The sequence below is a fragment of the Oxalobacter vibrioformis genome (assembly GCF_027118995.1).
GTDB lineage: Bacteria > Pseudomonadota > Gammaproteobacteria > Burkholderiales > Burkholderiaceae_D > Oxalobacter > Oxalobacter vibrioformis.
In genome coordinates this window covers 1,144,139-1,374,824 of record NZ_CP098242.1, presented here as the reverse complement: position 1 = coordinate 1,374,824, position 230,686 = coordinate 1,144,139, and the positions used below count along the sequence as shown (strand labels likewise).

Genomic DNA, 230,686 nt, shown 5'->3' with positions numbered 1-230,686 from the left:
AGGGCTGACTTTTTGGGCTGGTGAATTTTTTGGGCGGCGACTCTGGCTGACAAGTCCTGCTACCCCGTGTTCCTGATAGCGTTTCCACCATTTCCTCAGAGTTGGTCGGGATATGCCGCATCTTCGGCAGACCAACCCGGCATCACCCGTTTTCTCATAGAGTTGCACCCACTGTAATCTCTGTTGTATTTCTCGTTTCATCAACGCATGTTACAGTGAAACGATGTGTATGAATCACACAAGTTATCCAAGAAAGGTATAGACAAAAGTATAGACATTTCCAAGCGTGACCTGTCATGTGTTTTCACTTCATTTTAATGTCGCCAACTTGTTTTGTGCTTTTTTATCGCCCTGTTCAGCGGCTTTTCTGTAAAGGCCAGTGGCTTTTTTTATGTCTTTTTGCACACCAAAACCTTCTTCATAAAGCCTGCCAAGATTGTACTGTGCTTCCGGCATGCCCTGATCCGCAGCCAACTGGAATAGCGCTGCCGCTTTTACAGGGTCCTGCTTAACCCCCTTGCCTTCAAGGATATGGAGCGCTAGATTGTATTGAGCCTGAACATCACCTTTTTCTGCCGCCAGGTTGTACCACTTTACTGCTTCGGCATCGTCCTGTTTAACCCCTGTACCATTATCGTAAAAGACACCTAGATTGAACTGTGCTGCGGCATTCCCTTTTTCAGCTGCTGCGATATACAGTTTTCGGGCATGGGCGTAATCTTGCTTAACCCCTTTTCCTTTCTCGTACATGCTGCCCAGGTTGACGAGAGCCATGTCATCACCTTGATCAGATGCTTTCTGGAACCATTTTGCCGCTTCTATCTGATCCTGTTTGACCCCCATGCCTTTAGAATAGAAAACACCAAGCGTATTCTGTGCGCCTGCATCTCCCTTTTCAGCGGCTTTTGTGAACCAGTATGCGGATTTCTTTAAATCCCTCCGAACACCTTTTCCTTGGTCATACAGGGTCGCAAGCCCAACCATTCCCTTGACCTGTCCCTCTGCCGCCGCTTTTTCAAAGAAATTGTGAGCTTCGAGATAATCACCCTGCTGATAATATTTGACACCTTCAGACAGGTTGTCAGCCAAGGCTATATTACACAGTCCGGCAAAGCACAGGAAAAAAAATATTCTGAAAAAACGGGCAAACATATTGGGGGGCACAACAGTGAAAAATTCCATCCGGTTCTTCATGGCTGATCCTGTATTTGTGGTTTGTGGCCCGGAGATATTCCTTCAGGATAGCCGCTCACCTGAAAGAGATCAAGGCCATCAGCATCCTTAAGATGTCTGCCCTTGATGATGTGGCTTAATCAGCAATACCAGTGTCTCCAGCGTGCATGATATTTCCATTCCCCATAGCCTTGTTGATGTATTCACTGGTGAAATCGATGACCTTCAGGATTGCACCGGTCTTGCCCAGGTTGAGAAAGAAGCCCTCCTTGTCGCCGGGCGTCATCCGGGACATGGCGAGTCCCAGCATATTGGTTATAGCGCTGGCTCCAACCTGCTGGCTTGCCTTGTTTTGGGCAAAGGCAGCTTTAGCCTTTCTCATCGTTTCTTCAGGATTTTTATTTCCATCGTACTTTTCAACACGTTGGTAATGTTCCATGAACTCTGCGTTTGAAGTCAATGCTTCTGGCGGCAGGTTGTCGAGCTGACTGACAACATCCTGGAATTTTCGATAGACAGCATGTGCCATATCGATTGGAATAGCGCCTGTTGCTGCCTGAATACCCCATCGCTTTGCAAGCCCATTAAGAAAAAGCGCTTCTGGCACGATTTCCATCATTTCACCGAGCGTTTGTGCTGTCATACCTGCGCCCGTCGATTTCCCATCGGAATTTGTCAGGAAAGGATCGGTCCTGTACATCAGTTCCTGTGTCTTTTTCACTGTTTGCTGCATGTCTGCAGGGGTCTGCAACAGTTTTTCCCTCCCACCCAACTGCGATGCCTGATTCAGTGCCTCTGCTCCCAAGCCAAGTGCCTTGCCGGGTGTGGAACCAAGCACGCCGCTTGCTGCACCTAACGCGGCATGGTTATAGATGCTTCCCGCTTTCTGTCGCCGCCATTCATTTGCATTTCTTAACTGATCTGACTGGCGCATGCCTGCATTATTGCCCGTTAAAAAATCCCGTTGATAAGCAGCAGGACCTTTTACACTGGTTTCATCCTCATTGGCTCTCTGGATGGCATTTTCATAGAATGAAGGAATATTGCGTATTCTTTCCAGCATTTTCGCATCCGGATCGACCCTTTCCGGCACTGCACGAAAAGAGGGGCCTTGAAATTGTCTTTCCCATGTTGGTTCCCGGCTACCCTCTTCAAGGGGATTGGGATTGATATTCAATTGTCCGATAGCATCAAGTCCATTTAACACGGCATTGTGTGCCGGTTCATCGGGGCGAAAACGGAACATCTCATCGTGTTTCCCGCTCCAGTTCCACTTGAACTTGTCCTTATCTACCGGCTTGCTGACAAGCGAACCGGCGAGATCATGAATCGGCGCTGTCTGTTCCTTCTGTTTCGGAACGCCAAAGAAGGCGTTCTGGTTTTCGCGCCTGATCCGTTCATTATCAAGCTGTTGTCTGAAAGGTGATTTGGCCGGATCAGGTTGGCTGTTTTTTGTGAGATTGACATCAGCAGTTATGCTGAAATCGCCCTGGTTATCAGGGTGGGATGTCTCCCACTCCGAATCTGGATATCTGGATATATAGACCTCTTCGTATAAAAGTAAAAAGCACAGCGGCGCTGTGCTATCTCTGTTATACCGTACTGTCAAGGGGGCCCAGACTGTTTGCCCGAATCTTTGTTTCGTCGTTCTAAAAGCGTTTGCTGGCGCAGGTTTCAGAAAGTCGGGCACAAGCTGGATTTTACCGTTTTATCCTCAATAAGGAGCTGTATTCAATATATTACCCACCTGCCGCGCACTTCCTTGCATCGATTAAATTCTCTGAGGTTATATTCCATTGCCTGGCGGTATCCATCAATACTCCATATGGCAATGACCGTGTTTTCATCTGCCTTAGCCCACTCTCCCATATAAGGGTGCCTGTTTCCCTTCAGCCATCCGATTGCTTTCTTCGTCCCAGTTGTATATGTACCTATCGTACTGGGACTATACATCTAGCCATTTGCAACAAAATGTTTTTTTGCTTTTCGCGTTTTTCTCTCGACACAACCGGTTTGATCCGGCTCAGACACACACAAATTGTTACATTCCCTTTGAAGTAATCGCTATCATTGTGCCAATTTCTGTTTTTATACTGGACGTGCTCTCTTTTAAAGCTTACAGAAAGGAAATGCCATGAAAAAATGGAACAAATCGCTGATGACAATTGCTGCTGCCATTTGTATGGGCACGGCCGGATTTGCCGCTACCGCCTTTGCTGCCGGACCGGACATGGAAACAGGCCCGGGGTATGGTGAGGATGGCCGCCAGGAAGAACGCTGGAAAGCATTCATGGAAAAAAAACAGGCCGAATTGCACGACAAGCTCAAGCTCTCCGCCAGCCAGGAAGGCGCATGGAAGACCTATACGGATGCCACCGCAAAAACCCTGACGCCACCCAAACGGACAGCGATTGACTTTGACAGCATGACAGCGCCCCAGCGCATGGAAAAAGGGCTGGAGTTCATGAAAGAACGTCAGGCAAAAATGGAAGCGCAACTGGCTTCCCTGAAAACCTTCTATGCCACTCTGACACCAGAACAGCAAAAAGTGTTTGATGCGGAAACGTCACCGAAAAAGTGGCGTGAAAAAGCAAGGGATCGTACCCAGAAAAAGTCCAGACCGGCAAACAAATAATCTCGAATGCTTTTGAACAAAAGGGCCTGCCTGAAAGGAAAGGCCCTTTTTTACAGCGCCTTCCCGGACGAACGAGAAAGGAAAAACCGATTAATTTTTACTTTTTCCCTTATAAAACGAGACCTTATTGATAAAGGGGGATTATAATTATCGGCTTTACTCCCACTTAACATTATTGTCGTTTCGCACAGACCTTCCTCTGTGTTTATTTCCATGCTAGAACAACAAAAACAGCAAATCATTCATCTGCTTGAAAATGCCCTGGCACCGTTGTTAAGCGGTCTGGACACACGTCCATCCCTATCGCTTGAACGCCCCCGCGACCCGTCTCATGGTGATGTCGCCTGTAATATTGCCATGCAGCTTGCCAGGCCACTGAAGAAAAATCCGCGGGATCTGGCTGCCGAAATCGTCAGCGGCATACTGGCCCAGCCTGGTCGTGAAGACCTGATCGAATCCGCCGATGTGGCGGGGCCTGGATTTATCAATCTCCGGATAACCCCTGCCGCCAAACAGGCTGTCGTCAAGGTCATCATGCAGCAAAAAGAAAACTATGGCCGCGGACATGAAGGTGATGGCAAAAAGGTCATGGTTGAATTTGTCTCAGCCAATCCAACCGGCCCGCTGCATGTCGGGCATGGCCGGCAGGGGGCACTCGGCGATGCCCTGTCAGCACTCTTTGCTTCGCAGGGATATGAAGTAACCCGCGAGTTTTACTACAATGACGCCGGTGTCCAGATTGAAAATCTTGCGCGATCCGTCCAGGCACGGGCACGCGGCTTGAAACCGGGCGATACCGGCTGGCCTGAAGATGCCTATAACGGTGACTATATTGCGGATATTGCGGCTGACTTTCTGGCAAAAAAAACCATCACGGCACGAGACTGCCCAGCGGTCATTGCCAGCGGCAATCCGGATGATATCAATGGCATCCGGCAATTTGCCGTCACTTACCTGAGAAATGAGCAGGATAACGATCTCAATGCCTTTGGCATTCATTTCGATAACTACTATCTTGAATCCTCCCTTTATACCGATGGCAAAGTGGATGACACGGTGAGCACCCTCGCCAGGGCAGGAAAAACCTTTGAGGATGGTGGAGCACTCTGGCTGAAAACGACCGATTACGGGGACGACAAGGACCGTGTCATGAGAAAGTCGGATGGCGGCTACACCTACTTTGTTCCAGACGTCGCTTACCATATCAATAAGTGGCAGCGCGGATTTGACACCGTCATTAACGTGCAGGGCAGTGACCACCATGGCACCATCGCACGGGTAAGAGCCGGACTGCAGGCAGTCAATATGGGAATCCCGGCAAATTACCCGGACTATGTGCTCCACAAGATGGTCACCGTCATGAAAGACGGCGCGGAAGTGAAAATCTCGAAACGGGCAGGTTCTTATGTTACCGTCCGGGATCTCATTGAGTGGTCCGGCAATAGTGATATCACCCGCGGCAGGGATGCGGTGCGTTTCTTCCTGATCTCCAGAAAAGCGGATACCGAATTTGTTTTTGATGTGGATCTGGCGCTCGCGCAATCAGATGAAAATCCCGTATATTACATACAATATGCGCATGCGCGTATCTGTTCGGTATTTGAACAATGGGGTGGCGATGAATCCCAACTGGAAAAGGCAGACCTGTCTGTTCTGACATCACCGTATGAATATACCCTTTTAGGCAGGCTGGCGGATTACCCCGATGCATTGACGCATGCCCTGCATGAACTGGGGCCACACCAGATCGCTTTTTACCTGCGCGATCTGGCAGGGGCACTGCATGGCTATTACAATGCAGAACGCTTCCTGGTTGATGATGAATCCCTCAGAATGGCCAGGCTGGCACTTCTGGACGCAACAAGACAGGTATTGAGAAACGGGCTGGCACTTTTAGGTGTCTCTGCCCCCAACAAAATGTAACGAAAATGGCTCGCAAACAACCTCAGAAAAAATTCCAATACGATATCCTCTGGAAAAACAATACCGTGCTGGGTTTCATTGGCGGACTGATCGCCGGACTGGTCATCGCAATCATCATTGCCATGATTATCACGCGATCGCCCATGCCGTTTAACAGCAAGCTCAGTAAACAGGGTAAATCACTTGCGGAAACACCAACCCCTTTCTCGGACCCGAACCAGCCGATGTACGGCAACCGTGACGCCGCAAAGGAAGCTTACAAGAACGCCTCTGCCGAGGCAGAGGCCCAGGCGGATGCCGCAAAGAGTGCTACAGAAAGTGAAAAGCCGACCGCCTATCTCCAGGCCGGTGCTTATCGTGAAAAAAATGATGCAGAAAACATGCGGGCCAAGCTGGCTCTCATCGGCATTGAAGCCCGGATAAAGGAAGTCAAGTCCCAAAATGGCAGCCTGTACCGGGTTCATCTCGGGCCATATACCCAGAGCGCGCTGACTGCGACACAGGACAAACTCCGCGAAAACGGGATTGAATTTACCACCTCCCGCGCCCAGTAACAAACAGGGAAGCCATCATGAAAAAAATTCATCGCCTTTTTCTCGCTATCGGACTCAGTATTGTCACCTGTATGGCAGTGGCCTCTCCCGATGCGCCCAGAAATGGCGTGGATTACCTGACACTGGAAAAGCCGCTGCCGGCTGAAACCGGAAAAAAAGTGGAAGTCATCGAATTTTTCGGCTACTTCTGCTCGCATTGTTATTTATTTGATGCGGCACTCGTCAAGTGGATGGAAAAACACAATCGCGATGTGACATTCAAACGGGTCCATATCAACTTCAACGACAATATGGCCCTGCAGCAGCGGCTGTTTTATACCCTGTCAGCCATGGGCAAGATGACCAACTCGCTGCACCATAAAATTTTTGATGCCGTCCAGGTAAAGCGGACCCGGCTCAGGAATGAAACGCAGATAGCGGATTATGTGCAGAAAAACGGTATTGACCGGAACAAGTTCCTGGAAATGTACCGCTCTTTTACCGTACAGTCCTTGTGTGATGGTGCTGTTCAGATGCAATCGGCCTACCAGATCGAGGGTGTTCCGACTATTGTGATCGACGGCAGATATGTGACCTCTCTTGCCATTGTCAGCGAAGGCAATAATTTTTCAGGTACGGAAGAAGAAGCCCAGGTCATGACCATGAAGGTGATGGACAATCTGGTAGCGCGCATTTTGAAAGAGCGGCAGGAAAGCCAGAAAAACACGGCGAAAAAGAAATAGTCTCCCGGAAAACCGTTTGACAGGAAAGTGTCGCTATTTCTGCAGTTCGCCGTATGAAATAACGGATGGCCCGCCACCATGCTTGGCCTGATACATGGCGGCATCCGCATTCGTCATCAACTCTTCATGCGTATTGCCATGCATGGGAAAAAGCGCAATACCAATGCTGACACCAATATTTACCCTGTTGCCATCCAGCAGGTAGTCCTCGCGAATCCGATCCAGCATGTTATTCCCGACCCGCCGGGCATCGTCTTCTGACTGGACGGCCGGAAGCAGGACAATGAACTCATCACCGCCAATGCGTGCAGCGGTGTCCGATTCGCGAAGACACGCTTTTAGCCGCTCAGCTACCCCCTTGAGCAGCAAGTCGCCAATATAATGGCCCAGCGTGTCATTGACGAGCTTGAACTTGTCCAGATCAACAAACATGACCGCCAGTAACGCCGCTTCCCGCCTTGCCTTAAGCAACCCCTGCTGGAGACGATCCAGCAGCAGCGCACGATTGGGCAAGCCGGTCAGCAGGTCAAAGTGGGCCAGACGGTAGATCCGGTCTTCGTTCTTTTTGCGCTCGCTGATATCCGAAAAAACCAGCACATAGTTTACGAGCTGACCATCGGTGTTCTTGACGCAATAAATGGAAATCCAGCCATCGTAAATATGACCGTCCTTGTGCCGTCCCAAAATCTCGCCCTGCCAGAAGCCGGTTGTTTCCACCCGATCGGCTGTCTGCTGGATATGGCCGGGCACGTCACCATCATCAAACAGGCAGGTCGCATCCTGATTATGCACTTCCTCAAAACTTCGGCCCGTAATCCGGGTAAAGGAAGGATTGACGCGAAGAATACGCCCCTTCTGGTCTGTCACCAGAACCGCTTCATTAACGGAGGTAAAGAGTGTTTCAGCCAGACGCTGTTGCTCATCCTGGAAATACCGCTCATTTCTGTCGCGAATGCTGCCCCGCCGACCAAGAAAACGGCCGGCACTGCTGTAAACCGCATGGCAGCTGTGGCCGACACGGTTGACGGTGCCATCCCGCCGGATAATACGGTATGGCAACTCATGTTCGCCATCCTCATGCATCTCTTTGTCCAGGCGGTGCGCCTCCATGATATGACGGTCTTCCGGATGGATAATCTCGTAGATGAGCTCCGGATTTTCAATAAACTCCCCGGCGGCATAACCGGTGATCCGCTCGCAGGAGGGAGAGGTATAAATGATCTTTCCATTTGGTTCTTCCCAGTACTCCCAACTGTGGGAAAAATTGACCATGGCATGCAGGCGGGCATTGGAAAGCGCAAAATCCAGCTCAATGATCTTGCGGCGAGAGGTTTCATTGTCCAACTGCCGGGCGAGCTCGGAAAGTTCCAGAATTTTCTGGCCCAGCTCATAATACACATCACTGAAGTCCCCTGCCCTCAATACCGCCATTTCCTGCTGCACCCGCTCGGAATCCGGCTCATGAATCTTTTTTGCCAGCAGAACATCCATGCTGGAAATATGCCATTTCAACCATTTCAGCAGAAAAATCAGAATGCGGTCGAACTCAGCCATAAAGCCTTCGTTAATAAGGCTTCCAATTTGATCAATCGTACTGATATAATAACTGTGGAACACCAGATGTGCTCTCTGGTATTCTGGATCAATATGATGCGATTGCATCAATTCTTCTTCGTGCTGGTAGTGATACAGTACATAACGTCGCAAGTCATCAAAAATCTGCCCTGACTCTCCCGATTCTGTTCTTGCCAGCTCGTGGACAAGCTCAAACAGTCTTCTGTGCGTCGTATCAATTTCGCCCAGACCCAGATTCAGGCTTTCATTCCATTTGATCGATGACATTATGTTATTCATTATCGGCTCAGGTACCCTTGGTATCAGAACAGTGACAACCCCTATTAGCTTCAGATTATAAGACAGTTCTTGTGAAACGCTTTTCAGGATAGTTATCTTATCGGCTATTCCCGGCTTTTGTTAACGCATGGCGCAAATCTTTTCCTGCATATTGTGCTATTTCAATTTTCACGATTACACTATCGGTTATCCGTACCTTATAACGGGTTCATGTCATCGTCGGCATCTGTCGGCTTGTTCTGACCTTAACACTTTTTTCATCTAGGAATATCTATGGAAAACACAAATACCTTTACCAACCAGAATCTTTTCCATACACAGGTTTTGACCAGCATCCTCAAAGAGGGGGCTGTTCCCCCTGCCCACCAGCAAATTCTTCAGGACTGGGCAAAAAACATTGCCGAGTTGAACAAACAGGACAAGACGGCCCAGCATGCGGCATTCCTGCAGAAGATTCTTGTGGATATCCTGGGATATCAGCCCGAATCCACCGGCAGTGCCTATACGCTGAAAGACATGAAAACACTGGACAGCTACTTTGACGCAGCGCTCGGACAGTTTGAAAAAAATAAAAACCGGATGGTAACACTCGTCAAACTGATGGGGCCGACTTCTTCCAGCCTGGATGTTGTTTCTGGTGACGAAAAGCTGAGCCTGGTTCAGTTGGCCCGGCAGCATGCAGAAGAAATGCCTGAGCGGGAGTTTTTCCTGCTCTCCAATCTGGATGAGGTCAGGCTGTATTCGCTGATGCATAAACGCACCACTTATGAGCGTTTTTCTCTGGTAAAAATGGCCGAAGACGCCACCGAATACCAGCGGTTTTATACCCTGCTGAATGCGGAAAACATGCTGTCCGGGAAGATTGCCCAATGGTTGCATGACAGTGTTACCACCGGGCTGCAGGACAAGCTGATGCGCAAGCATCCAACACTCAAAGACGTTTATGGCCCGATCCAGCCAGGGCCCGCCATCAGTATCAATGATGCCTTTGTTATCGACCAGAAAACCTATAGCCAGCTTGAGAAGGAAGACCCGAAATCCAAGGAAATCCTGCAGGCATTTTATCCCGGAGACAGCCTGAAAAGATGGCATTCCGGTACCCGCCTTCACTGGCTCATCTACACGCCCAAGGGAAAAGTGGATATTGACGCATATCCTGCTGTTAAAAAATATCTTGAGCAGTTCAAGGAAACACTCGAGAAGCGGGAAGGTGACCAGAAATGGTATGAGCTTGATCATACGGAAAATACCGATATCCCCACCACTACCGACTTTCGTATGGGTATCGGCCGTATTCAGTCCGAACCGGGCTTTGTTATCGGCGAAAAACTCGCACAGTATGGCAATGAGAGTCACACCATTTCCAACGCGGATTACTACCTGTTTGGTCTCCTGAATTCAACGGCCCTGTCCAAGCTGATTACCACGCTGGCCCGTCAGACGGACGACGGCAAGTACGAATTGCAGGCGCACCATGTAGAATCCCTGCCGATTCCCGATGCCGACGGACTCTCTCGTGGCAGAGTCGGTCAAATCGCCCAGTTCTGTATGGAAAAAGCCCAGGACCGCCGTGACTGTATTCTCCATTTTCAGGGTATGACGGCATTCAACCTCTCACCGGAAAAACTGGGAGCAAAGCTGAGTGATCGTCTTCTGAACTGGTTTGAGCTTGATTTTGATACCTTCCGGAGAGAAATCATCTCGTCATTCGGCGTTGATATTCCAGCCAATGACCTCCCGACGTGGGTGGCTTATTTTGAGCAGGAAAAAACCAACATTGATGACTTCAATTTTGTCCTGGACAGATATACTGGTGAAATGGATCAGTTTATTTATGACGCATTCGGGCTCGATGAGGATGATATCGCCCTGATTGAGCAGCGCTAGGCTGGCAGCAGCGCCATTTACCCAAGGTGAATGGCGCTGCATAAACAGACCTTGACGCAACAAAATCCAGGAGCGCCCGGATTTTATTTATTACCGGTTCCGGAACTGTTGCAGCAGCATGCCATTTTCAAGCAGGTCATTGAGATGGTACTGGTCGATTGTCTCCAGAAAACGCGAGGTCGCCTCTATAAAAATTCTTTTCAGCATACAGTTTCTGGCAACCACGCAACGCCCGCCTTTTCCCATGCACTCAAGAATTCCCAGCGGCTCAAACCGGCGCACAACCTCCCCGATATTAATCTCATCCGCCTGTTTTTTCAGACGAATCCCCCCGTTATTTCCCCGGATACTTTTCAGATACCCGCTGCGCCCCAAACTGGCAACAATTTTGGCCAGATGACTTCTGGATATCTGGTAAAAATCGGAAATTTCCGTGATATTCACCAGCCGGTCCGGATTGGCGGCAACATACATCAAAACACGTAAAGCATAATCAGTTTGCTGCGTCAGTTGCATAAACGAACCCTGCAACCCTGTAAAACACCTGCCGGACAAACATCCGCCTGCCCCGACTTTTTACTTTTACTTAAGCGAAATTTGAACATCATCGATAACCAGGCTGACACAAGCCAGCGTATACCCTTCTTCCCTGTCTGCCTGTGTCAGAATACCGCTGGCAACAGGATCCGTTGTCAGTTTGACATCGCCGGATTTTACCCGACATTTACAAGCACCGCAAAGGCCGACGCGGCAAGCGCCAATGATGGGAACCCCGCCATTTTGCAGAACATCCAGCAGGATTTCGCCCTCCTGCGCTTCCCCATCAAAATCGAAGTCCGGCGCAGTGACCTTGTATGTATTGCCGCCATGACCATTTTCCACCGTTTCCTGAACGGAGAATGCCGCCAAACCAGGCAACACCTCACAATTGAAAGTAAAGTCTTCATGAAAAAGGCAGGCTAAATCAAAATGAATTTCCATCAACCCCTCTTTGACCATGTCCATAAATTCCATGGGGCCGCAAAGATAAACCGAACTGTTATTTACGATATCTTTCAAATGCGAGTGCAAAAAAGCGCCATTTAACCGTCCTGCGCGATAGGGAGAAGCAACCTGATCCTCCGTTGCTGCACTCAGATAAAAAAACGCATGGAAATCCGGATGATTTTTTTCCAGCGAAAGGATTTCATCCTGATAGATAATATTTTCGCGATCTCGTGCGCAATGGATGAACTGGATGGATTTAACCCCTGTCTCTTTGTGGGAGAGGATATATTTCGCCATCGACATCACGGGTGTAACACCACAGCCGGCACTGATGAACACAATATGCTCGGCTGGCGGCTGGTCAATGATATTGAAGGCGCCGGCAACACCATGCATGCTGACCGACTCGCCGACCTTCAATTGGTCAATCATCCAGTTGGAAACCAGCCCTCCTTCTACCCGTTTGATGGTCAGTTGCATGAGCTCATCTTCCGGCAGGGAACTGATGGAATAAGAACGATAATGCGGCTTACCGTCTATCTGAACACCAATATTGATGAATTGTCCCGGCTTGAACCGGATTTTCCCGGTCGCAGGATGCCTGAAGAAGAAGCTTTTTGTATCGGCCGCTTCTTCAACGGTGCTGATCAGTGTCAAACCATCTGGATTTGGGTTGTTTTTCTGCATGCTGGTTACCTCGTATTTCACAAGGCATTTCACCCGTTTTGGAGCGAAATGCCTTAAAAAGTAGAAAGCCTGTTCAGGAATTGAGCATAACCTTCAGATCGGAGTCCGCATCGGAAATAGGCCGGATATCAAATGTTTCGACCAGCATTTCAAGCAGATCCGGCGTCAAAAATACCGGCAGGCTTGGCCCCAGGTAAATGCCCCTGACTCCCAGAGCAAGCAGCGTGAGCAAAACCGCTATTGCCTTTTGTTCAAACCATGAGACAACCAGCGTCAGCGGCAAATCATTAACACCGCACTGGAACTCTTCTGCCAGCGCCAGCGCCAGTTGAATCGCAGAATAAGAATCATTGCACTGCCCGACATCCAGCAAGCGGGGGATACCGTTGATATTGCCGAAATCCTGATAATTGAACCGGTATTTGCCACATGCCAGTGTCAGCATCAGCGTGTCTTCCGGCGTCTTTTGGGCAAAATCCGTGTAATAATTGCGATCCCGTTTATCTCCGTCGCACCCTCCAACCAAAAAGACATGTTTGATGCTACCCGCCCGGATTTCCTGTATCACGGCAGGAGCCGCCTGTGCCAGCGCCGCTCTGCCAAACCCCACGGTAATCAGATGGGGACGCGCATCCTCCCTGAACCCCTCAAGGGACAACGCACAATCAATAACCTCGCTGAAATCCTCGCCGACAATATGGCGGGCACCAGGCCAGCCGACAATACTGCGCGTGAAAATGCGATCCTTGTAACCGCCGACATCCGGATTGATAATGCAATTTGATGTCATCACAATTGCACCAGGAAAATCGGCAAATTCCGTCTGCTGTTTTTGCCAGGCCGTGCCGTAATTCCCGACCAGATGCTTAAACGTTTTGAGTTGGGGATAACCATGCGCCGGCAGCATTTCTCCGTGCGTGTAGACATTGATTCCCTTGTCTTGCGTTTGCACGAGAATTTCATAAAGATCCTCAAGATCATGCCCGGAAACCAGGATACATTTCCCCTTGACATGCCCGACATTCACCTGGGTAGGTTCGGGATCACCAAAACGGGATGTCTCTCCCTTGTCCAACATGAACATCACGCGATAATTCAGCTCTCCGACTTGCAGGGCGGTCTGAAGCAACTCCTGCAAATCGTCAGGAGAATCACCCAGATAGCTCATGATGCCATGATACTGGGCATAAACCTCATCATCCGTTTGTCCCAAAACCGCTGCATGCTCCATATAAGCGGCAACCCCTTTAAGCCCGTAAAGACAAAGCAGGTAAGCGCCCAGCACATCATCCAGACTCTTTTTTTCCTGGTTTAATGATGCCATGGGGGCAAACTGGATGACCGCTTCCTGCGCAGCAGGAATATCCATCAACGCCGCTACCGTCAATGGCGGTATCACGCCCGAATGATCGGCAACAACCGCTTTCACCTCTTTTTCCAGTGCCGATTTATAGTGTCTTGCCTCCTGAATGAATTCATACATTCTGACAGGATCAAAATTGACATTGGTCAGCGTAGAAAAAAATGCCTGGGGACTCCAGCGGTTGACCTGCGGATGATGATAGCCGTAGTCGGCACCCAGCTTCGCCCAGAATGAAATTCCCTGGAGATATTTAACAAGAACATCCTGAAGGTCTGATACCTCGGCTGTTTTGCCGCACATACCCTGCGCAAAGATACATCCCTTGGCAACCGGCGAATTGAGCGTTTGCTCGCATTGTATACAAAACATTTTCTACCCCTTAAAAATTCACACCCACAATTCAAACATTCATTTTATATGAATGTTTGAATTGTGGGTAATAAAAGAGAAAAAGTCAAGCGACGATGCACCTTGATGGATCCGGATCACTTACAAATACCGGCTTCATGCGCCTGCCGGTCGGCATGATAGCTTGAGCGAACCAGCGCCCCCACCGCCGCATGGACAAACCCCATGCAGCGTGCAGCTTCTTCAAAGCGGGAAAATGTGTCTGGATGAACGTAGCGTGTCACCGGTAAATGATGGCGCGACGGCATCAGGTATTGCCCGATCGTCAGCATATCCACGTCATGATCACGTAAATCCTGCATGACCTGCAGGATTTCCTCATCGGTTTCTCCCAGGCCGACCATCAACCCGGATTTTGTCGGTACATCCGGAAAACGCTGCCGGAACTGTTTCAGAAGCATCAGGGAATGGGCGTAATCGGCACCGGGACGGGCCTGACGATAAAGACGGGGTACCGTTTCCAGATTGTGATTCATCACATCCGGCAACGTCTGTCCCAGCATATCCAGGGCCTTTTGCTCCCGCCCGCGGAAGTCCGGTGTCAGGATTTCAATCCGGGTATCAGGCGATATGTCACGGATATGCCGGATACACGCCGTATAGTGAGAAGCCCCTCCGTCACGCAGATCATCCCGGTTCACCGACGTGATGACCACATAGGAAAGCTTCAGCAGCGCGACCGTTTGCGCAAGTTTTTCCGGCTCCCCCGCATCAAGGGCATCCGGCCGGCCATGCGCTACATCACAAAAAGGACACCGGCGGGTACATTTGTCCCCCATTATCATAAAGGTGGCCGTACCTTTCCCGAAACATTCTCCCTTGTTTGGACAATTGGCCTCTTCGCACACCGTCACAAGATGCTGTTTTCGCAGCAGATCCCGGATTTCATAAAAGCGCGTGGATGGCGACCCGGCTTTCACCCGAATCCAGTCCGGTTTGGGCAGCGGCTCTGCCGGCACGATTTTTACCGGAATCCGCGCTGTTTTTTCTGCCCCTTTTTGTTTTTCACTTTCTGCCATGAAGATCCCCCTCCATGCTTTGCAATACAACAGGCAATGCGGCACTGTCCTGAAAATCCGCCCTGGTGCCCAGGCTGCGGCACAGCGTCATGGCCAGTTCATGCTGCACCTGAGTAACCGAACAGTCCTTTCCCAGCGTTTTCATATCCACGGATGTCAATTCGGGATAGCCACAAGGATTGATCCCGGAAAAAGGCTGCAGGTCCATGGCAACATTCAGGGAAAGTCCGTGATAAGTGCAGCCGTTACGCTGCACCTTGAGGCCCAGCGCGGCAATTTTGGCCCCCTGCCAGAAAGGATCGACCCAATCCGCTGCAAGGTAAATCCCTGGTGCGCCCATTTTGCGCTCCCCCGCCAGATGATAGGCAGACAGCGTATCAATAACGGCCTGCTCAATTTTCCGGACAAATTCCCTGACAAGCAAACGGTTTCCCATCCGTCTTTTCAGGTCAATCAGCAAATAGACAACGGCCTGGCCGGGCGCATGATAGGTAACCTCTCCCCCCCGGTCTGCCTGGAAAACCGGGATATTTTTCGTATCGAGCAAATGAGAACGATCCGACGCCTGCCCCAGGGTATAAACCGGCGGGTGTTCCAAAAGCCAGATTTCATCCGTTGTATCTGCTGTTCGATTTCCGGTGAACGCTTTCATTGCCGCAAATACCACGTCATAAGGCATTAATCCAAAATCACGAACAATGATGGCGTTTGTCATGGCCATTGCCTTTCCCGTTCACATGTATTCGTCTATCCCTGGTGAAGCGGCAAAAACAGCTGCCTTTGCCTGCTGGACAGTATCAAAGAACGACTTTGACCATCGGATGTGATGTGAGCGCCATATAAAGGTTATCCAACTGCGCGCGGCTGGTTGCCTTGATCGTTGCTGTCACACTGAGGTAATTGCCCTTTGTCGACGTCCGGGTCTCTACCGTCGTGGCATCAAAATCCGGGGCATGGATCCGGACCACGTTGGTCACGGTCGTCAGAAAATCATCATGCGTGGCACCCATGATCTTGATCGGAAAATCACAGGGGTATTCAATCAGTTCTTCATTGCGATTGGACTGCATCGCATTCTCCTTTATTTAAACCACAACTGGACGGTATCCCAGATCCGGCCGAGGAAGCTGGCAACATTCACCTGTTCCAGCGCAACCACAGGCAACTCCGAGATGACCTTGCCATCCAGCGTCATCTTCAGCGTACCAACACGGCTGTTTTCATCAATCGGCGCCACCAAAGGCTCTTTGCGCTCCAGCACCGATTTCAGACGGGAAGCGGCTCCTTTGGGAACACTGACATAAACATCAAAATTAAAACCGACCGGCAGCTTGCTTTTTGAGCCTTTCCAGACATCCAGTGTGGCAATAACCTGCTTTCTGTCAAACAATTTGACGGTATCGAAATTCTCGAAGCCCCAGTTCAAAAGCCTCAGGCTTTCCTGGGCTCGCATCTGATCCGAACTTGCACCAATGACGACGGTCATCATGCGCCGTTCACCCGTTGCGCTTTCCCGTTTGGCCGAGGAAATCAGGCTGTATCCGCCGGCTTCGGTATGGCCGGTTTTCATGCCATCCACTGTCGGGTCCAACCACAGCAGACGATTGCGGTTACGCTGGCGAATACGGTTGTAGGTAAATTCGCGAACCGAATAAATCTTGTACAGCTCAGGATAGTCACGAATCAGGTTGATTGCCAGGATCGAAAGATCATATGCTGTGGAATAGTTGTCCTTGTCCGGTAGCCCGTGCGGATTACTGAAATGCGTGGACTTCATCCCCATGCGTTCGGCTTCACGATTCATCAGCGCGACAAAAGCGGCCTCATCACCGGAAACCGCCTCTGCCAGCGCCATGGCCGCATCATTGCCCGATTGCACAATCAGGCCATACAGCAGATCCTGGATTTTGACCGGTGTACGCGGTTCAATGAACATTTTCGAGCTGCCCTTGTCCAGTTTCCATATCTGGTCTGATGCCGTCACCGACTGGTTAAGGCTCAATCGCCCTTCCTTGATGGCGCTGAAAACAAGATAAGCCGTCATCAGCTTGGTCAGCGATGCCGGCTCAATACGCTTGTAGGCATCCCGTGACGCCAGTATCTGTCCGCTGACAGTGTCAAGAAGGAGCCATGACCGGGCAACGATTGTCGGAGGTGATGCGGTTTGCGCGTGGGAAACCGTTATGACACTAAAAAACAGTAATAGCGCCAAAAAGAAAGAGGGTGTTTTTTTCATCATGTTAAACATACCGACGAAAGTCGGGATCACCTTTTCGCCAAAAATCAGATACTTGTCGTAAAGGACTGCATTGTACCAAAATCAGCGCTGCCACATGGCATCAATAATGTCATGAATATGGTGCAGCTTGCGATTAAAGAGGTGATCCGCTCCTGTAACGACAACAACCGGCAGATCCTGCGGCCGCGCCCACTGGAAAAGATCCGGCAGCGGAACAATGTCATCGGTTTCACCATGAATCAGCAGTGTATTTTTTGGTACCGAATCCAATGCCCATTTCCCGGCGGTTGCACTGACCAGCACCATGCGCTCCGGAGGAGCCCCTTCAGATGCCATTTTCTGCTGCAGGAGAGAAACGACATAGGTACCAAAGGAATAGCCGCCGAGAACAACCGGCAATCCGGGATACTGTTTTTGGGCATGCTCAAGAACAAGCGCCATATCATCAGCCTCTCCCACCCCCTGGGCATGCGCCCCCTGTGAACTGCCGACACCACGGAAATTCATTCGTACCGTCACATAGTCCAGATCAACAAAAGCCCGGGCCATGATCTGTACCACCTTGTTATCCATGGTGCCGCCATAAAGCGGATGCGGATGCCCTAAAAGCGCGATGCCAACCGGCTGATCGGCCGGCAGATCCAGCGCACACTCAATCTGGCCGGCAGGTCCGGCAATATGAAATTTTTTTGTGTTTGCATTCATCTGAATCTGCTTCTCCTGATAATCATCAGCCTTCGCCGATGTGCCAGCGCCCTGGCAAAGCGCTGGGGTGACGGTTCATGTTACTTACTATACCGCAGGTTGACGATCGAGCGGAATAAAAACCAAAGTGCCATAAAAGGCCATATCATCGCCATAAAATGGGCCGCGCCGTTAAAGTTCAGGAATTTCCCCTGGGACCAGGTCTGCAGCGTCGAGACAAAATACTGATTGTCCGGCAGGATATTCACTGTCACCAGGCAAATCAACAGCATATAAATTGCCATTCGCCGCTGAACCGGCGCTGGGGTGAAAATCAGACCGAAAAGCATCAGAAAACCGACCAGCAAACCGCCGATAGCACCGGGAGTCAACCATACCAGCGCATTTTTCGGCTCAAAAAAGAGCGCACAGGCCATCACCTTGAACAACAGCGCAAAGGCAAGCATCAATCCGGCCAGCAGAATACGTGGTGCGGTTTTCTGCAGGACACACAACAAAATCAGGATCGCCCCCGTCAGTCCCGTTGCCGTAATAATGGTCTCGGAAAGCCAGTACTGCTCGGCTGTCAGTTGAACACCGCCCATCACCTTGAGCGAAAGGTCAACCGGATACCCCAGAAAAGCGGACAGCCACTCTGACATCACCGGAAAAATCTCGCCATGGCCGAAAAGGTAATTTTGCGGATAAATCTGTGCCAGTGGCCACAGCATGGGGATGATCAGCACGCGACTGGACGTAAAGCGCAGCCAGCGCTGGATGAAGTAATGCATACGGTCTTCCCGGAAGATAAGCTGCGAGAGGACCGTGCCGAGAAAAGCGCCGATAAACGTTCCTCCGGCGTTGGTCATCAGATCCAGATTGGAAGACACACGGCTTGGCAGGTAAGCCTGCAATCCTTCCATGGCAAGAGACAGCAGCGTGCCCGCAATCAGGGCAAAAATAAACGCCTTGAAGCCTCTTAACCGGGGAGATACTGCTGTCGCAAGCAAAATACCCAGTGGAACATATCCGGCAACATTGATGAGGACATCAAACCAGGTCCAGTAGCGCGGTAACGGCGCATACAGGTAGGCAAGAGGAAAAATACCCGCAAACTGCCAGCCGGAAAAAGGATAAAGACTGGCATAAACAATCAGGAAAACATAAACCAGTAACGCCGCCCGCAAAAAAGAAGACGGCCGGTGAAACGGCGGGGAGCACGGCTGTGACATTACTATCCGGATTTATCCTTTTTTATAATTTTCCACAATCCAGAGCAATATCTCGGCAATCACTTCATCCGTTGCAACGGACAATGCTTTTGTGCCTCCCGGTGCATCCGGGGTCGACGCCGCTACCGCATGAAGAAAACTCTTCTGCGCCACAAGGCCATCCTTGCCCAGCACCGAAACCCGCAAAGCAATTCTTCCCTCACTGTGTGAGTCATCGGTAAAATACTGGCTGAAATCCTCAATGTTAACGATCAGCCGCAACTGCCCCGCTCGGGGCGCCCTTGCGCCACCAATCTCTCCTCCGGCCGAGACTATGCGGGATTTCAGGCGATCACGAAACTGCTTGGGGGGAGATTCATTCCAGCGACTGAGCGTGTAAAAACGGGTCTGCTGGTCATTCACATGCGCCAGCCGATAATACATTTTGGTATTGTTCAGCCAATCTGAAGCGTTAACCCGGAAAACAACCAATGTTGGCATATCATCCGGCAACAGCCGGTCAGACGGCATCGACGATGACGGGCCAAGATCATACAGGGTGGCAGGCGGCTGCGATGACTGGAGCGCACAACCTGACAGGAACAGGCAACAGGCTGCCAACAGGCTGGAAAAGAAAAGATGGCGTGGTTTCATCATGGCAGTTTCCCCGCAGATTAGTTTGATGAGGCACTGTATCCGGCTTCACCCGGGCCGGGCGCAGGGCCGGGTGCGCCAAAAAGCAGGCCGGCTGGCCGCTGGCTGAACTGATCAAGTGTTGTATTGATTGATTGCAGTGAGGTATGCAAATCCTCTGCCAGTGACTGCAACTGTGTCATCGACTCCCCCGGATTACTGCTACCGACAAAAGAAGTCAGGTTCTGGCTCAAATCGCCCAATTCGGTAGAAAGCGCCGTCACCGAATCCATCATTCGCCCTGTCTTGTCAGCCACATCAGGCAATTTGGCCAATGTTGGCTGAAGATCACGGGAGGATTTTTCAATTTCGGTTGCCGCCTTGTTAATGCTTTTCAGCGTACTGATCAGCAGCTCCTGGTTTTCAGGTTTGAAAAGCGATGCCATTTCTTTCGTCAATTTCTGGGTTTCATCCAGTATGGCATTGGTCTTGGTCTGCAAATCCGCCATCAGCCCTGCGCGCATCTCGATCTGGGCAATACGCGCCTCCGAACTGGGCAGCGGCTGGGGACGTGAACCATCATCGTTGAGTTCAACATAAGCGATTCCTGTCACCCCCTGATAAGCCAGCATGCCAAAGGTGGATTCGGTCATGGGCGTTTCAGGACGAACACCGAAATACACCAGGATCTGCCCGGGAACCGCTGTGTCAAAACGGATTTCAGACACCTTGCCGACATCAAGACCCCGGTAGCGGACAGCTGCCTGCGGGCTCAAGCCGGCAACCGACAGCCTGGTTGCCATCACATAGGGAATCATCTCTGTTTTATCCCGGTTCAGCCACCACCCACCCAAAAGGACTGCCGCCAGCAATGCCAGCGTAAAAAGCCCTGCCATCAGCGCATGAGATTTACTTTCCATTATTTATCCTCCTGTCTGCCCAGGAATCACCAAATCCGGCACACCTGCAAGGGCACGCTTACCGCGATCACCCAGAAAAAACTCATGAATGAAAGGATGATCCACTTTTATTACCTCCTGCGGCGTTCCGTTTACAATAACATGCCTGTCTGCCAGTACCGCAATATGAGACGATAACTGCAAAATGGAGTCCAGATCGTGCGATACCATAATAACTGTCAGATCCAGCTCATCATGCAGGGACTGTATCAGCTCGACAAAGCTGTCCGAGAGCAGCGGGTCAAGGCCCGCCGTCGGCTCATCCAGAAAAAGCAATTCCGGCTCCAGTGACAGCGCTCTTGCCAGCGCGACTCTTTTTATCATCCCGCCTGAAAGGTTAGAAGGCATTTTCATGGCATCACCGGGTTGCAGACCAACCATCTGCAGTTTCAGCAAAACCGATTCTTCAATCAATTTATCCGGCAGTGCCCGCAATTCCCGCATGGGCAAGGCAACATTTTCCATGACAGACAGGGACGAAAAAAGCGCGCCCTGCTGAAACAACACGCCACACCGGTTATACAACTGTTTTTTCTTTTCATTCGTGGCATTGGCAATATCCATGCCCAAAACCGAAACGGTTCCCTGACTCGGCTTTTGCAAGCCCAGCATTTCTCTTAGCAGGGTCGTTTTGCCGGATCCCGATCCGCCGACCAGTGATACGATATCCCCCTGCTGTATAGTCAAATCCAGGTCCTGATGAACGACATTATCCCCGAACCGGGTCCACAGCTTTTCAATCTGGATCACATTGTCGGCACCATGTTCACTCATGACCACCCCACATGCTGAAGCACGATGGCAAAAACGGCATCCGCCAAAATCACAACGGTAATGGCGGTAACAACCGCACTGGTTGTCCCCTGTCCAAGACTCTCCGTATTAGGCTTGATTCTGAGTCCGAAATGACAGGAAACCAACGCAATCAAGGCGCCAAAAACGATGCCTTTGCCCAGGCCAATCGCCAGATTGGCCGGAGGAACCGATGCCGGCAGAGCGGAAATAAAATAGCTGGCTGACAGCCCGATGGAGGCCTGGGCTGCCATCATGCCGCCAATCAGCGCCACGATATTTGTCCACATCACTAAAAGCGGCATCACAACAGACAGGGCCAGCACTTTCGGCAAAACAAGCCGGAAACCATGTGACATGCCCATGACCTGCATGGCATCCAGTTCTTCTGTCACGCGCATAACGCCTATCTGCGCTGTCATGGATGATCCCGAACGGCCGGCGACAAGAATCGCGGCAAGCAAGGGGCCCAGTTCACGGGTAATGCCAATACCCAGCAAATCCACAAGATAAGGGTCGCCGCCAAAATTATGCAGCTGTTGCGCGGACAGATAGGAAAGGACAACACCAATCAGAATACCAACCAGTGCCGTAATACCAATAGCGCGGCTCCCAGCATTATAAATATTGGCTGATATTTCTTTCCAGGGCCCCCGCAGTGGATTTTTGGCAAACTGGTAACAGTCCAGCATAAATTGCCCCGTCAGGGTAACCAGATCAATAAAATGGCTGTGAAGGGTGCTCCACAATCTTTTCGCCATGGTGGCAAGGCGGACCGGCTCTTTTTTAACCTGGCTTAAACTCAGGTCGCCCGCCTTTTTCAGACGATCAAAAAGCACCTGATGTTCAGGATGCATTGTCAGGTGTGAAGGCAACTGGTGTCCCCAGGCATCCCACAAAAACTGCGCACCGATATAATCCAATTCTGATATCTGCGACAGATCCCACGAAACATCCTGCTTTCCTGCAACGGTTTTCATGGTTGAGCGGATGACAGGAAGCGCTCCTTTGGATGCAAGCGATTCCACCCGCCAGCAACCGCTGGCCATTACCTGGTTTTTTCCTGCGACCTGAAGTTTCGGGGCCATTGCCTTACGCATTAGCATTCCTTCTATTTAACGATGCCCTGTCACGTTTGCAACACCGCAATCCACATTTTGCTGACTGTAATGCATTTTGTGAGGGTAACATAACGGAATAATCAATTACCGCTCAAATTCATGTGTTTGCTGTGATGATAATGGTTGAACGCCTGATCGGAAAGTTTCCAGCATGTAAAATAACCCCATTTAAGAAAATAAAACCGCTGTCCAATCCGTATTTCGCCCTTATGACTGAAGCCATCAGCGCCAATCGTATCGCCGCAGGCCTTGACCGGCAAGCCAGGAAAATTGCGATTGAAATTATTGATGAAACCGGCTCGACCAATACCGACCTTCTGAAACGCGCTTTTGCCCTTTCTTCTCCCACAATGCTTCTGGCACGACGCCAGACAGCCGGCCGGGGGCGCGGCGGTAAAGTCTGGCATTCAGCACCTGATGCCTCACTGACATTTTCACTGGCATGGCCTTTTCTGCGTCCGGCAGCCGAACTGGCTGGACTGTCATTGGTTATTGGTGTTTCTCTTGCCCGTTCGCTGCGGGAACTGGGTGTTCTTGTCACACTCAAATGGCCAAACGACGTATTAAAGGATGGGAAAAAACTGGCCGGTATCCTTGTCGAACGCTCTTCCGAGCCAAACAGGCAGGCCCCGGATAAAAATTGGGTTATTATCGGAATCGGAATCAATCTGCAACTGCCAGATGAGCTGGAAACACAAATCAGCCAGCCGGCTGCAGAAGCATTGTGGCTTTCCAATATGGATAAAAATCTTTTGGTGGCCACTTTGCTGAATCAACTGGTGGGCACTTTTACGCAATTTGAAAGCGATGGTCTTGCCGCGTTTGTGACCTCATGGAACGCGCTGCATGCGTATGACCGAAAAAAGGTCATCGTATTTCGGGATGGCCAGCCAAAACACTCTGGAATGGTTGTCGGCATTGACGAATATGGCCGGTTGATTCTTGAGGAAAATGGCAACCGGACGGCTTTCAGTGCCGGAGAGGTTTCCCTTCGACAGGATAATGAATAGGGCAGACGATGCTTTTGTTGATTGATGCAGGAAACTCGCTGATAAAATGGGCACTTGCACCAGCCGACATGTCTGCTGGCACCGGTCCGGCATCCTGGCTGCATGCCGGCGAAACACCGCACCATGAAACCGACACACTGTATGATTTGTGGCAGCAGGTAAAACCGGAACGCGCTGTTAGCCGGGTTTTGATTTCGAATGTCGCAGGCATCACAGCAAAAGAAAGACTCACAGACCTCATCAGGAAGCTGCAGCCTGAGCCGGATAATATTGCATGGTTTGCTTCCGCCCCAGTACTTGCCGGCGTGAAAAACAGCTATGACGATTTTTCCCAGCTTGGCAGCGATCGCTTTGCCTCACTGGTCGGCGCCCGCTCGCTTTTCCCGAATGAAAATCTGGTTGTCGTGACCTGTGGCACGGCAACAACCATTGATACACTCTCTTCTGATGGCGTTTTCATTGGCGGGATGATCCTGCCGGGCCTTCGCCTGATGGCCAATTCTCTTGCCGGGAATACGGCACAACTCCCGGATATTGGGCAAATGACGGAAAATATACCGGCTTTTGCTACCGATACCATCAGCGCCATTCGTAACGGATGCATGACGGCTCAGGCTGGGGCCATTGAGCATGCCGTCACGGTGCATGCAAAACCTCTCGGCAATGTCCGGTGCATTCTGTCGGGCGGCGCGGCAAAACTGGTCATGCCCTATCTTTCTATCCCGGCCCAAATTGTGGATAATCTGGTACTAATCGGCCTGCATGCGGCAGATGCCCAACAACACGCATCGGATCCCTTATGCTGAAATTTTTCTTCTGGATATTACTTGCTGCCAATATTGTCCTGTTTGTCTTTCAGCAAACCTATTATGACGCGCCATCACCGGGTAAACGTGAACCGGAGCGCTTAAACTATCAATACCGTGAAGATCAGGTCCGCCTGCTCTCGGCTGATGAAATCAACCGGGCCATTGCCAAGGCCAAAATCGCCCATCAGGATATCGCGGCTGCCGGGCGTTGTGTTGAAATCGGCCGTTTCAGTAAATCAGAAGCAACAGGCTTTGAACAGCAACTCCCTTCGCTTTCCTTGAATCCCGAAGATATCAGCCTGACACCGGTACAGGAAAGCAGTACTTATATGGTTTTTGTTCCCCCATCAGCAGACCAGAAAGCGGCGGAGGCAAAAATCACCGCGCTGAAAGAAAAGGGAATTGAAAGCTATTACCTGATCAAGGACCAATCCAAATTGCGATGGGCTATCTCGCTGGGCGTTTTCAAAACCCGGGACGCCGCCGCCAATTATGCGGCGGAAGCAGAAAAAGCCGGGGTGAGCGATTTGCAGATTGCGCCTCGCGGCACGGCGGTGGAAAAACTGGTTTACCGGCTGAACAATCTCAATGAAGAACAGCTAAGAGCGCTGGAAACGATTCTGGGCCGCTTTCCGGGCCAATCCGTGCAATACTGCCCGGTTGCGCAGGAAAATCCGGCATGAAAACGCTGCGTTTTCATACAGAATGAACAAGTTGTGGCAAAATGTGGTTGCGTAACCGGTTTTGGCCGGATTGGGCATCTCGATAAAAAAGCAGAGTACGCATAATGCATTCTCCTGCCAATAAATAACACCCTTCCCTCAACTGTTTTTTTTAATCGATATGAAATTTCAGATCATACCCGTTACCCCTTTTCAGCAAAACTGTACCCTGATGTGGGACGAAAACACCAACAAGGCTGCAGTCGTCGATCCGGGCGGTGATGTTGCAAAAATCGCAGCTGCCATTGAGCAGCGTGGCTTAACCCTCGAAAAAGTGCTTGTCACCCATGGTCATCTTGACCACTGTGGCGGCGCAAAAACGCTGGCCGACCAGTTTGGCGTACCGATTGAAGGCCCGAATGAAGCCGATGCCTATCTTCTGGATGAACTGGCAACCAGTCAGACCCGTATGTGGGGCCTGCCGGCAGGTGCGCCATTTACCCCTGACCGCTGGCTGAACCAGGGCGATACTGTCACGGTCGGCAATGAAACACTCCAGGTATTTCATTGTCCAGGACACTCTCCCGGGCATGTAATTTTCTTTCATGCCCCAACGAAAGTTGCCATTTCCGGTGATGTGCTTTTCGCCGGATCAGTCGGCCGGACAGATCTTCCCAATGGCAGTTTCAATGCACTGGTCAAATCCATTCGTGAAAACATGTACACGCTCGGAGATGATGTCCAGTTTATTCCGGGCCATGGCCCGGTCTCAACAATTGGCAGTGAACGGCGGGGTAACCAGTACGTTCCGGACAAAAAATAACAGGCTTTGGCAAGCTGCCGGATACCTTTATTTTGCTGACAGGCTGATGCGACAAACTGCATCAGCCTGTTTTTTGTTGGCGATTTGGCGCCTTTCAAACGAAATACACGCCCAAGAAGTCGCCAATTTGGTATCATGACAGATGGACGTGTCAAACCATCGGATGCCCATCACGTAACCATGAAAATCCCGACGGACATGTCCTGGATTCTTCGATTTTATTCAGCTTTTTCATGACAGGACAAATGAACGCTTACCTGCTTTTGGCGGCACCTCTCGCGCCACTGGCAGGAGCCATTTTTGCCGGTCTGCTGGGAACAGGCTTTATCGGAAAGCTCCGGCACTCCCGCCTGTCACATCTGTTTACCATTTCAGGTGTGCTGCTTTCCTTTCTGATCTCCTTGTATGCGCTTTACTGGACAGCGCAGGGAGAAATCCTTAACCAGCCCATATACAGCTGGGCGGCTTCAGACGACTTCCGTGCGGATATCGGCCTGATGGTCGATGGCCTGACAGCACTCATGATGTGCGTGGTCACATTCATCTCACTGATGGTTCACATCTACTCTGTCGGCTACATGAAAGACGATCCCGGCAACAGCCGCTTCTTCGCCTGCATCGCTTTTTTTACCTTTGCCATGCTGATGCTGGTAATGGCCAACAACTTTCTTCAGCTTTTTTTCGGATGGGAAGCGGTCGGGCTGGCCTCCTATCTTCTGATCGGGTTCTGGCATGAACGGCCGGCTGCTGCCACTGCCGGCACAAGAGCGTTTCTGATCAATCGCATCAGTGATGCCGTCTTTCTTGTTGGTATTGGCCTTTTGTTCTCAACCGCAGGCTCTCTTCAATTCAATGATCTTTTCGCTGCACGGCACGAAATCGCCGGCATGACACTGCCAGGCACTGACTGGAACATGATGACGGTTTCCTGCCTTTGCCTCTTTGTCGGGGCGATGGGAAAATCCGCCCAGTTCCCCCTGCATATCTGGCTGCCGGATTCCATGGAAGGGCCGACACCGGTTTCGGCCCTGATTCACGCCGCCACCATGGTCACCGCCGGCATCTTCATGGTGACACGCCTGTCCCCGCTGTTTGAGCTTTCCGAGACGGTCCTGTCATGCATGCTCATCATCGGTTCCATTACGGCGCTTTTCATGGGGCTGGTTGCCATGGTCGGAAATGACATCAAGCAGGTCATTGCCTACTCAACCATCTCCCAGCTCGGCTACATGACCATCGCACTGGGCACCTCGGCCTATTCTGCCGCCATTTTTCACCTGATGACCCATGCTTTTTTCAAGGCACTGCTGTTTCTCGCCGCTGGCGTCGTCATCCTCAGCATGAATCACGACCAGGATATCCGGAATATGGGCGGACTCCGGAAATACATGCCTGCCACCTGGATAACCGCACTGATCGCCTCACTCTCTCTTGCCGGTGTTCCGTTTTTTTCCGGGTTTTATTCAAAAGACAGCATTATCCTTGCGCTGGCAAAAGGCCATCTTATTTATGGCAGCCGTTTTGCGCTCATCGCAGCCTGCCTGGGGATTTTTGTCACCGCCTTTTACACTTTCCGCCTGTTTTTCCTGGTTTTCCACGGCGAATCCCGTTTTGGCAGCATACGTCCCGATCCAACAGCCGAACATGAAAAACCAGGCCCGCACGAGCATATGGGACTCTTGCCGGGTGAAACCCCGCACAATGCGCCACGCATCATGACGATCCCCCTCATTGTCCTGGCTGTTCCCGCCCTGTTGATTGGCGGTATAACCATCGGCCCGATACTCTTTGGCGATTTTTTTGGCTCCGCCATAACTATTGATGCAACCAGGCACCCGGCCATGCAAAACCTGGCCGGGAATTTCTCCGGGGCCTTTTCCATGGCAATACACGATCTTTTGTCTCCCACCTTCTTCCTGCTCATCGCAGGAACAGGCGTTGCTGTATATTTTTATCTGCGCAACCGGGAGGCGCCGCAAAAACTGGCAAAGAAACTGCCGGCGCTCTACCGGCTTTTGCTGAACCAGTATTATCTTGGCTGGCTTGAACAAAAGCTGCTGGCAACAGGCGCACAGCTATCCGAGCGCCTGTTTCTGTTTGGCCAGCTTACCAACTTCAGTGAAAGATTCGTGACGCGATTTGTCCTGTTTGTCGGCAATGTCCTGTGGAAACTCGGAGAAATCCGGTTTCTGGACGGCCTGATCGTCACTGGCAGCGCCCGGCTTATTGCCGGTTTTTCCGGTATCTTACGGCGCATGCAGTCCGGATACCTGTACCATTATGCCTTTGTCATGATAGTGAGCCTGCTGTGTTTCCTGCTTTACTTTTGCCGATGATGTTTTATAACGCACCATTCTGAAACGAAATACCGACCATGCTTTTAGCCAATCTGCCCGTTTTAAGCCTGACCATCTGGTGCCCGATTCTTTTCGGGCTCCTGATTCTCCTGGCCGGGAAGCGTACCGGCCCGGCTGTTTCGCGCGCGATTGCGCTGACCGGGGCTGTACTGAGTTTTGGACTCTCGCTTTTGCTTGTTGCCGGATTTGACAGCAGCAAATCCGGCATGCAGTTTGTCGAAAAAGTCTCCTGGATAGAACGCTTCCAGATTTGCTACTCTCTGGGTATCGATGGTATATCGCTCTGGCTGGTTATCCTGACGGCGTTTATTCTGTGTATCGTTGTGCTTTCCGCGTGGGATTCCGATAAAACCGATCTATCCCAGTATCTCGGGGCCTTTCTGATTCTTTCCGGCCTGATGACGGGCACCTTCTGTGCGCTTGATGGGCTGCTTTTCTACGCCCTTTTTGAAGCCACGCTGGTCCCCATGTTCATCATTATCGGCGTATGGGGCGGGGAAAAACGGATTCCTGCGGCGTTCAAGTTCTTCCTGTATCCCTTCTTTGGCTCGCTTTTCATGCTGGTCGCCATTATCTATTTATATCTTCAGACCGGCAGCTTCGATATTTTTGCCTGGCAGGCCCTTCCGCTGGCACTTCATATCCAGATTCCGCTTTTTATCGGCTTTTTGCTGGCTTTCGGCATCAAGCTGCCGATGTGGCCGGTGCATACCTGGCTGCCGGATGCTCACGTGGAAGCCTCCACCGAAGGGTCTGTTGTTCTGGCTGCCATCATGCTCAAGCTTGGCGGGTACGGTTTCATCCGTTTCATGCTGCCCATTACACCGGATGCCTGTCGTTACCTCTCCAGCACCATGATCATCCTCTCACTGATTGCTATTGTTTATATCGGCTTTGTGGCCATGGTCCAAAAAGACATGAAAAAACTGGTTGCCTATTCATCGATTGTGCATATGGGCTTTGTCACAATGGGATTCTTTCTCTTTCAGCAGGTCACTGTTGAAGGCGCGATGATCCAGATGATCTCTCATGGCTTTGTCTCATCCGCCCTTTTTCTTTGTATCGGCATCCTTTATGACCGGACGCACTACCGGCAGATTGCGGATTACGGCGGCGTCGTCAATACCATGCCCCGTTTTGCCGTACTCTTCGTCCTGTTTGCCATCGGCAACTGCGCCCTGCCGGGCACATCCGGGTTTGTCGGCGAATTCATGGTCATCATGGGCATGGTCAAGGCCAACTTCTGGCTGGGCGCGCTCACCGCATCCACACTCGTCCTGGGTGCAGCCTACTCTTTATGGATGGTCAAGCGCGTGGTTTTCGGTCCCGTGGAAAGTGAGCACGTCGCCAGGCTCAAGGACATCAATCGCCGGGAATTTTTTATCCTGGGGATACTCGCCGTGTTTGTTGTCCTGATTGGCGTTTATCCGGCCTATCTGATTGAAACCATGCAGCATTCGATCAGCGATCTCCTGCTTCATGTCGGAAACTCCAAACTGCCCTGAAAAACGCCTCTTGCAACAATCTTTATTTCCGCGCTTTTTCCGTTAAAAATTTGCTAATAAATGCTTTTTCCCCTATTTACGCGCTACCCCTTTCGGAAAACCGCAATAGTCGGCAATATAAATTGTTTTATATGCAAAAAATTGCCGAATTGTGTCATTGACTTGTTTCATTTCGCGCACGTATAATTCCAGAGTTTGATATAGCGCAAAGGAAAAAACGCCGCCTTTTTGAGGTACTTGTCAGCAATAAAATGCAGGGTCTTTTCAAAGAGCAGAAATTAATATGAAATGGGCCAAAGTCATTTTATGGCAATTGATTATTACCGGTGGTGTAACCCTGCTTGCAGGGCTGGTAGGCGGAACTCAGGCGGGTATATCAGCCATATTGGCAGCAGGAAGTTCCCTGATACCGAATATTGTGATGTTTGTCGGACTTGAGCTGAATGATCAGCTATTTAAAAAATCCGGCTTTGCAGTGCTTTTTGTTTTGCAGTTTGTCAAATTTGTAACGACCATTATTTTAATTGTGTGCATTTTTTGGTTATACAAAGACGTTCACTGGTTTTATTTTCTGGTGAGTTTTGTAATAACCCTGAAAAGTTATATTTTTTTACTGTCTAGAATCAAGAGCTAAAAATGGCTTCAGCCTCAACCCAATCCCCCACTCTGGCAGAGTACGTATCCCACCATCTCCAAAACCTGGCTACGGGATCTCAGGAAAAGCTGATTGACTTCAGTATTTTTCACCTTGACACGTTTTTCTGGTCGGTATTTTGCGGCGCTATCGGCTGCCTGATCATGTACCTGGTTGCAAGAAGGGCCACCTCGGGCGTTCCGGGACGACTTCAGTCCATCGTCGAACTGCTTGTTGAAATGTCTGACAATCAGGCCAAGGCCCAGATTCATGGTGATCGCCGCTTTATTGCGCCACTTGCACTGACCCTGTTTGTCTGGATCTCCCTGATGAACTGCATGGACTTTTTACCGGTTGATCTCTTCTCCCAGGTTTTCCACTGGGTCGGTCTTGACCAGTATATTCATGCCCACCGCGCCGTGCCCACAGCAGACCTCAACGGCACCATTGGTATTTCACTTGGCGTTGTGGTTCTGATGTTTTATTTTGGTATCAAGGTCAAAGGCCTGGGCGGCTTTTTACATGAGCTGTTCTGCGCCCCGTTTGGCCCGATGCTTGCTCCATTCAATTTTGCATTGAATCTCATCGAGTACCTCTCCAAAATGGTATCGCTGGCGATGCGACTCTGGGGCAATATGTATGCAGGCGAGCTGCTCTTTCTCATGATTGCCATGCTGGGAGCCTATGCCGCATTGTCACTTGGTGGATCCTTCCTGTTCCTGGGCCATGTTATTGCAGGAACAATCTGGGCCATCTTCCATATTCTCATTGTGTTTCTTCAGGCGTTCATTTTCATGATGCTGACACTGGTCTACCTGGGTCTGGCGCACGAAGGACATTAATTAGGATTCTGTTAAAAAACCAGCTGTTTTGATTCAACTTTATTTACAACCACTTTTCAACAAATAGAAGGAAAGAAACATCATGACTAACATCGGTTTAATTGCAATCACCTGTGGTTTGATTATTGCTCTGGCTGCTATCGCTGCAGCTTTCGGTATCGCATTAATGGGTGGCAAATATCTTGAAGCTTCTGCTCGTCAGCCTGAACTGATGAACCCGCTGCGTACCAACGTGCTGATTCTTGCCGGTCTGGTCGACGCGGTTTACCTGATCGCTGTGGGTGTTGCAGTTATGTTCGCATTCGTTAATCCGTTTGGCGGCTAATAATTGAATCTGTGCAGTCCGGCAACTGCCGGAACCCAACTGTAAGTGCAAATTATTGATATAAGGAATTTACCGTGAATCTAAATGCGACATTATTCGCGCAATTCGTGGTTTTCATTCTTCTGGCCATTTTTACTGCCAAAGTGGTGTGGCCTCCCTTGATGAAGGCACTTGATGAACGGGCCCAGAAAATAGCGGATGGGCTTGCTGCTGCTGATCGCAGCAAGCAGGAAATGGTCGCTGTTGAAAGGCACGTTCAAATCGAGTTGTCCAAAGCTCGGGAGGAAACTCAGCGTCGTCTGAATGAAGCCGAAAGCAATGCTAACCGGCTTGCTGACGAAATAAAGACGAGTGCTGAAAACCAGGCCGCCCAGATTATTGCCCAGGCGAAAGCAGAAGCGGAAGCAGAAGCATTACGTATAAGAGAGAAGCTGCGAAATGACGTAGCCTCTCTGGCAGTAAAAGGTGCTGAACAGATACTGAAGCGAGAAGTGGATGCATCTGCTCACGAGGCCATTTTGAAACGATTAGCTGACGAATTGTAATTATGGAACTTGCGACTATTGCGCGTCCGTATGCCGAAGCTTTGTTTCGGGTTGCAAAGAAAGAGGATTTGACTGAGTGGTCTGCCCTTGTGGCAGAACTGGCTGAGCTTGGGACCAATGAGGATGTCCAGAAAATGGCTTCCAACCCCAAACTGACCAAACCCCAGATCATCTACACCTTTCTTTCTCTGGTGAAGTCTTCGGAGAACAAGGATGAACTGAGGAACTTCATTGAGGTGCTGGTAGAAAATGACCGGATAAACCTCCTGCCTGAAATCGGAATTCAGTTCCAGGAACTGAAAAACGCAAACGAAGGTATAGCAGATGCTGAAATTGTGAGCGCTTTTCCCATGAGCGAAGGCCAGCTCAATGAGCTGCTTGACACACTGGGAAAACGGTTTTCAAAAAAACTGAAAGCCACGAAAGTAACTGTTGACAACTCCCTGATTGGGGGCGTTGTCGTAACTGTCGGAGATGAAGTGCTTGATCTGTCCGTGCGCGCAAAACTGCAGGAAATGCAGGAGACGCTTGTTTCATAATCAACCTGTTTTACTTCGACACGAACCGAGAGAAAAATAATTAGGAGTTAGTATGCTACTCAACCCGTCTGAAATCAGCGAACTGATAAAAAGTCGGATCGAAGGACTTGGCGACACTGCTGAGATTCGCAATCAGGGCACGATTATCTCGGTGTCCGATGGTATTTGCCGCATTCACGGACTTTCCGATGCAATGCAGGGTGAAATGCTGGAATTCCCCGGAAACACCTATGGCCTGGCGCTGAACCTTGAGCGTGACTCCGTGGGCGCTGTTATTCTGGGTGAATACGAGCATATTTCAGAAGGCGACACGGTCAAATGTACCGGACGTATTCTGGAAGTGCCGGTTGGTCCGGAACTGATTGGTCGTGTCGTTGACGCACTGGGTCAGCCAATTGACGGCAAAGGCCCGATCAGTGCCAAATTGTCCTCACCGATTGAAAAGATCGCCCCGGGTGTTATTGCCCGTCAATCTGTCTCCCAGCCGATGCAAACCGGCTTGAAGGCGATTGACTCCATGGTCCCGATTGGCCGTGGACAGCGTGAGCTCATCATTGGTGACCGCCAGACCGGTAAAACGGCGGTGGCGATTGATGCGATCATCAACCAGAAGGGCCAGGACATGATCTGTATTTATGTCGCTATCGGCCAGAAAGCATCGTCGATCAAAAACACCGTTCGCGCGCTTGAAGATCATGGTGCCATGGATTACACCATCGTGGTCACCGCAACGGCATCCGAATCGGCTGCAATGCAGTATGTCTCTCCTTATTCCGGCTGCGCCATGGGTGAATATTTCCGTGATCGCGGGCAGGATGCACTGATCATTTATGATGACCTGTCAAAACAGGCCGTAGCCTACCGTCAGGTATCCCTGCTGCTTCGCCGCCCGCCGGGCCGTGAAGCATACCCGGGTGACGTCTTCTATCTGCACTCCCGCCTGCTTGAACGCGGTGCACGGGTTAATGCTGAATACGTTGAGCAATTTACCAACGGTGAAGTCAAGGGTAAAACCGGTTCACTGACTGCCCTGCCGATCATTGAAACGCAGGCAGGTGACGTTTCCGCATTCGTGCCGACCAATGTGATTTCCATCACTGATGGTCAGATCTTCCTGGAAACCTCCCTCTTCAACTCGGGTATCCGTCCGGCAATTAACGCCGGCATTTCGGTCTCCCGTGTGGGTGGTGCCGCGCAGACCAATGCGGTTAAAGGACAGTCCGGCGGTATCCGTACCGACTTGGCGCAGTATCGTGAGCTCGCTGCTTTCTCGCAGTTCGCATCGGACCTGGATGACGCAACCCGTCGCCAGCTTGACCGTGGTGCACGCGTTACTGAATTGCTGAAACAGCCGCAATACTCCCCGCTGCCGATCTCACTGATGACAGTCTCCCTCTTTATGGTGAACTCAGGCTCTCTGGATGATATCGAAGTCAAGGACGTTCTCCCATTTGAATCCGGTTTGCATGCCTATCTGAAGGCCCATCAAGCGGAACTGCTCAAGCGGATTGAAGACAGCAAGCGTCTTGAAAAAGAGGACCAGGGTATTTTGGCTACAGCAATTGCCGAGTACAAGCAAGGTAGCGGTTTTGTTGCTGCCGCAGAGGAATGACAACGGTCTTAACGCAATAAGGAGTACGCCTGATGGCATCAAGTAAAGAGATACGTGGTCATATCAAGAGCGTAGAAAACACGAGGAAAATTACCAAGGCAATGGAAATGGTTGCCGCATCCAAAATGCGCCGAGCGCAGGAACGGATGCGGGCATCCAGGCCCTACAGCGATATTGTTCGCAGTATTGCCGCGCATATGACGGAAGCCAATCCTGAGTATGTGCATCCCTTTACGCTTCCCAGAGAAGGGGCCAAACGCGTCGGTTTTGTTGTTGTAACAACTGATAAGGGACTGTGTGGCGGTCTGAATACCAACATTTTGCGCATATCAACCAACAGGATGCGCGCAGAAGAAGAAGCCGGCAATGATATTGTGACGGTAGTCATTGGTAACAAGGGCCTCGGCTTTCTTAACCGTATTGGTGCGAAGATTCTTTCCCACGCTGTGCAACTGGGTGACGCCCCGCGTCTGGATCGTCTGATCGGTCCGCTCAAGGTGTTGCTGGACGAATACCAGGCGGAAAACCTTGACGCGATTTACCTGTGCTACAACAAATTCGTCAATACGATGAAGCAGGAACCGGTGGTCGAACAATTGCTTCCTCTGCCAACGGAGACGCTCTCAACAGGAAACAAGCGTCATTCCTGGGAGTACATCTACGAACCGGATGCGCCGACAGTAATTGACACCCTGCTGGTTCGCTATATTGAGGCACTGATTTACCAGTCAGTGGCTGACAATATTGCATCCGAGCAGTCGGCCCGCATGGTTGCAATGAAATCAGCCAGCGATAATGCCGGTAATGTGATTGCGGAACTGAAGCTGATCTACAACAAGACCCGTCAAGCGGCCATTACGACCGAACTGACAGAGATTGTGGCTGGTGCAGCGGCAGTTTAATTGAATTAAAACCAGAATTTGCTTAAAACGAATTACTAATAATTGAAGGAACGAAAAATGGCGGATGGCAAAATCGTTCAGTGTATCGGAGCCGTGGTAGACGTGGAATTTCCCCGTGAGAACATGCCCAAGGTCTACGATGCCTTGACAATGGAAGGCTCTGAGCTGACGCTGGAAGTTCAGCAGCAGTTGGGTGACGGTATTGTGCGTACCATTGCACTGGGCTCATCAGACGGTCTGCGTCGCGGTATGATAATCCAAAACACCGGTAAACCGATTATGGTTCCGGTCGGCGAGGCTACGCTTGGCCGTATTATGGATGTTCTGGGCAACCCGATTGACGAAGCGGGCCCGGTACAAACAGAAGAGCGTGCATCAATTCACCGCAAACCTCCAAGCTACGAAGAACTCTCCCCTTCCCAGGAACTGCTGGAAACCGGCATCAAGGTGATTGACCTGATCTGCCCGTTTGCTAAAGGCGGTAAGGTCGGGCTTTTCGGCGGCGCCGGTGTTGGCAAGACCGTTAACATGATGGAACTGATCAACAACATCGCCAAACAGCACGATGGTCTGTCCGTTTTTGCCGGCGTGGGTGAGCGTACCCGTGAAGGCAATGACTTCTATCATGAAATGAAAGACTCCAACGTTCTGGACAAGGTTGCCATGGTATACGGCCAGATGAACGAGCCGCCGGGTAACCGCCTGCGCGTGGCATTGACCGGGCTGACCATCGCTGAAAGTTTCCGTGATGAGGGCCGTGATGTTCTGTTCTTCGTTGACAATATCTATCGTTTTACCCTGGCGGGTGTTGAAGTCTCCGCGCTGCTTGGCCGTATGCCATCAGCGGTAGGTTATCAGCCGACACTGGCAGAAGAAATGGGTAAACTCCAGGAGCGCATCACCTCAACCAATGTGGGTTCCATTACCTCCATTCAGGCTGTTTACGTTCCTGCGGATGACTTGACTGACCCGTCACCGGCAACAACCTTTGCTCACCTGGACTCAACGGTTGTTCTTTCCCGTGACATTGCTTCGCTGGGTATTTATCCTGCGGTTGATCCGCTTGATTCCACCTCCCGCCAGCTGGATCCGAATATCGTCGGCCAGGAGCACTATGAGGTTGCCCGTCAGGTGCAGGGTATTTTGCAGCGCTACAAGGAACTGCGGGATATTATCGCGATCCTTGGTATGGATGAGCTGGCTCAGGAAGACAAGCTGGTCGTCGCCCGTGCCCGGAAAATGCAGCGATTCCTGTCACAGCCGTTCAGTGTGGCAGAAGTCTTTACCGGTGCGCCAGGCAAATATGTCCCTCTCAAAGACACCATCAAAGGTTTCAGGATGATCGCTGAAGGTGAGCTTGACCATCTGCCGGAACAGGCATTCTATATGGTTGGCGCTATTGAGGAAGCAATCGATAAAGCGGACAAGATGTAAGTAACCTGCTGATTCCGGCAGTCAGCAGCCCTGTCTGCCGGAACAGCGCAGGATTTTGAAACAAAGACAAAAGGTTCAAGCATGGCAAACACCATACATGTTGACGTGGTTTCAGCAGAAGAGCTGATTTTTTCCGGGGAAGCCGAATTTGTGGCGATTCCTGCAGAAATGGGTGAAATCGGTATTTTGCCTATGCACGCTCCGCTGATCACCCGTATCAGACCGGGTGCTGTCCGCATCAAAAGACCGAACCAGGCTGAAGAAGAATATGTTTTTGTTGCTGGCGGCATTCTTGAAGTGCAGCCTTATGCGGTTACTGTCCTGGCCGACACCGCCATCCGCGGCCGGGATCTTGACGAGGCAAAAGCATATGAAGCCAAACAGGAAGCAGAAGATTCTCTGCTGAACCAGGCTTCCAATATCGATTACGCCAAAGCACAGGCAGAAATCGCAATGGCAATGGCCCAGCTTTCACTGATTCAGAAGCTTCGTCAGCAACGCCATTAAAAACAGGTAACATCCATAAAAAAAGCAGCTGTCACCAGCTGCTGAGAATAATGGTTTTCTATGAATGCTCGCCCATTATTTTCAGTGATATCTTGTATTTTTACGGCATTTTGCTTTAACCTGCCCAGGAGGGTATAAATGAAAAAGCTCATGGCTGTCTTTGCTGTCATTGTGCTCTCCGGTTGCGCCACCACAACGGAATCGTATGAGCCACCGAAAGAATATCCTGTTGAAAGTGTAAGAATATTTAATGCATCGTTCGATACGGTATGGAAGCGTTTGGTTAAAAATCTGAGCAAGGATTTCTTCGTTATCAATAATATCGAGAAAAGCTCCCACATCATCAATGTTTCGTTTTCATCAGACCGCCCATCTGACTATGTTGACTGCGGCACATACACGATCACAACCACTGGATTTGACCCTTTTACATACAAGGCAGAATCATCTTCGACATATGATGACTGGGGAGGTACTGCTGTGCAAAGAACAAGATTGGAAGGCCGAGTAAATATATATGTCGCTCCAGAAAAGAACAAAACAGAGGTTACTGTCAGTGTGAAATATGTTCTTCCGATTGATATCTCGGTAACACACAGGAATAAGCTATTCAAAGAAACACAAACCTACAGCTTCTCATCAAAGCAAAAATATTCCGGCAATGATGCAATCTGCTATTCAAAAGGCGTAATTGAACGGAGCATTCTTGATATGGCCGGGAAATAATTGCCAGAAAGTGAAGGAGTTTATAATACTTTCCCCGTGATCTTATCAATGTCATCAATCTGAGCAGCTGTCACAAGCTGCTTTTTTTATGGGGAAAAATAATCGTTACCCTGAGCGGATCATCGTGCCAAAGGGCTGCTCTGTCAGAATCTCCAACAGCAGCGAATGCTCAATACGGCCATCAATCACGTGTACCGCCTTGACCCCCGATTTGGCGGCATCCAGCGCAGAAGAAATCTTTGGCATCATTCCCCCTGAAATCGTTCCGTCAGCAAAAAGCGCATCAATTTCCGATGCACTCAGATCCGGCAGCAGGTTGTCATTCTTGTCGAGTACGCCTGGCGTATTCGTCATCATGATCAGCTTTTCCGCCTGGAGTATCTTGGCGATTTCGCCGGCGACCAGGTCCGCATTGATATTGTAGGCCTGACCATCATCACTGAATCCGATCGGGGAAATCACGGGGATGAAGGCATCGTCCTGGAGTGCCTTGACCACTGCCGGGTTGATCTCGGTGATTTCACCGACAAACCCGAGGTCAACAAACTGTCCGGGATTTTCCGCATCCGGCATCCGCATCTTCTGCGCATGAATCAGTCCGCCATCCTTGCCGGTCAGGCCGACAGCCTGTCCGCCGTACTGGTTGATCAGCATGACAATATCCTGCTGTACCTCACCGCCGAGCACCCATTCAACCACCTCCATGGTTTCCTCATCGGTGATGCGCATCCCCTGGATAAACGTGCCGCTTTTGCCGATTTTCCTGAGCGCATTGTCGATCTGCGGACCGCCACCATGCACAACAACCGGGTTCATGCCGACCAGCTTCAGCAAAACGATGTCACGGGCAAAGCCATGTTTGAGGCGCTCTTCCACCATGGCATTGCCACCGTATTTGATCACAATGGTTTTGCCGTGAAATTTCTGTATGTAAGGCAGCGCTTCGGCGAGAATTTCAGCTTTGACGGTCGGCGGTAAATTGGTCATTTCAGGTCCTTTATCAATAGACGCGCAGGTAAAGGTCAGGGAAATCGGTAAATCAGGCCTCTGTTACCGGCGTAGGCTTCCCGAATACGTAAATATACATGGAATAAAACGAACAATATACCAGAACAGCCACCACCATCAGCAGGGAAAAAAGGAAGAAAAGGCCGATATTTCGCCCCAGTGCGATCATGATAAGCATATTAAGCAGCATCGGGAGGAAAAATCCGACCAGCATGAGCCCCAGCAGGTAGACAATAAAGGCCTTCCAGGTGCGGAGAATGGTAAAGAAATTGTAAAAGAGGGATTGCCCCACTGGCATGTTTTTCCAGGCGATAAGAGGTGCCACAAACCAGAAAAGCAGCAGCGCAACAAAATTCAGGATGACAGCAACCATGAATGCTTCCCTGAAGTTGGATTCCAGCAGAAACTGCACCTCAAACTGCTCCCCGCCCATCGCCCGCATAAAAATACCGCCATCCACAAAGCTCGACAGATAAACGGCGATGCCCGCCGCCAGAAAATACAGGCCGCCCAGCGCGAAAAGGCGTCGTATGACGGATTTGTTAAACACGGCAAACCCATGTGAAAAACTGAACGGGCGCTCTTCGCTGACGTCATTAATCGCCTGCAGGAAAAAAACAGAAAAACTTGGCGCAATCAGTGGCGGCAGAATCGCGCCGATCAATGGAAACGATCCCACAATCATCATTGCCAGAAAATAGGCAATAAAAAGATTGGTCAACAAAAACGGGCGTTTCCGGAAAAGGGTAAAGCCCTCCTGAATCCAGGTCAGGCCCATACGGGCATCAATTGTTTTCATAGGGAGAGGGATGCTGTACTCGCTGCACGCAATCGCAAAATTCGTTCAAAATGGGTTGGATCATGCGGCGTCAGCATTTCGGCTGAGCGCGGCAGATAAAAGTCATAAAGCCTGGAAATCCAGAACCGCAATGCCGCCGCTCTCAGTATTGTCTGCCAGGCGGCATCTTCGTCAGCTGTAAATGAACGCACTCGTTGATATGCCTCAAGAAAAGCCGTGAGACGGGCGTCATCAAACTCACCCGTATCCAGGCGGATGCACCAGTCATTAACCGCGACGGCCACATCAAAAAGCCAGGTATCATTTCCGGCAAAATAAAAGTCAAAAAAACCGGAGAGCCGCTCACCATCAAACATGACATTATTGCGAAACAGGTCGGCATGCACCGGACCAAAAGGCAACCTGCCATAGCTGTCTGTTCGGGAAAAGGCATCCTGCAATGCCACTTCTTCCTGTAAAAAAGCGGCATTTTCTTCTGACAGGTAACCAATGACCTGCGGCATGGTTTCCTGCCACCAGGAAAGCCCGCGCAGATTGGGCTGGAAAAGGGAATAATCCTTTCCTGCCAGATGCATTTTAGCCATCATTTCACCCACCTGGGCACAGTGGGTCGGTGAGGGGCGTTCCTGCCAGTTTCCATCAAGCTTGGTCACCAGCGCCGCAGGTTTGCCGCAAAGCGTGCCCAATATGCCGCCATCCCTGTCCGGAATGGGGCTGGCCACCCGGATATTGTGTTTGGCCAGGTGATACATCAGATTCAGATAATAGGGAAGCTCTTGCGCTGTCAGCTTTTCAAAGAGGGTGAGCACATACTCACCCTGGTCGGTTGTCACGAAAAAATTGCTGTTTTCGATACCGGAACTGATGCCTTTTATTTCCTGCGCCTGCCCGACATCATACCGGGACAGCCACGGAATCAGCTCTTCTATACTGACAGGGGTAAAAACAGCCATTGAAAATCCGGATCAGCCCAATGCGAAAGAAACCTGCTTACTTGGATGTCGGCGGGGCCGGTGCATCACTGGTATAGTCAAACTCATCCTCCATCTCACCGCCGGTCTGGTCGGTGCGCTGGCCGGTCATATCAAATTCATGCACCCGCCACATGGCCGGACGATGTTTGGAGGTGACATCATCAAAAGCACCACCAAGCGGCTTGTTAGGATAAAGGTAATAGGTGCTGACACCGGTCTGTACCTTGACTTCCGTGACAACGCCCTGCTCTTTGCGCTCCGTGATTTCCTTGGCCGCATCCGGTTTGCGAATGGTAATGGTCGGCTGCTCGACTTCGTCAATCAGCTCAAGCTCTTCAGCAGGTTGCGTGCCTTTTTCCATATCCTGCGCCATGACAAAAGGCGCTGCAGCAAAGGCAGCACAAAATAAAAACAGCCTGAAATCGAAAATCACTCGCATGGTCGTCCACCGCCTGGATAAATGATGGTGTTATTGTAACAAACGCGGCTCCAATGAGAATACCTGATTTTACAGGTACATCATCTTTTGCCGTTCTTCCTCTGACGGGCCGGTTGAACGCAATTCATAGAAATTGAAGATGGCTTCCAGCACCTTGTCCGTATCATCAATCACTGTCATCAGATCCACATCTTCCGGAGAAAGCGTACCATACGGGATCAGGACATTCTTGAGCCACTCGAGAAGACCGTTCCAGAAATCAGATCCAACCAGAATAACCGGAATCCGCCGGGATTTTCCGGTCTGGATCAGTGTCAGCACTTCGCAAAGCTCATCCAGTGTCCCGAAACCGCCCGGGAAAAGGACATAAGCATCGGCGTATTTTGCAAAGGCAACCTTGCGCGGAAAAAAGTGGCGGTAATTCAGTGAAATATTCTGCCAGCGGTTTGGTGTCTGCTCAAAAGGCAGGTCAATATTCAAGCCGACCGACAGGGATTTGCCTTCAAACGCACCCCGGTTGGCCGCGGCCATGATGCCCGGCCCCCCGCCGGAAATGACATGAAAACCGGCATCCGACAGGCGGCGGGACAGCTCCATGCACTGAATATAATAGGGATTGTCCGGGTGAATGCGTGCCGATCCAAAAACGGTGACGGCAGGATTGAGCTCGGACAAGTGTTCGGTAGTCTCGATAAACTCTGACATAATGGAGAACATGCTCCATGATTCACGTGCTTTACGAATCGTGGCATAACTGACATCCTCAACTTCACGCAGCTTGACAATGCCTTTTTCGTTTTTTTCTTCTTTTTCGTCTTTGTCCATATGAAAAAAATCCTGTTATTGGTAGACGGCTCCAGTTTTCTTTACCGGGCATATTATGCCTTGCCCGACCTGCGGAGTCCGACCGGGGAACCAACCGGCGCTATCTACGGCATCCTGAATATGTTGCGCCGTCTGGACCGGGACTATCCGGGAGCATACCTCACCTGCGTTTTCGATGCAAAGGGAAAGACCTTCCGCGATGAACTTTATCCGGAATACAAAGCCAACCGCACGTCCATGCCGGATGATCTCGTCAGCCAGGTTGCCCCCATTCACGATGCCATCAGCCTTTTGGGCTGGCCCATCCTGTCTGTTGAAGGCATAGAAGCCGATGATGTCATCGGCACCCTGGCAAAAAAAGCCAGAAATGAGGGATTTGAAACGATTATTGCAACGGCAGACAAGGATATGGCACAACTTGTCGGCGATGGCGTTACCCTGGTCAATACGATGAGCAACGAAACGCTGGATCGCGAAGGTGTGGTGGAAAAATTCGGTATCCCGCCCGAATCCATCATCGATTACCTTTCCCTGATCGGAGACACGTCAGACAATATTCCCGGTGTTGCAAAAGTCGGGCCCAAAACCGCACTGAAATGGCTGACACAATACGGCACACTCGACAATATCCTGACCCACGCAAACGACATCAAGGGGAATGTGGGCGAAAACCTCCGCCAGTCTGCCGACTGGCTTCCCAGGGCACGCGAACTGATCACGATCCGGACCAATTGTGATCTGGGCACAACCGGTGATTCCATTGAAACCCTCTTTGCCCGAAAACCAGCGGATACGGACGGCCTGAAAAAACGGTTTGAGCAATACGGATTCAAGGCCTGGTTAAGGGAAATGGGGCAGGTTGCGCCTGCACAGCCATCGCCTGCCATTGGGCAGGGATCGCTTTTCGCGGGTGTCCAGACCAGACCTGCACCGGCAAATACCCGATATGAAACGGTCCTGACAGAAGCCGCCCTCGATACCTGGCTGGCCCGTATAACGGCAGCAGACCTTACCGCACTTGATACAGAAACCACCTCTTTAGATCCGATGGAAGCCCAACTGGTGGGTATCTCGCTTTGTGTCGAGCCCGGTTATGCCGCCTATATCCCGGTTGCCCATGACTATCCGGGTGCCCCTGAACAACTGGCACGCGACCTTGTTCTTGGCAAACTGAAAGACTGGCTCCAAAATCAGCAACATAAGAAAGTGGGCCAGAACATGAAATATGATAGCCATGTTTTTGCCAATCAGGGCGTCCGGCTAGAAGGTATTGCTCACGATACCCTGCTTCAATCCTATGTGCTTGAATCACATCGGCGGCATGATATGGCTAGCCAGGCCCTGCGCGTTTTGGACCGGAAAGTCACGGGTTACGAGGAAATCTGCGGCAAAGGCGCATCCCAGATCGGCTTTGCCGAAGTGGATATTGCCACCGCAACAGACTATGCGGCAGAAGATGCCGATATCACCCTGCAACTGCATGAAGCCATGTGGCCGCTTATCCGGGATGATGAAAAACTGGCCTTTATCTATCAAGACATTGAATTGCCGACCGAAGTTGTCCTGCAGAAAATCGAACGGCAGGGTGTCCTGATTGATGCCCGGCTTCTGGCCGATCAATCCGAAGAGCTGGGAGAAAAAATGGAAGTTCTCCAGGAAAAGGCATATGAGGCAGCAGAACAGCCATTCAACCTGAATTCACCCAAACAGCTTGGCGAGATTCTTTTTGACAAACTCCAGCTTCCTGTTGTGAAAAAAACACCTTCCGGCACGCCGTCAACTAATGAAGAAGTGCTGCAAAAACTTGCGGAAGACTACCCGCTGCCCAAAATTATTCTCGATTATCGGGGCATGGCCAAGCTGAAGTCCACCTATACGGACAAGCTGCCGCGCATGGTCAATCCCGCTACCCATCGGGTACATACCAATTTTGCCCAGGCCGTTGCCGTGACCGGCCGCCTGGCATCAAGCGATCCGAACCTTCAGAATATCCCGATCCGAACCGCCGAAGGGCGCCGGATACGCGAAGCATTCATTGCCCCGCCCGGCAGCAAAATCGTCTCGGCAGACTACTCCCAGATCGAATTGCGTATCATGGCACATATGTCTGAAGATCCGGGGCTGATCCGGGCGTTTGCAAATGGCGAAGACATCCACCGCGCCACCGCCTCGGAAATCTTTGACGTGACACCGCTGGAAGTTTCAGGTGAGCAGCGGCGCCATGCCAAAGTCATCAATTTCGGGCTGATTTACGGCATGAGTGCCTTTGGCCTTGCCGGCAATCTTGGTATCAGCCGTCATGCGGCACAGGATTACATTGAACGCTACTTTCACCGTTATCCCGGTGTTGCCCGCTATATGGAAAATATCCGTCAACAGGCCCGGGAAAACGGCTATGTTGAGACGGTTTTCGGCAGACGCCTGTGGCTGCCGGAAATCAACTCGCCCAATGGACCGCGCCGGCAGGCGGCTGAACGTGCGGCAATCAACGCCCCCATGCAGGGAACCGCAGCTGACATCATCAAGCTGTCGATGATTGCGGTCCAGGACTGGCTGGAAAAAGAAAAGCTGACCTCGAATCTTATCCTGCAGGTACACGATGAACTGGTACTGGAAGTGCCCCAAAGCGAGCTGGAACTGGTGCGCCAGCACCTTCCGGAACTGATGTCACAGGTTGCGCAACTGAAAGTCCCGCTTATCGCAGAAGTCGGCGCTGGCAACAACTGGGATGAGGCGCATTAACGTCTCTTTACCGTAACGGGGACTTATTCTTTTTCGGGGCCAGTACGGGACGTCTGCATCAACCGTTTTTTCGCTTCCTGAAAAGTGGCTGATGTTGCGGCCATCTTGTGACGGACATCAAAAAAGGTTGTGGTCATACCACTTCCCATGATGATGGCGATCCCAAGCCAGCCGATGATACCCAGCGCATCATCCCATATCAGGATGCCCCAGATGCTGGAAAAAACAATACCCGTATACTGCAGATTGGCCGTCACCAGGGTTTTGCCCAGGTGATAAGCCCGCGTCATGGCCACCTGGGCAATGGCCGCTGACACACCGATAACGGCCAGCAGGGAAAAACCATACCCGTCATGAGAATGCCATATCACACCGTCACTTCCTGGCAAGTAAGCACTCACTATGCAAGCCAGTGCGGCACAAATCGACCCGATCACGCAAAAGTAAAAAACCACCCGGTATTCGGGTTCTCCCAGTTCTCCCAGGCGTCTGACCTGAAGGTAAGCCATCGCTGCCAGCGCACCGGAAACCAGGCCAACCAGGCCGGCGAACCACTGGTCGGCATGAATGGTCGGACGAAGCAGTAGCGCCACGCCAATGAAGCTGGTCAGTATGGAAAATACCAGACGCCATTCAAACCCCACTTTACGTTTTACAATCCCGATAAGGAAAAGAAAGGCCGCAATCCAGATCGGCGACATGTAATTCAGTGTCACGGCTGTGGCAAGCGGAAGAAACACCAGGGCATAAAACCACAGCCCGTGCGCCGTGACGCCAACCACGCCACGCCACAGGTGCTGCCAGAAAAATGCCGTGCGAAAGCTTCCCTTCCGGGCGAGCACCACAAAAAACATGAAAATCGCCCCGATAAGACTGCGATACATGACAATCTCGGGCGTCGTATAAATGCCGGAGAGCAATTTGACGCAAACGCCCATCAGGGAAAACAGCAGCGCGGCAAATACCATCCAGAGCGATTGCATGAAATAATGCCTTTTAATGGTTGGGTGCCGGCTGCATCCTGGCTCTGCCTCTGTCACGATGAAAGCACACTGAAATCATGGCATTAAACGAAGCTGGCGTATAATAATCGGTTTGAGCGCATGATTTTGCATGCGCAGGTAGTGGAGTGATTTTACACCTGCTGCCAGAACTGTTGAATGGATCGTTTTCATGTCCGATAAAACTGAAAAAAACACTGACAAAACAAAAATTGAATCCTTTGAATCCGCCATGGCCGAACTGAGCCGTCTTGTTGCCCAGCTTGAGGAAGGGGAACTGCCGCTTGAAGCATCCATTACCGCTTACCAGCGTGGCGTGGAACTGGTGCGATACTGTACCGCCCAACTGGAAAAAGTCGACCGGCAAATCGAAGTCCTGGACAAGGAGATGCTTAAGCCCTTTGAACCGGACAGTGCAACCGAAAGCAAATGATGGCAGACCGGATTTCTTTTGAAGACTGGATGCAGTCTGTACAGACGACAATGGAAGAAACGCTGTCGACCCTGCTTCCTGCTGCAACCCAAACACCTGAGCGCCTGCATGATGCCATGCGTTATGCTGTCCTGGATGGCGGAAAACGTGTTCGCCCCCTGCTGGTATTTGCCGCAGGCGTCCTTTTTGATGCCCCTCATGCCGCCATGGCACGCGCCGGGGCTGCCGTTGAAATGATTCATGCTTATTCACTCGTTCATGACGATATGCCCTGCATGGATAATGATGTGCTACGGCGGGGCAAACCGACTGTTCATGTCCAGTACGATGAAGCCACGGCGCTTTTGGCTGGCGATGCACTCCAGTCCCAGGCATTCACCATCCTTTCACGGCAGGAGATTGACCCTGAACGCACCATCCAGATGCTGCAGATACTGAGCGAAGCCGCAGGGTCACTTGGCATGTGCGGCGGACAGGCCATTGATCTGGCAAGCGTTGGGCACAACCTTTCCCTGGAACAGCTCGAACAGATGCACGGCCTCAAAACGGGTGCCCTGCTTGAGGCTTCCGTTTTTCTGGGTTGTCTTTGCGGGCGTTTCCCCGGTACGGATGAAGCCCGGGCGCTTCAAGCCTATACCAAAGCCATTGGCCTCGCCTTTCAGGTGGTCGACGATATTCTGGATGCAACAGCGGATTCTGAAACCCTCGGCAAAACGGCAGGCAAGGATGCAGCCGATGACAAGCCAACCTATGTCTCGATTCTCGGGCTGGACCAGTCAAGGGCGCTGGCGGAAAAACTCCGGCTTGATGCCCATCAGGCACTGGGCCTGTTTGATGAAAAAGCAGACCGGTTAAGGCAGCTTGCCGACCTGATCGTGCAGCGGGATAAATGATGAATCTGCTCAGCACGATTAATGATCCGTCAGATCTGCGCAAACTGCAGCGTTCGCAACTGGACCGGCTGGCAGCTGAACTGCGTGAATTCATCATCCAGTCCGTCTCCCGTACCGGAGGCCATCTTTCTTCCAACCTGGGAACCATCGAGCTCACCATCGCACTGCATTATGTCTTCAATACGCCGGTGGATCGCCTGGTATGGGATGTCGGCCACCAGAGTTATCCGCACAAAATCCTGACCGGACGGCGCGAACAGATGAAAACCCTGCGCCAGCTCAATGGCATGTCCGGCTTTCCCAGGCGCTCGGAAAGCGAGTATGACGCATTTGGCACTGCACACTCTTCCACGTCCATTTCCGCCGCCTTGGGAATGGCGATGGCTGCCCGGCTCAAGGAGGAAACCTATCACTCCATTGCCGTTATCGGTGACGGCGCCTTGACGGGTGGCATGGCTTTTGAAGCACTGAATAACGCCGGTGTTTATGAAAACATTAAAATGCTGGTGATACTCAATGATAATGACATGTCCATTTCCCCACCGGTCGGCGCCTTGAATCGTCATCTGGCACGCCTGATATCCGGCAAATTCTATACTGCCGCCAGAAATGTCGGGAAAATGCTTCCCACGCCGGTACAGGAAATTGCCAAACGCCTTGAAGAACATGCCAAGGGCATGATTGTGCCGGCAACGCTTTTTGAGGAATTCGGCTTCAATTATATCGGTCCCATTGATGGTCATGACCTGGATTCCCTGATTCCGACCCTGCAAAACCTCAAACAGCTTGACGGTCCGCAGTTCCTGCATGTGGTGACCAAAAAAGGGCAGGGATACAAGCTGGCAGAAGCTGATCCGATCCTGTATCACGGATTGGGCAAATTCAGCCCGGAAGAAGGCGTCAAACCGGTTGTTTCTGCACGTCCCGCCTACACGGATGTTTTTGGCAAGTGGCTGTGCGACACGGCATTTCAGGACAACCGTCTTGTCGGCATTACCCCTGCCATGCGGGAAGGTTCCGGCATGGTGCAGTTTGCATCGCAATATCCGGACCGCTATTTTGATGTGGGTATTGCTGAACAACATGCAGTGACCTTTGCTGCCGGACTGGCCTGTGAAGGACTCAAGCCGGTTGTAGCCATCTATTCCACCTTTCTCCAGCGCGCCTATGATCAGCTGATTCATGATGTCGCCCTGCAGAATCTGGATGTCACCTTTGCCCTTGACCGGGCCGGTCTGGTAGGCGCCGATGGCGCAACCCACGCCGGCAACTACGATATGGCCTACCTGCGCTGTATTCCCAATATGGTCATCATGGCGCCAGCTGACGAAAATGAGTCGCGTCAAATGCTTTCCACAGCTTTCCACTATAATGGACCCGCAGCGGTTCGCTATCCGCGGGGTCATGGCCCCGGTGTACCGGTCAGTGAAGACTTCGCCACGATACCGGTTGGCAAGGCAGAAAAACGGCGCGAAGGCCGAACCATTGCCATACTGGCTTTTGGCAGCATGCTTGCCCCGGCATTACAGGCAGCAGAAAAGCTGGATGCAACCGTCGTCAACATGCGCTTTGTCAAACCACTGGATGAAGACCTGATTCTGGAAATGGCAGAAACACATACCGCATTTGTCACCCTTGAAGAAGGAACCATTGCAGGCGGCGCCGGTGCAGCAGTAGCGGAATATCTCTCTGAAGCGGGAATCACGCTGCCGGTAATGATGCTGGGCCTGCCCGATGAATTTATCGAACATGGTGAAGTCGGGCAACTCCTCTCCCTGCACAGGCTGGACGCAGACGGGATTGTGGAAACCATCAGGGAACGGTTTCCCGCAGAATAACCGAGGCAACGCTTCAGGGAATTTGAAAAAACAGGTGCAGTTGATGTACCTTTAAAGGCTTTATCATGAATTTACGCGATACATGCACTTATGCGGCAGACTGGGACAGGGTTTCAGCAGGCTGTACATCCGATGCGGTATCAGATACGACTATGAATCTGGAAAACATTACTATCCCGGATGTGCAAAGCTCAACCGATACTAGGCGGATCGCCATACAGCGAGTCGGTGTCAAGGGCGTCAGGCACCCCTTCCGGATAAAAACCGCCTCCGGCATCCAGCCCACTGTGGGTACCTGGAACATGTACGTGCAGTTGCCCGAAGATAAAAAGGGCACGCACATGTCCCGTTTTATTGCCCTGCTGGAGGAAACCAATAGGGAAAAAGCGCCCGCACTGGATGTCGCATGCTTTACCGGACTGGTCAAAAACATGCTGAAGCTGCTGGATGCTTCAGAAGGACGGATTGAAGTCACCTTTCCTTATTTCGTCAAAAAAGCGGCGCCCGTCTCCCAGGTGGAAAGCCTGCTGGATTATGAAATCACATTAACCTGCGAAATCAGGTCCGGCAATGTGGAAATCTGGCAGAAAGTCCTTGTTCCGGTCACCAGCCTTTGTCCCTGCTCACGGGAAATTTCCGCTTATGGCGCCCATAATCAGCGGTCACATATCACTGTCAATGCGCTGTTAACATCCGATTTCCCGGTGGAAGAACTGATTGCGGGCATTGAAAAGCAAGGGTCCTGTGAACTTTACGGGTTGTTAAAGCGCCCGGATGAAAAATTTGTCACCGAACGCGCCTACGAAAACCCCAAATTTGTTGAGGATCTGGTTCGCGATGTGGCAGGTGTATTGAATGCGGACGACCGTGTGATGGCATATACCCTCGAAGCGGAAAATTTCGAATCCATACATAACCATTCCGCTTATGCCCTGATCGAATGTGATAAAAGGGCTTGAACAACGCTGTTTTCTGTAAAAACGACGCTCACACAGCGTCGTTTTTACTTTTCTGCCACAGTCGATCCGGTTTCCCGGCTTCCCGGTTTACAACCCGCGCATAGATAAAAAGCAGGTCCGAGAGCCGGTTGAGATATTTCCCGATCGCTTCAGAAATGTTTTCTGATTCGGCCAGCACAAAAATCGAGCGTTCAGTGCGGCGACAGACACTGCGAGCATAATGCAGCAGAGCGCCTTCCCGTATCCCGCCTGGCAGGATAAATCCCTGCAGGGACAACAGATTGGCATCATATTTTTGTGCCTGGTTTTCCAGGCGTACCACCTTGTCTTCTCCCGTCAGTTTTTGGGGAGAGCCGGCCAGTTCGGCACCGATATCAAAGAGATCATTCTGTATGGCTATCAGTTCCGATTCGATTTCAGCAGACAGGTTTTCAGAAAGCAGCAAACCAATCAGGGAGTTGAGCTCGTCCACACTACCAATTGCCTCAATACGCGGGCTGGATTTTGCCACCCGGCTGCCGTCAGCCAATGTCGTCATACCGCCATCACCCATTCTGGTCATAATTCTGATGGTTTTTTTAAACATATTTCCCTCCCTCATGCCTTATATAACTGACATGAGCATACGTTATCCCGGTGTACAAAGTAAAATACACGCTTAAGATCAACCAATATCTTATGAGAAAGATTTTGCATGTCACAAACTCGAATTGACCGAATCGAAATCACCAGGCCGGATGACTGGCACCTGCACTTAAGAGATGGTGATACCCTCCAATCCGTTATCGGGCACTCTGCCGCCCAGTTCAAGCGGGCCATCATCATGCCTAATCTGCGTCCGCCTGTCACAACAACCGGTCAAGCCATAGCTTACCGCAAGCAGATTTGTGCCGCTATTCCTTCCGCTTCCGGGTTTGAACCCCTGATGACCCTTTATCTGACAGACAACACATCACCGGATGAAATCAGAAAAGCCAGGGAAAGCGGCATTGTTTATGCCGTAAAACTCTATCCGGCCGGTGCAACAACCAATTCAGATGCCGGTGTTACCGATATTGCAAAATGTATGAAAACACTGGAAGCCATGCAGCTTCATGGCTTGCCGCTTCTGATGCATGGTGAGGTAACCGATCCGGAAATTGATATTTTTGACAGGGAAGCGGTTTTCATTGACCGGGTACTGCTACCTCTCAGGAAAGCCCTGCCCGAACTCCGCATTGTCTTTGAACATATCACAACCAAAGAAGCGGCACAGTACGTGGCACAGGCCGATGACAGGATTGGTGCAACCATTACGGCTCACCATCTTCTTTTTAACCGCAATGCGCTATTTACCGGCGGTATCTGCCCGCATTACTATTGCCTGCCGGTTCTCAAAAGAGAAGAAAACCGGAAAGCACTCATCAAGGCAGCGACAAGCGGCAACAGCCGTTTTTTCATTGGCACGGATTCAGCCCCTCATGCAAAAGACCTGAAAGAAAACGCCTGCGGCTGTGCAGGGTGCTATACCGCCCTGCATGCTATCGAACTGTATGCCAAAGCCTTTGATGAGAATAATGCGCTGGAGCGCTTTGAAGCCTTTGCCAGCATAAATGGTGCCCGGTTTTACGGTTTACCCCCTAATACGGAAAAAATCACCCTGGCAAGACAGCCATGGTTGATTCCTGAAGCCCTTCCTTTCGGAAAGGACAGCGTAGTCCCTTTAATGGCAGGTCAGACGCTGGAATGGAAAAAAATCTGAAAAACCCCCGCACTTATATGCAGGGATTTTTGGGTAAAAAGCCTTTGTCAGGAAGCTGCTTCCAGTTTTTTCCGGTAAGCTGCCATATCAGTAATTGGCTGCCTTGCCACGCCTGAATTCATCGCTGCCTGTACCACCGCAGGCGCTATCCTGGATAACAGGCGGGTATCAAACTGCATGGGCAGGAAGTATTCCGGGCCAAATTCGAATTTTCTGCCATACATAACCTCCAGTTCCGGCTGGACCTTTTCTTCTGCCAGGGCAGCCAGCGCCCGCATTGCAGCCAATTCCATTTCCTTGTTGATGGTACTGGCCTGGCAATCCAGCGCCCCCCTGAAAATATAAGGAAAGCACAGCGAATTATTTACCTGGTTTGGATAATCAGACCGTCCGGTTGCCATCACTACATCCGGTCGGGCTTCTTTTGCCACTTCAGGCAGGATTTCAGGCACAGGATTGGCCAGCGCAAGAATAACCGGCTTGTCTGCCATCATCCTGACCATTTCCGCTTTTAACACATTGCCTGCAGAGAGCCCAAGAAAAACATCCGCATCAGAAATGACATCTGTCAGGGTACGGTGGGGGGTATCCTGCGCATAAACTTCCTTGTCAGGATCCATCAATGCTTTTCTGCCCTTATAGACAACCCCTTCAATATCTGTCACCCAGATATTTTTGAGAGGAAACCCGAGATCAACCAGCAGTTCCAGACACCCCAGGGCACCTGCCCCGGCACCTGATACGACCAGCTTGCTGGTTTCAATATTTTTTCCCACCATTTTCAGCGCATTTAAAATGGCCGCACCAACCACAATTGCCGTACCGTGCTGGTCATCGTGGAAAACAGGGATATTCATTCTTTCCCGCAACGTGCGCTCAATATAAAAACACTCGGGCGCACGAATATCCTCAAGGTTGATTCCACCAAATGTCGGCTCCAGCGCAGCGACAATATCACAGAATTTATCCGGATCAAGTTCATCCACTTCCAGATCAAAAACGTTAATTCCGGCAAATTTTTTGAACAGGACGCCTTTGCCTTCCATAACAGGTTTGGAGGCTAACGCACCAATATTACCCAGTCCCAGTACTGCCGTTCCATTAGAAATCACCGCTACCAGATTGCCTTTTGTCGTGTACTGATAGGCTGTGGCAGGATCTTTATGAATTTCCTCACAGGCAGAAGCTACGCCCGGGGTATAGGCCAGTGCAAGGTCATTCTGGTTATTGACCTGTTTGGATGGTTCCACACTGATTTTTCCAGGAACGGGATTCTGGTGAAAAGTCAGCGCACTTTGCCTGAGCTGTTCTTTTTTCTGTTCTTGTGAATTCATATTTATGCCTCTAGAGAAAATACATCGTGATTCCAATCAAGACAAAGATTCTATCAGATGCCTGATTAAAAAAATTTAATTTCATTTTGAATTAAAATGACTTCCCGTTTTTATTAATAATATTCTTTATATAAGAATAAGATTAATAAAGGTATGTCAATTCTGTGGAAAAGTAATAAATAGTTCTTAAAATCAAAAAGTTATAGTATTCTTAACCCCAAGAAGAACTTTGTAATAAAGTTGGATAAAAACCAGTCAATTCAAAATACTGCTTTTATACCCAGATAATTAACTGTTTATTAACAAAATTATCCACAGATCGTTAATATTATTACTTTGATAACATTAACAAATATATAATATTAAGATAAAATCTCTGATTAATTTCTTTCTTTTAATATGATAGTGTCTGAAATATTTTTTATATTTTACGTTCATATTATTTTCACGATAAAGATAAAGTTGGAATGTTTCACGTGAAACATTATTAAATTATGGTTTTTCCTGAGCAGTTTGATGTAATTGTTGTTGGTGGTGGGCATGCTGGTACAGAAGCAGCACTGGTTGCGGCTCGTATGGGTAAACAAACTCTGTTGGTTACGCATAGTTTTGAAACGTTGGGTCAGTTATCCTGTAACCCCTCTATTGGGGGTATTGGAAAAGGGCACTTGGTCCGAGAAGTAGATGCAATGGGTGGTGTTATGGCACTGGCTTCTGATGAAGCTGGGATTCAGTTCAGGATTTTGAATTCTTCCAAGGGGCCAGCTGTTAGGGCAACGCGTGCACAAATTGATCGGAATCTTTATCGCCAATCAATCCGTTATCGATTGGAAAATCAAAAAAATCTGCTTTTATTCCAACAGCAGGTGGATGATCTTATTGTCGAGGGAGATCGGGTTGTTGGGGTGGCGACGGAAGGCAGTGTACGTTTTAAGGGGAAGGTGGTTATTTTAACGGTGGGTACCTTTCTGGATGGAATGATATTTATTGGATTACATTCACACCCAGGTGGCAGAGCAGGTGATGCACCTGCTGTTGCACTGGCACACCGTTTGCGGGATATGGCCTTGCCTCAGGGTAGATTAAAAACCGGAACGCCACCGCGTATTGATGGAAAAACGATTAATTTTGATGTGATGGATCGACAGGATGGTGATCTTGATCCTATTCCTGTATTTTCTTTTAGGGGTGATTCGGATATGCATCCTGCCCAGATGCCCTGCTGGATTACCCATACAAACACGGAAACACATGATATTATCCGGGCTGGTCTGGATAGAAGTCCAATGTTTACCGGCATGATAGAGGGAATTGGTCCGCGGTATTGTCCTTCCATTGAAGATAAAATCCATCGGTTTTCTGATAGAAATTCCCATCAGATTTTTTTGGAGCCGGAAGGTTTACATACGCATGAATATTATCCCAATGGGATTTCAACCAGTTTGCCTTTTGATATGCAGATAGATCTTGTGCGTACCATGAAAGGGATGGAAAACGCGCATATCCTCAGACCAGGATATGCTATTGAATATGATTATTTTGATCCGCGCAGTCTGAAGGCTTCTTTGGAAACAAAACAAATCAAGGGACTTTATTTTGCCGGCCAGATTAATGGCACAACGGGTTACGAGGAAGCTGCCGCCCAGGGATTGCTGGCGGGAATTAATGCCTGTCGTTTTATTGATGATCTTGAGGCATGGGTGCCAAAACGAAATGAAGCCTATATGGGTGTCATGGTGGATGACTTGGTGACGCAAGGAGTACAGGAACCTTATCGTATGTTTACCAGCAGGGCTGAATATCGTTTGAGCCTGCGGGAAGATAATGCGGATATTCGCCTGACAGAAACAGCGTACCGGATGGGTTGCATCAGCCAGGAACACTGGGAAATGTTTGAAAGGAAAAGGGAAAAAATAGCCCGAGAAATAGAACGGATGAAATCAACCTGGGTACATCCTCATATGATCGATCAGCATGAGGCATCACGGGTTATCGGCAAGACAATTGAAAGAGAATATACCTTGGCGGATCTATTGCGGCGTCCGGATGTCAATTATGAAAATTTGATGAGCCTGACTTCCAGGGAAGGGAAAAACTGGGCACCGGATGATGATCTTGAAAAAGCGGTAAGAGAACAGATTGAAATCCAGATAAAGTATGCGGGTTATATAGAAAGACAGCTGAAGGAAGTTCGCCGGCAGCAGTATTATGAAAATCTTCGGTTCCCGGATGATATGCAATATGCAGAGGTTTCTGCGCTTTCCATGGAGGTACGGCAAAAACTGGATGTGCAGCGTCCTGAAACACTGGGGCAGGCTTCGCGCATTTCGGGCGTGACGCCGGCAGCAATTTCTTTGCTGTTGGTATATCTGAAAAAACGCGGGTTGGTTGATTTTGCGGAGGCGGAAGCATGAGTATGGCGAAAGCGTTGACTGCAGGAACGCCGTTTTACCGTTCTGATCAGCTGGAGGAAATGCTGGTAGAAGGGAGCCGGGAAATCGGGATTGACCTGGATGAGTCCATGATCACTCAATTGCTGGCATACCTCACCCTGCTTTCGCGATGGAATACAGTGTACAACCTGACTGCGATCCGTTCTCCGGAGGCCATGATTACACATCATCTTCTGGATTCCCTGGCGGTTGTGCCGGCCTTGAAAGAAGGCAGGCATATTCTCGATGTGGGGGCTGGTGCCGGGTTGCCGGGTATCGTACTGGCTATTCTTTATCCGGAAACCGCCATTTCGCTGATTGATGCCGTGCAGAAGAAAACGGCGTTCCTGTCCCAGGTGAAGGCGGAGCTGCGCCTCAAAAACGTGACCGTACATACCGGCCGTGTTGAGAAACTGCGGATACCCGAAAAATTTGATGTGATCATTTCGCGCGCATTTTCTGACTTATCCCAGTTTGTGGAATTATCCGGGCACCTTCTGGCGGATGCCGGGAAGTTTTATGCCATGAAGGGGACATTGCCTGAAAAGGAAATGGCGGCGCTTCCTGCTGGATTGAAAGTACAGGCTGTTGTACCATTGAAAGTTCCATTCCTTGATGCAGAGCGGCACCTGATTGTCATGGAAGAAGAGCCTGCCTGACTGATTTTCGACTGTTCCCGCGACATGCAGGGACACTGTTTTGAACCCGTTATTACTCGCTGGACGACAAACCCATGGCTCGAATTTTCTGTATAGCGAATCAAAAAGGTGGTGTTGGCAAAACCACGACAACCGTGAATCTCGCCGCCGGACTTGCCCGTCTTGAGCAGCGTGTCCTTTTAATTGATCTGGATCCTCAGGGAAATGCCACGATGGGTTCCGGTATCCAGAAGGCGGATCTGGATAATTCGGTTTACCAGGTTTTATTGGGGTTGTCAGATGTATCCGGCGCAAGGCAGCTCTCAGAGAGCGGGGGGTTTGACGTATTGCCTTCAAACCGGGATCTGGCTGGTGCAGAGGTGGAACTGGTCGACATGGACCAGAGGGAACACCGGCTGAAAGAAGCGCTGCAACAGGTCAATGATCAGTATGATTTTATTCTGATTGACTGCCCGCCAGCGCTTTCCATGCTGACGATTAACGGCCTGTGCGCGGCAGACGGGGTCATCATTCCCATGCAGTGTGAATATTATGCACTGGAAGGATTGTCTGACCTGGTCAATACCATCAAGCATGTGCACGCCAATCTCAACCGGGACCTGCAGATTATCGGGTTGTTGCGGGTCATGTTTGACAAGCGGGCAACCCTCTCACAGCATGTGTCCGCCCAACTGGAACACCATTTTGGCGACAAGGTATTCAAAACAGTTATTCCACGCAATGTCCGGCTGGCCGAGGCGCCTTCATATGGCATGCCCGGTATTGCGTTTGACCCTTCCTCAAGGGGAGCCCAGGCGTATATTGATTTCGGCAATGAGATGCTGACCTGGTTGGATCGCCGATAATCATCGGGCACAAAATAATACGGTTTTTCAGGATAAAGACAAGATGACGAAAAAGAAAAAAGGGTTGGGAAGAGGACTGGAGGTATTGCTTGGATCGGTCCCTGATTTTTCTCCGGACAAGGGTGACCTTTCGAGCGTGCCGGTTGCCATGCTGCAGGCAGGCAAATACCAGCCGCGTTCGCGTATGGATGAAGGGGCATTGAATGAGCTGGCCCAGTCCATTCGGGAGCAGGGCGTCATGCAGCCGATTCTGGTCAGGCGGGTCGGCCAGAAAGAGGGTGCTGACCGTTATGAGATTATTGCCGGTGAAAGGCGTTATCGGGCGGCACAACTGGCAGGACTGGATCATATCCCGGCGCTGGTCAAGGATGTGGATGACCAGACGGCTGCCGCCATGGCGCTCATTGAAAACATGCAGCGCGAGGACCTCAATCCGCTGGAAGAGGCACAGGGTATTCACCGCCTGATAACGGATTTCGGGTTTACACATGAACAGGCGGCCAATGCGGTTGGCCGTTCCCGCAGTGCCGTATCAAATCTGCTGCGTTTGATGAATCTGGCCAGGCCGGTTCAAACCATGCTGATGGCCGGTGATATCGATATGGGACATGCAAGGGCGCTGCTGGCTGCAGATGGTGCTGCCCAGATTACTCTGGCTACCCAGGTTGTTGCGAAAAGGCTGTCTGTCAGGGAAACAGAAAAACTGGTTGCACGCGAATTATCGGACAAATCAGCCATCGACAGGAAAAAGGAAAAGGTAAAATCCGCCGATATCACGCGGCTCGAAGAAGAACTGTCGGACATGCTGGCCACCAGGGTGTCTTTTCGGGTCAATGCCAAAGGACGCGGCCAGATGCTGATTGATTTTGCTGATCTGGATGTGCTGGATGGTGTGATACAGCGATTGCGTCCGTTGGCATGACAGGGTTTTTGATCAGATCACAAGCGGGTCGACAGTAAGCGCCCGGATGTCCGGCAGGTTGCGCCAGTAACCTTCAATATCCATTCCAAACCCGATGACAAACCGGTTGGGCAGTGTCATGCCGACATGATCTGGGGTGACCGGCTTTTTCGCGTTAAGTTGTTTATCGCCAAAAACCGCCAGGATCACCTTGGCAGCTCCCATTTCCAGCAGGCGTTTCTGGACATGCGCCAGTGTTTCGCCTTCATCCAGAATATCATCCAGAACAACGATGATGCGGTTCATGACATTCTGGCGGGGAATGACTTTCCATATCACCTCGCTGCCATGCTCTTCACTGCCATAACGGGATACATGAATAAAGTCGAATTCCAGGGGAAAGTTCAGCTTGGGGAGCAATTGCCCCGAAAAAATAACGGCACCACCCATGACGCTAAGAAACAAGGGAAATGAATCTGTTTCAACATGATTGAAACGTTCATTGAGCTCGGTGGCGACCTTGTTGACCGCAGCCTGTACTTCTTCAGGGGAGCAAACCTGTTCGGTTTTTTGCAGGATTTTTTTGGCGCGTTCGTTATGAGAATCCATTGCTTTTGCTCATGAAAATTGATAAACGCTGATCAAAACAGGATAAAAGCGCCGCTTCCCGGCATTTCCTGCCATATCAGTTATAGAATTATGCAGGATTTACAATTTAAAACAAGTTTAAATACCCAACACCTGTTATGGGGACAAAGACTGTTATCCAGGTAGCGTCTGGAAGGAAAAACCACAGGGAGGTATAAAGAGAATGGAAGTCAATCCGGTATCAACGGCCATGATAGCCAGTCGAATCAGCCGGTTACGCCAGGCCATGAAAAAAGCGGGTATCGCGGCTTATATCGTGCTTTCTTCTGATCCGCACCTGTCCGAATATCTGCCGTTACACTGGCAGAGTCGGCAGTGGTTGTCGGGGTTTGATGGTTCTGCAGGCTCTCTGGTTGTAACGGACGACTTTGCGGGATTATGGACAGACAGCCGGTACTGGGTTCAGGCCGAAAAGCAGCTCTCGGGGACGGGTATTGTCCTGATGAGGATGCCGGGCAGCAATCCTCTGGCCTACGCTGAGTGGCTGTCCGCTCATCTGGATGATGGCATGACGGTTGCTCTGGACGGGCGTCTTGTCAGTCTTGCCACCGCAAGGCAACTGAAGGAAAAGCTGCTTTCATCAACGTTGCAGCTCAGGATGGACTGTGATCTGATTGATGGCCTCTGGCAGGAACGCCCTGTTTTGCCTTCGTTTCCGGTATATGAGCATATGGCCGGTATGGTTGCGTTGAGCCGTGTGGAGAAGCTGCAGCTTTTGCGCGACAGTCTTTCTGCGGCAGGGGCGACGTCGCATGTTATTTCGACACTGGATGATATTGCCTGGCTTTTGAATCTGCGCGGCGCTGATATCGCATTCAATCCGCTTTTTATTTCCCATCTGCTGGTCGGTACGGATCAGGCGACACTCTTTATTGACAGGTTGAAAGTCCCTCTAAAATTGCAGCAGCAGATGGCCTCAGACGGGATTGTCATACAGCCGTATGACAGTGTGGTGGCGGCACTCGCTGCCTTACCGGCAGAAACCGTATTACTGGTTGATCCCCGTCGGATAACCATCGGCATGTTTTCCGCCATTAACAGCAACATACGGATAGTGGAATCCATCAATCCCTCGGTATTGCTGAAATCACGCAAGGCGCAAAGCGAAGTGGCACATATCCGACAGACCATGGAGCAGGATGGTGCCGCCCTGTGTGAATTTTTTGTCTGGTTTGAAGATGCCATGGAGAAGGGAGAAACGATAACAGAACTGACCGTTGCTGAAAAAATCGAGGCATACAGGAAAGCGCGTCCCGGTTTTGTCAGCCTGAGTTTTGATACGATTGCGGGTTTCAATGAGAATGGCGCATTGCCGCATTATCGTGCGACACCGGATGACTTTGCCGTAATTGACCGCCCGGGCCTGCTGCTGATTGATTCCGGGGGACAGTATCCGGGCGGCACAACCGATATCACGCGCGTTGTGCCGGTTGGAAAGCCATCACCCGAACAGAAACAGGACTATACCCTCGTGCTCAAGGGACTGATTGCCCTGTCATCCATCTGCTTTCCACGTGCTATCCGCGCCGCCATGCTGGATGCGGTTGCCCGGGCACCGTTGTGGCAGCATGGGCTGGATTATGGTCATGGCACCGGGCACGGCATCGGTTATTTCCTGAATGTGCATGAGGGACCGCAATCCATTTCCTATCATGCCATGCCGGATGTCCATACCGCCATGGAGGAGGGGATGATCACCTCCATTGAGCCGGGTGTTTATCGTCCCGGACAGTGGGGCATCCGCCTGGAGAATCTGGTTGTCAATCGCAAGGCAGAGACAACGGCATTCGGGGAATATCTGAACTTTGAAACCCTGACCTTATGCCCCTTTGATGCGAGATGTATTGAGGTATCCCTGTTGACTCATGCCGAGATTGCCTGGCTCAACCGCTATCACATTGACGTTCGGCAGCGATTGTTGCCGTTGTTGTCCGATGCGGCAAAAGCGTGGTTGTTATCCCGAACCCAGCCGCTGGCAGCCCAGGGGCTGGCGGGATAAAAAAGCGGCTTTCCTTTTCATGGAAAGCCGCTTTTCTTGGGAAAACCCTTCTCAGATATGACCATCCACACCGGGAATGCTGGCAGAGGTGGAAATGGCATAGCCTTTGGTTTGTATCTGTTTTGCCGGCTGGATAATGGAATATTCATCCAGTGATTCCAGATCGATATTCAGGTCGACGCCTCTGGCATCCATTTCCCAGTCGATATTGGCCGCTTCTGCCGGGATAAGCCGGCCTTCCGGCACGATCAGGTAGGAAAAATTATTCTCCCGCTCTTCCCGGCGAAAAATATCTACTCTCATGTACGTTCTCCTGGTATGTTTTGAAACAAATGAATTCAGCATCTTGAACAGGCGGCCTGTGAGCGGTATCCATCTTTTTTATTTATACGACAGATAAGAAAAGAATACAATGCACCCAGATATCTGAAATCAGGTTAATGTTTGCCAAAAAGCAGGGATCGGATGAATCAGGGATGGGAGTAAAGATGCGCATGTCTTCACTGAAAAACCTTTTTGTCCCTTTTCTTCGTCATCGTCACCTGGGACGCCATTTTCAGCGCCTCATACTTTTTGAATCCCTGATGCATACAACAGTCAGCCGGAATATGCCGCCGGAGCAGGCGCAAATCCTCGTATCTATCGCAAGGCATACTCCAGAAACGGTTTTCGCACAGTTAAACAGTGATCCGGGCGGCTTGTCTGAAACGCAAGCTGAAGCGATGCGTGCGCAAAGCGGTTTCAATGAAATCGAACACGAAAAACCCTTGCCCTGGTGGGCGCATCTATGGCACTGCTACTGCAATCCTTTCAGTCTGTTGCTGACATTGCTGGCGGTCATTTCCTGTATCACTGGAGATCTGACGGCAACAGTGGTAATCAGCATAATGGTTGCCTTGGCGACCCTGCTGCGTTTTTGGCAGGAAGTCAAATCAAACAAGGCGGCAGATGAACTGAAGTCCATGGTAAGTAACACCACAAGCGTTATCAGAAAGCATGATGACGATAGCGGTGTCCTGACATCATCACGATACGAGATTCCTATCCGGTTACTCGTTCCTGGCGATATGATCCGGCTTTCTGCTGGCGATATGATTCCGGCAGATTGCCGTGTGCTGGCGGCAAGAGATCTTTTTGTTGCCCAGGCCGCGATGACCGGTGAATCCATGCCAGTGGAAAAGGCGGTTCAATTACATGATGCCAGCACCATGAATCCTCTGGAGCTGGACAATATCCTCTTCATGGGAACAAATATCGTATCCGGTTCTGCAACAGCTATCGTGATCCATACAGGAAACCGGACTTACTTCGGCGCACTTGCAAGCAGGGTTGTTGCAGAAGATCGTGCGCCGACATCTTTTCAGACGGGCGTCAACAGGGTCAGTTGGCTTTTGATCCGCTTTATGTTTGTCATGGCCCCGCTGGTACTCCTGATCAATGGTTTTACAAAGCATGACTGGCTGGATGCTTTCCTTTTTGCCCTGTCGATTGCGGTTGGCTTGACCCCGGAGATGTTGCCCATGATCGTGACGTCGACCCTGGCTAAGGGGGCGGTATTCCTGTCACGCAAAAAGGTGATTGTGAAGCGCCTGGGTGCAATTCAGAATTTTGGCGCCATGGATATTCTGTGTACGGATAAAACAGGCACATTGACACAGGACAAAATCTTTCTTTCTCATCATGTCGATGTGTGGGGAAAGATGTCAGATGAGGTTCTCGAACTGACTTATTTGAACAGCTACTACGAAACCGGACTGAAAAACCTGCTTGACGTGGCTGTGCTGGAGCAGAAGGTTAATGCGCAGGAAAATTTTTCAAAAGTAGATGAAATTCCTTTTGACTTTACACGGCGACGCATGTCAGTGGTGGTTGCGAAAGAGGCGGCACAGCATTTACTGATAACGAAAGGAGCGGTCGATGAGATTCTGGCGTGCTGTTCAACGCTGAAAGATCAGAATGGCATCACAGAACTGACACCGGAGCTGCTTTCCCGGGTTCGTGAGGTTACCGCTCATTTCAATGCTGACGGATACCGTGTTGTGGCCGTCGCAGTAAAGACGTTTCCGGGCGAAAAAGAACAATACAGTATCGCAGATGAATCCGGCCTCACGTTAATGGGATATGTTGCTTTCCTTGATCCGCCCAAAGAAAGTACTGCCCCGGCCTTGCAGGCACTGGCTGCGCATGGCATTTCGGTCAAGGTTCTGACAGGTGACAATGAACTGGTGACAGAAAAAGTCTGTCGTGACGTCGGCCTGCCCATGCACGGTGTGCTGCTGGGGGGAGATATCGAAGGCATGGATGATGAAACCCTTGCCCGCGCTATTGAAAGCCAGAATATATTTGCACGGCTGACGCCCCTGCACAAGGAACGCATTGTCGCCATGTACAAACGGAACGGACATGTTGTCGGATTCATGGGCGATGGCATCAATGACGCCTCGGCGCTGCGTGCTGCGGATATTGGTATTTCTGTTGATACTGGTGTTGATATTGCCAAAGAGGCCGCCGATATCATTTTGCTGGAAAACAGCCTGATGGTGCTGGAAGAAGGGGTGCAGGAGGGGCGCCGCACGTTTGCGAACATGCTCAAATATATCAAGATGACCGCCAGTTCCAACTTCGGGAATGTTTTTTCTGTTCTGATTGCCAGTGCTTTTTTGCCCTTTCTTCCCATGCTGCCTTTGCAGCTTCTGGTACAGAATCTGCTTTATGATATTTCCCAGACGGCCATTCCGTTTGATAATGTCGATTCTGATTTGATACAGAAACCACAGAGATGGCAGCCTGCCGACATCGGGCGCTTCATGCTGTTTTTTGGCCCCATCAGTTCGATTTTCGATGTATTGACGTTTGCGATGATGTGGTTTGTTTTTGGTGCCGGCAGTCCGGAAAAACAGGCGCTTTTTCAATCAGGCTGGTTTGTTGTCGGTTTGCTGACCCAGACCCTGATTGTTCACATGATCCGTACGCCAAAGATCCCTTTTATACAGAGCCGGCCTGCATGGCCGTTGATGGCCGCGACCATCATTATCATGGGCACAGGTATTTTTCTTCCAATGGGGCCGCTGGCCGAGTATTTCAGGATGGAGGCGCTTCCGCCACTGTATTTTGCGCTTTTGCCCCTGATTCTTCTTGGTTACATGGTTTTGACGCAACTGATGAAAAAATGGTATCAGCATTACTGGGGATGGCAGTAAGCGTGGGCGGAACCCATCATGAAAAAAGGGCCACTAACAGCCCTTTTTTCATTCACTGGCGTATCAGATATCGATATTGCCTGCCATTAAGGCATGATTTTCAATAAAGGCGCGGCGGGGTTCGACATTGTCACCCATGAGGGTCGTGAAAATCTGGTCAGCGGCAATCGCATCCTCAATCCTGACTTTCAGCAGACGGCGGACTCCCGGATCCATGGTGGTTTCCCATAACTGATCCGGGTTCATCTCACCCAGCCCCTTGTATCGCTGCTTGGAAACACCGCGCTCCGCTTCATTTCTCAGCCATTGCATGGCCTGGTGGAAGTTCTGGATGGCGGCTTCGCGCATGCGGTCGCCGTCGCCACGCCGGATGGTGGCGCCAGCGCCGATCAACCCGCTAAATGTCTGTGAGGCTTTTGTCAGCGTGCGGTAGTCCGGGCTGCGAAGGAAGTCGCTATCAATTCTTGTCAGGCGGATATTGCCATGCTGCTTGCGCTGGATACATAGTGTGTATTCACCGGAAAGGTCATCCTGTTTGGCCTGGACCTGGATATCAGGATTATTGATGGCGTCGGTCAACTGGCGGGCAGAGTGTTCTGCCGCTTCTCTGGAGTCCAGGTTCAGCGTGGTGCCGGTCATGACCGCAGATAAGGCATCGGTATCAATGACCCGGGACATGCGCGTAATGACGCCATTGGCCAGGTTGTACTGCTTGACCATCTCTTCCAGTGATTCTCCGTTGATCGGCTCGGCGCCGGCGCGAGCAATCAGTGAGGCGCCCTGCAATGCGATCGACATCATATGCGTGGCTTCTTCCAGGTCGTCCTTGAGATAACGTTCATCCCGGCCAACCTTGACCTTGTACAGGGGGGGCTGTGCAATATAAATATGTCCTCGCTCAACGAGTTGCGGCATCTGCCGGTAAAAGAGCGTTAAAAGCAGGGTGCGGATATGCGCACCGTCCACATCGGCGTCGGTCATGATGATGATGCGGTGATAACGCAGTTTTTCAATGTCGAAATCTTCCGGTCCGATGCTGGTGCCAAGTGTGGCAATCAGCGTGGTGATCTGTTCAGAGGAAAGCATTTTCTCAAAACGGGATTTTTCCACATTCAGTACCTTGCCGCGCAGCGGCAAAATGGCCTGGAATTTCCGGTCACGTCCCTGTTTTGCCGAGCCGCCTGCCGAATCGCCCTCAACGATATAAAGTTCAGCCATTGCGGGGTCTTTTTCCTGGCAGTCAGCCAGCTTGGCAGACAGACCAAGACCATCCAGCACGCCTTTACGCCGGGTGAGTTCCCTTGCCTTTCTTGCGGCTTCACGTGCGCGGGCTGCCTCGACAATTTTGCTGCAGATGATTCTGGCATCACCCGGTCTTTCCTGGAGGTAGTCGGTCAGGGTCTTGGCAACGATTTCCTCTACCGGCCCGCGAACTTCGGATGAAACCAGCTTGTCCTTGGTTTGTGAGCTGAATTTGGGTTCGGGTACCTTGACCGAGAGAACACAGGTGAGTCCTTCTCTCATGTCATCGCCGGATACGTCGACCTTGGCTTTTTTTGCCAGTTCGTTTTCCTCAATGTAACGGTTGATCACCCGGGTCATGGCGGCGCGCAGGCCGGTCAGATGGCTGCCGCCGTCACGCTGGGGAATATTGTTGGTATAGCAAAGAACCTGCTCGTTATAACTGTCATTCCACTGCATGGAAATATCGACGGTAATAGCGGTATCATGGTCAGACATCCGTTCGCCGGTCGCCTGGAAGATATTCTGGTGCAGGACGCTTTTGCCCTGGTTAATGTATTCAACAAAGCCGCGGGTTCCGCCTTCGTAGGCAAACACCTCGGAGCGGCCGGTCCGTTCGTCGGTCAACTGGATGCGGACACCATTATTCAGAAATGACAGTTCGCGGATGCGGCGTGCCAGGGTGTCGTAGTGAAACTCAATGGCGGAAAAAATGGTGTCATCGGGCCAGAAGTGCACCTGGGTGCCGGTTCCCTGAGCGTCACCAATAACCGGAATGGGTGAGCATTCCACCCCGTCAATCGTTTCAACCACTGTATTTTGCGGAATGCCACGCGCAAATTCCATGTAATGTTTTTTGCCATCGCGCTGGATTGTCAACTGCAGGAGCGTGGAGAGGCCATTGACGCAGGAAACGCCCACGCCATGAAGGCCACCAGAGACTTTATAGGAGTTCTGGTCAAATTTGCCGCCTGCATGCAGCTCTGTCATGACAATTTCAGCCGCACTGCGTTTGGGAACATTCTTGTCATCGTGCTTGATGCCGGTCGGAATGCCGCGGCCATTGTCGACAACGGAAACCGAATTGTCTGAATGCAGGGTGACATGGATCTCTGAACAATAACCGGCCAGTGCCTCATCAATGGAATTATCCAGTACCTCAAATACCAGATGGTGAAGCCCGGTTCCATCGGAAGTGTCGCCGATGTACATGCCCGGACGCTTGCGAACGGCCTCAAGGCCTTCAAGAATCTGGATGGATTCCTCGCCGTATCCGTTATTATCCTGGTTATTGGTGTGTTGGTTTTCTGACATGGAACAGCCTTTTAAAAACACGGGCCCGGCCAGCGGGCCTCAATAAAACAGCGACGGATATGTGAGATGTGAAACACCGTATCCGTATCGGGTCAAGCGATCAGACGATCAGATGCGCATTGGCATGACGACATACCGGAAGTCAGGATTGTCCGGTATGGTAATCAGGGCGGATGAGTTGGCATCACCCAGCTCAACGATAATCTCGTCACTTTTCTGGTTACCCAGCACGTCCAGCAGATAGGTCACATTAAAACCGATATCCACACTGTCGCCGTTATAGTCAATTTCAAGTTCTTCAATCGCCTCTTCCTGATCGGTATTGGTTGAACTGATCTTGAGGCTGCCGGCGTTGACAATGCAGCGAATGCCCTTGAATTTGTCGCTGGTCATGATGGCTGCACGTTGCAGTGCACGTTGCAGTAACTCTCTTGGGATGGTGAAGCGGTTTTTGTAGCCCTTCGGGATGACACGAGTGTAATCGGGAAACTTGCCTTCAACCAGCTTGGAAATCAGTTCCAGGCCGCTGAAAGTAAACTTGACCTGGCTGCCGCTGATGTCGATACGTACCATATCGTCGGTGTCATCGAGCAGACGCTGTAACTCAAGGATGGTCTTGCGCGGCACGATGACTTCATTGCGCTCATATTCCTGGTCTGTCCCGATCTGGCAGTAAGCCAGGCGATGTCCGTCTGTTGCCACAGCGGAAAGGGTTTTTCCGTCAGCGATCAGCAGAAGGCCATTCAGGTAGTAGCGGATATCCTGCTGTGCCATGGAGAAGTAAACCATGCCCAAAAGCGCCTTGAGCGCTTTTTGAGGCAATTCGACGCTGGTTGTGTATTCCGAAGCCTCTGCTACCGTCGGAAAATCATCTGCTGACAGCGTCTGCAGCGAAAAACGGGACTTCCCGGACTGGACGGTCAGGCGTTTATCCACAAGCGTTAAGGATACGTCTGATGAATCAGGCAGTGCGCGCAGGATATCAACCAGTTTTCTTGCTGCCACTGTGGTTGCGGCTTTTTCGTCGCCGGCGCCGACATCGGCGCTGGTCATGATCTGGACTTCAGTGTCCGTTGAGAGAAAAGAAACCGCGCTACCCTCTTTTTTGATCAGAATATTGGCAAGGATGGGCAGGGTATGTCTGCGTTCCACAATGCCGCTGACCATTTGCAGGGGGCGAAGGAGATTGTCTCTGCCGGTTTTAACAAGTTGCATGTTTCGGTCCTTGAAAAATTGATATCTGGTTGAGTATGGGTTGTTTTATCCGTCAGCCTTTTAGCGTCTGCTCCAGGACATGCAGTTCACGGTTGCATTCCGGATTTTTTATCCTATCCTGTGCGATTTTTCTTACCGCATGTAATACCGTTGTATGATCACGCCCGCCAAAAAGCTCTCCGATTTCCGGCAGGCTTTTCTGGGTCAGTTCCTTTGTCAGATACATGGCGATCTGGCGGGGCCTGGCAATATTGGCCGGCCGCCGCTTGGAATACATGTCAGCCACCTTGATATGAAAGAAATCGGCAACCGTTTTCTGGATGTTTTCAACAGAAATCTGACGGTTCTGAACGGACAGCAGGTCTTTTAACGCTTCCTTGGTGAGGTCGATCGAAATATCCTGCCCATGGAAACGGGAGTATGCCAGTATCTTTCTCAGTGCGCCTTCCAGTTCGCGGACATTGGAACGCAGATGTTTGGCAACAAAAAAGGCAACATCGTCGGTCAGTTGTACCCCTTCCATTCCCGCTTTTTTCAGGAGGATCGCAACCCGCATTTCCAGTTCCGGCGGCTCGATTGCCACTGTCAGGCCGGAGTCAAAGCGGGATGTCAGGCGCGCTTCCAGCCCGGAAATTTCCTTGGGGTAGGTTTCACTGGTGATGATGATTTGCTTGCGGGCAGCAATCAACGCCTCAAAGGCATAAAAGAATTCTTCCTGGGTTCGCGGTTTGCCGACAAAAAACTGGATATCGTCAATCAGCAGCACGTCCAGAGAATGGTAATAGCGTTTTAGTTCATCAAACCCCTTGCGCTGATAGGCCGTCACGACATCGCGAACATACTGTTCGGCATGAATGTAGCGAATCCGTGCTCCCGGCATATCCTGCATGACCTGGTTGCCGATGGCATGGATAAGATGGGTTTTGCCCAATCCGACGCCGCCGAACAGATACAGGGGATTATAGGAACCCCCGGGGTTATTGGCGACCTGAATGGCTGCGGCCCGGGCAAGCTGGTTGGCCTTGCCGGTTACAAAACTGTCAAAGGTCATTTCCCGGTTGATGCCACTTTCATCCTTGGGTGCTTCTGCTACTTGCGGTAATGGTCGGATTCCCGAAGCAGACGGTCCTGTTGCTGTTGTGCCGGAAACCGGCTGGGGGGCTGATGGAGCCGGTTTGCCCGATTTGACCTCAATGGAAAATTTGACTTCAACAGGCTCATGCCAGTACAGGGAAGCCAGCGCGGCCAGCCGGTCTGAGAACTGGTTTTTTGCCCAGTCCAGCTTGAAACGGTTGGGCGCAGCAATGCGCAGGGTACCGTCTTCAAAGCCGAGCGGTGTTAACGGCTTTATCCACGCGCTGTACTGTTGCGGCGTCAGTTCCAGCTCCAGTTGGTTCAGACAGTTTTGCCAGAAGTTTTCCATGTCGGTGAATAAATCGTTAAATCCCTGTACAGCCCTGAAGGCGTCCTGTTGTTGAAATACGCCGTTCGTTGTGGTTTTTTTTGCAAAAAAAACCATATATTTGTCACTTTGGCAGGGACAAATAAAAGCGGATTTTTTGTGAATTGAAACTATGCTATTTTACTCTGAATCGGGAAAGTTATCCACAGGTTGACGAGGATTTTGAAGAGATTCTTTGCCAAAATGGGATAGAGTATTGACAGACAAGGGTAAACTACGGTCTAATCACGGGTTCTTTGCACGCAAAGTGATCCTTTTGTCATGGCTAATGCGGTCGTGTTGGCAGCCTGTATCAGTTTGACGAAGCAACAGAGTTACCCGTTTATTATTGCTGACTAGCGAGACCATCATGAAACGTACCTATCAACCTTCAGTTGTACGCCGCAAGCGTACCCACGGTTTCCGTGCCCGTATGGCAACGAGAAATGGCCGCGCTGTGCTGAATGCACGCCGCGCCAAAGGCCGCAAACGTCTGGCTGTATAAGTCTGACGGTGCCTATTGCTTGTCGTGTGAGCCAGAATTTTTCACGCGAAAGGCGCATCGTTAAAACGGATGATTTTTCATCCGTTTTTCGTTTGAGGCCAAAAAACAGGACCGGGCATTTCACGCTGTATGCCCGGGGCAACACGTTGCAACATGCCCGTTTGGGACTGGTGGTTGCAAAGCGTCTTGCCCAACGGGCGGTGACCCGGAATATGATAAAGCGGGTGTGTCGGGAAGTGTTCAGGAAAAAGGCGCTGGATTCCATGGATTATATTGTGCGTCTTTCTGCTTCAGTCGTTACCCGCCGTAATCCGGCAACAGGTGTGCAATTGAAGCGGCTGGTAAAAAAAGAGCTTGAGCAGTTATTTGCCGGGGAAACCCAAAACAGGGAAAGCTGATGAAGTCACCATTGCAATTGATCCTGCTTTTTTTTCTGCGCGCATATCAATTGTGCATCAGCCCCTTTTTAGGGCAAAATTGTCGTTTTTATCCAACATGCTCTCAATATGCCATGGAAGCGATTTCCACCCATGGCTGCATAAAAGGGCTGTTTCTGGCAATTTGCCGTTTGTGTAAATGCCATCCGTGGCACGCCGGTGGATGTGATCCGGTTCCACCAAAGAAAAACGAATCCGCTTCGTCCCACTGTAAACATCAGAGTTAAAGAGTTATGGATACCAAAAAACGCACAACCTTATGGCTTATTCTGGCAATAGCGCTGTTTATGCTATGGGATAACTGGCAGGTATACCAGGGCGGTACATCGCTTTTTTTCAGAGGGGGGGCAAAAGAGGCCCAGACGGCAAAAGACAAGGCCGGCCTGCCTGAAGTTCCCATCCAGACGGCGGCCATACCGGCAGCGGAAGAGCCGGAGCAAAACACGGCTGAAACCAAGCGGGTGGCGCCTGCCAAGCCGGCAGAAACCATTACGATTTCCACCGATGTGCTGGTTGCGAAGATCAGCACGCTCGGGGGCGTGATTGAAGAGCTTGAGCTTTTGCCCCATCGCGATAACGTTGATGCGGAAAAGCACATGAAGCTTTTCCAGAAAAATGAGCATCTGACCTATCTGGCGCAAACCGGCTTGAGCGGAGGAGCCTATCCCAATCACACCACGGTCTATTCTGTCAGACCCGGCAGCCGGACACTGGGTGACGCCAATGAAATCCAGTTGATCATGGATGCCGAACAGGGAGGCGTACGCCTGACCAAAACCTATACCTTTCATCGCAATGATTACACCATTGACATCAAACACGATGTGACCAACCTGGGCAAGGACCCCATCCATCCTTCAGTTTATCTCCAGTTGGTTCGCGATGACAGTAAGCCGGAAGGGCAGTCGCGCTGGATCAGCACATTTACCGGCCCTGCTGTCTATTCAGCGGAAGACAAATTCCAGAAGCTGGACTTTGACAAGATTGCCGATGGCAAGGCCGAGTTTGCCACTAAAGTTGATAATGGCTGGATCGGCATGGTCCAGCATTACTTTGTCTCTGCCATCATTCCCAAGGAAGAGGCGGCGCGGGAAAATTTTGCCCGGAAAATCGATGACCATCTTTTTGCTTTTGGCTCTCTTGTGCCGGTCGGAACCGTTGAGCCGCACAAAACGGTGACCAGCGAGTCGCGTCTTTATGCCGGGCCGCAGGAGTCTGCCGTGCTGGAAAAAACGGCGCCGGGCCTGGAACTGGTCAAGGATTATGGCTGGCTGACCATTATTGCCAAGCCGATTTTCTGGCTGATGGTGCAGATCCACAAGGAAGTGGGTAACTGGGGCTGGACGATTATTCTGCTGACGGTCCTCATCAAGGTCGCCTTTGTCCCGCTTTCTGCTGCGAGTTATCGCAGCATGGCACGGATGAAGCAGCATATGCCCAAGATCATGGAGTTAAAGGATCGCTACAAGGATGACAAGCCGCGCCAGAACCAGGTCCTGATGGATTATTACAAGACGGAGAAAATCAATCCGGTTGGCGGCTGCCTGCCGGTCGTTATCCAGATTCCGGTATTCATTTCGCTTTACTGGGTGCTTTTAGCCAGTATTGAGATCCGGAATGCTCCCTGGCTTGGCTGGATTACCGATCTGGCAGCGCCGGACCCATTTTATATCCTGCCGGTCCTGATGGCGGTTTCGATGTTCATCCAGCAAAAGATGAGCCCGCCGCCGCCGGACCCGATGCAGGCCAAACTGATGATGACGATGCCCATCATCTTTTCCATTACCTTCTTTTTCTTCCCGTCCGGGCTGGTGCTGTACTGGGTGGTCAACAACATTTTATCCATCCTGCAGCAATGGTGGGTGACCAAGCGCTACATGGCCGGGAAAATAAAGGAAAAACCGAAAGCAAAAGGTAAATCCTGAGTCAGCGCAAGAAAAGGCCCGTGTTCACATGGGCCTTTTTTACATGAAAAAAGGATGGACACATGATCTGGATATTTGATCTGGACAATACATTGCACGACGCATCGCATGCGGTTTTTCCGGCCATTACCGCCAATATGAATGCCTTCATCGCCAACCACGCGGGAAAACCGGGGGAACCGGTTTCCACTGAAGCAGCCAATGCTCTCCGTCTTTTGTACTGGAAACGCTATGGCGCAACCATTTTAGGCATGATCCGCCATCATGGCGTGAAACCGGAAGCCTTTCTGGATGCCTCGCATGATCTGGGCGATCTTTCCCTGATGATCCGGGCAGAGCGCGGTCTAAAACGCCTGATGCGGCGCCTTCCGGGCAAAAAAATCCTGCTGACCAACGCAGCTTATGGCTATTCCCGAGATGTCCTCAGGCATCTCGGCTTACACCGTCATTTTGCCCGGCATGTTTCCATTGAATCGATGCAGGTCCATGGCCAGTTGTTGCCGAAGCCCTCCAAAAAGCTGTTTCGCAAGCTACTCGTTTCAGAAAGGATCCGTCCGTCACAATGTGTGCTCGTTGAAGACAGTGACGCCGTGTTAAAGGCCGGAAGGGCTGTCGGGATGCGAACGGCGCTGGTTACCCGGTATACCGGCCGTGACCGGTCTTTTGGCCATGCATCCCCCCGGAAAAAAAGAACAGGGCAGCAAAACCGTCCCGCTTTTGTGGATGTGAAAGTCCCATCCATCCGGCAATTGCCCCGTTACCTCAAAAAATTCAGATAACCCTGTCCATCCCACTATTGAGAGAATGTCATATGTCATCAGGCAAACCAGGTGAACGCAAACTGCAGATACTTCAGGCACTGGCACAAATGCTCGAACAGCCTCGCGGCGAAAAAATCACAACCGCGGCGCTGGCTCGCCATCTGTCGCTTTCCGAAGCGGCCCTTTACCGGCATTTTGCGAGCAAGGCACAGATGTTTGAAGGCTTGATCGAATTTATCGAAGCAACGGTTTTCGGGTTGATCAACCAGATCACGGCACAGGAAGAAAGCGGTTTTTCGCAGGTACAGGCCATGATCAGGATGCTGTTGAATTTTGCTGAACGCAATCCGGGCATGACGCGGGTACTCACGGGGGATGCGCTGGCCAACGAAGATGAGCGTCTGCAGCTCAGGATGAATCAGTTTTATGACCGGGTGGAGCTGGCTTTCCGTCACAGTCTGCGCGTGGCTGCGGCACAGGGGCAGGGCAGGGAAGATGATGCGGGAGTAAGGGCCGGAATTCTCATGGCATTTGTTGCCGGGCGCTGGCAGCGTTATGCCAAAACCGGCTTTACCGTCAGCCTGACGCAGGATATGCCTCAACAGATCCGGCTGCTCCTGATGTAAGCATGTGTTGTCAGATGGGGTAAAAGTCATATTCGCCGGGGAGACGTGGCGTTATAATTCATACAATCGCAAACAGGAATGACTGACCGGCCTATCGGGGACCAGCCTGTTTGTATCCGGATCAATTTACTCACAGGAAGGCTATGCCTGGCAGCCAAAACGCACAACCGGCTTTTTTTTCGCTTGGACTGACCGGCGGGATCGGCAGCGGTAAATCCACAGTCGCAGCGCTTTTTGCCGAACATGGCGCGGGTATTGTTGACATGGATGATATTGCTCACAGGCTGACGGCGCCCGGTGGAAAAGCGATGAACGTGATTCGCCGTGAATTTGGCGATGCCTATGTCAGTAAAGATGGTTCGCTTGACCGGGCAAGGATGCGCGAACTGGTTTTTCAGGAGCCGTCAGCCAGGGAAAAGCTGGAAAATATCCTGCATCCGATGATCCGCCAGCATGCCTGGGATCAGGCGGTGCAACTGAAAACAGATTATGTTATTTTTGTGATTCCCCTCCTGACCGAGCAGCCGGCCTGGCAGGAAATGGCGTCCCGAATCCTGGTGGTGGACTGTCCGGAAGCGCTGCAGATCAAGCGGGTGATGGCCAGAAGCGGTATGACACGGCAGCAGGTGGAATCCATTATGGCGACACAGGCAACCCGGGCAGAACGCAAGGCGATCGCAGATGATGTGATTCTCAATGACAATGCAGTGGAAAATCTGTCCGCCGAGGTGGGGCGCCTGGATGCGGAATATAAAAAAATCGCGCAAAAAGTGGCGGCAAGGTGAGATTTAAATTGAATTTTATGATTTGATGATTCAGAATCATGGGATGTTGGCAAGGACTATGGAAAAGGGCCCATTTTGATAATTTACGAATATCCTTTCAACGAACGGATACGGACGCTTTTGCGTCTGGAAGACCTGTATGAGCGCTTCCAGTATTTTCTCAGCCATGAGCATCCCTTGCAGCATCATGTGGCGTTGTCGACCATATTTGAAATGCTGGAGGTGGCAGGCCGCGCCGACCTGAAATCTGACCTGCTTCAGGAACTTGAGCGCCAGAAACAGACCCTTACCGGTTATCGTGTTCATCCGAATGTCCAGACGGATGTGCTGGATTCCGTGCTTGCCGAGGTAGAGCAAATCAGCAGTGCGCTGGTTAATACACAGGGAAAGACCGGTCAGACAATACGTGACAATGAATGGCTGATGAGCATTCGGGGCCGAACGATTATTCCCGGTGGCGCCTGCGAATTTGATTTGCCATCCTATTATGCCTGGCAGAAGAAGCCGGCAGAAAAGCGCCATCAGGATATTGAAAACTGGTTTGCACCCCTGATGCCGTTATTGAATGCCATCAGCATGGTATTGCGCCTCATGCGCGACTCGGGAACCCAGGTGACTATTGTTGCCGAGTCGGGCAGTTACCAGCAGATGCTGCAGGGAAAAACTTACCAGATGCTGCGCCTTAAACTGGATCCGGAACTTAATGCCATTCCCGAGGCCTCTGCCAATAAGTATATGTTATGGGTACGTTTCACCACACAGGATGGTGATATGAAACCCCGGCCGATTGAGCGGGATATTCCCTTTGAACTGATATTATGCTGATAGCATGGCAACGATAGTCAAATGCCCGGTTTGCAGCAGGGAAGTGGAATGGGTGGAAAAAAACACCTTCCGCCCGTTTTGCTCTGAGCGCTGCAAGCAGATCGATCTGGGTGCCTGGGCCGCGGAAAAATATACTGTTCCGGTTGCCGAACAGACAGAACACGGTGAAGAAAACGAACTGCCCTGATTTTTTTATCAATGGCCTGGCGGCTTTTTTGCGGATGAAGGTTTCATCTGCTTGCGAATGTTTCTGGATGGCGTATAATAATTGCCATGGTCAAGATAGATCAATTCGCAACAACACTCCTTTCTCAGCGCTGGCGTAAGCCAACTGCCTGACGATCCTTTGCGCCATTTCGGCGCGTAAAAATCCTGTTTTTAATTTCCTGCCGCGCATTGTTGTGCCTGCAGCCAGTTAAAAATCCGATCGCTCCGGGAAAGCCCACATTTCCCGAAAATCCATGGAGTGGCTTATGTTGCTGATGATAGATAACTACGATTCATTCACTTATAACCTTGTGCAGTATTTCGGTGAACTTGGAGAAGACGTACAGGTTTACCGGAATGACGCCATCACACTGGACGACATCGTTCAGCTTAACCCGGACAGAATCTGCATTTCACCCGGGCCCGGCGCACCGGATGGCGCCGGTATTTCCCTTGATGTCCTCCGCCAGTTTTCCGGCACTATCCCGATTCTTGGCGTCTGCCTCGGGCACCAGGCCATTGGCGCGGCGTTTGGCGGGAACGTGATTCATGCCAGACAGGTCATGCATGGCAAGGTCTCGCGCATTACCCATACCAATACGGGAGTTTTCCGCGGGTTGCCCAATCCCCTGACGATCACCCGTTATCACTCACTTGCCATTGAACGCGAAACGCTTCCTGAATGCCTGGAAATCACTGCCTGGACAGAGGATGGCGAAATCATGGGCGTGCGCCACAAGATGCTGCCTGTTCAAGGGGTGCAGTTTCACCCGGAATCCATTTTATCGGAGCAGGGGCATGCCCTGCTCAGGAATTTTCTGATTTCCTGAACGAAAACATGATGGGCTTGATGATTCAGATTATTTTTTAGGAAACCATATTATGTCTATTACCCCACAGGAAGCACTGGTGCGATGTATTGAACATCGCGAAATCTTTCATGATGAAATGCTGTTTCTGTTTCGCCGTATCATGAGTGGCGAAATGTCTCCCTTGATGGTGGCAGCACTGACAATGGGATTGCGGGTGAAAAAAGAAACCGTGGGAGAAATCGCTGCCGCGGCACAGGCGTTGCGGGAATTTTCTGTCAAGGTTGATGTGCCCGATACCGCCAATCTCCTTGATATTGTCGGTACCGGAGGCGATGGCGCCCATACCTTCAATATTTCTACGGCAGCCATGTTTGTTGCCGCGGCCTGCGGGGTGCGCATTGCCAAGCATGGCGGGCGCAGTGTGTCTTCCTCTTCCGGCAGTGCGGATTTGCTTGAAGCCTTGAATGTCAATATTAACCTGCCACCGGAACGTATTGCCGAATCCATTGAGAAAACAGGTATCGGCTTTATGTATGCGCCCAACCATCATTCCGCCATGAAGCATGCCCGGGTTGTCCGGCAGGAACTGGGTGTTCGGACCATATTCAATATTCTTGGTCCGCTGACCAATCCGGCTTATGCAGATAATGTCCTGATGGGAGTTTTTCACCCCGATCTTGTTGGTATTCAGGTTCGCGTGATGCAGAAAATGGGGGTCAAACGGGCAATCGTCGTCTGGGGGCGTGATAATCTGGATGAAGTTTCACTCGGTGCAAGTACCCTGGTCGGAGAGTTGTCAGACGGGCAGGTTCGTGAATATGATATCCATCCGGAAGATTTTGGCTTGCGCATGTTTGCCAGCCGGAATTTTGAAGTCAGTGATGCGGAAGAATCCAAAAAGCGGGTTCTGGAAGCGCTGGCCGGGCAGGGTGGCCCCGCGACCGATATCATTGCATTGAATGCCGCCACCGCGCTTTATGCCGCAAATCGGACGGCGTCCATCGCCGATGGGCTGGAAATGGCACGTGAGGCCATTGCTTCAGGCGCGGCAATAGCCAAGCTGGAGGAGTTTGTCTCCTTTACCCGGCTGGCAGAAGCACATTGATTTCGGAGAAAAAATGTCAGACATTCTGAACAAAATACTTGCCGTCAAACAGGAAGAAGTGAGTGCGGCCAAAAAATATCGCGCCCTGAGCAGCTTAAGGGAAGAGGTAGAAACGGATGCGGATATCCGCAAGGATCTGCGCGGATTTGAAAAAGCGCTGCGCGCAAAAATCCGGAGAAAAAAAGCCGGTGTGATCGCGGAAGTGAAAAAAGCCTCTCCGTCAAAAGGCGTGATTCGTGATCCGTTTTATCCGGGGGAAATTGCTGAAAGCTATGCCGGACATGGCGCGGCCTGTTTGTCAGTGCTTACTGACAGACTTTTTTTCCAGGGAGCGCCCGCGTATCTGCAGGAGGCGCGGAGCGCCTGTAATCTGCCGGTATTGCGCAAGGATTTCATGATTGATTTTTACCAGGTATATGAGGCGCGCCTGTGGCGTTCAGATTGCATTTTGCTGATTGTTGCGGCATTGGATCAGGGGCTGATGGTTGAGCTGGAAGCCTGCGCAATGGAACTTGGCATGGATGTGCTTGTAGAGGTCCATAATGCCGATGAACTTGAGCGCGCACTGCAACTGAAAACGCCGCTTTTGGGGATCAATAACCGTAATCTGCGGACATTTGAGACCTCATTGCAAAATACGCTTGATCTGCTTCCCCTGGTTCCATCGGGGCGGCTCGTTGTGACAGAGTCGGGTATTTTGGTACGGGAAGATGTCTCCCGCATGCGGGATGCCGATGTGCATGCTTTCCTTGTCGGAGAGGCTTTCATGCGTGCTCCCGATCCCGGAAAGGAACTGGCGCTGTTGTTTGACACGGCTTCGTAATGAAATGCCGTTTTATTCAGACATCTTCCCATTTTAGCCAGGAGCGCCGGGCTTCAATGGTTGGTGGTGTCTGGTCGGCCGACAGCGACAGGGTATAAAGCGGGGTGTCATCGGCTGCCAGTGTGACCTTGAATACCATCAGTTCGTCGCGACGGAAAGCGTGAATGGTGACAGGATCACCTACTCTGTACCGTGACAGGAGGTTGTCCAGGCTTGTGGACGGGCTTTCACCGGGAACCCGGATGCCGTCAACGGCAACGAGCAGATCACCCGCCGACAGGCCGGCGGCATGAGCAGCGCCCCCTTCATAAACATTGGCGATCTTGCACTCTCCTGCTGCGTGTACCACACGAATGTTCAGGCTGGCTTTCTGTCTTTTTGCCGGCTGGTTTTCACTGACGCCAAAGTGTTCGAACAGATGTCCCAACTGAAGCTCATCAGTACCATGAACATAACGCCTGAAAAAATCCTTCAGATCGAGTCCGGTTGCTTCTTCAAAGATCATTTCTGCTTTTTCGTCACTAATGCCCTTTTCCCGGGCTTCAAGTTCATGGTTATGACCATAACGTTGCCACAAAAGGCGCATGCCATCGTCAAGCGATTTTTCTCCATTGGTACGGATACGAATCGTCAGATCCAGTGCCAGTGCAACCAGTGACCCCTTGATGTAATAATTGATCTGCGCATTGGTGGCATTTTCATCCTGCCGGTAAAACTTGATCCAGGCATCAAAGCTGGCTTCGGCAATACTCTGTTTTTTTCGGCCGGCGGCGCGTTTGACATTGTTGATGGTTCGGGCGATGCGCTGCAAGTAAGTGCTTACATCAAAGAGGCCGCTGCGTACCACCATCAGGTCATCATAGTAGCTGGTGAAGCCTTCAAACAGCCATAACAGGCGGGTGTACGTTTCACTCTGAAGATCATAGGGGGCGAAAACCGCAGGGCGAATTCGTTTGACATGCCAGGTATGAAAGTACTCATGGCTGCACAGCCCAAGGAAGTTCTGGTATCCCTCACTCATGGGTGTAAGCGCTTCAGAAGACGGCATTTTGGCGGGCAAATCACTGCGGGCGCATAAGAGGGCTGTTGAGGCACGATGCTCCAGTCCGCCATATCCATTACCAATGGCCATGACCAGAAAGACATAACGGTCCATGGGCGGCTTTTCGGTTTCGGGCTCAAAAAAGCAGATCTGGGTTTCACAGATCCGGGTCAGATCTGAAACCACCCGATCCATATCCAGATTCGGTACCCGCCCGGTGATGGCGATTTCATGCCGGATGCCGCAGGCGTCAAAAACGGCCAGCGCAAAGGTTCCCATTTCCACCGGATGATCGATCAGTTCATCATATCCGCTTGCGATATATGTACCGAATTCATGACGTGCGGCATCCAGTTCCGGCAGGGAGGTTGCAACCTGCCAGTTTGCGTATGCCGGATCGGCCGGTTTTTTGATTTCCACAATGTGTGGTAGGTGCTCCTGCCCAATGACCCGAAGAAAAACACTGGTGCCATTAAAAAAACCATGTGTCTGATCCAGGTGTGCCCCTCTTACTGACAGATCCCAGGCATAGACATCGTATGCCAGTATCAGGGGAGCGCTTCCCGGAGGCGTACGCCATGTGTGCTTGTCCAGTTTTTCCGGCAAAATGTCTTCCTGGCTAGCGGTTGCCCGGATTTGCACGATATTCCGTGCAAATTCGCGGATCATGTAGCTGCCGGGGATCCATGCCGGAAGGGCAAAGCGCTGTCCGTCAGGATCGGGAGAATGGACGGCGACCGTAACCCTGAATAGATGTCCTGCCAGGTCATGCGGTGTAATCGTGTAATAGATTGCGTTTTTCATGGTTGCCGTCATCGTTGAATTGAACAGGATCAGACGTGAAAGGCCTGATCAAAGAATCGGGGAGAGCATGGATGCAACGTCCTCAATGCCAATCCGGCGCCGTTCGGCCATATCGATCGCCTGATCGCTGTCTATCCGCCCGACACTGAAATAATGCGCATCTGGGTGGGCAAGGTAAAAACCCGAAATCGATGACGCAGGTAGCATGGCCCAGGATTCGGTCAGTGTCATGCCGATCTGCTCACATTTCAGTATGCGGAAAATATCGGTTTTGACCGTATGTTCCGGACAGGCCGGGTATCCCGGTGCCGGGCGAATTCCCTGGTAGGCTTCGCGCCGCAATTCTTCGGGGGAACGCTGTTCATTTGGTGCATAACCCCACAGATCCTTGCGGACCAGTTCATGCAGGTATTCGGATAGCGCCTCAACCAGCCGGTCTGCCAGCGCCTTCAACATGATGTTACTGTAGTCATCAAGGGCCTTGTCAAAGCGTTCCAGCTGCTTTTCTATGCCAAGGCCTGTTGTAATGGCAAACAGGCCAATATAGTCGGCAATGCCGCTTTCTTTCGGTGCAATGAAATCGGCCATGCACTGGTTGGGGCGTTTAACACCATCAACCACGGGACGTTCTGTCTGTTGACGGACACCATACCAGGTGAAAGCCACTTCGGTGCGTGAGTCATCCGTATACACCGCGATGTCATCATCGTTTATGCTGTTTGCCGGCATAAGGGCAAGGGAGGCATGCGCTGTCAGCCATTGGCCTTCAATCAGCTTTTTCAGCATGTCCTGTGCGTCTGAAAAAACCTTGCCGGCGGTTTCGCCATGAACCGGATCACTCAGGATCGCCGGATAACCGCCGTGCAGGTCCCAGACATGGAAGAAGGGGCCCCAGTCGATGTATTGGGCAATGGTAGCCAGGTCAACATTTTTCAGGAGCCGCTGACCAATGTAACGAGGGCGGACAGGAGTATGGTCCCCCATAAAGGAAGGCCGCGCCTTGTTTTTTCGTGCCGCTTCAAGCGGGATCAGATCAAGCGGTTTTTTCTCGGCATGAAGGCGTCTGACCCGGTCATAGTCAGCCTTGAGTTCCTCGAGATATGTTCCCCGGGTTTCCGCGCCTAAAAGTGCCTGGGCAACGGTAACGGTACGGGAGGCATCCGGTACATAAATAACCGGTCCATCATAATTAAGCGCAATTTTGACAGCGGTATGCACCCGGCTGGTCGTTGCACCGCCAATCAGAAGCGGTATCTTTCGTGAGCGGAAATACTCGTCCCGCTGCATTTCGCTGGCGACATAGGCCATTTCATCCAGTGACGGTGTAATCAGGCCGGAAAGACCGATAATATCAGCCTGCACTTCTTTTGCCTTGGCCAGGATTTCTGCGCAGGGAACCATGACACCCATGTTTTCCACTTCAAAATTATTGCACTGGAGGACCACGGCAACAATATTCTTGCCGATGTCATGCACATCGCCTTTTACCGTTGCAATGAGGATTTTGCCTTTCGAGGCCGTGTCCCCTGAACGTTGTTTTTCTTCTTCGATGTAGGGAACCAGATGGGCGACCGCTTCTTTCATGACACGGGCAGATTTCACTACCTGGGGCAAAAACATTTTTCCCTGCCCGAAGAGGTCACCAACGGCATTCATGCCATCCATCAGCGGGCCTTCGATGACCTGGATCGGTTGTCCGCCCTTTTGCAGGATTTCCTGTAACACTTCATCAGTATCTTCGGTGATCCAGCCTGTCTGTCCATGTATCATGGCATGTGCCAGGCGTTTGTGGACAGGATCATTTCGCCATTCGAGGTTGCTTTCTTCTTTTTTTGCACCGGCACGGAACTGGTTGGCAACCTCGATCAAGCGCTCTGTCGCATCCGGGCGGCGATTAAGCACGACATCTTCCACGCGTTCGCGCAAGTCTTCCGGTATTTCGTCATAGACGCCAATCATGCCGGCATTGACGATGCCCATGGTCATGCCGGCAGAAATGGCATGGTAAAGAAAGACCGTGTGAATGGCTTCACGGGCGGCATCATTGCCGCGCAGGCTGAAGCTGACGTTGGAGACACCGCCACTGATCTTTGCACCGGGCAGATTGTTGCGAATCCACCGGGTTGCCTCGATGAAATCCACCGCATAGTTGTTGTGATCCTCTATGCCGGTTGCAACAGCAAAAATATTCGGGTCAAAAATAATGTCTTCAGGCGGAAAATCAACCTGCGTGACCAGCAGGTGATAGGCTCGCTGGCAGATGTCGATTTTTCGTTCAAACGTATCCGCCTGGCCCTGTTCATCAAAGGCCATGATAATGGCTGCGGCACCGTACCGGCGACACAGCCGGGCCTGCCGGAGAAATTCGGCTTCGCCTTCTTTCAGCGAGATCGAATTGACAATGGCTTTGCCCTGCAGGCATTTCAGGCCGGCTTCAATCACCTCCCAGCGGGAAGAGTCCAGCATAACAGGGATACGGGCAATATCCGGCTCTGACGCAATAAGGTTCAAGAAGCGTTTCATTTCAGCCACCGAATCCAGCATGGCTTCATCCATATTGATATCGATGACCTGGGCCCCGTTTTCCACCTGCTGGCGGGCAACCGTGAGCGCCTGGGCGTAATCGGCGTTCTGTATCAGGCGTGAAAAGGCCTTCGAACCGGTGACATTGGTGCGCTCCCCCACATTGACGAAAAGCGAATCATCATCGATGACAAAGGGTTCCAGTCCGGAAAGACGCATCGCTGGCGGGACATCCGGCATCGCTCGGGGCGGAAAATCGCGAACCGCCTGTGCAATGGCCTGGATATGGTCGGGTGTTGTGCCACAGCAGCCACCAACAATATTGACCAGCCCACTGCCGGCAAATTCTTTCAGAAGCGCCGAGGTATCGGCCGGCAGTTCGTCAAATCCGGTTTCACTCATCGGATTTGGCAGGCCGGCATTCGGATAAATGCAGGTGTAGGCATCGGCAATCCGGGAAATTTCTTCCACATACGGACGCATCAATGCCGCACCAAGCGCACAGTTCAATCCGATGGTCAGCGGTTTGGCATGACGAACCGAATACCAGAAAGCGGTGACGGTCTGGCCGGAAAGAATGCGTCCCGAGGCATCGGTTACCGTCCCGGAAATCATGATCGGCAGTTTGCCGCCATTTTCCTCAAAGTAGGTGTTGATGGCAAAAAGCGCTGCCTTGCAGTTAAGGGTATCAAACACGGTTTCAACGAGCAGCAGATCCACGCCGCCCTCGACCAGTCCCCGGACCTGCTCGGTGTAGGCTGCTACCAACTGGTCAAAATCGATGTTGCGTGCGCCCGGATCATTAACATCAGGTGAAATAGATGCGGTCTTTGGCGTTGGCCCGATGGAGCCGGCCGCGAAACGGGGATTTTCCGGCGTGGAAAATTTTTCGCAGGCTTCACGTGCGATTTTTGCGGATTCAACATTCATCTCATAAGCGAGATGCGCCATATGATAGTCGTCCTGGGCAACAGAAGTTGCACCGAACGTATTGGTTTCAATGACATCCGCGCCTGCCGCCAGGTATTCTTCATGGATGGCCCTGATGATGTGCGGCTGGGTCAGTGAAAGCAGCTCATTGTTTCCTTTGACAAAAAGCTCCCGGGTTCCGGCAGAGGGCGGTGCGGAAAAATCGGCAAAGCGTCCGCCCGCGCCACCGCGGTAATCTTCTTCTGTCAGGCCATATCGCTGGATCATGGTGCCCATGGCACCATCCAGAATCAGGATTCTTTTTGAAAGGATTTCACGAAGTTGTGCTTCAACTGATGAGATCATGTTCTGGCTTAATAAAGGCGAATGGCCATCGCCAGGCCATCCGGTTTTTCTGGGGTTTAGGTTGAAAATTATACTGCAATTGCGCGTAAGACAGGCATGAGGCCTGCCTGATGCATTTTTTCATAAAAAACGATTTATCTGATCGCGGAAAGTGCGTCAGTAAAATCCTCGGCAGATGGCATGCCAGTGATCCGTGAGCCATCCTTGAAGAAGATAACCGGTGTCCCGGTTATTTCATATTGTCGCGCCAACAGAAGAATCTCTTCATCGGAATAAACGCAATTGCTTGACGCTTCATCCGGTGGCGTTCCATCGATCATCCACGCATTCCATGCTGCGGTCCGGTTGGTCGAGCACCAGACATTTCTGGAGATGGTGCGCGATTTTTCGGAAAGAATATTCAGCGGGAAGACATAGACCGTCAAATTATCCACCCCTTTTAACATGCTTTCCAGGCGTTTGCAGTAGCCGCAGTTCGGGTCCGAGAATACGGCGATAACCCGTTCACCTTTGCCATTGACCTTTTTAATGGCTTTTTCAAGCGGCAGATCGGAAAAGCGTATCTTGCTGACTTCCTCTATCCGGTCCTGGGTATAATCCTGGCGGGTTTCGATATCGATGATGCGGCCGATAAAAAGATAGCGAGCCTTGCTGTCGGTATAGACGATCTTGTTGCCGACCTGGACTTCATACAGGCCGGAGAAAGGTGTTTTTTTGATGGAGGTGATGTTTTCTCCCTGTACAACGCGTTCCTGAATGCGCTTCTTGATGAGGCTTTCCTGCGCCGACGCATTTACCGCACAAAAGAGGATGCTGAAAAGGCCGGCTGAAAGCGCCAGGCATTTGATTTTGGTCGTCAAAAAGTTCATTTTCAATCCTGAAAGGTTTGGTTTGCCGCATTATACAGGTGCGTACCCCGATAACTGTGACAGAACCGCTTCTTTTTTTGCTACAATTCATCCTTTCGCTGATGTAGCTCAGTTGGTAGAGCAACTGATTCGTAATCAGTAGGTCCGCAGTTCGATTCTGCGCATCAGCACCAGAATATCATCCGGCAACATCCGGTGAAATCCAGAGGCCCCGCTAAAATTCTACGTTTCAGCGGGGTTTTTGTCCGAGGGCGTCCGATAAAGATTGCCTATATCCACGAAAATTGTCTATACTTTTGACTATATCTGAGTCTATATTTCGATTCCTCTCACATCGTTTACCAGGGCGGATGTGAGTTTTTGTGAAAACAGAATCGAACTCGACTGCAAAAAATCCGGGTTGTTTTTCACATAAAAAATGCCCGTTTTCGTATAGACAATTCCGCATGAGTGGATGGCCCCATGGCAACCAACAAACTGAAGCCCAAGTTCTGCGATAACGCACCCCCAGGCAATCACTTTGACGGTGAGGGCATGTACCTCATGGTGACACCGGCAGGCAAGAAATACTGGCGCATGCAGTGCCGCGTGAACGGCAAGAGAAAACTCCTGGCCTTTGGCCCCTATCCCAAGGTATCACTCGCACAAGCCAGAGAAGAGCGCAGGAAGGTCCAGGCACTGGTCCGGGACGGCATTGACCCCGTAGAGCAGGCAAGGCAGCAGAAAGCCGACAGGATTGCCGCTGACAGGGAACTGGTCAGGGAGGCCGGCAACACCTTTGAGCAAATCGCCCGGCGTCTCCATGCCAGCAAAGAGGGCAAGACTACGGAAGATACCCGCAACCGTATGCTTCGTCAGTTTGAAATACACGTCTTTCCGGAGATAGGCCACAAGAGCCTGCCGGAGATTGAGGGCAAGGAACTGATGGCTCTCTTTCGCGGCGTGGCCGACAAGACCAACCATGGCCGCAGGATGACGTACATGGCAAGACAGCTATGCCAGTGGTCGGCAGAGGTATATGACTACCGCCATGTTGAAGACATCAACTTCACGCTGAACCCCTGCCGAGTCATCATCAAGCACCTGCCGGCACACGACACGAAGCACATGGCCCGGATCAGGTTTCATGACCTTGGCAAGTTCATCAATGCCCTAGATAGTGTCTACATGAGATATAAGAGATAAAACTCCCTCTGTTTGCCAGATGGCAGATGTTATGAAGCGATGATCATTATAGGAAGACCACCCTTTAACAGGAGATTCCATGAGACCAGCGTACAGACGCCACGACATATCCGACCAGGCCTGGGCTTTACTTGAGCCCCACCTTCCAGGACAGCCTGGTCAATGGGGCAGGATAGCCAAAGATAACCGCACCTTCATTAATGCTGTATTCTGGATATTACGCACAGGCGCCCCCTGGCGTGATCTTTTGCCGGAGTACGGAAAATGGGGGAGCGTTCACCAGCGCTTCATCCGCTGGCGCGACAAGGGCATATGGGAGCGCCTGCTGGAAATCCTGATAGATGAGCCTGATTTTGAATGGCTTCTGATAGATGCAAGTCACATCAAGATTCACCCGCACGCGGCGGGGGCAAGAGGAGGCAACCAGGGCATGGGGCGCACAAAAGGGGGCTCAACTCAAAAATACATCTGGCCGTGGATGCGAATGGTATGCCGGTCAGATGTCTTGTCACATCGGGTACCGTTGCAGATTGTACGCAGGCTTCACGGTTAATGGATGGGATATCCCCTCGCCATCTGGTGGCGGATCGGGGTTATGATTCAAACGCCATTCTTGACCATGCAAAATCCCGCAACATCATACCGGTCATACCCCCGAAAAGAAATCGCAAGGAGAAAAGAAGCTACGATCGGCAGATTTATCAGAAGCGTCACCTGGTGGAAAATGTCTTTCTTTATCTCAAACGCTGGCGGGGTATTGCCACAAGATACGCAAAAAATCTCGCGACATTTGCTGCCGCTGTGCAGGTGCGCTGTATCGCCCTTTGGTTGAATGCGTTAACCATACTCAAGTAGACGCTATCTAGAGCAGTACAGCGGCTATCCCCTGACACGTGCGGCTATCTGGATGATGCTCTACACCGGCATGAGACAGGCCAGTATCAGGCGCGCCGTATGGAGGGACTTTGACCTGGACAATGCAGTGTGGAACCGGCAGCCGGAAAAGGCCGACAAAGAGGCGCATATCATTCCCCTGCCCAAACAGGCGATTGCCCTTCTGGAAGAGATCCGGCCCTTCACCGCACAGGGGCAGGAGGATTATGTTTTTCCGAGTGTACGCGCCACCTACCGCCCGATGAGCGAAGCTGCAATCAGCCAGGCCATCGAGCGCATGGGTTTTCCTATGGTCGGGCATGGCTTGCGCGGCGTTGTCAGTACTGGCCTGAATGAGTTGGGCTTCAATCCCCGGCTGGTGGAAGTGCAGCTTGGGCACAAGAAGACTGATGCGATTGAGGCTGCCTATAACGATGCCCGGCATTACAAAGAGCGTCAGCATATGATGCAATCATGGGCCGATTATCTTGACGGGTTGAAAAGCGGGAAGGTTGTTCCGCTAAGAGGGAATGCTGCATAAACATGCAGAGACTTTTTCTTGTCTGTTCAGGTCAGGGCAAAGGATTTGCTCCGCTGACCATTTCCATGACGTCACCTGGCACAGTTATATTAAATATAAACTGCGCCAGGTGACGTGTCCAATGCGGATTGAATCAGGCGCACGCTCCAGCACTTGATTGGCGACACAGAACCCTCTCCATGAACAACGTCCTTAACGCAATGAGCCAGTCAAGCCGGCTACGCTTTGGGGGTGATTTTTGACGATCTTGAGAATTGAGGGCGAGGGAGCGCTAAAAACCTAAGGCAAGCTGATGTTTTGTTGCAAATGCGGCCCGTCTCCAAAGCCATGCATCAAATTCACGTCTTGGTAGCTGGAGTAGGTCCGCGGCGCAGCAGAACGATTTTCTCAAGAAATCGTAGTCGCTGCTCAGAACCCCCGCACTCTTCGCGAATGAACGCACATGCCGATCAACCGCGATGGAATCAATGCCAACAAGACATGCCATGTAATCAACGGTCTTAGGGCCGATTCCATTAATAAATTGAATTGCAAAACAGAACTGCTCGTCTGTTAGTTCATCTCGCAAATCTTGAACGTCTTCAATGCCGTTTTTCTTCAGAAACAAAACTAATGCTTCGAAGCGAGTTACTTTTTCATGATGTCGCCAACCTAGAAATTCGCTAGTCCTTCGTTCGTGAATCAATTTAAGCAGAGCAGAAACCGTATTTATTTCTGGAAAATCTCGAAAAATAGCCTGTATACGTGGTCGCACGACATTTACATAATTAAGCCCGGCTTGGAGTACGGAGTCGGCAAGAACCGCTCCCAAGTGCTGGCATGTAGCTCTGGGAACTTTTTCCCCAAAAAGTGCACCCTCATCTTTTGCATGATCAGCAATACGGCGAGCTGCAAGTACAATTTCAATTGTCGACACTTTTTCTCCTATATTAGCCTATACCAATCTCGCCTCTTTCAAAGCATTTAAGCGTTCGACACAATTTGGACATGCGCCGCAAGGAAACCGTCCAGACGCCTGACATGAATAGGTTCGCCCAATAGGCACCCCTAGTTTGGTTGCTGCGAGGGCAACATCCGCCTTAGACGAATATCGAAATGGCGAATAGAAACGAACCGGGCCAATGCTCAATGTAAGTTCATCAAGACTGTTCATATATGCAATGGTACAGTCAATTTCCTTGGCATGGTTACTGTTGATAAAGCCAGTGTAAACGTTCAAAATCCCGATGGTTTGTGCGCGAGCCGCTGCCGCCGCGAAGAACAACATTGTTCTGTAAGGGATATATAGGTCATCATCCTCAACGCGCTCGTTCCAGAGGTCAGCCTCTCGTATTAAGCGCGACTGAGAGCCTTTGAAGATGTCTGATATGTTATATCTTTCCGGGCGCCGCATATTCGCGGGTAACACTTCATTAACACGATCCCACTCAGTCTCTACACAATGTTGCCCATAGTCAAAAAAAATGGGGATGACATCGACACCATCGGATGCGAGTTGATACGCAACCGTTGTTGAGTCCAGTCCACCAGAGGCTAGGAGAATGGCTTTTTCCATGTTGATGCAGTTCTCAATTTAGCCAAAACATTGAAAGTGCCATTAAGGCACTCGTCAAGGCAAGTAGAATATACATGGCTTCCAGCGACGATCATGGTGTTATTGTTCTCGTTTCGTGGGTCAAAAGTGATGACGGGCTTGTTTAGTGCGATTGCCATACCAACTTCAACCAAAGTCCCAGGGTCCCGCCCAAGCGGGATTGCAAAAACAGCATCACACTCTTTTAATAGCTGATAGTCTTTATCATATGCACTGAATAGATCAAACTTACTTGTTGGGCGTTCTAGCTCACCATTTTCTAAAATCGGGCGTCGTACTTTGAAGTTATGATACCTGAGGCTATCAACGGCTTGATCAAGCTCCCTTTTTTCAATATACGAGAAATCCGGACCAGCTAGATATATGGAAAATTGCTGACGGTCAGGCCAAGGCAGAACGGTCCCTCCTAGTCCTCGCAGTTCATCAATTGACAAATTAAAATTTCGCAGCAAATCCCTTTTCATATCATCAGGATACGTGGTTTGTGAATACACCGTCGCAGCTTGAGCACCACGCCATGCCGCTTCAATCCAACCGTTTTTGGACATGCTAACCATAACGGCAGAATAGACATCACCCACCCCGACAGAATTGACTGTCTTGCCAAGAACCGCAGGAATTTCTTCTATGTTGTCGCCCGTCAGATCAAATAATCTACTGCCTCCACGATTCTCTTTCAGCAGGAAAACTTCTGGTGAAAGAGCTCTAACCTCATCAAGTAACTCGTTAAGGCTCGTCTTTGCTATTTCATTGAATAGCGGAGAGGATGTTGAGGTAATGATCGCCTGTATACGCCCCAGAAAAGGATGGAGTACGCTAAGGTCGTTGACATCATATGCAACGTCAAACGAAAATTTTGCATTAGAAGAAAACCTTTTAAGTAATGCGCCAATGTCAAACTTACCTGGGAAGATAACTGCTTTCGAGTAAGAGTCCAGCTTTGGGGGTGGCTCGCATAGCACAACTTGCTTGCACTCCCTCAGTAAATCTTCATAGCCTTGGTGAGAGACCTCTTTCTGATCACCAATGACGATGACATTTGGCGCGCCTATTATGTTCCCTAGCCAAATAAACTCTTTACACCCATGTTCGGTAAGGTAACGTTTCGCTTCTTCTAAAAGATATTGAGGACAAAAAGCTGCTACCGAGTATTCTTGCTCTGCCGCCCAAAGACCTCGTGCAGCATGAACGATGCCACCTAAGCGCAGTTTGCCATCTTCTCCGCGCTTGGGAAGCGTGAAGTCAACAACAACCTCTCCAAGAATCAATACCATATCTTCTTTTGTCATGTTTGTTGCGGTACAAAGTCAGCTTCAACCGTAGGTATTGGTGCAGTAGATGATGCCTTAACTGCACCTAAATACGTCACACCACTCTTCAGACATGCGGCGAGGTAGTTGAATTGAGTGGGGAGTGCGCCAACCTTAGTGCCATTTGAGTCAACAGCAAACACACGACCGTCGAGGATAATACTCAATGCAAAACCCGTTGCCGGAACGGTCTTTGATTGGACATAGTAGTCACACTGAGCGATTTCTTCCAAAATAACTGAAAATGCTTGTTGACATTTATCGATGCCGCTCGCGCCACCTCCGCTTCCCTGCCCTGTGGTGCCGTCATTACCTGTGCCAGAATAATCGGTAAATCGGCCAGAACCTGTGCTTCCCATATCAACCCCTTTTGGTTTTTTTGTTTATGAAATCTTCAAAAAACAAGTTAAAAATGATTATTATCATGCAAAGATAAAAAATCAAGTAATTCTGATCACATCTCGTACCTTGCGACGCATCGACAGGGATGCTGCAATAGTGAGGAAAACAAGATTAGGCTTTATTGCCAGAAAATATTGTTCGCAACTATATAAGCCCTCCCCTCCAAGGGGCTTTTTCATACCTCCCTCCCGTGATACACTGTCATTGCTGCTGAAAAAGAAGCAGCCGGGATTAGCCTCCTGAAAATTCGTAGGCGGACATACCGCCATCAGTGCGGTTTTTTTACGTCCGTTGCATGGTTTCCTATGGGCGGCCGTGCGGGGCACTTCGGTGCGCCGGTTTCCTACGATCCGGTAAGGCTAACTCGCACGGTTTGCTCACCACTTGGTGAGTGATAAACGCTTAATTACAGGAGGAATCATGTCTGACTCTATCGTTGCGCATTTGCGCGAATCTCACCAAACACAAAGGGAGCCATCCCTGTCACAAATCGGGCTGGCTGGCGCAGTCATTTACAGGCCAGTCTTTCGCAAGCCGCTTACACGAGAACAAAGATGGGAAATCAGCAAAAAGATAGATAGCCTTGTTCCGAGTTGGGTGTGCCCTCAGCCGGAACAATGGATATACAATCATTTGCGAGTTGCATTTCAGGCTGAAAGTATCGAGAGCATACCGGCAGATTGTTTTGACGCTGTCATGGCATTGCTTGATGCAAAAAAGGAATCTATCAGCCAGTACCTCTGGCTTTTAAGTGATTTAAGAAAGCAGTTTGAATGCGAGGTATTGGGGGGCAGTACGCCCTGGACACCGCATATCCGACGCAAGCTATTTGCAAAGCTGAAGGGAAAATTTATCTTACCCCCGCAAGTGGATTGGCTTGCGCTGGCTGAAGAAGTGGGGAAAGATGTGTGCCATGACTAGCGTCATTTCTTTTTCCTCTTTAGATAAGCCAGCGTGCAAACGGATCCAAAAGAAGTGCATCCATTCCCCTTCATCATCAGTCAATCTTCATGCTTTATTGCTCGAAGGGCAGTGAGCGTGAACGCAGAAAAAGAGTTGAAAGAGATGTGCAAAAAATGAAATAAGCTAACTATCATGATGATGGTGGCCCAAGCGCTGTCTATTCATTCAGTATAATTCAGTAACATCCAAAGATATATAAGAACAAGCTGCGCCTAGCTTGTCGCGAGGCGAAAACCGGACACCCTATCCGGCCGGCGCAGTTTTCTACACAAGGGGAATGTGAGGGAACGTTTATGTCAGAAGGAAAAAAACTCCCACCAAGAAAGGCATATTCACTGAAAGATGCCGCCCATGAATTGGGTTGCAGTATTGAAGCCCTCTTGGATTGGGGAAATCAGGGCATCGTGAAAATTTGCATGAAGTTGTCAAAAAAAACGCGCATGTCCCTTATTGACAGACATAAAACAGAATATGAGCGTTATTGCGAGGATTACAACATACAACACAACACCATGCCAGATATTTCAAAGCATACAGCAACGGTTAGTATGACAACATCAATGTTTAATTGGGGGAATAATTACAATGGTGATGCTTTCATCATGCTGCATCCATATTGGGAAGACACTATTCGTAAAAAGGTTTTTAATAAATCCAAAGGTGAATATGACATTGATAAAAAGGTCTCTGCACGTGCACCAGCAATCATCTTAGGTTTTTGGGCGATACAGAGAGGGCATTTCTATGATTTTGATGTCGATGGGGATAATGATCTTGACAGCATTTTTCATGCCTATGGTGGTGATGCAGAAGCTGTTGCGCGTGTAATGCTTACTCTTGATGATCTTTTTTTGATGGGACCTGAATTTGAAAAATTGCGCAATTACAAACCAGGCAATGAAAAAACAACGGGAGAAAAACTCGAAGAAAGTATTAATGAGTATGCAGTGCCTACTCAAAGGATGCCAATGCAAGAAGAGCGGATCTTGTCTTTATTGAGGCAGCTAAAGTATGACCCTCAGAATTTGCCCCAAAAACCGCCCGGCAAGCCGGGGGTGAGGGCTGAGATTTTGGAACTCGCCATGAAAGAGAAAAAGATATTCACATCAAAAACGGCAGTTTACAAAGCTTGGCAGCGATTGAGAGATAAAAACGAAATTCGTTAACCCTATGCCACCAAGGTATCTACCATTTTGGTATAGGGTAGATACTTGAGGGGGTGGATACCCCCTATGTTCTTATAGTCATTGTTAATCCAGTGCCTTCTGGCACATCTTTACAGGAGATTGCAATGACTGCTACTGCACAGAAACCAAAACGCATTTTGAAACTGCCAACCGTTGTAGAACGGACGGGGTACTCAAGAGCGCATATCTATACCCTTGAGGCTCAAGGCCTCTTCCCAAAGAAAATAAAACTTGGAGCTAGGTCAATCGGATTTTTGGAATCTGATATCGACGATTGGATTGATTCCCGCATAGCAGCCAGCCGCCAAGAAGCGGCATGAGGTACTGCCATGTCCTTACAGACACAAGCAGATAAGATTCTCCGACAGTCCCGGGCGATCTCCATTGCAAAAGCCATCTGGGATAGCGCCGGGCCCGCAAAAGCAGAGCATGCCTATCTCCGTAAAAAAGGAATCCAGCCGCATGGCACGAAGGAACACAATGGCTTGCTCATCGTCCCTGTGACTGACCGCAGAAAGATCATATCCCTGCAGTACATCCACACGAATGGAACCAGCCGATTCATGCCGAATGGTCGCACAAGGGGCGGATATTACATGACCGGCAAGCCTGGGCAATCAGACATCATCTGCATAGCCGAAAGCTTCGCCGCTGGCGCATCAATTTATGAAATGACGAGCTATCCGGTTGCCGTAGCGTTCTATGCCGATAACCTCAGGCATGTCATCAGAACGATCAAGGAGCTATACCCTTTCAAAACGCTGGTGATTTGTCCTGATGAGGATTGCCTCCCCCAGGAAAGTACCGGCAAAGCAAAGAAGACAAAAGCACCTCTGTGCAGCGTCATCCATGCAGGACAGATGACTATGGCCAGACAGATCAAAAAGCTTGCCTCACCCGAGGCCAAACGCTGCCAGGCCCATTTGCTCTGTCAGTCCCTGATCCAGATGTTGAGGGTATAACCATGGCAAGGATCCGTTCAATCAAGCCTGAATTCTGGACATCCGAACAAATCGTCGATTGCTCGACGATCACTCGGCTACTTTTCATCGGCATGTGGAACTTCTGCGACGATGGAGGTAACCACCCGGCCAGTGCCCGCACCCTCAAAATGGAGGTCTTCCCAGGTGATGACATCACCATCGATGAAGTACAGAAATCTGTTGATGAACTCATCACAAACGGGCTGGTAATCCTTTATGAATCAGAAGGCAAGGAATATTGGCATGTCACTGGATGGCGACATCAGAAGATTGATCGGCCCACCTTCAAATACCCCAAATTCGATGAGCATTCGACGATTATTCGACGAGCGCTCGACGAGGCCTCACCCCCGGATATAGATGTAGATATAGAGAGGAAGGGAGAGGATATATCTATTAACCCTAACGGGTTAATTGTCCCCAGCGATGCTGAAGACGAAAAACCCGCCCGCGCCAAAAAGCCCGATTGCCCACACCAGCAAATCATTGACCTCTACCACGAAGCATTACCCATGTGTCCGCGAGTACGGGATTGGACACCTGCCAGAGCTACGCAGTTACGAGCAAGGTGGAACGAGGCACCAGAACGCCAGAACCTGGACTACTGGAAACGATTTTTCGAGTATGTGGCCACCTGTGATTTTCTTGTCGGAAAAGCCGGTAACAAGCCTTTCTTTGCTGACCTCGAATGGATGATCAAGGCTGGGAACTTCACCAAAATCCGTGAACGCAAGTATGAAAACCGGGAGGCAGCATGAGAGCCATAGAAGCCGAACAGGCCATCCTGGGCAGCCTGCTCTTGAGCAACGCAGCACTGCTACGGATCCCTGAACTTAAGGTTAGCCACTTCAGCGATGGCGGTCACAGAAGCATCTTCACCGAGATATGCCGGCAGATCCACGCTGGAAAAGCGGCCGATATCATCACCGTCTACCATGTCCTGAATGATTCCGGGCTTGATTTCGGTGGCCTTCCATATCTCAACCAGTTGTCACAGAACACCCCCTCAGCGGTCAACATCCGGTACTACGCTGACATCGTGATCGACAGTGCCCTTCGACAGTCACTCGTTGATACAACAGTTGAGCTGGCCGCCATGGTTTCCGATAACCCGAAGGTACCGGCACCCCAACTGCTGGAAAATGCCATGGCGGCCATATCCCGGCTGGCAGAGACGCAATTGGAGCAGGAACCCTTGCTTGCCAGGCAAGCCCTTCAGAACCACGTCAATACCTTTGAAGATCGCTTCGAGAAAAAAAGCTCCGCCATTCCCACCGGCTTTGAATATATCGACCGCATGCTGAATGGCGGCGTTAACCGCGGAGACTTGCTCATCGTCGGTGCCCGGCCATCCATGGGTAAGACTGCCTGGGCATTGAATGTCGCAACGGCCATGGCAGTTGAATACACCGGCTTGTTCCTCTCACAGGAAATGACATCTGGACAACTGCTCGACCGCCTGGGCGCAGCGCTCGGCAGCATTGATCTTGGCGCCATCATCAGGGGTGACATGAGCAATGATGCCTGGACACGATACACAGCCGCCTGTAGCCGCATAGAAGCCCTGAAACTGCATATCGATGATCAGGGCAGCCTGACTATTATCAGCGTCAAGAACAAGGCCAGAAAGATCAAACGTAGCTATGGGCTGGATTTCATCGTCTTGGACTACCTGCAACTGATGGCCGGTGATGCAGCAAAGCGGACCCGTAACGAGCAGATAGAAGCCATATCCCGGGAACTCAAGGGACTGGCGAAAGAACTCAACATTGCGGTCATCGCATTATCGCAGCTGAACCGGGAAGTGGAACGACGGCCCGGCCGAAGGCCGACCATGGCCGATCTGAGAGATTCCGGTGCCATTGAGCAGGATGCAGATGTGATTGTCTTCATTCACAGGGAAGAGGTCGGGAATCCGGAAACACACCTGATTGGCTGGGCGGACTTCATCTTTGCGAAGAACCGGCAGGGACAGACGGGGGATGTCGCCCTTCACTACGAGGGTCGCTATACCCGCTTTGAGACGGCGCAGGGGTACAGGCCTCAGCCTGCAAGGACGCAGCCAAAGCGTGGGCTGGCTGAGCATTTGTGAGAAAGCCTATGAAGAAGATGACGCCCAAACAGAAAAGGTTTGTCGAGGAATACCTGATAGACCTGAATGCCACTCAGGCGGCGATCAGGGCCGGATATAGCGAAAAGACCGCTGGCCAGATAGGTGAAGAGAACCTGAAAAAACCTGAAATCGCCAATGAAATTCAGAGAAGGACGATTGAACGTATGAAAAGAACAGAATTGAGCCAGGATGAGGTCATTGAGAAGCTTCGTGACCTGGTAGACATTTGCATGGGCAAAAAACCGATCAAGGTAATGACCATCGTCAAGAATGCAAGAGAAGGTACGGCTACATCCGTAGAGGTCGAGGGTGCCATGTTTGAGCCGGCTGCGGCAAACCGGGCACTGGAGCTGCTGGGGCGTCACATGAGGATGTTCATCGATAAAGTCGATCTCACGTCAAGTGATGGATCCTTGACGCCAGTTCCATCCGGTATGGACGCCTTTTATGCAGACATTGCCGGGGAAGCATTGAAAGAAGAACTGATACGGCGGGGACTGCCAACAGACATCCATGAGGAATAAATCAGGCGGGCCCCATTCCAAGTATGCACATGGGCCTTTTGAGAAAAAATTAATGACAGCAAAGGAAATAAGAGAATGGCGATCAAGGAAATCATAGAGACTCTTGTTACCGTCTTCAAGGTAGAAGCCGAAGGCGTCAAACAGGGTGTCGATAATGTCCAGCGGGACGTCAATCGCGGAGAAAAAGCCCTGAACCGGATGGGCGACTCCGCGAAAAAGACATCCCAGCAGGTTACTGGCCTCGCCGGTGACTTAAAAAAAGTTTCTTCTGCCATACAACTCGTTGCCACGACAATGGGATTGTTCCACGTCATGAACCAAAACATGAATATGCAGAACATTTCCCGGCAGACCGGCCAAGCAGCAAGTAGTGTTGCCTCCCTTGAAAGAGCGTATAAAAAAGCAGGCCTTTCTGCCACGGAGGCCGGCGCAGCATCCCGGAAATTTACTGACGCTATTGGTGCCGCCATGTTTAGTGGTGACTACAGTGGGCTGGATGGGGCAAGGCGTTTAGGTGCTGATGTTTTTGATCAGAATGGCAAAATCCGTGATTCAGCAGACATCATGGCAGATATGGCCGATAACGCCAGAAGGTGGTCAAAAAGCGATGCCGAGCTTTTCCAGATACTCAAGCACCAAGGAGGATTTTCTGATACCGATGCTACTTTCTTTTCAAGGCCAGACGCAAGAAACCTTATTGAAGAGGCAAGGCGGGAAGAAGCTGCTAATGCCCCACGAAGAAAACAGATTGAGGAGCTCAACAAGCTCTACCAGGACCAGAAACTGATAGTGGAGGATCTGGGGCTTGCCGTTCTGAATAATTTGGCTCCGACGATAAAGGATCTGGGTGAAGGCATTAAAGGTGTTACCAGTTATCTCAAAGAGAACAATGAAGCGCTGGATGCCGGCGTCAAAGGCTGGGTAGCATACAAGTTGATGGGCATCAATCCGGTCATCGGTGGGCTTGTGGCATTGGGTATGATTCTCATGAAAACGAAAAGCATGCTGGAGGAAAGCGACAATGATATTTCCCGGGTGAAGGCCGTTAAGAAGAGGATGCTTGCCGGTGATGCGGAAACCGGGGCAAGCGTTGCAGAGGAATACGCGCCGGCCGAGGATGAGGTCGCGATGGATAATCAGTTCACTCGCCTTCTTGACCAGCTTTCTGAAAAAGTAACGGGCAGGAAGCCTGTTGGAATTCCCCTGAAAGGACGCACAGGATCAGGTGCCGGCGTTTTAAATGCAAGAGAAAAAGCACTTAAAAATCTTCTGTTCAAGGGCGAGGCCGGAAGCGACGGTTACAACGCTGTAAATCGCGGAGAGCGATACGGATATAAATCTGGCCGTGAAAACCTTGAAGAAATGACGATAGCAGAGGTTCTGGAGGCACAACGCTCCGGAAGATTCAATGCTGCCGGCGCGTATCAGATGATCCCCACAACCCTCCAGGGCGCCGCAAAAAGTGCAGGAATTAGCCTGAGCAGGAAATTCGATGCTGAAACACAGGACAGGCTTTTTAAACACCTTGCGAACAAGCGGGCAGGTGATTTTCTCCGCGGGAAATCAAACGACATAACCAGGGCGCAGCGCTTACTGTCACCAGAATGGGCGGGCCTCACCAATCCCGATACCGGAAAGTCTTACTGGCATGGGACAGCAAATAATAAGGCGACAATAACAAGCGCTCAATTCATTGAGGCCATGAGATATGCCGACATGCGCACAAAAGAGAGCGGATCCAGTGGCAGCAAAATAGAAAACGTAAATATCTATGCCGGGAATGCTGATGCGAAAGATGTCGGAAACGTCGTTATGGACTTGGCGGCTGGTGGCAGATCAGCCTACAAATTCAATTCAGGGAGGGACTCATGAGCTTCAAAAAAAGAAGTCTGAGGGTCAGGTTCACGCTTTCTCAGGGCGCCTTTAATGACGCGAACGACGACACGGTAGAGATAGATGATCTTTCCATACGCGCAAAAATTGAAGACTTTTCATTTGGCGAAAAGAGCGCCGAGATTTATGTAACCGGCTTGTCAGTGCACATCATAAACAGGCTGATTACTTTGAAAGCGGTACCGAAAAGCAATGCCTGGCAGCCTAACCGGGTAACGCTTTTGATTAATGATGAAAATGACAAAGAAACGGTTGTCTTCTTCGGGTACATTTACCATGCATTCGGAAATTTCAATCTTGCACCTGACATTCCACTGCATATATTTGCCACCTCTTCATACTATGCGCAAATGACGGTTCCGGAAGGCATAAATTTTCCCGGTTCCGCAAAAGTCAGTGACATTATAGAAACGCTGGCGTTCAAGGGAGGATGGGGGCTTGTAAACCACAACGTCACCAAGGCAATCAGGGATACCTCCCTTAATGGCGATTTGTGGGGCATGCTCAGTCTTGTTGCCCGGGCCGCAAAGATCGATTTCTTCATTGAAAGCGGCAAGCTTCACATCATCAATATGGAGGGGCCGCGTGACGATATTCCAGCCATGAAAATGTCTCGTAATACGGGCCTGGTCGGCTATCCCATGCCCACGGTCAATGGCTGTTCCCTGCAGTGTGAATTTGATATCAAGTATCGGATGAGGTCGAAGATTGAGGTGGATGTGCCGGAAATCCAGGTGATAAACGGGATCATGTACGTTAATGCCATTGTCCACCAGCTTGACACTGGGGTACCAAAGGGAAATTGGCTGACAAACCTCCGTCTGGTATGGGTCGCGGAGGATGTGAACCAAAATCTGGGTGCCTGAGTTTCCTCTTTGCCTCGACGTTTCTGATTCGGATGCTGGCAATACCGGAACGAAATACGCTGATTAATTGGGCGTTGCGAGGGAGGTAGGGAGAATTCATTACATAATGCTGATACATCCGTGATAAATTTATATTCCCAAAAACAAACCTTTAAGGAGACACTGCTCATGGCCTTATCCAATAGCCAACAGCATGCGATTCAAATACTTCATAAAGTTCTTGAAACGCAGCCTAATGTCGTTTCTCATACATCTCAGCGCACCAGCGGAGATGATGCAGCGCGTTTTTGCATATCCTTTATTGAAGCGATGTCAGAATGGTTAAGTCAACAGAAAAGCTAACCTACCGGTGATAAGAAAAAGGTTGGGCGAATCTGTCCGACCTTTTCTGCGGCAAAAGCCGAAGCAGCTTTACCTCATCTCAGACAAACACCGTGCAAAAGGCTATCCTGCCCCCTCAGCCCTCAGAATCCTCCGCCAGAAAGTTTGGTTCCATTGATGGAAACAAGCGTTTTTTTGATAATTGAGTTAAAATTCGCATAAATGTTCTTTGATATCAAAAAAGAGGTTCCGTGAACGCACAATATATTGTTGATAAATTTGGCGGGCAAACAGCATTGGCAAAATCGCTTGGCATAAGGCAAAGCGCGGTGTCATATTGGGTTAAGCGTGGCATAGTGCCTCAGAAATGGCATGAGCAAATCATTGCTATTGCCGGAAAAGATGGCATTGACATAAGTCAGGCTCATAAAATGGAAGAGGTTGGCGCTGTTGAAGTGCATCAATTATCAAGTCTTCCTGTTGCGGAGTATCAAGGGCGTGTTGATGAAGGTGCTATTGCGTCCCCATTTCTTTTCTATGCATCTGACGGCGACGCGGTCAAAGTTGGTGTTTTACTGGGAGAAGAAACAGTCTGGGCGACACAACAAGGGATTGCTGATATTTTTGATACAACAAAACAAAATGTTAGCTACCACTTTTCAAATATATTCAAGGAGTTAGAGCTTCATGAGTCAGCAGTTGTAAAGGAAATCTTGACAACTGCCGGTGATGGCAAGGCCTACCGAACGAAGTTCTATAATTTAGATGCCATCATTTCAGTTGGTTATCGAGTAAGCTCCTATAAAGCCACCCAATTTCGTCGCTGGGCAACAACGGTGCTTAAGGAATATCTCATAAAAGGATATGCTCTAGACGATGAGCGCCTGAAGCAAGGTAATCAGCTATTTGGGAAAGACTATTTCAACGAGCTGCTTGAGCGAATCAGAGAGATTCGCGCCTCGGAGCGCTTGTTTTATCAAAAAATCACGGACATCTATGCTCAATGTAGTGTTGATTATGATAAGGATTCTCCCACTACGCACCAATTTTATGCCCGAGTTCAAGACAAGCTACATTATGCAATTCATGGGCACACATCTGCGGAATTGATTGATTCGCGGGCTGATTCCGGTAAGCCTAATATGGGTTTGACATCATGGAAAAACGAACCAAAGGGAGGGAAAATAACAAAGCTGGATGTCACTGTCGGAAAAAACTATCTTAGCAAAGAGGAAATTGATGAACTGAATAGAGTGGTAACCATGTACTTGGACTTTGCTGAAAACACAGCTCGGCGCGGGAAGATGATGTACATGAAGGATTGGATTGAGCGCCTGGATGGCTTCTTGAGGTTCAATGAGTATGGAGTTCTTGAAAACTTCGGAAGGGTTCGCAGAGATACGGCGGAACGACATGCATATGCTGAATTTGAGAAATTCAGGGTAATCCAAGACAGGGAATTTAAATCAGATTTTGACAAGGTGGTTGATGAAATAAAAATTAAAGGGCGACTTCCATCTAAAAAAGAACAGGGTGATAATTGATCTATTACATTTGAAATTGTCTATATGTTTGTCTATATATTAATTTGCCTCGCCTCGTATAGCAAGCAGGAAGGCCAGTTGTAGATTCTGCGCATCGCACCATAGATTGTGTGAAAGTCCGTTACCGCCAGCATGCGGATGCTGGCGGTTTTTTTCTGTGAAAAATGCCTCGGCGGGAAGCGATCCCTACAGAAAGTACCTGGGGTATTGTTACAATGGCGTTCTCTCAATAAACCGCAGCCAAATCATCCACTCATGCCTGCATCAGCCAACAACGAAAATCCTTCGCCAGCGCCCGAGTCCGGCCTGCCCCGCCGGATTCTCGGTTTGCGTGAAGCGGTATCGCTGATTGTCGGTATTGTGATCGGGGCAGGGATTTTCAAAACGCCTGCCATTATTGCCGGCATAACAGGTCAGGCCGGGTGGATGTTTGGCGCCTGGTTACTGGGCGGCCTGGTTTCCCTGATTGGTGCACTGTGTTATGCCGAACTTGCCACTGCCTATCCCCATGCCGGCGGAGATTACCATTTCCTGCATCGGGCCTATGGGCGTTCTATTGCCTTTCTGTTCGGCTGGGCACGGGTATCAGTGATTACGACAGGTTCCATTGCGCTGCTTTCTTTTGTTTTTGGCGATTACATGAACCACGTTTTGCCGCTGGATCTGCTTGGCGCCGGTACGGGCTCGCTTGTCTATGCCATATTGGTTATCGTGGTGCTTTCCTGGCTTAACCGTCTTAATGTTCGCATGGGGATGGCAACACAGGCCCTGTTAACAGTCTTGCAGGCCGTCAGCCTGCTTTTGATTGTCGGTACAGCGGTTTTTTTGCTGGAGCCGGGAAATAACCCGGTTTCTGCTGTCGTGCCTCATGACGCCGTTGCCCCTATGACGCCAACCGTTGCCGCTTTTGGCATGGCGATGGTATTTGTGCTGCTGACGTATGGCGGCTGGAATGAAGCGGCCTATATCAGTGCGGAGATTCGGGGAGGGCGCCACAGCATGGTCAAGGCATTGTCACTGTCAATTTTCATCATTACGCTGCTGTATCTTCTGGTGACCTGGGCATACTGGGAAGGTCTGGGTATGAAGGGTATGGCGGAATCCAAAGCCATAGCGGCTGACATGATGCGGCTGGCTTTTGGGCCTGCCGTTGAAAAAGCAATATCCCTGATGGTTGCCATTTCCGTTTTGACATCGATTAACGGCACCATGATTGTGGGTGCCCGGACAAGTTATGCGATGGGGCGTGATTGGCCGGTTCTGAAGCGGCTGGGTGTCTGGGATGCCAAGCGCGATACACCAGGCAATGCGATATGGGTGCAGGGAGTGGCATCTCTTTTTCTCGTTTTGATGGGAGCCTGGATAGGAGGCGGGTTCAAATCAATGGTTGAATTTACCGCACCGGTTTTCTGGCTTTTTTTCCTGTTGACCGGTATTTCACTCTTTGTTCTGCGAAAACGCGAACCGGAAGTCCCTCGTCCATTCAAGGTCCCGCTGTATCCGTTGCTTCCCCTGCTTTTTTGTGCCACCTGCGCCTATATGCTGTACGCCAGCCTTTCCTTTGTTTATGACCAGTCTTTAGGTGGAATCAATGCCGCCTGGATCGGGGTTGCCATATTGGCAATTGGCGTTATGCTCCTTGTGCTGATACACTTTGTCAGCCCGGAGAAAGCGGGAAGTTAGGGAAACGCTGATTAAAAGGTTTTGTGAGCGAATTGCTGCGTTACGCGGTGCTCGCAATCTTCGCCTGTCTTAAGATATGTCTTGGTTGCTGCTCCGCTTGCCTTGCACTTCATCTTCCAAAATCATTTAATCAGCGTTTCCTATCGTTGTATTTTTTGGAAAAGGATTATCTATGAACGGGTTGCGGCGTCCCTGGCTTGCAATGGCGGTTTTTTTTGCGGCTTCGCTTCTTGTCTGCGTGTTTGTCGTTGTTTCCGGCAAAGCGCAGTTTGGCCTTGAAGAAGTGATGGGCCCCAAACTGGACGCGGGATTCATCGCCACTTATCCTGAAATCGTTCAGGGGATGCTGGAGATTGCCGATGTCAATAAAAACGATATCGTCTATGACCTGGGATGCGGCGATGGCCGCATTGTGATTGCCGCAGCCAGGGATTATGGCGCACGCGGTGTGGGCGTGGATCTGAACCCGAAACGGGTCACGGAGGCGATTGTCAATGCAAAAGCTGCTGGTGTTGAGGATCGTGTCCGGTTTGAGATCGGCAATTTCTTTGAAGTCGACTTTTCAGATGCCACAGTGGTGATGCTGTACCTTCCGGCCGAACTCAACCTCAAGCTGCGTCCTTATATCTGGAAGCAGCTCAAGGTAGGGGCACGACTGGTATCACATGATAATGACATGGGCCCCGACTGGCCACCGGAAAAAATGGCGCAGGTCGGTAACAAGGGGGTCTTTATGTGGACGATCACTGAAGCACAGAAAGCCGCCGTGGCAGACGTCAATCTGCCCGCCAGATCATCGGGCTCGGAGACGTAAAGCGTTTCGTTAACCGGGGTGCGTGCTTGCCACTGGCTGGAAATAAAGCCGGATCCTCGTGCCGCGCCGGCTTTATTTCTCCTTCCTGTTAAAGCATGATTGCTGCCGGATCAGTGTAATGCGCTGTCCGGGTTTTTCTTGCGGCGTGCTTCATCGAAATGGTGATAAATTTTGGGAAGGTTTTCGATCAGTTCGGTGACAAGCGCCTCCCTGTCTTCGGCGTGGATCAGCCCTTGAGTATTCTGGGGATGCTTTTCCATGTAAAGCGTTAGAAATGGTACCAAAAGACCTTCCCCGATGCCTGCCTGATCCAGCAGTTCCTGCCAACTGTCGCGGTATTTATCGAGCCCGAGCGCAAAGCCCAGTGCCCAGTCGTTGCCGCTGACCTTGAAATCATCATCAGAATACATGAAGAGATAATAGGAATCGCCATTTTCCATCATTCCCTTGATGTGATCCCAGTGTTGTCTTAAGGCCTCATGTATTTCATCGGCCTGTTCTGGTGAGTTATATTCGGGTTCTTTTCCTCCAAAGATGAAGGGATAGAACGCTTCCGGCCCCGTTGCATCAGGGCCACAGATCAGCCCGCAAAAAAAGCCATCAAGGAGTTCCATGTGCATGCCGCCAGGATTGGACGCCAGAAAGTTTTCCAGTTTTTCAACCTGTTTGTCATCCAGTTGGTCGGGTGCATCGGTGCTGTTAAGGAAGCTGTCGAGATCAAAATCCGGCTCGCTCGGATCAATAGTATTTTTCTTGGACATAAGCTTGAGGGATAAAAGTGAAGTGAAGAATGAGGAACCGGTGGAGGCTTGTTGAATGCAGCCAGGATAGCCGACTCCTGATGGAGAAACACCTGCAAAATGCAGAGGTATTGAATTCATTATAGTATAGCTGTATCAGTTTTGTGAATAATTATTTATAAAACTGACAAAATCGACCGTTTGAAAGGCATTGCCGTATATCAAGGAAATAGGCAGACATTCTTTATTTTCGATTAATCCGGCAATGGCAATACGGCTTATCCTGTTTTAATGAATAAAAAGAAAGTTTTTTAACGATATCGATACACAGGAGGAAATTATGGATCGTTCAGCAACAGCTGTCTGGCAAGGCGGCATCAAGGATGGAAAAGGCGCGCTCACAACTGAAACCGGTGTGCTTTCCAATACGCCCTATTCTTTTTCTGCCCGTTTTGAAAACGGCGCGGGCACCAACCCGGAGGAATTGGTTGCTGCTGGCCATGCAGGATGTTTTACGATGGATCTTTCCGGCAGGCTTGAGCGGGCAAAGATGGTGGCGGAAAATATCCAGACAAAGGCAACCGTAACACTGGATAAGGGGGAAAAGGGTTTTTCTGTTACCCGCATTCACCTGGAAGTGATCGCAAAAATCCCTAATGTCGACGAGTCGGCGTTCCAGACAGCGGTTCGGCAGGCAAAAGAAAACTGTCCGATTTCCCGTTTGCTCAATACGGAAATCACGGTATCAGCCAGAGTTGAGTAAACACAGTGCCCTGCGGTTTGTTACGGATCGCAGGGCACTGGTAGATGGTTTGGAGATGCTTTTATTCCCGTAGAAATGATGCGGGAGAAACGTTGCTATTACATTGCGCCATTAAGCAGGAAGGAAAGTGAGATAACCAGAACCAGCTCACCTTCTGCGGAACGGGTTGTGCCGGAGATGCCGGTCACATTAATACCGGAAAGCGGTTTGATCACGAGATCGGCAGTTCCGTCAAGTGCTTCGACAGAAAGGATATACGGGCTGGGAGCAGCGATAACGATACCGGCTTGTTCAACACAAGGATCATATCCCAGCACATTTGCCATGGACAATACCGGAAGTGGCCGTCCCTGATCACGGAATACTGGCTGACCGCTGACCTGCTCAAACGTATCCGGGAGTTCCACGACCCGCTCAACCAGCGACATCGGGATGCCAAGTTTGGCTCCTGACGTGCTCACAAGCAGCATGGGAATAATGGATAGCTCAATCGGAAGCCTGATCGAAAAGGTCGTGCCCCTGCCCAGCTTTGAATCGATCCAGATGGTACCGCGATGCTGTTCGACCGCAGTTCGTACCACATCCATGCCGACACCGCGGCCTGAGACGCTGGATGCAACTTCCATTGTTGAGAAGCCCGGAAGAAAAACCAGCTGATAGGCTTCATCATCCGACTGGGCATCATTGGGGCCGATCAGACCTTTTGAAACCGCTATACCCCGGAGCCTTTCCGGATTCATGCCACGGCCATCATCTGAAATGACAATCATGACACTGTTAGCTTCCTGCCAGGCTTTCAGCAGGATCTGGGCTTTTTCCGGTTTCCCGGCGGCCAGCCTTCCTTCGGCATCTTCCACACCGTGGTCAAGCGAATTTCGCAGCATATGAACAAGCGGATCATACAGGCTGTCAACAACCAGACGGTCAACTTCGGTTTCTGCACCTTCGATCACCAGATCAACATTTTTACTCAATTCGCGGGCCAATTCACGGACAAGGCGCGGGAAACGCTGGAACAGGCGTCCCACCGGCTGCATACGCGTGGAAAGCGTGGCTCGCTGCAACTCTGTTGAATAGCGGGAAGCCCTTGCCTGGGTTTCGATCAGATTGTCAATGAGTTCTGCCGCCTCATCTTCAAACGGAAAGAGACGAAGCTTGTCCAGGAGGACACTGGCCTGGTTGGCCGCCTGAGCGGCTTCGCCGGCAACTTCAAGCAAAACATCCAGTTTGGCAGCATCAATACGGATACTGTCATCTTTGGGTGCAGAGGAAGGTGCGCGTCTTCTTTCTGCGCCATCCCAGTTCCCAGCCGGGGCTGCTGGTATGGCCGCGATATCGGTGGTTGATGCTTCAGGGTTACCCCGGCGATCAATCCCGTCCCATGTCGAGCCTTCAGACGCTTCGGCAACTGCGCTCGCCGGTACTTCAACTTGTTTGTCTTCCGGGACGAGCGCGTTATACAGGGCGTGCCAGTTGGGACCCTCTTCAGCGGGTGGCATGGTTTCTGCAGATGGTGTGGCTGGAGCCGCTTCTGCTTGGGGGGGCGTATTTGCCGCTGGTGCTGCCGTTGGCGAGGGTGCTGCTTCGCCAGCAAGTGCGCGTTGCAGCATGGCTTCAATCTCTGGCGGAAAAGCCGAGAGTTCATCGGGCGCCGCGCCATTATGCAGTTCGCTTAACTGGTATCCGACAAAGCTGCTGGCCTGTAATGACGCTTCAATGGCATCAGGCGTCACCGGTACTTTACCGGTTCTCATGCCGTCAAAAAGGTTTTCTGTCAGATGACAGGCTTCAACCATCGGGGCGAGCCCCATAAAACCCGCTCCACCCTTGATCGTATGAAAAGAGCGGAATACGGCGTTAATGGTGTCCTGGTCGTCGGGATGCCTCTCCAGCGTCAGCAGATGTTCTTCTACCTGCGACGCAAGGTCCAGTGCCTCAACGACGAACTCTTTCAGCATGTCTTCCATCAGAAACCCATTTCTCAGATACGCGTTATCAGCAAATTATTACGATAATTGTTTAAAACCCCAGGTTGGCCAGCAGGCTGTCAACATCATCCTGATCCATGGCCTTGTCGGGAACATCCGGTCCGGCCATCAGGTCGACCACTTTCTCCTTGGTTTCAGGCGGCGCATTGTCGCGCAGCAATTGCGCGAGTTCCTGCTCCAGCTTTTTGGTAATGCCCACCACTTTTTTGATCACCTGCCCGGTAATGTCCTGAAAATCCTGTGCCATCATGATTTCCATCAGGCGCGCCTTTTCTTCATCAGCCCGGTTGGCAGTATTAACGGTAAAATCCCGGGAGTCCTGAGCCAGTTGCTTAAATGCATCCACATCCATATTGCCATCAAAGAGCGTTGCCCAGCGTTCTTCCAGGTCACGAGCCGTTTTTGACAGTTCTTCCTGCTGCGGCATGGCGATGTCAATGGAGTTCAGCACACGTGTCGCAGCCTGTTCCGTTAATGTCGCCACATATTCAAGACGGCCTTTTGCATCATGGACTTCTGTTGCCACATCCTGCAGGGCACGGTCATAGCCCAGTTCACGCATGGAATTGTGGAGCTGTCTCAAAATACCGCCGACCCGATCGTATAGCGGCAGATCAGCCGCATCAAGCGGATTCGGGTGGGTAAGAGAATCAGACAGCCCTGCTTCTGGTGTAATGGTATCTTCTGCGGGAATGGCTTGTTCGCCGGATGGCGATGTACTTAATTCGTCAAAAAGTGCTTCAAGTTCGTCTTCAGAGGGGGCGGCTTCTGTTGCGGCTTCAGCCGGTGTACCGTTGTCGCTGCCGGTAGCCAAGGCTTCTGAACTCAACTCATCAAAAAGCGCTTCAAGTTCGTCTTCAGAAGGTTCTGCTTCCGATGATGATTCGGACCTTATCTCTCCAGCATCGGTTTGTTCCCTTTGTTCATCAGAAATCTTGTCAAACAGGGCTTCCAGTTCGTCAGTCATTTATGCCACTCCGTTAATAATAAAAGGCACAACAGCGCCTTCCGCTTTGATTTTTAAAATAAAAGATTCCGTACGGCAATACTTTACATGCTATATGCATCGACAGCAAGCATTGTCTTTGTCATCTATGCAATTGATTTTGCGTTTGATCCGTGATGTTATCGAGTCAGTCACTCCAGAGTTTACCGCCGGTTGCCCAGTCTTCTTTCCGGATTTCATGGATAATCACATGGATCGATCCGGGATTGCAATCGAGCGTTTTGGCGGCGGCGTCTGTGATTGCTTTGACAAAATGGCGTTTTTGTTCAAGGGTCCGGCCTTCAAGCAGTTGAACGGTGATGGTTGGCATGGCGATCCTTCTAAGGGTTTTGCTGATTATAAAGCGCTCAGGGAAAACAGACAGGGCTTTCTTTCTGGCGCTTCACGGACTTGCATTGGCGAAGAAAGTGATCGCCCGGCATTTTCTTGCTGGTAACAGAAACCCTATTGTAAAATATTCTGTTTTTCACATTATAAAATTACCGGAAAAAATGTTTTGCCGGAAACTCCTGTCTTGAATACGGCACCAGCAGTTTTCAAGGCGACCATCAACAAAATTGTATTTATTGGAGTATGACATGTTCTCAAAAGACCAGACCATTGCCCGCGTTGATCCGGCGCTGTGGAACGCTATTCAGAGTGAAAATATTCGCCAGGAAGAGCATATTGAGCTGATCGCTTCCGAGAATTATTGTTCCCCGGCAGTCATGCAGGCACAGGGGTCGCAACTGACCAATAAATATGCAGAAGGTTATCCGGGCCGCCGCTATTATGGCGGTTGTGAATTTGTGGACATTGCCGAGCAACTGGCGATTGATCGTGTTAAACAGCTTTTTGGCGCGGAGGCGGCAAATGTGCAGCCCAACTCAGGCTCCCAGGCCAACCAGGGCGTTTTCTTTGCCATGCTTCAGCCGGGTGACACAATCATGGGCATGTCGCTGGCAGAAGGTGGCCATTTGACACATGGCATGGCGCTTAATATGTCAGGCAAATGGTTCAATGTGGTGTCATACGGGTTGAATGAGAAGGAAGAAATTGACTATGACGCCATGGAACGCCTTGCCCATGAAAAAAAGCCCAAGATGATTATTGCGGGCGCATCAGCCTATTCGCTCCGGATTGATTTTGAGCGTTTTGCAAAAGTTGCCAGGGACGTTGGCGCCTACTTCATGGTGGATATGGCCCATTATGCCGGCCTCATTGCTGCCGGCGTTTATCCTAATCCGGTTCCTCACGCCGATTTCGTTACGTCCACCACGCATAAATCGCTGAGAGGCCCGCGTGGCGGCTTCATCCTGATGAAATCAGAATATGAGCGCCCGATCAACTCGGCCGTTTTCCCGGGCATTCAGGGCGGGCCGCTTATGCATGTCATTGCCGCCAAGGCGGTTGCTTTCCTGGAGGCCTTGCAGCCGGAATTCAAAACCTATCAGGAGCAGGTGCTCAAAAATGCGGATGTCCTGGCCAAGACCCTTATCGAACGGGGTTTCCGGATTGTTTCCGGCCGCACCGAGTCACATCTGATGCTGGTTGACCTGATCAGTAAAAATATCACTGGCCGTACAGCGGAAACCATTCTTAACAGCGGGTATATCACCTGCAACAAGAATGCGGTCCCCAATGATCCGCAAACGCCTTTTGTCACATCGGGTATCCGCCTGGGCAGCCCGGCCATGACAACGCGTGGTTTTAAGGAGGAGGAATCCCGGATGGTGGGCAATCTGCTGGCGGACGTGATTGACAGTCCGGAAGATCCGGCAGTACTGGAGCGTGTCCGTGCGGAAGTGAAAAAGCTGACAACGGCATTTCCGGTTTATGGCTGATCAAGAGGTTCTTTCACGAAACCGCCTGCACTGACAGGCGGTTTTTTTATGAAAGGCCCTGCTTTTGCTTCGGCAGTACGAAGTACGTCATATTGCTGAGACATAAACCGGATAAAATACCGGTTTGGGTAAGATCCGGGAGAGTGTATGCCCCATGATGAATTCATGCGCTATGCAATAGAAATGGTTAACGAGCCGCCATCACATGTCGCGCCCAATCCCCGTGTCGGGTGTGTCATTGTCAGGGATGGCCGGATTATTGGTCAGGGAAGCACCCGCCCCCCCGGAGGCAACCATGCTGAAATTGAAGCGCTCGACGATGCGGCCAGAAAAGAGTGTGAGGTGAAGGGGGCTACCGTGTATGTCACGCTGGAGCCCTGCGCTCACCATGGGCGGACCGCGCCTTGCGCCGATGCCCTGATCCGGGCGGGAGTGTCCCGCGTCGTTGCTGCCATGACAGATCCTGATCCCCGTGTATCCGGAGAAGGCTTTTCCCGACTGATGGCCGCTGGCATTGATGTGATTTCCGGTGTGCTGGAAAACGAGGCCCGCGAGATGAATCTGGGTTTTTTATCCCGCATAGAACATGGGCGGCCCTGGGTGAGGCTGAAGGCAGCCGCAAGCCTGGATGGCAGGACGGCATTGCCCGGCGGACAAAGTCAGTGGATTACTTCACCAGCGGCACGTGATGATGGGCATATCTGGCGTGCACGGGCGGATGCGATATTAACAGGTATCGGCACAGTCGAAAGCGATGATCCGCAGTTAACCGTCAGGGCTGTTGAGGTCTCATCCCAGCCTCGCCGCATTGTGGTGGACAGCCGCCTGCGGATTTCACCCGATGCCCAGGTGCTGGCAGGGGGCGGCACCTGGGTGTTCTGTGCACAGCCGGACCCGGGAAAAACCGCCCTGCTGAAAGAAAAGGGCACGGACATTATCGTCATGCCCGGAAAAAACGGCGGGGTCGATTTGCCGGCAATGATGGCCGAGCTGGCCAGGCGGGAAATCAACAAGGTGCATGTGGAAGCCGGGGCCATATTAAATGGTGCGCTGGTACAGGCGGGGTGTGTGGATGAGTTACTGGTTTATCTGGCGCCGTCCCTTATGGATGAGGGGCACAGCATATGCCGTTTACCTGCATTGGCGTCACTTGATGATCAGATACGGATGCAGTTTCGGGATATTGCCATGATTGGCCCGGATTTGCGCGTGATTGCCCGTCTTGAATAAAAAAACAAAGGGAGAGGATATGTTTACAGGAATCGTAACGGCCGTCGGCCGTATCACTTCCGTTATGCTACAGGGAGAAGGTGAAGACGCTGGGGTGCGCCTTCATATTGATGCCGGCGATTTACCGATGGATGATGTCAAGCCGGGAGATTCGATCGCGCTCAGTGGCGCCTGCATGACGGTAGTGAAAAAAACAGATGATGGTTTTGTCGTGGATGTTTCCCGGGAAAGCCTGAACCGAACGGCTGGCCTGGATGTGCCGGGCGACATCAATCTGGAAAAGGCCCTGCAACTGGACGACAGGCTGGGTGGCCATCTGGTGGCAGGGCACGTTGACGGGATTGGTGTTGTCAGCCGCTTTGATCCGGTGGGGGAGTCGTGGGAACTGCTCATTGAGGCGCCTAAGGATATGGCGAAATACTTTGCCTACAAGGGGTCTGTTGCTGTTGACGGTGTTTCGCTGACAGTTAATCGCGTCGAGGATACGGATCGGGGCTGCCTTTTCTCCATCAACCTGATTCCGCACACTATTGAAGTGACGACATTGAAAAACCTGTCTCCAGGAAAAAAGGTCAATCTGGAGGTAGACCTGATTGCGCGCTATGTCGAGCGGATGCTGTCACTTTCAGACGGCCAATAAACGTTGTTTTCAGCCATGCTGGTAAAACGCCGGGTGTGGTTGTCTCATTTATGCAACAGGAAGCGGAAAAAAACTGTGTATTCAGACCTGAATCGGCAACAAACTTGAGAAATTGCTTTAATATTTTTTCCAAGGCTGCCGGTTTTAAATTGTCAGGCGTTTGGCAGGCGGCTCAGGAACGACAGCAGTTTTTCTTTCTCTCCCTGATATGGGAAAAAGGCAGGCCTGCTGGTGATGTGTTACAAAAATACAACAGTTTTGTCTCATTTTTGTGATTTTTTGCCTGATTTTGCAGTGTCCGTGACTAATTTGTTGGAAAGTTGGTCACAATATGATTAAGCTATGACTTATCCGGAAGTTTTAGCAGGATATTTTTTACTACGGATTTTCAACACATCTCTTAAAAGGGAAGAAAAATGAAAAAGACTTTAATCGCATTAGCTGTACTCGGCGCTGCTGCCGGTGTGGCACATGCCCAATCCAACGTCACCATCTATGGTGTTGTTGACACCGGTTACATCTTGGAATCCGGCCGTGATGTCCGCATGGGCGAAAACATCAACAACCGCATCGGCTTCCGTGGTTCGGAAGACCTCGGCGGTGGTTTGAAAGCCACCTTCGAACTGGAAAAGCGTTTTGACCTGTTTGATGGTTCAATGGGCAACTCCAATACCGCCGGCTATCAGGCAAACAGAGGCGCTACCGGCAAAGACTGGGATGGCGCAGCCAACCTCGGTCTGGCAGGTAACTGGGGCCGTGTCCGTTTCGGTCGTGTGAACGAACTGACCACGGAAACCATCCGTAAATTTGACCCGTTCTATCAGTACGGCGTGGGTTCCATGCTGCTGAGCGCAAACCGCTCGGCTCGTATTGACAACACCGCTCGCTATGACTCCCCGAAATGGTCCGGCTTCTCCTTCGGCGCCAGCTATTCTCTGGGCCAGAACACCCGTAACGATGGTGGCTATGTAGGCGACGGTGGTGCAGCCAACCCATTCTATTCATCAGGCGCGAGCAACGATGGCTACGGTATCAACCTGTCCTATGACAACGGCCCATTCATGGCAACCGCCAACTGGAGCCGCCTGGCTGACTCCGATGATTCCGATACCTGGAACGTTGGCTTGGCGTACAAATTCGGCCCGGCGCGTGTTTCCCTGTTGTATGAAAACACAAGCAATGAAGGCTGGGCTGGCGGCGGTAACAGCGCACCGAAGGCAAAAAGCAGCTGGCAAGCTAGAGGCCTCGATACCGACCTCTGGCTGCTCGGTCTGGAATGGGACATCGGCCCAGGCCAGCTTGACGCATCCGTGCAGTACATGGACTTCGATCCAAGTGCCAGCAAAGCCCAGGGTGGATATGATGCTGACGTCTACAAGTACGCTATCGGCTACACCTACAACCTGTCCAAGCGTACTTCCGCTTATGCACAGGTTTCCTACAGCGACTTTGACGAGCAATCCGCCGGTAAAGCAATCTCCGGCTTGGAGCGTAGCGATATGTGGGGCTTCCAGATCGGTATGACCCACAAGTTCTAATCACTTGTGATGTCATGAAAATGCGGTCAGTCTGAAGCATTTTCCCGAAAAGCTGTACCGAAAAACGCACATGTGAAAGCATGTGCGTTTTTCTTTTGGAGGCAGTATCCAAATTATTGCCTGTGTTTTTGTTTTTTGCTGCCGAAGCATGATTTTGTCAGTAAAATAGTGCTTTTGCGGTTTGGCTAAAAATAGGCCAAGGCGGGTAACAGAGCCACCAATGTGGCATAAGACAAGGATAAATCAGGAATGTGCGGGATTGTAGGCGCGCTGGCAGCGCGCGATATCACCCCTATGATGATAGAGGGGTTAAAGCGGCTGGAATACAGGGGGTATGATTCTTGCGGGATTGCCCTTTTTTCGGAAGGCAATCTGCGACGCAGCCGCAGTACGGCAAGGGTTGCTGATCTTGAAAGCCAGGTCAATGCATTCGGGCTGACTGGCTTTATGGGAATTGCGCACACCCGCTGGGCTACGCATGGGCCGCCAACCACGCTGAATGCCCATCCGCATTTTTCCCGCGAACGCATCGCACTGGTGCACAACGGCATCATTGAAAATTACGTCGAGTTGCGCGAAGAACTTGTTGTCAAGGGCTATGAATTTGACAGCCAGACCGATACCGAAGTCATGGCCCATCTGATTGATTCGCTGTACCAGGGCAATCTGCTCGAAGCCGTGCAACAGGCGGTCAGTCGTCTGACCGGCGCTTTTGCCATTGCCGTGATTTGTCGTGATGAACCGCTTCGCATGGTGGGTGCAAGAAAAAACTCTCCTCTGGTGGTGGGGCTGGGGGAAGGCGAAAATTTCCTGGCGTCTGATGCGCTGGCCCTGGCCGGGACGACAGACCAGATTATTTATCTGGAAGAGGGTGATATTGTCGACCTGCATGTGGACCAATGCCATATTTATGACATGGATGGCAAGACGGCTCTGCGTGAAGTCCGTATTGTCCAGGCTTATACCGCTGCGGCCGAGCTTGGTCTTTACCAGCATTACATGCAAAAGGAAATTTTCGAGCAGCCGCAGGCGCTGGCGGATACGCTTCAGGGGATCGAGGATTTTTCGCCACGGATTTTCGGGGAAAATGCCCAGGCCGTTTTTGAAACCGTTGATTCCATCCTGATTCTGGCTTGCGGTACCAGTTATTATGCGGGGCTGACAGCCAAGTACTGGCTGGAAGCCAAGGCCGGCATTCCGGTCAATGTGGAAATTGCCAGTGAGTACCGTTATCGCAGCAGTGTGCCTAACCCGAATACACTGGTGTTGACGATCACCCAGAGCGGTGAAACAGCCGATACACTGGCTGCCCTCCGGCATGCCAAGGAACAGGGAATGGCACACACCCTGACGATCTGTAACGTGGCAACGAGTGCAATGGTGCGGGAATGCGAACTGGCCTATATTACGCGTGCCGGTGTCGAGATCGGGGTTGCCTCTACAAAAGCGTTCACCACCCAGCTTGCCGGGCTCTTTTTGCTGACGCTGGTTTTTGCCCGCTTGCGGGGGCGCCTGAATCCGCAGCAGGAGGCGGATTATCTTCGCGAATTGCGCCATTTGCCGGCGGCTATTTCAGCCGTACTGGCGCTGGAACCCCAGATCATTGCCTGGGCAGAATCTTTTTCACGGTATGAAAACGCCCTTTTTCTGGGGCGGGGCCTTCATTATCCGATTGCGCTGGAAGGTGCATTGAAACTGAAGGAAATTTCCTACATCCATGCCGAGGCTTACCCGGCCGGTGAGCTCAAGCATGGCCCGCTTGCGCTGGTAACCGAGCAGATGCCGGTAGTGACGGTGGCGCCAAGGGATGACCTCCTGGATAAACTGAAGTCGAATATGCAGGAAGTCCGGGCGCGCGGTGGCCAGCTTTTTGTCTTTGCCGACTCTGATACGCATATTCATTCCGAGCCGGGAATCCATGTGATCCGCCTGCCGGAAAATTATGGTGTGCTTTCCCCGTTATTGCATGTGGTGGCGCTTCAACTGCTGGCATACCACGCAGCGCTTGTTCGTGGAACCGATGTGGACAAGCCGCGCAATCTGGCAAAATCGGTTACAGTTGAATAAAAGCCCAATTACCTCATATATATATATAGTACATATAAGGTAACCGTGCGGATACGCATCCGTATGATGCGCAAAGGAAATTGAAATGAATCCAAATATGCAGGCGTTCTGGGAGTTTGTGAATAAAAAACCCGTTCGTCTTATTCTTGCCTTGATTTGCCTGGCATTTCTGACCCAGGGTATTTATCGCGTTCAGGTTGCAGAAACAGACACACAGCTTTTTCGCGGGGGCGGTGAGATATTGCTCTGGGGGGGCTGGATGCTGGCCAATATCCTGCGTGCCTATGGCAAGGTGGCCCGAAAGCTGAACATTGCGATTAATGTCGGGCTGGTCATGGTGCTGATCAGCATGTTCATGAAATGATTCCGCCGGATTGCTGTCCAATCAGATGACGGCGAAAGCAGGGTTACAGGAGAATTTCAGATGACCGATGTCGCAATAAAACCGGAAGAAGTGATTGGCTATACCATTCGCAACAACCGTTACCTGAACGTGACAAACCGGTGCAGCCTGCGTTGCCGGTTTTGTCCGAAATTCAATGGCGAATGGAGTGTGCGCGAATATAACATGCGCCTTCGTTATGAGCCGACAGTTGAAGAACTGATTGAAGCGGCAGGTAATCCGGCGGATTATGATGAGATCGTGTTTTGCGGCATGGGTGAGACGACCATGCGGCTTGATGTGCTGCTGGAAGTTGCCCGTGCGTTACGGGAAAAGGGCGCCAGACTTCGCTTAAATACCAGTGGCGTGGCCAATATTGTGCACGGGCGCGATGTTGCCCCGGAGCTTGCCCGCTATATCCAGTCCATGTCGGTTTCGCTTAACGCGCAAAATGAGGAAGTTTATAACCGCCATTGCAATCCCAAATTACCCGGTACTTACGCCTCCATGCTGGAATTCATCAAAAGCGCAAAAGCAGCCGGAGCGGATGTGACGGTTACAGCGGTGGATGGTTTGCCGGGGGTTGATATTGCTGCATGCGCGGGGATTGCCAACGATTTGGGCGTCAAATTCCGCCGTCGTGTGCTGGATGATCTGGGCTAAGGGGTAAATCATATAAAAAACGCACATGCTTTCACATGTGCGTTTTTCGATACTGCTTTTTCGGTCAGATGCGTCAGACGAACCGCATTTTCATGATATCACAAGTGATTAGAACTTGTGGGTCATACCGATCTGGAAGCCCCACATATCGCTGCGATCCAGGCCTGAGATGAAATTGCCAGCGGATCTTTCGTCGAAATCACTGTAGGAAACCTGCGCATAAGCGGAAGTGCGCTTGGACAGGTTGTAGGTGTAGCCGATGGCATATTTATAGACATCAGCATCTTTCACACCACGGGCACTTGGGTCAAAGTCCATGTACTGCACGGAAGCGTCAAGCTGGCCTGGGCCGATGTCCCATTCCAGACCGAGCAGCCAGAGGTCGGAGTCACCACCTTGAGCAGAAAATGGGTTAGCGTTTTGAGCTGGGCGGCTGTTACCACCGTTGTCCCAACCTTCGTAGCTGGTGTTTTCATACAGCAGGGAAACACGTGCCGGACCGAATTTATAGGCCAGACCAACGTTCCATGTATCAGCATCATCGGAGTCAGCCAGACGGCTCCAGTTGGCAGTTGCCATGAACGGGCCGTTGTCATAGGACAGGTTGATGCCATAGCCATCGTTATGTGCGCTTTCCGTCACCCAGCCGGTGGTTGCACCATTGTTACGGGTATTCTGACCCAGGGAATAGCTGGCGCCGAAGGAGAAGCCGGACCATTTCGGGGAGTCATAGCGAGCAGTGTTGTCAATACGAGCCGAGCGGTTTGCGCTCAGCAGCATGGAACCCACGCCGTACTGATAGAACGGGTCAAACTTACGGATGGTTTCCGTGGTCAGTTCGTTCACACGACCGAAACGAACACGGCCCCAGTTACCTGCCAGACCGAGGTTGGCTGCGCCATCCCAGTCTTTAGAGTTGGCATTTTGCCCTCTTTGAGCCCTGTAGGCTGCGGTATTGGAGTTGCCGTTCGTACCGTCAAACAGGTCAAAACGCTTTTCCAGTTCGAAGGTGGCTTTCAAACCACCGCCGAGGTCTTCCGAACCACGGAAGCCATCATGTATAAAAAAAGTTTTTTCTCTGGCATAATGTGCCGCTTTTTTGAGTGCTTTTTCGTGCATTGCGGGTTTGCAGCACTCCATTTTTACACCATTTCTACACCATGGGCGAATATGGCAAGTTATATAAAACGGGGAAAAACATGGCGGGTATTTATTGCCAAGTGCGGTGTCCGAAAGTCAGGGACATTCAAGACAAAGGCAGAAGCGGTTGCTTGGGCGACACAGGAAGAGGCGGACATTCTGCTTGGGAAACATGAGCAATATCAGGACAGGACTTTTTTCGACCTGCTTGAACGATATGCTGCAACCGTATCCGTGAAGAAGCGGGGAGGGCGATGGGAAAGCAGCCGTATTGCGGCTATTCAACAGGACAAACTGGCTCGTGTACTTTGCCGGGAGCTTGGCGCCCGGCATTTTGCCCAATGGCGGGATGAAAAACTGGCGCGGGTTTCACCGGCGTCTGTGAACCGGTACATGAATATCCTGTCACACGTCTGCCATGTTGCTGTAAACGAATGGCAATGGCTGGAGGAAAACCCGCTTAAAACTGTCAGAGGACCACCACAGCCGAAACCACGCGACAGGCGAATATCGTCAGAAGAAATAGATCGGATCATTCTGGCGTCAGGCTATAAACATGATCAATCCCCGGAAACAAGTCGGGAGCGTGTAGGCGCCATTTTTCTTTTTGCCATTGAAACGGCGATGCGGGCAGGGGAAATTGTAAAAATGCAGTGGAAAGATGTGGATGTTGAACGGCGCGTGGTCTTTCTGCCGGAGACGAAAAACGGAAGCAGCCGTGAAGTGCCCCTGTCAACGGAAGCGATTAGGATATTGCGTCAAATAATGCAAGACAAAGGCAATGTGTTCAGGATAACCGTGAGCAATCTGGGTAATGTGTTTCGCCAGTTGAAAGCTCGCGCGATGATTGATGAGTTGCATTTTCATGACACCCGCCATGAGGCGATTACCCGTTTGGCCAGAAAACTGGATGTGCTTGATCTCGCCCGAATGGTTGGACACAGGGATTTAAAACAGCTCATGGTTTATTACAATGCAACGGCAGAGGAGTTGGCCAAAAGGCTGGACTGAAAGAGGCGCCAGGCCAGGCATGGTTCCTCTGCCGGCTTGCAGGAGAGTGATATTCTGTAACCGATCAGGGATTCCGGGACAGGATTTCCCTGGTGCTGCTTTCATACAGGATACCGCCTTTTCTGACAGAGCCTTCTACGGGGCCATCCATGATTCGGTGTTCGCACTGGCTGCGATCATCGCCACGGAAAATACGGCATCGCTCAATCGCGTTTTCCCTGAAGTTGCTGTTGGATGCTACCGGCTGGTTTTTCTGTTTACCTTTTATGCGTGACTGGTAGGTTGCGCCTGCATCCCGCAGGCACGCATTGATGTCATTGGTTGTTGAATCGTTCAGGCAAGCCGCCTTGTCTTTTTCATATTGTGCCTTGGCATCGGCCATGCCGCTGTCAGCGGCCGTTGCATATCCGGATGAAAGGCTGGCAAGGCCAATCAGCAATCCTGCGATGGCCGGCGAGAGGATTCGGGTTCGGAAAAGCGGCTTTGGCATGATGCTCTCCTTGATCAGGTAGGGTTGCGGTTTGGGAGCTCATATTGCCCGTGATTGCACTTTTTGGGCTTAAGAAAAATCAAAGCAGTGTGCGTTGGACAAGCCATTTGCTCTTTTTCCGGGGGATGAAGAGCAATTCAGGTAAGATACGATTAACTGAATACAGATGACGTTGGGATTGCTTATGGAAGCGTTTTTTACGGATCTGCTCCTGATTTTATTCCTGATTCTGCTCAATGGCCTTTTTGCCATGGCAGAAATCGCCCTTGTTTCCTCACGGCGGGTGCGATTGCAGAAAAGGGTGGAAGAAGGGCGGCTGGGAGCAAAAGCCGCTTTGGATCTACACCAGAATTCAACACGTTTTTTATCCACTATTCAGGTTGGCATTACCTCCATCGGGATTTTAAGTGGTGCGATTGGTGAAAAAGCCCTCTCGGATCCGCTGTCGTCGTGGCTGGTGCAGATATCCTTTATGGCGCCTTATGCCAAAGCGATGTCCACGGCGATTACTGTGATTATCCTGACTTATCTTTCGGTGGTGATCGGGGAACTGGTGCCCAAACGTCTGGCCCTTCTGGCACCGGAAGCCATTGCGTCTGTCATGGCGCGTCCCATGAATGCGCTTTCCCGGATTTTCTATCCACTGGTTTCCCTCTTTTCCCTGTCCAGTGAAGTCTTGCTTGGTCTTTTCCGGGCGCGGGTCAAAAATGAGCCGCCTATCAGTGACAACGAAATCCGGCTGTTGATGGTGCAGGGGGCAGAAGCGGGGATATTCCACGAAAGCGAGCAGGAAATCGTATCCAATGTCTTGCGCCTGGATCTCCAGCCGGTTGTGGAAATCATGACGCCCCGACATGAAATGGCGGTGATTGATCTGGAAGATGAACCGGAGGAGATCAGAAAGCGGCTCGAAACATCAGATTATGCCCGCCTGGTTGTCTGCCGGGGCGGGATGGAGCAGGTGGTTGGCATTATGCAGGCCAAGGATCTGCTGAAAAAAATCGTTGATGGACATGCGCCGGATGCATCAGATATCGAGGCGATTGTTCAGGTGCCGCTTTATGTGCCGGAAACCGTCAGTACTATCCGGCTGATGGAAAATTTCCGGGATGCCAATACCCAGTTTGCCCTGATAGTGGATGAATACGGTGTCGTGCAGGGAATCGTTACATCTTCCGATGTCATGGCGGCCATTGTCGGGGATCTTTCTGCCATAAAAGCGGATGCGGAAAAAGACATGATTCGCCGGGAGAATGGGTCGTGGCTCGTCGATGGGGATGTGACGATTGAAAAACTGAGTGGCGTGCTGGCGCTGGATGATGAATTGCCGGGCTCCGGGGAGAACCGTTTTTATACAGTCGGTGGCTTTCTGATGCACGCGCTGGGTAAAATTCCTGCACCGGCTGATTATATTGATGCACATGGCTGGCGCTTTGAGGTCATGGATATGGAAAAAAACCGTGTTGATAAGGTGCTGATCTCAAAAAACTGATCGCACCTCGTCATTGATGCCGCATGCCGTCAGCGTTTATTAATGCCAAAAAGCGTAAAGCGGCTTTTTGTGCGCAGTGTTTCATCATTAATGGCGACATTTTCCGGGCTGTATGCGCCGCTGACATATCCCATTTCGCTGGCAAGATGGACACTGACCGCCGTATAGCGAACCCGCCTTACCTTGACGCCGGCATGTTTTAGCCGATCACCCAGTTCACGGTCTTCCCCGCCGTATTTCATACGTTCATCAAAGCCGTTTACGCCAATAATGTCTTTTTTCCAGCCCGAGGCATTATTGCCGTTCCACTTGTTTTTGGTCGGTATCAGATTAAAGAGGGTTGAAAAAGGGCGTTTTAATACCATGCGCAGCTTTTTTGCCGTGTCCGGGTAGCCATTCTGCTGCAGCCAGACAATATTAAAAAGCTTGCCGGACAGGATGGATTCGTCGTCCACGCGCAGGCTGCAACACATGGGAAGGTTGGTATGACCGCCGGAAAGGTAATAATTCGGGCGCGCCTGTCTGATATGTACTGAAACAAAGTCTTTTCGGGGAACACAGTTGCCGTTTGCAAATATGAGATAGTCTCCTTTTGCGTGTATGACCGCTTTATTGAGCATGACGCTTTTCTGGCATCCATTATCCGCATGCCACAAATGCTCGATGTCCATCCCATTTTGTTTTCGAAAGTCGTTGACCAGATCGGTTGTTTCCCGGCTGGAGCCGTCATCGGCTATTACAATCTGAAAATCCTTGCGGGTCTGGTTTTCGTAACCCAGCAAAACTTTCTCCAGCCATGCCGGAGAATTATAGGTGCTGATAATAATAGAAGTTTTAAATGACATATCAGCCCCTTAAAAATTGAGATAGACAGGTTTTCAATTCATTATGGCATTAAATCCCTGATTTCAGGGGGTTATTTTGTTTCCGGATATGTCAGGTGCTGTTGCGGCTTCCTGAGAGAGGCATTGCTGTGAAAAACATCCCATTAGGCGGGAAATGGCAGACATCGTATAATCCCTGCCAGTGCTTTTTCGTTAACTGTTCATGAGCCAGCCTGTTTTGTCTGAGTCCGACACCAATCCATCTGTTGTTTTTCCTGATCTCATCATGGCAGATCTGGCAGCGCTGGATATCCTGATTCATGAACAGTTGCGTTCTGATGCCGTGCTTGTCCGGCATGTCGGGGAGCATATTATTAATGCCGGCGGCAAACGCATCCGTCCGCTTCTTGTACTCTTGATTGCCCGTGCCTTGGGTCATGGCGGCGGGCATCACCATACCATGGCAGCCATTATTGAGTTTATCCATACAGCCTCTTTGCTTCATGATGATGTGGTGGATGAGTCCCGTTTGCGGCGGGGCGTGGAAAGTGCCAATACCCGCTTTGGCAATGCGGCTGCCGTTCTGGTTGGTGATTTCATGCATACCCGGGCGTTCCAGATGATGTTGTCACTCAATAACATGAAGGTCATGGAAATCCTGGCTGACGCTACCAATACCATCGCAGAAGGTGAAGTCATGCAGTTGATGAAAATGCGCCAGTCTGATGTAGATGAGGAGCAGTATTTCACGATTATCCACGCCAAAACAGCCAAGCTGTTTGAAGCGGCCAGCCTGCTGGGCGTCGTCGCGGCATCGGGTTCGGATCGATTTCATACTGCCGCGTCGACATACGGACGTTCCCTGGGCATGGCTTTTCAACTGGTTGATGATTGCCTGGATTATGCAGGTGATACGGCGATGCTGGGGAAGAATACGGGCAATGATTTGCGGGAAAGCAAGATGACGTTACCACTGATTTATCTTGCACAGCACGGTACGGCGGACGAGAAAAGGCTCATTACCGAATACATCGAAAATGGAGTGGATGCGCATTTTGAGGCAATTATGCACGCAGTTCGGCAAAGTGATGCGCTTGAGTATACATCTCAAAAGGCTGCGGCACAGGCAACAGCGGCATCCCGGGCGATTGGATTGTTTCCGGATAACGACTATAAGAATACGCTGACTCAATTGTGCCGGTTTGCCGTTGAACGGAAATACTGACAGCGTGAAGACGTTGCATCAGGTTATTCACAACCAGTAGAGTTATTCACAGGCCGGGTGGACTCTGGTTGTGGATATGTTTGTTTTCACGTTACTTTTTCCGATTTTCTTTTCTGATCCGGCCATCCCGCTGTATTTTCTGCCATCATGCGATGCTGTCAATATCAGGCTGCGCCTGCATTTTTTTAAAAAATACCTGCCTCGAAAATCTGGCAAGTTGATCTAGGTCAACAAAACTTTTGATATTTATAACGCATACTCACAAAGCACTCTGCACTTTATCAAACAACAACCGAAAAAGGGGAACCCTTATGAGTAATGAGACAGAAGTAGAATTGGTTGATGCATTTTACATGTTAATTGAGAGCCTCAAGAACAACGGTATCGAGAATGTATATGGTATTCCTGGTATTCCTGTTACGGCACTCATTCGTTCATGGCAGGCTGAAGGTGGAAAATGGTATGGTTTCCGTCATGAAACAAATGCCGCTATGGCTGCAGGTGTTGCGGGTTACCTGACAGGTAAGCCGGGCGTTTGCTTGACCACTCCTGCTCCAGGCTTTCTGAATGGTCTGGCTGGTGCTGCTAATGCGACCACCAATGGCTGGCCGATGATTCTGCTCAGCGGTGCCGCTGGTCGTCGTAACACCGACCTGCAACAGGGCGCCTTTGAGGAAATGGATCAGTTGAACGCTGCTCGTCCGCATGTCAAGGCAGCTTATCGTATTAACCACATTTCAGACATTCCAATCGCGGTTGCCCGCGCAGTCCGTACCGCCGTTTCCGGCCGTCCGGGTGCTGTATATCTTGACCTTTCGCATGAAATGCTGACAGGCACGATGCCGGCAGCAGCAGCTGAAGCACTGCTCTTTACGCCAGTTGATCCGACACCGAAGCAATTGCCGGATCCAGCCGCTGTCAAGCGTGCTGCTGACCTGCTCAAAGGCGCGAAAAAGCCGCTGATCCTGCTGGGTAAAGGCGCTGCCTATGCTCAGGCAGATGCTGACATCAAGGCACTGGTAGAAGACACCGGCATCCCGTTCCTGCCAATGTCCATGGCAAAAGGCCTGCTGCCTGACAACCACCCGCAGTGTGCTGGTCCGGCCCGCTCCTATGTTCTGCCGGAATGCGACGTTGTTCTCATCGTTGGCGCCCGTCTGAACTGGCTGCTCGGCAACGGCAAAGGCAACACTTGGGGTAACCAGTTGAAGAAATTCATCCAGATCGACATCCTGCCACAGGAAATCGACAGCAACGTGCCTATCGCTGCACCGCTGGTTGGTGACATCGCTTCCTGTATCGCTGCACTGCGCGAAGCCCTCAAAGGCATGCCAAAAGCAGACGCCGCATGGATGGGTGGTATCGCTGAGCGTGTCAATGCTTCCAAGGAAAAACTGGCTCCGACCCTGAAGGTCGAAACCCCTCCAGGCATGATGAACTATCGCAATTCACTGGGTGCCCTGCGTGATGTTCTGGCGAAATATCCTAGCGTCACACTGGTTAACGAAGGTGCTAACGCCCTCGATAACACCCGTATGATCGTGGATCAGTATCAGCCACGCAAGCGTATTGACTCAGGTACCTGGGGTATCATGGGTATCGGTATGGGTGCCTGTATTGGTGCAGCAGTTGTTACCGGTGAGCCAGTCGTTGCGGTTGAAGGCGACAGCGCGTTCGGCTTCAGCGGTATGGAAGTTGAAACCATGGTACGTTACAACCTGCCAATTTGCGTTATCGTCATGAATAACGGCGGTATCTACAAAGGTAACGAAACCAATGCCGGTGGTTACGATGATCCATCACCAACTTCTTTCGCTCCTGGCAGCCGCTACGACAAGATGATCGAAGCCTTCGGTGGTGTTGGTGTTAACGCACAAACACCGGCAGAACTGGCTGCAGCCGTTGAAGAGGCAATCAAGTCACGCAAGCCGACGCTGATCAATGCCTGTCTGGATCCAGATGCAGGTGTTGAAAGTGGCCGTATTGCTGGTCTGAACATCGAAAGAAAGAAAAAGAAGTAAGCGTGTAACCATAAGCTGATATGGTCTGACCATAACGCTTAACACTTGCAGGTCATGCCCCTTGGATATCTGTCCAGGGGGCATTTGCTTTTGGGGAATTGATCGAGGAGATAAAAAAACCGGAGACTGATGCGTCTCCGGCTGAGGCAGGTTTTTCCTGATTTTATTTTGTCAGGGCAGACTGGAAAAATTCCATGATCATTTTTTGGAAGTGATCGCCAAAGTGCTCTGTCATTGCTGCCAGGTGACGTCCGTATTTAATCAATTCCAACTTTTTGGGTTCTTTCGCTTCAGCAAACAGTTGTTCAGACTGGGCATAAGAGGTAATGCTGTCACTGTCACCATGAAGAATCAGGAGTGGGATGGGCGATAGTTGCGAAACATAATGGCCAGCGCTGTATATGTCATCAGGTTCAAATCCGTAACCCTCGCCTGGGCGTCTTTCGTCCGCCACGGATGAGTAAGAGTAGAAGGCAGACTCAACAGCAACGGCTCGTACTCCGTCAGGGTTGATTGCCGCTGCGGCTATGGCAAGTGTTCCCCCGAGGCTTTGTCCATAGATAAAAATCTTGGATGTATCGATATCCGTGCGGGAGCGGACATAGGTAATGGCCGCAACAGCATCTTCCAGAATGCCCTTAGGTGCGGCCTGACCATATGATTTACCAAAGCCGCGATAGTCAAAAACAAAAACGTTATAGCCTTGATCAGGCAGCCAGCCGGCAAACTGCCAATGAGAACTGATGTTGCCGGAATTGCTGTGCATGTGGATGACAGTGCCTTTGGCGTCTTTGGGACTTGCAACCGTTGCTGCAGGGAGAAACCAGCCGCTCAGACGGGTACCATCTTCACTGTTGAAGTAGACGTCTTCATAATCGAGCCCAAACGTTTCCGGGGTGGTAGCGGTTATGTTGTCAGGATAAAAGATGCGTTTATACATATGTCGCTCAAGGAATGGTGGTCAAAAACAGCAGCCTGAAACGCGCTGCGACGAGAGCCGCCAGCATAGTCGGCGGGATAACCTGAAAATTATATCATTGCCGAGGGCTGGAAATGACGAAGGCTGGCGACAGATAATACCGATAGTCATCAATCTTTTTTCAGCGACTCGTCAAAAAAGGTGATCATCATATCCTGGTAGTGGCGGCCATACCGGTCTGTCATGGCGTCGACATGTTCACCATGCTCAATAGTGACAAGGTCTACCGGGTCATTGGCTTCGGTGAGTAGCCGCACAGAATGCGGATAGGGAACTACCCGGTCATTTGTGCCATGCAGGAGAAGAAGAGGTATGGGCGCAAGCCGGGCAACATAAGCGCCGGCAGTATAAGTATCATCCAGGATATCACCAGCACCCGGCAGTCTGTCGTTCATCCACATCGAATACGAGTGGGCCGGTGCTTCGGCCAGAACAGCCCGAATTCCCCCGGGATTGGCCGCTGCGCTGGCAATAGCCAGCATGCCGCCCAGGCTCTGGCCAAAGACAAACAGCTTGCCGGTATCAATATCTGTCCGGTTTCGCACATAATCGATGGCGGCTACCGCATCTTCAAATATCCCTTTGGGATCAGGCTCGCCCTGTGATTTGCCAAATCCGCGGTAATCAAAAACAAAGAGGTTGAATTCGCGATCCGGTACCCATTCGGCAAATCCCCAGTGAGCGGTCAGGTTCTGGGCATTGCCGTGCATGTGAATGACAGTCCCTTTGGCATTGCCTGGTTTATCAATACCCCTGGCAGGGATGAACCATCCCCAGAGCATGGTGCCGTCAGCACTTGCGAAAGCCACTTCTTCATAAGCAAGGCCAAGCCGGTGCGGGGAGTCATAATTGATCCGGTCAGGAAAATAAAAGTCGCTGTACATAGATGTCCCGGGAAAAGCGTGATGATGCGGTATATTGAAAATAGGATACTGCTGTATTTTAGCATTCGCCAGGGCAGGGCTTGCCCGGCAGGTGTTCCTTTTCAAGGGGAATCCGGTACGTCGATATCTGTCGAAATGATACCAAAGTGATTCGTGAAAATTCTTTTTTCTGATAGTCAACAGCAACAGAGTTTGCTACAATTGTGCGCCTTTGCGGTACAACGGATGGTCTGGCAAATGTGCGGTATTCTGTAATCAGACGGGGTGTAGCTTAGCCTGGTAGAGCGCTACGTTCGGGACGTAGAGGCCGGAGGTTCGAATCCTCTCACCCCGACCAATTCTGTTGTTGAAACTTCCTCACCTGCTCCTGGATTATCAGAGAGCGGGGGTTTTTTATTGATAAACCCATCTGACCGGGATTTGTATGTTCAACGAAGCAATCAAACTGACCAGCGGCGAAAATGTGCCCGTAGAAATGCACAAGGTTCGCATTGTCCAGAAACTGAATCTGTTACCCATTGAAGAGCGCTTAAAAGCGATGGAAGGCGCAGGTTTTAATACCTTCCTGCTGCAAAATCGCGATGTATTCATGGATATGTTGACAGACAGCGGCACCAACGCCATGTCTGACCAGCAATTGGCTGCGATGATGGTTGCCGATGATGCCTATGCCGGTTCGGAATCCTTCAACCGGCTTGCTGAAGCCATAGAAGAAGTTTTCAATAAAAAACTTTTCCTGCCTGTTCACCAGGGGCGCGCAGCTGAACATATTATTTCCCAGGTTTTCGTCCAGAAAGACGGCGTTGTGCCGATGAACTTTCATTTCACAACGACCAAGGCGCATATTGAATATGCCGGCGGCACCGTGCTGGAGGTTTTCAACGATGATGCGCTCGAAATCAAATCCAAGAAGCCATTCAAAGGCAATATTGACATTGACAAGCTGAAAGCGGCAATCAGGCAGCACGGCAAGGAAAATATTCCTTATATCCGGTTGGAAGCCGGTACCAATCTGATTGGTGGCCAGCCTTTTTCCATTGAAAACATGCGTGAAGTGCGCAAGGTCGCAGATGAAAACGGGCTGATGATCGTGCTGGACGTCAGCCTTGTCGGTGAAAACGTCTATTTCATCAAGATGCGCGAACCGGAATTCAAGGACAAGAGTGTCAAGGAAATTCTCCATACAATGTGTGATCTGGCGGATATCCTGTACTTGTCCAGCCGGAAATTCGGTTGCGCACGCGGGGGTGGCATTGCCACGAACAATCGTGAGCTTTTTCTGAAAATGCGTGATCTGATTCCGCTTTTTGAAGGCTTTTTGACCTATGGCGGCATGTCGGTACGCGAGATTGAAGCCATGGCCGTCGGCCTGCGGGAAGGTCTCGACTGGGACATGATCAAGCATTCGCCGGAATTCATCCGCTACCTGGTGGACAGCCTGGATGCCCAGGGGATTCCGGTGATTACGCCTGCCGGCGGGCTGGGGTGCCATCTGGATGCAACGGGTTTCCTGCCACACCTGAACTCGCTTGATTATCCTGCCGGTGCACTGGGCGCCGCGCTTTATATCGTATCGGGCGCTCGTGGCATGGAACGCGGCACCATTTCCATGGATCGTGATGCAAATGGCAATGATGTGCCTTCTGAAGTGGAATTGCTCCGCCTGGCTTTCCCGCGCCGTGTCTTTACGCTTTCCCAGGTCAAGTATGTTGAGGACCGGATCAAGTGGCTGTGGGAAAACCGCAATCTGGTTGGGGGGCTGCGTTTTGTCGAAGAGCCGAAAGTCCTTCGTTTCTTTCTGGGGCGCCTTGAGGCAACCTCTGACTGGCCGCAAAAACTCATGGCGAAATTCAGGGCCGATTTTGGCGACAGCCTGTAATGCAGCTCTGTTTTTAATGAACAAAACGGCAATCACTCAAATGGTTGCCGTTTTTGTTTGATGGTGGTTGGGACCAATAACACGAGCAGGTATAAACAGCCAGCAAATCGTCAATAGAAAAGCGGGTTTTCCGTCACAGATGGTATGCTGGATGTTACAGAAGACTGAATAAATGAGGAAAGCAGAATAATGCCTAAATTATCCGCTAATCTGAGTATGCTGTTTACTGAAGTGCCTTTCATGGAGCGTTTTGATGCTGCGGCAAAAGCAGGGTTCAAGGGCGTAGAGTGCCAGTTTCCCTATGCCTTTGATATGGAGCAGATTGCCGAAAGGCTCAAATCCAATCAACTGGAAATGGTGCTTTTCAACCTGCCAGCAGGAGACTGGGAAGGCGGTGACAGGGGAATTGCGGCCAATCCAAACCGGGTGAGCGAATTCCGGGACGGCGTAGAAAAAGCGATTGAGGCGGGGAAAACGCTGGGCGTCAAACAGATCAATTGCCTGGGCGGCATAGCACCGCATGGCGTACCAGAAGCCCGGATCTACAAAACTTTTGTTGATAACCTGGCATTTGCCGCTGGTGAATTGAAGAACGCGGGTATCCGGTTGCTGGTTGAGCCGGTCAACAACCTGGACGTGCCCGGTGCTTACCTGTCTTATACGCAAAAAGCGATTGACATGATAAGGGATGCAGGCTCTGACAATGTCTTTTTACAGCTGGACATTTATCACATGCAGCGTATGGAAGGGGAGCTTGCCAATACGATCAAGGCCAATATTGCCATGATCAGGCATATGCAGCTGGCAGATAGCCCCGGCAGACATGAGCCGGGTACCGGCGAGATTAACTATCGTTTTCTTTTTTCCTTTATTGATGAACTGGGTTATGACGGGTGGATTGGCTGCGAATACCGTCCGAAAACCACTACCACAGAAGGTCTGGGCTGGATCAAGGCACACGGGGTATAAGGATTTATCTACAGCCAGCAAATTAACGAGGGCTGACTCGTGCCATTGCCGGGGAGAGTTCATGCTTTCTCCTGCAAAGTTTTTTGAGGCCACTGGAACAGATGCGGTATGATGCTTGTCATATGACAGCATAGTCAGCCGACTGTTTGATGGCTTTTTTCATTGGCAGGTTCAGCTCATGACGTCTCTTTCCGATCCGCGACAGTTCCTCATTGATCTTTATGCAACAGCTGTTGCAGCCGTGAGTGCGGAAAAATGCCTCCCCCCTTATCTCCCCCGGTTGCCTGATGGCGGCCGTACACTGGTTGTCGGTGCCGGAAAGGGCGCTGCGGCCATGGCAAAAGTGGTAGAGGATCACTACAAGGAAGACGTCTTGGGACTGGTTGTGGCCCCTTATGGGCATGGGGCAGATACAACATTCATCGAAGTGGTGGAAGCTGCGCACCCTGTGCCGGATGAGGCCGGGAAGAATGCGGCACGTCGCATCATGGAAATGGTCAGCGGCCTGACGGATAAGGATCTGGTGTTGTGCCTGATCTCAGGTGGTGGGTCTGCGTTACTGTCTTTGCCGGCAGAAGGAATGACGCTGCAGGAAAAGCAGGATATCAATCATGCCCTTTTAAGAAGTGGCGCATCGATTTCTGAAATGAACTGCGTCAGGAAACATCTGTCACAGATCAAGGGAGGCCGGCTTGCCCTGGCCTGTGCACCGGCCCGTGTCGTGACGTTGATGATTTCGGATATTCCGGGTGATGATCCGGCGGTTATTGCCAGTGGGCCGACATTGCCGGATCCGACGACCTGTGCTGATGCATTGGCCATTCTGAAAAAATACCGGATTGATCTGCCGGAAAATATCGGGGAGCACCTCGAAAGCGGGGCCTGGGAAACGCCAAAGCCCGGTGATGTCCGCTTTGCGCGCAATGAAAGCCACGTCATTGCCAGGGCGCAGGATGCGCTGGATGCGGCTGCCAGCATGTCACGAGCCGCCGGCATTACACCTTATATCCTGTCTGACCGCATTGAGGGGGAGGCACGTGATATTGCGCTCATGCATGCGGCAATGGCGCGGCAGGTTGTGACACACGCCCAGCCGTTTGCCAAACCCTGCCTGATGATTTCCGGTGGAGAAACGACTGTCACACTACGAGGTAACGGCAGGGGCGGCCGTAATACCGAGTTTTTGCTGGGTTTTGCCATTGCCATGGAGGCTTTGCCGGGTGTTTATGCCATTGCCTGTGATACGGATGGAATTGATGGTTCGGAAGACAATGCCGGGGCACTCTATATGCCCGATTCGCTTTCCCGGGCCAGGAGAAAGGGGGTACATGCCCGAAGCCTTCTCGAAAACAATAACGGACACTATTTTTTCAGTATCCTGGATGATTTGCTGGTTACTGGCCCTTCGCGCACGAATGTCAACGATTTTCGTGCTATTTTAATGATGTAGATTATTGAAAAAAGAGATCATCATGCGACGCCACCGTAAAGCAAAAATTGTTGCCACACTTGGCCCGGCCAGTTCGGACAAGGAAACCATACTGGCGCTCTTTGAAGCGGGTGTGGATGTATTTCGTTTCAACTTCAGCCACGGCACCCAGGAAGATCATCGGGCACGTTATGAAATCGTGCGCGAGATTGAGCGGCTCAGCGGCCGGCCGATCGGTATCCTGGCCGATCTGCAGGGACCGAAGCTGCGCATCGGCAAATTTGCCTCGGGCAAAATCGAACTCGTTGCCGGAAGGGAATTTACTTTTGATCTGAACAGCAAGGATGGGGATGAACAGCGGGTATCCCTGCCGCATCCCGAACTCTTCGATCTGATGTCTGCCGGGCATTCCATTTCACTTGATGATGGGAAGTTGCGCCTGAAAGTCATTGACAGTGACGCAAATCATATCAAAGCAGAGGTAATAACCGGCGGTCCGCTGTCAGACAGAAAAGGGGTGAATGTTCCTGATGTGATTTTACCTATTCCCATCATCACGGAAAAAGATCGCCGGGATCTGGAGTTTGCGCTTTCTTTGGGGGTCGACTGGGTTGCATTGTCGTTTGTCCAGCGACCGGAAGATCTGGAGGAAGCGCGTCAGTTGATCGGAGGCCGTGCCGGCCTGATGACAAAACTGGAAAAGCCTTCTGCCCTTGAGCAACTGGATGAAATCGTCAGGGCATCTGATGCGGTAATGGTGGCTCGTGGTGATCTGGGCGTCGAGTTGCCGCCAGAGCAGGTGCCGGGCGCGCAAAAGCGCATCCTGCGCGCCTGCAGGGATTATGGCAAGCCCAGTATTGTTGCCACACAGATGCTGGAGTCGATGATTTACTCTCCCTCGCCGACCCGGGCAGAGGCGTCAGACGTCGCCAGCGCGATTTATGATGGTACTGATGCAGTGATGCTGTCTGCGGAATCCGCCAGCGGGGCTTATCCGGTGCAGGCTGTGTCCATCATGGATCGCATTATCAATGAAGTCGAACGTGATCCGATTTATCCCAAAATGATCAATGCGCAGCACGAGATGATATTGCCCTCCCCGCGTGATGCCATTTTTGTGGCGTTGCGGGCGGTTACCCATATCATCCGCGCGGTTGCCACCGTAACGTATACCGACACCGGCAGCACCAGCCTTCAGGCGGCGCGTGAAAGGCCCATGGCGCCGATTCTCAGTATTACCCCGTACGTTGCAACAGCACGCCGGCTGGCACTGGCCTGGGGTGTTCATTCAACCGTGATGGATCATGATGTGGCTGATGTGAATGAAATGGTGGATGCCGCGTGCCATATCGTCTTTACAGAAGGCCTCGGGCTGCCAGGCGACCAGATTGCCATTGCTGCCGGCATGCCTTTCGGACAGCCGGGCAATACCAATTTGCTGCGTGTGGCGGAAATCCCCAAGCCGCAATAAGGTAAATGCGAAATTGGAATGGATTTAGTAAAAAAAACAGGGTGCAGGCCCTGTTTTTTTATTTTCCCCCTACACTTTTGCCGTGATTCATCAAATGAATAAAAGAGGAATGAAAATGAGCCGCAAGGAAAATATGCTTAAGCCGGGCCTTCAGGGTGAAGTCTCGATCATCGTAAGTGACGCGCACACCGCGCGTCATATGGGGAGTGGCGGGCGGGATGTCCTGGCAACGCCCATGCTGGTAGCGCTTGTCGAAGCAGCTGCACAGGAGGCAGTTTCATCGTATCTGGCAGAAGGTCAGCAGACAGTTGGTGTGCATCTGGCGTTGACACATGATGCGGCAACGCCTGTCGGTATGCAGGTGACAGCAACGGCAGAGCTGGTTTCTGTGAGCGGGCGTACCCTGGTTTTTGATGTCAAAGCTCACGATGAAGTGGAAAGAATTGCATCCGGAACGCACTCACGCACCCTTGCTCAGGCTGCCAGTCTTGATCGGATGTTGCAAAAAAAGCATAAGAAATAAAAAAATTATAAGAAAAATATCAAAAAACCACTTGAAATTACATGAAGTTTGGTAGTATTCCTTATCCATTTTGGCTAGATCATAATGTGATAAAAAAATCTAATCTTGACCAAGGTCATTTTCAGCATAAAATTGTTCTCGCACAATAAGTATGCTATTCCGCAAATTGGATCCATGTTTTACCAGTCTGCGGCTAAGTATTAATTGGCAAGAGCGCATAGTCCGGAAGTAAGCGGAGTCATTAACATCCGTAAGAGACCGTGTTTAGTAACTTTAAAGGAGAGTAGAATTATGGCTACACAAGAAAAGTACCCAAATCGGTGGGTGCAGCTAATTCTAGGTATTGTCTGTATGGCCACCGTGGCCAACTGTCAATACGGCTGGACGCTGTTCGTCGCACCGATCCAAGATAAATATCATTGGGCACGTACATCAATTCAGCTTGCATTTACCATCTTCATTTTCTTCGAAACCTGGCTGGTTCCGGTAGAAGGTTGGCTGGTTGACAAATTTGGTCCTAGGCCAGTTATTTTTGGTGGCGCGATCCTGGTTACCATCGGCTGGATCATGTATTCCTATGCCTCCACTCTGACTGTACTGTATATCGCTTCCGTCATCACCGGTATGGGTGCTGGTGCTGTTTACGGTACTGCGGTGGGTAATGCGCTGAAATGGTTCCCGGACAAGCGCGGTCTTGCTGCGGGTGCAACAGCTGCCGGTTTCGGTGGTGGTGCTGCTATTACCGTTATTCCGGTTGCTTCCATGATCAACAGCTCCGGCTACGAGCAGACCTTTCTGGTATTCGGTATCCTCCAGGGCATCATCATCTGTATCTGCGCGATCTTCATGCCACGTGCCAAGCTGCCGCCAGGCACCAAGGCTGTGCCGCGTGTTGTATCCAGTAAGAAAGAGTTCACCCCGACTCAAATCATGAGACAGCCGATCTTCTGGCTGATTTATGTCTGCTTCGTGGGTGTTGCTTCTGGCGGTATTATGGCAACGGCTTCCTTCGGTCCGGTTTCCCGTGACTACGGTCTTTCCCGTATCCCGGTAACCCTGATGGGTGTTACCCTGCCACTGCTGACGATGGCAATGTCGATCGACAACATTGCTAACGGTGCGACACGTCCACTTTGCGGTTATCTCTCTGATCGTTTCGGCCGTGAAAACATCATGTTCCTGGTGTTCATGGGTGAAGGCTTCGCACTGCTCGGTCTGATGGCTTATGGTCGCACACCGTTCGGCTTTATGCTCTTCGCAGCGCTGACCTTCGCATTCTGGGGCGAGATCTTCTCACTGTTCCCATCCATGTGTGCTGACACCTTCGGTGTGGCAAACGCGGCGGGTAACGCAGGTACACTGTATACAGCAAAAGGGACATCCTCACTGCTGGTTCCGTTTGCAGCAGGCCTCTCGGCCGGCGGTAACTGGGATCGCGTGTTTATCCTTTCCGCATGTATCGCATTCACCTGCTCGATCCTGTCCTTCTTCGTACTGAAGCCATGGCGTCGTCGCTTCATCCTCGGCAACAATGCAGAGGTTGAGGCTTTAGAAGCGAAAGCAGCAGCATAATATAGCTTTTCAGATCAGGGGTTTTTGCTGAATTGCCCCTGATAACAAGCTAAATGCACAAAAGCGGTAGTGTTTCGGCACTACCGCTTTTTTTTGCCTGAAAGTCGGGATACAAATGCCATTGAATGGCACTTGCCGGCATTAAGTGCCAGGCAGAATGTACGGGAATAAAAATGCCGTGCCTGTGTCAGAAGGATAAGGCGACACAAAAGAGAAATTGGCTGCGGCGTGCCTGAGTTGGAAAAATGCAAAAGGGGATTAAATTTTTCCCTGGTTTTTCAGGCGGCTCAGTGTTTCCGGGGAAAGATTCAGATAGGATGCCAGCTCTTTTTTCGGCATACGATCAAAGAGGTCAGGATGTTTTCGCAGAAAACGGTGTACCCGGCCCGGAGCATCCAGAAGGTGCAGTGTAATGGTATGTGACATGATACTGCTCATGATACGCATGACTTCCAGCTCAAAGAATTGTTTTAACTTGGGTTTGTCCTGAATATAGGCTGACCATGCCGGCATGGCAATCCGGGCAACCCGGGTTTTTGTCACCGCAATAATACTGAATGATGCCGCCTTGTTCAGTCGCCATGATGCGTAGGTCGCCTCCATATAGCGTTCACTGGTGAAACGCAGGATCATTTCTTTTGCATGCTGGTTGGCAACGGCTCTTTTCAGGATGCCGTCCAGGACAAATATCACATCCAGATCACGATCGCCCTGGTGTGTCAGGCAATCTCCCTTGACATGGTCTGTCACATCCAGGTGCGGCTCAAGCTCCAGCAACTCCTGTTGTGTCAATTCTTTCAATATGCAGTTTTGGGAAAGCTGCACACGAATAATGTTTTTTTCAGGGTGGTTTGCGATTAATGCCATGAATATTCAACCTGCTGTTTTGATATCACATAGCGAAGCATCTCAAAAAAATTGACAAAGATCAAGATCTGGAGGGTTCTAAATGAGAAAATTGACCTGAATCAAGAATATATCCGGTCGGAAACGGCTATGATAGCAACCAGCTTGGATATTTGATGGGTAATTGTAGTAACACTGCAAAGAGAAGGGAACCTGTCAGGTATTAAGGTCATCTGGTTTGCCCTTTGCTAAGGGAGTAAAGATGTAGTTTCCTTTGGCAAAAGGGAGTTGTATTTAACAGCGCACACACCAATAATTGGAGGAAAACACATCATGGGTAATTATCCACTCCCAACAGATAAGGCACTGTCCGGCGTACGCGTCCTTGACATGACGCACGTACAGGCAGGTCCAACTTCATCCCAGCTGCTCGCATGGCTGGGAGCCGATGTCATCAAGTTTGAAGCACCAACTGGTGACATCACCCGTCAGCAGCTCGCACACGTTGTAGACGGCAAGCGTCAGGAAAGCTTCTACTTCAAGATGCTGAACGCCAACAAGCGTTCCATCACCGTCAACATGAAGAGCAAGGCTGGCCAGGAAGTATTTGAACAACTGATCAGAAAATGCGACGTCATTATGGACAACTTCGGTCCTGGCGTGCTGACACGTCTGGGTTATCCGGATGAAAAACTGCAGGAACTCAACCCAGGTCTGGTTATCGCCTCCATCAAGGGTTTCGGTTCATCCGGCCCGTACTCTGACTATAAGGCATATGAGCCGATTGCCCAGGCAATGGGTGGCTCCATGTCCGTAACCGGTGATCCAAACGGCCCTCCAACCATCAGTGGCGCGTTTATCGGTGACAGTGGTACCGGTGTCCATCTGGCACTGGGTATCGTTGCAGCGATCTATCATCGTACCCACAATGGCGGCAAAGGCCAGATCGTGGAAGCCGCGATGCAGGATTCTGTCATGAACCTGTGCCGTGTTAAATTCCGTGACCACCTTCGTCTGCTGGGCGGTACCGCTGAGCTGGCCGAGTATGGCCCGCCAACCCTGGGTCTGACCTACGTGCCACGTGCGCTTAACGATTCCGGCGGTGGCCATATCGGTAACGCAATCCCATGTAAGCCATTTGGTCCAAACGACTACATCTACATGGTTGCCCAGGCACCGGTTGTTCCTGTTCTGCTGAAGGAAATCGGTCTTGAGCCGGATGATGAGCGCTTTGCGCCTGCTGCTGCACGTAACAAGAACCAGCATGAGTTCTGGAAATATGTATCCGAGTACACCAAGAACTACACCAAGCAGGAAGTCACCGCACGCTTCAATGAGTTGGACATCCCATGCGGCCCGGTTCTCTCAACTGAAGAAGTTGTTGCTGATCCGCACGTATTGCACCGTGAAATGTGGACGAAGATTGAAGGCCATCCAGAAGGTGACTACTACACCGTTGGTATGCCGGTCAAACTGTCCCTCGGTGAAGTCGACAAGAAGTACCCATCCCCAGGGCTGGGTGAGCATAACGAGCAAATCACCAAAGATGTTTGTGGTTTCTCCGAAGCTGACTTCAACAGGCTGAAAGAAGCTGGTGCATACACCCTCCCGCCGAAAAAATAATTAAAGCGGAACATGTGTATGTCCTGATGAACCTTTAGTTCATCAGACGCAAGCCAGGATGGGTGACGAAAGTCACCCATCCGTTTTTTTTAGGGAGGGTTTTATGCGAATTGCCATTATTGGACAGCAGCTTTTCGGGAAGGCCGTCATGGAGGCATTCCTGGCGCGGGGTGATGAGGTTGCCGGTGTTTTTACGGCACCTGAAAAACCGGGGGCGTCTCCTGACCCATTGCGAATTGAGGCAGAGAAAAGAAATATCCCGATATTCCAGATGCCCAATTTGACGGATGCGGCGGCTGAAAATGCAATGAAGAGCCTGGATGCGGATATCGGGATCATGGCGTTTGTCCTGCAGTTTGCACCACAGAATTTCGTCAATGTCCCGCGGCTTGGCACAATCCAGTATCACCCTTCCCTTTTGCCCAAATACCGCGGCCCCAGTTCGATCAACTGGCCGATTGTCTGTGGTGAAAGAGAAACCGGGCTGACTATCTTCCGCCCGACCGATGGCATGGATGAGGGGCCGATCATCCTTCAGAAAAAAATCCCTATTTTGCCTGATGATACGCTGGGCAGCATTTATTTTGACCAGCTGTTTCCCATGGGTGTTGCTGCCATGCTGGAAGCCGCAGCTCTGGTTGTAGCGGGCAGACATGTTGAAACCCCGCAGGACGAATCCCAGGCGAGCTATGAAGGCTGGTTTCGCGCAACAGAAGCCCGCATCAACTGGAATATGCATGTCAATCTGGTCTATAACCTGATCCGCGGAAGTGACCCTGCTCCTGGTGCATGGACAACACTCAACGGGAAAAAAATTCATCTTTATGGGGCACGCAAGCATCTGTCGCCAACATTTCAGAGTGTAAAAGGCCGTCAGATTGGCGTTATTTCGGCTGTAGGCGAAAAAAGTTTCCGGATATCCGCCCATGGCGGGGAAATTGAGGTTTCCACCGTTCGTCCAGCGGATTCAAAAAAAATGTCCGCGACTGAGTATGCCGGACGGAATGACTTGTGTATCGGGATGCGGCTCGGGGATTGACAGTGAAGTGTTGCCGAATGGAAATCGATTTTGCACAGCCTCGAAATTTGGTGTTATGATTATCTGACCGAGGAGCGTTGCGACGAAATGATCTGACACTCGCGTTTTGTTTCTGTGATTGCAGAAACAGAGGGTTATGCGAGGGGTTTCGCCAGGCTCGGTTACTGTATGAACGGCGCTCACGTTACTTTTTTCTATTCTTTTCAAGAAAGGGGGCGTGAGATGCACGCTGTTAGCAAAACGCAAAACGACTGCGTCATTGCAGATATCAATCTGGCCGAGTGGGGCCACAAGGAAATCAAAATTGCTGAAACCGAGATGCCGGGACTGATGGCTATCCGCGAGGAATATGCTGACAGCCAGCCGTTAAAAGGCGCACGTATTACCGGTTCTCTGCACATGACGATTCAGACCGCTGTGCTGATCCAGACGCTCGAAGCGCTGGGTGCAGAGGTGCGCTGGGCGTCATGCAATATTTATTCCACGCAGGATCATGCGGCTGCCGCAATCGCTTCAGGCGGTACGCCGGTTTTTGCCTATAAGGGCGAGACACTGGATGAGTACTGGGAGTATACGCACCGGATTTTTGACTGGCCGGATGGGGGCTTTTCCAACATGATTTTGGATGATGGCGGCGATGCCACCCTGCTTTTACATCTGGGCAGCCGCGCAGAAAAAGATATTTCAATCCTGAACAATCCCGGCTCGGAAGAAGAGGTGTGTCTCTTTAATGCCATCAAACGTTATCTGACTATTGATCCTGCCTGGTATTCCAAGCGCCTGGTTCATATCAAGGGGGTAACCGAGGAAACGACTACGGGTGTTAACCGGCTTTATCAGATGCACAGGGAAGGCAAGCTCAGCTTTCCGGCAATCAATGTGAATGATTCCGTTACCAAATCCAAATTCGACAACCTGTATGGCTGCCGGGAATCACTGGTTGACGGTATTAAACGGGCAACTGACGTTATGGTTGCCGGCAAGGTAGCGGTTGTCTGCGGTTATGGCGATGTGGGTAAAGGTTCTGCACAGGCTCTGCGTGCCCTTTCCGCCCAGGTATGGGTGACGGAGATTGATCCGATTTGCGCCCTTCAGGCAGCCATGGAAGGTTACCGTGTGGTGACAATGGACTATGCTGCCGAGCATGGCGATATTTTTGTGACAGCGACAGGGAATTATCACGTGATCACTTATGACCACATGCTGCGCATGAAGGATCAGGCGATTGTCTGCAATATCGGTCATTTTGACAATGAGATCGATGTGGCTGGCTTAAAGGAGAAATGCCAGTGGGAGAACATCAAGCCCCAGGTGGACCATGTGATTTTCCCCGATGCTCACCGGATCATTTTGCTGGCAGAAGGACGCTTGGTTAATCTGGGCTGTGGAACCGGGCATCCTTCCTATGTGATGAGTTCTTCTTTTGCGAACCAGACCATTGCACAGATCGAACTCTTTACCAATACGGGTGCGTATCCGGTAGGGGTCTACACGTTGCCCAAGCATCTGGATGAAAAAGTGGCACTGTTGCAGCTGAAAAAACTGAATTCCCAACTGACAGAACTGACGGACGAGCAGGCAGCCTATATTGGTGTGAAGAAAGAAGGACCATACAAGCCGGATCATTACCGCTATTGATGGTTTTCGGCCATGCACAGCCTGTCCGGAAGGATAAGGACAGGCTGGTGGATGTTTATAAGGAGCCGTTATGCGCTGGGTCATTGTCTGGCTGATTAATACGGTAGCGCTTTTTGCGCTGCCTTATCTTATGTCGTCCGTTACCATCAGCAGTTTTGGTACCGCACTTTTGGCGGCGCTGATTCTGGGTTTGATCAATGCACTGATCAGGCCGGTTCTGGTGTTGCTGACATTGCCGGTGACGCTCCTGACGCTGGGCCTCTTTATTTTTGTCATCAATGGACTGATGTTCTGGCTGGTATCCAGCCTGGTGACAGGGTTCCAGGTGGCGGGCTTCTGGTCTGCTGTTGGCGGGGCCCTGTTGTACAGCATTATTTCATGGGCATTGTCTACTTTATTATTGAAAAATTAAATGTCATCTCATCATTTCAGTATTGAGTTTTTTCCTCCGAAAACACCGGAGGCATGTGAAAGGCTGCGGGAAACCCGCAGACAGTTGTATCAGCTTTCACCGGAATATTTTTCCGTTACGCGTGGAGCAGGCGGATCAACAAGCGAAGGGACGCAGGATGTAGCGCTTGAAATCCACAATGAAGGTCAGCGGGCGGCACCCCATGTTACCTGTATCGGCACAACCCGCGAGATGATTCGCGAAAAAATCATGGATTACAAGTCGAAGGGCATTCGCCATCTGGTTGCCTTGCGGGGTGATTTGCCCAGTGCTTATGGTGTGCTGGGTGAATTTCATTATGCCAATGAACTGGTGGAGTTTGTCCGGGCCGAGACAGGTGACTGGTTTTATATGGATGTGGCGGCTTATCCGGAGATGCATCCCCAGGCCAAATCGCCGCAGGACGATCTGGACAATTTTGTCAGGAAGATCAACGCAGGAGCCGATGCCGCGATTACCCAATATTTCTATAATCCGGATGCATATTTCCGTTTTGTAGAAAATGTACAGGCCCAGGGCGTGAATGTACCGATTATTGCCGGTATTATGCCGATTACCAATTACGCCAGCCTGGCGCGTTTTTCCGATACATGCGGTGCTGAAATACCGCGCTGGATACGTCTGAAGCTGGAAAGTTATGGCGATGATCTCGAATCCATTCGCGAATTCGGGCTGGATGTGGTGACGCGGTTGTGCGAGCATTTGCTTGGGGGCGGCGCACCGGGTTTTCATTTTTATAGCCTGAACCAGGCCGCACCGGTTGAAGCCTTGTGTGAGCGCCTGCGTCAGAGCGGCTACCGCACCTGATTGGTTTTTATGCGTCGGGAAAAACAGGCAGACGGGGTTCTGCCTGTTTTATTTTGCCCTGTCTGCATCAACTTCGACTGCGCGCAGTTTGGCGGCCAGCTTGTCCAGTACGCCGTTGACGAATTTGTGTCCGTCGATGCCGCCAAATGATTTGGTCAGTTCAACGGCTTCATTGATGACGACACGGTAAGGAATTTCCGGATGACTGGTAAGCTCATGTGCACCTAAAAGCAGGGAGGCATATTCAACCGGGGAAAGCTCTTCAATCGTGCGATCCAGAAGGGGGGCAATTTCTTCACGCAGGGTATCGGCCTGTTGAATGGCGCCTGAGACGAGGGCGACAAAATGTTCTGTATCAGCCTTGTCAAAACCGTGCGCCTGGCGAATGTGTTCAATGATAACCGGCGCATCATCCTGGTTAAGCAGCCACTGGTACAGGGCTTGTAAAGCAAATTCGCGTGACCGGCGGCGCGGTGAGCGGTTTTTGTTCGGGTTCGCGTGTATGCTTTTGGCGTTCATGATGTGATGGTATCTGTCCGGTAAAGTCAGGGATCGTAACAATGTGTAAAGCGGTTTGAAATTTATTCGTCTTCGGCATGTTCCTCTGCCGCCGCTTCAAGCTCTTCAAGCGAAATAGCCAGATTGGCCATTTCCACTGCGACCCGAGCCGCATCGGTTCCTTTTTCCACCATTCGGCTCTCAGCCTGTTCATCGGTGTCGGTTGTCAGGATGGCATTGGCAATGGGAATGCCATAATCAAGGCCGATACGGGTGATGCCTGCCGCGGATTCATTGGAAACAATTTCAAAATGATAGGTTTCCCCGCGAATGACGGTTCCCACGGCAATCAGGGCATCAAACTGCTGGGATTCTGCCATTTTCTGCAGAACGAGCGGAATTTCCAGCGCACCTGGTACGGTGGCAATCAGGATGTCCTCATCGGCAATCCCCAGGCGTTTCAACTCAGCCAGGCAGGCGGAAAGGAGCCCATGGCAGATATCTTCGTTGAAACGCGACTGAACAATGCCAATCCGTAAATCCTCGCCCTGCAAATCAATTTTAAAGGTAGCAATATTCATGAATTGTCTCCAACGGTGAGGGTGGGTTTATCGACCATCTGATTTTTCCAGATAGCCTGTTACATCCAGATTAAATCCGGTCATGGATGGCATTTTTCTCGGGTTACCCAAAAGCCGCATCTTCCCGACACCCAGATCCCGCAGGATTTGCGCACCAATACCATAGGTGCGCAAGTCGTTGCTTCCTGCGTGTACGGCGGATGAAATGTCTGTCGTGTCGATCTGGTTAAAACGGAAAAATACATCTTCGGCAGATGCTTCACAGTTTAACAGTACCATAACTCCCCCGTGAGTGGTAGCAAGCATCTTCATTGCAGAGACCATATCCCAGGAGTGACTGATCGTTTCGGTTTCCATCAGGTCAATCAATGAGACAGGTTGATGAACGCGCACAAAGGTTTCCCTGTCAGCCTCGATTTTTCCATGAAACAGCGCCAGGTGGGCCGATCCACCCGGCTTGTCGCGGTAGGCCACAGACTGGAATGTGCCAAACGGGGTGTTAAGCGACCGTTCGCCCATTCTTTCAATAATGCTTTCATGCTGGCTGCGATATCGGATAAGGTCGGCGATTGTCCCGACACGAATGCCGTGTTTTTCCGCAAATAACAGCAGATCAGGCAGGCGTGCCATGGAGCCATCCTCATTTAATACCTCGCAGATCACGCTGGCAGGGGTAAGGCCGGCCAGTTCGGCCAGGTCACATCCGGCTTCCGTATGCCCTGCACGCATCAGCACACCGCCTGGCCTGGCCATGATGGGAAAAATATGGCCCGGCTGGACGATATCTTCCGGATGCGCGTCAGGTGCAACCGCCGCCTGTACGGTTTTTGCGCGATCGTGCGCGGATATACCGGTAGAGACCCCTTTTGCCGCTTCAATGGAAAGGGTAAAAGCGGTATTGAATTTGCCGCCATTGTCGCGGGTCATCAGTTCCAGCCCAAGCTGGCGGCAACGTTCTTTTGTCAGTGTCAGGCAGACCAGGCCGCGTGCGTGAGTCACCATGAAGTTAATCGCTTGCGGTGTCACAAAATCTGCGGCTAAAATCAGGTCACCCTCGTTTTCGCGGTCTTCGTCATCGACAAGAACCACCATCTGGCCTGTACGAAAGGCATCAATAATTTCTTCTGTAGAGGAGATTGGCATAATCAGATCCCTGGAAACCTCATATTCTAAATGAATATGACCTCAGGCGTGGAAAGGATAAGATACGTTGGCAGCAATGGTTTTGTCTTTTTCCGGATTTGCCTATACTGCTTATTTTTGCTCAAGGTAACGCGATGTCCTGGTTAATATTGTTTCTTGCCGGTCTCTTTGAAATGGGATGGGCCATCGGATTGAAATACAGCGAAGGATTTACCCGGATATGGCCCAGCGTATGGACGGCGGTTTCGATGCTGATCAGCGTGGTTTTGCTTGGCCTTGCCATGAAAAACCTCCCCGTTGGGACCGCTTATGCTGTATGGGTCGGGGTGGGCGCTGTCGGTACGGTGATCCTGGGAGTTTATCTTTTTGGTGATCCAATCAATCTGCCCAGGATCATCAGCATGGGATTGATTGTCGCAGGGATTATCGGGCTTAAACTGGCGTCACCAGATTAAGCCCGCTTTGAACAGGCAGGGCGGTTGAATTATTTGCCGATGCAGAACCGGGAAAAAATCACGCCAAGCAGATCGTCTGAGCTGAAGTTTCCTGTGATGCTGTTCAAGGCATCCTGGGCCAGCCTCAGTTCCTCTGCCAGCAGATCGAGTGCCGGTTTTTCCTGCGCTATCTGCTGTGATGCAATGGCCAGATGCTCTCCGGCGACTTTCATGGCAACCAGGTGGCGTTCCCTGGCCAGATAGTTGGATTCGCCCGTCTGGTGCCAACCGGCTATGCGCAGCAGTTCATCGCGCAGCAGGTCGATCCCGCTGCCGTCATGCGTGGAAAGATAAACCTGGGTTGTGTCCAGAATATGATCAACCGAAGGACGGTGACCGGAAAGGTCAATCTTGTTCCAGACCTGGATGACAGGTATGCCGTCCGGGAATTCTGCGGCCACTTTTTCATCGTTGCGTGTGGGACCCTGACTGGCGTCCAGGAGATGCAGGATGATGTCTGCCCGGCTGATTTCTCCCCAGGCGCGTTCAATACCGATTTTTTCCACCTCATCACTGGTATCCTGGTCGGTCCTGAGCCCGGCGGTATCGATGAGGGTGATGGGCACGCCATTAATCTGTATGGTTTCCACCACCTTGTCACGGGTGGTGCCGGCAATAGGGGTGACAATGGCAACATTATTGCCCGCCAGTTTGTTTAACAGGGATGATTTCCCGACATTGACCTGTCCGGCAAGCACGACATGAAGTCCTTCCCGTAAAAGCGCTCCCTGTGCCGCCTGAACAAAAATGTTTTCAAGCAGTTCGCGAATGGATGCCAGTCTGCCGCTGGCATTCGCTTTCTGGACAAACTCAATATCTTCTTCAGGAAAGTCCAGGCTGGATTCCACCAGCGCCCGCAACTGGACAATCTGGTCAACCAGTTCATGAATTTCTCTGGAGAAGACACCCGAAAGGGAACGGGATGCGGATCGGGCCGCAGCCTCTGTTGTTGCCTCAATCAGGTCAGCCACCGCTTCTGCCTGTGCCAGGTCCAGCTTGTCATTCATGAATGCCCGGCGAGTAAACTCGCCCGGCTCGGCCAGTCTCAAACCGATAGTTTTTCCGGCTTCCAGGCAGCGTTCCTGCAGCATTTGCAGGACAATCGGACCACCGTGCCCCTGCAGTTCGAGAACCTCTTCTCCGGTATAGGAGTGTGGTGCCTTGAAGTACAGGACGATACCCTTGTCGATCAGGTTGTTTTCATGGTCGGAAAAAGGCAGATAGTAGGCATGACGCGGCGTAAGCGGGAGAACCGATGGCGACAGTGCGCCAAACAGTTTTTGCATGACAGGTGAAAGGTCTTTTCCGGAAATACGGATGATACCAACACCGCCGCGACCCGGCGCTGTTGCGATGGCAATAATCGGGGAGGAATCCATATTTTTTATGCTGATGAATGAAATCGGATGTTAGGGATAAAATTCTCTTCTGGAATTAACCAGTGAGAGACATAAAGTAAGAAGTATACATGGCATTTTGCCCGGCCCGAAAACCGGTTTACTGGTTCTTTCGGCAAAAATCGTGCGGAAATCATCTCAAGAGGGGTATGATTAGCAAAACAGTGGCCATGCCGCTTTTTTGTTTTTTACCGGAAAATCATGCTGCTGATGATTTTTACCGGGCAGGATGAAATAAAGGAGTCCGTTCAGTGGAAAAAAATTATGCCGTCACGCGGCACACATTTGATGAGGTTATCGTACCAACATACGCTCCCAGTGCATTTATTCCTGTCCGGGGTGCAGGACTGAATTTGTGGGACCAGCAGGGAAAAGAATACCTGGACTTGACGGCAGGTATTGCAGTTACCAGCCTGGGACATGCTCACCCGGTGCTGGTTGATACTATCAAAAAACAGGCCGAGACATTGTGGCATGTCAGCAATTACTACACGAATGAGCCGGTTTTACAACTGGGGAAAGCCCTGACAGAAGCGACATTTGCTGATCGCGCTTTTTTCTGCAATTCCGGCGGCGAAGCCAATGAAGCGGCCCTGAAACTGGCAAGAAGATGGGCGCACGACAAATACGGTCTACAAAAAGCCCGGATCATTTCCTTTGTCAATTCGTTTCATGGACGTACGCTTTTTACGGTATCTGTCGGAGGACAGCCCAAGTACTCCGAAGGTTTCGGCCCGCTTCCGGGGATGATTGAGCATATTCCCTATAACGATATCGACGCAGCGCACGCCGTGATGGATGATGATGTCTGTGCCGTCATTGTTGAGCCGGTGCAGGGTGAAGGCGGAGTCATGCCTGCAACAACAGCGTTTCTCCAGACGCTTCGCGAACTGTGTGACAGGCACAATGCGCTGCTTATCTATGACGAAATCCAGTCGGGCATGGGGAGAACAGGCAAGCTCTTTGCTTACATGGACTATGATGTTGTGCCCGATATCATGACGTCGGCCAAAGCGCTGGGAAATGGTTTTCCCATTGGTGCCATGCTGACGACAAATGAAATTGCCGCGGCTTTTACCGTGGGTGTGCACGGGACGACATACGGCGGTAATCCGCTTGCGGCATCAGTGGCATGTGAAGTGATGAAAATCATCAATACACCCGATTTTCTTTCGCGTGTTGTCTCTGCCGGAGAGCAACTGAAAAAGATGCTGGAAGGCGTTGTTGCCGCTTATCCCCAGGTGTTTGGCAAGGTGAGAGGAAAGGGATTGATGCTGGGGCTGGTGATGTCGGATGCGTGCCTGGGCCGTGCAAAGGAAATTACGGCTATGGCGGAAAAGAACGGGTTGCTTTTGTTGCTTGCGGGTCTGGATGTGATCCGCCTGGTTCCTCCGCTGATTATTACGGATGAGCATATCCGCCGGGCAGATGCTTTGCTAAGGCAAAGTGTTGATGAATGGATAAAGACGGCAGGATAAGAGCAGGACAACAAAAAAACCATGCATTTTGTGCATAGTTTTTTTGTTGCGCCTTGAAAAAAGCTTATTTCTTTTCTTCTGCCGGGGATTTGGGTTTGAATTGTTTGTCACTGATCCGGAATTTGGCCCTTCGGTCGCCCATCAACTGGCGGAGCTCGCGGATACTCATTTCGCTGACTTCATGCATGCGGATCAGTAAAGAGGCACCGACCGGCAGGCGGTTGTGGCGGATTTTGCTGATGACCGGCGGGGCGACTTCCAGCGCGCGCGAAAGGGCGGCATCGTTTTTAATCCCCAGTTTTTGAATCAGTGTGTCCAACAGGTGGTTAGGATCATATTGGCGCTGCTCAAGGTTATCATCCTCTTTTTTGCTTGCCTTCTTTTTTCCTCTAGTTGTCATGTTTCTTGGGTCCCGTAAATAAAAATCAAACTTCTTTGCTGTGTTTCCGGCTGACAAAAATACAGCAGGGAAGTGTTACAAAATGACCACTACGGTTGTATGGCCGAGAGCTGTCAGGTCTGTCTGTCGGGCCCTGATCCCCGTCTGTATTGGCCGCAGCCAAGTAGTATGTCAGGATATTTTGTTTAAATAGGGTTATTTTAAAAAAATATTACCTGACTGAAATATTTTAAATCATTTATTGTCAATAATTGTATATTTTTTAGGCAACAAATTGCATCTGATATATTGGCAAAGTTTTATTTTATTCTGTTTTGTTCCCTGAAGGCTCTGACAGCCTGTCCCAGATCGATGACCGACATGGCATAAAAATAGCTGCGGTTGTAATGGGTGATGGCAAAGAAATTGTCTGTGCCAAGCCAGTACTCTGTCGCATCGAAGCCATTTTGAAGATCAACCAGACCCCACAGCACATTCTCGGGCAGGGCGGATTTTGGCGTTACGCAGACATCACGCAGGTCATTGAGTGTAAGCCTGGCGGCCAGCCCTTGATTGAGTGCAGTGTCAGGTGAGCGGGGGCAGTCAGCTTGCAGTTCAGCAGGAAAAACAACCGGCTCTCCTTTTTTCCAGCCATGCTGTGCCAGGAAATTGGCGACACTGCCAATGGCGTCAACCGGCGAATGTCGCAGATCAATTTTACCGTCGCCATCAAAATCAACGGCATATTTCCGGATGCTGGAGGGCAAAAATTGAGGCCAGCCTATCGCACCGGCATAAGAGCCTTTCAGGGACATCGGATCGATTCCCCGTTCGGAAGAAAGCAGCAGTGTGCTTTCAAGCTCATTTCTGAAAAGTGCAAGACGGGCGTCCCGTTTCGGGTGTTCGGGATAATCAAAGGCAAGTGTTGCCAGGGCGTCAATGATACGGAAATTGCCCTTGTTTTTACCATAGGTGGTTTCTATGCCGATAATGCCGACGACAATTTCAGGAGGAACACCATAAATTTTCTCTGCCTTTTCCAGTGCGTTTTTATGCCGGGCCCAGAATTTCGCACCGGCGGTAATGCGGACGGACTCAATAAAACGGGCACGATAAACCTGCCAGTTTTTCGGCGTGCCTGCCGGAAAGGGCTTGACCCGACGAATGACGGTGGGGTTATGCCGGGCCTGGTTCAGGATGCAGTCCAGATCCTGCTGATCAAATCCGTGATTGCTCGCCATTTCGGCTGAAAATGCGGCAAGTGCCTGATTGAATGCTTCGCTGTTCCTGTACTTTTTCGCGTCCACGGTTTTGGGGGGATGGCATGACAAGGTAAGGGTGCGGGCAGGAACGGTATCGGCCAGTACCGGTATTGCCAGTAAAAGGCAGCCCAGAAATAAAATTGCGCGTCTGGGCGCGCAGTGTAAAAAAGAAAAGCAGGATGAGTGTTTCATGCTGTTGATTTTCCGTCCGGGGACTTGAGTATAGCCTAAAAAGAATCGATCTTTGTTGTTGCCATGACAGGTAACACAGTCATGGCAACCAATTTCCGCTAAACTGTCTGCATTTCAGGCATGGTTCGACAGGACGGCAGATATTCTGGTTATGACAACGGCTATTTACACCCACCCTGACTGTAAAAAACATGAAATGGGTGCTTATCATCCCGAAAGTCCTGCGCGTATTGAGGTCATTGAGGAACGGCTCGCAGAAAGCGGAACCGACCGTTTTTTGCTTTTCAGGGAAGCGCCTCTGGCTGATGTGAGTGATATTGCGCGGGTGCATTCCCCCACATCGATCAATCTGGTGAAGGATTATCATCCAAAAATACCCGGGCAGTATTTTTCCGTCGATGCTGATACACTGTTAAACCGGTATTCGTGGCAGGCTGCCTTAAGGGCTGCCGGCGCGGCTGTTGCTGCAACCCGCGCGGTGATTGAGGAAGAAATCAGCAACGCCTTCTGTCTTGTGCGACCGATAGGACATCATGCTAGGCTGCACACCCCGATGGGGTTTTGTGTTTTCAATAATGTGGCGATTGCGGCAAGATATGCCATTGATGTGTGCGGGCTGAAAAAAGTTGCGATTGTGGATTTTGATGTGCACCATGGCAACGGCACGGAAGAAGCTTTTTCGAAAGAGCCGCGGGTCATGATGACCAGTTTTTTCCAGAGCCCGTTTTATCCTTATACCCGCACTGATAAGACGCTGCCGAATATGGTGAATATTCCGGTGCCGTCAGGAACTGAAGGAGATGCCGTGCGGGATCTGGTCCTGGCAAAATGGCTGCCGGCATTGCATGATTTCGCACCGGAAATGCTTTTTATCTCTGCGGGTTTTGATGCGCATAAGGATGATTCGGTTGGTGGCATGAGGCTGGTGGAAGCCGATTATATCTGGTTGACGCAACAGATTATGGCGGTGGCGAAACAGTATGCCCGCGGCCGCCTTGTCAGTTTTCTTGAAGGGGGATACAGCCGCACGGCACTGGCCAGAAGTGCCGTGGCGCATATCCGCACCCTTGCCGGACTTGATTGATTTGGGAGTCACTTTATGACAACAGCCTTATACACGCATCCACTTTGCCTCAAACATGAAATGGGCGAATACCATCCGGAAAAGCCGGCCAGAATCCATGCTATCCAGGATATGCTGGTTTCCAGCGGAACAGTGCAGTATCTTGATTTCAGGGAAGCGCCAGAAGCTGCTGTGGAAGATATAGCCAGGGCGCATGTGGCGGATATGATTTCGGACGCCAGGGACAACATCCCGGAAGAGGGAGAATATTATCCCTTGAGCGGCACGTTGTTAAATGCCTACAGCTGGAAGGCCGCCTTACGCTCCACGGGCGCGGCAGTAGCGGCAACTGATGCGGTGCTGAAGGGAGAAATCGATAATGCGTTTTGTCTGGTGCGGCCGATAGGGCATCATTCCACTGCCAGCGAAGCCATGGGATTTTGTGTTTTTAATAATGTTGCCGTTGCGGCAATGCGGGCAATCAAGGTGCATGGCCTTGAACGTGTCGCCATCGTCGATACGGATGTGCATCATGGTAATGGGACAGAAGCCATTTTTGCCCATGAGCCGCGGGTGATGATGGTGAGCTATTACCAGGAATACCTTTATCCTTTTTCCGGCAATGAACGCCAGCGCAAGCATATGGTCAATGTGGGGGTGCCGTCAGGAACCGATGGCACGGTGATCCGGCAGGTGGTGACGGACAAGTGGTTGCCCGCCCTGCACGAGCACCGTCCGGAGATGATCTTTATTTCTGCGGGTTTTGATGCGCACAAAGATGATCCGCTGGGCGGGATGCAACTGGTTGAAGATGATTATGCCTGGATTACCCGGCAGATCATGGATGTGGCCAATGAACATGCAAAAGGACGTATCGTCAGCTTCATGGAAGGGGGCTACAATCTGGAGGCGCTGGCAGCCAGTGCCGTTGCTCATATCCGGACGCTGGCCGGACTGGAACGGGGATAACCATGTCATCGATACAATGGTTTCCCGGGCACATGAACGCCGCTCGCAAAAAAGCGGCGGAAACCATGAAAACAACCGACCTGGTAATCGAGGTGCTGGATGCCCGTATTCCCAGGGCAAGCTGTAACCCGATGGTGGAAGAGCTGCGCCTTTTCCGGCAGCGCCCGTCTCTGAAAATCCTGAATAAGAGCGATCTTGCTGATCCCGCCGTCACGAAGGAGTGGATTGCTTTTTTTGAAAAAGAAAACCAGACCCATGCCGTGGCAATCAGTACGAAAAATCCGGCAGAGGTTGCAAGAATCCCTGCGCTTTGCCAGGAAATTGTGCCAAACCGGGGGGAGGCATCCAAGCCGCTTCGCATGATGATCATGGGGATTCCGAATGTGGGCAAATCCACCCTGATGAACATGCTGCTGAAACGCAGGGTCGCTGCTGTGGGCGATGTGCCTGCGGTTACAAAGTCCCAGCAGCGCCTGTATTTGAACAAGGGGATGATCCTGATCGATACGCCGGGGATGCTTTGGCCGAAAATCCATTATCCCAGTGATGGGCTGATGCTGGCAGCCAGCCATGCGGTTGGTGTCAATGCCCTGATTGAGGAGGAAGTGGCGGTTTTTCTGGCAGAGATATTGCTGGCCCGTTATCCGGCATTGCTGGCGGCACGTTACGGGATGGAAACCGCGGGAGCGGATGGTTTTGATGTGGTTGAAGGCGTCGCGAAAAGAAGGGGTTTTCGGGTGAAAGGCGGGGATGCGGATGTGGAAAAAGCATCCCACGTTTTACTGAATGACTATCGCAGCGGGGCGCTGGGGCGCATCAGCCTGGAGTCACCGGAAACCAGAAACGCCATGATGACCGCATTTGACGCAGAACAGGAAAAAGAGAGGAGTGCGCGGGAACAAAAGGCACTCTCCGGGAACCTTGCGGATTGAAAGGGCACAAAAGTGTCGGTACAGGATAAAATAACTTCTTTTCATTCAGAGATTGTATGAAACCCATTGCGCCAGGCACTGTTATTTTCCATCGCCATCGCGGCTATGGTGTGCTGACAGCCGTCAACCTGCTGACAGGCTGGGTCTCCGCCCGTTTTGGCAGCGAACGGAAATGCCTGGACTTAAATCTCTCAACGGATGAGGTACAGCATGCCGATGGTGAGCCAATCCTTTTTCGCCGGGAAGCGCCGGACCGCATGCCGCATGCGCGCCTGATGGATATGGTCAGACAGTTGCACACCGCCGGGTACCAGCGCCTTTATCTCCATTCCTGGCCGCAGCCTTCCGGGATGCACTGGCGCTGGCATTTATTTACCGGCACGCGCAACTGGGTGCAGCGTCCCTGGCGTGAAGGCTGGTATGGCTCCGGGGGAGACTATATTTTCAATCCGGTGATGGGATGGGGGGATCTGCCTGGCGCGACAACCGAAGAACTCATTGAGGCGCTTGCGCGGTTTGACCCAGAAGGACTGGCCCAGGCGCTGGGAGAGGATGAAGAGCATGCCGTCTGGTTTGCGGCAGTTTGCGATATGCTGTTACCGGGCTATATGTATAGCCTCAATGCGATTCCTGGTGACGGCGTCATCTTCCCGGAGTCGGTTCCTGTCCATCCTGTCAGGCAGAGCCTGCCCGGGTATGCTGGGCCGGCATTGCCCTGGCCCCCCGGCTGGAAAAGGCTGTTCCAGAAAGCGAGTTTTTCCGGCCAGCATTTCTTTCTTGTTTAACGCCTGCTGACGAAAGGTTCTCTATGGCTGTACGTATCATTGCCACCGGTGGTACCTTTGACAAGCAATACAATCCCATTGACGGGACACTGGGCTTTGAGAAAAGCCAGGTCCCGCAGATGCTGGAACAGGGGCGTGTTCATGCGCCTTTTGTTTTTGAAGCCCTGCCGCTCCTTGATTCGCTGGATATGACCGATACGGATCGGGAGCGTGTGCTTCATGCCTGCCAGCAGGCCCCGGAAGACAGGATTCTGATTATCCACGGAACAGACACCATGCAGGAAACCGCGCTGGTGCTGGCCCTTGCATCACTGGAAAAAACAATCGTGCTGACTGGGGCCATGATTCCTTATGCCGTTTCCGGGTCCGATGCGTTTTTCAATCTCGGCTATGCCTTTGGTGTGGTCCGGTTGCTTGAGCCGGATGTCTATATCGCCATGAATGGCCGGTTATTCAGGTGGGACGATGTCAGAAAAGACCGTGCCAGAGGGGTTTTCGAAACAGACAGCTGAGTCTTTCGTTTGAGCGGAGTATTACCCGCTTTTTACAGAATGGCATTTTATTGATTTTATTTCACGGTATTCCTATGAACGTCGTTATTCTCGCAGCAGGTATGGGCAAACGCATGCATTCCAGCCTGCCAAAGGTGCTTCACCAACTGGCCGGCAAGCCGCTTTTAGGCCATGTTATTGATACGGCTCGTCTTCTTTCTCCTTTAAGCATCAATGTGGTCTACGGGCATGGCGGCGATGCGGTGATCAAGGCTTTTCCGGCATCTGATCTTAACTTTGCCTTGCAGGAGCCTCAATTGGGAACGGGACATGCGGTAATGCAGGCGCTGCCTCATCTGGATGAATCACAGCCAACACTGATTCTTTATGGGGATGTGCCGCTGATTACGGCGACAACACTCAGAAAACTGGTGGCAGAAGCGGGAGCTGACCGGTTTGCGATTCTGACAGTCGATCTGCCGGACCCGACGGGGCTTGGCCGGATCGTGCGGGAAAACGGGGCAATTACCCGTATTGTCGAGCAAAAAGATGCCAATGAGGCGGAGCTGAAAATCAGCGAAATCAATGCCGGTATCATGATCGTGCCGACGGGAAAGCTGAAAGCATGGCTGGCCGCGCTTCCCAATGACAATGCGCAGAAGGAATATTACCTGACGGATATCGTGGCGGCAGCCGTGGCAGAAGGCGTGCCTGTCATGTCGGCCCAGCCTGACCATGTATGGGAAATTCTGGGGATCAACAACAAAAAACAGCTTGCCGAACTGGAGCGGATACATCAGCGCAATGTGGCTGACGCCCTCATGGAACAGGGCGTGACGCTGGCAGATCCTTCGCGTCTGGATGTGCGTGGCTCACTGCAGTGTGGCCGGGATGTCTTCATTGATGTCAATTGTGTTTTTGAAGGTAATGTGGTGCTGGGTGAGAATGTTTCCATCGGTCCGAATTGCTATGTCCGGGAGTCTGCGATTAATGATGGCGTGGAGATTCGCCCATTCTGTCATATTGATGGAGCCGTTATCGGTGCGGACTCCATTATCGGACCTTATGCCCGCCTTCGTCCGGGCGCGGATCTTGGCGAAGAAGTCCATATCGGCAATTTTGTCGAGATCAAGAACAGCCGTGTTGCGGCCCAAAGCAAGGCCAGCCATCTGGCCTATGTCGGGGATTCGACGGTTGGCAGCCGTGTCAATATTGGCGCAGGCACCATTACCTGCAATTATGATGGTGCCAACAAGCATGAAACCGTTATTGAGGATGATGCCTTTATCGGCACCAATTGTGAACTGGTCGCGCCGGTGAGGGTAGGGGCCGGTGCAACGGTGGGGGCAGGTACCACCCTGACAAAAGATGCGCCGCCACACTCATTGACTGTATCCCGCAGCAAACAGACATTTATTTCAGACTGGAAGCGTCCGGCCAAACCAAAAACCTGAAATTTCATGCCTTCTTGACCCGCCGCAGGGAACGGATTCCTGCCTGTGACATGATGCTGTTTGGCTGTCGTCTAAACGAAGTACGGGAGAAATCATTTTTTATCCGGCTTTTCATGCTTTGAGGCAATTTTTATCATTGCTTTATCACATCCCAGTGTGTAGTATTAATTCACTAAGCATGACTTCGTTGTGTTTACAGTCTGTCAATACGAAGAGACATCGATTCACCATTGCCTGAACATTGCTGTTTTGGTTTTAATGTTGCATGCAGGAGACCAGGCACCAGGAACGAAAGGAAACTATGGGTATGAATGCGGAAATTGATCAGAATGCCAAACCACTGTCTCCGGATCTGCTGCAAAAAATGGATGCGTACTTCCGTGCATCCAATTATCTGTCAGTCGGCCAGATTTATCTTTACGACAACCCGCTTTTGCGCGTTCCTCTGGCTCCGGAACATGTCAAACCCAGGCTTCTGGGTCACTGGGGTACCTCACCGGGCCTGAATTTTGTTTATGTCCACTTAAACCGGGTGATCAACAATCACGATCTGGACATGATTTATGTTACAGGACCGGGTCATGGTGGTCCAAGCCTTGTCGCACACACTTATCTTGAGGGCAGTTACAGCGAGTTTTATCCCAATGTTTCGCAGGACGAACAGGGAATGAAAAAGCTGTTTACACAATTCTCCTTCCCCGGCGGTGTACCAAGCCATGTGGCGTCGGAAACACCGGGTTCCATCAATGAAGGGGGTGAGCTGGGTTACTGCCTGTCGCATGCGTTTGGTGCGGCCTTTGATAACCCTGACCTGATTGTCACCTGTGTTGTCGGTGACGGTGAGGCGGAAACCGGCCCGCTGGCAACCAGCTGGCACTCCAATAAATTTCTCAATCCCGAATATGATGGCGCGGTGTTGCCGATTCTTCACTTGAATGACGGGAAAATTGCAGGCCCAACCGTCCTGGCGCGTATTCCGCATAACGAGCTGGATATGCTGTTCAGGGGATACGGGTACAAGCCTTATTATGTCGATTATGATTCGGTGAATGGTGACACCATGGCCCTGCATCAGCAGATGGCGGCTGTCATGGACAGGGCAATTGCCGAGATCAAGGCTATCCAGGCAGATGCCCGCGCCAATGGTCTTAAAGAGCGCCCGGTCTGGCCGATGATCGTCATGCGTACGCCGAAGGGATGGACCGGCCCGAAAGTGATTGACGGGCTGAAGTATGAAGGCTCATTCCGCTCACATCAGGTGCCGGTATCCGAGACCAAGACCAATCTGGATCACCTGAAAATCCTGGAAGAGTGGATGAGAAGCTACAAGCCGGAAGAACTCTTTGATGAGGATGGCCGCTTCCTGCCCGAACTTGAGGCGCTTGCGCCAAAAGGCATTCGCCGGATGGGCGCCAATCCCCATGCCAATGGCGGTATCCTGTTGCGTGATCTGCGCATGCCGGATTTCCGGGATTATGCGGTGGATGTTCCCCATCCGGGTGCAACCGTTGCCGAAGCGACCCGTATCCAGGGACGCATGATCCGTGACGTCATCACACTGAATGAGGAAGCCAGAAATTTCCGTGTATTCAGCCCGGATGAAACCGAATCCAATCGCTGGGGCGCGGTATTTGAAGTAACCGATCGCTGCCTGGTAGCGGATATCAAGCCGGATGATTACCAGATTTCACATAATGGCCGCATCATGGAGATGCTTTCCGAGCATCAGTGCGAGGGCTGGCTGGAGGGCTATATCCTGACAGGGCGTCATGGTTTCTTTTCCTGTTATGAAGCCTTTATCCATATCATTGATTCCATGTTCAACCAGCATGCGAAATGGCTGGAGGTGACTCGCCATATTCCGTGGCGTCGTCCGGTTGCTTCGCTTAACTACCTGCTGACATCACACGTATGGCGCCAGGATCACAATGGGTTGAGCCACCAGAATCCGGGTTTCATGGATATCGTGATGAACAAGAAGGCGGACATTACCCGTGTCTATCTGCCACCGGATGCCAATACCCTCCTGTCAGTGACGGATCACTGTCTGCGCAGCCGCCATCGCATTAATGTGATTGTGGCAGGTAAACAGCCGGCATTGCAGTACCTGAACATGGACGATGCCATCAAGCATTGCACCGCCGGGGCAGGTATATGGGAGTGGGCCAGTAATGACAAAGGCGGTGAGCCTGATGTGGTCATGGCCTGCTGTGGGGATATTCCGACAATGGAAACGTTGGCGGCCGTGAAGATTCTGCGCGAGCAATTCCCTGAGTTGAAGATTCGTGTGGTTAACGTTGTTAACCTGATGGTGTTGCAGCCTTCAAATGAGCATCCCAATGGCATGCCGGACAAGGATTTTGATTCGCTCTTTACGACGGACAAGCCGATTATCTTTGCCTACCATGGCTATCCCTGGCTGATCCACCGCCTGACCTACCGCCGGACCAACCACAAGAATCTGCATGTTCGCGGTTACAAGGAAGAAGGTACCACCACCACACCGTTTGACATGGTGGTGTTAAATGACCTGGATCGTTTCCACCTGGTGGGCGATACGATCGACCGGCTGCCACAACTTGCGGGACGGACGGCTTATACCAAGCAGTACCTGCGTGACAGGCTTTTAGAGCATAAGGCATATGTCCATCAGTATGGTGAGGATATGCCGGAGATTCGTGACTGGAAATGGACTGACGACTGATTGTTCTGTTTTTCGTCATTAACAAACAAACGCGCACTTTCCTTTCAGGAAGTGCGCGTTTTTACTGGAAAAGCGCCTGTTTCAACCAGAGGCGGGATTACCGGAGAAAATGCGATAACCTCTTTTGCGCAGTTCACAGGCTGGGCACGCTCCGCAACCATGTCCCCAGTCGTGCAATGTGCCGCGTTCACCCAGGTAGCAGGTGTGGGTTTCTTCACGGATCAGGTCAACAAGGGCCGTGCCACCGATATTTTTGGCCAGTTGCCATGTCTGGGCCTTGTCTTTCCACATCAGCGGGGTTTCCACGCGAAATTGTCCTGCCATGCCCAGATTCAGGGTCAATTGCAGTGCTTTCATGGTGTCATCCCGGCAATCCGGATATCCTGATGAATCGGTTTCACACATGCCGCCCACGAGGATGTCCAGATTACGGCGGTAGCCCAGTGTGGCTGCGACCATCATGAAAAGCAGGTTGCGTCCCGGAACAAAGGTATTGGGCAGCCCGTTTTCCATAAATCGGATTTCCGTTTCTGTTGTCATGGCGGTATCCGAGAGACTGGCAATCAGCGAGAGATCGATGACATGATCCATCCCTAGCCGGTTATTCCAGTCATCCGAAAGGGTGCGCAGCCTGGAGAGAATGGTTGGACGCATGGCGAGTTCGATGTGGTGCCGCTGCCCGTAATCAAATCCGATGGTTTCTACATGTGTATAGTGGGCAAGGGCCCAGGCCAGGCAGGTTGTGGAGTCCTGTCCCCCGCTGAACAGAACAAGCGCGTGATTGAGAGATGACATAATGTGCCGGTTTTTTGTGAAAAAGCAGAAACAGTCCGGATTTCGATTTCACAGAAATGCGGACTGAGCAATAATGACAGCTTGGTGATTATCGTATCCTGAATTCATAAATTATAAAACGACACCGGGGAATGGCAAAAAAACGCGCCAGCGCACAGAAATCGCATGAGGGACTGTTACGTGTCCGAGGCTTCCATATTCTTTTCAGATTATGGCAGGTTTTTTTTGCTGCGTTTTTATTTTCCTGTCTTGCGCCGGTTTATGCTGAGGTATCGGCATATGGCGTGATGATTGATGCGCCGGATAACATACAGCAGATTTTGGAAGAAAATCTGTCCCTGGTGCGCTGGCGCGGCAATGACAAGGTTGACCGCGCGCAGTTGCGGCGACTGTATCGTCAGACACCGGATGAAATCAAAAAACTCCTGGAAACGGAAGGTTATTTTTCTCCGGTTATTGATACAAAGATGGAGCCTGCCGGTGAATCGTTCCAGATTCATATCGCCGTTGATCCCGGGGAACCGGTCCGTGTGAGTGAGGTGAATATCATCTTCGACGGAGCTATTATCCTGCAGGAGGCGTCACAGAAACCACAGATGAGTGATTTGAAAAAACGCTGGGTGTTGCATGAGGGGATGCGCTTCAGACAGGCTGACTGGGAAGCCGCCAAGGCAGCACTTTTGCGTCAGGTTATGCGGGTGCGATATCCCAGAGCGCGCATAACCGATTCACAGGCGGTGGTTGATCCTGAAGCGCGCACAGCGGTTTTGCGGGTGGAAATAGACAGTGGAACGCCGGTGCGCTTTGGCGAGATAAAAATCATCGGCCTGAGTCGGTACAGCGAAGACATCATTATGCGGGAGCGTCCAGTCAAACCGGGCGCGGTTTACCGCGAAAAGGCCCTGGTCAACTGGCAGACCCATCTTCAGGATACCGGGTATTTTCGCTTTGTTGAGGTGACCGCTGATGTGGATTCAGGGCTGGATGAAGTACCCGTGACAGTGAGTGTTGTCGAAAACAAGAAGCGGCATGCGGCGATCGGTGTCGGTTACAGCACTGATACCGGTAACCGGTTCAGCCTGAGTTACGATGACCTTAAATTTTTCGGCCAGGAGTGGAACCTGAAAAGCGGGGTGGTACTGGAAACCCGGAAGCAGACAGGGCATGCCGAGATTTATTTCCCGAAAACCGAGGGCGGTTTTACCAACAGTATTGGCGGTAAATATGAACGCTCGGATATCCAGGGTGAAGATACGCGTTTGATCAGCCTTTTTGGCAAAACATCCTGGGGGACACCACGGCTTGAACAGTTTGTGATGCTGGAGTATCTCAATGAAAACACCAGGGTCAATGGCTCGGACGACAAGGAAAGTGAAGCCTTGCCATTGACTTATGGCGTGATCAAGCGGGAACTGAATAACCGGCTTAATCCGACACGCGGCTATGCTGTCCAGGCGCAGATTGGCGCTGCGGTTGAGCCGGTCCTGACAGACAGGAGTTTTTTGCGGCCTTATCTCAAAGCGGCTTATATTCATCCCGTCGGGGAAAAGGGAAGCCTGTTGTTACGGACAGAAATGGGGGCGGTTTTGTCCAGTTCCCGTGAAGGCATTCCTTCCACCGTGATGTTCAGAACCGGTGGTGACCAGTCAGTGCGCGGCTATGCTTTTGAAAGCCTGGGTGTCAAGGAGGGGCGAGCCACCGTGGGAGGGCGTTACCTGGCGGTGGGCAGCGTGGAATACCAGTATTATTTTTATGGCAACTGGGGCGCGGCTGTTTTTGTCGATGCGGGCAATGCGGCGGACAATCTTAACGATCTGGACCCGGCATTCGGTTATGGTATCGGTGCACGATGGAGAAGCCCGGCCGGTCCCCTGGGTATTGATGTGGCATACGGGGAAGAGACGCAGGAATTCCGTGTGCACTTTTCTTTCGGGTTTACATTCTGATGCGGCGCTGGCTTATTATTCTCCTGGCGGTTCCGGTTGTTGCGGTGGTGACATTGCTTGTTGTGATACAGCACGAGTTTGCCCTGAAATGGGTGGCAGACAAAATTGTTTCGTCCAGTAACGGCAGTATTATTCTCAATGGCGTCAGTGGTTCCCTGACGGGGACGATGAAAGTTGAGGAGGCGGTATACCTGACGCCGGAACGAAAAATATCTGCCGAAGAAGTGGAGATTTCCTGGTGGCCCTCCCGCATCCTGCTTGGTCAGCTCGGTGTGGAATCAGTAACGGTTTCCCGGCTGACAATTGAAAGCGGGGTACCATCGGACGCGCCTTTTACGCTGCCGGAATCGCTGGTGCCCCCCCTGTCCATTCATGTCGGGAAGGTGCAGGTGGACCAGTTGACCTATGATGCGCTCCGCTTTCAGGATGTCCGTTTATCCCTTGATGCGAACAAGGCGGCCTGGGAGCTGAAGGAGGCGGGTTTTGAGAGTCCCTTCGGCATAGTCAGTGCGGAACTGAAGCTGGGTACGCATGCGCCTTTTTCTCTTGACGGCAAAGCGACGGTAAACCATGAAAAGGCGGAAGGGACGGCCCAGGTGGCTGGAGATCTTCATGATATCCGCTTTGAGGGACAGTTTGCCGGGTTTGGCGCGGAGGTGAAAGCCAATGCCAAGGTCACGCCTTTTGCCGGTTTTATCCTGCCATCCCTTTCTCTCAACGCGAAAAACGTGGATCCCTCACAGGTAAGTGCCGACTGGCCGCAAAGCCGGATTCAGGCAACCGCAGAGATTCAGACCAAAGCGGACGAATCGGTTGCGGGCTCGGTTCGCATCGATAACACTATCCCGGGCACGATTGATGCAAACCGCCTGCCTTTGCGGACGGTAACCGCCAGGATGGGAGGAAATACACAAATCATGCTGCTGGAGCAACTGGTGATGGATATGGGCGCAGCCGGTCAGTTCAGCGGCAACGGAAGGCTGAGTTTGGACGGTGTGGATTTGTCCCTGCGCACCGGGCGTTTCGATCTGAGTGGCATTCATTCCAGTATCAGAAAAACCGCCATTTCAGGCAATATTGCCGTATCGGCAGAAGAGAAAAAACAGGTCATGACCGTCAAGCTGGCGGAGAGCCGCCTCGCGCTGGATGCCAGAGTAATCCATGCGAGTGACCGGCTTGACCTTCCCCTGTTCAGGTTGCGTGCAGCCAACGGCGAGATACAGCTGGAGGGCAGCATGGGACTGACACTGGCTCGTGACTTTTCCTTTGACGGAAAAGCGAGTCGTTTCAATCTGTCAGCGCTGGGCGCTTATCCTTCTTCGGAGATCAATGCGACGATAGCTGCCAAGGGGCATCTTTCTCCTGAGTGGCATGCCGCCATCAATTATGCCTTGCAGCCCAGCCGTTTTCTCGATAATCCCCTGACGGGAAAAGGCCGGTTCACGGTGACGGCAACCGCATTGCGGGATGTGGAGGTATTACTGGCGCTGGGACCGAACAGCTTTAATGCCAATGGAGCTTTTGGCAAAGCCGGAGAAAGTCTGCGGTGGAAACTGGATGCGCCCAAACTGGCTGCGCTGGGCAAACCGTTTGAAGGCACTGTGGCGGGCGAAGGGACGTTATCCGGCACATTTGAAGCATTACAGGCCAAATTGAAGCTTGATGGCAGTGATCTGGCGTTTCCCGGTCCGGTTCGCGCGAAATCGATTCATGCGGATGGCCGTTTTGGTACCCGCCCGGCCGATTTAATGGACGTGCGCATTGACGCCCGGAATCTGGCTGCCGCTGACATGCTGTGGTCTGCGCTGCAGTTTCAGGCAAACGGGACGCTGCAGGCCCACAGCCTGGAAGCGTCAGCACAGAACAATACCATGGATCTTTACACCCGGGCTGCTGGTGGATGGAAGGCAAAACAGGGGTGGGGTGGTGAAATACAGGCGCTCGAAAACAAGGGAAAACAACCCTTTTCCCTGGCATCTCCCGCACCGCTTCATGCGGGAACACGGCTCTTTTCCCTTCAGGATTTTACGCTGACATTCCCGGATGGGCGGCTGGTTGTGAATAAACTGGAAAAGCGCGGTTCACGCATCCGGTCAGATGGCTATGCCAAAGGCTTTCCGCTGCGATATCTGACGGCCTTTGCCCCGGCACTCAGGCAGAAAGTGGGAGGGCAACTGGTTTTCGGAGCGGAGTGGTCGGTGGATATGGATCGGATGCTGACAGGGAAAGTGCATGTTTACAGGGAAAGCGGAGATCTGACGATACGGGGTGATACCAGCGTCAAGCTGGGATTGACGGAAATGGATATGCGCCTGAATCTGGCGAAAAACGAACTGGACGTGCTGGCCAATATTAAGGGAGAGACAACGGGTGTCATCCAGTTGACAGCCAATGCCCAGCTTGTGCGCAACAGGAATGGCTGGCATTTTCCGAAACAAAGCCCGTTCAGGCTGCAACTTGATGCCGATATGCCGACACTTGACTGGGTCAGTGTTGTCAGTGGTCAGCCTGATATTGATATCAACGGTAGCCTCAAGGTAAAGATAAACGGGGCGGGCACGATTGGCGACCCTCGCCTCACCGGGACATTCGCAGGCAATGCCCTGTCATTTCGCTGGTATACCTGGGGGGTGAAACTGCATGACGGGCAGCTCCTGGCCCGTCTTGACAATAATCGCGTCACACTGGAACAGGCTACGATCCGGGGAGATGAGGGCGTTTTCCGTATGGAGGGCGGCGGCAGTTTTGATCATGGCAACATGCATATCAATCTGAGTTTCCTGGCAGACAAGCTGCTCCTTTTATCCAGTCCGGACAAGCAGTTGGCCTTGAGCGGGCAGGGGCAGATGACCCTGGATAATGAAAAGATGACGCTCAATGGAAAATGGCGGGTGGACAAGGCGCTGATCCAGTCCGTTGAATACAATAATGTGAATTTCAGTGACGATGTGGTTGTGCTCGGACGGGAGGATAGCGCCAGCGAGTCCAAAAAGCCGATGGCTGTCGCCATGGATATGACCATTGATCTGGGAGACCGCTTCCGGATTGATGGCTGGGGGCTGGATGCCCGTCTGGAAGGTAATTTGCAGGTGGCATCAGCTGAGGACCAGTCTTTGCGAGTGTTCGGAAAAGTTCAGGCGGTCAATGCCACTTTCAATGCCTATGGGCAAAAGCTGACGGTTGAGCGGGGAAATGTGGTATTCAGCGGGCCTGCCGAGCGTCCTTCCCTGGATATCCTGGCAATTCGTAAAGTGCCGACTTTCGGGATGGAAGATGCCGTGGAAGCTGGTGTGCAGGTCAGGGGGACACCGCAGAATCTGCAGGTCAAGCTGGTGTCCAATCCCAATGTCTCGGATTCAGAAAAGCTGTCATGGCTGATACTGGGGCATGGCGGGGCGCAGAGTGCCAATGATCATGACCGCAGTGTGGTTGCGGCTGCGGCTGCGGCATTGCTCAGCACCTCTTCTCTGGGCAGTATGCAATCCGGCCTGGCCAGCACGATCGGTGTGGATGAGATTGGGGTAGGCGCTGGAGCCGACATGGAAAGCACGGTCCTGTCTGTCAGCAAACAGATATCAAACCGCCTGTACCTGACCTATGAGCAGGGCATTTCTACCGTGTCGAACCTGGTCAAGCTGCGTTATATCGTTTCACAGCGGGTGCGTGTTGAAGCGGCAACCGGTACGAGCAGTGCGATTGACCTGCTGTATGAATGGAGTTTTGACTGAGTCCGGTTTGACCTTGAACGGTTTATCCTGGTGTGATTTTTTTGATAATCTGTTCCAGGCGCAGTCCCTTTTTGTCAAAAAAGACCAGTTTGACCGGATACCATTCCCTGTCCGGCGCCAGCCAGACTTCGGTGGTTTTTCCTTTTTTATCGGTTCTTATGAGGTGAACGGCCTTGATTTCGCCCAGCGACGTCAGGAAGGTGATTTCATCGACGATGGTGAAATCCCACTGGTCAATCCGGTTTCTCCCCGACACCATGAATGTCAGTTTTTTCCCGGGGGTGAAGTTTTCCGGCTGTGCTCTCGCCATGGATACCAGTTGCCATACAATGCTGGCCTGATCCTGGATGCCATCAGAAAAAAACAGGGATTCGCCGGAGTCTGAAAATTTCAGGGCCTTGCTGTCCTGGTCAAATGTGGTCCGGGTTTCATCCCGGTTACGGCGTTTTTCTGTAAAGAGGGAGGGTTTAAGTCCTTTTGTCCCGATAATGCCTTTGCTGGATGTATCGAGAAGCTGTCCAACCAGGTTGCCCCGTGCGCTGCTTTGCGTTGCGTATTCACTTCCGGACTGTTTCCATTTGATATTGGAGGTGCCCCCGATACTCATGGCGCTGTAATTGGCGCGAACGACATAATCCAGATTGACGGAGGGAGGCGGCGAAACCGTTTTGCCCGCAGCAGGTGTATCAGCCAGGGTATACGGAGTCATCATCACCAGAATAATGCTGCAGACAAGGGGAAACAACCAGCGCAAAAACTTTGTTTGTTTATTATCGGGAGTCATGTCGATATCCTGTATCAGAGGGTACAAAGTTTGCCGTCCTGTTACGCCTCAGGCAAATTGAGAATACTACACAAAACATTATCCGCCCATGTCAGGCAACAGTAAAGGCGTAAAAATTCCGTTTTCGGCAGAAAAATCAAAAAAAGGTGGCAAGAACCCCAGCCAAAAGGTATCTTAAGGATCAGTCATGTGCTTATGGAGACAAGGACAATGCCCCCTTTCCTCAAAAAAATCTGCCTGCGTACCGAATTGCCAGCCCGGATAGCGCATCTGCCCCGGCCACTGGTTGTGACCAACGGGGTTTTTGATATTCTGCACCGGGGGCACGTCACTTATCTTGCCCGGGCAAAGGCACTGGGGGCTTCCCTGATAGTTGCCGTCAATACGGACGCGTCCGTCAAACGTCTGGGAAAAGGGGATGACCGCCCGATCAATATCTGCGAAGATCGCATGGCGGTGCTGGCGGCACTCGAATCCGTCGATCTGGTCGTTTCCTTTGAAGAAGAGACGGCGCTGGAAATCGTGCAGGAGATCGTGCCGGAATTTTATGCAAAAGGCGGGGATTATGATATGGTCGCCATTCCCGAAGGCATTGCCGTGATTTCACAGGGAGGGAAAGCCATCGCGATTCCTTTTGAACATGACCGCTCCACAACCGCCATGCTTTCCCGGATAAGGCAGCCGTGATAACGGGCCGTCAGGAAGTCATGACAAACGGAAAAGATGCATCATCACCCTCATCCGGCAGGGTTGAGGCGGCAGCCAGCATTTCCATTGTGTCAGGTAACAGCGACGCTTCTGCCGACAGCGATCCGAAGTCAAAGTGATGTTTGTCCATCAGATGGGATGGCACAAGGGTGGACAGGGCCGAGAAGATGTTTTCGACCCTGCCGGGAAACCGTTTTTCCCATTCCCGCATTAATGCTTTTATCTGCGATCGCTGCTGATTAACAAACGGGCCGCAGAAGTTGCAGGGTATCAACGGGAATTGTTGCTTATCCGCATAACGTACCAGATCACTTTCCTTCACGTAGGCCAGCGGGCGAATCACGATGTGCCTGCCGTCATCGGTCAGGAGTTTGGCGGGCATGCCCTTGAGTTTTGCGCCAAAGAAAAGATTGAGAAAAAAGGTTTCGATGATATCGTCACGGTGGTGGCCCAGTGCAATTTTCGTCGCGCCGATTTCACTGGCAACGCGGTACAGGATGCCTCTGCGCAGCCTTGCGCAAAGCGAGCAGCCAGCCTTCCCTTCAGGGATAAGCCGCTTCATGATGCTGTAGGTATCTTCTTCTTCGATGTGGTACGCAATCCCTCTTTCCTGAAGGTAGCGTGGGAGGATATCGGCAGGAAATCCTGGCTGTTTCTGGTTCAGGTTGACAGCGATAATGTCGAAATGGATGGGCGCGCGTGACTGGAGAACCAGGAGAATATCAAGCAGGCAGAAGCTGTCCTTGCCGCCTGAGAGGCACACCATGACCTTGTCACCCGCTTCAATCATGTTGAAATCACCAATGGCCTGGCCTGTCAGACGGCACAGGCGCTTTCTCAGCTTGGTGTTCTCATATCCGGTTTTTTTGAATTGCCGCCGGGTTATTGCTTTTGTCATAAAGGGCTTAAGGAACCGCTGATTAAAAGGCTTTGAGAGCGAATTGCTGCGTTACGCGGTGTTCGCAACCTTCGCCTGTCTTAAGATATGTCTTGGTTACCGCGCTCCGTGCGCCTTGCACTTCATCTCCCAAAATCATTTAATCAGCGTTTCCTTAACGGTCAGGTTTTTTCCCGTTTGATGTGAAAAACTTCAACCCCGATGCTGTCGGCATTGTCATAGACATCGGGCTTTTCCGTGGTGACACGGACCGCCCGGATATCCGGATGCGCCAAAAGCAGATGGGCAAGTTCATCGCAGAAAGTTTCCTGCAGATTGATGTGGCCGCGTGAAACCAGGCTGTCGATGGCTTCCCTGATGAAGGAATAGTCAATCACTTCTGCCAGTTCGTCTTCAAGGGGGGTTGAGATCGCCAATGGGATAAACAGATCCACATTAATGATCAGGCGCTGCGGGCCTTGTTTTTCGTAGTCGTGAATGCCGATACGCGTGGTTATTTCGCAATTGCGGAGAAAAACACGGCGGCAGTCTGTCAGGCGGGGATGGAGAAGGGTGTGCATGGTTTTCTCTGGAGTCCTGAAAATGGGTTTTGGCCGTTTTTGCGAAAATCCTGAACTGGCCGGGTCACAAATATTGTACGTCAGGCTGACCTGGCAGTGGCACGTTTTCTGTTTTTTATCCCGAAAAACCGCCTGTGGTTGAGACGGCAGGTGCGTATTCTCGTTTCTTTGAATACAATGCCGCTATGAAATTGCCCGTTCCGTCACCAGAAGCGCTTGCCTTGTCCGCTGTTTTAAGGCGAAAAATAGAAGACGTCATTTCGCAACATGGCGGATGGATTTCGTTTGCACGGTATATGGAAATGGCGCTGTATGAACCGGGCCTGGGTTATTATAGTCATGGTGGACAGGTCGTAGGCAGGCAGGGTGATTTTGTCACTGCGCCGGAAATATCGGCGTTGTTCGGGCAGACCATTGCCCGTTCAATACAGCCTTTTTTTGTGCAATCCGCATGCCATATCATGGAAATCGGTGCGGGAAGCGGTCGTCTGGCCTGTGACATTCTGATGGCGTTAGCACAGCAGGATATCATTCCTGAGTGCTATGACATTCTTGATCTTTCCGGCAGCCTGAAGCAACGACAACAGGAAATGCTGGCGCCTTTTCCCCAGGTGAGATGGATTGATCGTTTGCCGGAAGCATTTACGGGGGTGATCCTGGGAAATGAAGTGCTCGATGCCATGCCGGTACAGCGGGTAGTTAAAAAAGAGGGAAAATGGCATGAGTTGGGTGTGCGTGTCTCAAAAGACGGCTTCGTTTTTGAGGCACAACCGGCAGACGCTGCCTTGCTGGCCCAGATTGCCTTGCAGATTCCTGATGCAGAAGGATTGCACGATGGCTATGTGACAGAGGTGCACCCTTATGCCTGTGCCTTTGTCCGCTCTTTGGGAGATATGTTAAACGCCGGAGAGGGCGGTGCGGCACTGTTGATTGATTATGGTTATCCGGCCCGGGAATATTATTTGCCTGAGCGCAGCCAGGGTACCCTCATGTCCTATTACCGGCATCATGTTCATGCTGATCCGTTTTGGCATGTCGGGTTGCAGGATATTACAGCACACGTGGATTTCAGTGCGGTAGCAGGCGCTGCCACGGAAAGCGGGATGGATTTGCTGTGCTATGCAAGCCAGGCGGGTTTTTTACTGGCCAATGGCATAACAGAGCGGTTGCTGCAAATTTCTCCAGCAGCAGTTGTACATTATCTTCCCCAGGCAAAAAAGGTGCAGATGCTCTTGTCTCCCACCGAGATGGGGGAACTTTTCAAGGTCATGATTTTGGGCAACCTGGATTTGCCACCGCATCTGGTATCAATTGACCGGAGCGAGAGGCTGTAAAAAACGGCAGACGACGATTGCCTGCCGTTTGATACTGTTGATGCGAGTCCGGGAAAAATGCAGTTTATTTACCGCTTAGCGCTTTTTTGGGGAGTGGGCTGGTCAGGACATATTGGGGGTCGACCTTGTCTCGCCGCATATCCATGTTCCAGCCACCGCGGCCTGGCGTCATTTCGGCCCAGCCATTGATGGTAATGGTCATGGGAATTTCCACCTGTGAGACTTTCTTGTCGTCCAACTGGATATAGGTATGGATGGCGATTTGCTCCATGATTTTCTGCGCGGGCAACGAACAGTCATTACGGATGTATGCGTGCGCTTTGGGGTTTTCAAGAACCTTTTGCCAGTCAGTCACGCCCGGGGTGGTGTTGACCATGCCCTTCATGAATTGTCGGGCGCCTTCCTCACCATTGACAAAACTGAGTTTGAATTGATAGCGGAGAACGTAACTCCAGATTCCTGGCAGTGATTCCACTTTTTCATATGACCCCAGCTCAAGCCATTTACACTGATAGGTCGTTGAAAGCATTTGTTTGACATTATCTTCATTAGGGCGGGCACAGCCGGCCAGTATCAGGGCTGCCAGCGAAAGCATGATGAAGCTGAGCCATAAGGGGCGCTTGTCTCGGGAAGGGTTTTCTGCTGTTTTAAGTTTCATGGAAAAATGGGATGTGTTGCCGGAATAAATTTTCAGTTGCGTGAAGCCTTAAGGGACATAAAGCCATATCAAACGCTATAGGGTACACCAAACTCGAACTTTTTTTGATTTTTTCCGGTGAATGGTGTCTGAAATCACGTGCTAGACCCCCCAGACGATATCGCGTTCTTTTTTGTGAGCGGCTTTCAGCATTTGCAGGAAGGGATAGGCACGTGCTGAAAATGGGACGGAAGGTTCGACTTTTTGGGGTTCTGGCTTGCCCCTGAGACGTTCCTTCTCTTTTTCATCTTCCTCGTCCTTGCCCTCACCATAAAAGCGCCGTTCTTCCGCTTCGCGTTCTTCCTTTTCCCGCTCTTCTTTCTCTCTTGCCTCTTCTATCTTCTGGCGGGCGATTTCCGCTTCCAGTACCTTGATGGCATCACCGGTCTGTTCTGCCGTGATAATGCCCTGGCGAACTTCTTTGCCCAGAAGATCAAGAATCTGCCGGGCATTCTCTTCAAACATGTAAAGATCCCCTGTGGCTTTTGATTTGAATGTCACCAGCATGTGCTATCTCCTGTTGTTTCTCATCATTGGTTCGGATAAACCGGTTATGGTTCCTGAAGTGCTCTCCGGTATTGTATCGCTTCGGCAATGTGCCGCTGTCCCACATGCGCATCCTCTGCCAGATCGGCAATGGTGCGGGCGACTTTCAGTACACGATGATAGGCTCTGGCCGACCAGTTAAGACGGACCATTGCCTGCCTTAACAACTGCTCACCTTTTTCATCCGGCTTGCAGTAGGCGTCGATTTCCGGTGGGAGCAACAGATTGTTGGATTTGCCCTGCCGGTGGTGTTGCAGGGCATATGCTTGTGCAACGCGCCTGGCAATGGCAGCCGATGATTCACTGGCAGAGGGTTTCATCAATTCTTCCTGGTCCAGTGCCTGTACCGGTATCTGGATGTCAATACGATCCAGCAGGGGGCCGGATATCCGGGACTGGTAGCGGGCAACCGCGTCAGGTGTGCAGCGGCATTTGCCTGAGGCATGGCCAAGATAACCGCAGGGGCAGGGGTTCATGGCGGCGATCATCTGGAAACGTGCCGGAAACGTGGCCTGGCGCGCCGCACGGGAAATGGTGATGTGGCCGGATTCCAACGGTTCCCTCAGGACTTCCAGGACACGGCGGTCAAATTCCGGCAACTCATCAAGAAAGAGCACGCCGCAATGAGCAAGGGAAATTTCACCCGGACGAGGGGTGTTGCCACCGCCGACCAGCGCCACACCCGAAGCGGTATGATGCGGGGAACGGTAAGGACGCATTTTCCAGCGTGATGCCTCAAAATGCCCTGTCAGTGATTGAACGGCGGCGGATTCAAGGGCTTCTTCATCCGTCATGGGAGGGAGAATGCCGGCGAACCGGGTGGCGAGCATGGTTTTTCCTGTGCCCGGAGGGCCGCTCATCAGCACATTATGACTGCCGGCCGCAGCGACTTCCAGTGCACGCTTTGCCTGTGTCTGTCCTTTGACCTCGGCAAAGTCCGGATACGATGAGGTTTCGAAACCGTTCCTGCCGGTGTGTTGCTTGAGCTGCTGCTCTTCTTCATTTGAACTGAAGTGGGCACACACTTCCAGTAATGAATTGGCTGGCAGGATAGCAATGTCATCAACCAGTGATGCTTCTTCGGCATTGTCCGATGGAAGAATAAAAGCGGTGCGGCTGCCCGATGCTGTCCCTGAGCGCTGCATGGCAAAGGTCATGGCCAGTGCGCCGCGTATGGGGCGAAGATCACCGGAAAGAGAGAGCTCGCCGGCAAATTCGTAATGGCTGAGTTTTTCTTTCGGCATTTGACCGGATGCAGCCAGGATGCCCAGTGCGATGGGCAGATCGAAACGCCCGGACTCTTTTGGCAGGTCGGCAGGAGCCAGGTTGACCGTGATTCTTCTGGCAGGAAATTCAAAGCGGGCATTTTGCAGGGCCGCCCTGACACGCTCGCGCGCTTCTTTTACTTCGGTGTCGGCAAGCCCCACAATAGTGAAAGACGGCAGGCCATTTGCCAGATGGACCTCGACCGTGACTTCAGGCGCTTCCATGCCGGTCAGGGCACGGCTTTTCAGGATGGCAAGGCTCATGCGGTTATTCAGACAGTCTGGTCATCCGAGGGGCCCGCCTGCTTTTCCAGTTTCTTTTCGAGTTTGTTCAGATGAGCCTGCAACAGATTGATCTGTTCGCGCAACTGGGTGATTGTCATGACCTGCAGGTCAAACTCTTCACGTGTGACAACATCAAGGCGGGAAAGGGCCTGTGTTATCAGTGCGCGGATATTTTTTTCGATATCTTTTACGGGGGAGCTGTCGATAATCTGGTTGATCCGGGATTGCAGATCATCAAAAATATTTTTATTTTCCATTTCAACGCTTTCTGCCCGATAGCCGGGCATGGCAGTTTATGTCGGTATTCGTGAGGATGCCCTGAACAGTTTACTATTTTATCGGGAGAGTGCCATTATCGGGAAATAAAAAAGCCACACGGGCAGACCCCCCCGTTTTCTGATTTTGTGTCAAACTGTACTCATCAGCCGTTTTTTTAAATGCAATATATTGTCAAAATCAGTGCGGCAGGCCGGTAAATGTGCTTCAATTAAAAAAGCGCACGTTTGATAAAATGAAAAAGTGCCTCACATGAAGCAGGCTGAGGCATTGTTTTTAACAGACAGGATGCTCGCAAATCATAAAGGATGATATGGATCCACATTTGGTTACTGCTTTGAATGGCCCGCTCCTTGAGCTGGAGAAAAACGTTGTCGAGGCAACGCCATCGATTGAGAGATGGTTCCGCCTGGAGTGGCAGGATCATACGCCGCCGTTTTACTGTTCGGTGGATTTGCGCAATGCGGGGTTCAAGCTGGCGCCTGTCGATACCAATCTTTTCCCTGGGGGATTTAATAATCTTTCAGCGGAAATGGTGCCGCTGGCGGTTCAGGCCACCATGGCAGCTATTGAAAAGTACTGTCCTGATGCCAAAAACCTTCTGCTGGTGCCGGAAAACCATACACGCAATACCTATTACCTCCAAAATCTGGCGCGGCTGATCAAACTGATGCGGATGGCAGGACTGAATGTGCGCCTGGGCTCCATCTCCGAAGAAATAACCGGCCCGACGGAGCTGTCACTGCCGGATGGTTCGGTTCATGTGATTGAGCCGCTAATCCGGATTAACAACGGGCGCAGGGTCGGCCTGCCGGACTTCAATCCCTGCACCATTTTGCTGAATAATGATCTGAGTTCAGGCAGTCCGGCCATATTGAATGAAGTGTATGAGCAGAGCCTGTTGCCTCCGTTGCATGCGGGCTGGACGATTCGCCGTAAAAGCAATCATTTTGCCGCTTATGATGATGTGGTGCGGCGCTTTGCCAAACTGATCGGTGTTGATCCCTGGATTATCAATCCGTTTTTCAATCACTGCAGCGAGATCAACTTTGCCGCGCGTGAGGGGGAAGAGTGCCTTGCTGCCAATGTCAATTCGGTTCTGGTCAAGATCCGGCGTAAATACAGGGAATACGGCATCAAGGAGAAGCCTTTTGTCATTGTCAAAGCGGATGCCGGCACCTATGGCATGGGTATCATGACAGTAACGGATGCCAGCGAGATCACGGGCCTTAACCGCAAACAGCGCAACAAGATGTCCGTTGTCAAGGAAGGGCTTGAAGTCAGTGATGTCATTATCCAGGAAGGCGTACATTCTTTCGAGCGTGTTGATAATGCGGTTGCCGAGCCGGTTGTTTATATGATTGACCGGTACGTGGTAGGTGGTTTTTACCGCGTTCATGACCAACGTAGCGAGATAGAGAATCTGAATGCGCCGGGCGCTCATTTTGTGCCGCTGGCATTTTCACATCCGCATGCGTTGCCGGATAAGGCCGCAGAGCCGGGTACCGCCGTTCCCAACCGTTTCTATATGTACGGGGTGGTTGCGCGTCTGGCATTGCTGGCGGCATCCATCGAACTCGAAAGAACCGATCCTGAAATGGCCGCTATCTGAGGCGATTCATGAAAATTGCATTTCTGGCTGATCCACTGGACAGCTTCAAGGTCTGGAAGGATTCGACTTTCGCCATGATGGTGGAAGCGCAAAAGCGTGGTCATGTGATCTATGCTTTTGAGTCGCAGGACATGGCTTATTCGGATGGCGATATTGTTGCCAGGGCAAGGCAGATCGTACTGACGGGAAAAGAGGATGCCAACTGGTATCGTTCCGAAGAAAAGAAGTTTTTCCCGCTGGCCGCTTTTGATGCGGTCATTGTCCGCAAAGACCCGCCTTTTGATATGAATTATCTTTACAGCACCTATCTGCTTGATCTCGCAGAGGCGGCTGGTGCGCGGATATTCAATCGCCCTGCGGCGCTCAGGGACTATAACGAAAAGATGGCGATTGCCCGTTTCCCCCAATTTGTCGTGCCAACCCTGGTCAGCAGTGACGATGCCTTATTGCGCGAATTTCACACGCAGCACGGGGATGTGATTTTCAAGCCGCTTGATGGAATGGGCGGTGCCGGCATATTTCGTATTATGGGCGATGGCATGAACATGGGCTCGGTGATTGAAACATTGACCGAAAATGGCGGTCGCGCCATCATGGCCCAGAAGTTTATCCCGCAAATTGCGCTGGGGGACAAGCGGGTGTTGCTGATCAATGGCACGGTGGTGCCTTATGCGCTGGCGCGTATCCCGCAAAAGGGGGATATCCGGGGCAATCTGGCAGTTGGGGCGCAGGGCGTGGCACAGCCGTTATCCGGGCGCGACAGGGAAATTGCGGAAACGCTGGCTTTGAGCCTGGCGGCAGAAGGGCTTTTTCTGGTTGGTCTGGATATTATCGGCGACTGGCTGACGGAAATTAACGTAACCAGCCCTACCTGTTTCAGGGAGATTGCAGCGCAGACCGGGTTCAACGTGGCCGAGATGTTTTTCAATGCGCTTGATGAAACAATTTGACCTGACGGGTTTATTAATTACAATAGGTTGTATTACGTTAACAGGCAGCAAAGATTTGCATGGTGTTTGTCTTGCGGCTTATCGGGCCGTATTGACAGGATGCTGATGTGTGTCCGGTTTTTAATTTTGCCGCAAGCTGAAAAATGATAGGTATTCTTCTCATCATGCATGAGCCATTGGCCAATGCATTTATGGCCACCGCATCCCATATGTTTGAGGGAAAGCAGGAGCGGATAGAAGCTATTGATGTCAGGGCTGACCAGGATCTGAATGACATTAATCTGGTCGCTTCGCAGGCGATAGCCCGGCTGGATGACGGCTCTGGCGTGCTGGTTCTGACCGATGTGCTGGGAGGCACGCCGTCCAATTGCTGTTATCGACTGACAACGCAGGGGCGGGTTGAGGTAATTGCCGGTGTCAGCCTGCCAATGTTGTTAAGGGCGATCACGTATCGCGAAAATGACCTGGAAACGGTTATCGAAAAAGCACTGTCCGGCGGAAAAAGCGGTGCAGTCAGAATAGATAACTGTTGCTGATGGAATGGGTGGTGCAGTCATGGACAAACGCAAAATATGATTGAACGAGAACTGGAAATAGTCAACAAGCTCGGGCTTCATGCCCGTGCTTCTGCCAAGCTGACCCAGCTGGCAACCAAATATCACTGCGAAGTCTGGATGACGCGTAACAATCAGCGAATCAATGCCAAGTCCATCATGGGCGTCATGATGCTGGCTGCCGGCAAGGGGGCACGCGTCACGTTGGAGACGGATGGCTCCGATGAGGCAGAATGCATGGAGGCGATCGTCACCCTCATTAACGGCAAGTTCGGGGAGGCGGAGTAAAGGGATATGCAGTCGGGAAAAACGATGGCATCTTTCGCGCTTCATGGCACCACGGTTTCGCGTGGCATATCCATTGGTCGCGCCCATCTTATTCCCCGTGCTGCGCTGGATGTGCGTCATTATCTTGTTCCCCAGGAAAAGGTTGAGGCTGAGGTTACGCGGCTGGAGGCTGCTATCGAGGCGGTTCATAATGAACTGGAAAGTATCTGGAGCAGCCTGCCAAAGGATGCGCCGGTTGAGCTGGGCGCCTTTCTGGATGTGCATGCGATGATCCTTTCGGATGCCATGATTGCCAAAGAGCCGCTCAACATCATTCGCACGCGACGATATAATGCGGAATGGGCGCTTTTGACTCAAATTGAGCAATTGTCGGCGCAGTTCGATGGAATTGAAGATCCTTATCTTCGTGAGCGCAAGGCGGATATCCAGCAGGTGGCAGAACGTGTCATGAAAAACCTGCAGGGGCAGGTTGGCGAAAATATGCCTGAGACAGCGCCTGTTCTGGCAGAAATCCCGGAGGAGGAGCGCATCGACATGATTGTCGTGGCGTATGATATTTCTCCTGCTGACATGCTCCATTTTCGTGACCGGACGTTCAGTGGTTTTATTTCTGAAGTCGGCAGTAAAAATTCCCATGCGGCGATTGTCGCCAGAAGTATTGATGCGCCTGCGGTTTTTGGCTTGCCGAATGCATTGATGCTCATCGAACAGGATGACTGGCTGATTATCGATGCAGATACCGGGGTAGTTATTGTCAACCCGACGTCGCTGGTGCTGGAACAATACCGCGTCAGGAAAGTGGCCCGGGAAAAGGCGCTGAAAAAACTCAGCAAGCTGAAAAAGACACCGACAATGACGCACGATGGGACGCCAATCACCCTGATGGCGAACATCGAATTTCCGGATGACTGTAATGCCGCGCTGGAAAACGGAGCAAGCGGCATTGGCCTTTTCCGTTCCGAGTTCCTGTTTATGAGCAAGGCCGGTGACATGAGCCGCCTTCCCGGCGAGGAGGAGCAGTTTGAAGCCTATAAAAAGGCGGTGGTCATCATGCGGGGGCGCCCTGTTACGATCCGCACGCTGGATATTGGTGCCGACAAGCCGATCGGCATTTCTGATTTCAGTGTGCTGAACCCGGCACTGGGCAAGCGTGCCATCCGTTTTTGCCTTGCGGAGCCGGAGCTTTTCCTGACGCAATTACGCGCTATCCTCAGGGCATCGGCTTTTGGTCCGGTAAAGCTGCTGATTCCGATGCTGGTGCATGCTTTTGAGATTGACCAGTCGCTGGCGATGATTGAGCAGGCCAAATCGCAATTGAAGGCCGAAAAGGTGAAGTTTGACCCGAATATTCCTATTGGCGCCATGGTTGAAGTGCCGGCGGCGATTTTTGCCTTGTCCATGTTTACCAGGCGCCTGGATTTTCTGTCGATCGGTACCAATGACCTGATCCAGTATTCCCTGGCGATTGACCGGGTGGATCCGGAAGTGGCCCATTTGTACAATCCCTTGCATCCGGCGATTCTGACCATGTTGTCAACGGTAATCAGGGCGGGAGCAAAGGCTGGTTTGCCGGTATCCATTTGTGGTGAGCTTGCCGGAGATCCTGCCATGACGCGGCTTTTGCTCGGCATGGGGTTGAGGGAGTTTTCCATGCACTCCACCCAGCTTTTGACGGTGAAGCAGGAAATTCTCAATGCCAGCTTAAAAGAGCTTGCACCCAGGGTAAAAAGAATATTGAGTCTGGGAGAGCCGGATGCGATAGAGCGGGCTGTTGAGAAAGTCAGGCAGTTGCCTGCAGCCGTGTAACGCTTTTTTTCTTCTGTGGTTTGACGCTGGGCGATGACTTCGTTATGCTTGTACTGTTGCGCCGATTTGAACAATTCAGCTTGCGGGCGCAGGGGGATGTCCCCGAAATAAATGCGGCTAAAGCGAGCTTGAAAACAAGCCCGACAGGTCCGCTGCTTTCGGGCTTTGTTTTTTCATGAAATAAAAAGGAAGGCACGCTGTTTTTCAGGGTGCAAGACGAATACATGACTTCTGTTGGAGCGGTAACTGCCCGGTCAATTGATTTTGATGAGCCTTTGCGTTTGCAAAGCGGCGCATTGATTGCCAATTACACGCTGGTCTATGAGACCTACGGAACGCTCAACGCGGATAAATCGAATGCGATACTGATCTGTCATGCGTTGAATGCCTCACACCATGTGGCCGGGTATTATGAGGATCAGCCTAATAACATTGGCTGGTGGGACAACATGGTTGGACCGGGAAAGCCGGTTGATACCAACCGTTTTTTTGTCATCGGCGTGAATAACCTGGGCTCCTGCTTTGGTTCTACGGGGCCGATGCATATCAATCCCGAAACGGGCAAGCCTTATGGACATGGTTTTCCTGTTGTCACCGTTGAAGACTGGGTGCAGTCACAGGCCCGTCTTGCTGATGTGCTGGGCATACGGAAATTTGCTGCCGTGATGGGTGGTTCTCTGGGGGGGATGCAGGCGCTGGCGTGGAGCATGATGTTTCCGGCCCGGCTCGAACACTGTATTGCTATTGCATCGACAGCCAAGCTCACAGCCCAGAATATTGCCTTTAATGATGTGGCCCGCCAGGCGATTCTGACCGATCCGGATTTTCACGGCGGCGATTTTTATGCGTATGGTGTCGTGCCGAAAAACGGTTTGCGCGTGGCGCGCATGATAGGCCACATCACGTATCTTTCCAATGTGGACATGTCCGAAAAATTCGGCCGCATGCTGCGTTCGGGCCAGTATCATTTCGGGTTTGGTGTGGAGTTCGAAATCGAATCCTATCTGCATTACCAGGGCGACAAGTTTTCTTCCTATTTTGACGCCAATACCTATCTGCTGATTACCCGGGCGCTGGATTATTTTGATCCCGCAGCACCTTACGATGGCGACCTGACCAGGGCACTTGCCGGTACGCAGGCAAAATTTCTTCTGGCATCATTCACAACGGACTGGCGTTTTTCTTCTGATGCCAGCCGGGCAATCGTCAAGGCGCTGATTGATAACCGGCGGGAAGTGACCTACGCGGATATTGACGCGCCGCACGGGCATGATGCCTTCTTGCTGACGGATGAACGATACCATGACCTGGTCCGATCCTATGTTGACAGGATGTGGCTGGAAATTGAGGAACGGGGGAACTGATGGCCGTACTCAAACTGCGGGAACTCAGGGCCGACCTGGCATTTATCGCCCACTGGGTGCCTAAAGAGGCGCATGTGCTGGATCTGGGATGTGGCGATGGCGCCATGCTGGAATATCTGCACTCGATAAAAAGATGCAGTGGCTACGGTGTTGAAATTGACGATGAAAAAATTCCGGGCTGTGCAAGCAGGGGGGTACCGGTTATCCAGCATGATCTGGAAAAGGGGCTTGACCTGTTTGCGGATAATTCTTTTGATACGGTGTTGTGCCTGTCCGCGCTGCAAATGATGAAAAATGTGGAAGCGCTGTTGCACGATATTGCAAGGGTGGGTAATGAAGCCATTGTTTCTTTTCCCAATTTTGCTTATTGGCAGAATCGCCTGACGCTGCTGAAAGGGCGTATGCCGGTAACCCAGGAGTTGCCCTATGAGTGGTATGACACCCCGAACCTGCGGTGCGCCACCATCAGTGATTTTGGCGACCTGGCCAATCGGGTCGGGCTGACGGTGACAGACTGTGTGGCGCTTCACCATGGAAAACCGGTGTCTTTTCTTCGCAACCTGCGTGGCGCGCTGGCTGTTTTTCGATTGAAAAAGAAAGCATCATCCGGCTTATGACAACGCCTGAGCGCAAATTCTTCAGTGCGTTTCACCAGCGCATGCTGATTTGCGTTTTTATCGGTTTTTCATCCGGACTGCCGCTTTTTATCCTGCTTAACCTGCTTCAGGCCTGGCTTGCCAAGTCGGGACTCAATGTCAAATCACTGGGCCTTTTTGCGCTGGTGATGTTCCCCTATACCTGGAAATTTATCTGGGCGCCGCTGATGGACCGCTTCAGCCTTGGAAAGATGGGGCGCCGGCGCGGCTGGATGGCAATTACCCAGCTTGGCCTTTTCTTTTCCATCGGCATGATGGGCATGCTTGATCCGATGAAGCATCTTTTGCTGATTGGCCTCTTGTGCACATTTGTTGCTTTCCTGTCTTCGAGCCAGGATATCGCACTGGATGCCTACCGGCGGGAATTGCTGCCGGATAATGAACAGGGATTGGGCAGTGCCATTCATGTGAATGCCTATCGGGTTGCGGGCATGGTTCCTGGGGCACTCTCCCTGATTTTAGCGGACATGATGAGCTGGCAATGGGTCTTCTGGATAACAGCCGCTTTCATGATTCCAGGATTTATCTGCTCACTTCTGATCAGGGAACCCGAAATATATGGCGTACCTCCTGCCAATCTGCGGGAAGCGGTTGTTTTGCCTTTCAGGGAGTTTGTTACCCGTGCGGGCTGGAAGAATGCTTTTTTTATCCTGAGTTTTATTTTTCTGTACAAGCTGGGGGACAGCCTGGCTACGGCATTGGCAACTAAGTTTTATCTGGACCTGGGATTTAGCATGACCCAGATTGGCGCCATTGCGAAAACGACCGGTTTCTGGGCGAGCCTGATCGGCGGCATGCTGGGGGGGATCTGGATGATCCGCCTGGGCATCAACCGGGCACTGTGGTTGTATGGGGTGGTGCAGGCGGTGTCCATTCTGGGATTCTCATGGATAGCATCACAGGGCGCAAATCCCTATATCCTTGCCTTTGTGATTGGTTTTGAAGCCCTGGGGGTCGGGCTGGGAACGGCGGCCTTTGTTGCCTATATCGCCAGAACCACGGACAAGCGGTACAGTGCCACGCAGTACGCGCTTTTTACGTCTCTGGCGGCGATTCCCCGCACGTTTATCAACGCATCCGCGGGCTTTATCGTGGATCAGACAGGCTGGTTCATGTTTTTCAATATCTGTTTCGTCCTGGCATTGCCGGGCATGATGATGCTCCCCAAAATCGCGCCCTGGAACGGTAACAAATAAAAAACACGAAAAATGCGGGCAGGATATTCGACATTACAGCGTATCGGAGTTATGATTTTTGCCTGTTTGGATGATTAAAAATAATTGAAGGAAACAAGTATGTCGCAACAGTTTGGGGAAATGCCGGATAAGGCCGGGTATTTTGGTGAGTATGGCGGGCAGATCATTCCGCCTGAGTTAAAAGTTGCCATGGACAAGATCAGTGATGCCTATGAAACTGTCAGGCAGACAAGGGCGTTCCAGGATGAGTTGCAGGAACTGTATACCCATTACGTTGGTCGCCCCAGCCCGATTTATTTTGCGAAAAAACTGACAGAACGCCAGGGCGGTGCCCGTATTTTCATCAAACGGGAAGACCTGAATCATACCGGTGCGCACAAGATCAATCACTGCCTGGGACAGGCGCTGCTGGCCAAGTTTATGGGAAAGACCAAGGTGATTGCAGAAACCGGGGCCGGGCAGCATGGCGTTGCGATGGCAACCGCCTGTGCGTTGGTAGGGCTTCCCTGTGAAATTCATATGGGCGTCATTGATATTGAAAAAGAACACCCGAATGTCACCAAGATGAAAATCCTGGGCGCGACACTGATTCCGGTTACCCGCGGTACCCAGACGCTGAAGGATGCGGTCGACAGCGCCTTTGATGAGTATGTCAAGGACCCGGATAATTTTCTGTACGCGATTGGCTCTGCGGTTGGACCGCACCCGTTCCCGAAAATGGTGCGCGATTTTCAGATGATTATCGGCAAGGAGTCGCGTGAGCAATTTCTGGCACGCGAAAAAAAACTGCCGGATATGATAGTGGCCTGCGTGGGGGGCGGCTCAAATTCGATTGGGATGTTCACGGAATTTCTGCCGGATGAATCGGTGAGGTTGGTGGGTGTGGAGCCGGCCGGAAAAGGGCTGGATACACCGGACAATGCCGCAACCATGACACTGGGCACCAAGGGCACGCTGCATGGTTATAAATGCTATGCCCTGCAGGACAAGGATGGCAATACATTGCCGGTTTACTCGATTGCATCCGGTCTGGACTATCCGGGTGTTGGCCCCCAGCACTGTTATCTCAAGGACATGGGGCGGGTGCAGTATGAGTCGGCAACAGACCAGGAATGCCTGGATGCCTTTATTACGTTATCTCGTGTGGAGGGGATTATTCCTGCACTGGAAAGTGCGCATGCCGTGGCCTATGCCATGCGGGCGGCAAAGGAGTTGGGCAAGGACAAGACGATCCTGGTCAATCTCTCGGGCAGAGGGGACAAGGATGCGGATTTTGTTGCCGATTATCTTAATCTGTAAGTTCCATGTGTCGTGATATCAAAGGGAAGAGGCTTTCTTCCCTTTTTTATTGCAACAGGAGCTGTCTGCTTTCTGTAAGGCACAACGCTTTTCCCAATTGTTTTTCACGCGCTACAATGGAGTGTTTTTTTGATTTTTTGCTGTGAGTGAGGCCGATAGTGAGTAATTTGCGACAGGATTTTATCCAGTTTTCCGTTGATTCCGGGGTGTTGCGTTTTGGTGAATTTATTACCAAGGCCGGGCGCACATCCCCTTACTTTTTTAATGCCGGATTGTTCAATGATGGTGCCTCACTTGGCAGGCTGGCGGATTTTTATGCGCAGACGCTCCTGGATTCCGGCATTGCGTTCGATATGCTGTATGGTCCGGCTTACAAAGGGATTCCACTGGTTGCTGCGGTAGCAGTCGCATTGTCAAACCGGGGGCGCAATGCGCCTTTTGCCTATAACCGCAAGGAAGCCAAGGATCATGGAGAGGGAGGAACCCTGGTTGGCGCGCCAATGGCCGGGCGGGTTGTCATTGTTGATGATGTGATTTCCGCCGGGACGTCTGTCAATGAATCTGTCGGGATTATCCGGGCCGCTGGTGCGACCCCTGCTGCGGTACTGATTGCGCTGGATCGCATGGAGCGTTCAGGCAAGGATGATGCGCTGTCCGAATTCTCAGCTGTTCAGGAAGTGCAGAATGCCTACCACATGCCGGTGTTGTCGATTGCCAGCCTTGATGACCTGATGACCTATCTTTCGCAGGATGGGGTTGATTCCTCCCTGTCGCAGTACCGTGATGCGGTCAATGCCTATCGCGCTCGTTATGGCGCTTCGTGATTTATGGCGCGGGCCTGGTGTTTGCCGCAGACAGGACAATCCGGATTGCGGTCAAGCTGTATCCGGGTCCACGACATGGTCAGTCCATCAAGAATCAGCAGTGAACCAGCCAGTGATTTGCCAATGCCGGCCACGAGTTTCAAGGCTTCTGCAGCCTGTATGGTGCCGATGATGCCGACAACAGGAGCAAAGACGCCGAATTGTGCCGCCTTTCTGTCTTCAAACGGCTGGTCGGCTGAAAACAGGCAGGAGTAGCATGGCGCATCGTTTGCGCGCATATCATAGACCGATACCTGTCCGTCAAACTGCAGTGCCGCGCCGGATACCAGTGGCCGACGGCTGGCAACGCAAACCCGGTTGATGATGTGGCGACTGGCAAAGTTATCAGTGCAGTCCAGAACAACCGATGCGCTTTCGGCAAGTTCATGCAGGCGGAATTCATCCGGCCGCTCATTTAACGCAATAATGTCGATATCCGGATTGATTTTCGACAGCGTGGTTTTTCCGGAAACGGCTTTCGGCTGGCCGATACGATCGGTTGTATGCAGGATTTGCCGTTGCAGATTGGACAAGTCTACTGTGTCGTCATCCACGAGCGTGATTTTCCCGATTCCAGCGGAAGCCAGGTAATAGCAGGCAGGTGATCCCAGGCCGCCTGCGCCAATGACAAGGGCATGGGCAGCCAGGATTTTTTCCTGGCCATCCATGCCCAGTTCTTTCAGCAGGATATGGCGGGAGTAACGTTCGGATTGGCGCGTGTTCATTCCCGCAGATTACTGCTTGTTTTTCAGATTGGACTCTGTTTCTGTTTTTTCAGCATCAGCCCCGTTTTTCTTTTCTTCGACTTTGGTTTTCGAGATTTTGACGGGTTGTCCTTTCAGGTGATTCAGTGCCTGCGTCAGTTGGAAGTCGTCCTTGCTGCCATATTCAAGCGGCTTGTATTTCTTGGTGTTGCTTAAAAGCTTCTGTTCTTCTTCTTCGTTGATCCGCTGGGCCTCATCCTCATTTTGGGCAGGATCATTGGAAAGATGTTTCAGCAGATCCGCTTCACGCAGACGCAGGCTGTTGTAGCCATCGCCTTCCGGCGTCTCATCCACCATCAGGTCAGGAACAATGCCTTTGGCCTGGATGGAGCGGCCATTCGGCGTGTAATAGCGTGCGGTTGTCAGTTTGACTGCGGTATCCGGTGAAATCTGGCGAACGGTCTGAACCGATCCCTTGCCGAATGTCTGTGTTCCCAAAATAGTGGCGCGCTTGTGATCCTGCAGGGCGCCAGCCACGATTTCAGAGGCGGACGCTGAGCCGATATTGACCAGGACAACGATGGGTACCGTCTTGATCTGGGGCGGCAGTTTGGACAGCGGGTCATTCAGGTGACGGCCGGCATAAAATTCAGGGCGGGCATAAAAGGTTGCCTTGGATTCCGGCAGCTGACCGTTTGTTGAAACGATAACCACATCCTTTGGCAGGAAGATGGATGCCACCCCGATAGCACCCGGCAAAATACCGCCTGGATCATTGCGCAGATCCAGAACCAGCCCCTTGATATTGGGAGTTTGGGCATAGATCGCGTTGATTTTCTTGACGAGGTCATCCACTGTCGGTTCCTGGAACTGGGCGACCCTGAGCCAGGCATAGCCAGGCTCAATCATTTTGGATTTGACGCTCTGGACGCGGATTTCTTCGCGGACAATCGTCATCACCAGCGGTTTGTTTTCATTTTTTCGCACGATGGTGAGCACGATTTTGGTGTTTGGCTCGCCGCGCATTTTTTTGACGGCTTCATCCAGTGTCATATCCTTGACGGAGACACCATCCAAACGGGTGATCAAATCACCAGGCTTGATGCCGGTGCGATAGGCAGGCGTATCTTCAATGGGAGAGATCACCTTGATGAAACCATCTTCGGTTCCCACTTCAATTCCCAGCCCGCCAAAGCGTCCCTGTGTGCCTTCGCGCAGCTCTTTCAGCGCTTTTTTGTCCAGATAGGCCGAGTGCGGGTCCAGCGAGGCAACCATGCCGGAAATTGCTTCCGTCAGCAGTTTTTTATCGTCTACAGGCTCAACGTAGTCGGACTTGATCAGTCCGAAAACATCAGCCAGTTGCCTTAGCTCGTCCAGGGGAAGCGGGGCAGTCTGCTTTTGTGCCATTGCAGAAAACTGCATGGAAGCAGCGATACCTGCCAGCATGCCCAGCCCTATCAGTATAAAATTGCGAAGTTTTCCGCTCATATATCACCTAGTAGTTACCCAGTCCATCGGGTTGAATGCACGCCCGTTATGGCGCATCTCGAAGTATAAACCGGTTTGCGTATTATCGCTGCTATTGCCGACATTGGCTATAACATCGCCGCCTTTCACATTGTCGCCAACCTTTTTGCGCAGGGTTTGCGCATTGGCATAAATTGTCATGTATTGTGCGCCATGGTCGACAATAATCAGGTTGCCAAAGCCGCGCAGCCAGTCAGCGAAGACGACTTCGCCATTGGCAACACTCCGGATATCCGCGCCATGACCGCTTTGGATGAAAATGCCTTTCCAACTGGGCCCATCGGCCCGTTTTGATCCGTAATGGGCCGTGATGGTTCCCCTCACCGGCAGTTTCATGCGGCCACGCTGCTGGGCAAAGGAGCTTTTTGCAGACTCGGCATCCGCAACGGCCTCGACTTTTTGAGGTTTCTGCCCTTTTTTGGCGGCCTGTTTTTTTGCTGCAGCAGCTTTTCTTGCTGCCGCAGCTTTGCGCTGTTCTTCAATTTTCCTGGCCAGATTATCGACCAGGGAGGAAAGCCGTTTTTCATCCTGCGCCAGTCGTTCTGCCTGTTTTTGCTGTTCTTTCAGTTTGGAAGAAAGCTGCGCTAAAAGCACTGCGCGCTCGGCTTTTTCTTTTTCGAGCTTTTGTTTTTGTGTCTGTTTTTGCTGCGCGATTTTTTCCAGTTCCTGTTTGGTTGATTCGGTCTGCTGCCGCTTGCCGTCGACGGTTTTCAGATTGGCGCGAAGGGCGATGGTGAGTTTTGCCTGGGCTTCGGAAATATAGGTCATGTACTGCAGTTCGCGATTGATCCGGTTGGGGTTGTCGCCGGATAAGAGCAGCTTCATGCGGTCTTCATTGCCGGAAATGTATTGTTCCTGCAACAGTTTCGCGAGCTGGTCCTGTTGCTGGGCGACGGTTTTTTCGAGTTGGGATTGCTCGGACGTTAACTGACCAAGACGGTTTTCTGTTGATGCGTGTTTCTGCTCGAGTTCCTGGATGGTGCGGTTGGTGCTTTTGATGGCTTCTTCAGATTTTGCCAGTGTGTCTGCGGCCTTGCCTTTTTCGGTTTCGGTTTTGCCGATTTCTTTTTTCAGATGGGTCAATTGCTGGCGGACTTTTCCCCGTTCGGTTTCTGCCACCTGCTTTTGCTTTGTGTCGCTCGCTTTTGCCGGGGATTTGGTGGCCGCTTTTGCTGGTTTTTTTGAGGAAGCGGCTGTTTTTGTGGCAGGCTTCGCGGTGGTTTTTTTTGTGCTGGTGCTACCGGATTTTGCCGGTGTTTTTGTTTTGCTGTTTTGCGTGGTTGCTGTCTTTTTTGAGGTTTGTGCTGCTGTATAGGGTGCAGTCAGTACAGCTGACAGGAAAACGGTCAGCGCGAGAAGAAAAACATGACAGCCGATTTCTTTTTTTACAGGCATAGAAAAAGGAAACATGATGCGGAAAACATTCATCGGTATTTCACATCACCCTATGACAGGCCAATCGGTATAAGTCGTTTTGCTGCAATAATCGTTTTTTCCTCTTTTGAAAAAATCAGGTATTCACATCCAGATAGTAATTCCGGATAGGTTTCAGGTTGGCATCCAGCTCGTAGACAATAGGTTGTCCCGTGGGAATATTGAGTCCGACAATATCATCATCGCTGATATTATCCAGCTCCTTGAAAAGTGCCCGCAGGCTGTTACCGTGCGCTGACATCAGGATACGCTTGCCTTCGCGAACCTGTGGTGCGATGACATCATTCCATAACGGCATGACACGGGCAACGGTATCTTTCAGGCTTTCAGTCAATGGTATTTCATCGCGGCTGAGTGTGCGATATGCCGGGGCAGCGTAGGATGTACGGGGATCATCCGGGTTGAGAGCAGGCGGTGGCGTGGTGTAACTCCTTCTCCAGACGTGAACCTGCTCTGAACCGTATTTGTCAGCCGTTTCGGCCTTGTTTAATCCCTGCAAAGCGCCGTAATGCCTTTCGTTCAAGCGCCACTGGCAGGATACGGGCAACCACATGCAATCCATTTCATCCAGCGCAATCAGAAGTGTCCGGATTGCCCGCTTGAGAACGGAGGTATAGGCAAGATCGAATTCAAAGCCGGCCTTTCGCAAAATGCTGCCGGCTGTTTTGGCCTCTGCCCGGCCCTGCTCGGTCAGGTCGACATCCGTCCAGCCGGTGAAGCGGTTTTCAAAGTTCCAGGCCGATTGCCCGTGTCGCATGAATACAATTTTATACATAGTCGAATAGGAAAATTAAGTATCACGAATGTCCTGCTTGTTTCTATTCTATAATGTATCGGTTTTGTAATCGATGATCCAGGCAGGAAATATGCTGAATTTTATTTGGGATAATGTTTTTTTAATTTGTGTCATTGTGTATTGCATCGGCGCGTTGCTGTGGCCAAGGATCCGCCGCGGCGCCCGTATCAGCCATACCGTGGCCACCACCATGATCAATAAGGGCAAGGCGGCTATTATTGATATCCGCGACCAGAAAGAGTACAAGGCCGGGCACCTCCTGAATGCCATTCATGTGCCTTATGACTCCCTTGAGGAGCGTATGCCCCGTATTGAGAAGCTTAAATCACAGCCGGTTATTGTGGTCTGTGAAGATGGCAAGCGCTCACGAACGGCAGCTGATCTGTTGAGAAAAGCCGGGTTTACCCAGGTCTTCAGCCTGGATGGCGGTATGACTGGCTGGAAAACCAACAGTTTGCCGGTCACGCAATAATCTTGTGGGAAATCACCATGGCTCCCCGTATCCTGATGTATACAAAAGAAGTGTGCCCTTATTGCACGATGGCTGAAAAGCTCCTGCAGTTAAAGGGTGTGCCGCATATCGAGAAAACCTATATCGACAGGGACGACCGCCTGCGCGATGAGATGATGGAAAAAACCGGGCGGCGCACGGTTCCCCAGATATATATCGGTGATACGCATGTCGGTGGATATGATGACCTCGCCGCCCTTGACAAGCAGGGACTGCTTGAACCCATGCTGAAAAAATCCTGATTTATTTATAACCAACCGGAGCCACTGATATGTCTTCTGAAACCACTGCTGAAACGTCCCAACCCATATTCCAGCTCCAGACGATTTACCTGAAAGATCTTTCACTTGAACAGCCCAATTCACCGGCTATTTTTCTGGAACAGAAAATGCCGGATTTGCAGATCACGGTCAATGTCGGCGTAGAAGCACTGGCAGAAACGACGTATGAAACAACCGTCACGGTTACCCTGACAGCAAAGGTCGGTGACAAAACGGCTTACCTGATTGAAGCCAAGCAGGCTGGTATCTTTGAGGTGCGCAACCTGCCAAAAGAGACGCTTGATCAGGTGCTTTACATTACCTGCGCAAGCATTGTCTATCCGTACCTGCGCGCCAATGTGGCTGATATTGTGCTCCGTTCTGGTTTTCCGCCGGTTCACCTGGTTGAAATCAATTTTGAAGCCTATTTCCGTGAACGTGTCCAGCAGGAACAGGCAACGCAGCAGGTTGCCGCCAATGGCAGCGAAACGCCAGTGCAGTAATGACGCGTTTGATAAGATCAGGGCTTGCACTGGGCTTGTTACTGATGTTTTCAGCAGGCAGTGTGCATGCCTTTGATTTTGGTGCGATTGGTGATGAGCCTGCTGTTTTGTACGACGCGCCAAGCTATAATGGCATCAGGCTTTTTATTGCGCCTGCGCATATGCCGCTCGAAGTGTTGCTGACTTACGAAAGCTGGACCAAGATACGTGATGTTTCCGGGGACATGGCATGGGTTGAGTCAAAGGCACTGGGGCAAAAGCGGTATATTGCGGTAAAAACGGATCTGGCGCGGATACATGAATCACCGGATACCGCGTCACCGGTTGTTTTTCAGGCGAAAAAAAATGTCATTCTGGAGGTGGTCAAGCCAGTGCAGGCTGGCTGGATACATATATCGCATCAGGATGGACAGGCGGGGTTTGTCCGGGTCAGTGATGTCTGGGGTGTGTAATCGTTTCTTTTGCCCCGTTTTCGAGGGTGACAACACATGAATATTACGGTTCTTGGTGCCGGTGCCTGGGGTACTGCATTGGCGATTGCGCTCGCTGAGCGCCATCCGGTTATGGTGTGGGACAGAAATGCTGACATTATTCATGCGGCAGAAAAATCCCGTGAAAACAAAGCCGCGCTCCCCGGATTCAAATTACCTGAGCAACTTCGGCTTACTGCGGTTTTTGAAGCGGCACTGGATCATATTCAGGATAAAAATTCGTTGCTTTTTGTTGCAACGTCTGTTGCGGGATTGCGTCCGGTCACGGAAAACCTGAAACGTTTTTCGATTCCCAATCTCGTCTGGTTATGCAAGGGCTTTGAAGAAAATACAGGACGCCTGCCGCATCAGGTTGTCTCCGAGATTATTCCAGACAGCGTCAGCCGGGGCGTGCTGTCCGGTCCATCGTTTGCGCAGGAAGTGGCGGCAGGGCTCCCTTGTGCGCTGACCATCGCATCGGATTCATCCCTGCTGCAACAGCAAGTGATCGGGACGGCTAATTTTGGCAATATGCGGATATATTCCAGCGATGATGTGACCGGTGTTGAAGTGGGGGGCGCAATCAAGAATATCCTGGCGATTGCGACCGGCCTGTCGGATGGTATGGGATTGGGCACCAATGCGCGGGCAGCGCTGATGACGCGCGGACTGGCTGAAATCACCCGGCTGGGAATAGCGCTGGGGGGGAGACAGGAAACCTTTATGGGATTGACCGGAATGGGAGACCTGATTCTGACATGCACCGGCGATTTATCCCGTAATCGCCAGGTCGGGCTTGCCCTGGCAAAAGGGATGTCACTGGATGTCATTGTGGCTGAGCTGGGGCATGTTGCTGAGGGGGTGCGCTGTGCGCAGGCAGTCAGAACGCTGGCAAAAGAACATCAGGTGGAAATGCCGATTGCCAATGCGGTCGCCGGGGTGCTTTTTGACGGAATTTCACCGAGAGAAATGCTTGCCCGGCTGCTTGCGCGGGATGCGCGCAATGAAGCGGATCATGCCTATGGAAAACCCGTTTGAGTTTTTACCTCTTTACCGAAAAAACGGTATCCCATAATTCCCTGACTTTCGCAATTTCCTCTTCGACCATTTCAGGGGCAACGCGCGAGAACTCTGCTCCCTGCATCCTGATCTGGTGCTGGCGCCGGCGGAAATTGCGGTAAATATCCGCAACAGCCTGTCCCAGCCCTGCCGGAATCAGCCCGATTTTTTCACACAGTACCAAAAGGGCGATGTTGCCAATATTGCCGGTTAGTTCCGGGCAGGTTTTTGCGTGCATCAATACCAGATATTGGACAGCAAATTCAATGTCGATCATGCCGCCGGTATCATGCTTGAGGTCAAAAAGCGCGGATCGGTTCGGGTGGGCATCATGCATTTTCTGCCGGATGGAAAAGACATCATGCTGCACGGATGCCGCATCACGCGGCTGTCTTAAAATGTCATTGCGGATGGCCTCAAACCGTTCGCCGATGCTTTCATCGCCTGCGCAAAAACGGGCCCGCGTCAATGCCTGGTGTTCCCATGTCCAGGCGGAGGCTTTCTGGTATTTTTCAAAAGAAGCGAGGCTCGATACCATCAGGCCACTGGCGCCATCCGGGCGCAGGGCAATATCCACATCAAAAAGCCGGCCGGCCGATGTGGGACTTGTCATCCAGGTGATGAAGCGCTGTGCCAGCCTGGCGTACAACATGGGGGCGTCGACATGATCGTCTTCATAAAGAAAGATCAGGTCAAGATCGGACGCATAGCCGAGTTCCTTGCCGCCCAGTTTCCCGTAGGCGATGACGGCAAAACGGGGGGTATCGGTGTGACGGTTGGGCATGGCAAGCCAGGCTTCCCGGATGGTTGCCTCAATGATGATGTCTGCCAATTTGGAAAGGTGGTCAGCCAGATGTTCTACTGTCAGCACACCTTCCAGATCCTGTGCCAGCAGCCGGAAAAGCTGGGCATGATGCATGTCCCGCAAAAAATCCATCTGGCGTTCCGTATCGCCACGTTCGATGGCCAACTGGTTATCAAGTTCTGCCGTAAAGCCCGGCCAGTCCGGTGGCGCAAGCAGGGTTCTCACATCCAGCAGTTCGTCCAGGAGAATCGGATGCCGCGTCAGGTATTGGGCGGCCCAGTCACTGGCATCCATCATGCGAATCAGTCGCCCCAGCGTTGCCGGGTATTCCGTCAGCAGCGAAAGATAGGCTGAACGACGGGCAATGGATTCAAAAAAATCCAGCAGCCGGGAAAGTGACAGCAGGGGATTGGCACAAGTGTTTGCGATCTGGGGGAGAACCAGGTTAATGAGTGACATCAGGCGGTTGCGGCTGTTGTCGGACAGTGACTGGATACGGTTTGCCTTCCAGAGTGCCAGGATGCGCTGCGCGGCAGGCCGGGTTTCTGTAAAGCCCAGCGGCCCGAGCTTGGCTTCGATGGCAGCAAGTTGCTCGTTTTCTTCCTGGTTGATCAGGATGGGCTGGTACAGCACGGTTTGGGATGCTTCCGGCGCAACAGCTGACTTGTCGCTGAAAATCTCATCAAATTGTGCGGCAACAAATGCGCGATGTTTCTGCAGCTCCTGCAGGAGATTTTCCGAACGGGTGTAACCCATCATGTTGGCAACAAGCGTTTTGTCGTCCAGGTTGGCGGGAAGCACATGGGTTTGCGCATCATCCAGATATTGCAGGCGGTGTTCCAGGTTGCGCAGGAAGGTGTAGGAATCTAAAAGCTGGTCTGAAATATCCTGCCCTATCTGTCGTTTACCAACCAGGATATGCAGAATTTCCCGGGTAGAGCGATTACGCAGGGAAACATCCCGTCCACCACGAATCAACTGGAACATCTGCGTCAGAAATTCGATTTCACGAATGCCGCCCCGTCCGAGTTTGACATTATTGTTGCGTTCCGGGTGCATTTTTTCCTGGCGAAGCACTTCGGCGCGAATCTGGTGGTGCATGGTGCGGATGGCATCAATCACGCCATAATCCAGATAACGCCGGTAGACAAAAGGCAGTACGATGCTTTCCAGGGCGGCAATGTCTTTTTTACGTCCGGTAAGAGGACGTGCCTTGATCCAGGCATAGCGTTCCCATTCCCGTCCCTGGACAATCAGGTATTGTTCAACGGCGTTAATGCTGCTGACAAGCGGGCCGGAGGTTCCATTTGGACGCAATGCCATATCCACACGGAAAACAAAACCATCCTCACTGATTTCAGAAAGTGCATTGATCAGCCGTTTCCCCAGACGGGTAAAAAATTCCTGGTTGGAAAGCGGTCTTTGCCCGGGTTCTGACGGGTGGGTGTCTCCGTTTTCAGGATAAACAAATATGAGATCCACATCAGAAGAAACGTTCAGCTCTCCTCCGCCCAGCTTGCCCATTCCCAGCACAATCAGTTCCTGTTCTTCGTCAGAGGTGGCACTCATTGGCGTGCCGTGTGCCGCTATCATTTCTTCTGTTAATGCCCTTGTCTGCGTGCGAATGGCAAATTCTGCAAAAGCGGTCATGGTGCTGACGACTTCATCAAGGTCGGCTTTCCCGCCAAGATCGCGATATATCAGGCTGGCAATAACAAGGTTTCTCAAGCGCCGCATGGCGCGGGCCAGCGTAAAGCCTGATGAGGTTTCATTTTGTAACAATGCCGTGAAATCGAGCGTGGAAAGGTTATGCTGTGAAAGCAATTCGACCTGTTTTTGCCGTACAGGCTGGTCGGCATTCACCCAGTGCATGTAAAATCTCGAAGCGGCTTCTGCGGGTAACAGGGATGGGATCATATTGTTGAACCGGAAAAATAAAGGTTTCAGCAAAAACAGAGGAAAATGTTTCCCCCTGCATCATGCAGGAAAATAACCTGTTTTGCCCTAATTTTACGCTTAACCACAGACTTTTTATTCATGCTGACAGAATCACCCCGAATGCAAAAACTCCTGAATGCCTGGCAAAAGGGACAGGAGCGACTGCGTAAAATCAGGGGGAATCCCGATTCCCGATTGATGCGCCTCAGTCGGATTGCACTCAGAATCGCGTTCGCCGGCTACCTGGTTTTTTGCGCGATTTTTCTTTCTGTCCGTTATATTGTTCTGCCACAGATCAGCCAGTACAAGCCCAATGTAGAGAAAATGCTCAGTGACGGATTTGGCCGCCAGGTCACCATTTCCCGCATTGATGCGTCATGGTATGGTTTCCACCCGCTTTTGAAACTCAACGAACTGGTGATTCATGATCCGGAAGGCAATCCGGCATTGCAATTGCCCCAGGTAACGGCCGAAATTTCCTGGTGGTCCTTTTTCGTTTTTGATCTTCGCCTGGCCCATCTTGAGATCAACCGTCCTGAACTCGATATCCGCCGCGATAAGTCGGGGAATCTCTTTGTTGCCGGATTGCCTGCTGACACGAGTACCCGGAAAAAGGGCGGCGGCATGGACTGGGTCCTGGTGCAGGACAAGATTACCATCCGTGACGGGACGATTCGCTGGCTTGATGAAATGCGGGATGCGCCGGAACTGGCGCTGAAGGATCTGAATTTTATTCTCGTTAATGACGGGCGGCAGCACCGCATGCGTTTTATTGCGCATTCCAGTATTACACAGTCCGGTGAAATTGATATCAGGGCGGATTTTGTCCATCCGATGTTTGCCGAGCGCATATCGGATACGTCTGCATGGAAAGGTAATCTGTATGTGGCGTTGCCTGCGGCAGAACTGGACCCCTGGAAACCCTATGTTGATTTTCCCTATGGCTTGAAGAGGGGGGCCGGGGCGGTTAATGCCTGGATGACATTTGATCATGCCAGGATTGCTGACCTGACAGTGGATATCGATCTGAAGGATGTGATATTCCAGTTTGAACCGCATTTGCCGGTGCTGGACCTGGTTCATATTTCCGGGCGACTCTCGGCCAAGGAACTGTTTGATGCCAGCGCTGTCAGTGATAATCTTTCTTTGGGGGATCGTCCGCATACGGTTGCGCTCAGCGACATTTTTCTGGAAACGGCTGACGGCATCCGAATGGAAAGTCTCGACTTTTCGGAAAGGCATATGCCAGCCACCGACGGCAAACCGGCAAGCACGGAAATCACAACGGATGAACTGGATCTGGGAACGCTGATCCAGATGACGAAATATCTTCCGCTGTCTGCCGAGCAGCGAAAGATGCTGAATGATTTTTCGCCCTCAGGTGAACTCAATCATTTCACTATTCGGTGGGAGGGACAATATCCTGACCTGGTTTCGTATCAGTTGAACGGAAAATTCAAGAATCTCTCCATGAATGCGGTGGCAGCCCGTTCTGCCCGCGCAGCAACTGCAAAGACACCGGCGCAGGCCGCCATCCCGGCTATTCCGGGATTCAAAAATCTCACCGGGGGGATCTCGGCCAATGAGTATGGCGGCTCGCTGGAACTGGATTCGGATGCGGCAACACTGAACATGCCATCTTATTTTCCGAAATCCAGCTGGAATTTTGATGCACTGAAACTCCTGGCAAACTGGTCGTTTGCCACCCGGGACGAGTTTATTTTTGTGATTGAAAAAATGGATTTTTCACTGGACGGGATTTCGGTTTCGCTTTTTGGCCGGCATGTCAAACCAACAGGGGAAGATGAAAAAAGCGCGCCCGGCAAGATTGATATGACGGCGACGGTGAAAAGCATTGATATGACTAACGTGAGAAATTATGTCCCGTTGCAGACAAAAGAGGTGTTGCGCACCTGGCTGACCAAGGCATTTGAGGAAGGTACTGCCAGTAATATTACGGTTCACCTCAAGGGCGATCTTGCTGAATTTCCGTTTGCCGGTGCGGCAAAAGCACCGGGCAGTGAGTTCAGTGTCCGGATGGATGTCAGCAATGTGCGGCTGAATCATGCGCCGACCATGCTCACCCGTGAAGGGAAGCTGATGTGGCAGCCGATAGATAAGATCAATGGCTGGCTGACCATCAAGGGAGGGGAGATTGTCATTCATGCGGATAACGCCATATTAAGTGGTGCCATGCTCTCAAACGTGGATGTCGTTATTCCGGATATGCTGGCAGAGGATGCCTCACTGAATATTACCGGTAACGCCAATGGCGAGTTGCAGGACTTTATCCGTTTTGTGAATGCTTCCCCCGTCAATGACGTCATTGGCGGCCTGACGGAAGAGTCAAAAACCATGGGCAAAACCAGCCTGCTGTTGAAAATGCAGATGCCGCTTTCCAACATGGCGAATTCCAAAGTACAGGGAACGGTCCAGTTTGCAGACAATGAAATCCATCTCTTTCCTGATCTTCCCGTACTGACTGCTGTGCGTGGCAAGGTGCACTTTTCTGACAAGGGGTTTGAACTGAATGGGGTCAATGCCCAATTCCTTGGCGGGAATGTCAGTATCACGGGCGGCACCAAAGATGGCCGTTCTCAGGTCAATGCGAGTGGCACCCTGACGGCTGACGGGTTGCGCAGAAATTATCCTGGCGGCAGTATGGGGAAAATGATGCGAAGATTGTCAGGAAGCATGCCCTATACCCTTTCCATCGCGCAAAAGGCAGGATCACAGGGCGGTGGTTACCCTGATATCGTGCTTGAATCCGGCATGAATGGATTGGGCATCGATCTGCCGGCTCCTCTCGGGAAAAAGGCTTCAGAAACGCGACAGCTGCGTGTTACTGCCAATGCAATCGCCTCGATGGGGAAAGCGCGGCGTGATGAAATCAGAATTGCTTATGGTTCTGGTGCTGCCGCGCATTACGAGCGCCAGAAGACCGATAAAATATGGCAGCTTGTTCGCGGCGGACTGGGTATCAATATGAAGCCGGTGTTGCACCCGGGGGTTTCGCTTAATCTGAAAATGCCGTCTTTGGACATGAATGTCTGGCAGGAATCACTGGATGCATTATTTGCCGATGATGGCAAAGGAAAAGGCGCCAGTAAGGGGGGCGCAGATATCGGAAAATATGTTGAGCCACAACAGTTTTTCATCCAGGTGGATGAGTTGAGTGCGATGGAATTCAAGCTGTCCAACGCGGTGATTACCGGCTCCCGTCAGGCAGGTCGCTGGCAGGCGGATGTGGACGCCAATGAGCTGAAAGGACAGCTGATATGGACAGAGCCAACCGGAAAGCAGGCAACAGGCAAACTGACGGGCCGTTTTGCCACCCTGGCCATACCACGTTCCAGCCCGGAGAAAATCGAAGATATTGTCAAGCGTGACAGTGTGCGCCAGATTCCGGCACTTGATCTGGTTGTCGATAATTTCACCCTGTTTGATATCAAGCTGGGACGTATTGAGCTGGTTGCCAATAATACGGTCGGGCCGACAGGAAGGGAGTGGCGGATTAATCGCCTGAGTGTATCCAATCCGGATGCCAGATTACAGTCGACCGGTAACTGGGTTGTTGACCATTCAGGGGCACAGCACACGCGCATGAATTACGATCTGGATATCGTCAATGCGGGTAAACTGCTGGATCGTTTTGGCTATAAAGGGATATTGAGTGGTGGTAAAGGGAAGATGCATGGCGATATCAGTTGGGCCGGTCTTCCCTATTCCCTCGATATTCCGAGCCTTTCGGGAAAAATTGATTTGAATGTAGGAAAAGGACAGTTTCTCAAGGTTGATCCCGGTATGGCAAAATTACTGGGTGTCTTGAGCATGCAATCGCTGCCGCGCCGTCTCACGCTGGATTTCAGGGATGTTTTCTCTGACGGATTTGCCTTTGATGAAATTGTGGCCAAGGCCGAGATTACCAAAGGGGTGGCCAGGACAGAAAATCTGACCATGAAAGGGGTGCAGGCAACGGTTCTGATGGATGGCAGCGTGGATATTGCCAGGGAAACGCAGAACCTGCATGTGGCGGTTTTGCCTGAAATCAATGCCGGGGCCGCTTCACTTGCCTACAGTGTGATTAATCCCGCCATTGGTGTTGGCACATTTCTTGCTCAATTGTTTTTGAAGGACCCGCTGTCAAAAACCTTTACATTTGAATATCAGATAACCGGTTCGTGGGCAGAGCCGAATATTCAGAAGATTGAAAGCAAGGACAGCCGGGCCAAGAAATTCATGGATGCCATCAAACCCGAAAATAAGGATGAGATATGACAAAAGTAGCTGCAATACAAATGGTTTCCACGCCGGAGATTGAGGAAAACATTGAATCAGCCAGAAGGCTGATTGCCGAGGCCGCCCGGCAGGGCGCTGAACTGGTATTACTTCCGGAATACTGGCCGAGTATCGGCAAAAGTGACAAGGAAAAGCTGGCACAGGCAGAAGCGCCGGGTTCCGGTCCGGTGCAGGATTTCATGTCAGCCATGGCGAAAGCGCATGGCATCTGGCTGATCGGTGGAACGCTTTCTCTTGTTGCGCCGGTTGAAAACAAGGTATTGAATACCACCCTGGTTTATGACCCGCAGGGAGAAACGGTTTCACGGTATGACAAAATCCATCTTTTCAGTTTTGCATCCGGTAAGGAAGCCTATGATGAGTCGACATATATCTGCGGTGGCGATGAGGTAGTGTCATTCGAGGCGCCTTTTGGCCGGGTGGGGCTGACCGTCTGCTATGACCTGCGTTTCCCCGAACTTTTCAGGGCTTTTGGTGAATGTGCGCTGATCGTTGTGCCGGCGGCCTTTACGTATACAACAGGCAAGGTGCACTGGGAAATTCTTCTCAAGGCGCGGGCGATTGAAAACCAGTGTTATATCCTGGCAGCGGCCCAGGGAGGACGTCACCAGACGGGCCGCCGTACCTGGGGGCAGACCGTACTGATTGATCCATGGGGTGAAGTCAAGGCAGAGTTGATGGAAGGGGAAGGTATCGTGCTGGGCGAAATTGAGCAGGAGGTACTGAATACCGTTCGTGAAAAACTGCCGGCGCTAAAGCATAAACGGCTGTAACTTTCAAAAACGCACCATTGCGGTGCGTTTTGTTGTTGTGATGCCATCCTTTGGGGAGTCGCAATGAAAAAACGCGGGATTGGCATACGATAGGGCCTGTTGCGCTGCTTTCGGAACATGGCCCGCCAGCGGAGTTCGCTACAATCCTCTACAATCATCCTTATACAACAGATTATTACCGGACGATATTTCATGCAGACACCAAACAGGGAAAAACAGAATCTGGCGACAGCACGCAGCATTCTCCTGACGCCACATGGTCTTGATGACGCCAGGCTGATCGAGACACTCGGCACGATCTTTACCCATCAGGTGGATTATGCTGACCTGTATTTCCAGTTTACAAAAAATGAAAGCTGGAGCCTGGATGAGGGGATTGTCAAAACCGGCAGTTTCTCCATTGATCAGGGTGTCGGGGTGCGGGCGGTTTCGGGTGAGAAGACGGCTTTTTCCTATTCGGACGAGATTTCACTGCCGGCGCTTTTGTCTGCTTCCGAGACAACCCGGACGATCGCCCGCCAGGGTGCCGGACAGGTTCGGGTGGCGTCTGCCACTCGTCCGGTCAGCGGGCATGATCTGTACCTTCAGGCCGATCCGCTGCAATCGATCCCTGCCGCGCAAAAGGTTGCCCTCCTGGAAAAGATTGACCGGCAGGCCAAAGCGGCTGATCCGCGTATTATTCAGGTGATGGCAGGACTGGCCGGGGAATATGATGTCATTCTCGTAGTTCGCAGTGATGGCGCACTGGCAGCGGATATCCGTCCGCTGGTCAGGCTTTCGGTTACGGTGATTGCCGAGCAGGATGGCCGTCGTGAAATGGGTACCAGTGGTGGCGGCGGCCGGTATGATTATGGATACTTTACGGATGTCATGATTGACCGGTATGTCAGTGAGGCGGTGCATGCGGCACTGGTAAACCTCGATGCGCGTCCGGCGCCAGCCGGTGCCATGGCGGTCGTGCTGGGGCCAGGCTGGCCTGGCGTATTGCTGCACGAAGCGATTGGTCATGGACTGGAAGGCGACTTTAACCGCAAGGGGTCCAGCACCTTTTCCGGCATATTGGGCGAACAGGTGGCAGCAAAGGGCATCACGGTGGTGGATGATGGCACCATTGTCAATCGCCGCGGCTCACTGAATGTGGATGACGAAGGAACGCCGACACAGCATACGGTGCTGATTGAAGATGGCATATTGAAAGGGTATATCCAGGACATCATGAATGCCCGCCTGATGAAAATGCCGGTTACCGGCAATGCCCGCCGGGAATCCTATGCGCATCTTCCCATGCCGCGAATGACCAATACCCTGATGCTGGGAGGCAATCACGATCCGGGTGAAATCATCGCATCGGTCAAGCAGGGAATTTATGCCGCCAATTTCGGGGGCGGACAGGTTGACATCACCAACGGGAAATTTGTTTTTTCCGCCAGTGAGGCGTATCTGGTGGAAAACGGAAAAATTATCCACCCTGTCAAAGGCGCGACACTGATTGGCCATGGCCCTGATATTCTGCGCAGGGTGTCCATGATCGGCAATGACATGTGCCTGGATGCCGGTGTGGGGGTCTGCGGAAAGGAAGGGCAGAGTGTGCCGGTCGGCGTGGGGCAGCCCACCCTCAGGATTGAGGATGTGACGGTAGGCGGGACGGGATAGTTGTTGAAAAACAACACGAGTCCGACACATTTTTCAAAATGCGTTATACTATCCACAGAAATTCATTTAACTGCAAAACAAAAATGCTGAACACCGTCTGGTTTTTCTTTTTTTACTTTAGCTATTCCGGCCCAGTGGCGGTGGAAGAGCGGTTGTCAGCCAGATAAAAGAACAGCCCGATTTTCAGCAAACCGCCAGCGATGGCGGTTTTTTTGTTTTATTGACTTTAGAGACTGGAAAAATGATGCAACGCACCGATGATCTGAGGATTCTCGCCATGAAAGAATTAACCCCCCCTTCCCATCTGATTCGCGAGTTTCCCTGTACCGATAAAGTCGCCGATACCGTCGCCAACAGCAGAACCGCCCTTCATCGTATCCTGCATGGAAAGGATGATCGTCTGATGGTTGTGATCGGCCCCTGCTCCATTCATGATCCGCAGGCAGCGCTGGAATATGCGTATCGTCTGCGGGAAGTGCGCGAGCGGCTGGGCAAGGAACTGGAAATCGTGATGCGGGTGTATTTTGAAAAGCCCCGCACGACGGTTGGCTGGAAGGGAATGATCAATGATCCGCACATGAACAACAGTTTCCAGATCAATGAGGGGCTTCATATGGCAAGGGAACTGCTGTTGAATATCAATGACCTGGGTGTGCCGGCGGCAACGGAATTCCTGGACATGATCAGCCCGCAGTATGTCGCAGACATGATCAGCTGGGGCGCCATCGGGGCGAGAACCACTGAATCCCAGGTCCATCGCGAACTGTCATCCGGTCTTTCCTGTCCGGTAGGATTCAAGAACGGAACGGATGGTAATGTGAAAATTGCCATTGACGCAATCAAGGCGGCCTCACATCCCCATCATTTCCTGTCAGTGACCAAGGGCGGGCACACGGCGATTTTTGCCACAGGCGGAAATGAGGATTGCCATATTATCCTGCGGGGCGGCAAGCGGCCCAATTATGATAAAAGGAGCATTGATGCGGCATGCAAGGAAGTGGCCGCCGCCGGTTTGCCTCCCAGGGTCATGATTGATGTATCGCATGGGAACAGCTCGAAGAAGGCGGAAAACCAGGTGCCGGTCTGTGCCACGATCGGCAGGAATATTGCCAGGGGTGAGATGCGGATTGTGGGCGTCATGGTGGAGTCAAATCTCATTGCCGGCCGCCAGGATATCACGCCGGGCCAGCCGCTGACGTACGGCCAGTCAGTAACGGATGCCTGCATCGGCTGGGATGACAGTGTGCTCGTTCTGGAAAAACTGGCAGAGGCGACCAAAAAGCGCCAGGATAAAATCCGCACCAGCAGCGACTGACGATTGGCAGAAAACAGACAGCGCGAATCGGCTTACCGTATCCGTGAGGTGGCTTCGATTCTGTCCAGAATCGCTCTCACGGCGAGGTCGATGCCTTTCCCCTGCCGGTAATCTGCAGGGGTAAAGAGCGTTGCCCGCCCTTCTTCGACCAGTTTTCGGGCATGTGCCTGGGCACCTTCCTTGTCCGGCGGATAGACAGCAATGGCATGCCCCCCTTGTTCCTTGACGAGCCGCATGCAGGGGATATCCGTTTCCCCGTCGCCGATAAAGAGGATATTTTCAAACGGAACCGGACGCTCTTCCATGGGGACAAACTTGTTAATGACCGAATTGTCATGTACATCCAGGCTGCCCTTGTTTATCCGGAACAGGTACTGGGTCTTGGTGGTGTAGTTCACAGCCAGAGCCGGCCAGCAGGCTACGCCATTATGGTCAAACATGAAAGCCGAAGCGTAGACTTTCCTGAATTCCGGGTAAATCGGTGTGGCTTCTATCATTTCCCGTATGCCCGATGAAATAATGAAATGCTCCAGGCGTATGCCCTTGCTGTGTGCATAGATATTGATACGGGCAAACCAGTCTGAAACGCCGGGAAATAATTTTATTTGTTTGCCGAAATCATGAAAATCCGATTTCCTGACAGAGATGTCCTTGATATTGGCTTCCCGGATCATGCGCCACATATAAGCCAGGATGGTATCCATCTGATTGGTTTCTGCCAGTGCGCTGGCTTGTTCCCAGAAATCCCTGGGCGAAACACCCAGTTTAGGAATGAAGTCATATTCCTGCATGTTGCCGGGCGACAGCGTTCCATCAAAGTCATACGCTATCGCAACGGGAATGAGGTTTTCAGTCATCCCTTTTCCTTGTTTTCAAGAAGATCTGTTTGCGATGAGTGCCGGAGCTGCCCGAGGCTTTTCCCGGTTTCTCAGTCACGGAAATTGTTGAATTCCAGCGGCAGATCGGTCACATCCTTTTTCAGCATGGCAATGGCGGATTGCAGGTCATCTCTTTTGGCGCCGGTGACACGGACGGAGTCGCCCTGGATGCTGGCCTGTACCTTCAGTTTGCTGTCTTTGACCAGCTTGACGATTTTCTTGGCCGCGTCCGATTCAATACCATTTCGGATCTTGATGACCTGCTTGACCTTGTCGCCGCTCATTTTCTCTATTTTGCCTTCGTCCAGGAAACGGACATCCACATTGCGCCGGGTCATTTTGCCGGTCAGCACATCCTTTACCTGGTTCAACTGGAATTCGGAGTCGGCAAAAGCGGTGAGTTCGCGTTCTTTCTGCTCTACCCTGGCGTCACTGCCTTTGAAATCAAAGCGGGTCGTGATTTCCTTGTTGGTCTGCTCAATGGCATTTCGGACTTCAACCATATTGGCTTCGGAAACAACATCAAATGATGGCATGTCTCTCCTTTCACATGTGTGAGGGGATGAAATATATCATTGTATAAAACAAAACCGGCTTTCGCTACCCGGCCCGTGTAATTGCTTCTATAATCCCCCTACTATGCACAGTTCCCTTCCCATAAAGACCGGTTTTTCCCTGCAGGCGTTAAACACATTCGGCATCAATGTAAAAGCCAGAAGTTATCTGGCTGTCCGGTCTGCCGATGACCTGCTGGCGGTGCATGCTGACAGGCAACTGGCGGCCATGCCGAAGCTGGTACTGGGTGGTGGCAGCAACGTGCTTTTTACCGGTGATTTTCCAGGTCTGGTATTGCATATGTGCCTGAAAGGAAAGACGCTTTCAGGTGAGGATGAAAACCGGGTAGTTGTTACCGCAGCAGCAGGGGAGGACTGGCATGCGTTTGTTTTGTGGACACTGGAAAACGGATGGGGAGGCCTTGAAAACCTTTCGCTGGTTCCCGGCACGGTCGGTGCAGCACCGGTCCAGAATATCGGTGCCTACGGCACAGAGCTCAAAGACTGCTTTCTCGCTTTGCAGGCATTTGATTTCCACAACGGGGAAATCCGGGACATTGGACGGGAGGACTGCCGTTTTGGCTATCGCGACAGTGTTTTTCGGCAGGAGAAGGGGCGTTATGCCATTCTGAATGTCACCTTTGCCCTGCCAAAGCAATGGACGCCCAATCTTTCTTATCCTGAGCTCGCCAATATGCTTTCAGTAACGAACAATCCGGTACTCTCTCCGCGCGATGTCGCCCGCGCCATTGTGACCATCCGGCAACGCAAATTGCCTGATCCGGCGGTTATCGGCAATGTCGGCAGTTTTTTCAAGAATCCGACCGTATCCCGGGTAGCGTATGATGCGTTAAAACGCCGTTGTCCGCAAATGCCCGGGTATCTGCAACCTGACGGCAGTTATCGTATTGCTGCGGGCTGGCTGATTGACCAGTGTGGCTGGAAAGGAAAGACCAGCGGGAATGCCGGGGTGTACGAAACACAGGCACTTGTGCTGGTAAACCGCGGGAATGCTTCAGGCGAGGAGATTGTCAGGCTGTCACAGGCGATCCAGCAGGATGTCAACACCCGTTTTGGCCTGTGGCTGGAACCCGAGCCTGTTTTTGTCTGATGATGGCTGAGCGCTGCGGCACTCAAGCAGGGGAATTTTCGACAACCGATTTCAGCTCTTTAGCCATCAGCCTGTCGTTTGTGATGATGCCTTTTTCGGTAATCAGTGCAGTGACCAGCTCTGCCGGTGTCACATCAAAGGCCGGGTTGCGGATGGATACGCCTTCCGGGGCCCAGATACACTCTCTGAAGCCTTTGACTTCGTTGATATCCCGTTCTTCAATCGGGATATCCGCACCGGTTTCAAGGGTGAGGTCGATGGTGGAAAGCGGGCAGGCGACGTAAAAGGGAATATCGTGCCGTTTGGCCAGAACGGCAATCATGTAGGTACCGATTTTATTGGCCACATCCCCATTGGCGGCTACCCTGTCTGTTCCAACCACAATGGCATCAATTCCACCGGTTTGCATCAGGTGGCCAGCCATGTTGTCGGTAATGAGCGTCACCGGGATATTTTCCTGCACCATTTCCCAGGCTGTCAGGCGTGCGCCCTGTAAAAAGGGTCGTGTTTCATTGGCAATGACGGATAATCGTTTTCCTGCTGCCACCGCGGAACGGAATACGCCGAGTGCCGTGCCATGTCCTGCTGTGGCCAGGGCGCCGGCATTACAGTGTGTCATGACACGGGCGCCGTCAGGCAAAAGGGAAGCGCCATAAGCACCCATTGCCTGGTTTATCCGAATATCTTCCTTGTGGATAGCATGCGCTTCGGCGAGCAGTCGCTCGGTTATCTCAAATGGTTCAAGAGGGGAAAGCGACCGCCGAAGTAACTGCATCCGGTTCAGTGCCCAGAAAAGATTGACAGCGGTAGGGCGGCTTTGTGCCAGCAGGTCAAAGGCCTGATCCAGCCCCGTTTGAAACTGTCCGGAAAAAGCCGCTTTCAGGTGCCGTGCCTCCAGTGCAATGCCGTAGGCCGCAGCTACTCCAATGGCCGGTGCGCCGCGTATGACCATGTTACGGATGGCCGCAGCAACACAGGCTGCGGTATCACAGCGCACATATGCTTTGGTTCCCGGCAGGAGACGCTGGTCGATCATCTCGATTGCGTCATTTTTCCAGCGCAGGGTTTCAACGGTATAACCGGAAGTGGCAGTCATTCAGTCTCCTTCAAATTCACACAGGGTGAAAACGGAATAACCACTCGCTTTCAGTTTTTTGCTGCCGCCCAGATCGGGCAAATCCACCAGAAAAGCGGTTTCGTAAACTTCCGCACCATTTTTCTCAATCAGTCTGATTGCCGCCAACGCACTGCCTCCGGTTGCCAGCAGGTCATCCACCAGCAGGATTTTTTCTCCGGCAACAATGGTGTCATCGTGCATTTCAATCCGGTCGGTACCGTATTCCAGCGCATAGTCCTCCCCGATGGTGCTGCCGGGCAGCTTGCCCTTTTTCCGTATGAGAACCAGGCCGCAACCCAGTGTATAGGCCAGCGGTGCGCCGACCAGAAAGCCACGTGCTTCAATAACCGCTATCTTGTCGATTCCCGCGCCGGAATATCGCATGACAAGCCCGTCAATGGCTTTGCGCAATCCTCGTGGGTCCAGAAAAAGGGTGCTGATGTCGCGAAACAGGACCCCCTTTTTTGGGTAGTCAGCAATGGTGCGAATGTAGGAGATGATTGACATAACAAACTTTCTTTGCCGGTCAGGGTGATTGCCACTGACCGTAGTTTTTGAACCGGTTAAGTACTTCCTGCATCTGCTCGTCCGAAAGAAGGTGCGGTTCACCAATCTGAAGGATGCGCCAGTATTGCTCGCACAGCGCTTCCACTTCGATGGCAACAGACAGGGCATGTGGCAAATTCCTGCCGATGGCAAGCATGCCGTGATTGGCCAGCAGACAGGCGTGGCGTGCTGTCATGGCGTCGATTGCGAAATCGGACAGCGCCTGGGTACCAAAGAGCGCATAGGGCGCACAGCGGATGGAGTCACCGCCGGCAACAGCAATCATGTAATGAAATGCCGGAATGTCACGATGCAAACAGGCCATTGTGGTGGCAAAAGGAGAGTGAACGTGAATGACAGCACCCGCATCCGCATGGTGTAAGAGGATATCACGATGGAGCTGCCACTCCGTACTGGGTCTGACAGAGCCGTCATGCTCACCGGAAAAGCGCATCCTGACCATGGATGCGGCTGACATCTCGAGAGGAGGCACGCCGCTGGGTGTAATCAGAAATGCCGCTTCATCATCTGCAGGCAGGCGGACACTGACATTGCCGGTTGTGCCCCGGTTCAGTCCCTTATCGGTCAATTGCCTTGTGGTGAAAAGCAGGGATTCGCGCAGGGTGTTTTCGTTGTCTGCCAGCGGGGCACCATTCATTTTTTCAGCACCCTTCCTGCGACAGCATCAAGCTTTTGCATCAGTTCATGATCTCTTGCGGCAGAGGCAGTAATCAATGCATGTTCCAGTGAAAAGCGGCAGGTGCAGGAAGATGCCGATTCATCCTGAGCAAGAACAGGTATGGCATCCTGCACCAGCGCTCGGGCTTTTTCTGCATTGTCTGCGAGAATCCGGACAATCTGGCTGACAGAGACATTGTCATGATCAGGGTGCCAGCAATCATAATCGGTGACCATGGCAATGCCGGCATAACACATTTCCGCTTCGCGGGCGAGTTTCGCTTCCGGCATATTGGTCATCCCGATCACGTCACAATTCCATCTGCGATACAGTTCGGATTCCGCCAGCGTGGAAAATTGCGGTCCCTCCATCGCGAGATAGGTGCCGCCAAGAGCCGTTTCAATGCCCGATTTCCCGGCAAGGCCGTGAATCTGCCGGTTTAAACGATGACAGGTCGGATGCGCCATGGAAATATGGGCGACACAGCCGGATTCAAAAAAAGTATTGTCCCGTCCATGCGTGCGGTCAATATACTGGTCAACCAGCACAAATATGCCGGGATGGAGATGTTCTTTCAGGGAGCCAACGGCGCTGATGGAAATAATCTGGGTAACCCCCGCACGTTTCAAGGCATCAATATTCGCACGGTAGTTGATTTGTGACGGAGAATAACGGTGCCCGCGCCCATGACGGGGCAGAAAGACGAGCTGGCGGCCACCCAGTTTTCCAAAGAGCAGTTCATCGGAGGGTATCCCGAACGGAGAAGTGACTTTTTCCCATCGTGTATCCGTCAAGCCGGCAATATCATAAAGCCCGCTGCCACCAATAATGCCCGTTATTTCCATGTCAGCACTTCCCCATTGTTGTTTACTGGATCATTATCCGGTTGCATGGCGTTTTGTGCAAGGCGCATAAAGGAGGCCGCCCATGAAAAACGGCACCGGAAACATGCCGGTGCCGCTGTTCGGGAGAAGTGGTTTGCCGTTATTTTTTGCGCTTCTCCCGCAGACTGGCGGCAATGCGCATGCGCAGCGCATTCAGTTTGATAAAGCCGCCGGCATCTTTCTGGTCATAAGCGCCCGCATCATCCTCAAACGTGGCAATAGTCGAGTCAAACAGGGAATCTGCGGAATCACGCCCGGTCACAATCACGTTGCCTTTATACAGTTTCAGGCTGACGGTGCCATTGACATGCTCCTGGGTGTGATCTATCAGTGTCTGCAGGGCCACGCGCTCAGGAGACCACCAGTAACCGTTATAGATCATGGAAGCATAACGCGGCATCAGATCATCTTTCAGGTGAGCGACTTCCCGGTCAAGGGTGATGGATTCGATGGCGCGATGCGCCGGCAGCAGAATAGTGCCACCGGGCGTTTCGTAGCAGCCGCGGGATTTCATGCCGACATACCGGTTTTCGACGAGATCAAGCCGGCCAATGCCATGTTTGCCGCCCAGGCGGTTGAGTTCGGCAAGGAGGGCGGCGGGTGACATCTTTTTCCCGTTTAAGGAAACCGGATCGCCTTTCTCATATCCGATCTGAATATGTTCTGCCTGGTCCGGTGCAGCTTCGGGGCTGACAGTCCAGCGCCACATGGATTCTTCTGCTTCGGCGCTCGGGTCTTCCAGGTGACGGCCTTCATAGCTGATGTGCAGCAGGTTGGCATCCATGGAATAAGGCGCACCGCCTTCCCGGTGTTTCATGTCAATTTCGATACCGGCATTTTCGGCATAAGCCAGCAGTTTTTCGCGGGAAAGCAGGTCCCATTCACGCCATGGTGCAATGATTTTGACCTCGGGCATCAGGGCATAGGCACCCAGTTCAAAACGAACCTGATCGTTGCCTTTTCCTGTGGCGCCGTGCGAAATGGCGTCAGCCCCTGTCTGGCGTGCGATTTCAACCAGGCGTTTGGCGATGAGTGGACGGGCAATGCTGGTGCCGAGAAGATATTCTCCCTCGTAAGTGGTATTGGCGCGGAACATCGGAAAAACAAAATCGCGCACGAATTCTTCACGCAGATCGTCAATGAAAATATTGTCCGGTTTGATGCCGAATTTCAGTGCTTTCTGCCTGGCCGGATCCAGTTCTTCCCCCTGGCCGAGGTCGGCTGTAAAGGTAATGACTTCACACTGGTAGGTATCCTGAAGCCATTTCAGGATAACGGAGGTATCCAGGCCGCCGGAGTAGGCCAGAACCACTTTATTTACATCACTCATGTCTTGCTTTCACTTGTTTCAGTTTGAAAAGGCACGCCGTAATGATGTATGTTAACGCACAGACATCATGGCCGTATGATCAGCATTTTATGCTTATTCGCGACAAACGGGAATACGGGGTATCAGATCCTGTCCAAAACGAGGTATTCCAGGAGTGCTTTCTGGACATGCAGACGGTTTTCCGCCTCGTCCCACACAACAGATTGCGGGCCATCGATTACGTCCGCGGTGACTTCCTCTCCCCGATGGGCAGGAAGGCAATGCATGAAGAGCGCATCGGGCGCTGCACGGCGCATTTTCTCGGCATCAACACACCAGCCATCAAATGCTTTCATGCGTTCGGCATTTTCTTCCTCGAAACCCATGCTGGTCCAGACATCGGTCGTGACGAGGTGGGCGCCCTCACAGGCTTTTGCCGGATCGTCAAAAAGGGTGAAGTAGTCATGCTCAGGGGAAACCAGATCATAATTGATGTCATACCCCTTCGGGGTAGAGACATTGACGTGGAATCCGAAAATCTTGGCGGCCTGCAGCCAGGAATACAGCATATTGTTGGCGTCACCAATCCAGGCCACTGTTTTTCCGCGAATGACCTGACGTTGTTCGATAAAGGTGAACACATCGGCCAGTACCTGGCAGGGGTGATGTTCATTGGTCAGCCCGTTGATGACCGGTACCCGGGAATAAGCGGCAAAGCGTTCAATGATGTCATGTCCGAAAGTGCGGATCATGATGACATCGCACATTCTGGACATCACCTGTGCGGCATCTTCAACAGGTTCTCCGCGCCCAAGCTGGCTGTCCCGTGTATTCAGGTAGATGGCCGTTCCGCCGAGCTGCGCCATGCCTGCCTCGAAAGAAAGGCGGGTTCTGGTTGAGCTTTTCTCAAATACCATCACCAGGGTGCGATCAAGTAATGGATGGTAGGCTTCGTAATTTTTGAAGCGGGCTTTGATGATGCGGGCCCGTTCAATCAGATATTCATACTCAGCCAGAGAAAAGTCGGAAAATTGCAAATAGTGTTTGATTGTCATACATGACATGCCGGGCCGAAAAAGCGGACACCGGGGTAATTAAATTACTGATTATATTAGATTTGTTCATATTACAGCAATGCCGCTGCCAGCGCTGTAGTGACAAACTGTTTTTTGTGGCAGATCACCTGTTGCCCTCAGTATACCTTCTGGGAGGCTTCGTGAAGAAGTTGTGTGTACAGGCGATGCCGCATGGGTGAGATACCCCCCGCTTCTACTGCTTCCAGTATGGCGCAGCCGGGTTCGGCCAGATGCCGGCAATTGTGGAAGCGGCAGTGTCCGAGATGGGGGCGGAATTCCCTGAACGCCTGTTCAAGTGCTTCCTTATCGAGATGGTACAGGCCGAATTCCTGAAACCCGGGTGAATCAATCAGGGCGGTATGCTCATTCATCCGGTACAGGCGCGTGAAGGTTGTGGTGTGTTTGCCCGAATCCAGGGCCGCTGAAATTTCGCGGGTGGCAATATCCACGCCGGGGATAAGGATATTGATGATGGATGATTTGCCCATGCCGGATTGCCCGATCAGGATGGTGATCTGGTTTTCAACCAGGGGAATCAGTGTCTGCCGGGTGGCTTCCGGTTCTGCGGTAGCGGAAATTTCATGCATCAGATAGCCGAGACCGGCATACAGCTGCAGGCGTTCACGCGCCTTTGGCAATGCGTTGGCGATATCGATTTTGTTCAGGATCAGGTGGGCTTTGATGCCCACTGCTTCAGTGGCAACCAGTGCGCGTGAAATCAGGTCATCGGCAAAGCCGGGCTCGGTTGCCACCACAATAAAGAGCTGGGTGACATTGGCGGCAAGCAGTTTGGACTTGAACTGGTCCGAGCGAAAGAGCAGGGTCTCACGTTCCTCAATGGATTCAATGACCGCCTGCCCCTTGGCTGTGGGGGCGACCATCACATAGTCGCCAACCGCAACATTGCTTTTTTTTCCCCGTGTCACGCTCAGTATGAGTTCACCGTCCTGCTCTGCCAGATAGTGGCGGCCATGGGCTGCAATAATGCGTGCTTTTTTCAAGGATCGGGTCATGTCTTGCCGAGTAACCTGTCTATACGAATGCTGGCGGGCGGATGGGAGTCATAAAAGGCAGAATACAATGGATCAGGGGTCAGCGTCGAGGCGTTATCCTCATACATTCTCACCAGTGCCGACACCAGGTCTTCGGCATTGGCATACTGCGAGGCAAAAGCATCCGCCTCGAATTCATGCTTGCGCGAACTGAGAGAAAGCAGGGGGAAAAAAAGAAGGTGAAGATCGGGAGTGTCAGCGCAAAAAGCAGAAGCGCCATCGCGTCATTGCCTGTTGTCAAAGAAGGGTTGACACCCAGTCCGAGATAAAACCAGTCCTGTGTTTTCAGGTAGCCTAAAAGTGCGAGGAAACCCAAAGAGGTGATGCCCATGAGGATCATGCGTTTGATAATGTGTTTCAGGCGGAAATGGCCCAGCTCGTGTGCCAGTACGGCTTCAACCTCGGGAGGTGACAGGCGGGAGAGCAGGGTATCGAAAAAAACGATACGCTTGGCGGCGCCGAATCCGGTGAAATAGGCATTGCCGTGGGCGCTGCGTTTTGACCCATCCATGACAAAGAGGCCGTTTGATGTGAAGCCGGTTCTTTTTAAAAGGCCTTCGATGCGGGTACGCATGGCACCGTCTTCCAGCGGGGAAAATTTGTTGAAAAGCGGCGCAATCAGGGTTGGATACAGCACCATCATGAGCAGTTGGAACACATTCCAGAGAATCCAGGCGTAGACCCACCACCAGTTGCCGGCTTTCCCCATGATGAGAAGGATCAGCCATGCCATCGGCAGGCCGATGATGATGCCCATCATGCTGCTTTTGGCCAGGTCAGTGAAAAAAAGTCCTGGCGACATGTTGTTAAAGCCGAATTTTTCTTCAATGACAAACTGGCCATAGTAATCAAAGGGCAGATCAATCAGGCCGGAAATGATGGCAAAAGCGGCTAAAAGACCAAGCTGGTACCCCATCGACGGGCCGGCGATGGCAAGGACCCATTCTGCCAGGTATTCCAGACCGCCGAAAAGCGTGAAACACAGCAGGACAAAGGCATCAACAAACATCATCCTGATGGCAAAGCGGCGTTTGGCCAGCGTATAATCCGCCGCTTTCTGGTGAGCGGGAAGGGAGATATCTGCAGCAAATTGGGCAGGAACCTGGTCGCGATGCGCGGTGACATGTTTTATCTGCCGCAGAGACAGCCAGAGTCTGACAGAAAGGGTGGCGGCAAGAAAAAAAACAAAAATCAGCGTAAAAGCATGTGATGTCATTTTATCCTTGTGAGAAAATGCATGAATTAAGCCTACAAGGATCGAATTATGTCACAAGCAGAAGATTTGCAACCCGGATCAGATCAGGTTTTGACGACACCGTCACATCCGAATGAATTCAACCTGATCTGGGTCGATATGGAAATGACCGGCCTGGACCCGGATACCGATGCGATTATTGAGATTGCCGTTATCGTCACGGATTCCGAACTCAATATCCTGGCGGAAGGGCCGGTGCTTGCCATTCACCAGCCGGATGCGGTTCTTGACAAGATGGATGCCTGGAACAAGGGGACGCACGGGCGTTCCGGTCTGACCGAGCGTGTCAAGGCGTCGACCATCTCGGAAGCGGCAGCCGAAGATATCATCATCGATTTTCTGAAACCCTGGGTGCCGAAAGGCAAGTCGCCCATGTGCGGCAATACGATCTGCCAGGACCGGCGCTTTATGGTGCGCGGTATGCCGCGTCTGGAAGCCTATTTCCATTATCGCAACCTGGATGTGTCGACCCTCAAGGAGTTATGCCGCCGCTGGAAACCGGATGTTGCGGCTAACTTCAAGAAACACCAGAAACATACGGCGCTTGCGGATATCAAGGAATCCATTGAGGAACTGTGCTATTACCGCAAACATTTCATCGCTGTCTGATTTTGCAGGATATGGAACCGGAACCGGTCAATCATGATGAATTGCGCGAACTGATTGACCATCAGGAGCGCATTCGGGAAGACGAGCGAAAACACATTGCCCGGGAAATTCACGATGAGCTGGGCCAGTATCTGCTGGCATTATCTGCTGGCATTGCGCATTGAGGTGTCGCTGCTCAAGGATGAAAGCAATAATGTGGCCGCCTGGCGGGAGGGGCGTGTTGACAAGATCCTCAAGCATGTGGATTCCACGGTGAAGAGTGTCAGGACCATTATCAACAACCTGCGTCCGGCGGTGCTGGATCTTGGCCTGGTGCCGTCACTCGAATGGCAGGCGAGAGATTTTGAACGCCGCAACGGCATCTGGTGCGAATTTCATACGACGGATGAAAATCTCTCACTTGATGATGAGCCCTCAACCGTACTTTTCCGGGTATTGCAGGAAACACTGACCAATGTAGTGCGTCACGCAAAGGCAACCCATGTCAGGATTGATCTTTCAACGGAGGCAAACCGGCTTGTACTGCGCGTGAGTGACAATGGTGTCGGCCTGCCGAAGGTGCGCAACCGCAAGGTCAAATCCTTCGGGCTCGCCGGTATCCGTGAACGGATCAGCATGTTGCATGGCGAATTTTCCATTGAAAGCAGTGACGCCGGAACGACGCTGATTTTTGTTATTCCTTACGGGCAGCCGCAGGACCTGTTTGACGATCATCCAGAAATGGCCTGAGAATGTCCAGTGTCCGCTCGGTAGCTCCCCGCTGGCGACGGGCGAATTGTTGTGCCTTTTCTCCCATGCGGTGACAATTTTCCGGATGTTCAAGCAGCTGTTTTGCCTGCTGCATGAGTTCCGGCGCCGAGTGGATACGAATGGCTGCGCTTTCCGCTACGGCGTCTTCGGTAATCGCCTCGAAATTGAAGGTGTGCGGGCCGATAATGACCGGTATGCCGAGTGCGCAGGCCTCGATCAGGTTCTGGCCGCCAAGCGGCGCCAGGCTGCCGCCGATAAAGGCCACATCCGATGCGGCGTAATAAGTGAACATTTCCCCCATCGAATCACCCAGGAGCACCTGAATATCAGGTGAAATCGGTTCAAAATCGGCAGTTAAGCCGGAGCGCCGCACATAAGACAGCTTTCTGGCAGAAAGCATGTTGGCCACTTCATTGAACCGTTGGGGATGACGGGGAACCATGAGCAGCAGGGTTGTGGAAGGTTTCAGGGCGGCAAGGGCATCCAGAATCAGCGTTTCTTCACCATCCCGGGTGCTGGCGCACATCAGGACAGGGCGGTTTCCAATCGCAGTCCGAAGCTGGTGTCCTTTTTTGACAGCATCTTCCGGCGGTGTTGCATCAAATTTGACGCTGCCTGCAACCGTGACATGGCGTGAGCCGAATTGTCTCAACCGCCTGGCGTCGGTTTCCGTTTGTGCTGCAACGCAACTGATACCATCAGCGGCTTCCTGTATCAAGGCGGGCAGGCGTTTTCCTTTTTTGAGTGAGCGCTCGGACAGGCGGGCATTGACTAGTGCCACAGGAATGTGATGCGCCTTACATTGTGCGATCAGATTGGGCCAGATTTCGGTTTCCATAAGAATACAGGTGCGCGGGTGAAAGTGCGTAATAAGGCGGTGCATCATGAATCCGGTATCGTAGGGAAGATAAGCCTGCATGATTTTCGGATGGTTTCCGAACAGTTCCTTTCCCGTTGCACGGCCGGTTGGTGTCATGCAGGTCAGCAGGATGTCTTTCTCAGGCCAGGCCGCAAGCAAAGCCTGTATGAGGGGTTCGGCTGCACGGGTTTCACCGACAGAAACAGCATGTACCCACAGGCAGCCGGCAGCAATCGAGGGAGGCGGATAGAACCCCAGGCGTTCGGCAATGTGCATGCGATAACCGGGCTCCTTTCTCCCTCGCCACCATAAGCGGAAGAGAGCAAAGGGAAGAATCAGCCACCAGACAAGGGAGTACAGAATTCGCATGAAAGCGCTTTATTATCAAATTTTCCGATCAGACGGTATTATCCATGAAATAGTGGCTCATGCGCACCATACCGGCGATATCATTGTCTTTCTGCCAGGAGAGGATGATTTCGCATAATTATTTGATTTGATGTAAAATATCGCTATATAGTTTCTTTTTTGGCAATTGTTTCTGGCCCGGCGCTGTCCATTGAGGAATCGGCAGTCTGCGTGTCAGGTAAATAGCAACAGGACAACGCCAGCGTATTATGAAATTACGAATCGCAACGTATAACATCCATAAGGGTGTCTCATCTGTGGCAGGTCTCCCGCGCGTTCATGATTTAAAGAAATCCATGTCATTGCTGGCAGCGGATGTCATTTTTCTTCAGGAAGTGCAGGGGCGCCATGACTGGCTGGCCTTGAGCCAGGCCAGGGAGTGGCCGGATGAAGCGCAACATGAATTTCTGGCCGGTGAGTATCATCATTCGGCATATGGCAAAAATGCGGTCTATAACCATGGGCATCACGGCAATGCGCTGTTAAGCGCTTATCCGATTATTTCGCAGGATAACCACGATATCTCCGATCATGCACTGGAATCCCGGGGACTTTTGCACTGTATCCTTCAGACGCCTCAGACCAAGGTGCATTGCTATGTGGTTCATCTCGGCCTTCTGGAAGGAAGCCGCCGCCGACAGACGCAGATGCTGATTGATAATGTCAGCCGCACGGTGCCGAAAAACGAGCCGATTATTATTGCCGGTGACTTTAATGACTGGGGCAACCACTTGTCAGACGACATTCGGGATGCGCTTGATGTTAAAGAGGTTTTTGACAGCAATCCCCCTAAAAAGGGGGTCGGGTCCTATCTCAGAAGGCTGACGGGAAGAACCCCAAAACCGCAGCCTGCACGCACTTTTCCTGCCGCATTTCCCTTTTTTCCCCTGGATCGTATCTATATCCGGGGTTTCAGGGTGGATGCTGCCACGGTCATGCATGGCCGCCGCTGGGCCAAGGTATCGGATCACGCGCCGATCGTGGCTTCACTGACAATGGAATAACATGCAACAGGCCGATACAGCCTGTTGCACCAGGTGAACGGGTCGCTTATGCTGGTGCGCCCTGGTTCACTGGTTTCTGACAATCATCTGACGCTTTTGGACAGTGGGAAGGAATATTTCCCCGAACTGATCAGACAGATCAACCAGGCCCAGACAGAAATCTATTTTGAAACCTATATTTTTTATCCTGACGAGGTCGGCAGGACGGTCATGCGTGCCCTTCAGCAGGCGGCGTCAAGGGGAGTATATGTCCATGTCATTACCGACTGGTTCGGCACCGGGATGAGGCTGTGCCGGCTGCTCAGGCGGGAATTTGAAAAAGCCGGTGTGCATTTCCGGGTGTTCAACCCCTGGTTTTACCGCGGACTGGCACGGCAGCACCGGAAGGTCTGTGTGATTGATCATCAGCATGCCTTTGTGGGCGGCATTAATATTCTGGATGATTTTCGCTACGACTACAGCAAGAAGCAGCGCTTTTTAAACGCGCCGCGCTGGGATTTTGCGGTCCTGATTGAGGGGCCCATACTGAATCTGATTCAGCAGGAAGTGGAGGCTTTCTGGGAGCGGGTCGGGCATATGCCGATTCGCAATCGCCTGCGTCAGTACCGGACTTCCTTTAAACGAACGTTTGCCATTGCCAAGGTGTCACTGGCCGGATTTGTCGTGAGGGACAACTTCCGCAACCGTCGGACCATCCAGCGCGCGTACCTGCGAGCCATGGGACGGGCCCGCCGGGAAATCGTGCTGGCAACGCCTTATTTTTCTCCTGGCCGGAAATTTCGGGCAGCGCTTGTTTCTGCTGCCGGACGGGGGGTAAAGGTTACCCTGTTGATTGGAATCGGAGAGTTCTGGTGGCAGGATGCCATTGCCAAATCCTTTTTCCCGAAATTGCTGAAAAACGGGGTGCGGATTTATGAATATCGCAAGACGCAATTGCACGGCAAGGTAGCGGTGGTCGATGGCGTCTGGGCGACTGTTGGTTCCAGCAACTGTGACGGGCTGAGTCTTTTTATCAACCATGAAGCCAATGTGGTTGTCCGCGATACGGAATTTGCCGCGACGCTGTGCGAACGTATTTTCAGTGGCGTAGCGGAAGCCGAGGAAATTCATCTTGATGATTTCAATAAAATACCCTGGTACAGGCGCTTCTGGTATGGCGCCGCGCATGTGATTTATCGCGTGGTCATGCGGACGGTTACCTGGGGCGATTACAACTGAGTGACAGCCCGCCAGCAACTCGCGGTACAATACCAGTGAAAGCAAGCCAGACAGCCGCTGGTCACAATCGTGACGGGAGGAAGGTCCGGACACCACAGGGCAGGGTGACGGCTAACGGCCGTCCGCTGAAAGCCGCAAGGTATAAGGCGAGGAAAAGGGCCACAGAGACGAGCGTATTAAGTTACGGTGAAACGCGGTAACCTCCACCTGGTGCAATTCCAAGTAGGCACGCAATGAGGCGGCCCGTTAAGCGTGCGGGTAGGAAGCTCGAGTGTCGGAGTAATCCGGCGCCTAGATGAATGGCTGTCATAGCAACCGGTTTTCCGGTTGCCGTAACAGAATCCGGCCTATCGGCTTGCTTTTACTTTTCTCTTTAAAAGAGCGCAATGATTTTTTCTGATCATTGCGCTCTTTTTCTTTTTCCGGGGTTCTATTTGACTTGAAGTGGATGCGGTTTTCCCCTGTTTTTCCTGGGAAAAAATTGATTTGAGTCAGCTTTGTTCATTCTGTCTCTTTTTCGGCACAAAAAGGACTGTCTGTCGGATAACCATGGTTATACCTGAGAGGGCACTTTCACAGTGATCTATAAGTGGCTAATTTTTATGAGTATTTATTTTTGCCTTTTGTTGCAAAATGCATCTAAGTTGTTGAGTTCATTAAGATTTTTTTTTGTTTTTTTGATCCAAAACGCTTGACCAGCGCCGGGCGCTTACTCTAAAGTGGGGGAAAGTGTGAAAAGGTGGTGTTTTGTGGGGTTTGTGGGTATTATCCTGCCTCCATCCAGATAGTGTGGTTGTTTTTTTAAGGGGTTTGTGTGTTCCAGGGTGCGTCCTCCATCAGTCTCGATGCAAAGGGCCGGATTTCAATTCCGGCCCGGCATCGTGATGCATTATCGCTGCAATGCGAGGGTCGTGTCACGCTTACGCGTCATCCTCATGGATGCCTGCTGTTTTTTCCACGCCCGGTATGGGAAATTCACAGGGAGCAGATAGCTGGCTGGCCGTTGTCAGCTAGAGCGTGGCAGCGCATTTTCCTGGGAAGTGCCTCGGATGTGGAGATGGATTCCGCCGGGCGGATCCTGATTTCACCGGAGTTGCGTTCTGCTGCCGGGTTGACGCGCGAAGTGATGCTCCTGGGTATGGGGTCGCACTTTGAAATATGGGATGCCGGCAAACTCGCTGAAAGTGAGGCAGAAGCAATCGCTGCTGGTATGCCGGACGTATTACAGAATTTTTCGTTTTAAGTGCAGTCAGGAGTCAGGGCATGCCGGATTTGACACACCATTCGGTATTGCTCGCAGAGGCCGTGGATGCGCTTGCCATTTCAGGCGGGCGCATCCACGGGGTTTATCTTGATGGCACATTTGGTCGTGGTGGTCACAGCCGCCTGATTCTGGAGAGGCTTGGTGAGGGTGGTCGTCTGATTGCCTTTGACAAGGACCCCCAGGCGATTGCCGTGGCAAAACGCTTCGAGGATCCGCGTTTTGAGATTGTGCATGAAAGTTTTGCCGATCTGGATGTGGTGCTTGACGCGCGTGGTATTGAAAAAATTGACGGGATATTGCTGGATCTGGGTATTTCATCTCCACAGGTGGAAGCGGCGGATCGCGGCTTCAGTTTTCGTCTGGATGGTCCGCTTGATATGCGCATGGATCCGACACGGGGTGTTTCAGCTGCACAGTGGCTGGCATCAGAGAGTGAAGAAAAAATTGCGGAGGTAATACGTGAGTATGGGGAAGAACGGTTTGCTGTTCAGGTTGCAAAGGCGATTGTTGATGGCCGGTCGGCAACGCCCATCACTGGGACGAAGCAACTTGCCGACATCGTGGCAAAGGCAGTTAAAACGCGCGAGAAAGGTAAGGATCCAGCAACGCGGACCTTTCAGGCTGTACGGATTCATGTCAACAAGGAACTTGAGGATCTGGAGGTAGGGCTGGCGAAAGCCTGGGGACGTCTGTCATTACACGGGAGAATGGCGGTGATCAGTTTTCATTCACTTGAAGACCGTATCGTGAAGCGTTTTTTTGCTGACAGGGCAACTGTCCGGCAGCCGCATCGTCGATTGCCGATCCGTGCGGCAGAACTGCCACAGGCTGATATGAAGCTCCTGGGCAAGGCAAAGCCGTCTTTAGCAGAAATCGAGACCAACCCCCGGGCCCGTTCTGCCATGCTGCGTGTGGTTGAGCGGGTTTTGCTTTCCTCCGGGGAGGTGACATGAGAAGCGGGCATTTGCAGATTATTCTGGTGGTGGCACTGCTGTTAAGCGCGCTGATGCTGGTGAATGTGCGTTATCAGTCGCGCCGGCTTTTCGTCGAGCTTGAGTTTGAACTGACACAGGCCCGGCAACTGGAAGTGGAGTGGTCCCAATTGCAGTTGGACCAGTCAAGTCTGGGTAAGCATGCCCGTATTGAGAGTAGCGCCAGGCGCGATCTGAATATGGTGCATGTCATCCCGGCCAATACACGATTCATGACGGTGACGACGAAATGATGCGCATGATGAAATTTCCGGGAAATTCACGTGTTGCTGCGGCAAAGGGGGTGTCGTTTTCCGATACGCCTGAGCTGAAGGTCAAGCTGTCGAAGTGGCGGTCTCACATTGTTCTGTTTTTCCTCTTTTTTATTTTCATGTGCCTGATTGCGCGCGCCCTCTGGTTGCAGGTGCTTTCAACCGAATTCCTGCAGAAGCAGGGTGAATCCCGTTATGCGCGGACACTGGAGCTACCGGCCACCCGTGGAAAAATCACGGATCGGGACGGAACCGTGCTTGCCTCGAGTATTCCTGTCAGGGCGATATGGGCGATACCGGATGATGTGCTGTCCCAGCCAAAAGAAAAGCTTGGCGAACTGGCAAAGATGTTGGGGATGAGCGAGAAAAACCTGCGTGCACGGCTCGATTCGGATCGTGCTTTTGTCTATCTCAAGCGCCAGGTTGAGATGGATGTGGCTGACGCCATTTTGAAGCTCGGCATCAAGGGAATCCACACACGAAAGGAATACAAGCGGTATTACCCGGAAGGCGAGGTCATGTCGCATATTGTGGGTTTTACCAATGTGGAGGATATCGGGCAGGAAGGGATGGAGCTCGCATCGCAGAAAGTTCTTTCCGGCACAATCGGCAGCCGACGCGTGATCAAGGATCGCCTGGGCAATATCGTGGAAGACCTGCGTGCCATCAAGGAACCAAGGGATGGCAGCGACCTGGTCCTGTCTATCGACAGCAGTATCCAGTACATTGCATTCAAACAGCTTCAGGAAGCGGTTACCCTGCACAAGGCAAAGGCTGGTGCGGTGGTTGTGCTGGATATCCAGAGTGGGGAAGTGCTGGCACTGGCCAATCTGCCAAGTTACAACCCCAATGACCGCCGCCAGTTAAAAGGTGTTAGCCTGCGTAATCGCGCCTTGACCGATACCTATGAGCCGGGCTCAACCTTGAAGCCGTTTACCGTTGCGCTGGCCCTGGAAAAAGGAAAAGTGACACCGCAGACAAAAATCCAGACGGCGCCCGGAAAACTGGTAATCGGGGATGCCACGATTGGTGATGCCCATGCCCATGGGCTGCTTTCTGTTTCCCAGGTCATTGAGAAGTCATCCAATGTGGGTACGGCCAAACTGGCGCTGGACATGAAAGCAAAAGAAATGTGGGAGATGTTTACCGCATTGGGATTTGGCCAGCAGCCCGAATTCGGTTTCCCGGGAACGACAGCGGGTCGGGTGCGTCCTTACAAATCATGGCGGCCGATTGAACAGGCGACGATGAGTTATGGTCATGGTATTTCGGTCTCACTCATGCAGGTGGCGCGTTCTTACATGATTTTTGCCCGTAATGGCGATATGGTGCCGCTGTCGCTGGCTCGTGTGGATGACATGCCGGTCGGGCAGCAGATCATTTCTGAAAAAACAGCCAAGGCGGTGCGAAACATGCTGGAAATGGCTTCCGGCCCCGGGGGCACCGCGCCACGCTCCCAGGTGCCGGGGTATCGCGTCGCTGGAAAAACGGGCACAACGCACAAGATTGAAGGCGGCAAGTATGTCAACAAGTATGTCGCGTCATTTGTCGGTTTTGCCCCGGCATCCAATCCGCGGATCATTGTTGCCGTCATGATCGATGAGCCCTCCAATGGGCAGCATTATGGCGGGATGGTGGCGGCACCTGTTTTCTCCAGAATTGTGGCCAATACGCTGAGAACCATGAATGTCACACCGGACTCATCGGTAACCAATATCGTGATCCCACAGGATGGGCCGAGGGAGAGCCTATGACAAACCGTTCACAGATTCGCGCTGTATCGGAATGGCTTGGCAAAACCTGTCCGAATGGTGATCTTTTTTCCGACTCGCGGGAGATTGTATCGGCCGGAAAAGATGCGGTTTTCTTTGCCTATCAGGGAGATGCCACTGACGGAAGAAGCTATATTGCCCACGCGATTGAAAATGGTGCCAAAGCCATTGTTTATGAAGAAGCGGGGTTTGACTGGAAAACGGAATGGCACATTCCGCACCTGGCAGTAAAAGGACTGAAAGCGCTGGCAGGTCCTGTCGCCGATGCCTACTATGGCAACCCTTCTGCCTCTATGTATGTGGTAGCCGTTACCGGCACAAACGGTAAAACTTCCTGCACCCAATGGCTGGGAAGCGCGCTTTCCCGTCTGGGAGAAAAGACGGCAGTCATTGGCACGCTGGGGATCGTGGTTTTTGAAAACGGGAATGCCGGCAAGGCGGAAATTACCGGTTACACCACGCCGGATCAGGTGCAGTTGCAAAGGAAACTGGCGATGTTGCGCGAGGAGGGGGTCGCCTGTGTTGCCATTGAGGCATCTTCGATTGGTATCGAGGAGTGCCGCTTGAATGGTCTTGTTATCGATACGGTGCTTTATACCAATTTCACCCGTGATCATCTGGATTATCACAAGAATATGGCGGCGTATGAAGCGGCTAAGCGAAAACTCTTTGACTGGCCAGGGTTAAAGCATGCGGTAATGAATCTGGATGACGCCAAAGGCCGGGAATGGGCATCAGCCATCAACGGGAAGTTGTCGGTATCGGGTTACACGATTCAGGATGAAAAAATGGAAGGTATTCCCGTATTGCGCGCTACCGAAATCCAGGCACGGCAGAATGGAACCGTATTTCTGGCCGATGCCCGGGAAGGGCATTCCCGGATCCAGACCCGTCTTGTCGGCAATTTCAATGTCAGCAATGTGCTGGGGGTTCTGGGCGTGTTGTTGACACATGGAGTCCAATGGAAGCCTGCGGTTTCAGCCGTTTCAGCACTTGAACCGCCTCCCGGCCGCATGCAGCCGCTTGGGGGGCAGAATGCGCCGCTCGTTGTGATCGATTATGCCCATACACCTGATGCGCTCGAAAAGGGGCTCCAAGCGCTTCGTTCGGTTGCCACGGACAGAAAAGGCGCGCTCTGGTGTGTATTCGGCTGCGGTGGCGATCGTGACCGGGGCAAGCGCAAGGATATGGGGCGGGTATCCGAGATGGCGGATCACATCATTGTGACCAGTGACAATCCGCGAAGCGAAGTGCCCCAGCAGATTATTGACGATATTGTGTCAGGTATGACACGCCCGGCGCTGACAATAGAAGACCGGGCGTCGGCTATTCTCCAGGCGGTCAAACAGGCATCTGCCCATGATGTGATTTTTCTTGCCGGTAAGGGACACGAGACTTATCAGGAGGTAAAGGGGGCAAAACACCCGTTTGTTGATGCAGATCACGCATCGCTGGCGCTGGCCACGTATGAGGTCATGAAAAAGGAACGGCATGAAAACGAGTCTTGATGAAATCCAAACATGGGTTCCCGGCAGCCATCTACACGGGAAGGCTGTTTTTGATGGTGTTTCCACTGATACGCGGACTGTGGGGAAAGGCAATCTTTTTGTGGCGTTGAAAGGAGAGAATTTTGACGCGCATGATTTTCTGCCTGAGGTGTCTGGCAAAGATGTTGCCGCTGTCGTAGCCGAGCGGTTGCCTGAGGGGTTTTCACTGCCTGCGCTGCTTGTGAAGGACAGTCGCCTGGCGCTGGGCGAAATGGCAAGACACTGGCGCAGCCGTTTTGATCTGCCGGTTATTGGTGTAACCGGCAGTAACGGCAAGACAACGGTCAAGGAAATGATTGCGGCCATTCTGCGGACGGCTTATGGTGACGCCCGTTTTCTGGCAACAGCCGGCAACCTGAATAATGACATCGGGGTGCCACAGACGCTTTTCCGGCTGGATGATTCTCACCGGGCAGCGGTGATCGAGCTGGGGATGAATCATCCGGGTGAGATTGCTTATCTTGCAGCGATTGCAGAGCCGACAGTCGGGCTTGTGAATAATGCCCAGCGCGAACACCAGGAGTTTATGCTCAATGTTGAGGCGGTCGCCAAAGAAAATGGCAGTGTGATACAGGCCTTGCCACCTGATGGTGTTGCTGTATTTCCGGCAGGCGATGCGTTTTCCGGGTTGTGGGAAGGATATGCAAAAGAAACCGGGATGCGAAAAATCCTGACCTTTGGTTTTGACGAAGGCGCGTCTGTCAAAGGGCAATACGATTCAGGCAGCAGCAAGCTGGATATCCATATTGGAGGGACGGCGGTTTCTGTGCAACTGGCTGTTATCGGCCAGCACAACGCGCACAATGCGCTGGCCGCTGCGGCATGCTGCCATGCGATAGGCATTGAAGCTGAGGTGATTGGTAAGGGGCTGGAATCTTTCCTGCCGGTGAATGGCCGGTTGCAGAAGAAGGTGGCGGCAAATGGTGCCAGGCTGATTGATGATACCTACAATGCCAATCCGGATTCGGTTCTTGCCGCGATTGATGTACTCGCGCAGATGGATTCCCCGCGGGTACTGGTGCTTGGTGACATGGGGGAAGTTGGTAACGAAGGGTCGCGCTTTCATGAAGAGATCGGCGCTTATGCCCGGGAAAAAGGGATTGATCACTTTTTCGTGCTGGGCGAACAGGTCCGTCATGCGGCACGCGCCTATGGTGACAAGGCACGATATTTTGAAGATGTGGTTCTCCTGACGGCAAGTCTCAGGGAAGTTGCGCTGCCTTCTGCAACGATACTGGTCAAAGGGTCCCGTTTCATGAAGATGGAGCGTGTGGTGAATAATCTGGTAGAGAGAGAATAAGGGATTACGGATGCTGCATTGGCTGGCACAACAATTTCAGCAGGATATCAGCTGGATGAGGATGTTCGGATACATCACTTTCCGTGCGGTATTCGCCTCACTCACGGCGCTGACCATCGGGCTTATTGCAGGGCCCTGGGTCATCCGGCTTCTGACCCGCCTCAAGGTGGGACAGGCTGTCAGGCAGGACGGGCCGCAGACGCATCTTGCCAAATCGGGTACACCCACCATGGGTGGCCTGCTCATCCTGATTGGTATTGGTATCTCAACTTTGTTGTGGTGTGATCTTTCCAACCGCTTCATCTGGGTCGTACTCATTGTCACGCTGGGATATGGTGCTATCGGGTGGGTTGATGACTATCGTAAGGTGGTCCATAAAAATCCCAAGGGGATGTCATCCAAGGAGAAATATTTCTGGCAATCCCTGATTGGTATTTTCGCGGCCGTTTACCTGGCGTTCTGTGTGTCGGGCGAAAGCAATGCGGAAGTCTGGAATCTGTTCGTGGAATGGATTCGCTCAGGGCTGGATGCCGATTTGCCGGCCAAGGCTGACCTGATCGTGCCTTTTTTCAAGACGATCAGCTATCCGCTTGGCGTGTGGGGATTTATTGCCCTCACCTATTTTGTCATTGTCGGCACAAGTAATGCGGTCAATCTGACAGACGGGCTCGACGGCCTGGCTATTATGCCGACCATCATGGTAGGCACGGCTTTGGGGGTTTTTGCTTATCTGACAGGTAATTTTACCTATGCGCATTATCTGTTTATCCCGTTTATTCCGGGGGCAGGTGAGCTGCTGATTTTCTGTGGTGCCATGGCAGGAGCCGGGTTGGCTTTTCTCTGGTTCAACGCCTATCCGGCGCAGATGTTCATGGGGGATGTCGGTGCGCTGGCACTGGGTGGTGCCCTGGGCACAATCGCCGTTATTGTGCGGCAGGAGATTGTACTTTGCATCATGGGCGGAATTTTTGTTGCCGAGACGATTTCCGTGATGATGCAGGTCGTATTTTTCAAGTATACGAAGAGGAAATACGGTGTGGGGCGGCGGATTTTCCTGATGGCGCCGCTGCACCATCATTTTGAACAAAAAGGATGGAAGGAAACGCAGGTTGTCGTGCGCTTCTGGATTATTACGATGATGCTGGTCCTGTTGGGGCTGTCAACACTGAAATTACGCTGATATGGATTACACAGGCAAAAAAGCACTGGTACTTGGGCTCGGAGAATCGGGCCTGGCAATGGCGCGCTGGCTGGCGCGCTGCGGTGCTTTTGTGCGTGTGGCAGATACTCGCGATGCGCCTGAAAGGCTGGGTCTTTTGCAGCAGGAAATACCGGCGGCAGCGTTCATCGGCGGACCGTTTTCCGCCAGCCTCGTGGATGGCATGGATATGATTGCGGTCAGTCCCGGCCTGATGCCCAATACTGATCTGGCTGGAATTCTGCCAGCGGCCAATGCCGGACAGATTCCCCTCTGGAGCGAAATCGAGCTTTTTGCCCAGGCACTAGCCTTTCTGGAAGAGAGTCAGGACTACCGCTCTAAGGTGATCGCAATAACCGGCACCAACGGTAAGACAACCGTGACCAGCCTGACAGGCAGGATGTGTGAGCGGGCGGACAAAACGGTAAAGGTGGCAGGCAATATCAGCCCGGCTGTACTGGACGTGCTGCGAGAGTCGCTGGATGAAAAGACATTGCCTGAAATCTGGGTGTTGGAATTGTCCAGCTTCCAGCTGTGGAGTACTGTCAGCCTGAATGCGGATGCGGCAACGGTGCTCAATGTGACGCAGGACCATCTGGACTGGCATGAAACGATCAGTGCCTATGCCGAGGCAAAAAAACGGATATTCGGTGCATCAACCATTCCGGTGCTGAACCGGGATGATCCCCTGGTCATGGCAATGGCGTTGCCGGATAAAAGGGCGGTGACATTCGGGTTGGATAAACCAGAAAATGCGGGGGATTTTGGCATTCACAACAATCGGGGCATGGACTGGCTTTGTGTGATGAATGCGCGTGAAACCGGTATGCCGGACAGTAAAAAGAATGCAGTGCTTCCGCTGGAACTGCAACTTCAGGATCTGATGCCGGCAGGAGCGCTTCACATCCGTGGCAGACATAATGCCAGTAATGCCCTGGCGGCGCTGGCGCTGTGCCGCGCAATCGGTTTGCCCATGGCGCCGCTTTTACATGCGCTTAAAGGGTATCGTGGTGAGCCTCATCGTGTGGAAGTGGTGATGGATGTCTCCGGCGTTTGCTATATCGATGACAGCAAGGGGACCAATGTGGGCGCAACGGTCGCCGCGGTGGAAGGGCTGGGTGCTGAAAAGGGAGGGGAACAAAAACGTCTGGTTCTTATTGCTGGCGGTGATGGCAAGGATCAGGATTTCAGCCCGCTTTTTGCGCCGGTCGCAAATCATGTGCATACGGTTTTACTGATCGGAAAAGATGCCCGTGTGATTGAAAAGGCGCTGGAACAAAGTGGCGCGGAACTGGTGTTGTGCGAGTCGCTGGAACAGGCGGTGCAACAGGCGGCCAACATTGCCCGGGAAGGAGATGTGGTGCTGCTTTCTCCTGCCTGCGCCAGTATGGATATGTTCAAAAATTATGCGCACCGGGCAGGGGTGTTTGTCTCAACCGTCAGGGAAGTGGCGTTATCCAGAGGTGAGGTGGTGACATGAATATGGTGAAAAGACTGGTTGCGGGAATTCCCGGTTTCAGTCTGAAGCCGGTGTCTTTCGAGCAGCGCTCGAAGATGATGCGTTTTGACCGGCATCTGCTGGGGGTTGTGCTTGCCCTGATTCTTTTGGGGCTGGTTATGGTGTATTCGGCCTCGATTGCCCTGCCGGATTCCCCCAAGTATGCCAATTACCAGCCTACGCATTTCCTGTTCAGGCAAAGTATTTTTATCCTGATGGGGCTGTGTGCCGGTTTTGTCGTGTCGCGTATTCCCATCGGTTTCTGGCAGAAGTACGCGCCCTGGTTTTTCGTCTTCACGCTGATTCTTCTTGTGCTGGTTCTGATCCCGGGCATTGGCAAAGGCGTCAATGGCGCACGCCGCTGGATACCTTTCAAGATATTCAATCTTCAGCCATCGGAGCTGATGAAGCTTTTCATTGTGCTGTATGCCGCTGATTATACCGTTCGCAAGCAGAGTGTCATGAAAAAACTGAGCAAGGGCTTTTTGCCGATGGCCAGTGCACTGGGGCTGATCGGGCTGTTGTTACTGCTGGAACCGGATCTGGGTGCGCTTGTGGTGATTGTTGCCATTGCCATGGGGATTCTTTTCCTCGGTGGATTTAACGGGGTATGGTTTTTCGGGATTATTACCACGCTGGTCGGGATTTTCAGTGCGGTTATCATGCTGTCTCCCTGGCGACGGGAGCGGATTTTTGCTTATCTGAATCCATGGGATGGCGAGCATGTGTTGGGTAAGGCTTATCAGTTGTCCCATTCACTGATTGCATTCGGACGGGGCGAACTGTTTGGTGTCGGCTTGGGCGGCAGTGTCGAAAAACTGCATTATCTGCCCGAAGCGCACACGGACTTTTTGATGGCGGTCATTGGAGAGGAATTCGGATTTGTCGGCGTCATTGTGGTGGTCATGCTTTTTTACTGGCTGGTCAAGCGGGCTTTTGATATCGGCAGGCAGGCCATCACGATGGACCGGATTTTTGCCGGGCTCGTGGCCCAGGGAATCGCTGTATGGATTGGTGTGCAGGCCTTCATCAACATGGGCGTGAATCTCGGCTTGCTGCCAACAAAGGGGCTGACGCTGCCATTGATGAGTTATGGCGGATCGGGCATGCTGATTAACTGTATCGGCCTGGCCATTCTTTTCCGGGTGGATTATGAAAACCGCTTGATCATGCGGGGAGGGCGTTCTCATGAAGGTGCCCGCTCCTATGAAGGAGGGCTGCCCGATGAATAAGCCCAAACGCCTCATTATTATGGCAGCAGGTACTGGCGGACACATTTTTCCCGGGCTTGCCATTGCCCGCACCATGCGGGAAAAGGGGTGGCAGGTTACCTGGCTCGGGACACGGCATGGCATGGAAACCACACTGGTGCCGGCCCAGGGGATTGAGCTGGACAGCATTGATTTTGCGGGCATGCGAGGCAAAGGGCTGATGCATATGGTGACAGGCGGCATCAAATTACTGGCTGGCATGGCATCCTGCCTGAATATTATATGCCGCCGCAAGCCGGATCTCGTGGTTGGCATGGGGGGGTATGTGACCGTACCTGGTGGTTTTGCGTGCCGGATAATGGGTGTGCCGCTTGTCCTGATCAATGCCGATGCCGGGTTGCTGCTTTCAAACAAAACCCTGTTGCCTGCCGCCAAGCGGATTTTGTTCGGTTTTCCGGCTGATCCTGCCGTCATGACAGAAAAGGGTGTGCTGACGGGTAATCCGGTCAGACATGAGATTGCCGTGTTGCCCGAGCCAAAAAACCGTTACGAACAAAGAAACGGGCCGTTAAATGTGCTGGTGATCGGAGGGAGTCTCGGTGCCCGTGCGCTGAATGAATGTATGCCTTATGCACTGGCACAACTGTCGCCGGAGCATCGTCCGCGCGTGATTCACCAGACAGGAAAGGAACATTCCGCCAGTGTCCGCCAGGCGTATATGGCGGCACAGGTTGAGGCGGAAGTGGTTGAGTTTATTGATGACATGGCGTTCAGGTATGCCAGTACGGATCTGGTGGTATGCCGGGCGGGTGCCATTACGGTTTCCGAACTGACGGCAGCCGGTCTTGCCAGCATCCTGGTGCCGTTTATTGCCTCCAGTACATCGCATCAGCGTGACAATGCCACCTATATGGCGGCACATAAGGCGGCGGTTCATCTGCCCCAGAGTGAACTGACACCGGAGCATCTGGCGTCACTGCTTCGGGATATGACACGTGAGCGGTGCCTGGCAATGGCGGAGGTTGCCTATGCGCTTGGCAGAAGACATGCCAACGAAGCGATTGCCAATGAACTGGAACGTGTGGCGAATGAAAAAAATTGATTGAGAAAATATGAAACACAAGGTTAAAAATATTCATTTTGTCGGTATTGGCGGTAGCGGTATGAGCGGTATTGCGGAAGTACTGCTCACCCAGGGCTACAGCATTTCCGGTTCGGATCTCGCCAGCAATGCCGCTACAAGGCGCCTGGAGCGGCTTGGCGCCCGCGTGATACGGGGGCATGATCCGGAAAATATTGAAAATGCCGATGCCATCGTGATTTCTTCTGCGGTGACCCAGGATAATCCGGAAGTGCTTGCCGCCCGCAGGAAATGTATTCCGATCGTTCCGCGGGCCGTCATGCTGGCAGAACTGATGCGTTTAAAGCGCGGGATTGCCATTGCCGGCACGCACGGGAAAACAACGACAACCAGCCTGGTGGCAAGTGTCCTCGCTGAAGGCGGTTTTGACCCCACCTTTGTGATTGGCGGCAGGCTCAACAGTGTCGATGCCAATGCTGCCCTGGGAACGGGGGACTTTATTGTGGCGGAAGCCGATGAGTCGGATGCCTCGTTTTTGAATCTTTTTCCAGTGATTGAAGTGATCACGAATATTGATGCGGATCACATGGATACCTACGGACATGACTTCACCCGGCTCAAGCAGGCATTTATCGAGTTTACCCAGCGGCTGCCTTTTTATGGGCGGGCGGTACTCTGTATTGATGACAGCAATGTTCGCGAGATCAAGCCGTTTATTTCGAAGCCGGTAACGACGTATGGTTTTCACGAGAATGCGGACGTGCGGGCCGTGGATGCCGAGGCGCAGGGTTCCCTGATGATTTTCACTGTCCTGCAGCAGGGATATCCGGATATGAAAGTGAAGCTCAACCAGCCGGGTATGCACAATGTGCAAAATGCCTGCGCGGCCATTGCCATTGCGCGTGAGCTGGGGATTTCTGATGAGGCAACCCAGAAAGCGCTGGAAGAATTTACGGGCGTTAACCGCCGCTTTACCCGCCTCGGAAAAATAACCTTACCGGAAACGGAGGAAAAGCCGGGGGGCACAGCCGAACTGATTGATGATTACGGACACCATCCGGCAGAGGTGGCAGCGACCATTGCCGCGGCCCGGGGGGCCTATCCGGAACGCCGGCTTGTGCTGGTATTCCAGCCACACCGCTATACACGGACGCGTGACCTCTTTGAGGATTTTGTGAAAGCATTGTCCGGGACCGATGTCTTACTTCTTGCCGAGGTGCATCCGGCCGGCGAGCAGCCGATCGTGGCAGCTGACGGGCGTTCACTTTCCCGTGCCATTCGGGTTGCGGGGAAAGTGGACCCGGTTTTTGTCGAGGATATCGAGGAGATGCCGGTCGCGATTCTCAATGTGATAAAGGATGATGATGTGGTTGTCGTTATGGGGGCAGGGGCAATCAGCCGCGTTCCTGCAAAACTGATTGACATGTCGGCAGGTAAATCATGAGTGATAAAAAAAGAGCCAGCCAGCTGGGCAAAGTCGGTGTGCTGCTGGGAGGACAATCCGGGGAACGCGAAATTTCCCTGCGATCCGGCAGTGGTGTGCTTGCCGCGCTGTTGAGCCGTGGCGTAAATGCGCATCCCTTTGACCCGGGTGAGCGATCGCTGGTCGAACTGGCGGAAGAAAAATTTGATCGTGTGTTTATTGCATTGCATGGACCCTATGGTGAAGACGGCACGATGCAGGGGGTACTGGAGCAATTGGGCATTCCCTATACCGGCTCGGGTGTGATGGCTTCGGCACTGGCGATGGACAAGGTCATGACAAAGCGTATCTGGCTGTCAAAAAACCTGCCAACACCGCGTTACATTGAATTAAGCCGGCAGTCTGACTGGAACGCTGTCATTGCGGAACTGGGCCTGCCATTGATCGTCAAGCCCGCGCATGAAGGATCAACGCTGGGGATAAGCCGGGTCACAACAGCGGATGCGTTGCCTGCCGCTTATGCGCTTGCCGCCCAATATGACAAATCGGTGCTGGCGGAAGAATTCATTGCCGGCATGGAGCTGACCTGTCCGGTGCTGGATATGGATGGCGAGCCGCGGGCGCTGCCGCTGGTCAGGATCATTGCGCCGGATGCAAATTATGACTATGAAAACAAGTACTTCAGCGGCAAGACACAATATCTCTGCCCCTGTGGTCTCGATGAAAATCTGGAAAAGGAAATACAGGCAGTTACCGTTGAGGCATACAAGATGCTGGGCTGCCGCGGGTGGGGAAGGGCTGACATCATGCTCCGGGCCTCGGATGAAAAGCCTTATCTGCTGGAAATGAATACATCGCCGGGCATGACGGATCAGTCGCTGGTACCGCGGTCAGCCCGTGCGGCAGGAATTGATTATGAGGAGTTGTGTATGAGGATCCTGGAGGCGGCAACCCTGGATCGTGAGAAAACAAAGTGGTAAAGACGGGCCGGGATGCTTTATGTGGCATGACGTCAGGTTATTGAACGGAATCGCCAATGTGCTGCTGACATTGTTTGTTGTCACGGTGCTGGCCGGGTGTTTTTTGTGGTTTGCCCAGCAGCCGTTTTTTACGCTGACTGTGATTCAGGTACAGGAGGCCGAAGGGAAGACGTTAAAACATGTGAATGCATTGACGGTAAGAGGGGTGGCGTTGCCACGCATCAAGGGTAATTTTTTTACGGTAGACCTGGATGCGGTCAGGGAGGCGTTCAAGGCTGTTCCCTGGGTAAGAGAAGCCACTGTGCGGCGCAAATGGCCAAATGGACTGGTTGTTGCCATTGAGGAGCACAAGCCGTTGGGAACATGGGGTGAAGATGGCCGCCTGCTCTCGATAAAGGGGGATGTGTTTACGGCGAACCTGGCGGAAGCTGAAGAGGAAGTGAATTTATTACGGTTTTATGGTCCTGAAGGGAGCGAAAAGGAAGTGGTCATGCGATATGAGGAACTGAAAAGAGGGTTTGCCGTGATCAGGCTGGAACCGGTTCTGCTGGAACTGTCTGAACGGTATGCCTGGCGGACCACGCTGAATAATGGCATGACAGTGCGCTTTGGACGGGAAGAAGGACGCATCTCGATGCGCGAACAGATGGGGCGTCTGCTGGCCGTCTATCCCCGGCTGGCAGCACAAGTGAAAAACGGGATCAGGGGAATTGATTTGCGTTATCCGAATGGACTGGCACTGAGAGCAGACGGGATGGTGCCTGATATTGGCGGACAGTAAAGGGAATAAGAGCAACCATGACTAAAGACCTGAAAAACCTGATAGTTGGTCTGGATATCGGAACGTCCAAGGTAGTGGCCCTTGTTGCGGAGGTGTTGCCTGATGGCCGTCATGAAATTATCGGCCTGGGACAGCATGAGTCAAAAGGCCTGAAAAAAGGGGTTGTCGTCAATATTGAGGCGACAGTGGAATCGATCCAGCGCGCGTTGGAGGAAGCCGAACTCATGGCGGACTGCAAGATCCGCAATGTATATACCGGTATTGCCGGCAGCCATATCCGCAGCTTCAATTCACGCGGTATGGTCGCCATCAAGGACAAGGAAGTGACTGCTGCCGATGTCAGCCGGGTGATTGAAACGGCGCGTGCCGTCAATATCCCGAATGACCAGCAGTTTTTGCATACCGTTTCGCAGGAGTTTATTGTCGACAGCCAGGAGGATGTGCGCGAGCCGATCGGGATGAGCGGCATCCGTCTGGAAGTCAAGGTGCATATTGTGACGGGCGCCGTTTCCGCGGTCCAGAACATCGTGAAATGCGTGCGTCGCTGTGGACTGGAGGTATCTGATCTGATGCTGCAGCCGATGGCATCAGCTGATGCGGTGCTGACACCGGATGAAAAGGAACTGGGTGTCGTGCTGATTGATATCGGCGGGGGCACGACAGATATTGCGGTATTTACCGAAGGCGCCATCCGCCATACCGCGGTGATCCCGATTGCCGGTGACCAGATCACCAATGACATTGCCATGGCATTGCGCACACCGACACTGGAAGCCGAAGAGATCAAGCGCCGCTACGGCATTGCCAAGCAGGTGCTGGTTGATCCGTCCGAAACCATTGAAGTGCCGGGGCTGGGTGACAGGGGACCGCGCACTCTCTCGCGGCAGATGCTGGCAGCAGTTATTGAGCCGCGTGTCGAGGAGCTTTTTGCGCTTGCCCTGCAGGTGGTGCGGGAGTCGGAGTATGAAGAGGTGCTTTCATCCGGTGTGGTACTCACCGGCGGTTCCGCATTGATGCCGGGTATGGCGGAACTGGCAGAGGATGTTTTCCTGAAACCGGCAAGGGTTGGGCAGCCCGGATACCACGGACAGCTTGCCGATATGGTTCGCAGCCCGCGTTATTCAACAGCGCACGGTTTGCTGCACGAAGCCAGAAAGCAGTATTTGCGGGGAACGGTTGTGACACAGCAGCAGGGGTCCGCCAAGGCCATCTGGCAGCGGATGAAGGAATGGTTTGTCGGGAATTTTTAGGTTTGGCAGTTTTGAATTGATGTTTTTATTTATGACAGGAGGGTTTTCAACGGGAAGTTGTCACATCGCGTGAAGGCTTTCATTTGGGAACCGCATTCAGACAGGGAGTGTAATTATGAAATTTGATATGGTTGATAATGCAGTGCTAGGAACCGTCATCAAGGTGGTCGGCGTTGGGGGCGCAGGGGGAAATGCCATCCAGCACATGATCAACAAAGGCGTTTCCGGCGTTGAATTTATTGCGGCCAATACGGACGCACAGTCGCTTTCCCATTCCAGCGCGCACAATATTATCCAGATTGGTGATACCGG

Annotated in this window: 212 protein-coding genes, 2 tRNA genes, 1 other RNA gene, 3 pseudogenes and 1 riboswitch (2 of these 219 cut by a window edge); of the genes and pseudogenes, 141 read left to right on the top strand and 77 right to left on the bottom strand. The window is 51.6% G+C overall.

What is annotated here, in order from left to right; genetic code table 11:
- The 3 genes from NB640_RS06765 to NB640_RS06755 form a co-directional block, all read right to left on the bottom strand.
- Positions 1-201, bottom strand: partial view of an IS481 family transposase gene (locus tag NB640_RS06765; RefSeq protein ID WP_269307987.1) — the 5' end (the start) only. 762 nt of this gene lie to the left of the window's left edge; 201 of the gene's 963 nt are visible here — the first part of the coding sequence; it begins with the start codon at positions 199-201; the stop codon falls past the left edge of the window.
- Positions 202-309: 108 nt separating this feature from the next.
- Positions 310-1,152, bottom strand: a complete 843-nt coding sequence (locus NB640_RS06760) for a tetratricopeptide repeat protein (protein WP_269307986.1) — start codon at positions 1,150-1,152, stop codon at positions 310-312.
- Positions 1,153-1,309: 157 nt separating this feature from the next.
- Positions 1,310-2,782 (bottom strand): hypothetical protein, encoded by a 1,473-nt coding sequence (locus NB640_RS06755; RefSeq protein ID WP_269307985.1) that lies wholly within the window; start codon positions 2,780-2,782, stop codon positions 1,310-1,312.
- A 525-nt stretch (positions 2,783-3,307) separates the two neighbouring features.
- Between NB640_RS06755 and NB640_RS06750 the strand changes: the two genes are divergently transcribed.
- From NB640_RS06750 to NB640_RS06735, 4 genes are all read left to right on the top strand, one after another.
- Positions 3,308-3,808: a Spy/CpxP family protein refolding chaperone gene (locus NB640_RS06750; RefSeq protein WP_269307984.1), complete on the top strand. Its 501-nt coding sequence runs from the start codon at positions 3,308-3,310 to the stop codon at positions 3,806-3,808.
- Between the two features lie 213 nt (positions 3,809-4,021).
- Positions 4,022-5,731 (top strand): arginine--tRNA ligase, encoded by a 1,710-nt coding sequence (gene argS / locus NB640_RS06745; protein ID WP_269307983.1) that lies wholly within the window; start codon positions 4,022-4,024, stop codon positions 5,729-5,731.
- Between the two features lie 5 nt (positions 5,732-5,736).
- Positions 5,737-6,285, top strand: coding sequence for an SPOR domain-containing protein (locus NB640_RS06740; RefSeq protein ID WP_269307982.1), 549 nt, complete (start codon positions 5,737-5,739; stop codon positions 6,283-6,285).
- Between the two features lie 17 nt (positions 6,286-6,302).
- Positions 6,303-7,007: a thiol:disulfide interchange protein DsbA/DsbL gene (locus tag NB640_RS06735; protein WP_269307981.1), complete on the top strand. Its 705-nt coding sequence runs from the start codon at positions 6,303-6,305 to the stop codon at positions 7,005-7,007.
- Positions 7,008-7,040: 33 nt separating this feature from the next.
- Here NB640_RS06735 and NB640_RS06730 read toward each other — a convergent pair whose 3' ends face one another.
- Entirely contained in the window at positions 7,041-8,849 is a 1,809-nt protein-coding gene (locus NB640_RS06730; RefSeq protein WP_269307980.1) for a diguanylate cyclase domain-containing protein, read from the bottom strand.
- Positions 8,850-9,134: 285 nt separating this feature from the next.
- On the opposite strand from NB640_RS06730, the gene NB640_RS06725 reads away from it, so the two are divergent.
- On the top strand, positions 9,135-10,748 hold the full coding sequence (locus tag NB640_RS06725) for a type II restriction endonuclease (RefSeq protein ID WP_269307979.1): 1,614 nt from the start codon (positions 9,135-9,137) through the stop codon (positions 10,746-10,748).
- A gap of 90 nt (positions 10,749-10,838) precedes the next feature.
- Here the strand turns inward: NB640_RS06725 and NB640_RS06720 are convergent, their stop codons facing one another.
- The 13 genes and pseudogenes from NB640_RS06720 to NB640_RS06660 all read right to left on the bottom strand — a co-directional run bounded on the left by NB640_RS06720 (position 10,839) and on the right by NB640_RS06660 (position 22,836).
- Positions 10,839-11,264 (bottom strand): Rrf2 family transcriptional regulator, encoded by a 426-nt coding sequence (locus NB640_RS06720; protein WP_269307978.1) that lies wholly within the window; start codon positions 11,262-11,264, stop codon positions 10,839-10,841.
- A gap of 66 nt (positions 11,265-11,330) precedes the next feature.
- On the bottom strand, positions 11,331-12,422 hold the full coding sequence (locus NB640_RS06715) for a flavin reductase family protein (RefSeq protein WP_269307977.1): 1,092 nt from the start codon (positions 12,420-12,422) through the stop codon (positions 11,331-11,333).
- Between the two features lie 73 nt (positions 12,423-12,495).
- Positions 12,496-14,154: a hydroxylamine reductase gene (gene hcp / locus NB640_RS06710; RefSeq protein ID WP_269307976.1), complete on the bottom strand. Its 1,659-nt coding sequence runs from the start codon at positions 14,152-14,154 to the stop codon at positions 12,496-12,498.
- A gap of 116 nt (positions 14,155-14,270) precedes the next feature.
- A pseudogene (gene lipA / locus NB640_RS06705) lies at positions 14,271-15,203 on the bottom strand (lipoyl synthase); the annotation flags it as partial.
- Positions 15,199-15,933 carry a lipoyl(octanoyl) transferase LipB gene (gene lipB / locus NB640_RS06700; RefSeq protein WP_269307974.1) on the bottom strand — a complete coding sequence of 245 codons (735 nt, stop codon included), beginning with the start codon at positions 15,931-15,933 and terminating at the stop codon, positions 15,199-15,201. The gene lipB and the pseudogene lipA, both read right to left, overlap by 5 nt.
- 76 nt (positions 15,934-16,009) lie before the next feature.
- Positions 16,010-16,282, bottom strand: a complete 273-nt coding sequence (locus tag NB640_RS06695; protein WP_269307973.1) for an HP0495 family protein — start codon at positions 16,280-16,282, stop codon at positions 16,010-16,012.
- An 11-nt stretch (positions 16,283-16,293) separates the two neighbouring features.
- A complete protein-coding gene (locus NB640_RS06690) occupies positions 16,294-17,448 on the bottom strand; it encodes a D-alanyl-D-alanine carboxypeptidase family protein (RefSeq protein ID WP_269310416.1) in 1,155 nt (384 codons plus the stop codon).
- An 84-nt stretch (positions 17,449-17,532) separates the two neighbouring features.
- Positions 17,533-18,156 carry an alpha/beta hydrolase gene (locus NB640_RS06685; RefSeq protein WP_269307972.1) on the bottom strand — a complete coding sequence of 208 codons (624 nt, stop codon included), beginning with the start codon at positions 18,154-18,156 and terminating at the stop codon, positions 17,533-17,535.
- An 80-nt stretch (positions 18,157-18,236) separates the two neighbouring features.
- On the bottom strand, positions 18,237-19,367 hold the full coding sequence (locus NB640_RS06680) for a VanZ family protein (protein WP_269307971.1): 1,131 nt from the start codon (positions 19,365-19,367) through the stop codon (positions 18,237-18,239).
- A gap of 12 nt (positions 19,368-19,379) precedes the next feature.
- Positions 19,380-20,003 (bottom strand): ABC-type transport auxiliary lipoprotein family protein, encoded by a 624-nt coding sequence (locus NB640_RS06675; RefSeq protein WP_269307970.1) that lies wholly within the window; start codon positions 20,001-20,003, stop codon positions 19,380-19,382.
- A gap of 17 nt (positions 20,004-20,020) precedes the next feature.
- Positions 20,021-20,899: an MlaD family protein gene (locus NB640_RS06670; protein ID WP_269307969.1), complete on the bottom strand. Its 879-nt coding sequence runs from the start codon at positions 20,897-20,899 to the stop codon at positions 20,021-20,023.
- A 3-nt stretch (positions 20,900-20,902) separates the two neighbouring features.
- Positions 20,903-21,712: an ABC transporter ATP-binding protein gene (locus NB640_RS06665; protein ID WP_269307968.1), complete on the bottom strand. Its 810-nt coding sequence runs from the start codon at positions 21,710-21,712 to the stop codon at positions 20,903-20,905.
- On the bottom strand, positions 21,709-22,836 hold the full coding sequence (locus tag NB640_RS06660) for an MlaE family ABC transporter permease (RefSeq protein WP_408637915.1): 1,128 nt from the start codon (positions 22,834-22,836) through the stop codon (positions 21,709-21,711). Before NB640_RS06660 ends, NB640_RS06665 begins: the two co-directional genes overlap by 4 nt.
- A gap of 224 nt (positions 22,837-23,060) precedes the next feature.
- Here NB640_RS06660 and NB640_RS06655 point away from each other — a divergent pair, with 224 nt between their 5' ends.
- The 16 genes from NB640_RS06655 to NB640_RS06580 all read left to right on the top strand — a co-directional run bounded on the left by NB640_RS06655 (position 23,061) and on the right by NB640_RS06580 (position 38,083).
- Entirely contained in the window at positions 23,061-23,861 is an 801-nt protein-coding gene (locus NB640_RS06655) for a biotin--[acetyl-CoA-carboxylase] ligase (protein WP_269307966.1), read from the top strand.
- A gap of 8 nt (positions 23,862-23,869) precedes the next feature.
- A complete protein-coding gene (locus tag NB640_RS06650; RefSeq protein ID WP_269307965.1) occupies positions 23,870-24,667 on the top strand; it encodes a type III pantothenate kinase in 798 nt (265 codons plus the stop codon).
- Complete coding sequence (locus NB640_RS06645) at positions 24,661-25,353, top strand: SPOR domain-containing protein (protein WP_269307964.1); 693 nt, start codon at positions 24,661-24,663, stop codon at positions 25,351-25,353. Before NB640_RS06650 ends, NB640_RS06645 begins: the two co-directional genes overlap by 7 nt.
- Positions 25,354-25,513: 160 nt before the next feature.
- Positions 25,514-26,155, top strand: a complete 642-nt coding sequence (locus tag NB640_RS06640; protein ID WP_269307963.1) for an MBL fold metallo-hydrolase — start codon at positions 25,514-25,516, stop codon at positions 26,153-26,155.
- Positions 26,156-26,388: 233 nt separating this feature from the next.
- Positions 26,389-28,491 (top strand): NADH-quinone oxidoreductase subunit L, encoded by a 2,103-nt coding sequence (gene nuoL / locus NB640_RS06635; RefSeq protein ID WP_269307962.1) that lies wholly within the window; start codon positions 26,389-26,391, stop codon positions 28,489-28,491.
- 38 nt (positions 28,492-28,529) lie between these two features.
- Entirely contained in the window at positions 28,530-30,017 is a 1,488-nt protein-coding gene (locus NB640_RS06630; protein ID WP_269307961.1) for an NADH-quinone oxidoreductase subunit M, read from the top strand.
- A gap of 283 nt (positions 30,018-30,300) precedes the next feature.
- The gene (locus tag NB640_RS06625) at positions 30,301-30,651 is read left to right on the top strand and encodes an ATP synthase subunit I (RefSeq protein WP_269307960.1); all 351 of its coding nucleotides are present in this window, start codon (positions 30,301-30,303) and stop codon (positions 30,649-30,651) included.
- A 2-nt stretch (positions 30,652-30,653) separates the two neighbouring features.
- Entirely contained in the window at positions 30,654-31,493 is an 840-nt protein-coding gene (gene atpB / locus NB640_RS06620; RefSeq protein WP_269307959.1) for a F0F1 ATP synthase subunit A, read from the top strand.
- An 82-nt stretch (positions 31,494-31,575) separates the two neighbouring features.
- A complete protein-coding gene (atpE, locus tag NB640_RS06615; RefSeq protein ID WP_269307958.1) occupies positions 31,576-31,818 on the top strand; it encodes a F0F1 ATP synthase subunit C in 243 nt (80 codons plus the stop codon).
- 74 nt (positions 31,819-31,892) lie between these two features.
- Positions 31,893-32,363: a F0F1 ATP synthase subunit B gene (locus NB640_RS06610; RefSeq protein ID WP_269307957.1), complete on the top strand. Its 471-nt coding sequence runs from the start codon at positions 31,893-31,895 to the stop codon at positions 32,361-32,363.
- The gene (locus NB640_RS06605; protein WP_269310415.1) at positions 32,363-32,902 is read left to right on the top strand and encodes a F0F1 ATP synthase subunit delta; all 540 of its coding nucleotides are present in this window, start codon (positions 32,363-32,365) and stop codon (positions 32,900-32,902) included. Before NB640_RS06610 ends, NB640_RS06605 begins: the two co-directional genes overlap by 1 nt.
- A gap of 52 nt (positions 32,903-32,954) precedes the next feature.
- Positions 32,955-34,514, top strand: coding sequence for a F0F1 ATP synthase subunit alpha (atpA, locus tag NB640_RS06600; RefSeq protein WP_269307956.1), 1,560 nt, complete (start codon positions 32,955-32,957; stop codon positions 34,512-34,514).
- 32 nt (positions 34,515-34,546) lie between these two features.
- Positions 34,547-35,416 carry a F0F1 ATP synthase subunit gamma gene (gene atpG / locus NB640_RS06595; protein WP_269307955.1) on the top strand — a complete coding sequence of 290 codons (870 nt, stop codon included), beginning with the start codon at positions 34,547-34,549 and terminating at the stop codon, positions 35,414-35,416.
- A gap of 57 nt (positions 35,417-35,473) precedes the next feature.
- Positions 35,474-36,850 carry a F0F1 ATP synthase subunit beta gene (atpD, locus tag NB640_RS06590; RefSeq protein ID WP_269307954.1) on the top strand — a complete coding sequence of 459 codons (1,377 nt, stop codon included), beginning with the start codon at positions 35,474-35,476 and terminating at the stop codon, positions 36,848-36,850.
- Positions 36,851-36,931: 81 nt separating this feature from the next.
- On the top strand, positions 36,932-37,357 hold the full coding sequence (locus NB640_RS06585; RefSeq protein ID WP_269307953.1) for a F0F1 ATP synthase subunit epsilon: 426 nt from the start codon (positions 36,932-36,934) through the stop codon (positions 37,355-37,357).
- 138 nt (positions 37,358-37,495) lie between these two features.
- Positions 37,496-38,083 carry a hypothetical protein gene (locus tag NB640_RS06580; protein ID WP_269307952.1) on the top strand — a complete coding sequence of 196 codons (588 nt, stop codon included), beginning with the start codon at positions 37,496-37,498 and terminating at the stop codon, positions 38,081-38,083.
- Positions 38,084-38,188: 105 nt separating this feature from the next.
- Here the strand turns inward: NB640_RS06580 and argB are convergent, their stop codons facing one another.
- From argB to NB640_RS06555, 5 genes are all read right to left on the bottom strand, one after another.
- Entirely contained in the window at positions 38,189-39,070 is an 882-nt protein-coding gene (gene argB, locus NB640_RS06575; protein ID WP_269307951.1) for an acetylglutamate kinase, read from the bottom strand.
- Between the two features lie 52 nt (positions 39,071-39,122).
- Positions 39,123-39,890 (bottom strand): BPSS1780 family membrane protein, encoded by a 768-nt coding sequence (locus NB640_RS06570; RefSeq protein ID WP_269307950.1) that lies wholly within the window; start codon positions 39,888-39,890, stop codon positions 39,123-39,125.
- A complete protein-coding gene (locus NB640_RS06565; RefSeq protein WP_269307949.1) occupies positions 39,887-40,843 on the bottom strand; it encodes a homoserine kinase in 957 nt (318 codons plus the stop codon). The genes NB640_RS06570 and NB640_RS06565 overlap by 4 nt, the downstream gene beginning before the upstream one ends.
- A gap of 37 nt (positions 40,844-40,880) precedes the next feature.
- Positions 40,881-41,303, bottom strand: a complete 423-nt coding sequence (locus tag NB640_RS06560; RefSeq protein WP_269307948.1) for a hypothetical protein — start codon at positions 41,301-41,303, stop codon at positions 40,881-40,883.
- Between the two features lie 69 nt (positions 41,304-41,372).
- Positions 41,373-42,128, bottom strand: coding sequence for an LOG family protein (locus tag NB640_RS06555; protein WP_269307947.1), 756 nt, complete (start codon positions 42,126-42,128; stop codon positions 41,373-41,375).
- On the opposite strand from NB640_RS06555, the gene polA reads away from it, so the two are divergent.
- Complete coding sequence (gene polA, locus NB640_RS06550) at positions 42,129-44,870, top strand: DNA polymerase I (RefSeq protein ID WP_269307946.1); 2,742 nt, start codon at positions 42,129-42,131, stop codon at positions 44,868-44,870. It begins immediately after the preceding gene.
- A gap of 23 nt (positions 44,871-44,893) precedes the next feature.
- Here polA and NB640_RS06545 read toward each other — a convergent pair whose 3' ends face one another.
- Positions 44,894-45,853, bottom strand: coding sequence for a DMT family transporter (locus NB640_RS06545; RefSeq protein ID WP_269307945.1), 960 nt, complete (start codon positions 45,851-45,853; stop codon positions 44,894-44,896).
- Between the two features lie 190 nt (positions 45,854-46,043).
- Here NB640_RS06545 and NB640_RS06540 point away from each other — a divergent pair, with 190 nt between their 5' ends.
- From NB640_RS06540 to folE2, 4 genes are all read left to right on the top strand, one after another.
- The gene (locus NB640_RS06540) at positions 46,044-46,304 is read left to right on the top strand and encodes an exodeoxyribonuclease VII small subunit (protein ID WP_269307944.1); all 261 of its coding nucleotides are present in this window, start codon (positions 46,044-46,046) and stop codon (positions 46,302-46,304) included.
- Positions 46,304-47,197 carry a polyprenyl synthetase family protein gene (locus NB640_RS06535; RefSeq protein ID WP_269310414.1) on the top strand — a complete coding sequence of 298 codons (894 nt, stop codon included), beginning with the start codon at positions 46,304-46,306 and terminating at the stop codon, positions 47,195-47,197. Before NB640_RS06540 ends, NB640_RS06535 begins: the two co-directional genes overlap by 1 nt.
- The gene (gene dxs, locus NB640_RS06530; protein WP_269310413.1) at positions 47,197-49,035 is read left to right on the top strand and encodes a 1-deoxy-D-xylulose-5-phosphate synthase; all 1,839 of its coding nucleotides are present in this window, start codon (positions 47,197-47,199) and stop codon (positions 49,033-49,035) included. Before NB640_RS06535 ends, dxs begins: the two co-directional genes overlap by 1 nt.
- Positions 49,036-49,187: 152 nt before the next feature.
- Positions 49,188-49,994: a GTP cyclohydrolase FolE2 gene (gene folE2 / locus NB640_RS06525; protein WP_269310412.1), complete on the top strand. Its 807-nt coding sequence runs from the start codon at positions 49,188-49,190 to the stop codon at positions 49,992-49,994.
- A 28-nt stretch (positions 49,995-50,022) separates the two neighbouring features.
- On the opposite strand, the gene NB640_RS06520 is transcribed toward folE2, so the two are convergent.
- Complete coding sequence (locus tag NB640_RS06520) at positions 50,023-50,580, bottom strand: cob(I)yrinic acid a,c-diamide adenosyltransferase (protein ID WP_269307943.1); 558 nt, start codon at positions 50,578-50,580, stop codon at positions 50,023-50,025.
- A gap of 108 nt (positions 50,581-50,688) precedes the next feature.
- Here NB640_RS06520 and pyrC point away from each other — a divergent pair, with 108 nt between their 5' ends.
- Complete coding sequence (gene pyrC / locus NB640_RS06515) at positions 50,689-51,735, top strand: dihydroorotase (RefSeq protein WP_269307942.1); 1,047 nt, start codon at positions 50,689-50,691, stop codon at positions 51,733-51,735.
- Between the two features lie 59 nt (positions 51,736-51,794).
- Here the strand turns inward: pyrC and NB640_RS06510 are convergent.
- Positions 51,795-53,069 (bottom strand): annotated as a pseudogene (locus NB640_RS06510) (malic enzyme-like NAD(P)-binding protein); the annotation flags it as partial.
- Between the two features lie 494 nt (positions 53,070-53,563).
- Between NB640_RS06510 and mnmG the strand changes: the two are divergent.
- From mnmG to NB640_RS06490, 4 genes are all read left to right on the top strand, one after another.
- Positions 53,564-55,483: a tRNA uridine-5-carboxymethylaminomethyl(34) synthesis enzyme MnmG gene (mnmG, locus tag NB640_RS06505; protein ID WP_269307941.1), complete on the top strand. Its 1,920-nt coding sequence runs from the start codon at positions 53,564-53,566 to the stop codon at positions 55,481-55,483.
- Positions 55,480-56,160 carry a 16S rRNA (guanine(527)-N(7))-methyltransferase RsmG gene (rsmG, locus tag NB640_RS06500; protein ID WP_332880203.1) on the top strand — a complete coding sequence of 227 codons (681 nt, stop codon included), beginning with the start codon at positions 55,480-55,482 and terminating at the stop codon, positions 56,158-56,160. The genes mnmG and rsmG overlap by 4 nt, the downstream gene beginning before the upstream one ends.
- Positions 56,161-56,234: 74 nt before the next feature.
- Positions 56,235-57,005, top strand: coding sequence for a ParA family protein (locus NB640_RS06495; RefSeq protein ID WP_269307940.1), 771 nt, complete (start codon positions 56,235-56,237; stop codon positions 57,003-57,005).
- A 43-nt stretch (positions 57,006-57,048) separates the two neighbouring features.
- Positions 57,049-57,927, top strand: coding sequence for a ParB/RepB/Spo0J family partition protein (locus NB640_RS06490; protein ID WP_269307938.1), 879 nt, complete (start codon positions 57,049-57,051; stop codon positions 57,925-57,927).
- A 12-nt stretch (positions 57,928-57,939) separates the two neighbouring features.
- Here the strand turns inward: NB640_RS06490 and NB640_RS06485 are convergent, their stop codons facing one another.
- Positions 57,940-58,515, bottom strand: a complete 576-nt coding sequence (locus tag NB640_RS06485) for a hypoxanthine-guanine phosphoribosyltransferase (protein ID WP_269307936.1) — start codon at positions 58,513-58,515, stop codon at positions 57,940-57,942.
- Between the two features lie 202 nt (positions 58,516-58,717).
- Here NB640_RS06485 and NB640_RS06480 point away from each other — a divergent pair, with 202 nt between their 5' ends.
- The gene (locus tag NB640_RS06480; protein ID WP_269307934.1) at positions 58,718-60,553 is read left to right on the top strand and encodes an aminopeptidase P family protein; all 1,836 of its coding nucleotides are present in this window, start codon (positions 58,718-58,720) and stop codon (positions 60,551-60,553) included.
- Positions 60,554-60,604: 51 nt separating this feature from the next.
- Here the strand turns inward: NB640_RS06480 and NB640_RS06475 are convergent, their stop codons facing one another.
- Positions 60,605-60,856 carry a DUF6139 family protein gene (locus NB640_RS06475; protein ID WP_269307932.1) on the bottom strand — a complete coding sequence of 84 codons (252 nt, stop codon included), beginning with the start codon at positions 60,854-60,856 and terminating at the stop codon, positions 60,605-60,607.
- A gap of 185 nt (positions 60,857-61,041) precedes the next feature.
- Between NB640_RS06475 and mgtA the strand changes: the two genes are divergently transcribed.
- Positions 61,042-63,753 carry a magnesium-translocating P-type ATPase gene (gene mgtA, locus NB640_RS06470; RefSeq protein WP_269310410.1) on the top strand — a complete coding sequence of 904 codons (2,712 nt, stop codon included), beginning with the start codon at positions 61,042-61,044 and terminating at the stop codon, positions 63,751-63,753.
- Positions 63,754-63,816: 63 nt separating this feature from the next.
- On the opposite strand, the gene gyrB is transcribed toward mgtA, so the two are convergent.
- From gyrB to dnaA, 3 genes are all read right to left on the bottom strand, one after another.
- On the bottom strand, positions 63,817-66,309 hold the full coding sequence (gene gyrB / locus NB640_RS06465; RefSeq protein ID WP_269307930.1) for a DNA topoisomerase (ATP-hydrolyzing) subunit B: 2,493 nt from the start codon (positions 66,307-66,309) through the stop codon (positions 63,817-63,819).
- A 108-nt stretch (positions 66,310-66,417) separates the two neighbouring features.
- Positions 66,418-67,524, bottom strand: a complete 1,107-nt coding sequence (gene dnaN / locus NB640_RS06460; protein WP_269307928.1) for a DNA polymerase III subunit beta — start codon at positions 67,522-67,524, stop codon at positions 66,418-66,420.
- A gap of 52 nt (positions 67,525-67,576) precedes the next feature.
- A complete protein-coding gene (dnaA, locus tag NB640_RS06455; protein WP_269310409.1) occupies positions 67,577-68,947 on the bottom strand; it encodes a chromosomal replication initiator protein DnaA in 1,371 nt (456 codons plus the stop codon).
- A gap of 388 nt (positions 68,948-69,335) precedes the next feature.
- Between dnaA and rpmH the strand changes: the two genes are divergently transcribed.
- From rpmH to trpC, 12 genes are all read left to right on the top strand, one after another.
- Positions 69,336-69,470: a 50S ribosomal protein L34 gene (gene rpmH, locus NB640_RS06450; protein WP_269307926.1), complete on the top strand. Its 135-nt coding sequence runs from the start codon at positions 69,336-69,338 to the stop codon at positions 69,468-69,470.
- Positions 69,471-69,496: 26 nt separating this feature from the next.
- On the top strand, positions 69,497-69,868 hold the full coding sequence (rnpA, locus tag NB640_RS06445; protein ID WP_269307924.1) for a ribonuclease P protein component: 372 nt from the start codon (positions 69,497-69,499) through the stop codon (positions 69,866-69,868).
- The gene (yidD, locus tag NB640_RS06440; RefSeq protein ID WP_269307922.1) at positions 69,868-70,134 is read left to right on the top strand and encodes a membrane protein insertion efficiency factor YidD; all 267 of its coding nucleotides are present in this window, start codon (positions 69,868-69,870) and stop codon (positions 70,132-70,134) included. Before rnpA ends, yidD begins: the two co-directional genes overlap by 1 nt.
- A gap of 6 nt (positions 70,135-70,140) precedes the next feature.
- Positions 70,141-71,832: a membrane protein insertase YidC gene (yidC, locus tag NB640_RS06435; RefSeq protein WP_269310369.1), complete on the top strand. Its 1,692-nt coding sequence runs from the start codon at positions 70,141-70,143 to the stop codon at positions 71,830-71,832.
- 62 nt (positions 71,833-71,894) lie between these two features.
- On the top strand, positions 71,895-72,611 hold the full coding sequence (locus NB640_RS06430) for a pyrimidine 5'-nucleotidase (protein ID WP_269310368.1): 717 nt from the start codon (positions 71,895-71,897) through the stop codon (positions 72,609-72,611).
- 32 nt (positions 72,612-72,643) lie between these two features.
- Positions 72,644-73,219, top strand: a complete 576-nt coding sequence (slmA, locus tag NB640_RS06425; RefSeq protein WP_269310367.1) for a nucleoid occlusion factor SlmA — start codon at positions 72,644-72,646, stop codon at positions 73,217-73,219.
- A gap of 143 nt (positions 73,220-73,362) precedes the next feature.
- A complete protein-coding gene (gene coaE, locus NB640_RS06420) occupies positions 73,363-74,004 on the top strand; it encodes a dephospho-CoA kinase (RefSeq protein WP_269310366.1) in 642 nt (213 codons plus the stop codon).
- A gap of 75 nt (positions 74,005-74,079) precedes the next feature.
- Entirely contained in the window at positions 74,080-74,829 is a 750-nt protein-coding gene (zapD, locus tag NB640_RS06415; protein WP_269310365.1) for a cell division protein ZapD, read from the top strand.
- 4 nt (positions 74,830-74,833) lie between these two features.
- Positions 74,834-75,016 carry a DNA gyrase inhibitor YacG gene (locus NB640_RS06410; RefSeq protein ID WP_269310364.1) on the top strand — a complete coding sequence of 61 codons (183 nt, stop codon included), beginning with the start codon at positions 74,834-74,836 and terminating at the stop codon, positions 75,014-75,016.
- A gap of 286 nt (positions 75,017-75,302) precedes the next feature.
- A complete protein-coding gene (locus NB640_RS06405; protein ID WP_269310363.1) occupies positions 75,303-75,866 on the top strand; it encodes an anthranilate synthase component II in 564 nt (187 codons plus the stop codon).
- A gap of 52 nt (positions 75,867-75,918) precedes the next feature.
- The gene (trpD, locus tag NB640_RS06400; RefSeq protein ID WP_269310362.1) at positions 75,919-76,953 is read left to right on the top strand and encodes an anthranilate phosphoribosyltransferase; all 1,035 of its coding nucleotides are present in this window, start codon (positions 75,919-75,921) and stop codon (positions 76,951-76,953) included.
- A gap of 13 nt (positions 76,954-76,966) precedes the next feature.
- Positions 76,967-77,776: an indole-3-glycerol phosphate synthase TrpC gene (gene trpC, locus NB640_RS06395; protein ID WP_269310361.1), complete on the top strand. Its 810-nt coding sequence runs from the start codon at positions 76,967-76,969 to the stop codon at positions 77,774-77,776.
- 16 nt (positions 77,777-77,792) lie between these two features.
- Here trpC and NB640_RS06390 read toward each other — a convergent pair whose 3' ends face one another.
- From NB640_RS06390 to NB640_RS06380, 3 genes are all read right to left on the bottom strand, one after another.
- On the bottom strand, positions 77,793-79,622 hold the full coding sequence (locus NB640_RS06390) for a M61 family metallopeptidase (protein ID WP_269310360.1): 1,830 nt from the start codon (positions 79,620-79,622) through the stop codon (positions 77,793-77,795).
- A gap of 48 nt (positions 79,623-79,670) precedes the next feature.
- Positions 79,671-83,420 (bottom strand): methionine synthase, encoded by a 3,750-nt coding sequence (gene metH / locus NB640_RS06385; protein WP_269310359.1) that lies wholly within the window; start codon positions 83,418-83,420, stop codon positions 79,671-79,673.
- Positions 83,421-83,554: 134 nt separating this feature from the next.
- A complete protein-coding gene (locus NB640_RS06380; RefSeq protein WP_269310358.1) occupies positions 83,555-84,289 on the bottom strand; it encodes a DsbC family protein in 735 nt (244 codons plus the stop codon).
- Positions 84,290-84,386: 97 nt separating this feature from the next.
- Between NB640_RS06380 and NB640_RS06375 the strand changes: the two genes are divergently transcribed.
- The 4 genes from NB640_RS06375 (at position 84,387) to NB640_RS06355 (ending at position 86,888) form a co-directional block, all read left to right on the top strand.
- A tRNA-Thr gene (locus NB640_RS06375) sits at positions 84,387-84,462 on the top strand.
- 289 nt (positions 84,463-84,751) lie between these two features.
- Positions 84,752-85,474, top strand: a complete 723-nt coding sequence (locus NB640_RS06370) for a tyrosine-type recombinase/integrase (RefSeq protein WP_269310357.1) — start codon at positions 84,752-84,754, stop codon at positions 85,472-85,474.
- A gap of 79 nt (positions 85,475-85,553) precedes the next feature.
- A protein-coding gene (locus tag NB640_RS13040) for an IS5 family transposase (RefSeq protein WP_408637931.1) occupies positions 85,554-86,329 on the top strand; the annotation gives its coding sequence in 2 pieces (ribosomal slippage) (positions 85,554-85,926 and positions 85,926-86,329; 777 coding nt in all).
- A gap of 31 nt (positions 86,330-86,360) precedes the next feature.
- Complete coding sequence (locus tag NB640_RS06355; RefSeq protein WP_332880238.1) at positions 86,361-86,888, top strand: tyrosine-type recombinase/integrase; 528 nt, start codon at positions 86,361-86,363, stop codon at positions 86,886-86,888.
- A 271-nt stretch (positions 86,889-87,159) separates the two neighbouring features.
- Here NB640_RS06355 and NB640_RS06350 read toward each other — a convergent pair whose 3' ends face one another.
- From NB640_RS06350 to NB640_RS06335, 4 genes are read right to left on the bottom strand one after another with little or no spacing between them, the layout of a single operon-like run.
- Positions 87,160-87,804 carry an HhH-GDP family DNA glycosylase gene (locus NB640_RS06350; RefSeq protein WP_269310356.1) on the bottom strand — a complete coding sequence of 215 codons (645 nt, stop codon included), beginning with the start codon at positions 87,802-87,804 and terminating at the stop codon, positions 87,160-87,162.
- An 18-nt stretch (positions 87,805-87,822) separates the two neighbouring features.
- Positions 87,823-88,443 (bottom strand): 7-cyano-7-deazaguanine synthase, encoded by a 621-nt coding sequence (locus tag NB640_RS06345; RefSeq protein WP_269310355.1) that lies wholly within the window; start codon positions 88,441-88,443, stop codon positions 87,823-87,825.
- A complete protein-coding gene (locus NB640_RS06340; RefSeq protein WP_269310354.1) occupies positions 88,422-89,771 on the bottom strand; it encodes a nucleoside 2-deoxyribosyltransferase in 1,350 nt (449 codons plus the stop codon). The genes NB640_RS06345 and NB640_RS06340 overlap by 22 nt, the downstream gene beginning before the upstream one ends.
- Positions 89,768-90,151 (bottom strand): hypothetical protein, encoded by a 384-nt coding sequence (locus NB640_RS06335; protein ID WP_269310353.1) that lies wholly within the window; start codon positions 90,149-90,151, stop codon positions 89,768-89,770. Before NB640_RS06335 ends, NB640_RS06340 begins: the two co-directional genes overlap by 4 nt.
- Before the next feature lie 463 nt (positions 90,152-90,614).
- On the opposite strand from NB640_RS06335, the gene NB640_RS06330 reads away from it, so the two are divergent.
- The 13 genes from NB640_RS06330 to NB640_RS06270 all read left to right on the top strand — a co-directional run bounded on the left by NB640_RS06330 (position 90,615) and on the right by NB640_RS06270 (position 103,085).
- Positions 90,615-91,115 (top strand): hypothetical protein, encoded by a 501-nt coding sequence (locus NB640_RS06330; protein ID WP_269310352.1) that lies wholly within the window; start codon positions 90,615-90,617, stop codon positions 91,113-91,115.
- 335 nt (positions 91,116-91,450) lie between these two features.
- Positions 91,451-92,323 carry a hypothetical protein gene (locus NB640_RS06325; protein WP_269310351.1) on the top strand — a complete coding sequence of 291 codons (873 nt, stop codon included), beginning with the start codon at positions 91,451-91,453 and terminating at the stop codon, positions 92,321-92,323.
- A gap of 125 nt (positions 92,324-92,448) precedes the next feature.
- The gene (locus NB640_RS06320) at positions 92,449-92,664 is read left to right on the top strand and encodes a helix-turn-helix transcriptional regulator (RefSeq protein WP_269310350.1); all 216 of its coding nucleotides are present in this window, start codon (positions 92,449-92,451) and stop codon (positions 92,662-92,664) included.
- 9 nt (positions 92,665-92,673) lie between these two features.
- Positions 92,674-93,306, top strand: a complete 633-nt coding sequence (locus NB640_RS06315; RefSeq protein WP_269310349.1) for a hypothetical protein — start codon at positions 92,674-92,676, stop codon at positions 93,304-93,306.
- Between the two features lie 2 nt (positions 93,307-93,308).
- Positions 93,309-94,085 (top strand): hypothetical protein, encoded by a 777-nt coding sequence (locus NB640_RS06310; RefSeq protein WP_269310348.1) that lies wholly within the window; start codon positions 93,309-93,311, stop codon positions 94,083-94,085.
- On the top strand, positions 94,082-95,419 hold the full coding sequence (gene dnaB, locus NB640_RS06305; RefSeq protein WP_269310347.1) for a replicative DNA helicase: 1,338 nt from the start codon (positions 94,082-94,084) through the stop codon (positions 95,417-95,419). Before NB640_RS06310 ends, dnaB begins: the two co-directional genes overlap by 4 nt.
- An 8-nt stretch (positions 95,420-95,427) precedes the next feature.
- The gene (locus tag NB640_RS06300; RefSeq protein WP_269310346.1) at positions 95,428-95,964 is read left to right on the top strand and encodes a terminase small subunit; all 537 of its coding nucleotides are present in this window, start codon (positions 95,428-95,430) and stop codon (positions 95,962-95,964) included.
- 75 nt (positions 95,965-96,039) lie between these two features.
- Positions 96,040-97,836, top strand: coding sequence for a lysozyme family protein (locus NB640_RS06295; protein WP_269310345.1), 1,797 nt, complete (start codon positions 96,040-96,042; stop codon positions 97,834-97,836).
- Positions 97,833-98,723 carry a baseplate hub protein gene (locus NB640_RS06290; RefSeq protein ID WP_269310344.1) on the top strand — a complete coding sequence of 297 codons (891 nt, stop codon included), beginning with the start codon at positions 97,833-97,835 and terminating at the stop codon, positions 98,721-98,723. The genes NB640_RS06295 and NB640_RS06290 overlap by 4 nt, the downstream gene beginning before the upstream one ends.
- A 168-nt stretch (positions 98,724-98,891) precedes the next feature.
- Positions 98,892-99,065 (top strand): hypothetical protein, encoded by a 174-nt coding sequence (locus NB640_RS06285; RefSeq protein WP_269310343.1) that lies wholly within the window; start codon positions 98,892-98,894, stop codon positions 99,063-99,065.
- A gap of 230 nt (positions 99,066-99,295) precedes the next feature.
- On the top strand, positions 99,296-100,588 hold the full coding sequence (gene rhuM, locus NB640_RS06280; protein ID WP_269310342.1) for a RhuM family protein: 1,293 nt from the start codon (positions 99,296-99,298) through the stop codon (positions 100,586-100,588).
- 255 nt (positions 100,589-100,843) lie between these two features.
- Entirely contained in the window at positions 100,844-102,271 is a 1,428-nt protein-coding gene (locus NB640_RS06275; RefSeq protein ID WP_269310341.1) for an APC family permease, read from the top strand.
- A 172-nt stretch (positions 102,272-102,443) separates the two neighbouring features.
- The gene (locus tag NB640_RS06270) at positions 102,444-103,085 is read left to right on the top strand and encodes an SAM-dependent methyltransferase (RefSeq protein WP_269310340.1); all 642 of its coding nucleotides are present in this window, start codon (positions 102,444-102,446) and stop codon (positions 103,083-103,085) included.
- A gap of 110 nt (positions 103,086-103,195) precedes the next feature.
- On the opposite strand, the gene NB640_RS06265 is transcribed toward NB640_RS06270, so the two are convergent.
- A complete protein-coding gene (locus tag NB640_RS06265; RefSeq protein WP_269310339.1) occupies positions 103,196-103,846 on the bottom strand; it encodes a UPF0149 family protein in 651 nt (216 codons plus the stop codon).
- Positions 103,847-104,165: 319 nt separating this feature from the next.
- On the opposite strand from NB640_RS06265, the gene NB640_RS06260 reads away from it, so the two are divergent.
- Positions 104,166-104,588 (top strand): OsmC family protein, encoded by a 423-nt coding sequence (locus NB640_RS06260; RefSeq protein WP_269310338.1) that lies wholly within the window; start codon positions 104,166-104,168, stop codon positions 104,586-104,588.
- A gap of 98 nt (positions 104,589-104,686) precedes the next feature.
- On the opposite strand, the gene NB640_RS06255 is transcribed toward NB640_RS06260, so the two are convergent.
- The 3 genes from NB640_RS06255 to NB640_RS06245 form a co-directional block, all read right to left on the bottom strand.
- A complete protein-coding gene (locus tag NB640_RS06255; protein WP_269310337.1) occupies positions 104,687-106,555 on the bottom strand; it encodes a chemotaxis protein CheA in 1,869 nt (622 codons plus the stop codon).
- Between the two features lie 52 nt (positions 106,556-106,607).
- A complete protein-coding gene (locus tag NB640_RS06250) occupies positions 106,608-107,543 on the bottom strand; it encodes a protein phosphatase CheZ (protein ID WP_332880234.1) in 936 nt (311 codons plus the stop codon).
- A 166-nt stretch (positions 107,544-107,709) separates the two neighbouring features.
- Positions 107,710-107,922 (bottom strand): 4-oxalocrotonate tautomerase, encoded by a 213-nt coding sequence (locus tag NB640_RS06245; protein ID WP_269310406.1) that lies wholly within the window; start codon positions 107,920-107,922, stop codon positions 107,710-107,712.
- A gap of 238 nt (positions 107,923-108,160) precedes the next feature.
- Between NB640_RS06245 and glyA the strand changes: the two genes are divergently transcribed.
- The 8 genes from glyA to NB640_RS06205 all read left to right on the top strand — a co-directional run bounded on the left by glyA (position 108,161) and on the right by NB640_RS06205 (position 115,925).
- Positions 108,161-109,405 (top strand): serine hydroxymethyltransferase, encoded by a 1,245-nt coding sequence (gene glyA / locus NB640_RS06240; RefSeq protein ID WP_269310336.1) that lies wholly within the window; start codon positions 108,161-108,163, stop codon positions 109,403-109,405.
- 147 nt (positions 109,406-109,552) lie between these two features.
- Positions 109,553-110,635 (top strand): bifunctional diaminohydroxyphosphoribosylaminopyrimidine deaminase/5-amino-6-(5-phosphoribosylamino)uracil reductase RibD, encoded by a 1,083-nt coding sequence (ribD, locus tag NB640_RS06235; RefSeq protein WP_332880233.1) that lies wholly within the window; start codon positions 109,553-109,555, stop codon positions 110,633-110,635.
- Positions 110,636-110,654: 19 nt separating this feature from the next.
- Positions 110,655-111,275, top strand: a complete 621-nt coding sequence (locus NB640_RS06230; protein WP_269310335.1) for a riboflavin synthase — start codon at positions 110,655-110,657, stop codon at positions 111,273-111,275.
- 50 nt (positions 111,276-111,325) lie between these two features.
- Entirely contained in the window at positions 111,326-111,550 is a 225-nt protein-coding gene (locus NB640_RS06225) for a hypothetical protein (RefSeq protein ID WP_269310334.1), read from the top strand.
- 141 nt (positions 111,551-111,691) lie between these two features.
- Positions 111,692-112,813, top strand: a complete 1,122-nt coding sequence (locus NB640_RS06220; RefSeq protein ID WP_269310333.1) for a porin — start codon at positions 111,692-111,694, stop codon at positions 112,811-112,813.
- A gap of 249 nt (positions 112,814-113,062) precedes the next feature.
- Positions 113,063-114,880, top strand: coding sequence for a glutamine--fructose-6-phosphate transaminase (isomerizing) (gene glmS / locus NB640_RS06215; protein ID WP_269310332.1), 1,818 nt, complete (start codon positions 113,063-113,065; stop codon positions 114,878-114,880).
- Positions 114,881-114,965: 85 nt separating this feature from the next.
- The gene (locus NB640_RS06210) at positions 114,966-115,244 is read left to right on the top strand and encodes a hypothetical protein (RefSeq protein WP_269310331.1); all 279 of its coding nucleotides are present in this window, start codon (positions 114,966-114,968) and stop codon (positions 115,242-115,244) included.
- A gap of 60 nt (positions 115,245-115,304) precedes the next feature.
- The gene (locus NB640_RS06205; protein WP_269310330.1) at positions 115,305-115,925 is read left to right on the top strand and encodes a TatD family nuclease-associated radical SAM protein; all 621 of its coding nucleotides are present in this window, start codon (positions 115,305-115,307) and stop codon (positions 115,923-115,925) included.
- 108 nt (positions 115,926-116,033) lie between these two features.
- Here the strand turns inward: NB640_RS06205 and NB640_RS06200 are convergent, their stop codons facing one another.
- Positions 116,034-117,065: a porin gene (locus NB640_RS06200; protein WP_408637947.1), complete on the bottom strand. Its 1,032-nt coding sequence runs from the start codon at positions 117,063-117,065 to the stop codon at positions 116,034-116,036.
- 30 nt (positions 117,066-117,095) lie between these two features.
- On the opposite strand from NB640_RS06200, the gene NB640_RS06195 reads away from it, so the two are divergent.
- Complete coding sequence (locus tag NB640_RS06195; RefSeq protein ID WP_269310328.1) at positions 117,096-118,076, top strand: tyrosine-type recombinase/integrase; 981 nt, start codon at positions 117,096-117,098, stop codon at positions 118,074-118,076.
- Between the two features lie 64 nt (positions 118,077-118,140).
- On the opposite strand, the gene NB640_RS06190 is transcribed toward NB640_RS06195, so the two are convergent.
- On the bottom strand, positions 118,141-118,566 hold the full coding sequence (locus NB640_RS06190; RefSeq protein ID WP_269310327.1) for a hypothetical protein: 426 nt from the start codon (positions 118,564-118,566) through the stop codon (positions 118,141-118,143).
- Between the two features lie 184 nt (positions 118,567-118,750).
- Here NB640_RS06190 and NB640_RS06185 point away from each other — a divergent pair, with 184 nt between their 5' ends.
- On the top strand, positions 118,751-120,058 hold the full coding sequence (locus NB640_RS06185; RefSeq protein WP_269310326.1) for a hemolysin family protein: 1,308 nt from the start codon (positions 118,751-118,753) through the stop codon (positions 120,056-120,058).
- A 29-nt stretch (positions 120,059-120,087) separates the two neighbouring features.
- Here NB640_RS06185 and NB640_RS06180 read toward each other — a convergent pair whose 3' ends face one another.
- On the bottom strand, positions 120,088-120,903 hold the full coding sequence (locus NB640_RS06180; RefSeq protein WP_269310325.1) for a glycosyltransferase: 816 nt from the start codon (positions 120,901-120,903) through the stop codon (positions 120,088-120,090).
- A gap of 202 nt (positions 120,904-121,105) precedes the next feature.
- On the opposite strand from NB640_RS06180, the gene NB640_RS06175 reads away from it, so the two are divergent.
- Together NB640_RS06175 and oxc are read left to right on the top strand one after the other, a co-directional pair.
- Complete coding sequence (locus NB640_RS06175) at positions 121,106-122,107, top strand: polyprenyl synthetase family protein (RefSeq protein ID WP_269310324.1); 1,002 nt, start codon at positions 121,106-121,108, stop codon at positions 122,105-122,107.
- Positions 122,108-122,418: 311 nt separating this feature from the next.
- Positions 122,419-124,128: an oxalyl-CoA decarboxylase gene (gene oxc, locus NB640_RS06170; protein WP_269310323.1), complete on the top strand. Its 1,710-nt coding sequence runs from the start codon at positions 122,419-122,421 to the stop codon at positions 124,126-124,128.
- 163 nt (positions 124,129-124,291) lie between these two features.
- Here oxc and NB640_RS06165 read toward each other — a convergent pair whose 3' ends face one another.
- Together NB640_RS06165 and NB640_RS06160 are read right to left on the bottom strand one after the other, a co-directional pair.
- Positions 124,292-125,068, bottom strand: a complete 777-nt coding sequence (locus NB640_RS06165; protein ID WP_269310322.1) for an alpha/beta hydrolase — start codon at positions 125,066-125,068, stop codon at positions 124,292-124,294.
- Positions 125,069-125,217: 149 nt separating this feature from the next.
- Positions 125,218-125,991 carry an alpha/beta hydrolase gene (locus NB640_RS06160; RefSeq protein ID WP_269310321.1) on the bottom strand — a complete coding sequence of 258 codons (774 nt, stop codon included), beginning with the start codon at positions 125,989-125,991 and terminating at the stop codon, positions 125,218-125,220.
- Between the two features lie 260 nt (positions 125,992-126,251).
- On the opposite strand from NB640_RS06160, the gene NB640_RS06155 reads away from it, so the two are divergent.
- The 7 genes from NB640_RS06155 (at position 126,252) to oxlT (ending at position 133,834) form a co-directional block, all read left to right on the top strand.
- Positions 126,252-126,328: transfer RNA gene (locus NB640_RS06155), tRNA-Pro, on the top strand.
- Positions 126,329-126,415: 87 nt separating this feature from the next.
- On the top strand, positions 126,416-127,870 hold the full coding sequence (locus NB640_RS06150) for a tryptophanase (RefSeq protein WP_269310320.1): 1,455 nt from the start codon (positions 126,416-126,418) through the stop codon (positions 127,868-127,870).
- A 189-nt stretch (positions 127,871-128,059) separates the two neighbouring features.
- The gene (gene hyi / locus NB640_RS06145; protein ID WP_269310319.1) at positions 128,060-128,839 is read left to right on the top strand and encodes a hydroxypyruvate isomerase; all 780 of its coding nucleotides are present in this window, start codon (positions 128,060-128,062) and stop codon (positions 128,837-128,839) included.
- A gap of 178 nt (positions 128,840-129,017) precedes the next feature.
- The gene (locus NB640_RS06140; protein ID WP_269310318.1) at positions 129,018-130,289 is read left to right on the top strand and encodes a glycerate kinase type-2 family protein; all 1,272 of its coding nucleotides are present in this window, start codon (positions 129,018-129,020) and stop codon (positions 130,287-130,289) included.
- Between the two features lie 22 nt (positions 130,290-130,311).
- Complete coding sequence (gene pyk, locus NB640_RS06135) at positions 130,312-131,739, top strand: pyruvate kinase (protein WP_269310317.1); 1,428 nt, start codon at positions 130,312-130,314, stop codon at positions 131,737-131,739.
- 115 nt (positions 131,740-131,854) lie between these two features.
- The gene (locus tag NB640_RS06130; RefSeq protein ID WP_269310316.1) at positions 131,855-132,262 is read left to right on the top strand and encodes a thioesterase family protein; all 408 of its coding nucleotides are present in this window, start codon (positions 131,855-131,857) and stop codon (positions 132,260-132,262) included.
- A gap of 291 nt (positions 132,263-132,553) precedes the next feature.
- Positions 132,554-133,834: an oxalate/formate MFS antiporter gene (oxlT, locus tag NB640_RS06125; protein WP_269310315.1), complete on the top strand. Its 1,281-nt coding sequence runs from the start codon at positions 132,554-132,556 to the stop codon at positions 133,832-133,834.
- Between the two features lie 258 nt (positions 133,835-134,092).
- On the opposite strand, the gene NB640_RS06120 is transcribed toward oxlT, so the two are convergent.
- Positions 134,093-134,701 (bottom strand): Crp/Fnr family transcriptional regulator, encoded by a 609-nt coding sequence (locus NB640_RS06120; RefSeq protein ID WP_269310314.1) that lies wholly within the window; start codon positions 134,699-134,701, stop codon positions 134,093-134,095.
- A 312-nt stretch (positions 134,702-135,013) separates the two neighbouring features.
- Here NB640_RS06120 and NB640_RS06115 point away from each other — a divergent pair, with 312 nt between their 5' ends.
- The 5 genes from NB640_RS06115 to metF all read left to right on the top strand — a co-directional run bounded on the left by NB640_RS06115 (position 135,014) and on the right by metF (position 140,238).
- On the top strand, positions 135,014-136,303 hold the full coding sequence (locus tag NB640_RS06115) for a formyl-CoA transferase (protein WP_269310313.1): 1,290 nt from the start codon (positions 135,014-135,016) through the stop codon (positions 136,301-136,303).
- 103 nt (positions 136,304-136,406) lie between these two features.
- On the top strand, positions 136,407-137,342 hold the full coding sequence (locus tag NB640_RS06110; RefSeq protein ID WP_269310312.1) for a methionyl-tRNA formyltransferase: 936 nt from the start codon (positions 136,407-136,409) through the stop codon (positions 137,340-137,342).
- A gap of 63 nt (positions 137,343-137,405) precedes the next feature.
- Positions 137,406-137,530: riboswitch (S-adenosyl-L-homocysteine riboswitch) on the top strand.
- Between the two features lie 34 nt (positions 137,531-137,564).
- Positions 137,565-138,980 carry an adenosylhomocysteinase gene (gene ahcY, locus NB640_RS06105; RefSeq protein WP_269310311.1) on the top strand — a complete coding sequence of 472 codons (1,416 nt, stop codon included), beginning with the start codon at positions 137,565-137,567 and terminating at the stop codon, positions 138,978-138,980.
- Between the two features lie 70 nt (positions 138,981-139,050).
- Entirely contained in the window at positions 139,051-139,392 is a 342-nt protein-coding gene (locus tag NB640_RS06100) for a phage holin family protein (RefSeq protein ID WP_269310310.1), read from the top strand.
- Positions 139,393-140,238 (top strand): methylenetetrahydrofolate reductase [NAD(P)H], encoded by an 846-nt coding sequence (metF, locus tag NB640_RS06095; RefSeq protein ID WP_269310309.1) that lies wholly within the window; start codon positions 139,393-139,395, stop codon positions 140,236-140,238. It begins immediately after the preceding gene.
- Positions 140,239-140,286: 48 nt separating this feature from the next.
- On the opposite strand, the gene nusB is transcribed toward metF, so the two are convergent.
- The 3 genes from nusB to ribBA form a co-directional block, all read right to left on the bottom strand.
- Positions 140,287-140,757, bottom strand: a complete 471-nt coding sequence (nusB, locus tag NB640_RS06090) for a transcription antitermination factor NusB (protein ID WP_269310308.1) — start codon at positions 140,755-140,757, stop codon at positions 140,287-140,289.
- Between the two features lie 62 nt (positions 140,758-140,819).
- On the bottom strand, positions 140,820-141,317 hold the full coding sequence (gene ribH / locus NB640_RS06085) for a 6,7-dimethyl-8-ribityllumazine synthase (protein WP_269310307.1): 498 nt from the start codon (positions 141,315-141,317) through the stop codon (positions 140,820-140,822).
- A gap of 27 nt (positions 141,318-141,344) precedes the next feature.
- Entirely contained in the window at positions 141,345-142,460 is a 1,116-nt protein-coding gene (ribBA, locus tag NB640_RS06080) for a bifunctional 3,4-dihydroxy-2-butanone-4-phosphate synthase/GTP cyclohydrolase II (RefSeq protein WP_269310306.1), read from the bottom strand.
- Positions 142,461-142,594: 134 nt separating this feature from the next.
- Here ribBA and sugE point away from each other — a divergent pair, with 134 nt between their 5' ends.
- Positions 142,595-142,915: a quaternary ammonium compound efflux SMR transporter SugE gene (gene sugE, locus NB640_RS06075; protein WP_269310305.1), complete on the top strand. Its 321-nt coding sequence runs from the start codon at positions 142,595-142,597 to the stop codon at positions 142,913-142,915.
- A gap of 29 nt (positions 142,916-142,944) precedes the next feature.
- On the opposite strand, the gene mnmE is transcribed toward sugE, so the two are convergent.
- Positions 142,945-144,333: a tRNA uridine-5-carboxymethylaminomethyl(34) synthesis GTPase MnmE gene (gene mnmE / locus NB640_RS06070; RefSeq protein WP_269310304.1), complete on the bottom strand. Its 1,389-nt coding sequence runs from the start codon at positions 144,331-144,333 to the stop codon at positions 142,945-142,947.
- A gap of 269 nt (positions 144,334-144,602) precedes the next feature.
- Between mnmE and NB640_RS06065 the strand changes: the two genes are divergently transcribed.
- The gene (locus tag NB640_RS06065) at positions 144,603-145,829 is read left to right on the top strand and encodes an acetylornithine/succinyldiaminopimelate transaminase (protein ID WP_269310303.1); all 1,227 of its coding nucleotides are present in this window, start codon (positions 144,603-144,605) and stop codon (positions 145,827-145,829) included.
- Between the two features lie 64 nt (positions 145,830-145,893).
- On the opposite strand, the gene NB640_RS06060 is transcribed toward NB640_RS06065, so the two are convergent.
- Both NB640_RS06060 and mltB read right to left on the bottom strand, forming a co-directional pair.
- Positions 145,894-146,229, bottom strand: coding sequence for a hypothetical protein (locus tag NB640_RS06060; RefSeq protein WP_269310302.1), 336 nt, complete (start codon positions 146,227-146,229; stop codon positions 145,894-145,896).
- 299 nt (positions 146,230-146,528) lie between these two features.
- On the bottom strand, positions 146,529-147,662 hold the full coding sequence (mltB, locus tag NB640_RS06055; RefSeq protein ID WP_269310301.1) for a lytic murein transglycosylase B: 1,134 nt from the start codon (positions 147,660-147,662) through the stop codon (positions 146,529-146,531).
- A 151-nt stretch (positions 147,663-147,813) separates the two neighbouring features.
- On the opposite strand from mltB, the gene NB640_RS06050 reads away from it, so the two are divergent.
- The 7 genes from NB640_RS06050 (at position 147,814) to NB640_RS06020 (ending at position 156,060) form a co-directional block, all read left to right on the top strand.
- Positions 147,814-148,746: a histone deacetylase family protein gene (locus NB640_RS06050; RefSeq protein WP_269310300.1), complete on the top strand. Its 933-nt coding sequence runs from the start codon at positions 147,814-147,816 to the stop codon at positions 148,744-148,746.
- A 15-nt stretch (positions 148,747-148,761) separates the two neighbouring features.
- Positions 148,762-149,694, top strand: coding sequence for a histone deacetylase family protein (locus NB640_RS06045; RefSeq protein ID WP_269310299.1), 933 nt, complete (start codon positions 148,762-148,764; stop codon positions 149,692-149,694).
- A 32-nt stretch (positions 149,695-149,726) separates the two neighbouring features.
- On the top strand, positions 149,727-150,626 hold the full coding sequence (ylqF, locus tag NB640_RS06040) for a ribosome biogenesis GTPase YlqF (protein WP_408637958.1): 900 nt from the start codon (positions 149,727-149,729) through the stop codon (positions 150,624-150,626).
- 56 nt (positions 150,627-150,682) lie between these two features.
- Positions 150,683-151,411 carry an L-asparaginase gene (locus NB640_RS06035; RefSeq protein WP_269310297.1) on the top strand — a complete coding sequence of 243 codons (729 nt, stop codon included), beginning with the start codon at positions 150,683-150,685 and terminating at the stop codon, positions 151,409-151,411.
- 23 nt (positions 151,412-151,434) lie between these two features.
- The gene (locus tag NB640_RS06030) at positions 151,435-151,923 is read left to right on the top strand and encodes an asparaginase domain-containing protein (RefSeq protein WP_269310296.1); all 489 of its coding nucleotides are present in this window, start codon (positions 151,435-151,437) and stop codon (positions 151,921-151,923) included.
- 74 nt (positions 151,924-151,997) lie between these two features.
- A complete protein-coding gene (gene glmU, locus NB640_RS06025; RefSeq protein ID WP_269310295.1) occupies positions 151,998-153,356 on the top strand; it encodes a bifunctional UDP-N-acetylglucosamine diphosphorylase/glucosamine-1-phosphate N-acetyltransferase GlmU in 1,359 nt (452 codons plus the stop codon).
- A gap of 307 nt (positions 153,357-153,663) precedes the next feature.
- Positions 153,664-156,060, top strand: coding sequence for a phosphoketolase family protein (locus NB640_RS06020; RefSeq protein ID WP_269310294.1), 2,397 nt, complete (start codon positions 153,664-153,666; stop codon positions 156,058-156,060).
- Positions 156,061-156,141: 81 nt separating this feature from the next.
- Here NB640_RS06020 and queC read toward each other — a convergent pair whose 3' ends face one another.
- Entirely contained in the window at positions 156,142-156,855 is a 714-nt protein-coding gene (gene queC, locus NB640_RS06015) for a 7-cyano-7-deazaguanine synthase QueC (protein WP_269310293.1), read from the bottom strand.
- A gap of 131 nt (positions 156,856-156,986) precedes the next feature.
- On the opposite strand from queC, the gene NB640_RS06010 reads away from it, so the two are divergent.
- Together NB640_RS06010 and NB640_RS06005 are read left to right on the top strand one after the other, a co-directional pair.
- Positions 156,987-158,801 carry an autotransporter assembly complex protein TamA gene (locus tag NB640_RS06010; protein WP_269310292.1) on the top strand — a complete coding sequence of 605 codons (1,815 nt, stop codon included), beginning with the start codon at positions 156,987-156,989 and terminating at the stop codon, positions 158,799-158,801.
- The gene (locus NB640_RS06005; protein ID WP_269310291.1) at positions 158,801-162,529 is read left to right on the top strand and encodes a translocation/assembly module TamB domain-containing protein; all 3,729 of its coding nucleotides are present in this window, start codon (positions 158,801-158,803) and stop codon (positions 162,527-162,529) included. The genes NB640_RS06010 and NB640_RS06005 overlap by 1 nt, the downstream gene beginning before the upstream one ends.
- Before the next feature lie 22 nt (positions 162,530-162,551).
- Here NB640_RS06005 and NB640_RS06000 read toward each other — a convergent pair whose 3' ends face one another.
- Positions 162,552-163,313, bottom strand: a complete 762-nt coding sequence (locus NB640_RS06000; RefSeq protein ID WP_269310290.1) for a DUF3108 domain-containing protein — start codon at positions 163,311-163,313, stop codon at positions 162,552-162,554.
- 210 nt (positions 163,314-163,523) lie between these two features.
- On the opposite strand from NB640_RS06000, the gene NB640_RS05995 reads away from it, so the two are divergent.
- Positions 163,524-164,000 (top strand): adenylyltransferase/cytidyltransferase family protein, encoded by a 477-nt coding sequence (locus NB640_RS05995; RefSeq protein WP_269310404.1) that lies wholly within the window; start codon positions 163,524-163,526, stop codon positions 163,998-164,000.
- A gap of 10 nt (positions 164,001-164,010) precedes the next feature.
- Here the strand turns inward: NB640_RS05995 and ttcA are convergent, their stop codons facing one another.
- Both ttcA and NB640_RS05985 read right to left on the bottom strand, forming a co-directional pair.
- Entirely contained in the window at positions 164,011-164,919 is a 909-nt protein-coding gene (gene ttcA, locus NB640_RS05990; protein WP_269310289.1) for a tRNA 2-thiocytidine(32) synthetase TtcA, read from the bottom strand.
- Positions 164,920-165,080: 161 nt separating this feature from the next.
- The gene (locus NB640_RS05985) at positions 165,081-165,479 is read right to left on the bottom strand and encodes a dihydroneopterin aldolase (protein WP_269310288.1); all 399 of its coding nucleotides are present in this window, start codon (positions 165,477-165,479) and stop codon (positions 165,081-165,083) included.
- 185 nt (positions 165,480-165,664) lie between these two features.
- On the opposite strand from NB640_RS05985, the gene NB640_RS05980 reads away from it, so the two are divergent.
- Positions 165,665-166,813 (top strand): class I SAM-dependent methyltransferase, encoded by a 1,149-nt coding sequence (locus tag NB640_RS05980; RefSeq protein ID WP_269310287.1) that lies wholly within the window; start codon positions 165,665-165,667, stop codon positions 166,811-166,813.
- Positions 166,814-166,877: 64 nt separating this feature from the next.
- Here the strand turns inward: NB640_RS05980 and NB640_RS05975 are convergent, their stop codons facing one another.
- The 4 genes from NB640_RS05975 to NB640_RS05960 form a co-directional block, all read right to left on the bottom strand.
- A complete protein-coding gene (locus tag NB640_RS05975; RefSeq protein ID WP_269310286.1) occupies positions 166,878-167,471 on the bottom strand; it encodes a hypothetical protein in 594 nt (197 codons plus the stop codon).
- 141 nt (positions 167,472-167,612) lie between these two features.
- On the bottom strand, positions 167,613-168,017 hold the full coding sequence (locus NB640_RS05970) for a DUF1840 domain-containing protein (RefSeq protein ID WP_269310285.1): 405 nt from the start codon (positions 168,015-168,017) through the stop codon (positions 167,613-167,615).
- A gap of 44 nt (positions 168,018-168,061) precedes the next feature.
- The gene (locus NB640_RS05965; RefSeq protein WP_269310284.1) at positions 168,062-169,585 is read right to left on the bottom strand and encodes a YifB family Mg chelatase-like AAA ATPase; all 1,524 of its coding nucleotides are present in this window, start codon (positions 169,583-169,585) and stop codon (positions 168,062-168,064) included.
- 8 nt (positions 169,586-169,593) lie between these two features.
- A complete protein-coding gene (locus NB640_RS05960) occupies positions 169,594-169,863 on the bottom strand; it encodes an accessory factor UbiK family protein (protein ID WP_269310283.1) in 270 nt (89 codons plus the stop codon).
- Positions 169,864-170,195: 332 nt separating this feature from the next.
- Between NB640_RS05960 and gshA the strand changes: the two genes are divergently transcribed.
- The 10 genes from gshA to pyrE all read left to right on the top strand — a co-directional run bounded on the left by gshA (position 170,196) and on the right by pyrE (position 180,431).
- Positions 170,196-171,494 carry a glutamate--cysteine ligase gene (gshA, locus tag NB640_RS05955; RefSeq protein WP_269310282.1) on the top strand — a complete coding sequence of 433 codons (1,299 nt, stop codon included), beginning with the start codon at positions 170,196-170,198 and terminating at the stop codon, positions 171,492-171,494.
- An 8-nt stretch (positions 171,495-171,502) separates the two neighbouring features.
- Positions 171,503-172,444 carry a glutathione synthase gene (gshB, locus tag NB640_RS05950; protein ID WP_269310281.1) on the top strand — a complete coding sequence of 314 codons (942 nt, stop codon included), beginning with the start codon at positions 171,503-171,505 and terminating at the stop codon, positions 172,442-172,444.
- A 143-nt stretch (positions 172,445-172,587) separates the two neighbouring features.
- A complete protein-coding gene (locus NB640_RS05945; RefSeq protein WP_269310280.1) occupies positions 172,588-172,980 on the top strand; it encodes a PTS sugar transporter subunit IIA in 393 nt (130 codons plus the stop codon).
- A 36-nt stretch (positions 172,981-173,016) separates the two neighbouring features.
- Entirely contained in the window at positions 173,017-173,286 is a 270-nt protein-coding gene (locus NB640_RS05940) for an HPr family phosphocarrier protein (protein ID WP_269310279.1), read from the top strand.
- A gap of 24 nt (positions 173,287-173,310) precedes the next feature.
- Positions 173,311-175,092 (top strand): phosphoenolpyruvate--protein phosphotransferase, encoded by a 1,782-nt coding sequence (ptsP, locus tag NB640_RS05935; protein ID WP_269310278.1) that lies wholly within the window; start codon positions 173,311-173,313, stop codon positions 175,090-175,092.
- A gap of 224 nt (positions 175,093-175,316) precedes the next feature.
- Complete coding sequence (gene metX / locus NB640_RS05930) at positions 175,317-176,456, top strand: homoserine O-succinyltransferase MetX (protein WP_269310277.1); 1,140 nt, start codon at positions 175,317-175,319, stop codon at positions 176,454-176,456.
- Positions 176,456-177,073, top strand: coding sequence for a methionine biosynthesis protein MetW (gene metW, locus NB640_RS05925; RefSeq protein ID WP_269310276.1), 618 nt, complete (start codon positions 176,456-176,458; stop codon positions 177,071-177,073). Before metX ends, metW begins: the two co-directional genes overlap by 1 nt.
- The gene (locus NB640_RS05920) at positions 177,070-178,308 is read left to right on the top strand and encodes an AmpG family muropeptide MFS transporter (protein WP_269310275.1); all 1,239 of its coding nucleotides are present in this window, start codon (positions 177,070-177,072) and stop codon (positions 178,306-178,308) included. The genes metW and NB640_RS05920 overlap by 4 nt, the downstream gene beginning before the upstream one ends.
- A 99-nt stretch (positions 178,309-178,407) precedes the next feature.
- Positions 178,408-179,607 carry a tryptophan synthase subunit beta gene (trpB, locus tag NB640_RS05915; RefSeq protein ID WP_269310274.1) on the top strand — a complete coding sequence of 400 codons (1,200 nt, stop codon included), beginning with the start codon at positions 178,408-178,410 and terminating at the stop codon, positions 179,605-179,607.
- Positions 179,608-179,765: 158 nt separating this feature from the next.
- Complete coding sequence (gene pyrE / locus NB640_RS05910; protein ID WP_269310273.1) at positions 179,766-180,431, top strand: orotate phosphoribosyltransferase; 666 nt, start codon at positions 179,766-179,768, stop codon at positions 180,429-180,431.
- On the opposite strand, the gene NB640_RS05905 is transcribed toward pyrE, so the two are convergent.
- From NB640_RS05905 to gpmA, 4 genes are all read right to left on the bottom strand, one after another.
- Positions 180,416-181,195 (bottom strand): HesA/MoeB/ThiF family protein, encoded by a 780-nt coding sequence (locus tag NB640_RS05905; protein WP_269310272.1) that lies wholly within the window; start codon positions 181,193-181,195, stop codon positions 180,416-180,418. The two genes, pyrE and NB640_RS05905, sit on opposite strands and share 16 nt — an antisense overlap.
- Positions 181,196-181,204: 9 nt before the next feature.
- The gene (locus NB640_RS05900; protein ID WP_269310271.1) at positions 181,205-182,662 is read right to left on the bottom strand and encodes a S41 family peptidase; all 1,458 of its coding nucleotides are present in this window, start codon (positions 182,660-182,662) and stop codon (positions 181,205-181,207) included.
- 3 nt (positions 182,663-182,665) lie between these two features.
- A complete protein-coding gene (locus NB640_RS05895) occupies positions 182,666-184,096 on the bottom strand; it encodes a peptidoglycan DD-metalloendopeptidase family protein (protein ID WP_269310270.1) in 1,431 nt (476 codons plus the stop codon).
- 115 nt (positions 184,097-184,211) lie between these two features.
- Complete coding sequence (gpmA, locus tag NB640_RS05890; protein WP_269310269.1) at positions 184,212-184,910, bottom strand: 2,3-diphosphoglycerate-dependent phosphoglycerate mutase; 699 nt, start codon at positions 184,908-184,910, stop codon at positions 184,212-184,214.
- 91 nt (positions 184,911-185,001) lie between these two features.
- Here gpmA and NB640_RS05885 point away from each other — a divergent pair, with 91 nt between their 5' ends.
- The 5 genes from NB640_RS05885 to NB640_RS05865 are packed head-to-tail and all read left to right on the top strand — an operon-like array spanning position 185,002 to position 187,713.
- Positions 185,002-185,403, top strand: coding sequence for a rhodanese-like domain-containing protein (locus NB640_RS05885; protein ID WP_269310268.1), 402 nt, complete (start codon positions 185,002-185,004; stop codon positions 185,401-185,403).
- Positions 185,404-185,420: 17 nt separating this feature from the next.
- The gene (gene grxC / locus NB640_RS05880; RefSeq protein WP_269310267.1) at positions 185,421-185,684 is read left to right on the top strand and encodes a glutaredoxin 3; all 264 of its coding nucleotides are present in this window, start codon (positions 185,421-185,423) and stop codon (positions 185,682-185,684) included.
- Positions 185,685-185,713: 29 nt separating this feature from the next.
- Positions 185,714-186,205, top strand: coding sequence for a protein-export chaperone SecB (gene secB, locus NB640_RS05875; protein WP_269310266.1), 492 nt, complete (start codon positions 185,714-185,716; stop codon positions 186,203-186,205).
- Positions 186,205-186,657 (top strand): SH3 domain-containing protein, encoded by a 453-nt coding sequence (locus tag NB640_RS05870; protein WP_269310265.1) that lies wholly within the window; start codon positions 186,205-186,207, stop codon positions 186,655-186,657. Before secB ends, NB640_RS05870 begins: the two co-directional genes overlap by 1 nt.
- Positions 186,658-186,693: 36 nt before the next feature.
- The gene (locus NB640_RS05865) at positions 186,694-187,713 is read left to right on the top strand and encodes an NAD(P)H-dependent glycerol-3-phosphate dehydrogenase (RefSeq protein ID WP_269310264.1); all 1,020 of its coding nucleotides are present in this window, start codon (positions 186,694-186,696) and stop codon (positions 187,711-187,713) included.
- A 4-nt stretch (positions 187,714-187,717) separates the two neighbouring features.
- On the opposite strand, the gene glnE is transcribed toward NB640_RS05865, so the two are convergent.
- Entirely contained in the window at positions 187,718-190,456 is a 2,739-nt protein-coding gene (gene glnE, locus NB640_RS05860; RefSeq protein WP_269310263.1) for a bifunctional [glutamate--ammonia ligase]-adenylyl-L-tyrosine phosphorylase/[glutamate--ammonia-ligase] adenylyltransferase, read from the bottom strand.
- A 141-nt stretch (positions 190,457-190,597) separates the two neighbouring features.
- Between glnE and NB640_RS05855 the strand changes: the two genes are divergently transcribed.
- The 4 genes from NB640_RS05855 to aroG all read left to right on the top strand — a co-directional run bounded on the left by NB640_RS05855 (position 190,598) and on the right by aroG (position 198,517).
- On the top strand, positions 190,598-194,755 hold the full coding sequence (locus NB640_RS05855; RefSeq protein ID WP_269310262.1) for a YhdP family protein: 4,158 nt from the start codon (positions 190,598-190,600) through the stop codon (positions 194,753-194,755).
- Positions 194,752-195,549 (top strand): carbon-nitrogen hydrolase family protein, encoded by a 798-nt coding sequence (locus NB640_RS05850; protein ID WP_269310261.1) that lies wholly within the window; start codon positions 194,752-194,754, stop codon positions 195,547-195,549. Before NB640_RS05855 ends, NB640_RS05850 begins: the two co-directional genes overlap by 4 nt.
- Before the next feature lie 192 nt (positions 195,550-195,741).
- Complete coding sequence (tldD, locus tag NB640_RS05845) at positions 195,742-197,202, top strand: metalloprotease TldD (protein WP_269310260.1); 1,461 nt, start codon at positions 195,742-195,744, stop codon at positions 197,200-197,202.
- Positions 197,203-197,446: 244 nt separating this feature from the next.
- Complete coding sequence (gene aroG, locus NB640_RS05840) at positions 197,447-198,517, top strand: 3-deoxy-7-phosphoheptulonate synthase AroG (RefSeq protein ID WP_269310403.1); 1,071 nt, start codon at positions 197,447-197,449, stop codon at positions 198,515-198,517.
- A gap of 32 nt (positions 198,518-198,549) precedes the next feature.
- On the opposite strand, the gene NB640_RS05835 is transcribed toward aroG, so the two are convergent.
- Together NB640_RS05835 and NB640_RS05830 are read right to left on the bottom strand one after the other, a co-directional pair.
- Positions 198,550-199,374: an HAD family hydrolase gene (locus NB640_RS05835; RefSeq protein WP_269310259.1), complete on the bottom strand. Its 825-nt coding sequence runs from the start codon at positions 199,372-199,374 to the stop codon at positions 198,550-198,552.
- Between the two features lie 71 nt (positions 199,375-199,445).
- The gene (locus NB640_RS05830) at positions 199,446-199,931 is read right to left on the bottom strand and encodes a YajQ family cyclic di-GMP-binding protein (protein ID WP_269310258.1); all 486 of its coding nucleotides are present in this window, start codon (positions 199,929-199,931) and stop codon (positions 199,446-199,448) included.
- A gap of 103 nt (positions 199,932-200,034) precedes the next feature.
- Between NB640_RS05830 and murB the strand changes: the two genes are divergently transcribed.
- Positions 200,035-201,060 carry a UDP-N-acetylmuramate dehydrogenase gene (gene murB / locus NB640_RS05825; RefSeq protein ID WP_269310257.1) on the top strand — a complete coding sequence of 342 codons (1,026 nt, stop codon included), beginning with the start codon at positions 200,035-200,037 and terminating at the stop codon, positions 201,058-201,060.
- A 22-nt stretch (positions 201,061-201,082) separates the two neighbouring features.
- On the opposite strand, the gene mtnA is transcribed toward murB, so the two are convergent.
- The 8 genes and pseudogenes from mtnA to NB640_RS05785 all read right to left on the bottom strand — a co-directional run bounded on the left by mtnA (position 201,083) and on the right by NB640_RS05785 (position 208,939).
- Positions 201,083-202,156, bottom strand: a complete 1,074-nt coding sequence (gene mtnA, locus NB640_RS05820; RefSeq protein ID WP_269310256.1) for an S-methyl-5-thioribose-1-phosphate isomerase — start codon at positions 202,154-202,156, stop codon at positions 201,083-201,085.
- The gene (locus tag NB640_RS05815) at positions 202,157-202,684 is read right to left on the bottom strand and encodes an adenine phosphoribosyltransferase (RefSeq protein ID WP_269310255.1); all 528 of its coding nucleotides are present in this window, start codon (positions 202,682-202,684) and stop codon (positions 202,157-202,159) included.
- Positions 202,685-202,703: 19 nt separating this feature from the next.
- The gene (locus NB640_RS05810) at positions 202,704-203,381 is read right to left on the bottom strand and encodes a class II aldolase/adducin family protein (protein ID WP_269310254.1); all 678 of its coding nucleotides are present in this window, start codon (positions 203,379-203,381) and stop codon (positions 202,704-202,706) included.
- Positions 203,378-204,247, bottom strand: a complete 870-nt coding sequence (locus NB640_RS05805) for an S-methyl-5'-thioadenosine phosphorylase (RefSeq protein ID WP_269310253.1) — start codon at positions 204,245-204,247, stop codon at positions 203,378-203,380. Before NB640_RS05805 ends, NB640_RS05810 begins: the two co-directional genes overlap by 4 nt.
- A 139-nt stretch (positions 204,248-204,386) precedes the next feature.
- Positions 204,387-205,616 carry an argininosuccinate synthase gene (locus NB640_RS05800; RefSeq protein ID WP_269310252.1) on the bottom strand — a complete coding sequence of 410 codons (1,230 nt, stop codon included), beginning with the start codon at positions 205,614-205,616 and terminating at the stop codon, positions 204,387-204,389.
- A 122-nt stretch (positions 205,617-205,738) separates the two neighbouring features.
- Positions 205,739-206,650, bottom strand: coding sequence for an ornithine carbamoyltransferase (gene argF, locus NB640_RS05795; RefSeq protein WP_269310251.1), 912 nt, complete (start codon positions 206,648-206,650; stop codon positions 205,739-205,741).
- Positions 206,651-206,787: 137 nt separating this feature from the next.
- The gene (gene rsgA / locus NB640_RS05790; protein ID WP_269310250.1) at positions 206,788-207,684 is read right to left on the bottom strand and encodes a ribosome small subunit-dependent GTPase A; all 897 of its coding nucleotides are present in this window, start codon (positions 207,682-207,684) and stop codon (positions 206,788-206,790) included.
- Positions 207,681-208,939 (bottom strand): annotated as a pseudogene (locus NB640_RS05785) (M48 family metallopeptidase). The gene rsgA and the pseudogene NB640_RS05785 overlap by 4 nt, the downstream one beginning before the upstream one ends.
- A gap of 48 nt (positions 208,940-208,987) precedes the next feature.
- Here NB640_RS05785 and orn point away from each other — a divergent pair.
- Genes orn through NB640_RS05770 form a run of 3 tightly spaced genes read left to right on the top strand, consistent with a single transcriptional unit; the run spans position 208,988 to position 210,316 of the window.
- Complete coding sequence (orn, locus tag NB640_RS05780; RefSeq protein WP_269310249.1) at positions 208,988-209,587, top strand: oligoribonuclease; 600 nt, start codon at positions 208,988-208,990, stop codon at positions 209,585-209,587.
- Positions 209,588-209,598: 11 nt separating this feature from the next.
- A complete protein-coding gene (locus tag NB640_RS05775) occupies positions 209,599-209,751 on the top strand; it encodes a histidine kinase (protein WP_269310248.1) in 153 nt (50 codons plus the stop codon).
- Positions 209,702-210,316, top strand: coding sequence for a sensor histidine kinase (locus NB640_RS05770; protein WP_269310247.1), 615 nt, complete (start codon positions 209,702-209,704; stop codon positions 210,314-210,316). Before NB640_RS05775 ends, NB640_RS05770 begins: the two co-directional genes overlap by 50 nt.
- On the opposite strand, the gene waaA is transcribed toward NB640_RS05770, so the two are convergent.
- A complete protein-coding gene (gene waaA / locus NB640_RS05765) occupies positions 210,261-211,565 on the bottom strand; it encodes a lipid IV(A) 3-deoxy-D-manno-octulosonic acid transferase (protein WP_269310246.1) in 1,305 nt (434 codons plus the stop codon). The two genes, NB640_RS05770 and waaA, sit on opposite strands and share 56 nt — an antisense overlap.
- 248 nt (positions 211,566-211,813) lie before the next feature.
- Between waaA and NB640_RS05760 the strand changes: the two genes are divergently transcribed.
- The 18 genes from NB640_RS05760 to ftsZ form a co-directional block, all read left to right on the top strand.
- Positions 211,814-212,608, top strand: a complete 795-nt coding sequence (locus tag NB640_RS05760) for an endonuclease/exonuclease/phosphatase family protein (RefSeq protein WP_269310245.1) — start codon at positions 211,814-211,816, stop codon at positions 212,606-212,608.
- A 48-nt stretch (positions 212,609-212,656) separates the two neighbouring features.
- Complete coding sequence (clsB, locus tag NB640_RS05755) at positions 212,657-213,826, top strand: cardiolipin synthase ClsB (RefSeq protein ID WP_269310244.1); 1,170 nt, start codon at positions 212,657-212,659, stop codon at positions 213,824-213,826.
- 38 nt (positions 213,827-213,864) lie between these two features.
- An RNA gene (rnpB, locus tag NB640_RS05750) (RNase P RNA component class A) lies at positions 213,865-214,192 on the top strand.
- A gap of 448 nt (positions 214,193-214,640) precedes the next feature.
- Complete coding sequence (mraZ, locus tag NB640_RS05745; protein ID WP_269310243.1) at positions 214,641-215,069, top strand: division/cell wall cluster transcriptional repressor MraZ; 429 nt, start codon at positions 214,641-214,643, stop codon at positions 215,067-215,069.
- Between the two features lie 20 nt (positions 215,070-215,089).
- Positions 215,090-216,043: a 16S rRNA (cytosine(1402)-N(4))-methyltransferase RsmH gene (gene rsmH, locus NB640_RS05740; RefSeq protein ID WP_269310242.1), complete on the top strand. Its 954-nt coding sequence runs from the start codon at positions 215,090-215,092 to the stop codon at positions 216,041-216,043.
- Positions 216,040-216,315, top strand: coding sequence for a cell division protein FtsL (gene ftsL / locus NB640_RS05735; RefSeq protein WP_269310241.1), 276 nt, complete (start codon positions 216,040-216,042; stop codon positions 216,313-216,315). Before rsmH ends, ftsL begins: the two co-directional genes overlap by 4 nt.
- Positions 216,312-218,087, top strand: a complete 1,776-nt coding sequence (locus tag NB640_RS05730; RefSeq protein WP_269310240.1) for a peptidoglycan D,D-transpeptidase FtsI family protein — start codon at positions 216,312-216,314, stop codon at positions 218,085-218,087. Before ftsL ends, NB640_RS05730 begins: the two co-directional genes overlap by 4 nt.
- Positions 218,084-219,613, top strand: coding sequence for a UDP-N-acetylmuramoyl-L-alanyl-D-glutamate--2,6-diaminopimelate ligase (locus tag NB640_RS05725; RefSeq protein ID WP_269310239.1), 1,530 nt, complete (start codon positions 218,084-218,086; stop codon positions 219,611-219,613). Before NB640_RS05730 ends, NB640_RS05725 begins: the two co-directional genes overlap by 4 nt.
- Positions 219,597-220,952, top strand: coding sequence for a UDP-N-acetylmuramoyl-tripeptide--D-alanyl-D-alanine ligase (locus NB640_RS05720; RefSeq protein WP_269310238.1), 1,356 nt, complete (start codon positions 219,597-219,599; stop codon positions 220,950-220,952). Before NB640_RS05725 ends, NB640_RS05720 begins: the two co-directional genes overlap by 17 nt.
- A gap of 10 nt (positions 220,953-220,962) precedes the next feature.
- Positions 220,963-222,132 carry a phospho-N-acetylmuramoyl-pentapeptide-transferase gene (gene mraY, locus NB640_RS05715; RefSeq protein WP_269310237.1) on the top strand — a complete coding sequence of 390 codons (1,170 nt, stop codon included), beginning with the start codon at positions 220,963-220,965 and terminating at the stop codon, positions 222,130-222,132.
- 1 nt (position 222,133) lies between these two features.
- Entirely contained in the window at positions 222,134-223,630 is a 1,497-nt protein-coding gene (gene murD, locus NB640_RS05710) for a UDP-N-acetylmuramoyl-L-alanine--D-glutamate ligase (protein ID WP_269310236.1), read from the top strand.
- 2 nt (positions 223,631-223,632) lie between these two features.
- The gene (gene ftsW / locus NB640_RS05705) at positions 223,633-224,880 is read left to right on the top strand and encodes a putative lipid II flippase FtsW (protein ID WP_269310402.1); all 1,248 of its coding nucleotides are present in this window, start codon (positions 223,633-223,635) and stop codon (positions 224,878-224,880) included.
- On the top strand, positions 224,873-225,961 hold the full coding sequence (gene murG, locus NB640_RS05700) for an undecaprenyldiphospho-muramoylpentapeptide beta-N-acetylglucosaminyltransferase (RefSeq protein WP_269310235.1): 1,089 nt from the start codon (positions 224,873-224,875) through the stop codon (positions 225,959-225,961). Before ftsW ends, murG begins: the two co-directional genes overlap by 8 nt.
- 10 nt (positions 225,962-225,971) lie before the next feature.
- Positions 225,972-227,384: a UDP-N-acetylmuramate--L-alanine ligase gene (gene murC, locus NB640_RS05695; protein WP_269310234.1), complete on the top strand. Its 1,413-nt coding sequence runs from the start codon at positions 225,972-225,974 to the stop codon at positions 227,382-227,384.
- Positions 227,381-228,343 carry a D-alanine--D-alanine ligase gene (locus NB640_RS05690; RefSeq protein WP_269310233.1) on the top strand — a complete coding sequence of 321 codons (963 nt, stop codon included), beginning with the start codon at positions 227,381-227,383 and terminating at the stop codon, positions 228,341-228,343. Before murC ends, NB640_RS05690 begins: the two co-directional genes overlap by 4 nt.
- A gap of 19 nt (positions 228,344-228,362) precedes the next feature.
- Positions 228,363-229,124 carry a cell division protein FtsQ/DivIB gene (locus NB640_RS05685; RefSeq protein ID WP_269310401.1) on the top strand — a complete coding sequence of 254 codons (762 nt, stop codon included), beginning with the start codon at positions 228,363-228,365 and terminating at the stop codon, positions 229,122-229,124.
- Positions 229,125-229,141: 17 nt separating this feature from the next.
- On the top strand, positions 229,142-230,374 hold the full coding sequence (ftsA, locus tag NB640_RS05680) for a cell division protein FtsA (RefSeq protein ID WP_269310232.1): 1,233 nt from the start codon (positions 229,142-229,144) through the stop codon (positions 230,372-230,374).
- A gap of 115 nt (positions 230,375-230,489) precedes the next feature.
- On the top strand, positions 230,490-230,686 hold the 5' portion of the coding sequence (gene ftsZ, locus NB640_RS05675) for a cell division protein FtsZ (protein WP_269310231.1). 997 nt of this gene lie beyond the right edge of the window; 197 of the gene's 1,194 nt are visible here — the first part of the coding sequence; the start codon lies at positions 230,490-230,492; its stop codon lies beyond the right edge, outside the window.

What these genes read in the sequence shown, in the direction of transcription:
- NB640_RS06760 (WP_269307986.1), bottom strand. Translation starts at nt 1,152, where the DNA reads ATGTTTGCCCGTTTTTTCAGAATATTTTTTTTCCTGTGCTTTGCCGGA.
- NB640_RS06750 (WP_269307984.1), top strand. Translation starts at nt 3,308, where the DNA reads ATGAAAAAATGGAACAAATCGCTGATGACAATTGCTGCTGCCATTTGT.
- argS (WP_269307983.1), top strand. Translation starts at nt 4,022, where the DNA reads ATGCTAGAACAACAAAAACAGCAAATCATTCATCTGCTTGAAAATGCC.
- NB640_RS06740 (WP_269307982.1), top strand. Translation starts at nt 5,737, where the DNA reads ATGGCTCGCAAACAACCTCAGAAAAAATTCCAATACGATATCCTCTGG.
- NB640_RS06735 (WP_269307981.1), top strand. Translation starts at nt 6,303, where the DNA reads ATGAAAAAAATTCATCGCCTTTTTCTCGCTATCGGACTCAGTATTGTC.
- NB640_RS06730 (WP_269307980.1), bottom strand. Translation starts at nt 8,849, where the DNA reads ATGTCATCGATCAAATGGAATGAAAGCCTGAATCTGGGTCTGGGCGAA.
- NB640_RS06725 (WP_269307979.1), top strand. Translation starts at nt 9,135, where the DNA reads ATGGAAAACACAAATACCTTTACCAACCAGAATCTTTTCCATACACAG.
- NB640_RS06720 (WP_269307978.1), bottom strand. Translation starts at nt 11,264, where the DNA reads ATGCAACTGACGCAGCAAACTGATTATGCTTTACGTGTTTTGATGTAT.
- NB640_RS06715 (WP_269307977.1), bottom strand. Translation starts at nt 12,422, where the DNA reads ATGCAGAAAAACAACCCAAATCCAGATGGTTTGACACTGATCAGCACC.
- hcp (WP_269307976.1), bottom strand. Translation starts at nt 14,154, where the DNA reads ATGTTTTGTATACAATGCGAGCAAACGCTCAATTCGCCGGTTGCCAAG.
- lipB (WP_269307974.1), bottom strand. Translation starts at nt 15,933, where the DNA reads ATGGCCATGACAAACGCCATCATTGTTCGTGATTTTGGATTAATGCCT.
- NB640_RS06695 (WP_269307973.1), bottom strand. Translation starts at nt 16,282, where the DNA reads ATGCAGTCCAATCGCAATGAAGAACTGATTGAATACCCCTGTGATTTT.
- NB640_RS06690 (WP_269310416.1), bottom strand. Translation starts at nt 17,448, where the DNA reads ATGAAAAAAACACCCTCTTTCTTTTTGGCGCTATTACTGTTTTTTAGT.
- NB640_RS06685 (WP_269307972.1), bottom strand. Translation starts at nt 18,156, where the DNA reads ATGAATGCAAACACAAAAAAATTTCATATTGCCGGACCTGCCGGCCAG.
- NB640_RS06680 (WP_269307971.1), bottom strand. Translation starts at nt 19,367, where the DNA reads ATGTCACAGCCGTGCTCCCCGCCGTTTCACCGGCCGTCTTCTTTTTTG.
- NB640_RS06675 (WP_269307970.1), bottom strand. Translation starts at nt 20,003, where the DNA reads ATGATGAAACCACGCCATCTTTTCTTTTCCAGCCTGTTGGCAGCCTGT.
- NB640_RS06670 (WP_269307969.1), bottom strand. Translation starts at nt 20,899, where the DNA reads ATGGAAAGTAAATCTCATGCGCTGATGGCAGGGCTTTTTACGCTGGCA.
- NB640_RS06665 (WP_269307968.1), bottom strand. Translation starts at nt 21,712, where the DNA reads ATGAGTGAACATGGTGCCGACAATGTGATCCAGATTGAAAAGCTGTGG.
- NB640_RS06660 (WP_408637915.1), bottom strand. Translation starts at nt 22,836, where the DNA reads ATGCTAATGCGTAAGGCAATGGCCCCGAAACTTCAGGTCGCAGGAAAA.
- NB640_RS06655 (WP_269307966.1), top strand. Translation starts at nt 23,061, where the DNA reads ATGACTGAAGCCATCAGCGCCAATCGTATCGCCGCAGGCCTTGACCGG.
- NB640_RS06650 (WP_269307965.1), top strand. Translation starts at nt 23,870, where the DNA reads ATGCTTTTGTTGATTGATGCAGGAAACTCGCTGATAAAATGGGCACTT.
- NB640_RS06645 (WP_269307964.1), top strand. Translation starts at nt 24,661, where the DNA reads ATGCTGAAATTTTTCTTCTGGATATTACTTGCTGCCAATATTGTCCTG.
- NB640_RS06640 (WP_269307963.1), top strand. Translation starts at nt 25,514, where the DNA reads ATGAAATTTCAGATCATACCCGTTACCCCTTTTCAGCAAAACTGTACC.
- nuoL (WP_269307962.1), top strand. Translation starts at nt 26,389, where the DNA reads ATGACAGGACAAATGAACGCTTACCTGCTTTTGGCGGCACCTCTCGCG.
- NB640_RS06630 (WP_269307961.1), top strand. Translation starts at nt 28,530, where the DNA reads ATGCTTTTAGCCAATCTGCCCGTTTTAAGCCTGACCATCTGGTGCCCG.
- NB640_RS06625 (WP_269307960.1), top strand. Translation starts at nt 30,301, where the DNA reads ATGAAATGGGCCAAAGTCATTTTATGGCAATTGATTATTACCGGTGGT.
- atpB (WP_269307959.1), top strand. Translation starts at nt 30,654, where the DNA reads ATGGCTTCAGCCTCAACCCAATCCCCCACTCTGGCAGAGTACGTATCC.
- atpE (WP_269307958.1), top strand. Translation starts at nt 31,576, where the DNA reads ATGACTAACATCGGTTTAATTGCAATCACCTGTGGTTTGATTATTGCT.
- atpA (WP_269307956.1), top strand. Translation starts at nt 32,955, where the DNA reads ATGCTACTCAACCCGTCTGAAATCAGCGAACTGATAAAAAGTCGGATC.
- atpG (WP_269307955.1), top strand. Translation starts at nt 34,547, where the DNA reads ATGGCATCAAGTAAAGAGATACGTGGTCATATCAAGAGCGTAGAAAAC.
- atpD (WP_269307954.1), top strand. Translation starts at nt 35,474, where the DNA reads ATGGCGGATGGCAAAATCGTTCAGTGTATCGGAGCCGTGGTAGACGTG.
- NB640_RS06585 (WP_269307953.1), top strand. Translation starts at nt 36,932, where the DNA reads ATGGCAAACACCATACATGTTGACGTGGTTTCAGCAGAAGAGCTGATT.
- NB640_RS06580 (WP_269307952.1), top strand. Translation starts at nt 37,496, where the DNA reads ATGAAAAAGCTCATGGCTGTCTTTGCTGTCATTGTGCTCTCCGGTTGC.
- argB (WP_269307951.1), bottom strand. Translation starts at nt 39,070, where the DNA reads ATGACCAATTTACCGCCGACCGTCAAAGCTGAAATTCTCGCCGAAGCG.
- NB640_RS06570 (WP_269307950.1), bottom strand. Translation starts at nt 39,890, where the DNA reads ATGAAAACAATTGATGCCCGTATGGGCCTGACCTGGATTCAGGAGGGC.
- NB640_RS06565 (WP_269307949.1), bottom strand. Translation starts at nt 40,843, where the DNA reads ATGGCTGTTTTTACCCCTGTCAGTATAGAAGAGCTGATTCCGTGGCTG.
- NB640_RS06560 (WP_269307948.1), bottom strand. Translation starts at nt 41,303, where the DNA reads ATGCGAGTGATTTTCGATTTCAGGCTGTTTTTATTTTGTGCTGCCTTT.
- NB640_RS06555 (WP_269307947.1), bottom strand. Translation starts at nt 42,128, where the DNA reads ATGGACAAAGACGAAAAAGAAGAAAAAAACGAAAAAGGCATTGTCAAG.
- polA (WP_269307946.1), top strand. Translation starts at nt 42,129, where the DNA reads ATGAAAAAAATCCTGTTATTGGTAGACGGCTCCAGTTTTCTTTACCGG.
- NB640_RS06545 (WP_269307945.1), bottom strand. Translation starts at nt 45,853, where the DNA reads ATGCAATCGCTCTGGATGGTATTTGCCGCGCTGCTGTTTTCCCTGATG.
- NB640_RS06540 (WP_269307944.1), top strand. Translation starts at nt 46,044, where the DNA reads ATGTCCGATAAAACTGAAAAAAACACTGACAAAACAAAAATTGAATCC.
- NB640_RS06535 (WP_269310414.1), top strand. Translation starts at nt 46,304, where the DNA reads ATGGCAGACCGGATTTCTTTTGAAGACTGGATGCAGTCTGTACAGACG.
- dxs (WP_269310413.1), top strand. Translation starts at nt 47,197, where the DNA reads ATGAATCTGCTCAGCACGATTAATGATCCGTCAGATCTGCGCAAACTG.
- folE2 (WP_269310412.1), top strand. Translation starts at nt 49,188, where the DNA reads ATGAATCTGGAAAACATTACTATCCCGGATGTGCAAAGCTCAACCGAT.
- NB640_RS06520 (WP_269307943.1), bottom strand. Translation starts at nt 50,580, where the DNA reads ATGTTTAAAAAAACCATCAGAATTATGACCAGAATGGGTGATGGCGGT.
- pyrC (WP_269307942.1), top strand. Translation starts at nt 50,689, where the DNA reads ATGTCACAAACTCGAATTGACCGAATCGAAATCACCAGGCCGGATGAC.
- mnmG (WP_269307941.1), top strand. Translation starts at nt 53,564, where the DNA reads ATGGTTTTTCCTGAGCAGTTTGATGTAATTGTTGTTGGTGGTGGGCAT.
- rsmG (WP_332880203.1), top strand. Translation starts at nt 55,480, where the DNA reads ATGAGTATGGCGAAAGCGTTGACTGCAGGAACGCCGTTTTACCGTTCT.
- NB640_RS06495 (WP_269307940.1), top strand. Translation starts at nt 56,235, where the DNA reads ATGGCTCGAATTTTCTGTATAGCGAATCAAAAAGGTGGTGTTGGCAAA.
- NB640_RS06490 (WP_269307938.1), top strand. Translation starts at nt 57,049, where the DNA reads ATGACGAAAAAGAAAAAAGGGTTGGGAAGAGGACTGGAGGTATTGCTT.
- NB640_RS06485 (WP_269307936.1), bottom strand. Translation starts at nt 58,515, where the DNA reads ATGGATTCTCATAACGAACGCGCCAAAAAAATCCTGCAAAAAACCGAA.
- NB640_RS06480 (WP_269307934.1), top strand. Translation starts at nt 58,718, where the DNA reads ATGGAAGTCAATCCGGTATCAACGGCCATGATAGCCAGTCGAATCAGC.
- NB640_RS06475 (WP_269307932.1), bottom strand. Translation starts at nt 60,856, where the DNA reads ATGAGAGTAGATATTTTTCGCCGGGAAGAGCGGGAGAATAATTTTTCC.
- mgtA (WP_269310410.1), top strand. Translation starts at nt 61,042, where the DNA reads ATGCGCATGTCTTCACTGAAAAACCTTTTTGTCCCTTTTCTTCGTCAT.
- gyrB (WP_269307930.1), bottom strand. Translation starts at nt 66,309, where the DNA reads ATGTCAGAAAACCAACACACCAATAACCAGGATAATAACGGATACGGC.
- dnaN (WP_269307928.1), bottom strand. Translation starts at nt 67,524, where the DNA reads ATGCAACTTGTTAAAACCGGCAGAGACAATCTCCTTCGCCCCCTGCAA.
- dnaA (WP_269310409.1), bottom strand. Translation starts at nt 68,947, where the DNA reads ATGGAAAACTTCTGGCAAAACTGTCTGAACCAACTGGAGCTGGAACTG.
- rpmH (WP_269307926.1), top strand. Translation starts at nt 69,336, where the DNA reads ATGAAACGTACCTATCAACCTTCAGTTGTACGCCGCAAGCGTACCCAC.
- yidD (WP_269307922.1), top strand. Translation starts at nt 69,868, where the DNA reads ATGAAGTCACCATTGCAATTGATCCTGCTTTTTTTTCTGCGCGCATAT.
- yidC (WP_269310369.1), top strand. Translation starts at nt 70,141, where the DNA reads ATGGATACCAAAAAACGCACAACCTTATGGCTTATTCTGGCAATAGCG.
- NB640_RS06430 (WP_269310368.1), top strand. Translation starts at nt 71,895, where the DNA reads ATGATCTGGATATTTGATCTGGACAATACATTGCACGACGCATCGCAT.
- slmA (WP_269310367.1), top strand. Translation starts at nt 72,644, where the DNA reads ATGTCATCAGGCAAACCAGGTGAACGCAAACTGCAGATACTTCAGGCA.
- coaE (WP_269310366.1), top strand. Translation starts at nt 73,363, where the DNA reads ATGCCTGGCAGCCAAAACGCACAACCGGCTTTTTTTTCGCTTGGACTG.
- NB640_RS06410 (WP_269310364.1), top strand. Translation starts at nt 74,834, where the DNA reads ATGGCAACGATAGTCAAATGCCCGGTTTGCAGCAGGGAAGTGGAATGG.
- NB640_RS06405 (WP_269310363.1), top strand. Translation starts at nt 75,303, where the DNA reads ATGTTGCTGATGATAGATAACTACGATTCATTCACTTATAACCTTGTG.
- trpD (WP_269310362.1), top strand. Translation starts at nt 75,919, where the DNA reads ATGTCTATTACCCCACAGGAAGCACTGGTGCGATGTATTGAACATCGC.
- trpC (WP_269310361.1), top strand. Translation starts at nt 76,967, where the DNA reads ATGTCAGACATTCTGAACAAAATACTTGCCGTCAAACAGGAAGAAGTG.
- NB640_RS06390 (WP_269310360.1), bottom strand. Translation starts at nt 79,622, where the DNA reads ATGAAAAACGCAATCTATTACACGATTACACCGCATGACCTGGCAGGA.
- metH (WP_269310359.1), bottom strand. Translation starts at nt 83,420, where the DNA reads ATGATCTCATCAGTTGAAGCACAACTTCGTGAAATCCTTTCAAAAAGA.
- NB640_RS06380 (WP_269310358.1), bottom strand. Translation starts at nt 84,289, where the DNA reads ATGAACTTTTTGACGACCAAAATCAAATGCCTGGCGCTTTCAGCCGGC.
- NB640_RS06370 (WP_269310357.1), top strand. Translation starts at nt 84,752, where the DNA reads ATGGCAACCAACAAACTGAAGCCCAAGTTCTGCGATAACGCACCCCCA.
- NB640_RS06345 (WP_269310355.1), bottom strand. Translation starts at nt 88,443, where the DNA reads ATGGAAAAAGCCATTCTCCTAGCCTCTGGTGGACTGGACTCAACAACG.
- NB640_RS06340 (WP_269310354.1), bottom strand. Translation starts at nt 89,771, where the DNA reads ATGACAAAAGAAGATATGGTATTGATTCTTGGAGAGGTTGTTGTTGAC.
- NB640_RS06335 (WP_269310353.1), bottom strand. Translation starts at nt 90,151, where the DNA reads ATGGGAAGCACAGGTTCTGGCCGATTTACCGATTATTCTGGCACAGGT.
- NB640_RS06330 (WP_269310352.1), top strand. Translation starts at nt 90,615, where the DNA reads ATGTCTGACTCTATCGTTGCGCATTTGCGCGAATCTCACCAAACACAA.
- NB640_RS06325 (WP_269310351.1), top strand. Translation starts at nt 91,451, where the DNA reads ATGTCAGAAGGAAAAAAACTCCCACCAAGAAAGGCATATTCACTGAAA.
- NB640_RS06320 (WP_269310350.1), top strand. Translation starts at nt 92,449, where the DNA reads ATGACTGCTACTGCACAGAAACCAAAACGCATTTTGAAACTGCCAACC.
- NB640_RS06315 (WP_269310349.1), top strand. Translation starts at nt 92,674, where the DNA reads ATGTCCTTACAGACACAAGCAGATAAGATTCTCCGACAGTCCCGGGCG.
- NB640_RS06310 (WP_269310348.1), top strand. Translation starts at nt 93,309, where the DNA reads ATGGCAAGGATCCGTTCAATCAAGCCTGAATTCTGGACATCCGAACAA.
- dnaB (WP_269310347.1), top strand. Translation starts at nt 94,082, where the DNA reads ATGAGAGCCATAGAAGCCGAACAGGCCATCCTGGGCAGCCTGCTCTTG.
- NB640_RS06300 (WP_269310346.1), top strand. Translation starts at nt 95,428, where the DNA reads ATGAAGAAGATGACGCCCAAACAGAAAAGGTTTGTCGAGGAATACCTG.
- NB640_RS06295 (WP_269310345.1), top strand. Translation starts at nt 96,040, where the DNA reads ATGGCGATCAAGGAAATCATAGAGACTCTTGTTACCGTCTTCAAGGTA.
- NB640_RS06290 (WP_269310344.1), top strand. Translation starts at nt 97,833, where the DNA reads ATGAGCTTCAAAAAAAGAAGTCTGAGGGTCAGGTTCACGCTTTCTCAG.
- NB640_RS06285 (WP_269310343.1), top strand. Translation starts at nt 98,892, where the DNA reads ATGGCCTTATCCAATAGCCAACAGCATGCGATTCAAATACTTCATAAA.
- NB640_RS06275 (WP_269310341.1), top strand. Translation starts at nt 100,844, where the DNA reads ATGCCTGCATCAGCCAACAACGAAAATCCTTCGCCAGCGCCCGAGTCC.
- NB640_RS06270 (WP_269310340.1), top strand. Translation starts at nt 102,444, where the DNA reads ATGAACGGGTTGCGGCGTCCCTGGCTTGCAATGGCGGTTTTTTTTGCG.
- NB640_RS06265 (WP_269310339.1), bottom strand. Translation starts at nt 103,846, where the DNA reads ATGTCCAAGAAAAATACTATTGATCCGAGCGAGCCGGATTTTGATCTC.
- NB640_RS06260 (WP_269310338.1), top strand. Translation starts at nt 104,166, where the DNA reads ATGGATCGTTCAGCAACAGCTGTCTGGCAAGGCGGCATCAAGGATGGA.
- NB640_RS06255 (WP_269310337.1), bottom strand. Translation starts at nt 106,555, where the DNA reads ATGGAAGACATGCTGAAAGAGTTCGTCGTTGAGGCACTGGACCTTGCG.
- NB640_RS06250 (WP_332880234.1), bottom strand. Translation starts at nt 107,543, where the DNA reads ATGACTGACGAACTGGAAGCCCTGTTTGACAAGATTTCTGATGAACAA.
- glyA (WP_269310336.1), top strand. Translation starts at nt 108,161, where the DNA reads ATGTTCTCAAAAGACCAGACCATTGCCCGCGTTGATCCGGCGCTGTGG.
- ribD (WP_332880233.1), top strand. Translation starts at nt 109,553, where the DNA reads ATGCCCCATGATGAATTCATGCGCTATGCAATAGAAATGGTTAACGAG.
- NB640_RS06230 (WP_269310335.1), top strand. Translation starts at nt 110,655, where the DNA reads ATGTTTACAGGAATCGTAACGGCCGTCGGCCGTATCACTTCCGTTATG.
- NB640_RS06225 (WP_269310334.1), top strand. Translation starts at nt 111,326, where the DNA reads ATGCAACAGGAAGCGGAAAAAAACTGTGTATTCAGACCTGAATCGGCA.
- NB640_RS06220 (WP_269310333.1), top strand. Translation starts at nt 111,692, where the DNA reads ATGAAAAAGACTTTAATCGCATTAGCTGTACTCGGCGCTGCTGCCGGT.
- glmS (WP_269310332.1), top strand. Translation starts at nt 113,063, where the DNA reads ATGTGCGGGATTGTAGGCGCGCTGGCAGCGCGCGATATCACCCCTATG.
- NB640_RS06210 (WP_269310331.1), top strand. Translation starts at nt 114,966, where the DNA reads ATGAATCCAAATATGCAGGCGTTCTGGGAGTTTGTGAATAAAAAACCC.
- NB640_RS06205 (WP_269310330.1), top strand. Translation starts at nt 115,305, where the DNA reads ATGACCGATGTCGCAATAAAACCGGAAGAAGTGATTGGCTATACCATT.
- NB640_RS06200 (WP_408637947.1), bottom strand. Translation starts at nt 117,065, where the DNA reads ATGGAGTGCTGCAAACCCGCAATGCACGAAAAAGCACTCAAAAAAGCG.
- NB640_RS06195 (WP_269310328.1), top strand. Translation starts at nt 117,096, where the DNA reads ATGGCAAGTTATATAAAACGGGGAAAAACATGGCGGGTATTTATTGCC.
- NB640_RS06190 (WP_269310327.1), bottom strand. Translation starts at nt 118,566, where the DNA reads ATGCCAAAGCCGCTTTTCCGAACCCGAATCCTCTCGCCGGCCATCGCA.
- NB640_RS06185 (WP_269310326.1), top strand. Translation starts at nt 118,751, where the DNA reads ATGGAAGCGTTTTTTACGGATCTGCTCCTGATTTTATTCCTGATTCTG.
- NB640_RS06180 (WP_269310325.1), bottom strand. Translation starts at nt 120,903, where the DNA reads ATGTCATTTAAAACTTCTATTATTATCAGCACCTATAATTCTCCGGCA.
- NB640_RS06175 (WP_269310324.1), top strand. Translation starts at nt 121,106, where the DNA reads ATGAGCCAGCCTGTTTTGTCTGAGTCCGACACCAATCCATCTGTTGTT.
- oxc (WP_269310323.1), top strand. Translation starts at nt 122,419, where the DNA reads ATGAGTAATGAGACAGAAGTAGAATTGGTTGATGCATTTTACATGTTA.
- NB640_RS06165 (WP_269310322.1), bottom strand. Translation starts at nt 125,068, where the DNA reads ATGTATAAACGCATCTTTTATCCTGACAACATAACCGCTACCACCCCG.
- NB640_RS06160 (WP_269310321.1), bottom strand. Translation starts at nt 125,991, where the DNA reads ATGTACAGCGACTTTTATTTTCCTGACCGGATCAATTATGACTCCCCG.
- NB640_RS06150 (WP_269310320.1), top strand. Translation starts at nt 126,416, where the DNA reads ATGTTCAACGAAGCAATCAAACTGACCAGCGGCGAAAATGTGCCCGTA.
- hyi (WP_269310319.1), top strand. Translation starts at nt 128,060, where the DNA reads ATGCCTAAATTATCCGCTAATCTGAGTATGCTGTTTACTGAAGTGCCT.
- NB640_RS06140 (WP_269310318.1), top strand. Translation starts at nt 129,018, where the DNA reads ATGACGTCTCTTTCCGATCCGCGACAGTTCCTCATTGATCTTTATGCA.
- pyk (WP_269310317.1), top strand. Translation starts at nt 130,312, where the DNA reads ATGCGACGCCACCGTAAAGCAAAAATTGTTGCCACACTTGGCCCGGCC.
- NB640_RS06130 (WP_269310316.1), top strand. Translation starts at nt 131,855, where the DNA reads ATGAGCCGCAAGGAAAATATGCTTAAGCCGGGCCTTCAGGGTGAAGTC.
- oxlT (WP_269310315.1), top strand. Translation starts at nt 132,554, where the DNA reads ATGGCTACACAAGAAAAGTACCCAAATCGGTGGGTGCAGCTAATTCTA.
- NB640_RS06120 (WP_269310314.1), bottom strand. Translation starts at nt 134,701, where the DNA reads ATGGCATTAATCGCAAACCACCCTGAAAAAAACATTATTCGTGTGCAG.
- NB640_RS06115 (WP_269310313.1), top strand. Translation starts at nt 135,014, where the DNA reads ATGGGTAATTATCCACTCCCAACAGATAAGGCACTGTCCGGCGTACGC.
- NB640_RS06110 (WP_269310312.1), top strand. Translation starts at nt 136,407, where the DNA reads ATGCGAATTGCCATTATTGGACAGCAGCTTTTCGGGAAGGCCGTCATG.
- ahcY (WP_269310311.1), top strand. Translation starts at nt 137,565, where the DNA reads ATGCACGCTGTTAGCAAAACGCAAAACGACTGCGTCATTGCAGATATC.
- NB640_RS06100 (WP_269310310.1), top strand. Translation starts at nt 139,051, where the DNA reads ATGCGCTGGGTCATTGTCTGGCTGATTAATACGGTAGCGCTTTTTGCG.
- metF (WP_269310309.1), top strand. Translation starts at nt 139,393, where the DNA reads ATGTCATCTCATCATTTCAGTATTGAGTTTTTTCCTCCGAAAACACCG.
- nusB (WP_269310308.1), bottom strand. Translation starts at nt 140,757, where the DNA reads ATGAACGCCAAAAGCATACACGCGAACCCGAACAAAAACCGCTCACCG.
- ribH (WP_269310307.1), bottom strand. Translation starts at nt 141,317, where the DNA reads ATGAATATTGCTACCTTTAAAATTGATTTGCAGGGCGAGGATTTACGG.
- ribBA (WP_269310306.1), bottom strand. Translation starts at nt 142,460, where the DNA reads ATGCCAATCTCCTCTACAGAAGAAATTATTGATGCCTTTCGTACAGGC.
- sugE (WP_269310305.1), top strand. Translation starts at nt 142,595, where the DNA reads ATGTCCTGGTTAATATTGTTTCTTGCCGGTCTCTTTGAAATGGGATGG.
- mnmE (WP_269310304.1), bottom strand. Translation starts at nt 144,333, where the DNA reads ATGGATTCCTCCCCGATTATTGCCATCGCAACAGCGCCGGGTCGCGGC.
- NB640_RS06060 (WP_269310302.1), bottom strand. Translation starts at nt 146,229, where the DNA reads ATGACAACTAGAGGAAAAAAGAAGGCAAGCAAAAAAGAGGATGATAAC.
- mltB (WP_269310301.1), bottom strand. Translation starts at nt 147,662, where the DNA reads ATGAAACACTCATCCTGCTTTTCTTTTTTACACTGCGCGCCCAGACGC.
- NB640_RS06050 (WP_269310300.1), top strand. Translation starts at nt 147,814, where the DNA reads ATGACAACGGCTATTTACACCCACCCTGACTGTAAAAAACATGAAATG.
- NB640_RS06045 (WP_269310299.1), top strand. Translation starts at nt 148,762, where the DNA reads ATGACAACAGCCTTATACACGCATCCACTTTGCCTCAAACATGAAATG.
- ylqF (WP_408637958.1), top strand. Translation starts at nt 149,727, where the DNA reads ATGAACGCCGCTCGCAAAAAAGCGGCGGAAACCATGAAAACAACCGAC.
- NB640_RS06035 (WP_269310297.1), top strand. Translation starts at nt 150,683, where the DNA reads ATGAAACCCATTGCGCCAGGCACTGTTATTTTCCATCGCCATCGCGGC.
- NB640_RS06030 (WP_269310296.1), top strand. Translation starts at nt 151,435, where the DNA reads ATGGCTGTACGTATCATTGCCACCGGTGGTACCTTTGACAAGCAATAC.
- glmU (WP_269310295.1), top strand. Translation starts at nt 151,998, where the DNA reads ATGAACGTCGTTATTCTCGCAGCAGGTATGGGCAAACGCATGCATTCC.
- NB640_RS06020 (WP_269310294.1), top strand. Translation starts at nt 153,664, where the DNA reads ATGAATGCGGAAATTGATCAGAATGCCAAACCACTGTCTCCGGATCTG.
- queC (WP_269310293.1), bottom strand. Translation starts at nt 156,855, where the DNA reads ATGTCATCTCTCAATCACGCGCTTGTTCTGTTCAGCGGGGGACAGGAC.
- NB640_RS06010 (WP_269310292.1), top strand. Translation starts at nt 156,987, where the DNA reads ATGGCAAAAAAACGCGCCAGCGCACAGAAATCGCATGAGGGACTGTTA.
- NB640_RS06005 (WP_269310291.1), top strand. Translation starts at nt 158,801, where the DNA reads ATGCGGCGCTGGCTTATTATTCTCCTGGCGGTTCCGGTTGTTGCGGTG.
- NB640_RS06000 (WP_269310290.1), bottom strand. Translation starts at nt 163,313, where the DNA reads ATGACTCCCGATAATAAACAAACAAAGTTTTTGCGCTGGTTGTTTCCC.
- NB640_RS05995 (WP_269310404.1), top strand. Translation starts at nt 163,524, where the DNA reads ATGCCCCCTTTCCTCAAAAAAATCTGCCTGCGTACCGAATTGCCAGCC.
- ttcA (WP_269310289.1), bottom strand. Translation starts at nt 164,919, where the DNA reads ATGACAAAAGCAATAACCCGGCGGCAATTCAAAAAAACCGGATATGAG.
- NB640_RS05985 (WP_269310288.1), bottom strand. Translation starts at nt 165,479, where the DNA reads ATGCACACCCTTCTCCATCCCCGCCTGACAGACTGCCGCCGTGTTTTT.
- NB640_RS05980 (WP_269310287.1), top strand. Translation starts at nt 165,665, where the DNA reads ATGAAATTGCCCGTTCCGTCACCAGAAGCGCTTGCCTTGTCCGCTGTT.
- NB640_RS05975 (WP_269310286.1), bottom strand. Translation starts at nt 167,471, where the DNA reads ATGAAACTTAAAACAGCAGAAAACCCTTCCCGAGACAAGCGCCCCTTA.
- NB640_RS05970 (WP_269310285.1), bottom strand. Translation starts at nt 168,017, where the DNA reads ATGCTGGTGACATTCAAATCAAAAGCCACAGGGGATCTTTACATGTTT.
- NB640_RS05965 (WP_269310284.1), bottom strand. Translation starts at nt 169,585, where the DNA reads ATGAGCCTTGCCATCCTGAAAAGCCGTGCCCTGACCGGCATGGAAGCG.
- NB640_RS05960 (WP_269310283.1), bottom strand. Translation starts at nt 169,863, where the DNA reads ATGGAAAATAAAAATATTTTTGATGATCTGCAATCCCGGATCAACCAG.
- gshA (WP_269310282.1), top strand. Translation starts at nt 170,196, where the DNA reads ATGGATCCACATTTGGTTACTGCTTTGAATGGCCCGCTCCTTGAGCTG.
- gshB (WP_269310281.1), top strand. Translation starts at nt 171,503, where the DNA reads ATGAAAATTGCATTTCTGGCTGATCCACTGGACAGCTTCAAGGTCTGG.
- NB640_RS05945 (WP_269310280.1), top strand. Translation starts at nt 172,588, where the DNA reads ATGATAGGTATTCTTCTCATCATGCATGAGCCATTGGCCAATGCATTT.
- NB640_RS05940 (WP_269310279.1), top strand. Translation starts at nt 173,017, where the DNA reads ATGATTGAACGAGAACTGGAAATAGTCAACAAGCTCGGGCTTCATGCC.
- ptsP (WP_269310278.1), top strand. Translation starts at nt 173,311, where the DNA reads ATGGCATCTTTCGCGCTTCATGGCACCACGGTTTCGCGTGGCATATCC.
- metX (WP_269310277.1), top strand. Translation starts at nt 175,317, where the DNA reads ATGACTTCTGTTGGAGCGGTAACTGCCCGGTCAATTGATTTTGATGAG.
- metW (WP_269310276.1), top strand. Translation starts at nt 176,456, where the DNA reads ATGGCCGTACTCAAACTGCGGGAACTCAGGGCCGACCTGGCATTTATC.
- NB640_RS05920 (WP_269310275.1), top strand. Translation starts at nt 177,070, where the DNA reads ATGACAACGCCTGAGCGCAAATTCTTCAGTGCGTTTCACCAGCGCATG.
- trpB (WP_269310274.1), top strand. Translation starts at nt 178,408, where the DNA reads ATGTCGCAACAGTTTGGGGAAATGCCGGATAAGGCCGGGTATTTTGGT.
- NB640_RS05905 (WP_269310272.1), bottom strand. Translation starts at nt 181,195, where the DNA reads ATGAACACGCGCCAATCCGAACGTTACTCCCGCCATATCCTGCTGAAA.
- NB640_RS05900 (WP_269310271.1), bottom strand. Translation starts at nt 182,662, where the DNA reads ATGAGCGGAAAACTTCGCAATTTTATACTGATAGGGCTGGGCATGCTG.
- NB640_RS05895 (WP_269310270.1), bottom strand. Translation starts at nt 184,096, where the DNA reads ATGCCTGTAAAAAAAGAAATCGGCTGTCATGTTTTTCTTCTCGCGCTG.
- gpmA (WP_269310269.1), bottom strand. Translation starts at nt 184,910, where the DNA reads ATGTATAAAATTGTATTCATGCGACACGGGCAATCGGCCTGGAACTTT.
- NB640_RS05885 (WP_269310268.1), top strand. Translation starts at nt 185,002, where the DNA reads ATGCTGAATTTTATTTGGGATAATGTTTTTTTAATTTGTGTCATTGTG.
- grxC (WP_269310267.1), top strand. Translation starts at nt 185,421, where the DNA reads ATGGCTCCCCGTATCCTGATGTATACAAAAGAAGTGTGCCCTTATTGC.
- secB (WP_269310266.1), top strand. Translation starts at nt 185,714, where the DNA reads ATGTCTTCTGAAACCACTGCTGAAACGTCCCAACCCATATTCCAGCTC.
- NB640_RS05870 (WP_269310265.1), top strand. Translation starts at nt 186,205, where the DNA reads ATGACGCGTTTGATAAGATCAGGGCTTGCACTGGGCTTGTTACTGATG.
- NB640_RS05865 (WP_269310264.1), top strand. Translation starts at nt 186,694, where the DNA reads ATGAATATTACGGTTCTTGGTGCCGGTGCCTGGGGTACTGCATTGGCG.
- glnE (WP_269310263.1), bottom strand. Translation starts at nt 190,456, where the DNA reads ATGATCCCATCCCTGTTACCCGCAGAAGCCGCTTCGAGATTTTACATG.
- NB640_RS05855 (WP_269310262.1), top strand. Translation starts at nt 190,598, where the DNA reads ATGCAAAAACTCCTGAATGCCTGGCAAAAGGGACAGGAGCGACTGCGT.
- NB640_RS05850 (WP_269310261.1), top strand. Translation starts at nt 194,752, where the DNA reads ATGACAAAAGTAGCTGCAATACAAATGGTTTCCACGCCGGAGATTGAG.
- tldD (WP_269310260.1), top strand. Translation starts at nt 195,742, where the DNA reads ATGCAGACACCAAACAGGGAAAAACAGAATCTGGCGACAGCACGCAGC.
- aroG (WP_269310403.1), top strand. Translation starts at nt 197,447, where the DNA reads ATGCAACGCACCGATGATCTGAGGATTCTCGCCATGAAAGAATTAACC.
- NB640_RS05835 (WP_269310259.1), bottom strand. Translation starts at nt 199,374, where the DNA reads ATGACTGAAAACCTCATTCCCGTTGCGATAGCGTATGACTTTGATGGA.
- NB640_RS05830 (WP_269310258.1), bottom strand. Translation starts at nt 199,931, where the DNA reads ATGCCATCATTTGATGTTGTTTCCGAAGCCAATATGGTTGAAGTCCGA.
- murB (WP_269310257.1), top strand. Translation starts at nt 200,035, where the DNA reads ATGCACAGTTCCCTTCCCATAAAGACCGGTTTTTCCCTGCAGGCGTTA.
- mtnA (WP_269310256.1), bottom strand. Translation starts at nt 202,156, where the DNA reads ATGACTGCCACTTCCGGTTATACCGTTGAAACCCTGCGCTGGAAAAAT.
- NB640_RS05815 (WP_269310255.1), bottom strand. Translation starts at nt 202,684, where the DNA reads ATGTCAATCATCTCCTACATTCGCACCATTGCTGACTACCCAAAAAAG.
- NB640_RS05810 (WP_269310254.1), bottom strand. Translation starts at nt 203,381, where the DNA reads ATGAATGGTGCCCCGCTGGCAGACAACGAAAACACCCTGCGCGAATCC.
- NB640_RS05805 (WP_269310253.1), bottom strand. Translation starts at nt 204,247, where the DNA reads ATGGAAATAACGGGCATTATTGGTGGCAGCGGGCTTTATGATATTGCC.
- NB640_RS05800 (WP_269310252.1), bottom strand. Translation starts at nt 205,616, where the DNA reads ATGAGTGATGTAAATAAAGTGGTTCTGGCCTACTCCGGCGGCCTGGAT.
- argF (WP_269310251.1), bottom strand. Translation starts at nt 206,650, where the DNA reads ATGACAATCAAACACTATTTGCAATTTTCCGACTTTTCTCTGGCTGAG.
- rsgA (WP_269310250.1), bottom strand. Translation starts at nt 207,684, where the DNA reads ATGACCCGATCCTTGAAAAAAGCACGCATTATTGCAGCCCATGGCCGC.
- orn (WP_269310249.1), top strand. Translation starts at nt 208,988, where the DNA reads ATGTCACAAGCAGAAGATTTGCAACCCGGATCAGATCAGGTTTTGACG.
- NB640_RS05775 (WP_269310248.1), top strand. Translation starts at nt 209,599, where the DNA reads ATGGAACCGGAACCGGTCAATCATGATGAATTGCGCGAACTGATTGAC.
- NB640_RS05770 (WP_269310247.1), top strand. Translation starts at nt 209,702, where the DNA reads ATGAGCTGGGCCAGTATCTGCTGGCATTATCTGCTGGCATTGCGCATT.
- waaA (WP_269310246.1), bottom strand. Translation starts at nt 211,565, where the DNA reads ATGCGAATTCTGTACTCCCTTGTCTGGTGGCTGATTCTTCCCTTTGCT.
- NB640_RS05760 (WP_269310245.1), top strand. Translation starts at nt 211,814, where the DNA reads ATGAAATTACGAATCGCAACGTATAACATCCATAAGGGTGTCTCATCT.
- clsB (WP_269310244.1), top strand. Translation starts at nt 212,657, where the DNA reads ATGCTGGTGCGCCCTGGTTCACTGGTTTCTGACAATCATCTGACGCTT.
- rsmH (WP_269310242.1), top strand. Translation starts at nt 215,090, where the DNA reads ATGCCGGATTTGACACACCATTCGGTATTGCTCGCAGAGGCCGTGGAT.
- ftsL (WP_269310241.1), top strand. Translation starts at nt 216,040, where the DNA reads ATGAGAAGCGGGCATTTGCAGATTATTCTGGTGGTGGCACTGCTGTTA.
- NB640_RS05730 (WP_269310240.1), top strand. Translation starts at nt 216,312, where the DNA reads ATGATGCGCATGATGAAATTTCCGGGAAATTCACGTGTTGCTGCGGCA.
- NB640_RS05725 (WP_269310239.1), top strand. Translation starts at nt 218,084, where the DNA reads ATGACAAACCGTTCACAGATTCGCGCTGTATCGGAATGGCTTGGCAAA.
- NB640_RS05720 (WP_269310238.1), top strand. Translation starts at nt 219,597, where the DNA reads ATGAAAACGAGTCTTGATGAAATCCAAACATGGGTTCCCGGCAGCCAT.
- mraY (WP_269310237.1), top strand. Translation starts at nt 220,963, where the DNA reads ATGCTGCATTGGCTGGCACAACAATTTCAGCAGGATATCAGCTGGATG.
- murD (WP_269310236.1), top strand. Translation starts at nt 222,134, where the DNA reads ATGGATTACACAGGCAAAAAAGCACTGGTACTTGGGCTCGGAGAATCG.
- ftsW (WP_269310402.1), top strand. Translation starts at nt 223,633, where the DNA reads ATGGTGAAAAGACTGGTTGCGGGAATTCCCGGTTTCAGTCTGAAGCCG.
- murG (WP_269310235.1), top strand. Translation starts at nt 224,873, where the DNA reads ATGAATAAGCCCAAACGCCTCATTATTATGGCAGCAGGTACTGGCGGA.
- murC (WP_269310234.1), top strand. Translation starts at nt 225,972, where the DNA reads ATGAAACACAAGGTTAAAAATATTCATTTTGTCGGTATTGGCGGTAGC.
- NB640_RS05690 (WP_269310233.1), top strand. Translation starts at nt 227,381, where the DNA reads ATGAGTGATAAAAAAAGAGCCAGCCAGCTGGGCAAAGTCGGTGTGCTG.
- NB640_RS05685 (WP_269310401.1), top strand. Translation starts at nt 228,363, where the DNA reads ATGTGGCATGACGTCAGGTTATTGAACGGAATCGCCAATGTGCTGCTG.
- ftsA (WP_269310232.1), top strand. Translation starts at nt 229,142, where the DNA reads ATGACTAAAGACCTGAAAAACCTGATAGTTGGTCTGGATATCGGAACG.